The sequence below is a fragment of the Microbacterium croceum genome (assembly GCF_023091245.1).
GTDB lineage: Bacteria > Actinomycetota > Actinomycetes > Actinomycetales > Microbacteriaceae > Microbacterium > Microbacterium croceum.
On the sequence record NZ_JAHWXN010000002.1, the window covers coordinates 1 to 228670 of the forward strand.

Sequence of the window (228670 nt, forward strand, 5' to 3'; positions counted from 1 at the left end):
CAGCCGAAGCTAGACGAGGATAATTTGGCATTTGACAAGTGCACGCTGTTGAGTTCTCAAGGATCGGATGCTCCCACGACCCAGTCATCACAACCAGGCCCGAAGGGCAACTTCTCTATCTTACCCACCCGGCCCCGCATGTCAAATCGACGCGCTGTCCGGATCTGAAGATCCGAAGCGCAGTCAGAACGACCGCAGAAGGGGTGGACCTCCCATTCTAGACGCAAGCGTCCGCACCTCTCAAGAGAGGATTTGAATAGGGAGTGTTTCTGCCGCTTGAGGGGGGTGAGGCTCTCGGCCTCTCCGCTTCCCTGTGGGGCGAACAAGTAATAAGTTACGCGGATCCCGGGGTTCTGGCAAATCGGGGCGCACCCCCCGGGCGTGTCGTGAGTGGTGCCCGCGCCGGTTTCCCCGGATCAGCGCCGTTTTTCCTCCAGAACGCCGCCAGGAGTACGATCACGCCATGCTCCCGCTCCCCGGCCAGCGCCTCCACTCGACCACCGTTCCCGTCCATCGGGTGCGGCACCTGAGCGGGCACGCGTTCGCGCGTCTCCGTGAGAGGAGCCTTCGGTGAACGGCGGTCACCGGCTTCTCACGCGCGTGTGGAACGAGCTCGGCGCAGACCGGCGCCTGATCGAGGACGTACGCCCCTCCCCGGTTTCGGTCCCACTGCCTTCCCGGCTCTCCGCCGGCGACCTCGCCTGGGCGAGCGTGGCGGCAGCGACCTGTGCCGCACACCTCGATGTCGCGGCTCTCGACCCGCATCGCATCGCCGCCGCCTACCGGAGCGACCGCGTACTCACGATCGACGGCACCGCTCCCCCGGTGTGGTCGCCCTTCTCCGGGTTCTGGCGCACTCTCGACGGTTGGGTGCGCACGCATGGCAACTACCCGCACCACGCGGCCGGGCTACGCTCCGGTCTGGGAATGCCAGAGACCGCCGACGCTGATCAGGTCCGTGACGCGCTCGCGGTTCGCACGTCTTCGGATGCCGTCGCCGCGATCACGGCTGCAGGTGGCCTCGCCGTCCCCGTCGGGACGGAGGACCCCGCCCTCGATGCGGTCCTCCGATCCCGGCCGCTCCTCGACGTGCGAAGAGTCGAGACTCCTGCGGCTCCTCCGCGGCGACGCACATCCCTGTCGCAGGATCCCCCTCTCGACGGCATCCGCGTACTCGATCTCACCCGCGTCATCGCCGGACCGGTGTGCACGCGTACCCTGGCTCTGCTGGGGGCCGACGTGCTGCGCATCGACCCTCCACATCTTTCCGAGCCGGGCTGGCAGCATCTCGACACCGGGCATGGCAAGCGCACGGCACTCCTGGACGCGCGCTCGACGCAGATGCACGAACTTCTCGCGACTGCGGATGTCGTGGTGCTCGGGTACCGACCGGATGCGCTCGACCGGCTCGGCCTCGCGCCGAGCGATCTCATCGAGAGGCATCCCGGCCTGGTGGTCGCGCGGCTGAGCGCCTGGGGTACCGAGCATCCCCGACGCGCAGGATTCGACAGCCTGGTGCAGGCGGAGTCCGGCATCGCGTGGATCGAATCACCCGACGGTCACAACCCCGGCGCACTTCCCGCGCAGGCACTGGATCACAGCGCCGGCTATCTGCTGGCGGCGGCCGTGATCACGCTGCTCCGACGCCGCGCTGCAGAGGGCGGATCGTGGCGCGTGCAGACTTCGCTGCGACGGGTGGCCGCCGAGCTGCTCGGGATGCCGCGTCGATCGGAACCCGCCGAGGCGATCATGGACGATCCGGCACTCCACACCTCCCACTTCGAGGTGGCCGACCGCGCGGTGGTCACGTCCGCCCCCGCGATCCCCGGGTTCGACTTCGCCGCACCGCGCCCGTGGGGTCAGGATCAGCCCCGCTGGTGAGGCCTCGATGACAGCGACAGGATCACGCACAGCACCAGCGTGATCGCTCCCCACAGCGCACAGGCCGGCGGGAGCACTCGGTACGCGAGGTGCTGCAGGGTGAACGCATCGGTGAGCGGGCCGTAGACGGCGAGACCGATGAACCAGGCGGCGACGAGGATGGCCGGAAGCGACACCCACCATGCGACGCGGACCGCGCCCGGCACGCGCTGCGCGGCGTCGACGCGCGCGGCACTGTGCCGCAACCGGAGCACCGCCCAGAGGCCGATGCCTGCGAGGCCCAGCACGCTGGAGCCGTACTGCAGCCACTTGTACCCGAGCAGGGGACCCCACATCTGGTCCAGGGCGGGGAAGATCTCCACACCCCAGCGTCCCTCATGCGTGAAGAGATCCCACAGGATGTGCGAGAGCACCCCGAGGACCAGCGATACCGCGAGCAGCAGCGGATACACGCGTGTCTGCCCGATGCCGACCGCACGCCCCGCCGCCACCAGGCCGGAGTCGCTCCAGTCCGCGGGAAGACGACGGGCCATCCAGAGCGGCGTGAGCTCCGGAACCGCCGGGCGCAGCACCACGCGCCAGACCAGGAAGAGCACGAACGCCAGCAGCGCCGTCCACACGACGTTCCCCGGAGTGTGGGTGAACGTGTAGTTCAGGCCCACACCCCGAAGGAACAGCGGCAGGTCCGGCGTCATCGCGCCGATGGCGATCGCGGCTGGTACCAGAGGTGTGCGGATGAACGGCAACGCGACGATCGCATGACTCGGGGTGAACGGCATCCGCTCTCCTCAGGGGTCGTCGCGCCGCAGCGCTCGGGAACAGCTACACGGAAATCGAGCGTCAGGCGAGGAAGACGCCGGCCAGGGTCTTCTTGCCACGCCGCAGCACCGAGACTCCGCCGGGCAGGCTCCCCTGCACGGTGGCGGCTTCGTCCTCGACGCGCACGCCGTCGAGCGAGACGCCGCCCTGCGAGATCGCGCGTCGCGCCTCCGAGAGGCTCGACACGAGGGTGGTCGCCACCAGCGCTTCGACGACGGGGGTCCCCGCGGCGACGGTGGCGTTCGGCAGCTCCTCCAGCGCCGTGCGCAGCGTCGCGGCGTCGAGCGCGGTCAGGTCACCCTGGCCGAACAGCGCCTCGGAAGCGGCGATCACGGCAGCCGTGGCTTCGGCACCGTGAACGGTGACGCACACCTCGAGCGCGAGACGCTTCTGCGCTGCGCGCCGGAACGGCTCGGACTCGACCAGCGCCGCGTACTGCTCGATCTCGGCACGGCTGAGGAAGGTGAAGACCTTGAGCCGGTCGATCACGTCGGCATCCGTCGTGCTGAGCCAGAACTGGTACATGCGGTACGGGCTGCACATCTCGGCGTCGAGCCAGATCGCGTTGCCCTCGCTCTTGCCGAACTTCGTGCCGTCGCTGTTCGTGATCAGCGGTGTGCCGATCGCGTGCGCCGAGACGCCCTCGGCCCGACGGATGAGGTCAGTGCCGCTGGTCAGGTTGCCCCACTGATCGGATCCACCGGTCTGGAGCACGCAGTCGTACTGGCGGTACAGCTCGAGGAAGTCCATGCCCTGCAGGATCTGGTAGCTGAACTCGGTGTAGCTGATGCCCTCGTCGGAGTTCAGACGCGCAGCGACCGCATCCTTCTTCAGCATCGTGCCGACGCGGTAGTGCTTGCCGATCTCCCGCAGGAAGTCGATCGCCGACATCGGCGCGGTCCAGTCGAGGTTGTTCACGATGCGCGCCGCGTTGTCGCCCTCGAAGCTCAGGTAGCGCTCGACCTGCGCGCGCAGGCGGCCGACCCACTCCTCGACGGTCTCGCGCGTGTTGAGCGTGCGCTCTGCGGTCGGACGCGGATCTCCGATGAGACCGGTCGAGCCGCCGACCAGGCCGAGCGGCTTGTGCCCGGCGAGCTGGATGCGACGCAGCGTCAGCAACTGGACGAGGTTTCCCAGGTGCAGGCTCGGCGCCGTCGGATCGAACCCGCAGTAATACGTGATGGGGTCTCCCGCGAGCAGGGCGCGCAGCGCCTCCTGGTCGGTGGACACGTGGACGAGTCCGCGCCACAGCAGTTCGTCCCACACGTTCTCGAACGTCGGGTCGATCGCCGGTACAGCGGTCGTCAAAGGGGTTTCAGACACGCGCTCCAGGCTATCAGCGCGCGACGCCTCAGCTGTGCGCCGACCACCAGACGAGGAAGGCCGCGCCGAGCGCGATCACCCAGCTGACGAGGCTGCCGACGAGGAAGTACTCGGCGCGCGCACCCGTCTCGCCGTCGCGCGAGATCTCCGGGAACCGGACGATGCCCTTCGCCGCCAGCATCGCCGCGAGGATCGGGTAGGCGGCGGCGAGCGTGAGGATGAGAACGAGCATCCGCTCGAGCGGCCCGATCAGGCGTCCGCCCTTGAAGCCCGCACGCGGATCGACAGCGGTCGTCGGTTCCGCGGTGGGCGCGACCGGCGCCGGTGTTTCGGCATCTGTTGCGGCCGGGTCGACGGCGGCGGCTGGTGCGGCGGTATGGCGTGCTGGGTCGACCGGACGCCAGGTGTGCTCGCCGTCGAGCGCGGCACGCACCACGAGGTTGGCCGACTCGAGCAGGAAGACGGCGAGACCGAGGACCAGCATCGCCAGGTCGAATGAGACCTCGCCGAACGGAGAGCGCAGGCGCCAGATCTGTCCGATCAGTCCGGCACCCGCCCGCTCGCCCGTCCAGATCACCGCGCCGACGATCACGAGGGCCAGCAGCACGGCCGGCCAGAATCCCGCCGGCGATGGGCGGCCATCCGGCATGCACCACACCCAGGCCGCACCGGCGACCAGCGCCGCGATCATCGGGAGCAGCGCGTCGCTCACGCTGCCGAGCAGCAGAAGCACCACGGTGCTCGCGAGGTAGCCGATCCACCGGCGCGGCGCGAACTGACGCACCAGGTCGGCAGCGCCGATCGCGAGCAGCATGAACCCTGCGATGATCATGGCCTCTCCCCCCGCAATACGGCCAGCCCCTCGATCAGCGCCGCTGCACCCGCGCTGCGCAGGGACTTCGAGACACTCGGCTGCGTGATGCCCTCCTGCTCGGCGAGCTCGCGCTGAGAGGCTCCGATCAGGCGACCGTAGGTGAGGCGCCGCTCGCGCTCGTTCATCGAGCCGACCAGCTCGTCGCGCACGAGGAGATAGGCGTTGGATGCTCCGATCGTGCTGCTCATGACCTCATCCTGACCGGGGGCTCCGACAATCCACGAGCGCGTGCGTGGAACAGCGCGGGGCTCGCGCGCGTGCACGGTCTCGATCGCCTCGCGTGCCGCCCACCAGCCCGGCCCGTCGGTCAGCACTCCATGGGCGGAATCGACCGCGCGGATGGCGCCGACGCCGATCCCGAACCGGAAGGCGATGCCGTCCGGCAGCGCGAGCTGGATCATGAGGAGCCCGGCCATGGCATCCTCGAGGTTCGCATACACGCCCTGCTGCTCATCCCCCACCGTCGGGGTCAGCGGTTGCGAAGCCAGAGGAGTGTCGCGCTCGACGCGGGTGATCGTGTCATCCAGCACCCGCTGTGCGGCGGCGCGGTCGTCGAGCTTGCGAGAGCCCACGATATCGGCGATCACGGCGATGACCATGACATAACCGTATCACGACTACTTCTGGATTAATGCGTTATTTGGTTATAGTCTGTGATCATGCCTGAATCGCACATCATCCCTTGGTCCGAGGGGGCGTGGACCCACGCCCCGCAGCACACCGCCGAAACCGCGGACGCGCATCTCGACGTCACCGCCGTCGAAGGCAGCGACGCCTGGCGGCACACCGCCTACGGCTTCGTGCACAACACCGAACACGCCCTGCTCACCCCGCTCGCGGTGGGCGAGGCGATCGAGGTCTCGTTCCGAGCGTCCTGGGACGGTCAGTTCGACCAGGCCGGCATCTTCATCCGCATCGACGACGAGCACTGGGTCAAGACCGGAGTCGAGTTCGCCGACGGTCACCTCGGGCTCGGCGCCGTGGTCACCGACATCCGCTCGGACTGGTCGGTCGGCTACGTCGACGACTGGCTCGAGAGCGAGATCACGGTGCGCGTCAGCCGCTGGGCCGATGCCCTGATCATCCGCGCCAAGGCAGACGACGGCCCCTGGCGCCTGGTGCGCGTGGCACCGTTCTCCGGAGAGTCGGATGCCGCAGCCGGACCGTTCCTCGCGGCACCGATGCGCGGGGATCTCACCGTGCGCTTCATCCGGTGGGAGCGGTCGGCCGCCGACGTCGACCTGCACTGAGCGCGGCCGGTTCGCCCGACGGATCTCCGTCACGGGAACCCCGCACAGGCCCGACGGATCACGGAGACGATGACGGATCACGGACGATGTGCCGACATTTGCTCCGTGATCCGTCAGGACCTCCGTGATCCGTCAGGACCTCCGTGATCCGTCAGAACCTCCGGCATCAGTCAGAGCCGCCCGTCCTCCACACCGCGGCGCACGAAGGACCTATCCCCCGAACGCGGATCTGGGCGTCGACGGTCCCCCGCGATCGCAGCAGGGTGGAGCTCATGCTCTCCGCCCACGACACCATCCGCGACCTCGGGGGCATCGCCCGAGGGACGCACCTCCAGACGCTCGGCTTCACCCGGCAGCACCTCGCTGACCAGGTGAAGCGAGGCACGATCCAGCGTGTGCGACCGGGCGTCTTCGCGATACCCTCGCTTGCCGATGACATCCGCAGCGCGATCGCCCACGGCGGTGCGCTCAGTTGCGTGAGCGTGCTGCGGTCGCACGGGATCTGGGTGCTTCCCGACGAGACCGGGCCGCACGTCTGGCTCGGCCCGAGTCAGCACGCTCTCGCGCACCCGCACTGTCGCTGCATATCGCACTACTACGGCGGGACGCCGGTCCCAGGCGCGGCGAGCATCGAGCGTGCGCTGCTGCATCTGCGACGGTGCGCCGGCGACGAGGCGTTCTTCGCCGCGTATGAATCGGCTTGGCGCATCGGAAAGCTCTCTCGTGCCGCGCGAGATCGGATACGCGCAGCACTGCCGCGAGTCGCGCGATGGCTGGTCGATCTTGCTCGCCCCGACGCTGACAGCGGTCTCGAATCGCTCCTCCGGCTGCGACTCCACCTGCTCGGCATCCGAATCGGTTGTCAGGTGACGATCGTCGGGGTGGGGAGAGTCGATTTCGTCATCGCTGGCAGGATCATCCTCGAAGCGGACGGCGAGGAGAACCATGGCTCATCCGACAAACGCCACCGCGACCGGGTTCGGGACACGGCCGCATCCCGACTCGGCTACGAGACCCTGCGATTCGACTACGCGCAGATCGTCCACGACTGGCCCACCGTGCAGGCAGCCATCCTCGGCGCGATGCGACGCGTTCGCCCGGCCGCCGCCCGGGCATGACAGATCCCGGAACGGATGACAGATCACGGAACGGATGACAGATCACGGAACGGATGACGGATCGCGGAGCGGATGACAGATCCCGGAACGGATGACAGATCACGGAGAGTTTCGCGGAGATCCTTCGTCGAATCGTCCATTTCTCCGTGATCCGTCAGCCGTGAACCACCGACCGGGTCGTGGACCGACGCGATCTACAGTCCGAGGGCGTGCGCCGCGGCCTGGGCGCGTGCCACGAGCTCGGCACGCTGCTCCGCCACCCGCACCGGAGCGGTTCCGCCGGCACCCGTGCGCGAGGCGACGGATCCCTCGATGGTCAACACCTCGCGCACCGCGGGCACCAGGTGCGGCGACACCGAGAGCAGCAGTTCGTCGGAGGCATCCTCTAGCCCGATCCCGCGCTCCTCGCAGGCTCGAACGAGCGCGCCGGAGATCTCGTGCGCGTCGCGGAAGGGGACCCGCTGCTTCACGAGCCACTCCGCGACATCCGTCGCGAGCGAGAAGCCCTGCGGGGCGAGCTCGGCCATGCGTGCGGTGTCGAAGCGCAGCGTCGCGATCATGCCGGCGAATGCGGGCAGCACGACCTCGAGCGTCTGCACCGAATCGAAGACCGGCTCCTTGTCTTCCTGCAGGTCGCGGTTGTACGCGAGCGGCAATCCCTTGAGCGTAGCCAGCAGCCCGGACAGGTTGCCGATGAGGCGGCCGGACTTGCCGCGCGCGAGCTCGGCGATGTCGGGGTTCTTCTTCTGCGGCATGATGCTCGACCCGGTCGAGTAGCCGTCGTCGAGGGTGACGAACCCGAACTCCCGCGTGTTCCAGAGGATGATCTCCTCCGACAGACGCGACAGGTCGATGCCGGTCATCGCGGTGATGAACGCGAACTCCGCCACCACGTCACGTGCCGACGTGCCGTCGAGCGAGTTCTCGGCCGGACGGTCGAGGCCCAGCTGCGTCGCCACGAGGGCCGGATCGAGGCCCAGCGTCGAACCGGCCAGCGCTCCCCCGCCGTACGGCGAGACGCCGGCGCGACGACGCCAGTCGACGAGGCGTTCGAGTTCACGCACCAGTGGCCAGCCGTGCGCCTGCAGGTGGTGGGCGAGCAGCACCGGCTGCGCATGCTGCAGGTGTGTGCGACCGGGCAAGATCGCGGCCGGGTGCGCTTCGGCCTGTGCGACGAGAGCGTCGATCACCCGAAGGATGTCGCGGGCGATCACCCGCGCGTGGTCGATCAGGTACATGCGCACGAGCGTGGCGATCTGGTCGTTGCGGCTGCGGCCGGCGCGCAAACGTCCGCCCAGCTCCGGTCCCAGCTCGACGATCAGCGCCTGCTCCAGTGCGCCGTGCACGTCCTCATCGGTCGGCGCAGGCAGCAGGGTGCCGTCGGCGACCTTGCGGGCCACGGCGTCCAGTCCCTCGTGCATGCGCTGCGCCTCATCGGGCTCCAGGTACCCGGCGGCGGCCAGTGCCGTCGCATGGGCGTGAGAGCCGGCGATGTCGTAGGGGGCGAGGATCCAGTCGAAGTGGGTGGAGCGGCTGAGCTCCACCAGCTCCGGGGACGGTCCGGTCGCGAACCGGGCACCCCAGAGCGCGCCCTCGTTGGTTCCTTCGTGCGTGGCGTCGGTCATCAGTCGTCCTTCTTGCCGAGCAGCCAGACCAGCAGCGCCTTCTGGGCGTGCAGGCGGTTCTCCGCCTCGTCCCAGACCACACTCTGCGGACCGTCGATCACGCTGGAGTCCACCTCGTACCCGCGGTCGGCGGGGAGGCAGTGGATGAAGATGGCCTCGGAGTCGGCCAGCGCCATGGTCTCCGGCGTCACCTTGTAGGTGCCGAGGTCGCGGATCCGCGCGAGCTTCTCCTCTTCCTTGCCCATAGACACCCACGTGTCGGTGACGATGACGTCGGCACCGGCCGCTGCCTCGACCGGGTCGGTGAAGAGCGTGATCGAACCGCCGGTCTCGGCGGCGCGGCGGTCGGCGTCCGCGATCACGTCGGCGCGAGGGGCGTAGTCGTCCGGCGAGGCGATGCGCACGTGCATACCGGCGGTGACTCCGGCGAGAGCATAGGAGTGTGCCATGTTGCTCTGACCGTCGCCGAAGAACGTGAGCGTCAGGCCCTTGAGGTCGCCCTTGTGCTCGCGGATCGTGAGCAGATCGGCGAGCAGCTGGCATGGGTGGAAGTCGTCGGACAGGGCGTTGACGACCGGCACCCGGGTGCCGCGGGCCATCTCCTCCAGCCCGGACTGCGCGTAGGTGCGCCAGACGATCGCCGCGACCTGGCGCTCCAGCACACGCGCGGTGTCGGAGGGGGTCTCCTTGCCGCCGAGCTGACTGTTCGCCGTCGAGATGATCAGCGGCGAGCCGCCCAGATCGGCGATGCCGACCGCGAACGACACGCGGGTGCGGGTGGAGGACTTGTCGAAGATGACCGCGACGGTCTGGGGGCCGGCAAGGCTCTTGTCCGCCCACCGGTCCTTCTTCAGCTCCAGGGCGAGCTCGAGGATCTCCGCCTGCTCAGCGGGAGTCAGGTCGTCGTCGCGCAGCAGATGACGGGTCATGCGGAAACCTTTCCGGGGAGGGATGCCTGGACGTCGGCGAGCACGGCCGTGAACAGCTCACGGAACTCGCTCAGCTCGGCGTCGCCGATGGTGAGTGCGGGCGCGATGCGCACAGTCTCGGGGTTCGCGGCGTTCACGATCAGACCACGCTCCTGCGCCGCGGCGACCACGGCACCGGCGACCGGCTCCGACAGCGCCACGCCGATCAGCAGACCGCGACCGCGCACCGCGGTGATCAGCGGAGAGTCGATGCCGAGGATGATGTCGCGCAGCTCGACGCCGCGCGTCGCGGCGTTCTCGACCAGACCCGCATCCTCGATCTCGGCGAGGACCGCATCGGCGACGGCGGTCGCCAACGGGTTGCCGCCGAAGGTCGAGCCGTGAGATCCCGGCGTGAACAGCGCACTCGCCGATCCGTAGGTCACGAGCGCGCCGATCGGGAAGCCGCCGCCGATGCCCTTGGCGAGGGTGATCGCGTCGGGGGTGATGCCCTCGTGGCTGAAGCCGAACCAGGCGCCGGTGCGACCGGCTCCGGTCTGGATCTCATCCACGATCAGCAGCGCGCCGTGCTTCAGCGTCAACGACCGAGCGGCCGCGAGGTAGCCCTCCGGCAGCTCGACGACGCCGGCCTCGCCCTGGATGGGCTCGACGATCACGGCAGCCACGCGGTCGTCCATCGCGGCTTCGAGCGCCTCGACCGTCGCCGGGATGTGCTCGACGCCACCGGGCATCGGCTCGAACGGCGCGCGCATCGACTCCTTCGCCGTGAGGGCGAGGGATCCCATGGTGCGACCGTGGAAGCCGTTCTGCAGCGCGATGATCCGGGGGCGTTCCGCGCCACCGTGCAGGCGCGCCAGCTTGAATGCGGCCTCATTGGCCTCGGCGCCGGAGTTCGAGAAGAACACGCGTCCGTCGATGCCGGCGCCCGCGAGGCGCTTGAGGCGCGCGGCGAGGGCGAGCTGCGAGGGCGTCGCGAAATAGTTCGAGACGTGCGCGAGCGTCGCCGCCTGCCGCGACACGGCCTCCACGAACACGGGGTGCGCGTGGCCGAGCGAGGTGACCGCGATGCCGGCGAGGAAGTCGAGGTGGCGTCGCCCGTCCGAGTCCCAGAGGTAGGAGCCCTCACCGCGGGTGAGCAACGCGAGGCGCGGCCCCGCGTTGAGCACCAGATCGCGGTCTGCGTCGTCCTGCCAGATGGTCATCCTGCCACCACTTCCGTTCCGATTCCCTTGTTGGTGAAGAGTTCGACGAGCACAGAGTGCGGCACCCGCCCGTCGATGATCGCAGCGGCGTCCACGCCGTTCTCGACGGCTTCGAGGCACGCGCGCATCTTCGGGATCATGCCCGACTCGAGGCTCGGCAGCATCTCGGTGAGAGCCGTGGAGGTGAGGTGCGACACGAGCGAGTCCCGATGGGGCCAGTCCGCGTAGAGCCCCGGCACATCCGTGAGGATCACGAGCTTGCGGGCGTTCAGCGCCACCGCGAGCGCTGACGCTGCGGCATCCGCGTTGACGTTCAGCGAGTGTCCTGGATGGTCGAGGTCCGGCGCGATGCTGGAGACCACGGGAATTCGGCCGGCCGCCAGGTGGTCGAGCACCGGAGTGGGGTCCACCTCCACCACGTCGCCGACGCGGCCGAGGTCGATCTCTTCTCCGTCGATCATGACGCCGCGGCGACGGCCGCCGAACAGACCTGCGTCCTCACCGCTGAGTCCCGTGGCGATGGGCCCGTGGGAGTTGATCTTGGTGACCAGCTGCGGGTTGACCTGACCGGTGAGCACCATGCGCACCACGCTGATCGCCTCGGTGTTGGTGACCCGGTAGCCGCCCTTGAACTCGCTGGGGATGTCGAGCCGCTGCAGCATGTCGGAGATCTGCGGGCCTCCGCCGTGCACGACCACCGGCTGCACTCCGACGTAGCGGAGGTAGGCGATGTCCTGCGCGAACGCGTCCTGCAGCTCTTCCGAGACCATGGCGTTGCCGCCGTACTTGACGACCACGATCTGATCGCGGAACTTCTTCAGCCACGGCAGCGACTCGATGAGGGTCGTGGCCTTCTGGGCCGCGACCTCGGCAGGCGTGTCCTGGATGTCCGTCATGAGGCGTACGCGCTGTTCTCGTGCACGTAGTCGTGCGTGAGGTCGTTCGTGAGGATCGTCGCGGTGGCCTCGCCGACGCGCAGGTCGATCAGCAGGTGCGTGGCGCGCGGCGTGAGGTCGACCTCCTCGCGTGGACGGTCCGGACCTCCGGCGGTGCACACGCGCACGCCGTTCATCGACACGTCGACGTCGTAGGGATCGAACTGCGCTCCCGTGGTGCCGATGGCCGCAAGCACGCGGCCCCAGTTCGGATCGTTGCCGAAGATCGCGGCCTTGAAGAGGTTGTTGCGGGCGACCGAGCGACCGACCTCCACGGCATCCTGCTCCGACACAGCGCCGATGACCTCGATCGTGATGTCGTGACTCGCCCCCTCTGCATCTCCCTGCAGCTTGACCGCGAGCTCCTGCGAGAGCTCGATCAGCGCAGCGGTGAACTCCTCGAGATCGGGCTTCACGCCGCTCGCGCCGTTCGCCAGCAGGGTGACCTGGTCGTTGGTCGACATGCAGCCATCGGAGTCGAGACGATCGAACGTGCGTCCGGTCGCGGCGCGCAGGGCGGCATCCGCCTCGAGCGCCTCGAGGTCGGCGTCGGTCGTGATCACGACGAGCATGGTCGCGAGCCCCGGCGCGAGCATCCCCGCGCCCTTCGCCATGCCGCCGATGCTCCAGCCGTCGCGGCTGACGACTGCGGTCTTGGCGACGCTGTCGGTGGTCATGATCGCCTGCGCCGCGAGGTCTCCCCCGTCGGTGCTGAGTGCGGCGATCGCCTGCGCCGTGCCATCGAGCACCTTGGCACGGAACTCGCCGTCACCGACGCCGATGAGGCCGGTCGAGCACACCAGCACGTCTCCGGCACTGATACCCAGAAGCTCTGCCGCCTTCTCGGCCGTCTGGTGCGTGGTCTGGAAGCCGAAGCTCCCGGTGAAGCAGTTCGCCCCACCGGAGTTGAGCACCACGGCCTCGACGATCCGGTCGGCCACGGCCTGCTGCGACCAGATGATCGGGTTGGCCTTGGCGCGGTTGCTCGTGAACACCGCGGCGCCGACCTTGCGCGGTCCGCGGTTGACGACGACGGCGACGTCGGGCTTGCCCGTCGACTTGAGTCCTGCGACGACTCCGGCTGCTTCGAACCCGGCCGGGGCGGTGACGCTCACAGCGACACCTCGGTGATGAGTGCCTCGATGGTCATGGTGCGACTCCGTTGATTGAGAGGGCGCGGTCCTCGGGAAGCCCGAGCGCGATGTTCATGGACTGGATGGCGGCGCCGGCGGTGCCCTTGACGAGGTTGTCGACCGCCGTGACGACGGTGACGCGGTTGGCGGCGCGGTCGATCGCGAGACCGATCAGCGCCGTGTTCGCCCCGAGCACGTCGGCGGTGCGCGGGAAGCTGCCTTCGGGGAGCAGGTGCACGAAGGTCTCGCCGTCGTATGCGCTCTCCCACGCCTCACGGATCTGGGCGTCGGTGACGCCGTCGACGATCGGGGCGGTGGAGGTGGCGAGGATGCCGCGCGACATCGGCACGAGCACGGGGGTGAAGGAGATGCGGATGCCGTCCTCCGACTCGGCCCCAGAGCCCGTCGAAGGGAAAGCGGCGGCGAGCGCCTGCCGGATCTCCGGGATGTGCCGATGCGTACCGCCGACCGCATACGGGTTGGCGGTGCCGAGGATCTCGCTGGCGAGCAGGTTCGACTTCAGGCTCTTGCCCGCCCCCGAGGGGCCGACAGCGAGCACCGACACGATGTCACCCGGATCGATCACACCGGACGCGACGCCGGGCGCCAGGCTCAGGCTGACCGTGGACGCGTTACAGCCGGGAGCCGCGATCCTGGTCGCACCGCGAAGGGCGTCGCGCTGCTTCGCTCCGCCCACGGGAAGCTCGGGCACCCCGTAGGTCCACGGTTCGTGGAAGGCTCCGCCGTAGAACGCGTCCCAGGCACTCTGGGAGGTCAGCCGGTGGTCGGCCCCCGCATCGATCACGAGCGGGGTGTCGCCGAGCGCGTCGGTGTACTGCCCCGACTGCCCGTGCGGCAGCGCGAGGAACACGATGTCGTGCCCGGCGAGGATCTCGGGAGTGGTGTCCTGCAGGGTCAGATCCGCGAGCGAGCGCAGGTGCGGCTGATGCTGGATCAGCGGCTGCCCCGCGTTCGAATGCGCGGTGACGGTGCGGATCTGGATGTCGGGATGACTGGCGAGGAGGCGCAGAATCTCGCCGCCTGCGTAGCCGGATGCGCCGGAGACGGCGACGGAATACGTCATGCTTCTACCTTAACGGTCGGGGTGAGGTGGCCGAGGCGGCGACACCGACACTCGACCGCCGGCAGGCGGGAGCGCAGGGTCGCCTAAAGTCGGCGGTCGCCCCGGCGTCGGCGCACCACGATAACGCTCGGAACGAGCGTCAGAGAAGCGGATGCGGCCGAAGGCATGCCGCGACGATAGCGCGCCTTCCGCCGCATCCGCAAATCTGGCCCGTCATGTGGCGTCGCGCGCGCTCCCCGGCGCTGCGAAGAAGTCCCGCTCGTGTGCGCTGGACAGGTCGAACGCGCGCTGCATGCGGGCGCGGGTCGCGTCGTCGGCCCTCGCGGCGGCGTCCGTGACGTAGGCGACCGCCTGCGCTGTCGCCTCCGCGAACGCAGGGTCGGCGTAGGTCGCGAGCCACGAGGCGTAGGGATGGTGCGGGTCCTGCGGGCGGCTGCCGAACGCCCCGGCGTGCAGCCGCTCGCCGAGGTCGGTGTAGAGCCAGAAGCAGGGCAGGATGGCGGCGATCAGCTCGGGGTACCGGCCGTCGAACGCGGTGGCGCGCAGATGGTTGAGGTACGCCACCGTGGCCGGCGCCGGCTCCGCGGCGAAGGTCGCCGCGGAGACTCCCTGCGCGGCAGTGAGCCAGGAGGCGTGCAGCTCCAGCTCCCCGACGATCGAGCCCTGAGCGGACTGCGCCCAGAACGCCTGCTCCGCCGAGCTCGGGGCCAGTCGAGCGGCCTCCGCCAGCACGCGGGCGTACTCGCGCAGGTAGAGCGCATCCTGGGAGAGGTAGAAGACGAACGGCTCCCGTTGCAGTGTGCCGTCGGCGAGCGCGCGGATGAACGGCAGCGCGTCGATCTCGGCCCTGATCCCCGCGATGCCGTCCCACCACTCGGCGGCCACGTCCGCAGCCGCCGGGCGGGTCGTGAGTCCTCCGCGGTTCCACAGTCCTGCGAAGTGGTGGACGGGTCCGTGTCCCCCACCCACCGCGAGCGCGCTGCTCTCACGGAGCGACTCCCGCAACCAGGAGCGTGCGTGCGCGACGGCCGCAACGGAATCCAGTCCCCGCGCGAGCAGGGTGGCGATCGCGGAGGACAGCGAGCATCCGGTGCCGTGCGTGTTCATGGTGTCGATGCGCGCACCGGCGAAATGCTGCCGGACGCCTGCTGCCGCGTCGATGAGGGCATCCGGCGCCTCCTCGGCGTCGAGGTGTCCGCCCTTGACGAGCACCGCCGCCCCGATCTGCGCGGAGAACGCATCGGCGGCGGCGAGCGCATCCGCCCAGTCGACGATCTCCCGCCCCACGAGCACCGCGAGTTCGGCGAGGTTCGGCGTGATCACGTGGGCACGTACGAGAAGCTCCCGCAGCGCCGATTCCGCCGCGGTGTCCAGGAGCCGATCCCCGCTGGTGGCGACCATGACCGGATCGACAACGACGATCGGGGGACGGACCACGTCCAGCCACGCGGTCACGGTGCGCACGACGTCGGCATCGGCGAGCATGCCGATCTTGACCGCGTCGATCGCGATGTCATCCGACAAGGCGTCGAGCTGCTGCTGCAGGAAGTCGGACGGTGGCACGTGGATCGCGCGCACTCCCCTGGTGTTCTGCGCAGTCAGAGCCGCGATCGCCGCCATGCCGTATCCGCCGTTCGCGGCGATGGACTTGAGATCGGCCTGGATGCCGGCGCCGCCGGAGGGATCGCTGCCGGCGATCGTGAGCACGCGGGGCACCGAGGCCGCCTGCCAGCGCCGACGGAACTCCCTCGCCGCGGCAGCCGGAGCCTCGGCCGCGCACAGCGCCGACACGACCGCGATCCCGACCGCCCCCGCCGCACGCAGCGGTTCGATGTCATCGATCCCGACGCCGCCGATCGCGACGCAGGGCAGGGGGCTGGCCTCCGCGAACTCCCGGAACCCCTGGATGCCGAGGGCCGGCGGGTGGTCCGGTTTGGTGAGCGTCGGACGGATGACTCCGACGCCGAGATAGTCGATCGTGCCGACCGGGAGCGCGCGGACCGCGTCGAGGTGCTCCGGGGCGTTCGCCGTGAGCCCGATCAGGGCATCGGGGCCCAGCTCCTGGCGCGCCCGCAGCACCGAGGCATCACCCTGCCCGAGGTGCACGCCGTCGACTCTGCCTCCCTGAGCCCGCGCCGCCACCGCCGCGTCGAGGCGGTCGTTCACCACGAGCAGCGCGCGACCGTCGATCGCGGCTGAGAGCGCGAGCAGCTGCTCCACGACCTCACGGTCCGACGCATGCTTCTCGCGGAGCTGCACGATGCGCACGCCCCCGTCGACCGCCTGGCGGACGGTCTCGATCACACCGCGTTCGCCGCACAAGGCGGCGTCGGTGACAAGGTAGAGCGACAGGTCCGCGTTCATCGGCTGCTCTCCTCGATGCGGGCCGCGGCCACCAGGTGCTCCGGCTGCAGGCCGGCAAGGGCATCGAGCAGAGCGACGGCGAAGCTGCCCGGGCCGCCGGACGCCGCTGCAGCGCGCTCCGCCGCGATCGTGTACACGAGCGTGGCGGCCGCGACAGCGCCGAGCGCGGAGATCCCGGTCGCGCGGGCGGCCCCGAGGAAGGCCGCCATCACGGCGCCGAGCGCACAGCCCCCACCGGTGACGAGCGTGAGCTGCGGATCGCCGTTCGCGATGCGGATCACGCGCTCCCCGTCGGTGAGCAGATCGACCGGACCGGAGACGGCGACCACGCTGCCGTACCGGTCGGCCAGTGCGGCGGCCGCCTCAGCGGCGTCATCCGTGCTGTCGGTGGCATCCACGCCACGACCGCCGCCGCTGAGTCCGGCGAGCGCGAGGATCTCCGAGGCATTGCCGCGGACGGCGGTGGGACGCAGCGCCACGAGTTCCTGCGCCAGAGCGGTGCGCACCGGCAGCGCGCCGATCGCGACCGGATCGAGCACCCAGGGAGTACCCGCGGTCGAGGCCCCCTCGGCGGCCTCCCGACTCGCGGCCCGCTGCTCCGGCGTGGGCGTGCCGAGATTGACGAGCATGCCGGAGGCGATACCGGCGAACATGCCGCTCTCCCCCACGATGTCGACCATCGCGGGAGCGGCCCCCGTGGCGAGGAGCACGTTCGCGGTGAAGCCGGTGACGACCGCATTCGTGATGCAGTGCGTCAGGGGCGGAGTCGCTCGCACGCGCTCGAGCAGGGTCACCGCCTCGGACACGACGGTGGAATCGGACGATGGACGCAGACGATCGCTCAATGCGACATCCCTTCGCTAGTACGAACTAGATCAGGTTCGACGGGTCTGTTCTCAGCCGCGGTCGCGGCACCCCGTGTCACTGATCGCAGTCTAGCGAAGCGAGGATGTCGCTCAGAGGAGCTCGGCCAGCAGTGCGCGCTCGTCTTCTCGCGTGAGACCCGCGCGCCGCTCGCGGTCGACGCCGCGCGCGATCTCATCGGCGACCACGCGGGCGATCGTGTCGTCGATCGGCCGCAGCACTCCCCCTGTCCGATGGAACGCCGCGTTCGATCGCGTCATGAACCCGGTCATGTCGGCGGGCAGCCACAGCGGCAGCGACCTCTCCCCCGCCCAGTACGCGACGCCGTGATCTGCGAGCCAGCCGGCCTCGCCGACGACAGTCTCACCACAGTGGCCGGCCGCGTTCCGGATGCAGAGGAGCACATCCCGCAGCGGATGCCGATCGCCGATCGCGTTCACCGCACCGCTGACCCCGGCCGACGATGCTGTGACCACGTACGCGGCGAGATCGTCGACGTCGATCACCTGCGTCGCACGGCCCTCGAGCGGTGGCAGGAGCACCCGATCGCTCCCGGCCCGCGCGAACGCCGCCGCCCAGTAGCCGAAGCGATCGCTGGGGTCGCCGTCACCGACGATCAACCCGGGGCGCACGATCAGCGCCCGGTCGCCCAGCGCGCGCACCTGCTGCTCGGCAGCGACCTTCTCTGCCGCATAGTCGTACTCATCACCGGGGGCGGCCGCCTCATGCACCGGGGCGGATTCATCGGCGCCCGGGGTCGCGTCATCCGCGTAGACAGACACCGACGAGATGTACGTCCATCGGCGCGCACGTGCTCCGAGCGCGGCCACGACGGCAGCGACGTGATCGGCCCGCGAGGAGACGTCGACCACGTGATCCCAGTCGCGCGCGAGGCGGTCGTACGCATCGGAGCGGTCACGGTCACCGCGCACGAGCGTCACACCCGGCGGCTCCGGCCGTTCGCCACGGGCCAGGCAGGTCACCGCGGCCCCGTCATCCGCCCAGAGGCGGGCGATCCGCCCGGAGAGCCAGCCGGTTCCCCCCAGGATCAGCACGTCTGTCATGCACCCATGACACCAGCATCCATGGCCGCGGGGAAGTTCTTCCGCTCAGAGCAGAGGCATCGTCACTCAGCGGTGGGAAGCTCGTCGATGCCGGCGAGCCGGGGAACGGTCCAGGTCGGATCCGGCCGCCAGTCGCGCCATTCGGCGTCGAACGGCCAGTCGCCCGCACGGAACGACGCGATGGCCGCATCCGCGTGGCGCTCGATCTGCGCGGCCTGTTCCGCGCTGAGACGCCCCTGTTCGATCGCGGCGACGACCTCGTCCTCATCTTTCAGGTGGATTCCCCCGTCTGCATCGATCTCCACATCGAGGATGTGATCGGACGTGTACGTGTCGTGATCGGTGCGCAGGTGCGCGTTCTCGAGGTTCACGTACCACCCGGCGAACTCCCATTCCGGACCGGTCACGTCGCTCCAGAACAGCCACACCGACCACGCGGCGCCTGCAGGGGCGATCCGCAGGATGCCGTTGCCCCACCACTCCTCTACGATGCGCGTGCGCGGTTCGAGCCAGCGGCGATCGAGCGGCACGCTGCGCACCCGCTGACCGTCCGGCGCGCCCTGGCCCTCCTGGAGGGTGCCCGCAGCCAGCCACGCGACGAGGCCGCGTTCGTCGTCGCGCACCACCCGCATCGGAGTGATCGTCGACGGCTCCCCCTGCTGCCAGCCCGGCTTGCGGTAGTGCCAGTCGATCTGTGCACCAGGCGCGAGGAACGGTCCCTCGCCCAACGGGCGCACGCCCTCGGGCACGGCCGCCGGGGTGCTCTGCGGGAGGATGCTCATCCCGTCACGCTACCCCGGCCGCCCTGCGCCGTCGGTGTGACTCCCTGGTCTGCGTGCGACTGCTGCTCAGTCCCGGATCGCCGCGCCGAAGCGCTCGGCTGCGACCGCGACGCCGGCGAGCTTCGCCTCGGTCGCCTCCGCTGCCGTCAACGTGCGATCGTCGGCGCGGAAGCGCAGGGCGAACGTCAGGCTCTTCGAGCCGGCGGGAACACCCTCGCCGCGGTAGTCGTCGACCAGACGCACGGACTCGAGCAGGGCGCCGGCGCCTTCCGCGAGCGCGGTGCGCACGTCACCGGCAGCCACATCGACCGGAAGCGTGAGCGATACGTCCTGCGTGGCTGCGGTGAAGGTCGACAACGACTCAGCCACCACACGACGTCCTGCCAGCGACAGGATCAGGTCGAGGTCGAGCTCGAGCACGATCGCGCGTCCCGGCAGATCCGCGTCGTCCGAGACCACGGGGTGCAGCTCGCCGACGTAGCCGACCTCGGCGCCGTCGACCTGCAGGGTTCCCGTGCGTCCGGGGTGCAGAGCGGCCCGCTGAGACTGCACGACGTCGATCTCGACACCGGCGGCGCTCGCGATGACCCGTGCGGCGTCGAGCGCCTCGGACAGACCCGCAGGCTCGGCCGGACGGCCGGGCTGTCGTGCCACGATGTTGCCTGCGAGCAGCAGAGCGAGGTGGCGGTGCTGCGGCGGGATCGAGGCGTTCAGCGCGGCGAGGGTCTCGTCAGAGGGCCGCACGCCCAGCGGCGGGACGTCGTCGGTACCGTAGGTCACGCCCGGCTCCGGCAGGAACACCGCGCCGCTCTCGAAGATCGCGAGATCCGTGAGCCCGCGAGCGATGTTGCGATGCGCCGTCTGCAGCAGGCCGGGCACCAGCGAACGACGAAGGAACGGCGCCTGACCGTCGAGCGGGTTCGCCAGACGGATGCTGGGCAGATGCTCGCCGGACGCGGAGCCGTGCAGGTCGTTCTGCGCCTCGGTCGTGAACGGGAACGCCGGGGTCTCGACGAAGCCGGCGGCCGCGAGCGCGTCGGCGACCCGGCGGCGGCCCTGCTGCAGCGGCGTGAGGCCACGGCCGGACGGAGGCGTCGGCAGCACGGAGGGGATGCGGTCGAGTCCGTGGATGCGGGCGACCTCTTCGGCCAATGTCCACTTGTCGGTCAGGTCGGGGCGCCAGGTGGGCGGGATGACCGTCCACCCCTCATCAGCCTTCTCGACCTCGGCACCGATCGTGGTCAGCGCGCCGGTGATCTCGTCGTCGGTGTAGTCGACGCCGATGAGGCCCTGCACGAAACCGGCGGGCAGCTCGATCTCGGCGACGAAGACCTCGGCGAACAGGGCGCCCCCCTCGTCGGTGAGCGTGCCGCCCGCCAGCTCGACCATGAGGTCGGCGGCGCGGCGCGCGGCGACGAACGGGATGAGCGGGTCGACACCGCGTTCGAAGCGCTTGGACGCCTCACTGGGCAGCTTGTGCCGACGGGCGGTGCGAGCGATCGTGACCGGGTCGAAGGTCGCGGCCTCGATCAGCACGTTCGTGGTGGTCTCGCTCATCTCGGTCGTGCCGCCGCCCATGACGCCGGCCAGACCGATCGGGCCGGAGCCGTCGGTGATGAGCAGGTCCTCGACGTGGAGCGCGCGCTCCTGGCCGTCGAGCGTGGTCATCTTCTCGCCCGGCGTCGCACGACGCACCGTGATGCCGCCGTCGAGCTTGTCGAGGTCGTAGCCGTGCAGGGGCTGCCCCAGTTCGAGCATGACGTAGTTCGTGATGTCGATCAGCACGCCGAGCGAACGCATGCCGGCGAGCGTCAGCCGGGCGATCATCCACGGCGGGGTGGGACGCGAGGGGTCGACACCGCGCACCACGCGGGTGACGAACTCGCTCGCACCGACGCGGCCGCGCACAGGCGCGACGTCGTCGACGACGGTCGTGTGTCCACTTCCCGGCTGCAGCTCCGCGAAGTCGCGCTCGGCGGGGTCGCGGAAGGTCGCTCCGGTGGCGTGCGAGTACTCGCGGGCGACGCCGCGCAGCGAGAACGCGTAACCGCGGTCGGGCGTGACGTTGATCTCGACCGCGACGTCATCGAGCCCCAGGAGCGCGATCGCGTCGGTGCCGACGGGTGCGTCGATGCCGAGGTCGGAGAGAACGACGATGCCGTTGTGCTCATCGCCCAGGCCGAGCTCACGGGCCGAGGCGATCATGCCGTCGGACACGTGACCGTAGGTCTTGCGCGCCGCGATCGGGAAAGGTCCGGGAAGCACGGCTCCCGGCAGGGTCACGACGACCTTGTCTCCGGCGACGAAGTTGTGCGCGCCGCAGACGATGCCTCGGATACCACCGTGCTCCTCGCCCACGTCGACCTGGCACCAGTTGATGGTCTTGCCGTTGGACTGCGGCTCGCCCTCCAGCGAGACGACCTGTCCGACGACGACGGGACCGGAGATCTCGAAGCGGTGCACGTCCTCCTCTTCGAAGCCGACCGTCACCAGCGCCGAGAGGACATCCTCCGGCGCGGCATCCGGTGCCACATCGACGTACTCACGCAACCACGAAAGCGGGACGCGCATCACACCACCATCCCGTACTGCTCGCTGAAACGGACATCGCCCTCGGCCATGTCGCGCATGTCCTGCACATCGCTGCGGAACATGAGTCCCCGCTCGATGCCCATGCCGAACGCGAAGCCGCTGTACACCTCGGGGTCGATCCCGGCTGCACGGAGCACGTTCGGGTTGACCATGCCGCAGCCGCCCCACTCGATCCAGCGCGCGCCGCCCTTGAAGGTCGGGTGCCACAGGTCGAGCTCGGCCGAGGGCTCGGTGAAGGGGAAGTAGTTGGTGCGGAAGCGCGTCTTGGCCTCGGCGCCGAAGAGCTGCTTCGCGAAGTGATCCAGGGTGCCCTTGAGGTGCGCCATCGTGATGCCCTTGTCGATCACGAGACCCTCGAACTGCGTGAAGACGGGCAGGTGCGTGGCGTCGAACTCGTCGGTGCGGTACACGCGACCGGGGCACAGCACGTAGATCGGCACCTCGCGGTCCAGCATCGACCGCACCTGCACGGGGCTCGTGTGCGTGCGCATCACGAGGTGACGAGAGGTCGGGTCGACGTAGAACGTGTCCTGCTCCTGGCGGGCGGGGTGATCCACGTCGAAGTTGAGCGCGTCGAAGTTGAACCACTCGTGCTCGAGCTCCGGCCCCTCCGCGATCTCCCACCCCATGCCCACGAAGATGTCGCAGACCTGGTCCTGCAGGAGCGTGAGCGGATGCCGGGCGCCGACACGGGTGCGCGAGGGCACGGCCGTGATGTCGATGCGCTCGGCCTCGAGCCGCGCGATGACCTCGGCGGCCGCGAGTTCGGCCTCCTTCGCCGCCAGCGCCTGCGTGACCTGACCGCGGCCCTGGCCGACGAGCTTGCCGAACGCCGCCTTGTTCTCGGGGGCGACCTGACGCATCGACGCGTTCAGGACCGCGAGCGGCGACCCTTCGGCGACGTGCGCGGCACGGACGGCTTTGATCTCGGCGGTGTCGGCGGCAGCACCGATCGCGGCGAGCGCTGCGGCGACGGCCGCTTCGACGGCTTCTGGGGTGATCTCGGGAGACTCAGACACGAGATAGGAGTCTACCGGCGCGGGGCGACGGGGTCAGACGAGTACACCCGTCAGATGCCCGGAGTCGGAGTACCTCCGAACCCACTACCACCGCGCTGCAGGGTGATGAGCTCGGTGTCGGTCCCGTCCTCATGCGTGCGCGGATCGCCACCGGCCGCGATGGCGCGGACCTTCGGCGAGCGCCGCGTGCGGATCTCGACCCAGCGCGCGATCCCCGAGAGGATCAGGCACATGATGATGTAGATGCCGCCGATGACGAACGCGGACTGCAGGATCGGACGTCCCTGCTGCGAGGTCAGCTGCTTGGCGTAGTACAGCAGCTCGGGGTACGTGATGATGAAGCCGAGCGCGGTGTCCTTCATCGTGACGACCAGCTGGGCGACGATGACGGGGAGCATGGCCCTGATCGCCTGTGGGAGCAGGATCAGGCGCATGACACCGCTCTTGCGGAGACCGATCGCGTAGCCGGCCTCCTTCTGTCCGCGCGGGAGGGATTCGATGCCGGCACGCAGCACCTCGGCCAGCACCGATCCGTTGTAGGCCATGAGCGCGATGACGACGGCCCAGTACGGGTCCATCTTCACCCCCACGACGGGGAGCCCGTAGTACAGCAGCATCATGAAGACCAGCACGGGGACAGCGCGGAAGAGCTCGGTGATCGCTGTCACGGGGAGGCGCACCCAGGCGTGCTCGGAGAGCCGGCCGATCGCGAGCACGAATCCGAGGACGATGCTCAGCACGGCGGCGAGTGCGAACGCGGCCAGAGTGTTGCCGAGCGCCTTGAGGATGCCCATCCACACGTTGGAGAACGTGAAGACGTACCACTTCTCGGCGGAGAACTGCCCGGTCTCGAACATCCGCAGGATCACGAAGCCGACGATGGCGAGCACCACGGCGACCGTGACGATGGCGAGGATGCGGTTGCGGGCGATCGCCCGGGGTCCGGGGACGTCGTACAGTACGGAGCTCATCGCGCGATCCTCCATCGGTTCTCGAGATGGCGTTGCAGCCAGCTCATCAGCAGGACCAGCACCACGAACACCACGGCGACCCAGAGCAGGACCTCCATGGGGTTCCCAGGGCGGTCGGCGGAGTCGTTGATCGTGGACCGGAGGGCCGCGAGCTCGGCGATCGAGAAGCCCGCCGCGACGGTGGTGTTCTTGAGGAGCGCGATGAACACGCTCATCATCGGGGGCACCACCGAGCGGAAGGCCTGGGGAAGGATGACCAGCGTCATCACCTGCCCGAACGGCAGTCCGATCGCGCGAGCGGCTTCGGCCTGGCCCACCGGGACGGTGTTGATGCCGGCCCGCAGCACCTCGGCGACGTAGGTCGCAGTGTAGATGCCGATGGCGAGGATGCCGAGCACGGTGTTCGACAGATCAGGCAGCCCGAGCTGCGGGTAGCCGAACACGAAGAAGAAGAAGACGAGGGTCAACGGGGTGTTGCGCACGATGTTGACGTACAGCGTGCCCACGCTCCGGGCGATCGGGATCGGTGAGACGCGCATGGCGCCGACGATGATGCCGAGCACCAACGCGATGATGCCGCCGATGAAGAAGACGAGCAGCGTGTTGCTGATCGCCTTGCTCCACAGGTCGAGGTTGCCGAAGATGACGTCCACGCCACCCTCCCTTCTTCAGGCTGGGTGGGGCGGCCTCCACGGAGGAAGGCCGCCCCGTGTCAGATCAGTACGCGTCGACCGCCGGCTGCTCGACCTTGATGCCGGAGGAACCGAGGTTCTTGTCGAAGATGGCCTGCCAGATGTCGCCGCCGTCGGTGAACAGCTCGTTGATGTGTGCGCGCAGCACGTCATCGCCCTTGGCGAGTCCGACGCCGTAGTTCTCCTCGGTGAACAGGCCGCCGGTGACCTTGACGTCGTCCGGGTACTGGGCGGCGTAGCCGATCAGTATCGCCTGGTCCGTGGTGACCGCGTCGACCTTGCCGTCGATCAGGTCCTGGACGCAGGCGGAGTACAGGTCGTACTCCTGCGTCTTGATGTCGGGGAAGTTCGCCTTGATGTTCTGGATCGGCGTGGAGCCGGTCGCCGAGCAGACGGTCTTGCCGTTGAAGTCCTCGAGCGCATCCGCGTCGTCCGCATCCGCCGCGACCAGGAGTCCCTGACCGGTGACGAAGTAGGGACCGGCGAAGTCGATGAGCTCCTTGCGCTTGTCGTTGATCGAGTAGGTGCCGACGTAGTAGTCGATGTCACCGTTCACGATGGCCTGCTCGCGGTTCGCGGAGGCGATCGGCTTGAACTCGATCTTGTCCTCGCCGTAGCCGAGCGAGGCGGCGATCCAGCGGGCGATGTCGACGTCGAAGCCGGTGCGCTCCCCCGAGGTGACGTCGAGGTAGCCGAGACCGGGCTGGTCCTCCTTGACGCCGATGACGACCTTGTCGCGCTCCTTGATGGCGTCGAACGTGGGGCTGCCCTCGAGGTTCACGTCGCTCGCGACCTCGAACCAGGTGCTGTCCTCGCCGCCTTCGTCGCCGGTGCCTGCTCCGGGGCTCGACGGCGTGCCGCTGTTGCAGGCCGTGAGTGCCAGCAGCGCCGTGGCTGCGATTCCGATGCCTGCCAGTGTCCGTGTGCGTCGCATGTGCGTCTCCTTCGTGTGCTGTGTGTGCAGGGTCTGGGGTGGGATCAGTGCGTGAGGAGCTTCGAGAGGAAGTCCTTGGCGCGGTCGCTCTTCGGGTTCGTGAAGAACTCCTCCGGCGTGGCCTCTTCCACGATCCGGCCGTCGGCCATGAAGACCACCCGGTCGGCCGCCTTGCGGGCGAAGCCCATCTCGTGGGTGACGACGATCATCGTCATGCCGTCGTGCGCGAGGTCGACCATCACGTCGAGGACCTCGTTGATCATCTCCGGGTCGAGCGCGCTGGTCGGCTCGTCGAACAGCATCACCTTGGGCTGCATCGCCAGCGCGCGGGCGATCGCCACGCGCTGCTGCTGACCACCGGAGAGCTGAGCGGGGAGCTTGGACGCCTGCTTCGCGATACCCACGCGCTCGAGGAGCACCATGGCCTCCTTCTCGGCATCCGCCTTCTTGAGACCGCGGACCTTGATCGGGCCGAGCGTCACGTTCTCGAGGATCGTGAGGTGCGCGAAGAGGTTGAACGACTGGAACACCATGCCGACGTCGGCACGGAGGTTCGCGAGCCCCTTGCCTTCGGCGGGGAGCTCTTTGCCGTCGATGCGGATCGAGCCGCTGGTGATCGTCTCGAGTCGATTGATGGTGCGGCAGAGCGTCGACTTGCCGGAACCGGACGGACCGATCACGACGACGACCTCACCGGAATTCACCGTGAGATCGATGTCGGTCAGTGCCTGGAAATCGCCATAGTGCTTCTGGACGTTCTCTACCACGACGAGGGCCGTACCTGAGGTCATCATTTCTCCAAACTAGCCACGTGGTGTTGTTCGCTCCATGCAAACGAGGCGAGATTTACACGTTCGTAATGCCGAGGGCGTCGGTGATCCGCCTGCGGGCACAGGTGTCCCGCGGACCGTCCCTCACGGGCCGCGGGACCCCTGCCGCTGGTGCGATCGTCCCCCTGGCGACGCCCCCCAGCGTGCGCCCGGACGGGCGCGCACACACAGGATCCGAGGGAGGGAGAACGCCTCTGCCGTGATGTGCGGCACGAACTCAGTGGCATCGGGATTCTCCGTCGAATCGAGGTGATCGACATCAGAGTGGCAGAGCCCGAGTGCTCTGTGAGAGTTCTTGAGTATTTCTTGAGGAGTCGCCGCTCGCGCTCAGCGCCGGGTCTCGCGGTAGTACTCCACCGCACCAGGGTGCAGATCGACCGGCGCTGTGAAGATCGCCTGCCGTCGATTCAGCAGCGCGGCGGCAGGCACCTCCGTCGCGATGCGCGAACGCGCGTCGAACAGCGTCCTCAGCACATCGCGCACCACCTCGTCGGGTGTGGCGGCTGCGGTGATGAGGTAGTTCGGCACGGCCATCGTGGGCGCCGGTGCCGTGAGCCCATAGGTGCCGGCCGGGAAGTCTGCGGTGCGATAGACATCCGAGTAACGATCGTTGACGGCGTTGACCCACTCCTGCTCGACCGGCAGCAGCCGTACCGGCAGATCGGACGCAAGGGCCTGGATGCCGGGGGTCGGCAGCCCGCCCACCCAGAAGAAGCCATCGATCTCCGATGCCTCCATGGCACGGATGGACTCCTGCAGGTCCCACTGCGGGTTCTGCACCGACTTCACGTCCACGCCGGCCGCATCGAGCACGCGGCGTGCGATCACGTTGACGCCCGAGTTCTCCGCGCCCAACGACACGGTCCTCCCCGCGAGATCGGGGATGTCCTCGATGTCCGAGTCGGCGCGCACCACGATATGCACATACTCGTCGTACAGCCGCGCCAGCGCGCGCACAGGGAGCGGTTCGTGGAAGGCCCCGACGCCGGCTACGGCATCCGCCGCCGCATCCCCCTGCGCGAACCCGAGCAGCGCCTCACCGCTGCCCACCTGCCGCAGGTTCTCGACGGAACCGTCGGTCTCCTCCACCACCGCGTGCACCCCGAGCGTGTCCGAGAGCTCTGCGGCGATGTGGCTGCCGTAGTCGAAATAGACGCCGGTCGAGCCGCCGCCGGCGATCACCGCGGCGCCATCGTCCCATTCGCTTGCCCGCTGCGTGCACCCTGTCAGCGTCAGCACCAGCATCGTCGCCGTGAGCAGCGCGAGGAGCCTTCCTGTGCTTCTCATGCGATCACCCCTTCGGGCACCCGCAGCGCGACCATCAGACCGCCGCCCTCTGGCGAGGAGACCGTCAGTTCCGCACCGATCGACGAGAGGAGGTCGGTGGCGATCGCGAGCCCGAGTCCGGAGCCCGGCGTATCTCCGCTGTCGGCGCTGCGCCAGAAGCGGTCGGTGGCGGATCCGACCTGGTCTTCGGGAAGCCCCGGTCCGTGGTCGCGAACGATGATCACGGCCGTGTCGGCATCGCGATGCGCTCCGACCTCGATCTCTCCTCCGTCCGGCGAGAACTTGACGGCGTTGTCGATCACCGCATCCAAGGCGCTCTCCACTATCGTGCGATCGGTCACACTCACGACGGCGTTCTCTCCCACGGTGCGGAACACGATGCCGCGCTGTGCGGCGACCTCGTGCCACGCGTCGGTGCGCCTGGCGGCCACGACCGCCAGATCGACGGCGGTGAACATCGAGTCCGCCTGCCCCCGGCGCGCGAGCCCGAGCAGCGTCTCGAGGATGCGCGCCATCCGACGCCCCTCCTCGCGGGTCTCTTCCACATCGCCCTGCCACTCCGGACCGAGCCCCGTCGACAGATGCTCGACGCGCAACAGCAGGGCGTTGAGAGGGTTGCGCAGCTCATGCGAGGCGTTGAGCGCGAACTCCTGCTGCCGGGCGAGCACCCGCTCGATCTCCCCGGCCATCCCGTTGAAGACGCGCGTCATCCGTCGCAGCTCCGGCGGGCCGGTGTCCTCGGAGACCCGCGCATGCATCTCACCGCGCTCGATCGCGATCATCGCCTCATCCAGGCGCCGCACCGGCGAGAGCACCCATCGGGCCAGCTGGAACACGAGCAGTACGCCCAAGATGATCGACACGATGGCGATCGCCCCGAGCACCAGCATCTGCTGCAGGATGGCGGCCCGCGGCGCCTCGACATCGGCAGTGATCATGACCGCACCGATCACGTCGCCGCCATCGAACACCGGCTCCACCATGCCCGTGTCGGGGATGACCCAGGGGAACGCGGGCTCCGGCGCCTCCGCCCGCCGCCCCGACAGCGCGAGGCGCACGCGCTCCGCCTCGTCGTCCGCCAGCACCTCGAGCGCGGGATCGCTCGTCGCCCATGCGGTACCGGTGAGGTCGAACACGACCACCTCGATCCCGTACACCTCCTGGAAGCGTCTGGCCTCCCCCTCGATCACGGTCGCACTGCCCGAGCTCAGCGCCTGCCTGGCGCTGGTGACGAAGTAGCCGAGGTCGCCGAGCTGCTCGGTGTACAGCGCCTGCTGGATGCTGCGCGCCGCGCTGAGACCGGTGGCTCCGCCCAGGGAGAGCAGGATGGCGATCAACGGCACGAGGAAGACGATCACGAGGCGGGTGCGCATCGCTCAGGCGCCCGCCAGCCGGTATCCGACTCCCCGTACGGTCTCGATCAGCGTGCGTTCGCCGGCTTTGCGGCGGATCGCCCCGACATGCACTTCGAGCGAATGCCCGAATCCGCGCCAGTCGGTGTTCCACACCTCTCGGATCAGCCGCTCCTTCGGCACTGCGACGCCGGGATAGCGCGCGAGCACCGCGACGATGTCGAATTCCTTGCGGGTGAGCTCGACCGGCGCATCATCCACGATCAGCTGCCGGGCGACGAGGTCGATCTGCACATCGCCGTCGTGCACCACGACGCGCGCATCCGCGTCCGGCCGCACCGCACGGGAGCGACGAGTGACCGCCTCGATGCGGGCCAGCAGCTCGTGCACGTCATAGGGCTTCACGACGAAGTCATCGGCGCCGGCGCGCAGTCCCTTGATGCGCTCGGTGACCTGGCTCCGCGCCGTGACCACCACGATCGGCACGTCGGAGCGTCCCCGGATCCGCCGGCACAGATCGATGCCGTCGACATCGGGCAGCCCCAGGTCCAGCAGCACCACCTCGGTGTCGGCGTCCAGGAGTTCCAGTGCCTGAGCGCCGTCCGCTGCGCGAACGGTCGCATAGCCGGACCGTGCGAGGAAGGCGTCGAGAGCGGCGGCGACGCGTTCGTCGTCCTCCACGATCAGAATCCTCATCGATCCTGGCTCTCGTCTCGCCGCTCAGCCCGCAGCGCGCTGAGCGAAAGCACTCTCATACAGGCACACGCTGGCGGCGGTCGCCAGGTTCAGGGACTCGGCGCGACCGAAGATCGGCAGCTTCAGCACGCGGTCCGCGAGCTCCAGGGCGGCGTCCTCCAGCCCGCGAGCTTCATTGCCGAAAAGCCAGGCCGTCGGCTCGGCCAGGACGCCCTCGGCGCGCGCCGCAAGGAGGTCATCGCCCTTGACATCGGCGGCGAGGATCTTGAGCCCTGCCGCGTGGGCGCGGTCGACGACATCTGCGAGGTCACCGGCGACCGAGACAGGCAGGTGGAACAGCGATCCTGTCGTGGCCCGCACGACTTTCGGGTTGTAGGGGTCGACGGTGCGGCCGGTCAGCACGACGGCGTCGGCACCGGCGGCATCGGCTGCGCGGATGATGGTGCCGAGGTTGCCCGGATCGCGCACCTCTTCGCAGATCGCGACGAGCCGGGGACCAGCGGCGAACACGTCGCGCACCGATGTCGGCATCTGCCGGACCACCGCGACGAGTCCCTGCGGGGTCACTGTGTCGGCCATCGCGTTCAGCACGTATTCGGTGACGTACTCGACGTCGATGTCGGCGTCCGCGGCGTTCGCGCGGATGTCCGGGTGCTTCTCCCATCCGGTCGGCGTCGCGAACAGCTCGACGATCGACTCGGGCCGGTAGGTGAGCGCTTCACGCACGGCCTGCGGACCTTCGAGAAGGAACAGACCTGTCTCGGTGCGCGCGCTGCGCTTGGTCAGCTTCGCGACAGCACGGACTCGGGGGGACCGGGGGTTCTCCAGCACGTGTCACAGTCTAGGGAACGCAGAGGTCCTTCTCGTGCCATCGGGATGAGGTGCGTGCATGACGACGGATGCCGCCGCGCCGCGGACCCGCCGACGGCTCGTGCTCGCGGGGCTCGCCACCACGACCGCGGGGGTGGGACTGCTCGCGCATCGGTCGATCGATGGCATCGTGGGCGATGTCGTCGGCGATGCGCTGTACGCCGTGCTCGTCGACGGGTGTCGAGAACTTCCGGAAACGCCGCAGGGCGCCCTCCCGAAGGAGAGCGCCCTGCGTGAAGAGGTGCTTACGCAGCCGACTTCGGAGCGTTGACGTCGGAGGGCAGAGCCTTCTTGGCCGTCTCCACCAGCGTGGCGAAGGTCGCTGCGTCGTTGACCGCGAGGTCGGCGAGCATACGACGGTCGACCGTGACACCTGCGAGGCCGAGGCCCTGGATGAAGCGGTTGTACGTCATGCCGTTCTGGCGCGCCGCGGCGTTGATGCGCTGGATCCACAGACGACGGAAGTCGCCCTTGCGCTTGCGACGGTCACGGTACGAGTAGACCAGCGAGTGGATGACCTGCTCTTTGGCCTTGCGGTAGAGGCGCGAACGCTGACCGCGGTAACCCTTGGCGCGCTCGAGGATGACCCGGCGCTTCTTGTGGGCGTTTACTGCCCGCTTGACTCTTGCCATTTTCCTATGTTCCTATTCGTGCGTCGGGCGCGTCAGCGGCCGAGAAGCTTCTTGGCGACCTTGGTGTCAGCCTTCGACAGCACCTGGTCCTGGTTCAGACGACGGGTGCGACGGCTCGACTTGTGCTCGAGGTTGTGGCGCATCCCGGCCTGCTGCTTCTTCAGCTTTCCGCTGCCGGTGATCTTGAAGCGCTTCTTAGCACCCGAATGGGTCTTCTGCTTCGGCATCTTCTCTTCCTTCGTCATGCGCCTTCTCAGGCGACGTTGTCAACCCGCGGTGCGGGAGTCTGGGGGGCGGGCGTTACTCCGCGGGAGCCTGAGCCGGAGCGTCCGACTCGCTCTTGGCGTCACGCGCAGCCTGCTTGTTCGCAGCGCGCTGTGCGTCACGCACGGCGTTCTGCTCCTGCTTGGCCTCGGACTTGCTCTTCAGCGGAGCCACGACCATGACCATGTTGCGGCCGTCGATGGTCGGGTTCGACTCGACCGTGCCGAACTCGGCGACGTCCTCGGCGAACTTGCGCAGCAGACGCACGCCCTGCTCAGGACGCGACTGCTCGCGACCGCGGAACAGGATCATGGCCTTGACCTTGTCGCCGGCCTTGAGGAAGCCCTCGGCGCGCTTGAGCTTGGTCGTGTAGTCGTGCGCCTCGATCTTCAGACGGAAACGGACCTCTTTGAGGATCGTGTTCGCCTGGTTGCGACGAGCTTCCTTCTCCTTCTGGGCGGCCTCGTACTTGAACTTGCCGTAGTCCATGATCTTGACCACGGGCGGCTTCGAGTTGGGGGCGACCTCAACGAGGTCGAGGTCGGCTTCCTGCGCGAGGCGCAGCGCCGCCTCGATGCGGACGACGCCGATCTGCTCACCCGCGGGGCCGACGAGGCGGACCTCGGGGACGCGGATGCGCTCATTGGTGCGGGGATCGCTGATGCGGAACTCCTTAGACGATGTGTTTCGGCCACCGTGACGCTGTCTGCATCACGGGCGAAATCGGAATCGTCCCCCACCCACCGGCATTCAGACGCCGGCTCTGCACCCTGCCTGCCGGTTCCCTCGTACGAGCGGAGCCGGTGGAGTGCAAGACCCGGTAGCCTTGAACGGCAAGCGCGGGTGGGAAGTGAATCCTCTTTCGGTCCAGAGCATGACGCTCGGGAGCCCGGCAAAGTCTAACAGAAAGCAAGGCGAAGTGACGACTCAGGGCCACGAGGCAGACCGCGAGCGGGAAGAGCGCTGGGCACGACAGGAGGAGGCGGCGGCATCCGCCACCCGTGACATCGCCGACGTTCCGGCTGTCGAGGTGATCACCACCGCCGCCGTGCACCTCATGAGCGCGGCCGCCGTGAAGCTCGGCCTGGCCGACGAACCCGACGCCGCAGCGCAGCTCGATCTCGACGAGGCGCGCAAGCTCATCAACGCTCTCGCCGGTCTCATCACCGCCGGCGCCCCCGAGATCAGCGACATGCACGCGCGTTCGCTGCGCGACGGTCTGCGCTCCCTGCAGCTCGCGTTCCGCGAGGCATCCGTCATCCCTGACCCGATCGGCAAGGGTCCTGGCGAGAAATGGACGGGGCCGGTCAACTAGGTGCGCGGGGCGCGCGGGCCGGCAGAAGACGCAGTCGGCGGCTAGGCGCTGCGTCGGAGCTTGACGGTGAGCGAATCGGCGAGCACGGCGATGCGGTCATCGGAAGCCCAGCGCTGAGCCAGGCGTGACAGCACGGCGTCGAGCACCTCGCGCTCCAAGCCATCGACGAGCTCCAAGATCACGACGAGCTCCGGGCCGCGAAGACGGGCGTCGGGGTCACCCGCGGCGACGGCGACATCGATCACCGCGAGCTCATGCGCCACACTCTCCTGCAGCGCGGTGTACACCTCGGTGGAGACGAAGCTCGGCTCCCAGGCGTGCCCCTGGGCGATCGCCCAGACAGCCGGACGCCGGAAGACGAACTCGGTGTCCGAGGTCGGGTCGAGCACGATGAGGTCGGTGTCCTCCGCAGACGCAGCCAGGGCGGCTCGAAGCGCCTCGACCGGGATCGGTCGCGCCGCGGGATCCCACCTCTGCATCGCCTCGACGGACGAGAACACCGGCTGCACGCGACGCCCATCCGGCGCCGCGACCGTCACGATCGACAGCTCCTGCGTCTTGTCGACGGCGAGGCCGCTGGGCGCGATGCCCTCCTCACCCTTCTCCGCGATCAGCGGGATCAACACGCGTGCAGAGCGGAACGCGTCGACGACCTCCGCTTGACTGCCCTGCCCCGCGCGGAAGCGCACAAGCGCGTCGAGCAGTACGGGGTCGGCGGAACCGTCGTCCGCCGCATGCGGGTTCGACTCGAAGCTGCGGCCCTCCCATGGGACGCCCGCGGAGTCGCCACGGTTCGAGGCACCGCGACCGTGATCGGTGTGACCGCGCTCGCCGTGCCCGCAGGCGTCGTCAGTCCCCTGCGACATCCAGCGCCTCGGCCAGCGTGAACGCACCGGCGTAGAGAGCCTTGCCGACGATGGCGCCCTCGATGCCGAGCGGCACCAGCTGGCGGAGCGCCGCGATGTCGTCGAGGTTCGAGATTCCCCCCGAGGCCACGACCGGCTTCGGAGTGCGCGAGGCGACCTCGCGCAGCAGGTCGATGTTCGGTCCGCGCAAAGTGCCGTCCTTGGTGACGTCGGTGACGACGTAGCGGCTGCAGCCGGCGTCCTCCAGGCGGTCGAGGACCTCCCAGAGGTCGCCGCCTTCCTTGGTCCAGCCGCGCGCGGCGAGCGTCGTCCCTCGCACGTCGAGGCCCACGGCGATGGCCTCGCCGTAGCGTCCGATGACGTCAGCGGCCCACTCGGGGTTCTCGAGAGCCGCGGTGCCGAGGTTGATGCGGGTCGCGCCGCTCTCGAGAGCCGCTTCGAGCGTCGCATCGTCACGGATGCCGCCGGACAGTTCGATGTTGACGCCGCGATACTGCTTGATGACCTTGCGCAGGATGGGCGCGTTGCTGCCGCGACCGAACGCGGCGTCGAGGTCGACGAGGTGGATCCACTTGGCGCCCTGCGCAACCCACTCGCCTGCGGCATCCAACGGGTCGCCGTAGTTGGTCTCGGTGCCGGCCTCGCCCTGCGTGAGCCGAACGGCCTTTCCGCCCGCGACATCGACGGCCGGGAGAAGTGTGAGAGAGGGAGACTGCGCGAAGTCGTTCATGGGTTCCTAAGGTGAGGATTCAGATCAGCGGTCCGAGCACACCCGTCACGGACGCACGAGAACCGAGGGTACCGTGACCCCGGTCACCCTCCAAATGCGCGAGAGATGCGAAGGAAACGCACGGGATAGGCTGAGGCATGATGTCCGGACCGCACGAAGAAGCCACGCCGGGTTCCAGCGCGCGTCGACGCGGCGAACAGCCCCCGCTCGTCGAGTCGGTTCCGCTCTTCTCGACCGACGCCCCCGCTGCGCCTCCCCGGCCTGCCAGGACGCCGAGCTCGCCTGCGCAACCGCCCTACCGCCGAACCCGTGCAGAGGCCCGTGAAGACCGCGATCAGCAGATCACCGCGCCCCCGCGCCCGGTGCCGCCGACACCCGCAGCGCCGCCGGCCCCGCCCGCACCGACGCCTCCGGTCGCGACCCCCGAGACCGCGCCCACCGACACCGTCCCCCGCCTCCCGGTGACGCCGCGAACCACGGCCGCACCGACCCAGGCCCCACCTGCACCCCGGATGCCCGCCCCCGCGGCGCCGGGCGTTCAGACGCCCGCGTCACCACCGCCCTCCGCGTCAGCGATCATCACTCCGGATTCGCGTCGGGAGCAGCGAGTGCGCGAGCGGGACTCCTTCCTGCAGACCGAACGCCCCGAGGAACCGGCCCGTGAGGGCGCCCGCGGCGCGCTCAACCGGTTCGGCCTGCGCATGCGCCCCTCGGCCGACGAGCAGTCGGCCAGAGACGACGAACTCGCAGTGAGCCAGCACTGGCCAGGTCCACGCACGATCGCCGTCGTGAACGGCAAGGGCGGCGCGGGCAAGACTCCGACGACCATCCTGCTCTCCGCCGTGTTCGCCCGCTACGGCGGTGCAGGAGTGCTCGCGTGGGACAACAACCAGACGCGCGGCACCCTGGGCTGGCGCACCGACACCGGAGCCCACGATCGCACCCTGCTCGAGCTGTTGCCGGAGTCGCAGCGACTGCTGGGCACCGGCGCCCAGTCCGCTGACCTCGCACATTTCATGCATCACCAGCCCCGCGAGAAGTACGATGTGCTGCGCTCGAAGCCGATCAGGCTCGCGCATGAGAACCGCGTGAGCCCGACCGATGTCGATGCGATCCACGCCGTCGCGGCGAAGTTCTACCGACTGATCGTGATCGACTCCGGTAACGACGAGTCGGACCCGATGTGGTTGCGCATGATCGACCACGCAGATCAGCTCGTGATCGCGACCACGACGCGTGCGGACCACGCTGAAGCGGGCGCCCTGCTCATCGAGGCACTCGAGGAGCGAGACGAGAGGTCCGCCCGCCTGGCGCGTCAGTCCGTGGCCGTCGTCTCGCAGGCGGATCCGAAGGCCACGGCCGCCGAGGTCGAACACGTCACGAACGGGTATCGCTCGCTGTCACGAGAGGTCGTCAGCATCCCGTTCGATCATGAGATGGTCGACGGCCCGCTCCGTTACGGTGCTCTCCACAAGCGCACCCAGCGGGCGTGGCTGTCTGCCGCAGCCGCCGTCGCCCGCGGTTTCTGAGCGGACGGACTTTCTTCGGGATCAGCCGTTCTCCGGGATCAGCCGTTCTCCGGGATCAGCGGAGGCTTCCGATCCAATTGCGCAGGAGCTGGATGCCGGCCTCTCCCGACTTCTCCGGGTGGAACTGCGTGGCCGACAGCGGCCCGTTCTCCACGGCGGCGAGGAAAGGATCGCCATACGTGGTCCACGTCAGCACCGGCTGCGGGAACGGCGGGATGACGTCGAGCTCCCAGGACTGTGCGCCGTAGGAGTGCACGAAGTAGAAGCGCTCCTCCTCGATGCCCTGGAAGAGCACGCTGTTCTCACCGGGGCTGACCGTGTTCCAGCCCATGTGCGGGAGGACGGGGGCATTGAGCTCCGTGACAGCGCCCGGCCATTCACCGAGCCCTTCGGAGTCGACACCGCGCTCGACGCCACGCTCGAAGAGCACCTGCATGCCGACGCAGATCCCGAGCACGGGGCGACCGCCGGCGAGTCGACGGTCGATGATCTCGTCTCCTCCATGCGCGTGCAGGGCATCACGCACCGCGGCGAACGCGCCCACTCCGGGTACGACCAGGCCGTCGGCTTCCAGCGCCTCCGCGCGGTTGCGCGTGAGTACCGCGTCAGCGCCCGCCGCGGCCAGCGCCTTGACGGCGGAATGCACGTTCCCCGACTCGTAGTCGAAGACCGCGACCTTCGGGGTGCGAGTCACAGTGCGCCCTTGGTCGAGGGGATGCCGTCGACGAGCGGGTCGAGCGCCTTGGCCTGACGGAAGGCCCGTGCGAACGCCTTGTACTCCGCCTCGGCGATGTGGTGCGGGTCACGTCCGCCGAGCACGCGGACGTGCACGGTGAGGCCGGCGTTGAACGCGATGGCCTCGAAGGAGTGGCGCACCAGAGAGCCGGTGAAGTGACCGCCGATGAGGTGGTGCTCGAAACCGACGGGCTCTCCCTCATGCACGAGGTAGGGCCGCCCGGAGATGTCGACGACCGCCTGGGCGAGCGCCTCATCCAGCGGAACGAGGGCATCGCCGTAGCGGGAGATGCCGGACTTGTCGCCCAGCGCCTCGAGGATCGCCTGGCCGAGCACGATCGAGACATCCTCGACGGTGTGGTGCGCGTCGATGTGGGTGTCGCCGGACGCGCGCACCGTGAGATCGGTCAGCGAGTGCTTCGCGAAGGCGGTGAGCATGTGGTCGAAGAACGGAACCGAGGTGTCGATGCGGCTCGCACCGGTGCCATCCAGGTTCAGTTCGAGTTCGACGGTGGACTCCGACGTGCCGCGCACGCGGTTCGCGGTGCGCGGGGTCAGGGCAAGGCTGCTCATGATGCCGAGTCTATCGAGGCCAGCGCGTCGAGGAACGCCGTGGTCTCAGCCTCGGTACCCGCGGTGACACGCAGGTGCCCGGGGATGCCGACGTCGCGGATCAGCACGCCCTGGTCATAGAGCTTCTGCCACGTGGCCTTCGGATCGGCCACCCCGCCGAACAGCACGAAGTTGCTCCATGATTCGTGCGGCGTGTAGCCGAGCGCCTCGAGGGTGGCGGTGATCCGGTCGCGCTGCTCGACGATCTCGTCGACCATGCCGAGCATGACGTCGGCGTTGCGCAGCGCGGCGACGGCCGCAGCCTGCGTCAGTGCACTCAGGTGATACGGCAGCCGGACCAGGCGCAGAGCATCGATGAAGGCGGGATCAGCCGCGAGGTACCCGACCCGCGCGCCCGCGAAGGCGAACGCCTTGCTCATGGTGCGCGAGACGGCCAGACGCGGCCTGCCGTCCAGCAGTGAGAGCGCGGACGGGGCCTCACGCGGGGCGAACTCCTGGTAGGCCTCGTCGACCACGACGATGCCGCGGGCGGCCTCGTACACGGCCTCGACCACGTCGAGGCCCAGCGGTGTGCCGGTCGGGTTGTTCGGCGAGCAGAGCAGCACCACATCGGGATCCACGTCCCGCACCTGGGCGGCCGCTTCCTCTGGGGTGATCGTGTAATCGGGCTGTCGCGTGCCGGCAACCCAGCGGGCGCCGGTCCCCTGCGCGATCAGCGGATACATCGAGTAGGTCGGAGCGAACCCGAAGGCGGTGCGCCCCGGTCCGCCGAAGGCCTGCAGAATGTGTTGCAGCACCTCGTTGGAGCCGTTGCCCGCCCAGATCCCCTCCGCCTCGAGACCGTGGCCCAGATAGGTCGCGAACGCCTCGCGCAGCGTCGTGAACTCGCGGTCGGGGTAGCGATTCACATCACGGATTGCGACGGCGATCTCATCGAGGATGTCGCTGGCCACCTCATCCGGAATCGGATGCGTGTTCTCGTTCACGTTGAGGGCGATCGGCAGCGGCGCCTGCGGGGCACCGTAAGGAGTCAGCCCGCGCAGGTCGTCGCGGAGCGGCAGGTCATCGAGTGAAGCGGTCACCCTTCCCATGCTAGAACGCTCAGCGGGACGCGGTGAGCGTTATGGCAGAGGAACGGTGACGCGGATCACGTTCAGTTCGTGTACTGCGTCGGGATCGACAGGGTCTGACCGATCTGCAGCTCGCCGGTCTGGAGGACGTTCAGGCGGGTGATCTCTCCGATGACCTCGCGGGGGTCGGCGGTCGGCGCGATCTTGCTCGCGATGGACCACAGCGTGTCTCCGGGGAGGACGGTGACCGTCTCGAAGCTGACCGTTCCGGTGCTCTCATTCGAGGCGAGCGCGCTGCCGCCGCTGATCGCGGCGAACGCGATCCCTGCGGCGAGCGGCAGCGCCGCGAGAACGAGCATCACGCGGCGACCGCGCACCGTCAGCCGAAGACGCGTCGCCGGACGGGCCGGGATGACTGCTGCGGTGCCGAAGGTGATGGTGCTCATGGTGTGCTCCTCTGCGTCGCCCCGTTGCCGGGGGAATCAGCCGCCTGCCGCTCGGGCCGGTGGAAGTTGGCGTAGCGTTCGCATCCTGCACTCGGCCGGGAGAGCTGAATGCGAAGCTACGTTCCGAAGATATCTTCGATTTCGAACATCTGTCAAGCTTTCTTCGAAACCGCACCCGCCAATCCGCCGACACGCTCGAACAGATCTTCCAGCTCCGCATGATTCTCGGATACGGTTTCGATAGGAACACCCCACCACGGGCCTCCGACATTCGAAGAGCGGCGTCGGAGACGCGCACCGAAGGAGCATCATGAGCGAGAACTCAGCCCTCGAGCCAGAGGCACCGCGCACGCGCCGTCGGAAGAGCCTGAGTCCCAAGCAGATGGCGATCCTCGAGGTCATCCAGGCCTCGATCGCTCAGCAGGGGTACCCGCCGAGCATGCGCGAGATCGGCGACGCGGTGGGACTCAAGTCGCTCTCGAGCGTTACTCATCAGCTCGGGCAGCTCGAGCTGAGCGGCTACCTGCGACGCGACCCCGGCAAGACCAGGGCGATGGAGGTGCTGATCGACCTTCCCGGCTCCAGCACCGAGAACCCGGCCGATGTGGCGACGCCCGTCGGGGACGCCGCACTCGTGCCACTCGTGGGTCGCATCGCGGCCGGGGTGCCGATCACCGCGGAGCAGCAGGTCGAGGAGATCTTCCCTCTCCCCCGGCAGCTCGTTGGCAAAGGCGACCTGTTCATGCTCAAGGTCTCCGGTGAGTCGATGATCGACGCAGCGATCTGCGACGGCGATTGGGTGGTCGTCCGCTCGCAGAACAGTGCGGAGAACGGCGAGATCGTCGCGGCGATGCTCGACGACGAGGCGACCGTCAAGACCTTCCGTCGACGAGACGGCCACACCTGGCTGCTGCCGCGCAATTCCGCGTTCGAGCCGATCCCGGGCGACGAGGCCACGGTGCTCGGCAAGGTCGTCGCCGTGCTCCGCGCCGTCTGACCCTCGACGGCGCACTCCCTCGACCGAGGTTCGCCGGTGACGCTCCGTCACCCTCGTACAGTGGGAGGCCATGGCTGAGACGACGCGCACCCCCTGGCTGGAGCGGCATCAGGTCGCGCTGTACCTCGCGGCCATCCTGATCGGTGTCGGTCTCGGCCTCGCCGTTCCCGGCAGCGACTCCCTGGAGTTCGCGATCGAGCCGGTGCTCGGCCTGCTGCTGTTCACCACCTTCCTCTCGGTTCCCTTCCGGCGGCTCGGCGAGTCCCTGCGCGACGTCAGGTTCCTCGGCGCGCTCGGCGTGCTCAACTTCGCGCTGGTCCCGCTCGTCGCGTTCGCCCTGTCGCGCCTCGTGGCCGACGATGATGCCCTCCTGGTCGGCGCGCTCCTCGTGCTGCTCACGCCGTGCGTCGACTATGTCATCGTCTTCACGGGTCAGGCCGGCGGGTCCGCGTCGAAGCTGCTCGCGGCCGCTCCGCTGCTCATGCTGGCTCAGATGGTCCTGCTGCCGCTGTATCTGCTGCTCTTCCTCGGCTCGGATGCCCCGCTGATCGACGCGGGTCCGTTCATCCGAGCGTTCGTGCTCCTGATCCTCCTCCCCCTGGGCGCGGCCGCCGTGGTGCAGGCGCTGGCCCGCCGGTTCCCGCTCATTCGGGCGCTCGAGAGCGGGCTGCTCGCCGCGATGGTGCCGCTGATGATCGCGACGTTGACGGTCGTGGTCGCGTCACAGGTACGCGGAGTGGGTGCGCAGTTCGGCGCGCTCGCCCGAGTGGTGCCCCTCTACATCGCCTTCGCGGTGATCCTGGTCGGGCTCGGCATCCTCGTGGCGCGCGCGGCCCGTCTGGATCCGGCGACATCACGCGCGCTGACCTTCAGCGGAGTGACGCGCAACTCGCTCGTGGTGCTCCCCCTCGCCCTCGCACTTCCGGTTTCCCTCGCGCTCGCACCGCTCGTGGTGGTCACCCAGACTCTGGTGGAGCTCGTCGTGATGGTCGCGTTGGTCCGCATCCTGCCCCGGCTGCTCCCCCCGCACTGACCACCGTCGCCGTCTCCCCAGACGAATAGGCTCGACGTATGACTTCGCCTTACGGGTCCTGGCCCTCCCCCTTCTCGGCGGCATCGGTCGCCGATTCCTCGCCCCGCATCGACGGAGCGCGGTTCGTGAGAGACGAGATCTGGTGGGGCGAGTCCGTACCGGCCGAGGGCGGTCGCGTCACCGTACGGTCCTCGACGGGACGGGAAGTGCTGCCCGGTCCCTGGAACGCGCGTTCGCGGGTGCACGAGTACGGCGGAGGCGCCTGGACCGCCGACCGCGATGGCACCCTGTACTTCGTCGAAGCCGCCGATCAGCGCGTCTACCGCCTCACCGCGGATGGCGACCCGGTGCCGCTGACACCGGAGGGCCCGGCGCACGGCGGTCTGCGGTGGCAGCACGGCCGTCTGCTCGCCGTGCGTGAGGATCTGGCATCCGAGCCGCACCGACGCGCGATCGTGATCATCCCGCTGGACGGCTCCGCCTCCGACGACGCGTCGGCGATCCCGACGATCGCCGAAGGCTCCTCCTTCTTCGCGCATCCGGCCCTCTCGCCCGACGGCTCGCGGATCGCGTGGATCGAGTGGAGCGAAGGGCGGATGCCCTGGGATGCCGCGTCGCTGAGGATCGTTACGGTGGACGGCGGCGAGACGGCCACGCTCCCCACTCTGGCCGCACTGCAACCCGAGTGGATCGCCGACGACGTGCTGCTGTATGCCGATGACCCCTCAGGACGCTGGCTCCTCCACCGCCTCAGCCTGGACGGGCTGACCCCGCGCGGCCCTACCGAGGTCGTCGCTCCCGCCGATGCCGACACCGGCTACGGACTGTGGGTGCTGGGCAACCGGTGGTTCCAGCCGCTCGATGACGGCCGCGTCGTCGCGGTCCGCACGAACGGGCGCGACCGCGTGGTCGTGGTCGGCGCCGACGGCGGGAGCCGCGAACTCGACGTGCCGTGCGACGGACATGTGAGCGTGGATGACGTCAGCGGCAGCCGCGTGCTGCTCTCCGGCAATGGCTCGCGTGTGAGCCCCGGCCTGTGGTGCGTGGACGTGGACTCCGGCGAGGTGACGGCCGTGCGGGGTGGCGCTACGACAGACCCCGCGTGGATGCCCGCCGCGCAACAGCTCGAGATCGACGGCGCGCACGGCCCGGTGCACGCCTTCGCCTATGCGCCGGCGAACCCGGACGTCTCGGCCCCCGACGACGAGCTCCCGCCCTATGTCGTGCTCGTGCATGGCGGACCGACCGCGCATGTGACAGGTGCGGCGTCCGCGGCGATCGCGTTCTACACCAGCCGCGGCATCGGCGTGCTCGACGTGAACTACGGCGGCTCGACCGGCTACGGCCGGGCCTACCGGGAGCGGCTGCACGGCCAGTGGGGCGTGGTCGATGTCGACGACGTGATCGCCGCGGCGCGTGGTCTCGCAGGTGCCGGTCTCGCCGATCCCGACCGGATCGCGATCCGCGGTGGCTCGGCCGGCGGTTGGACCGTGCTGTCCGCCCTCGTGCGCGGCGGCGCATTCGGCGCAGGCATCAGCCGCTACGGCGTCTCCGACCTGCGGATGCTCGTCGCGGACACGCATGATTTCGAGGCACACTACGTCGAGAGCCTGGTGGGTCCCCTGCCCGAGGCGGAACAGCTGTACATCGACCGCTCCCCGCTCACGTCCGCCTCAGGCATCTCGGTGCCGGTCCTGCTGCTGCAGGGCGAGGACGACCGCGTGGTGCCGCCGTCGCAGTCGGCAGCCATCCGCGACGCACTGGCGGAGCGTGGGATCGATCACGAATACGTGCTCTACCCCGGTGAGGGGCACGGCTTCCGTCGCGCGGAGACCGTGGTCGACGCGCTCGAGCGGGAACTGACGTTCCTCGGTCGCGCATTCGGGTTCAGCCCGCAGCTCTGATCCCGGACGCGGTCGGGCTACTCCCCGACGCGATTGCGCAGTCGCATGGCCCGATCGGCCTCGCGGGTGTCCTGACGCTCGCGCAGAGTCTGACGCTTGTCGTACTCGCGCTTGCCCTTCGCCAGAGCGATCTCGACCTTGGCCCGGCCATCGGAGAAATAGAGCTTCAGCGGGATCAGCGTGTACCCGCCGGCTGAGACGGCGTGCGCCAGCTTCGCGATCTCCTCCCGGTGCAGCAACAGCTTGCGCACACGCTTGGCGGTGTGGTTGGTCCAATGCCCCTGCGAGTACTCCGGAATGTGCACCGAGTCGAGGAAGACCTCGTTGCCCTTGATGAACGCGTACCCGTCACTCAGGTTCGCGCGCCCCTGGCGCAGCGACTTCACCTCGGTGCCCGTGAGCACCATCCCCGCCTCGTACGACTTCTCGATGGTGTAGTCGTGACGTGCGCGACGATTGGTCGCGATGACCTTCTCCCCGCGTTCCCTGGGCATGATGCTCTCCTGTGTGTCGATGAGCTCAGCGACATGGAACGGCTGAGCAGCCTTTCAGTCTATACCGGGCTCGGAGCGCACACCCGACCCGGTCGGGTCACGTGCGCAGCCAGCGTCTGATCGCGAAGCCGGCCGACAGCGCAGCCAGGACGATCCCGATGCCGATCAGCACAGGCACGACCAGCATGGCATCCTGCATCGTGATCCACGTCGTGATGAACGGCACCCGACCACGAAGGTAGCCGTTGACGCCGAGGTGCACGCCGGCGACGACGGCAGCGCTCGCGAGCGCAGAGCCGAGGAAGGCGGCGAACACGCCTTCGAGCACGAAGGGGGTCTGGATGAATCTGTTCGACGCGCCGACCAGCCGCATGATGCCGATCTCCTTGCGCCTCGCATAGGCGGACAGCCGGATCGTGGTCGCGATCAGCAGTGTCGCCGCGATGAGCATGAGCACGGCGATGCCCACCGCGATGTACGTCGCCACCGTGAGGGCGGAGAAGAGCGGTTCCAGATACTGGAGCTGGTCCTTGACCTGCTCCACACCCGCCTGGCCGCTGAAGGCCTCGGCGAGCACCGGGGATTGGCCCGGGTCCTTCATCGTGACGAAGAACACCTCGAACGCCTGATCCGGCGTGAGCACGCTGGCCTGGTCGGCGCCGAGCTGCTCGACGAGCTTGGCGTAGGTGTCTTCCTTGGTGTCGAACGTCATCGAGCTGATGAGCGGTGAGAGCGCGTCGCCCTCGAGCTGCGCCCTGACGGCGTCGACCTGCTCCTCGCTGGCGGCGCCGTCGACACAGGTGTCGGACTCCGAGACCGCGGAGCACATGTACACCGCCACCTGCGCGCGCTCGGCCCAGTAGCCGCGCATGACGCCGATCTGGCCCTGCATCAGGATCGCCGCTCCCACGAAGGTGAGCGAGACGAAGGTCACCAGCACGACGGAGATGACCATCGAGATGTTGCGGCGGAGGCCCCCGAGGGCTTCGGCGAGGATCAGACCGATTCTCATGAGGTCGGCCCCACTTCTTCGTCGTCACCGTCGGAGAGCCCCAGTCGGTCGGCGACGCCGAGCTCGGCGACATCGACCTGCGGAAGGACGATCGGATGCGTACGCGGACCGACCGTGGCCGGGGGCTCGGCCGATGCCTCGCTCGGAGCCACGACGGGCTCCGGTGGCACGACGGCATCCGCGGGCGGGGTCTGAGCGGCCGGGGAGGGAGCGGCGGCCGGCGTCGGCGCTGCGGCAGCAGCCTTGCGCTGCTCGCTCAGTTCCTCGGCCAGCGCGGCTCGGACCATGGAGAGGTCGGCCGTCTGGCGCTGCACCTCCTGCACCGCGGTGAGCGCGGCGACAGCGGCGGCGCCGCGGACCTCGGCGGGGACGAGTCGCGGGATGTTCGAGGTGTCGCCGTATCCGCCATGCACCTCGTCGCGCACCATCTCACCGTCGCTGAGCTCGATCACCCGACGCTGCATCTGGTCGACGAACGCCGCTTCGTGGGTCGCCATCAGCACGGTCGTGCCACCCGCGTTGATACGGGCGAGCAGCTGCATGATGTCGACCGAGGTCGCGGGGTCCAGGTTGCCCGTCGGCTCGTCGGCGAGGAGCACCTGCGGGCGGTTGACGAGGGCACGCGCGATGGCGACGCGCTGCTGCTCGCCGCCGGAGAGCTCGTGCGGCATCCGCTTCTGCTTGCCGTCGAGCCCGACCAGCGCGAGCGCTTCGGGGACCGCCTGCTGGATGAAGCCGCGTGATGATCCGGTGACCTGCAGTGTGAAGGCGACGTTCTGGTAGACGGTCTTCGACGGGAGCAGCCGGAAGTCCTGGAAGACCGAGCCGATGTGACGCCGGAAGTAGGGCACCTTGCGGTTGGCGAGGGAGCGCAGGTCTCTACCGAGCACCGCCACCCTCCCTGAGGTGGGGACGTCCTCGCGCAGGATGAGCCGCAGGCAGGACGACTTGCCGGAACCGGAGGCTCCGACCAGGAAGACGAACTCCCCGCGCTGCACCTCGAAGTCGACTCCGGACAGAGCGGGCTTCGACGTCCCGCGGTAGCGTTTCGTGACGTTCTCGAACCGAATCATGGCGCTACGAGCCTAAGCGCGCCTGTTCGACTGGCCGCCAGCGACACCCCGCTCAGTGCGTCCGTCTCCGGATCCGATGGGGATTGCTCCCCATAGGAAACCCCCTGCCACGTCACAGGCCCCTGTTAACATGAGAGTGCCGGTGACGCACTCGCGGCCGGCCCATTGCTTCTAGGGGGAACCATGACGACACCTGCAGGTTGGTACGACGACGGATCCGGACGACAGCGCTGGTGGGACGGCCAGCAGTGGACCGAGCACTTCGCGCCGGAGGCGACGGCACCGGAGGCCGCAGCTCCGGCCGAGGCCGCAGCGCCGGTCGAGACCGAGTCCGCAGAGACCGACGCCCCGGCCGAGGTGTCAGCGCCCGACGCCACGCACGCCGAGGAGCCGTCAATCGACGACACCGTGATCCGCGCGACCGACCAGAGCGCGACCGCGGCGACGACTCCGCTCGACGACGGGATCTCCGCCGCTGCGCCTCCGGCGTACCCGGCCGCCGCACCGGGCCAGCCGGCCCCTGTCTACCAGGACGCCGCCCCCGTGTACGCAAGCTCCACTCCCGCATACCCGGGTACTACCCCGGCGTCCCCGGATGCCTACTCGGCTGCCCCGTCCGGCTACCCCGCGGCTGCACCCTACGGGCAGGCCGCACCCTACGGACAGGTCGCTCCCGAAGGGCCGAAGAAGGTCTCGGTCCTGGGACTGGTCGGACTGGGGCTGGGGGCGCTGGGCACGATCCTGGTCTTCTTCCCTGTCATCGGTTTCATCGGTTTCATCCTGCTCGCCGCCGGATTCATCGTCTCGCTCGTCTCGCTCTTCCTGAAGGGCAAGAAGTGGCCGGGCATCACGGGTCTGGTCCTCGCCGTGGTCGGCACGATCATCGGCATCGTGATGTCGTTCGTGTACCTGTTCGCCTTCGCGCAGGGCGTCAGCAACGAGATCGACAACCTCCCCAGCTCCTCGCCGTCCATCGAGGCCACCGAGCCCGGCGAGACCGCTGTTCCCGACGATGGCGCGGACACGGGGACTCGCCCGACCGCGGACGAGGTCGCTGTGGGCCTCGCCGCCATCATCGGCGCGACGCCCGGCGCCGACGGCTATACCGACGCGCAGATCTCCTGCATCGCTGAAGTCTTCGTCGCGTCCGACCTCGACAACGACACTCTGCGTGTGATCGCGGAGAGCGATGGCACGCTGACCGACATCGAGGCCGCCACCGGAGTGGCCGAGGTGTTCGGCGACACCGAGGCGATCACGGCCTGCTTCGTCGGCTGAGCTGTCGCTGCACGCGCAGAAGGCCCCGGAGGAATCCGGGGCCTTCTGCGTCTCGAAGTTCAGTCCTCGCTGGGACGCTTGCGCCAACGGATGCCGGCCGAGATGAAGTCGTCGAGGTCGCCGTCGAAAACGGCTGCGGGGTTGCCCGACTCCTGGCCGGTGCGGAGGTCCTTCACCAGCTGCTGGCCGTAGAGGAAGTACGAGCGCATCTGGTCGCCCCAGCTCGCGGTGATGTTTCCCGCGAGCTCCTTCTTCTTCGCCGCTTCCTGTTCCTTCTGCAGCAGCAGGAGGCGGGTCTGCAGCACGCGCATCGCGGCCGCTCGGTTCTGGATCTGCGACTTCTCGTTCTGCATCGAGACCACGATGCCGGTGGGAAGGTGGGTGAGGCGCACGGCGGAGTCGGTCGTGTTGACCGACTGCCCGCCGGGACCGGAGGAGCGGAAGACATCCACTCGGATGTCGCTCTCCGGGATGTCGACCTCGGTGGCCTCTTCCATGAGCGGGATGACCTCGACGGCGGCGAACGAGGTCTGACGCTTGTCCGCAGAGCCGAACGGGCTGATACGCGCGAGGCGATGCGTGCCGGCCTCGACGGAGATCGTGCCGAAGGCGTACGGCGCGTCGATCTCGAACGTGGCGGACTTGATGCCGGCCCCTTCGGCGTAGGAGGTGTCCATGACCTTGACGGGATACTTGTGGCGCTCGGCCCAGCGCAGGTACATGCGCATGAGCATCTCGGCGAAGTCGGTGGCGTCGTCGCCGCCGGCGCCGGAGCGGATCGTGATGATCGCCGAGCGGTCGTCGTACTCGCCGTCGAGCAGCGTCTGCACCTCGAGCTGGTTGATCAGGTCGGTGAGGGCGGCGAGCTCGGCCCGCGCCTCCTGCGCGGAGTCCTCATCGCCCATCTCGTTGGCCAGATCGACGAGCACCTCGAGGTCGTCGAGGCGCTGGGCGATGCCGGTGATGCGGGCGAGCTCGGACTGCCGGTGACTGAGCGCGCTGGTCACCTTCTGGGCGTTCTCGGTGTCGTCCCAGAGGTCGGGCGCGCCAGCCTCCTCACTGAGCCGCGCGATGTCGTCGCGGAGCCGGGAGACATCGACGACCTCGCTGATGTCGCCGAAGGTGTGCCTGAGCGCCTGGATGTCGGCGGAGAGATCGAGTTCGAGCATGATATCCGAGCCTATCCTGCCGCGGACTTCTGCGCCGCCGGTTTCCCGACCGGCAGCACGGTGCCCTCCCCACGCATCACCGGACCGACATCTCGATCCGTCGATGCGCCTCTCCGTCATCGATCACGATGCTCAGCGCATCGATCGAGCGCGCGCCGGAGGAGATCACCACCGATCCGTCTGCGATGCCGTCGAGGACAGCGGCGACCTGGGCCGCCGTGCGATCGCTGATCCGCGGCGCATCGGGTACGTGGCTGCCGAGCACGGCGACGCGCACGCCGCGCAACCGCGCGTCGGCAGCCGCATCGGCGAGCGCGGGGTGGTGCAGGCGTGGGGATCGGATACGGTCGCGGATCGTCCCCTCCCGCATCGTCAGCTCGGTCAGGAAGTCCTCGTCGAGCTCATCCGCGTCGCGCACGCGCTCGAGCACCTGCTGCACCTCAGCGGCGATGGCACCGAGTTCGCGACGGTACTGCGCCGCGGCGGCCCGCGCGGCCGCGGCCTTTCGCGCGCTCTCCGCAGCTTCGGAACGATGGGCACGCTCGCGCGCCACGATGCTACGCAGCGTCAGACGCCAGATCACGCCGAGGACTCCCGACATGATCGGGATGCTGAGCATGTCGACCATTCCCGCGGCGGTCTGCCCGGTGAGCGACCCCCATCCGAGGATGAGGGCGATCTGTGCGCCGAGCCCGATACCGCCGATCATCGGGTTGCCGCGCCCGATCTGGAGCGCGACCAGGTACGAGGCGAAGTAGATCACCCAGGTCTCCCCCGCTTCGTGCAGGACCGACAGCATCAACACCGTGGCGGCCAGCGTCGCAGCCGGCACCGCCCAGGCGCGCACACCACGCAAGGGCTCATCACTGCGGTGCGTCAGCACGATTGCGCCGGCGAGTACCACGAGCAGTGCAAGGAGATAGGCCGGCACCGGCGGCGAGAACAGCCCTTCGAGAGCTCCCTGCGCGATACCGCAGCACCACACGGCGATCATGGCCAACCGCGCTGCCCGGGTGGCAAGACCTGCGGCTCCGGTGCCGCTCGGCATCACCGTGGCCATGACAGAGTCACCTCCACGCCGGCATCCGGTGCGGAACGGATCTCCGCTCGTCCCCCGCTCTGCTCGATGCGACGGATGATGCTGTCGCGCACCCCCAGCCGCTCCGGCGGGACCGCCTCGACACGGAATCCGACACCGTGATCGCGCACCACTACCCGGATCCGGCCCGGCGAGATCACGGCATCGACGACCACTCTCTCTGCGCCGGAGTGGCGCCGGGCGTTGCGGATCGCCTCGGCGGCAGCAGCCGACACGTCTTGCACCACCCGTCTCGGAAGCGACCCGCCGTGATCGGTGATGCTCAGCTCCACGGACGAGAAGCGAGCGGCGCGCAGGCGGATCTCCTCCGCCGCCTCCCCGGCGGAGATCGTCGCCCCGGACTCCGACTCATCGGGGTCACCGGAGTCGCGGAGCACCAGGAGCGCATGCGCCGCTTCATCCTGCAGTTCACGCGGAACGTCTCCTTTGAACAGCGCAGCGGCCGCGAGCACAGAGAGCACCTCGTCGTGCACGAGGCGCTGCAGCTCCGCGTTGCGTTCAGCTTCCGCCTCCTGCCTGGCCTGGCGTTCCGCGGCGACACGCGCCTCCTCCTCCAGTCGCCGCAACTGCGTCAGCCGTGCACGGATCCCGATGAAGATCACCACGAACCCGATGTTGCTCACGTGGATCGGCGTCGCGGCGGCGATCACCTCCGGCACGGCGCCGGTGAAGACCCACGCCGAGAGCGCCACGGACAGACCGGAGAATACGGTGAGCACCACCGCCACGAGAGGCCGGAACAGCAGCACCAGGAGTGTCACCGAGCCCGGTTCCATCATCCAGAGCCAGGGCACGACGCCCTCGGCAGGCCCGTTGTAGGCGAAGAAAGACGCCAGCTGCAGCGTGATGACCGCGGCCGGGATCACCGCCCACAGCGTGCGCAGCACCGTCATCGGCAGCACCCGTCCCCCGACCGCGAGCACCACGAAGAGTGCGATGCAGGTCCATGACGCCACCTGCCACCAGGTGTCGAACAGCTCTGCCTGCGCGAAGAACAGCGGCGCCGCCTGCGCCCAGGCGCCGACCATCGACCCGAGTGCGATCAGCCAGCCGACCTGTCGATCCGTGCGGGGCTCAGATGCGCGCTGCTGTGAAAGCCGATTCCCCACCGGCTGCCTCCTGTACTTCTCCCGCCGATCAGTTTCGCGCATCCGGCGTCGACAACCAATATGCAATCCGTGCGCGGGTCACCGCTCCGAGCGCACGACCGCCGTCGGCGGCGCGGCTGAGGCGACGTCGCGGAGTAGCCTCGGACTGTGAGCGGTGCATCGACGATCCTGAGACAGTTCGGGCCGATGGTGTATCTGCCGACCGTGCTCTTCTCCCTCGGCGAGGGCGCCGTGATCCCGCTGATCCCCGTGATCGCCGCGCGGATGGGGGCCGATGTCGCCTTCGCCGCCCTCGTGGCATCCGCACTGGTGGTAGGGCAGCTGTGCGGCAACCTGCCCGCCGGCTGGGCGGTCGCCCGGATCGGCGAGCGCTTCACGATGGTGATCGCCGGGCTGGTATCGATGGCCGCCGCGGCGGGGATGATCTTCGCGCCGTCGATCGGTGTGCTCGCGGCCTCTGTCTTCCTGCTCGGATTCTGCGCTGCGGCGTTCGGACTCGCGCGTCACGCGTTCATGACCACCCGGGTGCCGGTGGCGTTCCGGGCGCGTGCGCTGTCGCTGCTCGGCGGCAGCTTCCGACTCGGCATCTTCATCGGGCCGTTCGTGGCGGCAGGACTCCTGCAGCTCTTCGACGCGGAAGCGGCCGCGATCTGGTTCTTCGTGGGCTGCCTGGTGCTGATGGTGCTCCTGGTCCTCGTCGGTCCGGATCCGGAGAAGGACATCCCGCCGATCACCCGCCCGTCTGCGCGGTCGTTCATCGAGGACTCCGGCGAGCCGGTGAGCGGTGCGATCCCGACCGTCGAACGCGCGGGCATCTTCCGCACCATGTGGCGGCAGCGTGCCGTGCTCGGCCGGCTCGGACTCGCGGCGGCGTCGCTCTCGGCCGTACGGTCGGCGCGCCAGGTCGTGCTCCCGCTGTGGGGGCTGTCGCTCGGGCTGGATGCCTCCACGATCGCCCTGGTGGTCGGCGTCTCCGGTGCGATCGACTTCGCCCTGTTCTACGCGAGCGGGCAGGTGATGGACCGGTTCGGACGCCTCTGGGCGGCGATGCCGGCAATGGTGCTGATGGCCGCCGCCTTCCTCGCCCTCTCCTTCACGCACGACGGTGATGCGGCCGTGCTCTGGTACGGCATGTTCGCCGCAATGCTCGGCGTCGGCAACGGACTCTCCAGCGGCATCCTGCTCACTCTCGGCGCCGACGTCGCTCCCAAGCGCGACCCCGCACCGTTCCTGGGGTCGTGGCGCACGCTGACGGATGCCGGCGGTGCGATCGCCCCACTGCTGATATCCGGGATCATCGCGATCGCCTCGCTGCCGATCGCCGCCGCCGCGATGGGCGTCGTAGGTCTGCTCGGAGCCGCCGGATTCCTGCGGTGGATCCCGCGGTTCGTCCCGCGGTCGAAAACCCGAGACTGACGCGGGCTGAGCGCGTCGACATCACGACGGCGTTGCGATGACACCGCGCTGCTGAGAGAGTGGCAGTTCGAGGAGGTCGATTATGGAGCCACACCAGCAGGAATTCAGTCAGATGCCGGGCATCAACGATAATCCCCTCGGCGCCTCCTTCCGCCAGCTCTCGGAAGAGGACACGAAGCCGCGCGCGATGCTCTGGTCGTCGATCAGTGTCGGACTGCTCGTCGTGGCGGTCGGCGTGTACTTCCTCGGCGACTGGCTCGGCTGGTTCTGAGCCGAACTCGCCTCGATAAACACGCCTCCCGCGCGCGTTACTCGAAGTAGGCCTCCCACTCCGCACCGGCGATGAGGAGTTCCCGAATGCCGCGCTTCGTTTCGCCGTGGCCGTGATGCGGCCCTCTACTCTGCCGAGCGATCCGACACCTCCAGGCGCCGTTGCTGTGGCCATTGGACTCCGCCACGCTGAACGCCCTCTCGCGAATGAACAGACCCCCACCTAGCGCCTCTAGCCAGGTGGGGGTCTGTAGTCCCGTATTCAGTTCGCTTAAAGCGCCGGAGTCTTCCCCTGGCTCTGGCCCCTGCGCAACCAGCGCTCAACCTGGACTGTCGACTAGAACCTTGCGGTGAAAAGCGTAAGGGCGACGCCCAGACACAAAAGCAACCCACCGATGGCGACACTCGCAAACAGTCTTCTGAACGTGCCGTGCGTTACAACAGCAAGAACGATATTTGCAGCGAGGAGCGCCAGGCCGAGGGGAAGGACGAACATCAACGATCCGAATGTGACAATGCCCCCGAGTACGATAGCTACATAGATCAATCGTGTACGCGCGTGGTTCGACGTATTCGTGACTTCGGACATGGTACGACCTTAGTAGATTGAGCAAACCACGGTCAGAGACTTGCCTCCGTTTCCATGGCCGTTGAGACGCAGGCAAGGACGATACTCCTGAAGGTCTATTCCTCCCGCACCGAAGATCATCTTGCGCTGAGCCCAAATACGAGCTTGACCGCCGTAGACGCCTGCGCCTTTATCGATCTGGCCCGCGTCGCGCCACCCAATCACTCCGATAGTTGACCACGAGCGGGAGAACGTTGCAGAAGTGGCACGAGTCCCGTTGCCGCACCATTTCCCCTCGGTATGGATGTCGTACAACCCGATATTCGCGGCGGAGTACGCCGTTCGCCTGACATAGCCTCCCCAGCAACCGCTCGCCGCGGCGACCGCAGACTGCGCTTCGGCCATCGACGCGTAGTCCGAACCAACAGTGCCAGACTTGACGGCCGCGGCACTGCGAGCATCGAGGGGTGTCAGCGTGACCGTCACAACCTCGTCAACCGGCAGAAAATAGTCCGTGAAGGCGATTTGGTCTTCCAATGGCAAGGCGTCAAAGGTTGCCAGGGGATCCGACGACGAATCGAGCAGCTCGTAGGTTTCCTGCGCTGCACCAGCATCGGAGCCGGTCTCGCTGTCGCTCGCGAAGGCGGGGCCAGATCCCATCGTCGCCGTGCCGACGATGCCCGCTACGGCCACCCAGCCGAGCGCAGCTTTCAAACGTCGCTTCATGGTATCTCCTTCGAATCTCCATCGAGTTGATTGATTTGAACTACCTTAGGCGACCGGACTAGAGCAAGTCTGTAGACCATTTAGGGAACAAATTGCTATATATTGGCTCTGTTCGTGCTGGATCAGGACGCAAAGAATCTGGGAGGCGCCTGCGCTCGACTTTGCGCGGTCCGCGTCTACGAACTCTGACAAGGCACGTTTCTCGGCCATCCTCCGATGCTCGGATGGTGAGACGCCGACACACTCCTTGTACGTCAACGCTGTCGTCTCGGCGAACAACAGGCTGACGATCACGCGTATCCCTGCGATGAAGCGCCGCAATCCAACTTCGTAGATGAGGAGCTGAGCTGCTAGTTGTGATGCCCAGGGACGTTGTTGCGTGAATCGCGCGTGAGCTGTTGCGAGGTGACGGCCTCCGGTTGCGAGAGTGGAGCCGTCTAGTCGATCATTCGCGTCGACGTGACCAAGTTCGGCAACGACCACATGCTCAACCAGGCAGGCAGCAACCGGCCTCAAGAGCCCCTGTGGCCGCCGACAGTTGCATCCTGGCGCTTCGCGCAGCCGAGGCCCGGAAGTCTCAAAGGCCTCCTGGACGCGACCCGACATCTCGTACGCACCAAGCAACCTGCTGCGTCGCCCCGTGATGCGCCGCTCGTCGAGCTGATCAGAGAACCGTTCATCGATCCAGATGTCGCCGACCTCTTCCGCCCACTGGTGAAGACGGCGTCGTTAGTTCCATTCCTATCCCTCTCTGACGCCGTCAGCGCAGCGCCGTACGGCTCGTCGCGGTGGACTCCAGTGGCACCCCGTCCGGGACGAAGGGCGCGAACAAAGGTGGATGCCACGGCGCGGCCATCGTCACCCGGGCGGAGACGCCGTCCGGAGTGTCTGCGGCGACGAGACTCGCATCGCCGGGCATCACGGCGATCAGCGCCAGTGCTTGGTCGCGCACCCCGGTGTCGGTCAGTTCCGCCCGCACGCTCTCGCCCTCGGCCACCAGGGTGAAGCCGTCGGCTCCGGCGAGCGCGGCGGCGTCGGCGAGGGCATCCAGTCTCTTTTGCGAAATGTAGAGATCGGTGGCGCAGACGCAGACGAAGAGCAGCGACAGAGCGAGGAGCACGTAGCCGAGCGTGAGCAGCAGCACGCTGCCCTCCTCTCCCCCGCGCTCGCCCCTTCCTCCGTGAGAACGCCTCACTGCGCGCCCCACAGCCGCGACACCTTCTGCACCGCCGATGCCTCGACCGGGATCGACAGCGCACGGTCGAGTCCGAACACGGCAGGGACGAACGGGAGGCTGACCCGGGCACCGATCGTCACGGTGACCGTGGCCCCCGACGACGGGCAGTCCGCGCCCGCCGGCACGCACGCCACCGAGACCTGCACGTCGTCCGGATCGAGTCCGTACTCCTCGGTGATCCCCTCCAGCACCGCCTCCCCTCGGATGGCGGCGGTGTCGGCATCCGAGGCCAGTGCGATGACCCGCGCGGTGTGGCGCGCGGCAGCCTCCGCCCCGAGCGTTTGCTCCTGGATCACACCGAGCACGATCACCAGATAGACGAGCGGCACCAGCAGGATCACTCCGACCGTGATGAACTCCAACGCCGCTGACCCGTCGTCATTCGTCGCCCAGGCTCTCCTCCGGCGCATGCGCCTCGACCTCCAATCCGTAGGGGATACCGAGCAGCCCGATCACCGGCAGGATCGTGCGCACCCGCACGTCGACCGTGGCTTGCCCCTGCACATCAGAGCGCTGGACGCTGATCTCCTCGGCATACTCCGCTCCGACGGCCCGCGTGATCGCGATCCGGGTGCGCTCCGCTCCCTCCGCGAGAGTCGTATCGGCGAGCGCCGCGTAGTACGCGCCCTCGACAGCCGAGTCGTGCACCACATTGCGCACGTACACAGCAACCGCGAGCTGCAGCACCGCGAGCGTGAGCACCGTGAGCAGCGTTCCCACGAGGAGGAACTCCACCGGACTCGACCCGCGGTCGTCGGAGAACGCACGAGCAACGCTCACGTCAGAGCCCGGAGACTCGTTGGATCGCCTGCTCGAAGAGCGCGGAGAGCGCGGGCCCGGCGACCGCCCAGATCAGCACCACGAGGCCCGCCGTCATGAGCGTTACCAGCACCCATCCGGGCACGTCGCCGCGCTCATCTTCGGCAAGATCGCGCAGCCGGGCAATCGCATCCGTCCGCCAGCGTCGAAGGGTCGTCATGGTCTTCCTTTCTCGGAGCGGTCAGCTGATGCCGAGCCGCAAGATGAACAAGCCGGGGTAGATCGCGAACAGGACGGACAGCGGCAGGATGAGGAACACCAACGGCAGGAGCATGAAGATCTCCTTGCGTCCTGCCTGTTCGATGAGGGTCCGCTTCGCGTCCTCCCGCGCATCTGCCGCTTGGGCGTGCAGCACCCCGGCCAGCGGCGCACCCCGCTCGAGCGCCGCGATCACCTGGTCGACTGCGCGCGTCAGCCCTGGCAGCTGCAGTCGCGCTGCCATCGCGGCGAGCGCCTCGGCGAGCGGCGAACCGGTGTTCACCGCGAGCACCACCTGGCGCAGCTCACCGGTCAACTCCCCCGAGCCGACGGTCGTGACCCGCCGCAGCGAGTCGAGGAAGCCCTCACCCGCAGAAAGGCAGAGCGCGAGGAACTCCAGCATCGTCGGCAGCTCCTCCGTCAGCCGAGCACGACGGGAGGCGACGCGTGCCGAGAGCTGCATGTCGTACGCGACACCGGCGAGCGCTCCGGCCAGCAGAGGCAGCACCGCGATCGGGGCGGTCATCCGGTCGGCGAGCACGAGGACGATCAGCACGATCGCTCCCAGTGCGATCCCCGCCAGCATCCAGCCGAGCTGTCTGCCACGGAAGGCGGACGGGTCGATCGGCGAGCCCGCCTGCGCGAGCCGCTGTCGGAGCGCGTCGCCGCCGCCGACCAGACGCTCGAACGCCCCCTGTGCCCGTTGCCAGAGCGTGCGACCACCGACCGGCAGCACGCCCGCGGTCGGGAGGATGCCACGCGGCAGGTCCTCGTCAGCGACCACATCGCGGATGTAGGGGGCGATACGCACCGCGAGCGACGGCGCCCGCCACCGCGGCAACGCCGACATCAGAGCCAGCGCTCCGGCACCGAACGCTCCGCCGAGCAGCACCGCGTTCGCGATCGCCGTGACGCCGTTCATCCGAACCACCGCCGCGGCTCCGCCAGTCGGCCGATGCGGATCATGATGCGGAACGCCACCACCGACACGACGGCTCCGATGCAGATGACGAGCATCCCTTCCGGCGTGCCGTACGCGGAGGCACCTTCCGGGCGCATCACGAGCAGCCCCAGGATGACCCACGGCGCCACCGCCCCGAGCACGGCGGCACCCCGGATCCACGACTGACGCGCCTCCACTTCACCGCGCAGTGCCGCATCGGCGCGCACCGACGCGGACAGCGCCCGCAGCACGTTCGTGAGCTCCGTCCCGCCGACCTGGCGTGCCATCCGGAGGGTCTCGACGATGCGGTCGCCGATCGGGTCCGCGAGAGCGACCTTGAGCCGATCGAGACTCGCCTCGAAGCGGCCCGTCGCCTGCAGGTCGCGGGCGAAAACGGCGAAAGCGGGGCGAAGCATCGCCGGCGCGGAGGTGCCGAGCCCGGCCACGGCGTCCGGCAGCGAGAGCCCCACCCGGATCGAGGCGACGAGCAGATCGCAGACGTCGGGCCAGAGCTGTCGCCGGAGCCGTCGCAGACGGACCCGTCGCGCCCGCAGGAACAGCACCGGCGCCACGGCGCCCGCGACGCCGGCGAGGAGAGAGAGAACAGGGATCGTCGTGAGCAACCACGCCACAGCTGCGGCGACCATCGCCGCAGCAGCGATCGCGCTCACGATCGTGCGCCGCCCGAGTGCAGCGAGTCCGGCTTCCTCCTGCAGCCGTGCGAGGCGCCCCCTTCGCGGAGACGATTCCGCTCTGGCGCGCGGCGGCCACATCCACGGCGAGACGCTCAGGAGCACGCCGGCGGCAAGGAGAGCGCCGAGCAGCAGGGTCACGACAGGACCTCGGAACGCCGCAGCGCCGCGGAGCGCCCTCCGGCGGCGAGCGCGTCAGGCGCAGCCGAGTAGATCGACCGGGCGATGATGCGCCCGTCTCTGACGTCACCGGTCGGCGCGATCACCTCCTGCACACGGCGGCGTCCGACCGCATCCCGTTCGCAGTGCACCACGAGCCCGACTGCCGCGGCGAGCGCGGGCGCGACGAATGCGCGATCGATATTGCGTCCGGCCAACAGCGGCAGGATCGTCAGCTTCTCGAGCGCCTCGACCGCCGAGTTCGCGTGCACTGTTCCCGCCCCGGGAACCCCGGTGTTCAGTGCCAGGATCAGGTCGAGGGCTTCCGCATCTCGCACCTCGCCCACCACCAGCCGGTCCGGCCGCATGCGCAGAGCCTCCTTCACCAGTCGGCGCAGCGTGATCTCGCCCGTGCCCTCCAGGCTCGCCTGCCGGCCCTGCAGCGCGACCACATCGGGCCCGGTGACCGCGAGCTCGAACGTCTCCTCGACCGTGATGATGCGCTGGCGGTCGGCGCAGGAGTCCAGAAGCGCACCGAGCAGCGTGGTCTTTCCGGCATGCGTGGCGCCGGACACGATCACGCTCACCCCATCGCGCATGGCCGTTTGCAGCAGCGTCGCCAGCGACCGCGGCATCGCTCCTTGCGCGGTGAGCGCCTCCATCGAGCGGAACTTCGGCAGGAACTTCCTGATGTTGACCGCCCAAGAGCCTCGCACGACATCGGCGATCGCCACGTGCAGGCGAGATCCGTCCGGGAGCGAGGCGTCGACGAACGGCTGGCTGATGTCGACGCGGCGGCCGGTCGACTGCAGCATCCGCTCCACGAGATCGCGCATCGTCGCATCCGTCAGATGCAGATCGATCCGCTCCGCGACCCCACCCCGAGCGACGTGCACGTGGGCGGGACCGTTCAGCCAGATCTCCTCGATCTCGGGATCGTCGAGCAGCGGCTGCAGCACGCCGAAGCCGCTCACCGACGCGAGCACATCGCGCACGCAGGCCGCCTCGTCCTCGATCAGCTGTTCGCCGCGCGAGAGCGCCAGATCGTTGTGTCGACGCACCTCCGAGACCGCGACACGACGCAGAGCCTCCGGGTCGATCGAGGGGTCGCTGCTCTCCGCACGCAACCGCAGTCGCACGCGCTCGGCGACGACGGCAGAGGGGTGATTCACCCGTGCATCCTCGCAAGAATCCCGTTCCCGGCTCCGAAGTTATCCACATGCGGTCTGCGGCGAGCGCGCCGGCGAGCAACTGCGGGCTGATCCCCAGATTCTCGTTTCGTCTGATCAGTAGACTGATTCCACCGCGCGGGAGTGGTGAAATTGGCAGACACGCAGGATTTAGGTTCCTGTGCCCTAGGGCGTGTGGGTTCAAGTCCCACCTTCCGCACTGATCGATCGCACCGTACGCGCTCGACCTCTTGACCGCCGCACACATCTCCACGACGGGACACCGATGCATCACGCCGCTCTCATCCCCTGGCTCGACCCCGCGATGATCATCGGCACCGCCGGGCCCTGGGCACTGCTCGTGGTGTGCTTCATCGTCTTCGCCGAGACGGGACTGCTGGTCGGATTCCTGCTCCCGGGTGACACGCTGCTCGTGATCGCCGGTCTGCTGTCGCACCCGGTCGCCGGCTCGGAGCACGGCGTCTTCGGCATCAACGTGTGGTTCGTCGCGCTGCTGATCGGTCTGTCCGCGTTCATCGGCGGCGAGGTCGGTTATGTCATCGGGCACAAGGGCGGGCCCGCCGTCTTCGAACGCAAGGAATCCGGGCTGTTCAGCAAGAAGAACGTCGAGCGCACGAACGCGTTCTTCGAGCGCTTCGGCGGCATCACGGTCATCCTGGCCCGCTTCGTCCCGATCGTGCGCACCTTCGCTCCCGTGGCCGCGGGTGTCGGACACATGCCGTGGCGCCGCTACACGCTCTACAACCTCATCGGCGCGATCCTCTGGGGCTTCGGTCTGACGATGTTCGGATACGCCATCGGGTTCATCCCCCCGGTCGCCCACTTCGTCGAGAGCTACATCGACCTGATCCTGCTCGCCGCGGTCGGCGGCACCGCCCTGATCACCCTGTGGCACTACCTGTCCGAGCGTCACAAGGCTAAGAAGGCCGCTGCCGCCGGTGAAGATGTCGTCACCGACGCCACCGAGGCAGAGGAGCTCGTACTCGACGCCGAGGTGTTCGACCGCGCCCCCGACCTCGACGGCGACGGCACGCACTGATCACCATCCGGTCCTCGTCGCTGCGAGGACCGGGGATCAGCCGGCGTTCTGCGCCCGCTGCTCCTTCGACTTCGCCACGCTCGCCCGCAGTGCTTCCATGAGGTCGATGACCTCCCCGCTCTGGGCGTCCGACTCCTTCTCGCCGAAGGTGTCGGAGACGTCGAACGTGTCGCCCGCCTCGATCTTGGCGTCGATGAGAGTGCGCAGCTCCTTCTGGTACTCGTCGACGAATTCCTCCGCGTCGAAGTCCGATGAGTAGCTCTCCACGAGGGATGCCGACAGCTCCAGTTCCTTCTTCGAGATGCGGACGTCCTCATCCAGGGCAGGGAACTCCGCCTCGCGCACCTCATCGGCCCACAGCAGCGTCTGCAGCACCAGCACCTTGCCACGCACCCGCAGCGCGGCCAGCCGGGTCTTCTGCCGCAGCGTGAACCGCACGATGGCGGTGCGGTCGGTCTGCTCGAGCGTCTTGCGCAGCAGCACATACGCCTTGGGCGAAGTCGAGTCGGGCTCGAGGTAGTACGGCTTGTCGAGCGTGAGCAGATCGACCTGATCCGATGGCACGAACTCGACCACGTCGATCTCACGGCTCTTCTCGGCCGGCAGGGCCGCGAGATCGTCCTTGGTGAGCACGACGGTCTGCCCTTCATCGACATAGGCCTTGTCGATGTCGGCGAACGCGACGGTCTCCCCGCACACTTCGCACGTGCGCTGGTAGCGGATGCGTCCGCCATCCTTCTCGTGCACCTGATGCAGCGACACGTCGTGGTCCTCGGTGGCGGAGTACACCTTCACCGGCACGTTGACGAGCCCGAATGTCAGCGCGCCCTTCCAGATCGTCCTCATGTGACCAGTAGACACCAGCCGCGCCCACGGCGGCTAGCCCCGCGGGGCCTGCGCGCCGCTAGCCTGGCGTCATGGCGAGCGACGGGCAGATCGTGCAGATCGACGGCCGCCGCCTGCGCGTCACCAATCTCGACAAGGTCGTCTACCCCGAGACAGGTACGACCAAGGGCGAGATCATCGCCTACTACTCGACGATCGCCCCGCAGCTCCTGCCCCTGCTCGCCGGACGCCCTGTCACGCGCAAGCGCTGGGTGGAGGGCGTGGGCACGGCGGATGCCCCGGCCGATGCCTTCTTCACGAAGCAGCTCGAGCGCGGCGCTCCGGAGTGGATTCCGCGCCAGGAGATCCAGCATTCCGACGGTGCCAAGGAGTATCCGCTCGTGCAGGACGTGCCGACGCTGGTGTGGCTGGCCCAGGTCGCCGCGATCGAGCTGCATGTGCCGCAGTGGCGGTTCACCGCCGAAGGGCTGCCAGGGAGGCCGGACCGGCTCGTGCTCGACCTCGACCCGGGACCCGGCGTCGATCTGGTGCAGTGCGCGGCGGTCGCCCGCATCGCCCGCGGCATCCTCACTGGCATGGGACTCGACCCGCTGCCGGTGACGAGCGGATCCAAGGGCATCCACCTCTACGCGGCACTGCCCGGTGAGCAGACCAGCGACGAGATCTCCGCGGTCGTGAAGCAACTCGCCCGGCTCATCGAGGACGAGCACCCCGACCTCGCGACCGCGACGATGTCGAAAGCGGTGCGCGGCGGTCGCGTGTTCCTGGACTGGAGCCAGAACAACGGCAAGAAGACCACGATCTCGCCGTACTCGCTCCGGGGCCGCGCGCGGCCCTGGGTCGCCGCTCCCCGCACGTGGGAGGAACTCGACGACCCCGATCTCGCACAGCTGGAGATCGATGCGGTGCTCGCGCGCGCCGCGGCCGGTATCGATCCGCTGGCCGGTCTCCGCGGCGAGGCTCCCGCCACCGCGCCGCCCATCGCGCCCCGCCATCCGCACCGCTACCCGCGGGCATCAGCGGCCGTGGCATCCGCTGCGCAGAAGCCCACGCTGTCGCCGATGCTCGCCGAGAACGGCACTCCCGCACTGGCCCGGAGCCTGAGCACCCCGTCGTGGGTGGAGGTGAAGTGGGATGGCATCCGCGCCGTCGGCACCTGGTCCCACGGACGGATGCTGCTGCACGCCCGCAGCGGCACCGACATCACGGCGCGGTATCCCGAGCTCACCGCCGACGGCGCACCGTTCCTCCCCGCCTCGGATGCCGTCGTCGACGGCGAGATCGTGGCGTTCGACGATCACGGCCGACCGAGCTTCTCGTTGCTGCAGAACCGGATGCACCTGACGCGTCCGCGGGAGATCGAGCGCGAGGTCGTGCGCACACCGATCGTCTACCTGCTCTTCGATCTGATCCGCCTCGACGGCCACGACCTCACCGACATGCCGCTCCGACAGCGACGCACGCTGCTGCAGGACCTGGCCGAAGAACTCGATGCCCCGGTGAAGGTCCCTCCGGTCTTCGACGACGTCGATGCCGCCCTCGCCGCAAGCCGGGAGTTCGGACTCGAAGGCGTCGTCGCCAAGGATCCGTCGTCGCGGTATCGGCCGGGGCAGCGTTCCCCGTCGTGGCTCAAGGTCAAGCACACGCTCATGCAGGAGGCGGTGATCGTCGGCATCCGCCCCGGCAAGGGCGACCGCGAGAGCACGCTCGGTTCGCTCCTGCTCGCCGTCCGCGACTCGGCGGGCGGGGCGCTGCGCTACGTCGGACGGGTAGGCACCGGATTCACCGAACGCTCGCTGCGTGACCTGTTGGCGCGTCTCGAGCCGCTGCGGATCGACTCTGCTCCGCTGAACGGCGTCCCGGCGCTCGACGCCGCGGATGCACTCTGGGTGCGGCCGGAACTGGTCGGCGAGGTCGAGTTCGCGAACTGGACGCCCGACGGCGTGCTGCGGCACGCACGCTGGCGAGGACTTCGCCCTGACAAGGCGGCGGAAGACGTGGTGCGCGAGGCCTGAACGCGGTCAGGCGTGATGCGGTTCGCAGTCGGACTGCTCGGCGGGTTCGATCTGGAAGGTGGAATGCTCCACATCGAAATGGTCGGCGAGGCACGACTGCAGGTCGGAGAGCAGTCTCGCCGATCGCCCGTCCGCCGGATACGCCGGATCGACGCTGACGTGCGCACTGAAGACGGGGGCTCCACGCGTGAGCTGCCACACGTGCACGTCGTGCACGCCCGTCACGCCCTCGTAGTCCAGCAGGTGCTGTCGGATGTCGCTCACCGCGGTGCCCTTCGGCGCGGACTCCGAGAGCACCGAGAACACCTCACGGAGCAGCGAGATCGCCCGCGGGATGATCATCACCGCGATGAACATCGAGGCGATGGCATCCGCCGGCATCCAGCCGGTCGCGACGATCACGATGGCCGCCACGATGACCGCGGCAGAGCCGATGAGGTCGCCCATGACCTCCAGATACGCGCCGCGCACGTTGATGCTGGTGCGCTGTGCGCGGCTCAGCAGCCACATCGAGACACCGTTCGCGAGGAGTCCGATGATCGCGACCACGAGCATCAGCGGACCGGCGACCTCGACATCACTCGGGTTCAGCAGCCGACCGACCGCTTCGATCCCGACCCACCCGGCGAGGAGGATCAGGATCACGGCGTTGATCAGTGCTCCGAACACCTCGGCACGCTGGTATCCGAACGTGCGACGATCGTCGGCCGGACGCGCCGCGACCGCCGCCGCGATGAGCGCGATCACGAGAGCGGACGCGTCGGTGAACATATGCGCGGCATCGGCGAGCAGCGCGAGCGAGCCGGTCAGGATCGCCCCGACGACCTGTACGAGCATGATGCTCGCGGTCAGGCAGAGCGAGATCGTCAGCAGGCGGCGATGGCCTGCCGAACGGATGCCGCCGGCAGCGGGAGCGTGATCGTGCATGTCTTCAGGCTAGACCGGGAATCCCTGTCGAGAGGCTGATTTCCGCTAGTCGGGAAGGGTAACGAGAACCATGATCAGCCGCGGGGCGAGCGAGCAGACGACGAAGGCTGACGAACCGACGTCAGTTCGACCTGCGTCCCATCACGGACGCACGTAGCTGAGCACCACGCAGCCGTTGTCGAAGGCGCGCACCTCCTCCAACGCGAACAGCGTCGGCGCGAAGCCGTGGCGGGTCATCGGTATGCCGGAGCCGGCGATCACCGGATACTTCTTCACGATCAGACGATCGATCTCATCGAGCAGCTCACCGGCGAGACCCGCGCCTCCGGCGAGATAGATCCCAAGACCGTCCTCGGCTTTGAGCTCCTGCACGCGGCGGAGAGGATCGGTGCGGACGATCTCCACGTTCGGCTCGCCCGGGTCGGCCAGCGTCGTGCTGCACACGAGGGTGCGCAGCTGCGCATACGGATCCGTGATGCCGAACCGGAGCGCCGGCTCGTAGGTGCGGCGCCCCATGACCACGGTGTCGAACCGCGTCACGGGGGCGTCCGCTTCTCCGCGCCGCGCCCGCACGTGCGCGGGCTGGACGTCGGCGAGCTCGGTGCCGAGCATCTCCTCGAACGCCGGTGTGAGGGGATAGAAGTCGACCTCGTCGTCGGGCCCGGCGATGAAGCCGTCGAGAGTGACGCCGATGCAGTACGTGAGTTGTCGCATGCGACACACCATAACCACTACGTGCGAAGTACGTCAAGCGTAGTGGTTATGGTGTGGGTGTCAGAGCTTCTCGAGGAGCGGCACGAGCTCGGCGAATGCGCGGGCGCGATGGGACTGCGCTTGCTTCTCCTCGGCGCTGAAGTCGCCGACCGTGCGCTCGGTTCCCTCCTTCTGCCCGTCCGGGATGAAGATAGGGTCATAACCGAATCCGCCGCCGCCCGATGCCCCCTGCGCGAGGCGCCCCGGCCACTCGCCGACGACCACGTACTCCCGCCCCTCCGGCGTGACGAGAGCGATCGTCGAGTTGAAGTGCGCCCTGCGATGGGGATCGGCGATGTCGCGCAGCTGGTCGAGCAGCAGCTCCAGGTTCGCGGCCGCATCCTTACGCTGTCCCGCCCAGTACGCCGAGAAGACCCCGGGCGAGCCACCCAGCACGTCGACGCAGATCCCGGAGTCGTCGGCGAGCGCCGCCAATCCCGTGTGCGCTGATGCGGCCCGCGCCTTGAGGAGCGCGTTCTCGGCGAACGTCACGCCATCTTCGACCGGCTCCGGACCGTCATAGGCGACGACCTCCAGGTCCGGACGGGTCTGCGCGACGATCTGCTGGAACTCCGCGACCTTGTGCGGATTGTGGGTCGCGAGGACGACCTTCATCACTCGCCCGCCAGGGCCGCCGTCTGCAGGTCCTTCAGCGTCGCGCAGCCGGCGACGCCGAGGTCGAGCAGGGCATCCAGCTCGCGCTTGTCGAACGGCGCACCCTCCGCCGTCCCCTGTACCTCGACGAACAGGCCGCGGCCCGTCACGACGACGTTCATGTCGGTCTCCGCGCGCACATCCTCGACGTATGCCAGATCGAGCATGGGCTCACCGTCGATGATGCCGACCGAGACCGCGGCGACCGAGTCGAGCAGCGGAGTGGAGTTCTTGCCGATGAACTTCTTGGCGCGGCCCCACTCGATGGCGTCGGCCAGCGCGACGTAGGCGCCGGTGATCGCCGCGGTGCGCGTGCCTCCGTCAGCCTGCAGCACGTCGCAGTCGATGACGATGGTGTTCTCGCCCAGGGCCTTGGTATCGACCACGGCGCGCAGAGCACGACCGATCAGGCGCGAGATCTCGTGCGTGCGTCCGCCGATGCGCCCCTTCACGCTCTCACGGTCGTTGCGGCTGTTCGTCGCCCGGGGCAGCATCGCATACTCGGCGGTCACCCACCCCTTGCCCTTGCCCGTCAGCCAGCGCGGAACGCCGTTGGTGAAGGATGCCGTGCACAGCACCTTCGTGCCGCCGAAGCTGATCAGCGCGGATCCCTCAGCTTGTGCGCTCCATCCGCGCTCGATGGTGATCTCGCGGAGCTGATCGGTGGAACGGCCGTCGGCGCGGACGATTTCGGTCATGGTCTTCTTTCGAGTGGGGGGAGGGAGGACCGCGCCGCGTCAGTACGGCTCGGAGAGGGATTCGGGAAGAGTGATGACGCCGGTCTGCACCAGCTGCACGTCACGGACCTCGCGGCCCATGAGACGGTTGGCGAGGGCGGTGAACTCCGTGGCGGAGTCGCCGGTCGCCTCGTACACGTAGGTCGCGGTCGCATCCGGCGAGGCGAGGAGATCATCGCGGACCAGCTGTCGGTACACGTCACCCGCGGTCTCGTCATCGCTGGAGACGAGGGTCACACCCTCGCCCATCACGTAGCTGATGGCGCCGCGGAGGAACGGATAATGCGTGCAGCCCAGCACGAGCGTGTCGACCCCGGCATCGCGCAGCGGGGCCAGGTACTCCTCGGCGACCGCCAGCACTTCGGGTGTGCCGGTGATGCCCGCCTCGACGAACTCGACGAAGCGCGGACAGGCGGCGGTGAAGACCTCGAGCCGCTCGTTCACCTCGAGCATGTCCTGGTAGGCGCGCGAGCCGATCGTGCCGATCGTGCCGATGACGCCCACCCGCCCGTTGCGGGTCGTGGAGACGGCCCGACGCACTGCCGGGCCGATGACCTCCACCACGGGGATGTCGTAGCGCTCTCTGGCATCGCGCAGCATCGCCGACGACGCCGTGTTGCACGCGATCACGAGCATCTTGACGCCCTGATCGACCAGGGTGTCGAGCACTTCGAGCGAGTAGCGGCGCACGTCGGCGATCGGCTTCGGCCCGTATGGCGAGTGCGCTGTGTCGCCGATGTAGACGAACGATTCACGGGGCAGCTGGGCGCGAATGGCCCGTGCCACCGTGAGCCCGCCGACACCGGAGTCGAAGATCCCGATCGGCGCGTCGTTCATGACTCCCCAGCCTACCCGCGTCGGAGCCGCCGCGCGCATCACCGCGCTCACTAAGCTGAGCGCATGACCTCGTCGACGGCGCTGCTCACCGACCGCTATGAGCTGACGATGCTCGCTGCCTCGCTCCGCGACGGGACGGCCTTCCGCCCCAGCGTGTTCGAGCTGTTCTCCCGGCGCCTCTCGGGCGGGCGCCGGTTCGGGGTGGTCGCCGGGACCGGACGCCTGCTGAGCCTCGTGAGGGACTTCCGTTTCGGCGACGACGAGCTGCGCTTCCTCCGCGACAACCGGATCGTGGATGCGCCCGCGGTGAAGTACCTCGAGGAGTACCGGTTCACCGGCTCGATCCGCGGCTACCGCGAGGGCGAACTGTACTTCCCCGGCTCCCCCATCCTCACGGTCGAGGGGACGTTCGCCGACGCGGTGGTCCTCGAGACGCTGGCCCTGAGCGTGCTCAATCACGACTCGGCCGTGGCCACCGCGGCGTCGCGCATGAGCATCGCCGCCGGTGAGCGACCGCTCGCCGAGATGGGCTCGCGTCGCGCGGCCGAGCACTCCGCCGTCGCCGCCGCCCGTGCCGCCTACATCGCCGGATTCGGTGCAACGAGCAACCTGGAGGCCGGGCGTCGCTGGGACATTCCGACGATGGGCACGGCCGCACACTCCTGGACCCTGTTGCACGACACCGAGGAGCAGGCGTTCCGTGCACAGATCGACAGTCTGGGCACCGGAACGACGCTGCTCGTCGACACCTACGACATACGCACCGGAGTCGAGACTGCGATCCGCGTGGCGGGAACCGGGCTCGGCGGCGTGCGCATCGACTCGGGCGACCTGCCGATCGTGGCGGCCGAGGTGCGCGCCCAGCTCGACGAGCTCGGTGCGACGGAGACGCGCATCACCGTGACCAGCGATCTCGACGAGTACGCCATCGCCGCCCTCGCAGCCTCCCCCGTGGACTCCTACGGCGTCGGAACCTCCGTCGTCACCGGTTCCGGCTATCCGACCGCGAGCATGGTCTACAAGCTCGTCGCACGCCAGGACTCAGACGGCTCCTGGGTCGGCGTGGCGAAGGCATCAGCGGATAAGGCGTCGCACGGCGGGCGCAAGGCAGCCTTCCGCACGATCGAGGACGGTGTGGCGGTGAGCGAGACGGTGGTGGTCGCCGACGGCTTCGAGAAGCTCGAGTCGCCTTCGGGGCACACAGATGGTCGCGCCCTGCAGGTGACCTTCGCGGAGAGCGGCGACATCGACACCGCCCACGAAGGCCCAGCGGGAACCTCGGCCGCGCGCGCCCACCACCTGCGAGTGCGCGAAGAGCTGCCGGTGCGGGCCCTCGCGCTCAGCAAGTCGGACCCCGCGATCCCCACGGTCTACGTCGACGTCGCCTGACAGGTCGTCGGGGCGCGCCGGTCCGCTGGTATTTGACGGGCTATCCCGTCAGCGGACCATGGACTCGTAGATCTCTTTGCACGTCGGGCAGATGGGGAACTTCTCGGGGTCGCGCCCCGGAGTCCACTTCTTCCCGCAGAGCGCACGCACCGGCTTGCCGGTGATCGCAGACTCGAGGATCTTGTCCTTCTTCACGTAATGCGAGAAGCGCTCATGGTCACCCGGTTCGAGGTTCTCCTCACGAAGGAGCTCTTCCAGTTCGCGATCAAGCGTTGCCACGCCGCCCTGATCGGGGCTGTCCAGCGGAGTACTCATCCCGTGAGTCTAGCCGCGTCAGGGTCCGCGTGGGCGGTCGTCATGCGGTCTCGACGAACTCCATGAGCCGTTCGCCGCTGCGCTCGAAGATGCGACCGCCGATCGTCGCTCCGACGACGAGCACGACGACGCCGCTCGCGATGCCGACCCAGAACGTCGCCGGCGCGTAGGTCACATCGTCGGCGATCGTCGCGACGAACAGCCAGATCGTCGGAACGCTGAACAGGATGGCGCCGAGGAACGCCGCCGCCGGCCCGAAGGCGCCGCGCGACGTCGGTCGTTGCGGCTGCTGGAACGGACTGTCGCCCGGACGCGATACCGCGTAGGGGGCGACGACCGAGACGATGCTGGAGATACCGAGAGCGGAGAACAGCAGGCTCGCCGCCAGCCCGATCAGGGGCAGGAGTAGTCGCAGGTCGCCGATGAAGACCAGCGACAGCGGGATGGCGACAGCGAGCACAGGAACCGCGACCAGCACCACCGGCACCAGCCGCCCGAGCCGGTCGGGGACACCCCGCACGCCGCTGGCGACATGCGTCCACAGCGCCGTCGAGTCGTAGGCGACGTCGTTGTGCGGCAGCCACCCGAAGAACAGCGCCATCACGGGCACAGGGATCAACGCCGCGATCTCGAGCGGAACTCCGGCCACCAGGAGCGGGAACACCGTCAGCACTCCCGCGACGGGCACGACGATGATGTTCATGATGTAGCGACGGTCGCGCAGCCAGTAGACGAGGCTGCGCGCGGCGATCGCTCCGAAGGCGTTGGACGGCAACAGACCGAACCATCCGAGACCTGTGCGTTCGCGCGCGGCGGCCGGTCGCTCGGTGGTCGTGAGCAGGCGCCGGACCAGCCAGGCCCACAGTCCCCACAACCCGCCGGCCGTGACCACAGCGATGACTCCGCTGATCCATGCCACGGCGATGTCGCCGGTCGCGATCGCGAACAGGAATCCGGGAGATGCGCCGAACGGCGTGAAGCCGAACACTGTGGTGAGGGTCTCCAGGGACCCCGGCACGCGCCCGTCCCAGCGCATCGACGCGAAGAAGACCGCGACGGGGAACGCGACGACGATCAGGGCGAGCGCGAACAGCGCCGTGAGCTCACGGGAACGCCGCTCTGGCAGGAAGAGGGCATTGATGGCCATGCCGATACGGGCCGTCAGCACCGTGCTGAGCAGGCCGACGACCGTCATGAGCACGGCGAGCGGCCATGGCGCGCCGAGCGCGATGGCCACCGCGCAGACGCTCGCGTACACGGCCAACAGCGCCAAGCTCGGCACGCTCACGAAGGCGGCGACGGTGAGGACCCAGGGCATCGTGCGCTCGTCGACGCCGAACACCGCGAATCTGCGCGGGTCGAGCTGATCGACCGCTCCCACCAGGATCGGCCCCACCAGGAATCCGAGAATGATCGCGACGCCGCCGAGCACGGTGACCGTGCGCGCGACAGGAGCCGGAGCGCCGGACAGGGAATGCACGGCGATGCAGACCGCGATGGTCAGAGCGATGAGGGCGGCCAGAGTGACGAGCGTGCGTCCTCGACGATCCCCGCGCAGCGATCCGATCAGGAGCGCGAGTCTCAGTCGGAGAACATGTGCAACCACTCGAGACCCTCCACTTCTCCGATGCCGCCCGAGAGCTCGACGAATCGAGCCTCGAGAGTCTGTCCGGCGCGGACCTCGTCGATCGTCCCCTCCGCGAGGACCTCACCGCCGACGATGATGGCGACCCGCGAGCACACCCGCTCGACCAGATCCATACCGTGGCTGGAAAGGATCACCGTGCCACCGTGTGAGACGTAGGCGCGGAGGATGTCGAGGATGACCGCAGACGACACCGGATCGACGGACTCGAAGGGCTCGTCGAGCACGAGCACTCTCGGCGAGTGGATCATCGCTCCCGCGAGCATGAGCTTCTTGGTCATTCCCGCCGAGTAGTCGGAGACGACACGGCTGAGCGCCTCCTGCAGGTCGAACGCCCGCGCCAGGTCGGCGGTGCGCTTCTCGATCACGCTCGGGGCGAGTCCGCGCAGCAGACCGTAGTAGTAGAGGAGCTGACGGCCGGTGAGCCGATCGAAAGTGCGCAGGCGATCAGGTAGCACGCCCATGACACGTTTCGCTGCCAGCGGCTGCGAAGCCTGATCGATGCCGCAGATCGCCACCGTGCCCTCGTCCGCACGCAGGAGCCCTGCCACGATCGAGAGCGTCGTGGTCTTTCCGGCGCCGTTGGGACCGACGATCCCGTAGAACGACCCTGCGGGAACCGTCAGATCGATCCCATCGACCGCGCGGTTGTCGCCGAAGTGCTTCACCAGACCGCGGATGCTGATCGCGGCGGTGCCGGAGACCTCGTGCACCTCGGCGACGACGCGCGCCGTGGCGTTCGCTCCGGTATCGGTTTTCTCGCGCGGCTCATCGGCGGGAAGATCGACCGCCGTGTCGTCGGCGTCGTTGTCCTCGCTGGTCGACTCGACGACTGGGGCCTCCGCCGCGGGGGCCGCGTCCTCGGCTGCGGCCGTCGCTTCTCCTGCTACTCCCGTATCGACTGCCGATGCCGGTGCCGGTGCCGGTGCGTCGACGATCACCGTCTCGACGGGCGCCTCCACGGGCGCGACCACCGTCTCAGCATCCTCCGCGGCCTTCGCCGCCGCAGCCTTGGAAGCGGCAGATTTCGCGGCCGCAGACTTCGCCGCCGCGGTCTTCGCAGCCGCCGTGCGTGCAGCCGCGGTCCGAGTCGCCGACTTCGTCTCGGCAGCCTTCGCAGCCGCCGCCTTCGCCGCCGCGGTCTTCGCCGCCGCGGTCTGGGCACCGGTGGGCTTCGCCGCGGTCGACTTCGCGGCCGTGGTCTTCACGGCCGAGCTCTTCGCGGCCGCGGCCTTCGCAGCCGTGGTCTTCACGGCCGAGCTCTTAGCAGCCGTGGTCTTCGCGGCCGTGGACGTGGCGCGCGGAGACGCGGACGAGGTCGATCCGGCACGGGCAGCGGTGTTGCGCGCTGCAGCGGCGCGCGCTGCGGTGGTCTTCTTCGCCGGGGTCGCGCTCGACTCGGCTTTCCCGGCCGTAGCATTCTTCGACGTCGCGGGCTCGATCACCACTTCCGCGTTGGCGGCAGCCTTGTCCGCTGCCGACTTCGCCGCAGCCGTAGCGGCCGGCTTCTTCGCAGCGGTCTTCTTCGCCGCGGTCGCCTTCGCCGCGGTCGTTTTCGCCGCGGTCGCCTTCGCCGCCGGCTTCCGCGCCGCAGGGGCACGCTTCACCGGCGACTTCTTGGCTGCTGCAGCGCTCACTCCCGCGGTCGTCCGCTTCGCAGTCGCCTTCGCGGGAGGGGTCTTGGGGTCGTCCACCTGGTCGGTGCGGTCGTCAGGGGAGGAAGTCACTGTTCTACGGTATCAACGAGCTGTGGCGAGCCTGTGGTTCCGCGCAACATTTCAGGGAATCAGCAGTGAGTTCTCCCGAGAACAGGGCGTTCGTGCGATTCTGTGTGTTGCGTGTGCACTCGGTCACGAAATGGCAACAGGGGCCTCCTGCCCCGTGGCTTCCCAGACTGAATCGCTACCATGAAATTCGGCACGAAGAAGTGTCTGGTCGGTGAACCGATCCTTAACACACCTCTTTTAGGAGCACTCGTGACTCTTCAGACCGTCATCCTCGCAGCCGGAATGGGCTCGCGACTCGGCCGCGCGCTGCCGAAGCCGCTCACCGAGCTGAGCGACGGGCGCACGATCATGCGCCAGCAGCACGACAACATCAAGGCTGCGTTCGGCTCCGATGCCCGCATCACCACGGTCGTCGGCTACCGCGCCGAGACGATCATCGACGCCTTCCCGTCGGCGAACTACGTGCACAACGAGCGATACGACGAGACCAACACGTCGAAGAGCCTGCTGCGCGCCCTCGGCGCGACCGGCAGGGGCGGCGTGCTCTGGATGAACGGCGATGTGGTCTTCGACCCGATGATCCTGGGTCGTGCCGCGGCGTTCATCGAGCGTGACCAGTCGTTCGTCACGGTCAACACCTCCAAGGTGAGCGACGAAGAGGTGAAGTACACCGTCACGGCCGAGGGCTTCATCAAGGAGCTTTCGAAGACCGTCAAGGGCGGACTCGGCGAGGCCGTCGGCATCAACTACATCTCGGCGGCGAGCAAGAAGGCGTTCATGCGTCAACTGCAGCGCGTCGAAGACCAGGACTACTTCGAGCGCGGACTCGAGCTCGCGATCGCCGAAGACGGCCTCCTGCTCGAGCCGATGGACGTCTCCGACCTGTACGCGGTCGAGGTCGACTTCGCGGAAGACCTGGAGCGCGCGAACCTCTTCGTCTGACCCACGTGCTTTCAGGGAGCCGCACCCTTTCGGGGTGCGGCTCCCTGCGTTTCCGCGGTCTGACTTCATAGGATCAGGACATGGGCCCCAAGGTGCACAAGATCCACTCCCTCCCGGATGACGCTCCGTGGGACAAGGGGGTGCCACCTGCGGGTTCTCCCGAGCATCCGTTGATGGTGCGCGGCCTCGACCGCGTGTTGTCGGTCCAACGTCCGCTCGTGCTCGCGCACATCCGCAGCATCCGGCTGCGCAATCCGCGGGCGACCCCGGCGGAGATCGTGCGCATCCTGGAACGTCGCTACCTTGCCGCTGTGACCACCGGAGGCGCGGCTGTCGGCGCGACGGCCGTCGTCCCCGGCATCGGCACGGGCATCACGCTGGCGCTCTCCGGCGTCGAGACCGTGGGCTTCGTCGAGTCCACCGCCCTCTTCGCACAGTCCGTCGCCGAGGTGCACGGCATCGCGATCGCGAACCCCGACCGCGCGCGCGCACTCGTGATGACACTGATGCTCGGCAAGGAAGGTGTCGACCTCGTCGGCCAGCTCGCCGGTCAGGTCGCCGGACGCGGTGGCAGCCGCTCCAGCTACTGGGGCGAGCTGGTCACCAAGTCTCTCCCCCGTGCGGCAGTCGGCCCGCTCGTCGACCAGCTCAAGAGCATGTTCGTCAAGCAGTTCGCCGCTCGTGGCGGAGCGTCGTTCCTCGGCAAGGCGCTTCCGTTCGGAGTGGGTGCGGCGATCGGTGGCGCCGGCAACCACATCCTCGGTCGCCGAGTGCTCACCACCTCGCATCGCGCATTCGGCGCAGCCCCCATCGATCTGCCGCTCGAGCTGGAGCCGGTGCCAGGCGCCGAGAAGGTCGAGCTGCGGATGCTCCGCGGCGCACGCTACGCCGGCAATGCGGTGGCCGGGGCTGCGGGCACCGCGGCGCGAGGGATCGGATGGGCCGGGCACAAGGTGGGCGAGCTGACCGCACGCCGCCGCCGCGGCGCCGGCGCCGAGCTCACCCACGATCTGCGCGGTGATCACGAGCTCCCCTCCGGTATCGGCGCAGACACCGCGATCGACGCTTCCCGCTGACCCGCCTCGTGCGGGTCGCCAAAGGATCGGGCGACCCGTTGTGCCGAGCATCCAACAGACGACGCCGAAGCGACGCTAGGGTGGAATCCGTGACGGACAAGCCCGACCTCTTTACCACCGCCGGCAAGATCGCGGATCTGCGCGCTCGCTACACCGAGGCCGTCGTCGACGCCGAGGAGAAGGCGAAGGAGAAGCAGCACGCCAAGGGCAAGATGACCGCCCGCGAGCGCATCGAACTCCTCGTCGACCCCGGCAGCTTCGTCGAGTTCGACGAGTACGTGCGCCACCGCACCACCGCGTTCGGCATGGATCGCTCGCGCCCCTACGGCGACTCGGTCGTCACGGGGGTCGGCACGATCCACGGACGCACGGTCGCGGTCTACTCGCAGGACTTCTCGACCTTCGGCGGCTCGCTCGGCGAGGTCGCCGGCGAGAAGATCATCAAGATCATGGAGTTCGCCCTCGACGGCGGCATGCCCTGCATCGGCATCCTCGACTCGGGCGGCGCGCGCATCCAGGAAGGCGTCGTCGCGCTCGGCAAGTACGGCGAGATCTTCCGACTGAACACCCGCGCATCCGGCGTGATTCCGCAGATCTCGATCATCATGGGCCCGGCGGCCGGAGGAGCGGTGTACTCCCCCGCCCTCACGGACTTCGTCATCATGGTCGACAAGACGAGCCAGATGTTCGTGACCGGCCCCGACGTCATCAAGACCGTCACGGGTGAAGACGTCGGCATGGAGGAGCTCGGCGGCGCCTACACGCACAACACGCGCTCCGGCGTCGCGCATTATCTGGCCGAGGACGAGGACGACGCGATCGACTATGCGCGCACCCTCCTCGGATTCCTCCCGGATAACAACATGGCGGAGCTGCCCTCCTACGAGAGCGCGTTCGAATTCGAGACCACGGATGCCGACCGCACCCTCAACACGATCGTCCCCGACTCCGCGAACCAGCCCTACGACATCCACACCGTCATCGAGCATGTCGTGGACGACGGCGACTTCCTCGAGGTGCAGCCGCTGTTCGCTCCGAACATCGTGATCGGCTTCGGTCGCGTCGAGGGGCGCTCCGTGGGCATCATCGCCAACCAGCCGTCACAGATGGCGGGAACTCTGAACATCGAGGCCGGCGAGAAGGCCAGCCGCTTCGTGCGATTCTGCGACGCCTTCTCGATCCCGATCGTCACGCTCGTCGACGTCCCCGGATATCTGCCGGGCACCGACCAGGAGTGGACGGGCGTCATCCGTCGCGGCGCGAAGCTGCTGTACGCCTACGCCGAGGCCACCGTGCCCCTCGTGACCGTCATCCTGCGCAAGGCCTACGGCGGCGCCTACATCGTGATGGGTTCCAAGCAGCTCGGAGCCGACGTCAACCTCGCCTGGCCCACCGCCGAGATCGCGGTGATGGGCGGCCAGGGGGCGGTCAACATCCTCTACCGCGGTGAGATCAAGAAGGCGGAGGAGGCCGGCGAGGACGTCGCCGCCGTCCGTACTCGCCTGGCGAACGAGTACACCTACAACGTGGCCTCTCCGTTCCTCGCCGCCGAACGCGGAGAGCTGGACGGGATCATCGAGCCGGCCAACACCCGCGTCTCCATCGCCAAGGCGCTGCGTGCGCTCCGCGGCAAGCGCTCCTCGCTGCCCCCGAAGAAGCACGGGAACATCCCACTGTGAGCGCGCCCCTCGACGAGCAGCCCCCGGCGCTCCAGATCACGCGCGGCAGCGCCACCGAAGAGGAGCTCGCTGCCCTCATCGCGGTCGTCACCGACGCGTACTCGCACGAGACGGAGGACGCGGTGGCCGAGGAGCCGCGCGTCTCGGCGTGGACGCGCACGCAGCGGTCGCTGCGCACACCGCTGCGCCGCGACATCCCCTGGGGGCGCTTCTCCGGCTGAGACGGCCTCAGAGCCGCGGCGCGGTGAACCGCAGGGTGACCAGCTGGAAGGCACGCAGATCCACCCGGGTACCTCCTGCGCTGGACAGATCCAGCGCCGTAGCCGGGATCTCCCGCTCGATCAGGTCGGTCTCGATGACCGTGTCGAACGAGAACGAGGGCGTCACCGTCGCCGATGCCCGACCGCCGTGCGCCTCGTAGAGCCGCACGATCACATCGCCGCTGCGGTCCTCCGCGAGCTTCACGGCTTCGATGACGACAGCGTCCGACGACACCTCGATCAGTGGAGCGACCGGACCCGCTCCCTTGACCGCACGCAACGGCAGGTTGAGGCGATACCCCTCCTGCACGGCATCCGCGATCGAGGCGCCGGGGCGCACGCTCACTCGGAACGTGTGCTCGCCCTGGTCCGCCTCGGGGTCCGGATACAGCGGCGCCCGCAGCAACGAGAGCCGCACCGTCGTCGCCGTGCCCCCTCCGGCACGCGGCACGCGCGTGATGTCGTGCCCGTAGGTCGAATCGTTCGCGATCGACACCCCGAAGCCGGGCTCACCGACGTGGACCCAGCGATGCGCGACCGTCTCGAATCTCGCCATGTCCCAGGACGTGTTGGCGTGAGTCGGGCGATGCACATGGCCGAACTGGATCTCGGATGTCGCGCGTTCCGTGTGCACATCGAGCGGGAAGGCCAGTTTGAGGAGCTTCTGGCGCTCGTGCCAGTCGACGGTCGTGTCGATGTCGAGGGCATGGCCCCCGGCGGCCAGCGTCAGAGCCTGCGTGATCCGCGAACCCCCCAGCTCGCGGACCACGCAGACGATCGCCGCCGATGCGTGCGGGACGATGTCGATCGAGACCACGTCCGTCACGTCGACGACGTGACGCCGGTAGTGCTCATCGATGTCCCAGGCATCCCACTGCGTCGGCGTATCGCGATGCAGCTGCAAGAGGTTCCCCCGCTCTCCAGCCGCAATCGCCTGCCTCCCGGTCGCGCGGACGACGAGTGACGTCACCAGACCCGCGTCGTCGATCGAGACCGTGAGGTGCTCGTTCTCCAACACGAAGCCGTCCGTCGTCCGCGTGACCCCCGCAGAGGCCCCAGACCTCTGCGCGGCGGCGATCCCCATCGCCGCCGCTCCCTCCCTGGCATAAGGCCCCGGGTTGGCGACGAGCTCGGAGTCGCCCGAACCGGCCACGATCGCCAAGGACCCTGCGATGATGCGCTCCGTCGAGGCGATGACCTCGGCGTAGCGACGTTCCGCTTCCCGGTGGACCCAGCCGATCGAGCTGCCGGGGAGGATGTCGTGGAACTGCTGCAGCAGCACGGTCTCCCATGCCTCCTGCAGTTCCTCGTACGGATATGCGGCACCGCGCAGCGCCGCCGCCGTCGCCCAGAGCTCGGCCTCCCGGAGCGCGTGCTCGCTGCGCCGGTTGCCCCGCTTGGTGCGGGCTTGAGAGGTATAGGTGCCACGGTGGAATTCGAGGTACATCTCACCGATCCACACCGGCGGCTCGCGGTACTCGGCCTCCGCCATCTCAAAGAAGTGCCGCGGCGAGGAGAGCAGGACCGTCGGCGAGCCCTCGAGCGAGCGCAGGCGGGATGCCGCCGCCAGCATCTCCCGGTTGGGTCCGCCGCCGCCGTCGCCGTAGCCGAACGGCACCAGCGAGGTGTTCGCCGCGCCCTTCTCGGCGTACTGGCGCTCGGCTCTGGCCAGTTCCGCACCGGTGAGCTCCGCGTTGTAGGTGTCGACGGGTGGGAAGTGCGTGAAGATGCGCGTGCCATCTGTTCCCTCCCACTGGAAGGTGTGGTGCGGCATGACGTTCGTCTCGTTCCACGACATCTTCTGCGTCAGCATCCAGCGCGATCCCGCGGCTCTCGCAATCTGCGGGAGCGCGGCCGAGTACCCGAAGGAGTCCGGCAGCCACACATCGAGCGGCTCGACACCGAACTCCTCGAGGAAGAAGAGCTTGCCCCGGAGGAACTGCCGCACGAGCGCCTCTCCGCCAGGCATATTGGTGTCGGACTCCACCCACATTCCTCCGGCCGGGTGGAAGCGGCCGGCGGCGACCGCCGTGCGGATCCGTTCGAACAGCTCGGGCTGGAAGCGCTTCATCCACGCATACTGCTGCGCCGAGGACGCGGCGAAGGAGAACTCGGCGTCCTCCTCCTGCAGCGAGAGGACGTTGGAGAACGTGCGGGCGACTTTGCGTTGGGTCTCGCGGACGGGCCACAGCCAGGCGGAATCGATGTGCGCGTGCCCCACAGCGTGCACCGAGTGCGCGGATCCGGATGCCGGCCGCGCCAGGACATCGGCCAGGGCTGCCCGCGCGTCCTGCGCGGTACCCGCGATGTCCTCGGGATCGCTGACATCGACCATCCGCTCGAGCGCGCGGAGGATCTCGGCATGCCGTGGGGACGAGGGCGACAACTCCCCCAGCAGTCCGCGCAGCACCGCGACATCCTGCACGAGCTCCCAGACCGTCACATCCCGCACCACGACATCCGCGCGACGGAAGACGTAGAGCGGCTCGTCGCCCGCGGTGTCCCACTCGCCCAGCGGTGTGGGGCGGAAGTTGCGGAAACCGTCGGCCACATCGGGGTTGGCCGCTGCCTCGAGGTAGAGCTCGATCGGATCGCCCGGCGCCCCATCCAACGGCACATGCGCGTTGCGGGGCTCGACGGCCTTGACGATGGTTCCGTCCGGCCGGTAGACCGTGCCTTCGCACTGGAAGCCCGGTTCTGCGGCGACAAAGCCCAGATCGAAGACGAGTTCAGCGTGCTGACCGGGTGCCACCTCCGGAACAGTGCCGCTGACACGCACCCACAGGGTGCTCCAGGCCCGCCCCCAACGGGTGCCCACGGAGAACGGTTCATAGTCCTGCGCCACCGCGTCGCGGAACGGTACCGGCTCTCCCGGTGCCGCCCAGGCCGCGAGTTCCAGCGCGATCGATCGGGCGTACACGGCCGGCAGCAGCCGCTCGGCTTCGAAGCGGCGAATGCGCGCCTGTACGAGTTCGGAGTTGTCGTGCATCACACGCTTCCGTTTGGAGAGAGAGGGGGATGAGAAATAATACATCGATTAGACTTATCGATGTCAAGAGCTTTCTCGACCGCGTCCGCCGCGCACCGCGCGGTCAGGTCTCCAGGAGCAGGTCGGAGGTGCGCGGCGACAGCACGGAGTCCAGCACCACGCACGCCGCCCCCACCGCTCCCACGTCATCTCCTACGACGCTCCCATCCACCGGCAATGCGTGCACGGCGCGCGTCGCGCTGAGCCGGTCGAGTCGCACCGGCATCTCCTGCAGATAGACAGGCGCCAGCCGCGACCAGAAGGGCCCGCCCATCACCACCCTGTCCACATCGAGCATGTTGGTCAGCGCCGCGACGAGCACCGTCATGTGCGCCGCTGCCTGTCGCAGCACACGCTGCGCCGCCGCGTCGCCAGAGGCGGCACGGTCGCACAGCAGGGTGAAGCGGGTGTCGACGGCCTCTGCATCGTTGACCTCCCGGTCGTCCGGGAAGACGCCGGCCGCCTCCGCCTGCTCCACGATCGCCTGAGGAGTGCACACCACCTCCACGCAGCCCCGATACCCGCACGTGCACGCAGGGCCATCGGGGTCGACGATGATGTGACCGACCTCGCCGAAGTTCCGCGAACTCCCGCGCACCACCTCACCGTCGCGCGCCAGAGCAGCGCCGATCCCGGTGCCGAGATAGATCAGCACGAAAGAGTCGTCGGGCGGACCGTGCCTGGTCCACAGCTCGCCCACCGCAGCAGCCGTCGTGTCCTTCTCCAGCGTGACCTCGAATCCGGTCGCCTCGGCGAGCACCGCCCGCAGCGGCACTCGATGCCACCCGGGGAGCTTGGGCGGATCGATCACGGTGCCCCGCGCCGCGTCCAGAGGACCAGGTGCCGCGACCCCGACGCCCGCGATCAGACCCCGGTCGACACCGGATACGTCGATGAGCGACCCGATGGTCGCCGCCATGGCGTCGACGATGTGCCGCGGATCGGCCGCGGGAGTCCGCGTCGTGATGCGCCGCACCACGGCACCGGTGAGATCGAGAAGCACGAACGTCATCACCGCGGGATCGAGATGCACGCCCACCGAGTACCGGCTCTCCGCGATCATGCGCAAGGTGACGCGGGGCTTACCAGGACCGTTGATCGTGCGCCCGGCCTCGGCGATGAGGCCGTCTGCAAGGAGACGACGGGTGATGTTCGTGACCGTCTGTGCAGACAGCCGAGTCGCCTCGACGAGCTCTGTCCTGCTCAGTCCGGTACCGGACTGGCGAATGGCTTCCAGGATCACCGACTGATTGAAGTCGCCCATCCGTGGAAGGTTGGTACCGCGACGCATTCCCATCGTCCAATCCTCCCTCATCATGCCCCGAAACGTGTCCCCCAAAATACCTACAGACAACCTTTGATCGACCGAGGAGACTAATGGGGACGCTTCGCGTTCGGCTGTTCTCTCTATCCCAGGGTAGATAGACGTAGAACGGCCACCAGCGGTCGGTTTTCGGGTAACCGACCGCATGGCGAGGGGTGGGCGGCTTCGCCGCCCCTCGCCCACTCTCTGTCCTCGACTCCGACCTCCTCCCTCGGCCGGAGCCGAGGGAGGCGTAGCACGACGTTCAGTCCGTCGTGGCCTCACGCGCGATCTCGTGCCAGAGGTCGACCGCGTCATCGTCTCGCGACGAGCCGGAGCTCGCGCGACCGACGACCGTCACCGCGACCCGAGGATCGTTGGAGGACCGGATGATCAATCGTCCCGCTTGCGCTGTGCGCAGAACCACGGCGAGCTCGTCCCGGATCTCGGCTCGACGATCCTCCGCGATGCCGTCGAGGCCGCCCTCGTCGAAGACGGTGACGATCACACCACGTCGCCGGGCGTCCTCGATCGCATCACGCACCGCGTCGTTGAGGAGATCTGCGCCGCGCAGTTCGTCGCGAAGACGCCCTTCGGCGAGACGCGCCTCCAAGCGCTCATCGGCTGTCAGGCTGCCTCGGGAGGCCACGACGCGGCTCAGCACGGGCCCTGCCACGGCGAGCGCGAACTGCGTGCGCAACCGCCTCTCACGCTGACGCACCAGCTGGGTCGCGTGCCAGGCGGAGACCGCCTGCTGGATCTCCGCCAGTCGCGCGGTGTCGCGGATCGCCTTGTCCCAGAACAGGACGAGCAGCTGAGCGACCACAACCCACATGATCGAGCCGACCAGACCCAGGTTCAGCGCCACGCCGAGGCCCAGGTAGCCCGCAGAGGCGGCCACGAGCACGGCGACGGTCAGCCATCCGACCAGGAACCGCCGTCGCACGACGCAGACGATGCCGAACAGACCGAGTCCACCGATGTACCAGGTCGCGAACGGAGCGGTGCGCGCGCTCTCATCCAGCGAGAGGGTCACCAGCGGCGGTACGAAGAGGCAGGCCAGGAGGGACAGCAACGCCGTCCACAGCGGCATCCGCACCGAGATGGCCGAGTCCCAGAGGATCGCGATGAGGACCACGACCAGGTACAGCGCGATCGCCAGCACCATCAGCACCGGCGCGGTCGGTTGCACCGTCCACCAGATGGAGCGGGCGACGAAGTACATGGCGAAACCGACCGCGAGCGAGGTGGCGACGCTGCGCACCGTGCGGTTCATGAGCGCTCCCACCCGAGAGTGACCGTCGTCCCCTGCGCGCCGGAGACGATGTCCGCCGTGCCGGCGACACCGGCCATGCGCGCGAAGATCGATGCGCTGATGCCCAGCCGATCAGGGCCGATCGTGTCGATGTCGAAGCCGGGACCGGTGTCCGAGATCGCAACGATGATCCCTTCATCCCCCCGACCTGTCGCGACGATATGGAGTCCGCGCCCCTGCGCATGCGCCACCGCGTTGCCGATCGCCTGCCGCGCAGCCAGGACGAGGGCGCGCGCCACACGTCCGGGGATCAGGCCGATGCCGCCGCGCTCCTCCACGATCGCATCGGCGCCGAGCTCCGACAACGCCCGGCGCAGCTCGATCACGATCTGCGAGATGCCGACGGGCTCGTCGCTGCCTTCCTGCGCGACGGCCGCCTCGGTGTTGGCCAGACGGGTCAGCGCCTCGCGTGCCATCGCGACCGCGAGCTCTCGAGCGCGTTCGCTCTCCGCCCGCTCCGCGGCGATGAGCGCGGCCAGCACACTGTCGTGCATCAGAGCAGACATCGCCACACGCTCCTCTTCCGCGGCCGCAGCAGCCGCGGCAGAGGCGTAGGAGGCGACGGCGCGCCCTCGCGCATCGTCGACGCCGGCTGCGACGGAGCGGAACATCCATCCGAGTGCGACGATCACGATGCCCAGGATCAGCGTGAACGAGACGTCGAAGGCGGTTGTGATCCAGAAGTCGCGGGAGAAGCTCCCCTGCACCAGCCGCACGTATCCGTAGATGAACGGCAGACCCGCCGCCCACGCGATCTGCAGGCGGATCGGGAAGGCGAGCATTGCCGCGACCACGCAGACGTTGACCAGGAAGAAGATCCACGGCTGATCTCCTGCTCCCCCCGGGGGGACCACGATCGGCCAGGCGGCGAGCGCGAGCACGTAGGAGACCGCGAAGGACCCCGCGGCGATGGAGACCCATCGGCCGAGGATGCATGCGACCAGCATCGCAGCCAGGGGGATGAAGACGACGAGGAGAACGATGATCTGCGGCACATCGCCGCGGGAGAAGGAACCGACGGCAGCCACGAAGGCCTGTGCGCCCAGAGTCGCGGAACCGATCGCCACCACGGTCGCCAGGATCCGCTCCATGCGCTTTCCTGTGAAGCGCTCGAACTCCGTCTCCGCCGTGCCGGGAGAAGGGATCTTGCTCCACGCCTCGCGGATGTCGAGCGCGTCAGTGGCCACTCGGGTCCCCGTCTGTCTCCACGATCCCGTCCTCCATCGCACGTCGCAGCAGGTCGACCTTGGTCGGTGCCGGACGCCCCACGTCCACGTACTTGACGCGGATGCGGGTGATGTTCTCCTTGGCAGTGGAGTAGGCGACGCCGAGCCGCTCGGCCACTGCCTTGAGCGGGAGCCCGGTGGCGTACAGACGCAGCACCTCACGCTCGCGCGTGGACAGCTGGGCGTCGCCGAAGTCGCGGTCGCCGTCGACCGCGCTCGCCCATTCGACGTTGTTCAGGGGCTCCCCCTGCGCGACCGTGCGGATCGCGTCGAGCACGTCATCGAGTGCCGACGATTTGCTGACCACCCCGGCGGCACCTGCGGACAGGGCTTCACGGACAGCAGCCGGACGGTCGGCCACGCTGTGGATCACAACGCTCGCACCGTCCGCCACCAGCGAGGTGACGTTCTCGATGACCGTGCTCCCGTCGCCGAGCGTGAGGTCGAGCACCACGACCTCCGCCGGTGCCGCCCCCGAGCTCTTGCGCCAGTCCAGATACGCGCTGACGGAACTCCCGGAGAAGACGACGGTCTGCGAGTCGCGCTCGAACGCGGCCTCAAGGCCGAGGCGAACGGACTCGTGATCATCGATGAGGGCGACCGTGCTCATCCACCCAGCCTAGTGAGTCGACCGCACCGGGCGAGGATCCCCCTCACCGCGCGTCACCGGGTGAGCAGGGCGACGACCTCGAAGTGGTGCGAATGCGGGAACAGGTCGAACGAACGCAGCGTCGTCACGTTCCATCCCAGACCGCGGAAGGTGCCGAGATCGCGCGCGAGGGCGACAGGATCGCAGGCGACGTATGCGATCGCCTCGGGGTCGAGGGCGTGCACGCCCTCGACCACTGCGCGCCCCGCCCCGGCACGAGGCGGATCGAGGACGACGGCCCCGGTTCCCGAGCGGCCGGTCGCGCCGTGCAGGAAGCGATCGACGCGAGCGGTCACCGCTGTGGCCTTGAGCGGCGCGAGGTTCGCCGCCGCGTGCTGCGTGGCGCGCTTGCTGGACTCGACCGTGACGACGTCCGTGGCGCCGAGGTCCGCGAGGGTCGCCGCGAACAGTCCGACGCCGCCGTAGAGGTCGTAGTGGGTGCGGTCCGGATCGACGTGTCCGTCGAGCACGCCGTAGACCGCACCATCGAGGACGGAGGCCGCGCGCGGGTGCACCTGCCAGAAGCCGTTGACATCCACGTCGAATCGGCGGTCGCCGACCCGCTCTTGCACGACCTCGGGCTCGGGCCGACGCCCTCCACGGTGCACCGGACGGGCGCCGTCCTCATGGCGGATGACGCGCACCTCGCCGTCGGCAGGTTCCACGAGATCGATGCGCCCCGCGGCCCCGCCCCGCAGTGCGAGCGCTGCCTCTGCCACCGCCGGGCGCGCGAGCGGATGTGAGCGGACGGGGATCACACGGTGGCTCCTGGCCGCGAACGGGCCGACCCGGCCGGCGTCGTCGACGTGCAGCGTGACGCGCGTGCGCCATCCCCGCCCATCGCCGGATTCGACGGCTTCGACCTCTGGGGCTTCCTGGCCGCCCCCGGCGAAGCGGTCGAGCGCCTCGGAGAGCACCTGCCGCTTGAGCGTGCGCTGATGGGCGAGCTCGATGTGGCCGAGGTCTGCGCCTCCCGGACGATCGGCGGGATCACGCGAGATGTCGGCCTCGGGCCAGACGTGCGCACGGCGGTGCGGAGAGGCATCGAGGATCTCGATCGCCTCCGCCCGCCAGAAGCTCCGGCTGTCCGCCGCCGCGTCGTGCGGATCGATCAGTCGAGCACGCACGCGCTCACCGGGGATCGCGTCGGAGACGAACACGACGCGCCCCTCATGGCGGGCGACGAAGGTCCCGCCGTGCGCGATCCCGGTGATGTCGAGCTCGAGCACGTCGGCAGAGGAAGAAGTCATTCTTCGAGGATACGGTGGTGCACATGCGCGTCTGCCTCGCCTCCACCTCTCCCGCCCGCCTGATGCTGCTGCGACAGGCAGGGATCGAGCCCCTCACCCTGTCGCCGGACGTCGATGAGGACGCTGTTGCAGCGGCGGCAGCCGAGGCCGCAGGGGCGGAACTGCCGCCGGCCGAGCTGGTGCTGCTGCTCGCGCGGGCGAAGGCGTCGGATGTGGCAGCCCGCGTCGCCGCGGAGGACCCGGAGTTCGACGGCATCGTCATCGGCGGCGACTCGATGTTCGCGCTGAACGGGCGCGTATACGGCAAGCCCCACACCGCGGCGGAGGCCACGCGGCGCTGGCGCGAGATGCGCGGGGCGACGGGCGTCCTGCACTCCGGCCACTCCGTGTTCCGCATCGCTCCCGGAGCCGCCCCGGCCGAGGTCACGGCGACGGCCGAGGCCGCGGTGAGCTTCGCCGCCGACATCACCGACGCGGAGATCGCCGCCTACGTCGCTTCCGGAGAGCCGCTGTACGTGGCGGGAGCCTTCACGGTCGACAGTCTCGGCGGCGCGTTCATCACTCGCGTCGACGGCGATCCATCGACCGTGGTCGGCATGTCGCTCTCGACGATCCGCCGCCTGGCCGCGGAGCTCGGCGTCGTGTGGACCGATCTCTGGAACATCCCGCAGTCCGACTGACTCGTAGACTCTGCGCGACGTTTCGACGTCTTTCTTGTGGAGAGTCGTCAATTGGTTCGATGCTCTTCTCGCTAGGCTGGCAACCATGCCTGCTATCGCCAAGGTGCTCATCGCCAACCGCGGCGAGATCGCCGTACGCATCATCCGTGCCGCTCGTGACTCCGGGATCGCTTCGGTCGCCGTCTACGCCGATCAGGATCGCGACGCGCTGCACACGCGGCTCGCCGACGAGGCCTACGCTCTCGGCGGAGCCACCAGCGCCGAGACCTACCTCCAGATCGAGAAGATCCTCTCCGTCGCCCGTCGCGCCGGAGCGGACGCCGTGCACCCCGGATACGGGTTCCTTGCCGAGAACGCCGAGTTCGCTCGCGCGATCATCGGTGCGGGGATGACCTGGATCGGCCCGTCCCCCGAGGCCATCGAGGCCCTGGGCGACAAGGTGACCGCGCGGCACGTCGCCGAGAAGGTCGGTGCCCCTCTCGCCCCCGGAACCCCCGGCCCCGTCTCCGGCGCTGACGAGGTCGTGGCATTCGCCGAGGAGTTCGGTCTGCCGATCGCGATCAAGGCCGCCTACGGCGGCGGCGGGCGCGGACTCAAGGTGGCACGCGAGCTCGACGAGGTCGCCGAGCTGTTCGAGTCCGCCACCCGCGAGGCCGTCGCGGCGTTCGGTCGCGGCGAGTGCTTCGTGGAGAAGTACCTCGACAAGCCGCGCCACGTCGAGACCCAGTGCCTCGCCGATGCCGCCGGCAACGTCGTCGTGATCTCGACACGTGACTGCTCCCTGCAGCGTCGCCACCAGAAGCTCGTGGAGGAGGCGCCGGCGCCGTTCCTGACGGACGAGCAGAACAGTCTGCTCTACTCGGCGTCCAAGGCCATCCTCAAGGAGGTCGGCTACGTGGGCGCGGGTACCTGCGAGTTCCTGATCGGCGCCGACGGCACCGTGTCGTTCCTCGAGGTGAACACGCGCCTGCAGGTCGAGCACCCGGTCTCGGAAGAGGTCACCGGCATCGATCTGGTGCGCGAGCAGTTCCGCATCGCCGCCGGCGGCACGATCGACTACGCCGACCCGGAGCCGCAGGGCCACTCGATCGAGTTCCGCATCAACGGCGAGGACCCGGGTCGCGGTTTCCTCCCGCAGCCGGGTCCCGTGAACGTCTTCAAGACCTTCGGGGGCCCCGGCATCCGTCTCGACTCCGGCGTCACCGCGGGCGACGCCGTATCCGGCGCATTCGACTCGCTGCTGGCCAAGATCATCGTCACGGGCAAGAACCGCGAAGAGGCGCTGGAGCGGTCCCGCCGCGCACTCGACGAGTTCGAGGTCGCCGGTCTCCCCACAGTCCTGCCCTTCCACCGCAAGGTCGTCCGCGACCCCGCGTTCACGGCGGAGGACGGCACCTTCGGCATCTTCACCCGCTGGATCGAGACCGAGTTCGACAACGACATCCCCGCGTGGGACGGCGAGCTCGAGCCGGCCCCCGCCTCAGACGGACGCCACACGGTCGTCGTCGAAGTCGCCGGCAAGCGACTCGAGGTGAGCCTTCCCGACCGCGTCGCCGTGGCCGCCGGCACCGCAGGTCGCCCTGCCGTCGTGCCGCCGTCGCGTCGCAGTCATGCGACCACGGCGAACGCCGGCGCATCGGGCGACGCCGTGAAGTCCCCGATGCAGGCGACCGTCGTCAAGATCGCGGTCGAGGACGGGCAGTCGGTCGTCAAGGGCGACCTGGTCGTGGTCCTCGAGGCGATGAAGATGGAGCAGCCGATGCAGGCGCACAAGGACGGCATCGTCGGCAACATCAACGCGGATGCCGGCAGCACGGTGTCCGCCGGGCACCAGCTGCTCACGATCAGCTGACCCTCGACCCTCCGAGACCCCGGGCGGCTCGGATCCTTCGACAGGCTCAGGCACCCGGCGACAGAAAAGGCGCCCCACCTCGGTGGGGCGCCTTTCTCGTCGGTGGTGCGTCTCAGGAGATGTACCCCAGGTGCATCGCGCGGCTCGCGTCGGTGATGCTGCTCGACAGCGACGGGTACGCCGCGAAGACGCGCGAGACCTGATCGACCGTCAGCCGTCGCTCGACCGCGACGGCGATCGGGTAGATGAGCTCGGACGCCTTGGGAGCGACGATCACGCCGCCGATCACGGTGCCGGACCCCTTGCGGGCGATGATCTTGACGAAGCCGTCCTTGATGCCCATCATCTTCGCCCGAGGATTGGCAGCCAGCGGCAGCTTGTAGACGAGCCCGTCCGCGACGCCGTCTTCGACGTCTTTCTCGGAGTAGCCGACGGTGGCGATCTCGGGGGCGGTGAAGATGTTCGAGGTGATCTTGATCAGCTCGAGTGGGATCACGATGTCGCCGAGCGCGTGGAACACCGCCGTGCGTCCCTGCATGGATGCGACCGAGGCGAGGGGGAAGAAGTTCGTGCAGTCGCCGACCGCGTACACGTTGGGCACCGAGGTGCGCGCCACCTTGTTCACACGGACGTGACCCGACTCATCGAGCTCGACGCCTGCCTCCTCGAGACCGATGCCCGCCGTGTTGGGGATCGAACCGACCGCCATCAGGCAGTGGCTGCCCTCGACCGTGCGGCCGTCCGACAGGGTCACGACGACGCCATCCTTGTCGGCCTTCACCTTGTCGGCGCGGGACTTGGACAACACCTGCATGCCTCCGCGCTTGAAGACCTTCTCGAGGACGCTCGCCGCATCCTTGTCCTCGCCGGGGAGCACCTGCTCGCGGCTGGAGATCAGCGTCACCTTCGCGCCGAGGTTCATGTAGGCCGAGGCGAACTCGGCACCTGTGACACCCGAGCCGACCACGATGAGGTGCTCAGGCAGCGCCTTCATGTCGTACAGCTGCGTCCAGGTCAGGATGCGCTTGCCATCGGGCTGGGCGGAATCGAGCTCGCGGGGCGACGCGCCGACGGCCACGATGATCGTGTCGGCCTCGACCCGGTCGAAATCCGTACCTCCCTGGCCCGTGGATACCACGATCGCCGTCGGACCCTCGAGCCGGCCATGGCCGGAGAGGATGCGCACACCGGCTTCGAGGAGCGTCGCACGCATGTCCTCGGACTGCTGACCGGCAAGGGCGACCAGGCGCTTGTTCACCGCGGCGAGGTTGATCGCGATCTCGGGCTTGAGCGGCTTGCCGTCGTCGCCCTTCGCGTAGAAGTTGACGCCGAGGTCGCTCGCCTCGGAGATCGCGACGGCGGCATCGGCAGTGGCGATCAGGCTCTTGGACGGCACCACATCGGTCAGGACGGCCGATCCACCCACGCCGACACGCTCGACCAGGGTCACCTCGGCTCCGAGCTGAGCGGCTGCCAGGGCCGCCTCATAACCGCCGGGACCGCCGCCGAGGACGGCAACGCGCTGAGTGCGCTCGAAAGTGGTGGAAGACATGGAATCCATTCTCGCGCAATCCTGGCACCCGAGCCTGCACCTTCCTAGAGTGGATCCATGCCCGAGACACACAGCAACCCCCTCGATGACCCGTCCGCGAACCCGTTCGAGGTCGCAGCCACCGCCGCCGCCGACATCGCGCGGCTGACCGGCGTCGAGAAGCACGACATCGCCCTCACGCTCGGAAGCGGCTGGGGCAAGGCCGCCGACATCATCGGCGAGACGGTCGCGACGATCCCGGCGACCGAGGTCACCGGATTCTCGAAGCCCGCGCTCGAGGGGCACGTGGGAACCCTCCGCAGCATCCGCACGCCCGACGGGAAGAACGTGCTCGTGATCGGTGCCCGCACCCATTACTACGAGGACCATGGCGTGCGCCGCGTGGTCCACAGCGTCCGCACGGCCGCCGCGACCGGCGCCAAGATCATGGTGCTCACCAACGGCGCCGGGGGCATCCGCGAGACCTGGACCCCCGGTCAGCCGGTGCTGATCAGCGACCACATCAACCTCACGGCCGACTCGCCGCTCGAGGGCGCGACCTTCGTCGACCTGACCGACCTGTACTCCTCGCGTCTGCGTGATCTGGCCCGCAGCGTCGACCCGTCTCTCGACGAGGGCGTCTACACGCAGTTCCGCGGCCCGCACTACGAGACTCCGGCCGAGGTGCAGATGGCGAAGATCATCGGCGGCCACATCGTCGGGATGTCGACCGCCCTCGAGGCCATCGCCGCCCGCGAGGCCGGCATGGAGGTGCTGGGCTTCTCGCTCATCACGAACCTCGCCGCCGGCATCCAGAAGACGCCTCTCAGCCACGCCGAGGTGATCGAGGCCGGCCGTGACGCCGAACCGGTGATCTCCGCCCTGCTGGCCCGTGTGGTCGAGGCGCTGTGAGCGAGGAGCGGCTCGCACAGGCGCGAGCATGGCTGCGGCAGGACCCCGATCACGAGACCCGCGACGAGCTCTCCGGCCTCATCACCCGCGCGGCAGGGGGTGACGAGGCGGCGTCCGCAGATCTCGATGACCGCTTCGGAGCGCGGCTCGCCTTCGGGACGGCTGGTCTGCGCGGAGAGCTCGGCGCCGGAAGCAACCGCATGAACCGGGTGCTGGTCGCCCAGGCTGCGGCCGGCTTCGCCGCCTACCTCCGCGAACGCGCCGGCGGGGCGACTCCGACGGTCGTGATCGGCTACGACGGCCGACGCAACTCGCGGGTCTTCGCGACCGACTCGGCCGAGATCTTCGCCGGAGCCGGTCTGCGGGCGATCCTCCTGCCCCGACTGCTGCCGACCCCCGTGCTGGCCTTCGCCGTGCGACACCTCGGCGCCGACGCGGGAGTGATGGTGACCGCCAGCCACAACCCGCCGAACGACAACGGCTACAAGGTGTACCTCGGCGGCGCAGACCAGGGGTCGCAGATCGTGGCGCCGGCCGATGCCGAGATCGCCGCGCAGATCCAGCGGGTCGCCGACACCGTGCAGGTACCCGCTCTCCCCCGGTCCACCGAGTACGAGATCGCGCCGGAGGCCGTCGTCGACGCGTATGTCGCGGCGACAGCGGCCGTCGCCCCTGCTCCGGCGGGCGCGGAAGGCCTGCGCTGGGTCTACACGGCCATGCACGGCGTCGGTTGGGAGACGCTGTCGCGCATCCTGACGGCAGCCGGCTACCCGCAGCCGGCGGTCGTCGACCAGCAGCTGCGCCCGGATGCCCGATTCCGCACCGTCTCGTTCCCGAACCCCGAGGAGCCGGGGGCGATGGATCTCTCCTTCGCCCGGGCGCGACGCGCGAGGGCCGACTTCATCCTCGCCAACGACCCGGATGCGGATCGTCTCGCGGTCGCGATCCCCGACCCGTCCACCGCAGAGGGCTGGCGACGACTGACGGGCAACGAGGTCGGGCTGCTGCTCGGCGCGCGTGCCGCGCGTGCCGCCGCTGGAACCCCGGGAGCCTCGCTCGCCTGCTCCCTGGTGTCCTCACCCGGTCTCAGCGCGGTCGCCGCGCACCACGGACTGGACTTCCACGAGACCCTCACGGGCTTCAAGTGGATCTCCCGCGCCCCGGGTATCGTCTTCGGCTTCGAGGAGGCCCTGGGCTATCTCGTGAACCCCGAGACCGTGCGCGACAAGGACGGCATCTCCGCAGCCGTCGCGATCCTCGGCCTCGCGGCCGAGGCCCGTGACCGCGGCCTCGGACTCGCCGACCTGCTCTCCGAGCTCGGCGACACCTACGGTCACTTCGCGAGCGGGCAGGTCTCGGTGCGCGTCGATGACCTCTCGATCATCGGCACCGTCATGCTGTCGCTGCGATCGCTGCCGCCCACGCACATCGGCACGCACGCGATCGCCTCTGCGGAGGATCTCCTTCAGGGGGCACCCGGTCAGCCGTCCGGTGACGTGCTGCGCTACCGCCTGGCCGACGGATCACGCGTGATCGTGCGCCCGAGCGGCACCGAGCCGAAGCTCAAGGTGTACATCGACGCGAAGGCGGATTCCGCCGAGAACGCCCGCGAGGTCGTCGCTGCGCTCGAGGCGGGCGTCCGCGCCCTTCTCGACGAGCGCTCCTGACGCCAGGTCGTGGTCCGCTGGTACTCGCGAGCGGACCACGACTAGCATCGGAGCATGCTGAGCCGCCACGTCACCATCACCGCACACAACGGCGTGCACGCGCGACCGGTCGCCGAGCTGGTGCGGGTGGTGCAGGCGTACGGTGACTCGGTGACCCTGCGCACCGCGGACGGCGCGGTCGTCGACCTGAGCAGCGTGCTGGCGGTGATGGACCTGGCTCTGGCGCCGGGCGATGCCGTCACGCTCGAGACGCGGGAGTCCTCGGATGCCGCCGCCGTGCTCGATGCGCTGAGCGAGGTCCTCGCACCACGGCTCTGACGGCGGTCAGCCGTCGATCACCGCGACGAGCTCGTCGAGGAAGGTCTCGAAGCTCGCGGCCCTGCGCACGATCCTCTGCACGCTCTCGCGCTCGCTGAAGACTTCCACGAGCTGCTCGAACACGGTCTGGAACGCTGCGCGGTCGCTCTCGCTGAACGCCGCGAGCGCGACGACTTGCACCCGGCCGTCGCCCCAGGCAGCGGAGCCGTCGGCGACACCGATGGCGATGGCGGTCCTGGTCGCGGTCATCTGCAGGGCATGGGGAACCGCGAGCGAGTCGGTGAACGCCGTGGATGACATCTGCTCGCGCGCGATCGTGTTCTCGATGTAGTCCTCGCCGATCAGGCCGCTGCGCACCAGCAGCCCGCCCAGACGCCGGATGATCGCCTCCTCCCCCTCGTCAGGGAGCGGCGACACGTAGGCCTCGGCGTGGAAGTAGCGCGCCAGCTCGGCGCGCAGCCGGGTCAGGCGGCGTCCCCGGCGCACTCGCCCGGCCGCGGCTTGGATGCGGTCGACGTCGGAGTCCGTCAGGAAGGGCTGGATGCGCACGAAGCGGTCTCCGGATGCCCCCGGCTCGATCGTGCTGAGCACGAGGTCGGTGTCGAAGGACGTCCAGTCGGGGTCGACGTTCGTGATCACGCTGGTCACCTCGATCGCCGAACCGAGCGAGCGGTCGACGCTGGAGCGCAGCAGCTCGTGGAGCTCGTAGTACCCGGGGCAGACGATGGTCGCCGTCAGGATCGACTCGGCCTTGCGACTGCGCTCGAGACGCCCGCCCACGTGCATCGCGATGTAGGCGATCTCGTCGTCGTGGATGGGCGCGCCCAGACGGTCGTGCAGCCCGCTGGCGATGGAGACGGCGACCTCGAAGATCATCGGGTACGACGTCTTGAGGGACCGGGTGAGCGGGTTGCGGGTGAGTGCGCTCTCCTCAGCCCTGCGCAGCAGGTTCTGCACGTGCAGCGCGAGGCGGAGTTGGAAGGTCTCATCGACCAGATCGACCTGGTAGTCGTCGGCCGCACGCTGCACCTCGGCGCGGACGGCGGCCTCGACCTCCGGGTCCACCCCGCTGCGGGCGACGTCACCCGCCGCGTCCTCTCCCGGTGCCACGATCCGCGTGAGCACGAGGGAGGCGAGATGATCGCTGTCGCCGTCACCGAGAGCCACGGCGAAGTGCTCGCCGGCCAGACGCGCGATCACTTCACCGACCTTCGGTATCTCGGCGCGGGTTCCCGAGGGTGCCGATTCCAGCGCGTGCCCTGCGGCCACGCGCTCGGCGGCGATGGCGATGTGCAGCAGCACGTCAGAGATGGCGAGCTCGTTCACGTAATAGCCGAGTTCGCCGAGTTCTCTGACCAGCGCGGATTTGAACGGAGCGACGGCGTGCGCGGAGACCGCATTGCCGGCGAGCGCGCGTCGGAAGGTCTCGGGGTGGAAGGAGGCGGCATCCATCTCATCGTGCGCAAGACGGCTGAGCAGTCGTCTCTGGGCGGTCTCGTTGCCGCGGAGCCGCACGATCTCGCGGTCCCGCTCCAGCGAGAGGTCGGTGCTGTCGATGAGCGCGCGCACACGGGCGAGGTCCGCTTCGAGCGTCGCCTCGCTCACGTGCAGGCGGTCGGCCATCTCGAACACGTCGATGCCGGCGGGCGTGTCGAGCAGCGTGCGCACGATCCCGTGCAGTCGATCGCGAGGAGCCGAGTCCCGGCTCTGACGTGCGCGGAGGGCAGCGCGGGCACCGGGGCCGGCGCGGTACCCGGCCGAGCCGGACTCGACGGCATCCCCGCCTGCCGTCCGTGCGTTCAACGCGGCGACGTAGGAGCGCACGCTCCGCGGCGTGACGCCGAGCAGATCGGCGAGGCTGCCGGCCGTCGCCCAGGAATCCTGACGGAGGAGGGTCGAGAGCAGCTGGTCCTGGCGCTGACGCGACATGATCCCTCCGACTCCTCCACGTGCTGACTGCACTGTCCTGACGTCTCTCCATGATGTCAGTTCACCGCGGGGCATGCGCGGAAACCGATGTTCCGCGGGGGCGGAAAGGAACGTGGTGGTGACGCGCCACGTCCTTTCACAGACTGTTCTCAGGAAGGTGGCATCGATGAAGATCCTCGTGGTGTGCGGTGCCGGCGCGTCCAGCACGTTCGTCGCTCAGCGGCTCCGCCGCGCAGCCGCGGACGCCGGTCTCGACTGGGACGCCTCCGCAGGCATGGAGAGCTCCGTCGTCGATGGCGCGAACGACCTCGTGCTCGTCGGTCCGCACCTCGCGGATCGCCTCTCGGCCATCGAGGATGCGGTGCGTTGCCCGGTCGCCCTCCTTCCGCAGGATGTCTTCGCGGACCGCAGCGGTGAGCGCACGCTCGCCATCGCCCGCGCGCTCCTCCCCGATGTCAGCAGCACCCCGAAAGGAACATCATGACCACCTCTCGCACCGTTCGCATCGGCTCATCGCACGGGCTGCACGCCCGCCCCGCGAAGCTGTTCGCACAGGCCGCGAAGGACGCCGGCGTCCCCGTCACGATCGCCAAGGACTCCGGCAAGCCGGTCAACGCGGCCAGCATCCTGGGCGTCATCGCGCTCGCGATCGAGTACGGCGACTACGTCACCCTCACGGTCGACGGTGACGGTGCCGACGCCGAGAGCGTGATCGACACCCTCACCGAGCTGCTCACGACGGACCACGACCAGGACGCCGCCGGATGAGCACGCTTCGTGGAGTCGGGATCGGTCTCGGCGTCGCCCAGGGCACCGTCGTCCGGATGACGGAGGCGCTGCCCGCGCCGGACCAGACGCCGAGCACGCGCGGGGCCGACGAGGAACGCGCCCGAGCTCGGGATGCCGTGACCGTGGTCGCCAGGGAGCTGAACGAGCGCGGCGCGGCGGCCGGAGGCTCAGCCCAGGATGTGCTCGAGGCACAGGCCATGATCGCCGAGGACCCGACGCTGCAGGACGAGGTCGACGCCCGCATCGGCGCCGGTGCCACGGCGGAGTGGGCGGTGCACGACGCGTTCGCCGGCTTCCGCGCCACGCTGGAGGCGGTCGGCGGCTACCTCGGCGAGCGCGCAGCCGACCTCGATGACATCGCTCAGCGCGTGCTGGCGCACCTGCGGGGAGTGGATGCTCCGGGAGTGCCGAACCCCGGGCACCCCTTCGTGCTGGTCGCCCGCGACCTGGCTCCGGCGGACACCGCGCTGCTCGACCTCGATCAGGTGCTCGCTCTGATCACGACAGACGGCGGCCCGACATCGCACACCGCGATCCTCGCCCGCGAGAAGGGCATCGTCGCGATCGTCGGCGCGGTCGAGGCCACGACTCTGACCAACGGCCAGAGCGTGATCGTCGATGCCGCGGCCGGGCTCATCACCGTCGATCCTTCCCAGGAGGAGATGGATCGCGCCGCGCAGCGCGCTGCAGAGCGACGCTCGGCTGACGCGGCCCCCCTGACCCCCGGCGCCCTCGCCGACGGCACGCCGATCGCGCTGCTGGCGAATCTGGGGAAGCCCGCAGACGCATCCGATGCCGTCGACCGTGGGGCCGAGGGCGTCGGGCTGTTCCGCACCGAGTTCCTGTTCCTCTCCGCCACGCAGGCGCCGACGATCGCGCAGCAGCGCGAGTCGTACCGCGAGCTGCTGGCGGCGTTCCCTGGCAAGAAAGTCGTCGTGCGGATGCTCGACGCCGGGGCCGACAAGCCGCTCGCGTTCCTCAATGACGCGCACGAGGAGAATCCCGCACTGGGGCTCCGCGGGCTGCGCGCACTGCGCGCCAGCGAGGACATCCTCCGCGAACAGTTGACCGCACTCGCGGAGGCGGAGGCGCTGACCGACGCCGATCTGTGGGTCATGGCCCCGATGGTCACGACGGTCGAGGAGACCGCCTACTTCACCGCTCTCGCCCGCGAGTACGGACTCAAGACCGCGGGGGTGATGGTCGAGGTCCCGGCGAGTGCACTGCTCGCCGACCGTGTGCTCGCGCACGCGGATTTCGCCTCGATCGGCACGAACGACCTGACGCAGTACACGATGGCGGCCGACCGGCTGCTCGGCTCGGTCGCCGGGTTCCAGGACCCGTGGCACCCCGCGGTGCTGCGCCTGGTGCGCGAGGTCGGCGCTGCCGGCGCGCGGCTCGGCAAGCCGATCGGGATCTGCGGAGAGGCCGCCGCCGATCCGCTGCTCGCGGTCGTGCTCGTGGGCTTGGGGGCGACGAGCCTGTCGATGGCACCGTCTGCGCTGGCCGACGTGCGCCACACCCTCTCCGAACGCACCCTCGACGAGGCCCGCAACCTCGCCGAGATCGCACTGGCGGCGGATGACGCCGCCGGTGCACGTAACGCGGTGGCGGAAGCCACAGCGTCCTTCCCCTCCCACCAGAAAGAGACGACATCATGACGACGACGTCACCCGCCGCCCGGAAGCCGGGCGGTGCACGCGTAGGCGTGCAGAAGTTCGGCACATTCCTCTCGGGCATGGTCATGCCCAACATCGCTGCATTCATCGCATGGGGATTCATCACCGCGCTGTTCATCCCTGACGGCTGGCTCGGGAGCAACAGTCCCGTGGAGTCGTGGCGGTGGGCGGATTCCGCGATCCTGGGTGGCGGAGAGATTGATGGGGTCGTCTATCCCGGCCTCGTCGGGCCGATCATCACGTATCTGCTTCCTCTGCTGATCGCATTCACCGGCGGGCGGATGGTGCACGGGCACCGCGGCGGCGTGGTCGGCGCCGTTGCGGCCATGGGGGTGATCAGCGGAGCCTCCGGCACCGTCATGTTCCTCGGCGCCATGATCGTCGGACCGCTCACCGCGCTTGTTCTGAAGTGGGTGGAGAAGCCGTGGCAAGGAAAGATCAAGCCTGGCTTCGAGATGTTGGTGGATAACTTCTCCGCCGGATTCGTGGCATTCTTCATGGCGCTCGCCTCCTTCTTCTGGCTCGCGCCGGTGATGCGATGGATCACCGACGTTCTCGGCGCTGCGGTCGGTTGGCTGGTCGAGACGCAGCTGCTTCCCCTCGCAAGCATCATCGTCGAACCAGCGAAGGTTCTGTTCCTCAACAACGCGATCAACCACGGTGTCTTCACCCCGCTGGGAACAGAGCAGGTGCAGGAGACAGGTCGCAGCCTTCTGTTCCTGATCGAGGCGAATCCCGGTCCCGGCGCCGGACTGCTCTTGGCGCTCACTGTCTTCGGAGTCGGCGTAGCTCGCGCGACCGCTCCTGGCGCGTTCATCATTCAGTTCCTCGGCGGCATCCATGAGGTCTACTTCCCCTATGTGCTGGCCAAGCCTCTCCTGATCGTCGGCCTGATCGCCGGTGGAGCGACCGGCGTACTCACCAACATGATCTTCCAGTCGGGGCTCGTGGCGCCAGCCGCTCCCGGATCGATCTTCGCCGTGCTGATCCAGACGGCGCCGGGCAGCCATGTCGGCGTGATCCTGTCGGTGGTGTTCTCGGCAGCGGTGACGTTCGCGATCACCGCTCCGATCCTGCTTGCGTCACGTCGCCGCGACATCGCGGCAGAGGCGGCCAGCGGTGACCCCCTCGCCGCGGCGATCGCGAGGACCGAGGCGAACAAGGGCAAGTCGTCGAGCACCCTGTCGAACCTGGCCGCATCGGCAGCCAGCACCAGCACCGCGGTGCTGACCGCGCCCATCCGCAACATCGTGTTCGCCTGCGACGCCGGCATGGGCTCCTCCGCCATGGGCGCGAGCGTGCTGCGCAACAAGTTCAAGAAGGCCGAGATCGACGGGGTCACGGTCACCAACCAGGCGATCGCGAACCTCGACGGCACCGCCGATCTCGTGATCACCCAGCAGCAGCTGACGGATCGGGCGAAGGCACAGTCCCCGAACTCGATCCACGTGTCGGTCGACAACTTCATGAACTCTCCCAAGTACGAAGAGGTCGTCGAGATGGTGCGCGCACAGCGCGATTCCGACGCGTGACAGACCAGGCGGGGCGGGTGCCACGGCATCCGCCCCGCCTCATCATTCCCAGAAAGGCAACACACCATGAGCGTTCTCACCCTCGGCCAGGTCCGCATCCACGCGGGCAGCGCCACGCAGGATCAGGCCCTGCAGGAGGCCACCGACATCCTGATGTCGGCCGGCGCCGTCACCCCCGCCTATGTCGACGCGATGCGCCAGCGCGAGGAGACCGTGTCGACCTACATGGGCAACGGCCTCGCCATCCCGCACGGCACGAACGAGACCAAGGATGCGATCCTCGCCTCCGCCCTCTCGGTCGTCCGCTACGACGGCGGCGTCGACTGGGCGGGCGAGCCCGTGACATTCGTGATCGGCATCGCCGGACGTGGCGATGAGCACCTCGAGATCCTCTCGCAGATCGCGATCCTGTTCTCGGATGACGACGATGTCGCGGCGCTCAACGCCGCGCAGACTCCGGAGGAGCTGTTCACGCTGCTCTCGGCGGTGAACGACTGATGAAGGCGGTCCACTTCGGCGCCGGCAACATCGGGCGCGGGTTCGTCGGCCTGCTGCTGCACGAGGGCGGCTACGAGGTCGTGTTCTCCGACGTCGCCGACGCTCTGGTGGATGCCATCAACGCGGCGGACTCGTACACCGTGCACGAGGCGGGTCCCGGTGGCGTCGACCACGTGGTGACCGGCTTCCGCGCGGTCAACAGCCGCACGGATCCCGACGCCGTGGCCGCCGAGATCGCGACCGCCGATGTCGTGACCACCGCCGTCGGTCCGACCGTGCTGCGGTTCGTCGCGCCCGCCATCGTCGCAGGGCTCGCCCAGCGCCCGGCCGGTGCGGCTCCGCTGCAGGTCATGGCCTGTGAGAACGCGATCGGTGCGACCGATCTGCTGCGCGCCGAGGTCGAGACCGCAGCGGGCATCGATGCCGAGGAGCTGCTGGCGCGTGCGGTGTTCGCGAACACCGCGGTGGACCGTATCGTCCCGGCGCAGGCACCCGGCGCAGGTGTCGACGTCACGGTCGAGCCGTACGTCGAGTGGGCGATCGAGTCCGGGGCATTCGGCGGTGCGCTGCCGAACATCCCCGGCGCGCACTTCGTCGAGGACCTGGCCCCGTACATCGAGCGCAAGCTGTTCACGGTGAACACCGGGCATGCCGCTGCGGCGTACTTCGGTGCGCAGCGCGGGATCGAGCGGATCTCCGACGCCCTCGCCGACGACGCGGTCGCCGCGAACGTCACCGCCGCGCTAGAGGAGACCTCCGCGGTGCTGGTCGCCACGCACGGCCTCGACCCTGCGGAGCTGGCCGCGTACCGTGCCACGATCCTGGAGCGCTTCCGCAACCCGGCTCTCATCGACACCGTGCAGCGCGTCGGGCGTCAGCCGTTGCGCAAGATCTCGCGCCACGAGCGCTTCGTCGGACCCGCCGCGATGGCCGCAGAGCACGGTCTCTCATCGCGCGCGCTCGTGGCAGCGATCGCGGCCGCCCTCGCGTTCGACGACGCCGAGGACGAGCAGTCGGTGGAACTGCAGCAGCTGCTGCGCACGGAGGACGCCGTGAGCTTCACCACCCGCACGACCGGGCTGGACCCCGAGCATCCGCTCTTCCCGTCGATCCGCGACGTCGTGCAGGCCCGCCAGGAGCACATCGGCGTCGGCTGATCGCCCGCTCCGCAGCGCCGCCCCCGCCACCCGATACGATCGGTGGGCGGGGGCGCTTCTGTCGAGGCGCATGGGACATTTCGAGCACAGCGACGTGCGGGAGCAGAATGAACACATACGCCGTCATCGGCGCGGGTCCTTCGGGTCTCGCCGCGGCCAGGGCACTTCAGAAGCGCGGCATCGGGGTCGACGGCTACGAGGCCTCGCACGACGTCGGCGGCCTCTGGGACATCTCGAACCCGCGCAGCACGATGTACGAGTCCGCGCACTTGATCTCCTCCCGCACGACCACCGAGTTCGCCCACTTCCCGATGCGCTCCGCCGTCGACTACCCGGGCCATCGGGTGCTGCACGAGTACTTCCGCGACTACGCCGAGCATTTCGATCTGCGCCCACTCTTCCGGTTCGACACGCGCGTGACCCGCCTGGAACCACGCGACGGCGGCTGGGACCTTGTGGCGGTAGGCCCCGATGGCGAGCAGACGCGCTGGTACGCCGGCGTCGTGCTCGCGAACGGCACGCTCGCGAAGCCGAACATCCCGTCGTTCCCTGGCAGCTTCACCGGCGAGCTCCTGCACACCAGCGCCTACAAGTCCGCTTCTCAGCTGACCGGCAAGCGCGTGCTCCTGATCGGCGCAGGCAACTCCGGCTGCGACATCGCCGTCGACGCCGTGCACCACGCCGCATCGATCGACATGAGCGTGCGCCGCGGCTACTACTTCGTGCCCCGGTACCTGTTCGGCAAGCCCAGCGACACCCTGAATCAGGGCAAGCCGTTGCCCGCCCGCATCAAGCAGGCGGTGGACAGCCGCGTGCTGCGTGCCTTCACCGGTGATCCGGTGCGGTTCGGCTTTCCGAAGCCCGACTACCGGATCTACGAGTCCCACCCGATCGTGAACACCCTGATCCTGAATCATCTCGGTCAGGGAGACCTGCGGATCCGCGCGGACGTGGAACGGTTCGACGGCGACACAGTGCACTTCCGCGACGGCACCTCTGAGGACTACGACCTGGTGCTCCTCGCCACCGGATACACGCTCGACTACCCCTTCGTCGACCGCGCTCACCTGCAGTGGCAGGGCGCCGCGCCCCGCCTGTTCCTGAACATGTTCCCCGCCTCGTTCAACGGCCTGTACGTGATCGGCATGATCGAGGCCTCGGGCATCGGGTGGCAGGGCCGCTACGAGCAGGCGGACCTGCTGGCCGCCTACCTGGACGCCGTCGAACAGGATCCGGCATCCGCTGAGCGTTTCCGCGCGCGTGTGACAGGCGCGCCCTGGCCGGACCTCACCGGCGGCTACCGCTACCTCGGCCTCGACCGCATGGCCTACTACGTGAACAAGGATGCATACCGCGGCGCGGTCCGACGGGAGAAGCAGAGCCTCGAGGCCGGCGCATGAACGTCGACGACGTGGTGCTCAGCTTCACCCCTGGCGCGCTGACGATCCTGAACGTGGTGCTGGGCCTGATCATGTTCGGCATCGCGCTGGACACCGCGCCGTCGGACTTCAAGGTGGTCGCGAAGCATCCGAAGCCGTTCGTGATCGCGATCCTCGCGCAGCTGCTGCTGCTTCCGGTCGCCACCTTCCTGCTCACCCTCGTGCTGCCGGCGTCACCCTCGATGGCGCTCGGCATGATCCTGGTCGCGTGCTGTCCGCCCGGGAACATCTCGCAGGTGCTCACGCACCGGTCCGGCGGCAACGTGGCACTGTCGGTCTCACTGACCGCTGTGGGCAATCTGGTCTACATCGTCGCCATGCCCCTGAGCATCACGTTCTGGGGTTCCCTGCATCCGACCGCGCGAGAGCTGCTGCGCGAGGTCGCGCTGGATCCGGGGAAGATGCTGCTGGAGATCCTGCTCATCGTCGGCCTCCCGTTCGCCCTCGGCCTGCTGATCCGGGCCAAGCTGCCCGCACTCACGCGCCGCGTGCAGCCGTATGTGAAGTGGTTCAGTCTGATCGCGCTGCTCGCCTTCATCCTGGCGGCGCTGGTCGGCAACTGGGCCGTGTTCCTCCAGGTGCTCGGCATCATCGTCCTCGTGGTGACCGTGCACGATGCGGTGGCACTTGCGCTCGGCTACGGCACGGCGGTGGTCGGCGGTCTGGGTACGCGGGAGCGCAAGGCCATGACGTTCGAGGTCGGCATCCGCAACGCCGGCCTCGGGCTGGGGCTGGTCTTCCTGTTCTTCGACGGCCTCGGCGGCATGGCGATCGTCGCCGGCTGGTGGGGTATCTGGGATATCGTCGCCGGTCTCGTCCTGGCGGGGCTCTGGGCACGGCACACCAGGAAGCGCACCGGCTCGATCTCCGGCGATGCGACCGGGCGCACCGCGATGGAGACCGCCCGATGACACGCGTGCTGATCACCGGCGGCGGCGGCTTCCTCGGCACGCACGTCGCCGCCGCGCTGGCTGCTCGCGACGACGTCGAGCTGATCGTCTCGGCCGACCTGCGCATCGGAACGCCACGGACGGGTGTCGTGGATGTCGTCCTCGACGTCACGGATCCGGACGCGCTTGCTCCCCTGCTGCGCAGCCACCGCATCGACACGGTCGTGCATCTCGCGGCCATCGTCGATCCGGGGCGCGATGTCGACCGGGAGTATCGGGTGGACGTCACCGGCACGGCGCACGTGCTCGCGGCGTGTGTCGAGACCGGGGTGCGCAGGATCGTGGTCTCCAGCTCGGGCGCCGCCTACGGCTATCATCGCGACAACCCGGAGTGGATCGACGAGGATCAGCCGCTGCGCGGCAACGACACCTTCCCCTACTCCCGGCACAAGCGGCTCGTGGAGAACATGCTCGCGCGCCACCGGGAGTCCCACCCGGAGCTCGAGCAGGTGGTCTTCCGCATCGGCACGATCCTCGGTCCGACCGTGCAGAACCAGATCACCGCCCTGTGGGACGGCCGCCGTATCCTGCGCATCGCCGGGTCCGATTCCCCCTTCGTCTTCGTCTGGGTCGACGACGTGGCCTCCGCGATGGCTCGTGCCGCCACCGACGGCCCCGCAGGGATCTTCAACGTCGCGGGTGACGGGCGGATGACTGTCACCGAGATCGCCGGTCGACTGGGCAAGCCGACATTCACGATCCCCGCCGGCGTGCTCTCCGCCGCCCTCCGCATAGGACGGGGGCTGCGGCTCACGGTCCACGGCCCCGAGAAGGTACCCTTCCTGCGCTACCGACCGGTGCTGGCGAATCGGCGTCTGAAAGAGCGGTTCGGCTACACGCCGGCGTTGACGAGCCGTCAGGCGTTCGAGGCGTATCTGGTTGCGCACCCCGGCGTCGCGACAGCGCCGAGCACGTAACCTGGGACCATGCAGAACAAGCGCGGCCGCCGGGTGCTCCGTTGGATTCTCGGGAGCCTCGCCGTCGTGCTGGCGCTCGGTATCGGCGGCATCCTCGTGTGGAGCCAGGTCGGCGTGATGGCCGCGGAGCCGGAACCGCTCGCGACAGTGCGGGAGAACCCCGACATCACCGTCACGGTTGCCCCTGAAGGGATCGTGCTGGCGCCGGCAGACGGAGCCTCCGAGGTCGGGCTCGTGTTCATCCCCGGAGCGAAGGTCGATCCCTGGGCGTATGCCGCGATCCTGCAGGGTCTCGCCGAAGACGGCACGACCGTCGTGATCACGCGCCCGTGGCTGAACCTCGCGTTCTTCGACCTGCGCGGCCTCGATGCGTTCACCTCCGCCGCACCCGACATCGACGCCTGGGCCGTCGGGGGGCATTCCCTCGGCGGTGTGCGCGCGTGTCAGCTCGCCGCTGACGCCGACGCCCTGCTCCTGTTCGGCTCGTACTGCGCCACGGACGTCTCCGACACGGGTCTCCCCGTGCTCAGCATCGCCGGCTCAGAGGACGGGCTGTCGACCCCGGAGAAGATCGCCGACGCGCGCCCCCTGCTTCCCGCCGATGCCGAGCTCGTCGAGATCCCCGGCGCCTCGCACGCGTCGTTCGGAGACTACGGTCCGCAGGCCGGGGACGGCACGCCCACGATCCCCGACGAGGAGATGCACCAGACCGTGACCGCTCTCGTCGACGCGTTCGTCCAGGAGTCGTTGGGCGGACGCTGACGCGGCTGCGTCGCTGTTCCGAGGTCGGGCGACACGCCTCAGCCGAGAACCGGATCGAGCAGCGGATGCAGATGCCTGCTGCCGAGCACCAGGGATGCTGCCCGCGCACCGGCCTCGAGCGACTCCGGGACCGGATGCCCCGACAGTCGCGCGTCGAGCACGCCGGCGAAGAACGCATCGCCGGCGCCGTTGGTGTCGACGACCTCGACGGGCACCGCGGCGACGTGATGCTCGACCCCGCGCGCATCGACCGCGACCGCTCCTTCCGCGCCGAGGGTGCACACCGCGAGGGTCGCGCCCGCGTCGATACGGTCGTGCAGGAAGCCCAGCGGGTCATCGAGCCGGTCGGCGTTGCAGAAGACCACATCGGCGGCGTCGAGGAAGGGCCGGTGGAACTCCGCCGTGCCGTCGTAGTCGTGCACGTCGACCCAGATCGGGCGTCCGGAGGCCGTCGCCAGCGGCAGCAGCCTCAGCGGCTCGACAGCGAGGTCCAACACGATCGCCGCGGACGCGCTCATGGCCACCCGCAGCGCGGCGTCGCCGTCGTCCGACTGCACCCCCGGTGACGAGAGGTAGAGCGAGACACGGGCACCCTGCCTGGTCATGAGGTTGAGGTGCCGCTCGGTCGCCGCGCAGCCCGCCCACTGCACGCGCACGCCGGCCGCATCCAGGGCTGCACGCACACGACTGCCTGCGTCGTCTTGGCCGGCGGCGGCGTAGAGGAGCACGGCACGCCCCTGTCCGCGCAGACTCAGAGCCTTGCCCGCGCTCGTACCGCCGACCGTGTGCCACGAATCCTCCACGAACTGCATCTGCGGCACGGGGTCGGGGAGCCGGTCGAGGACGACGATCTGGTTCCACGATGCGGGGCCGGCGATGAACACGGAGAGGTCGGACATGGACACCATCCTGCCGCGTCCGCGACTCTCACCCGATGCGGGAGATCAGCGCGTCCAGACCCATGCCGTAATCGATGCGCACCACCGGGAGCGCAAGCTTGTCCGCGCCGATGCCGACGTACCCCGGCTCGATCGTGCGCGCCATCTCGAACCCGGCCAGAGCGACGCCCTGCTTGGCGATGTCGTTGAAGTGCCCGAAGGGATAGGCCATGACCTCGCGCACGCCGAGAGCATCCCCCGACTGGTTCAGATCCTCGGCGATCTGCTCGGCCGTCCAGTTGACCATTCGCCCCTTCCCGTTGTCGCCTGCCTGGTGCATGTCATGCGTGTGGGAGCGACGCAGCACGAAGATGGACGGCGGCGGATCCTGGCGGTAGGCGGTGATCATGAACGAGGTCGCCAGCAGCTTGTGCTTCTCCACGACCGGCGCGGCCAGGTCGAACCAGGTCTGATCCGCGTCGTCATCCGTGATGATCACCGAACGAGCCGGCAGGAAGAGACGTCCGTCGATGAAAGCACTGAGCTCATCCCAGGTCGGCAGATAGAAGCCGGTCGTGGCGATGTGCTCCATCTGCGCCTCGAAGTCCCCGATGTAGGCGTAGTTGCCGCGCAGCCACCCCTTCTCGCCATCCGGGTTCGCGGTGAACTGGTGGTACATCAGGATCGGGACCTCGGTCCCCTCGGCGAGGTTCTCGTCGGGGGTCTTCCATGCGCCGAAGAGCTCGACCTGCTGATCCACGCACACGACCGGGTCGGCGCCGTTCACACGGACGGCCGGGTCCGCGGCAGCCGCGCTCTCCGCCGTCGGATACCATCCCGCGAAGACCAGCCCGTCCCGGGCGGGGATCGGGAGCCCCTGATACAGCGCGTTCTGCCACTGCAGCATCGGCTGCTCGGTGATGCCGTCGCCCGAGAACGACGCCGCGCACGCCCGAGGGTCGTCGGCGTCGAAGACCAGCTGCTGCGCCGGAGTCAGCACCCGCTCGAACGGCTGCGCCACGATCCGCGGCATCGGATCCGCCGGTGCTCTATTCATCCAGGCGAACCCCGCCGCTCCGGCCCCGAGCAGCACGACGGCGGCGCTGATGCCGATCACGACGCCGGTGCGCCGCCTTCTCCCCCGAGGCATCTCGGGGTCAGTCCGCGAAGCCCTCGGCGATCATCTCCACGAGCTCTTCCCGCTCCTCGACCGGGAGGAAGGCGGCCGACGCCGCATTGAACTGGAACGCCTCGAGGTCATCGAGGTCGTACTCGAAGGCGTCGACGAGCAGTGCGAGTTCGCGCGTCAGAGAGGTGCCGCTCATGGTGCGGTTGTCGACATTCACGGTGACCGAGAAGCCGAGCTGGTAGAGCAGATCGAAGGGATGGTCGGCCAGAGTCTTGCCCCAGGCAGCGACCGCGCCGGTCTGCAGGTTCGACGAGGGCGAGAGCTCGAGCGGGATCTCGCGATCGCGCACCCAGCGAGCGAGATCGCCGAACTGCACCTGCACCTCGTCGCCCTCCTCGGTGACGACCTGCAGGTCCTCGGCGATCCGCACGCCGTGTCCCAGGCGCAGCGCGCGCCCGTCGATGAGCGCCGAGCGGATGGACGCGAGGCCCGCTGCTTCGCCGGCATGGACGGTCACGGGGAAGAAGTTCTCGGCGAGATAGTCGAAGGCCGCACGGTGGTTCGACGGCGGGAATCCGTCCTCCGGCCCGGCGATGTCGAAGCCCACGACGCCGCGGCCTCGGAAGGAGACAGCGAGCTCGGCGATCTCACGCGCGCGGTCGGTCTGGCGCATGGCGGTGATCAGCTGACCGACGCGGATGCTGTGACCGTCACGGTCTGCGGCTTCCTCGCCCTCCTCGATGCCCTGCTGCACGGCCGCGACCGTCTGCTCGAGGGTCAGACCGCGCGTGACGTGCTGCTCCGGAGCCCAGCGGACCTCGCCGTAGATCACGCCGTCGGCAGCCAGATCCTGCACGAACTCGCGGGCGACGCGGGTCAGCCCCTCGGTCGTCTGCATCACCCCGATCGCGACGTCGAACGTCTTGAGGTAGTCGACCAGGGAGCCGGAGTCGCTCTGGCTCGTGAACCAGCGCCCGAGCGCGGCTGCATCCTTGGCGGGAACCGCCAGCCCCTCCGCATCCGCGAGCTCGAGGATCGTCGCCGGTCGCAGGGCGCCGTCGAGGTGGTCGTGCAGCGACACCTTCGGCAGGCCCCGCAGGGACACGCCCTGGATCGTGACGTCGCCGTTCGGATCGATCGACATGGTGGTCCTCTCAGAAGTGGTGCAGGATCGGCAGCCTCAGCCTAGGCCGTGATGCGCTCGCGCACGATCGGACCGGCCGCCGGTGCGTCCGCACCGATCTCCCACGCCCCCTCGAGTGCGTCGAGCGCACGCGGGAAGCGCGCGTCATCGGCCGCTGACAGGGTGAACAGCGGCTGACCGGCGACGACGCGGTCGCCCGGCTTCGCGTGCAGGTCGATGCCCGCCTCGAAGATCACCGGGTCCTCGGCGCGGGCGCGCCCGGCACCGAGACGCCAGGCGGCGACGCCGAACGGGAGCGCGTCGAGCCGCGAGACCACGCCGTCGGACGGCGCAGTGACGACATGGGTCTCGCGCGCCGTCGGGAGCGCCGCGTCGGGGTCGCCGTCCTGCGCGCGGATCATCGCCTTCCATCCGTCCATGGCCCGACCGTCATCGAGCGCGGCCTCCACGTCGGCGTCCGGCTGCCCGGCGAGCGCGAGCATCTCTCGCGCGAGCGCGACTGTCAGCTCGCGCACATCGGAGGGGCCACCGCCGGCGAGGATCTCGACCGATTCGCGCACCTCGTTCGCGTTGCCGATCGCGCGTCCCAGCGGCACGTTCATGTCGGTCAGCAGGGCCGTCGTGGCGACGCCGGAGTCCGTGCCGAGGGCGACCATGGTGCGCGCCAGCTCGCGCGCACGGTCGATGTCCTGCATGAAAGCTCCGGAGCCGAACTTGACGTCGAGCACCAGGGCGTCGGTGCCTTCGGCGATCTTCTTCGACATGATACTGGAGGCGATCAGCGGGATCGCCTCCACGGTGCCGGTGACGTCACGCAGTGCGTAGAGCTTCTTGTCGGCGGGGGCGAGGCCGGAGCCCGCCGCGCAGATCACGGCACCCACGTCGCTCTGCATCTGCGCGAACATCTCCTCGTTGCTGAGCGCCGCGCGCCAGCCGGGGATCGACTCGAGCTTGTCGAGCGTGCCGCCCGTGTGGCCGAGACCGCGTCCGGAGAGCTGCGGCACTGCGACGCCGAACACGGCGACGAGAGGGGCGAGCGGAAGGGTGATCTTGTCGCCGACACCGCCGGTGGAGTGCTTGTCGACGGTCTTCTTGCCGAGGGAGGCGAAGCTCATCCGCTCCCCCGAGGCGATCATCGCGTCGGTGAGCACGCGGATCTCATCCCGCTCCATCCCGCGCTGGAAGATCGCCATCGCGAACGAGGCCATCTGCGCATCCGAGACGTAACCGCGCGTGTAGGCGTCGACCATCCACCGCAGGGCGGGCTCGGCGACGACGCCGCCATCGCGCTTGGAGCGGATGACGTCCACCGCGTCGTAGGGCTCAACGCTCATCTGGCGTCCTCCAGGTCTCGGGGGCCGAACGCGTCCGGCAGTACTTCATCGATGGTCCGGATGCCGGAGACGGTCTCCAGCAGCATCCCGGGCATCGCGTGTTCGTAGAGCAGTTGACGGCAGCGGCCGCACGGCATGATCGTCTGTCCGTCGTTGTTGACGCACACGAAGGCGACGAGCTGTCCCCCGCCCGACATGTGCAGGTCGCCGACGAGGGCGCACTCGGCGCACAGCGTCACCCCGTAGGAGGCGTTCTCGACGTTGCAACCGGCCACGATGCGGCCGTCACCGACGAGGGCGGCGGCTCCGACCTTGTACCGAGAGTAGGGCGCGTACGCCTTGGCCATCGCCTCGGTCGCGACCTGACGGAGTTCGTCCCAGTCGATGTCAGTCATGCGATCGTTCTCTCTTCTCGATGTCCCTAGGACTTGATGTACGGCTTGCCGTCGGCGGCAGGTGCCTTGATCTGTCCGGCGAACCCGGCGACCGCGAGCAACGTCACGACGTACGGCAGCATGAGCATGAACTCGCCGGGGATCGGCGTCTTCAGGATCGAGAGCAGGTTCTGGAGGTTGGTCGCGAACCCGAACAGCAGGGCCGCGAGCGTCGCCCGGATCGGGTCCCAGCGACCGAAGATCACCGCGGCGAGGGCGATGAATCCGAGGCCGGCAGTCATGTCCTTGCCGAACTGCGGCACGGAGACGAGCGTGAAGTACGCCCCACCCATACCGGCGATCGCACCGGCCAGGAGCACGTTCCAGAACCGGGTCGGGTTCACCTTGATGCCCACGGTGTCGGCCGCCTGCGGGTGCTCACCGACGGCGCGCAGTCGCAGGCCCCACCGGGTGCGATACAGGCCCCACGCCACGACAGCGACCGTGATGAACATCAGGTAGCCGATGAACGTCTGGTTGAAGAGCACGGGTCCGATGATCGGGATATCGCTCAGCAGCGGGATCTCCACCCGGGGGAAGCGCACGGGAGTGTTCAGCGCCGCCTCGTTCGGCGCGAGCAGCGCACCGTAGAGGAAGCCGGTGAGACCGGTGACGAGCACGTTCAGCACGACACCGACGATGACCTGCTCGACGAGGTACTTGATCGCGAACGCGGCGAGCACGCTGGCCACCAGCACACCGCCGATCACTGCGCCGACCAGACCGACGAACGGGTTCCCGGTGATGCTGGAAAGCAGCGCGGCCGAGAACGCTCCGAGAAGCAGCTGCCCCTCGATCGCGACGTTCACGACGCCGGCCCGCTCGCCGATGACACCGCCGAGCGCACCGAACACCAGAGGCACCGACAGCGACACCGCACCGAACAGAAGACTCGTGACAGGCACGAGGCCGCCGGCGGCCGCCCACACCAGGAAGGCGAAGACAGCGAGGACGCCGTAGGCGACGACCAGCCACAGCGACGGCTTGCGATAGGTCCACGCGCGGAGGAACGCTCCGACCGTGAGCACCACCAGGATGCCGAGCACCACCCAGAACGTGGAGGCCGTGGGCAGTGCGACGTCGGGCAGCGCGAGCGCCGACGACTGGTCGGAGAGCCGGAAGGTGCTGATGCCGTCACGCGGCACGAACAGGAACAGCAGGGCGAGGAGCACGGTGGCACCCGCCAGCACGATCGGCGCCTTGAGGTGCCGCTGCTTCACGGTTGCGAGCTGCACCGTGCCGTCAGCGGCCTGGGTCTGCACGAGGGACATCATGCCGCCACCGCCTTCTTCGCGGCCTTGGCTCTGAGCCTGGCAGCCTTCTCGATATCGGTCTTCGGGAGGAAGAACACCGTGCGCAGCAGCGGCGGCGCCGCGATGAACAGCACCACGAGGGACTGCACCACGAGCACGATGTCGACCGGGATGTCCTGCGCCTGCATCGAGAACGAGCCCGCCTTGAGTGCACCGAACAGGATGCCGGCGGCAAAGGTGCCCCACGCACGACTGCGTCCGAGGAGCGCGACCGTGATCGCGTCGAAGCCGATGCCGGCATCGATCGTCTCGGTGACACCCGTCGTGACCGCGCCCTGGAGCTGGTTCATGCCGGCGAGACCTGCCAGGCCTCCGGCGAACAGCATCGCGTAGACGTAGATGCGCTGCACGCTGATGCCGGCGGCGCGGGCCGCGTGCGGGTTCTCGCCCACGGCACGCATGCGCATGCCGAGCGCCGAGCGCTCGATGAGCCACCAGACGAAGAGCGTCGCCACGATGACGACCACGAAACCGAAGTCGAGCAGCGGGAACTGCGGCCCCAGGAGCGTCGGGAACTGCGCGCTCTCCGGTGTGGGCGAGCCGAGCGCCTGGTTCGTGCCCGGCTTCTGCAGCAGGCCGGGGGTGCGGATCATCCACAGCAGCAGGTAGTACGCGATGTAGTTGAGCATGATCGTCAGGATCACCTCGTGCGCGCCGGTGCGCGCCTTGATGAGTCCGGCGATCGCGCCCCAGAGCGCACCACCCGCGATGCCGGCGATCAGCGTCACCGGGATGTGCAGCCAGATCGGCAGGTCGAGCGAGAACGTCAGAAGGGCCGCGACCGCGACACCGATGAGCATCTGACCGCGGGCACCGATGTTGAACAGGCCGACGCGGAACGCCAGCGCGACGCCGAGACCGGCAGCGATCAGCGGTGCGGCGAAGCCGAGGGTGTTGGTGAGCGGGCGGATCTGCGCCGCGAAGTCCGCACCGCGGGCGTTGAAGATCGCGCCGCGGAACAGCGCCTCGTAGCCGTTGTACACCGCGTTCCACGCCGCGACGAACGTGTCACCCGGCTGGGCGAAGAAGTAGCCCGATGCGGCCTGCACGTCCTCGTTCGTCAGCGCGATGAGCACGCCGCCCACGATCAGTGCCAGCACGATCGCGAGGACGGTCGTGACGGCGTTCCCGCGAAGCATCTCCTTCAGGACCACGTTGCCGCGCGGAGGCGGCGGCACATCGGCCGGGTCACGGGGAACCGTGCCGGTGCTCGTGGAGAGCTGCTCGGGCGGCAGCCCCTTGGTCACGTCTCCCGCGCCGGGTGTCGCTCCGCTCACGCGGCCACCTCCCCTTCGGCCGCTCCGGCCATCATCAGTCCGAGTGTCTCTCTGGGCGTGTCGCCGGGCACGATGCCGACGATCGCCCCGCGGTACATGACCGCGATCCGATCCGCGAGAGCGGCGACCTCGTCGAGTTCTGTGGACACGACGATGACCGGGATGCCGGAGTCGCGCGTCTCGATGATCCGCTTGTGGATGAACTCGATCGAGCCGACATCCACGCCACGTGTCGGCTGCGCGGCGACCAGCAGCCGCAGCTCGCGGCTCATCTCGCGCGCGATCACGACCTTCTGCTGGTTTCCGCCGGAGAGCGTTCCTGCGGGCGTGTGCGGTCCCTGGGTGCGGATGTCGTACTCCCGGATCCGCTCACGCGCGAACTCCTCGAGCGCGGATCGGCGCAGCGTGCCCGCACGGCTGAAGGCGGGGTCGTCGGAACGGTCGAGGATGAGGTTCTCGGCCACCGAGAACCCGGCGACCAGTCCGTCCTCCGTGCGGTCCTCCGGGACGAACCCGACTCCGGCGTCGAGGATGGACCGTACGCTCTTGCCGACGAGCTCCTTGCCGTCGAGGACGATCGATCCCTCGACGCGCGCCGCGAGGCCGACGATGGCCTCGACGAGCTCGGTCTGTCCGTTTCCCTGCACGCCCGCGATGGCGAGCACCTCGCCCGGTCGCACGGAGAAGTCGATGCCGTCGACGACGATCGCGCCGGCGGACGTGAGCACACGCAGGTCCTTCACCTCGAGGCCGCCCTCGCCGATGCGCGGTGCGTCCTTGTGCACGGTGAGCTCGACGGCCCTGCCGACCATGAGCGACGCGAGTTCGGCGTTGGTGGCGGTCGGCGACGCCTCGCCGACGACGCGGCCGAGGCGGATGATGGTGATCTTGTCTGCGACCTCGCGGACCTCGCGGAGCTTGTGGGTGATGAAGACGATCGCGGTGCCCTCGTCGCGCAGCTGGCGCATGATCGCCATCAGCTCATCCGTCTCCTGCGGGGTGAGCACGGCAGTCGGCTCGTCGAACACGAGGACCTTGGCGTCGCGCGACAGCGCCTTGATGATCTCGACGCGCTGCTGGACCCCGACGGGGAGGTCGCCCACGAGCGCGTCAGGGTCGATATCGAACCCGAAGCGGGCGGCCACCGACCGCACGTGCTCTCGCGCCTTTGCGATGTCGAGCGTGCCGAGCGCCTTGGTCTGCTCGTGACCGAGCATGACGTTCTCGGCCACGGTGAACACCGGGACGAGCATGAAGTGCTGGTGGACCATGCCGATCCCCGCAGCCATCGCGTCACCGGGACCGCGGAAGTGCTGCACCTCGTCGTCGAGGAGGATCTCACCCTCGTCGGCCTGATACAGGCCGTAGAGGACGTTCATCAGCGTGGACTTGCCCGCGCCGTTCTCGCCGAGGAGCGCATGGATCTCCCCCGGCTCGACCACCAGATCGATATGGTCGTTGGCCACGAGGCTACCGAATCGCTTGGTGATGCCGCGAAGTTCGAGCTTCATATCTGCACCTTATCCAGAAGAGTCATCCAGGAGGATCATCGTCCGTCCACGGCACGGGGCGAGTGGCAGAATTGCTCACCACTCGCCCCGCGCTTGGACCTGCGTCAGCTCACGGCGAGTTCTTCGACTCCACCGTGATGTCGCCGGCGATGATCTGCTTCTGCAGTTCGGCGATCTCGTCGAGCAGCCCGTCGGGCAGCTGCGACTCGAAGCTGCCGAAGCCGGAGAGCTTCACGCCCTCGTTCTCGAGCGTGCCGATGTACGGGGCCGGGTCGAACTCGCCGGCAGCGGCCGAGACCGTCGCGTCGTGCACGGCCACATCGATCGCCTTCATGATCGAGACGAGCGTGACGTCGGCCACGCTCGGGTCTGCGACGGCGAGGTCGCTGTCGACGCCGAGCATCAGGGTGTCCTTGCCGCTGTCGGCGATCGCCGCAGCTGCACTCTGGTAGACCGGTCCACCGACCGGGAGGATGACGTCGACGCCCTGGTCGAGCACGCCCTGAGCGGTCTGCTTGGCGGTGTCGTTCGCGTCGAAGCCACCGGTGAAGGAGCCCTTCTGCGTCGCGGCATCCCAGCCGAAGACCTCGACGGATGCCGACTTGTCCTCGTTGTACTTCTCGACGCCGAGCTGGTAGCCGTCCATGAAGACGGCGACGGACGGGATCTGCATTCCGCCGAAGGTGCCGACCTTGTTCACACCGCTCTGCGCGGACCACGCTGCGGCAGCGTAGCCACCGAGGTAGGCGGCCTGCGCCGTGTCGAAGACGAGGGGCTTGACGTTGGGGGCGTCGACGTTGCCATCGAAGTCGTTGTCGGCCCAGTCATCGATGATCGCGTAGTCGATCTCGGGGTTCGCCAGTGCAGACTCGACGGTCGCGGCGGACAGCTTGAAGCCGACCGAGACGATCAGCGAGCAGCCCTCGGACACAGCGGTCTCGAGGTTCGGCGCGTAGTCGTTGTCGTTCGCGGACTCGAACTCGAGCGGCTTGATGTCCAACTCCTTGGCGGCGCTGTCCATGCCCTCCTTGGCGGACTGGTTGAACGACTTGTCGTTCCATCCGCCGGCGTCGGAGACGAGGCAGGGAAGGAAGTCGGAGTCGACTGGCTTCTCGGAGCCTGCAGGCTTGTCGGTCGGCGCCTGGCCACAGCCGGCGAGTGCGAAGACGACGCCCGCGGCGATTGTCGCGCCGAGCAGCTTCTTGGTGGTGGAGATGGTCAACTCATGCCTCCCTCAACGAAACCGCGGCCCTCGCGGATCGATCAAAGTTACCCAGTGTTTCAGCGTTTTCGTACACCGGCGGCCCGTGTGCGAAGGAATGGTTACCAAGCTGAAATCAACCCAGCCGATGAGCGCGACCTCCTGCTCATCAGAGCACGTCGCCCTGACCGGTCAGCTTGAGGGACTCCACGACGCCCTTCACCCGCTGCGCATGCTGGACGGTGGTGACCAGCAGCGCGTCGGGGGTGTCCACCACCACGATGTCCTGCACGCCGACCAGGCTGATCACCCGGTTGGTCTGGCTCACCAGGATTCCACTGGCGGCATCCGAGAGGACGCGGGCATTCGGCCCCAGCACGGCGAGGTCGTTCTTGCGTCCGTGAGTGATGAGCTTGGTGAGCGAGGCGAAGTCGCCGACGTCATCCCAGTCGAAGTGGCCGGGGATGACGGCCAGACGCCCACGCTCCGCTGCAGGCTCCGCCACGGCGTAGTCGATCGCGATCTTCTTCAGCTTCGGCCAGATGCGGTCGACCGCCGGCCCGCGGCGATCGCGATCATCCCAGGCCTCGGCGAGCTCCGACAGCCCTGCGTGCAGCTCCGGCTCGTTGGCCGCCAGCTCGTCGAGGAGCACGCCCGCCCTTGCGATGAACATGCCGGCGTTCCACAGATAGCTGCGGTCGGCGACGTACTCCTTCGCCGTCTCGAGATCCGGTTTCTCGACGAAGCGCTCGACCAGAGCAGCCTCGGGAGCACCATCGACGACCAGCTCCCCGGCCTTGCGGATGTAGCCGAAGCCGACGGACGGCTCGGTCGGCGGGATGCCGATCGTGCAGATGTAACCCTCGCGCGCGACCTGCACGGCCTGCTGGACGGCCCATTCGAACACCTGCCTGCCGCGGATGACATGGTCGGCGCTGAACGAGCCGATGATCACATCGGGGTCTCGACGATGCAGGATCGCAGCTGCGAGCCCGATCGCGGCGGCGGACTCGCGCGGCTCGGACTCGAGGAAGACGTTCACATCGTCGATGCCGGGCAGCTCGGCTTCGACGGCGGCGCGGTGCGCGCGGCCCGTGACGACGGCGATCCGGTCGGGGCTGGTCAGCGGCGCCAGCCGGTCCCAGGTGTCGCGCAGCAGGGAGTGTCCCGATCCGGTGAGGTCGTGGAGGAACTTCGGAGCGTCGGCGCGGGACAGTGGCCAGAGCCTGCTGCCGATGCCGCCCGCGGGGATCACGGCGTAGAAATCCTGAATCGGCTCGGTCATGCTGCCAGCGTACCCGGGCACTCCACAGCCGCCCGGCTGACGCTATGGTCTATGCCATGCGCCACTCCCCCCATGGTCGCCTCTCCGCTGCGCGGCGCCCCACCACTGTCGCACTCGCCCTCACGCTGGTCCTGATCGCCTCTGCGTTGACACCGACGACTGCGTCCGCGGCGGGCGGTCCGGCCGGAGACGTGTTCGCTCAGACCAATGCCCAGAGATACCAGGCCGGTCTGCCGGCGCTCGTCTCCGATCCGGCACTCGACGCGGCCGCGGCGGAGTGGGCTCGGCATCTGGCTTCGTCCTGCACGTTCGCGCACAGCTCCTCGACGTGGCGGAGCGCACGGGTGGCGGCGTCCGGATGGATCGCGACCGGCGAGAACATCGCCGCCGGGCAGGCGAACGCCACCGAGGTCATGACGAGCTGGATGAACTCCCCCGGGCACAAGGCGAACATCCTCGACAAGAGGTACACCGGACTCGGTGTCGGCTACGCGACCGGCACCTGCTACCGCACGTACTGGGTGCAGATCTTCGGCATCGGCACACCGCGCAAGTCGTTCCCCGCCGGAGCGGGCGATCTCACATCCGATCGATTCGCCGACGTGCTGGCGCGATCGTCCACGGGCGACCTCATGGTCTATCCGGGAACCGGCGTCGGCAGCTTCCGGGCGCCCGGCGTGGCACTCTCCGGCTGGGGCGACCGGCCGTTCACGACCCTCGGCGACTTCACCGGTGACGGCATCCCCGACATCGCGCGCACCGAGGCGGACGGGCGCCTCATGCTCTACGCAGGCAACGGCTCCGGCGGGTTCCGCGCGCCGACGCAGATCGGCAAGGGCTGGGGAGGGTTCACGCAGCTGATCGGCGGGATCGACTTCAACGGCGACCGCTCCACCGACATCATCGCGCGTCGCCCGAATGGAGAGCTCGCCCTGTATCGCGGCAACGGGCGGGGCGGATTCATCGCCGGGAACACCACGATCGGCAGAGGTTGGCAGTCGATGACGGCCGTGTTCTACGCGGGCGACTTCAACGGCGACGCGCGCGGCGACATCGTCGCCCGCAAGGCGGACGGCACGCTGTGGCTCTACCCCACCACCGGCAAGGGCACATGGGGCAAGGCGATACGCATCGGTACCGGGTGGAGATCCATGACCGCGCTCTTCGGCGCAGGAGACCTCGACGGCAACGGCACACAGGACATCGTCGCGCGCGGCGCAGACGGAACCCTCTATCTCTATGGCGGCAACGGCAGAGGCGGCTTCCTCGCCAAGCGGACCATCGGGGGCGGATGGAACATCATGCGACAGATCGGCTGATCCGCGCCCAGACGACCTCCGCCCGCGAGTTAGGTTCCCCTTCGTCGCTCCTCGTCATCTGACAGGAATAGGATGGTTGACGATCGGGCATGCCTGACTTTCGACAGGATCACTCTTGGACGAGCGCAGCGCACGCGACCGACGCTCATCGATCCAGGGAGGACGACCGTGTCCACAAGCGCTCGCTTGACACCGTCGATTTCGGAAACCACGTCCAAGACCCCCCGCGGCACCCTCTACCGGGGTCGCGAAGGCATGTGGTCGTGGGTTCTTCATCGCATCACCGGAGTCGCCATCTTCTTCTTCCTCTTGGTGCATGTGCTCGACACGGCACTGATCAGGGTCTCGCCTGAGGCGTACAACGCCGTCATCGGCACGTACAAGAACCCGGTCATGGCGCTCGGCGAGGTCGTGCTCGTCGCCGGCATCGTCTTCCACGCCATGAACGGCCTGCGCATCATCGCGGTCGACTTCTGGTCGAAGGGTGCCAAGTACCAGCGTCAGCTCTTCTGGGGCGTCCTCGCGGTGTGGCTCGTCATCATGGCCGGGTTCGTCCCCCGCCACCTCATGCTCGCGTTCGCCGGATTCGGAGGGGGTCACTGATGACCGCGCAGACCGTCGTCGCTCCCGTCCGCCGTCAGCGCGGATTCAACGTCGAGAAGTGGGGCTGGATCTTCATGCGCGTCTCGGGCATCGTGCTCGTCGTGCTGATCTTCGGCCACCTCTTCATCAACCTGATGGTCGGCGAGGGCATCCACGCCCTCGACTTCGCCTTCATCGCAGGCAAGTTCGCCACCCCGTTCTGGCAGTGGTGGGACGTGCTCATGCTGTGGCTCGCACTGATCCACGGCGCCAATGGCATGCGCACCATCGTGAACGACTACGTCACCACCGAGAAGGCGCGTAAGGCGCTGGTCTGGGCGCTCGGCCTCGCCGCCGGCCTCCTGATCCTGCTCGGCACCCTCGTGGTGTTCACCTTCGACCCGTGCCTCGGAGTGACCGAGTCGAGCAGCCTGTGGGACACCTGCCAGGCCGTGGCTAACTGATAGAGAAGGCGTACGAAAAAGTGACTACTGAGGCGCAGGATTCCGTCGTCCGTGACGGCGTGCACTATCACCAGTTCGACATCGTGATCGTGGGTGCCGGTGGCGCCGGCATGCGCGCCGCGATCGAAGCGGGCCCCGGCGCGAAGACCGCCGTGATCTCCAAGCTCTACCCCACGCGCTCTCACACGGGTGCGGCGCAGGGCGGCATGGCGGCGGCGCTCGCGAACGTCGAGGAGGACTCCTGGGAGTGGCACACCTTCGACACGGTGAAGGGCGGCGACTACCTCGTCGACCAGGACGCGGCGGAGATCCTTGCGAAGGAGGCCATCGACGCGGTCATCGACCTCGAGAACATGGGCCTCCCCTTCAACCGCACCCCCGAGGGAAAGATCGACCAGCGTCGCTTCGGCGGGCACACGGCCGAGCATGGCAAGACCCCGGTCCGCCGTGCCTGCTATGCCGCAGACCGCACCGGCCACATGATCCTGCAGACGCTGTTCCAGAACTGCGTCAAGCTCGGCATCAACTTCTTCAACGAGTTCTACGTGCTCGACCTGCTGACCGTGAAGGACGCCGACGGCAAGACCCAGGTCTCGGGCGTCGTCGCCTACGACCTCGCAACCGGCGAGCTGCACGTCTTCCAGGCCAAGGCCGTGATCTTCGCGACCGGCGGTTTCGGCAAGATCTTCAAGACGACCTCCAACGCGCACACCCTCACCGGCGACGGCGTCGGCATCGTGTGGCGCAAGGGACTCCCCCTCGAGGACCTGGAGTTCTTCCAGTTCCACCCGACGGGCCTCGCCGGTCTCGGCATCCTCCTCACCGAGGGCGCGCGAGGCGAGGGCGCGATCCTGCGCAACGCCTCGGGCGAGCGCTTCATGGAGCGCTACGCCCCGACCATCAAGGACCTCGCCCCGCGTGACATCGTCGCCCGCTGCATGGTGCAGGAGGTCCTCGACGGCCGTGGCGCCGGTCCCCACAAGGACTACGTGCTGCTGGACTGCACGCACCTGGGCGCCGAGGTCCTCGAGACCAAGCTGCCCGACATCACGGAGTTCGCCCGCACGTACCTGGGCGTCGACCCGGTCGTCGAGCCCGTGCCCGTGATGCCCACCGCCCACTACGCCATGGGCGGCATTCCGACCAACAACGACGGCGAGGTGCTCGCGGACAACACCACCGTGGTCCCCGGCCTCTACGCCGCCGGCGAATGCGCCTGCGTCTCGGTGCACGGCGCCAACCGCCTCGGCACCAACTCGCTCCTCGACATCAACGTCTTCGGCAAGCGCGCCGGCCGCAACGCCGTCGAGTACGTCAAGACCGCCGAGTTCGTGCCGCTCCCCGAGAACCCGGCGGGATTCGTGTCGGGCATGCTCGAGGGCCTGCGCAACAACCAGGGCACCGAGCGCATCGCCGTGCTCCGCAAGACCCTGCAGGACGAGATGGACAAGGGCGCGCAGGTCTTCCGCACGCACGACTCCCTCCAGCACGTGCTCGGCGTGATCGCCGAACTGCGTGAGCGCTACAAGAACGTCCACGTCGACGACAAGGGCCAGCGGTTCAACACCGATCTGCTCGAAGCCGTCGAGCTGGGCTTCCTCCTCGACATCGCCGAGGTCGTCGTCTACGCCGCGCAGAACCGCGAGGAGAGCCGCGGCGGACACATGCGCGACGACTTCCCGAAGCGCGACGACGAGAAGTACATGAAGCACACCATGGCCTACCTGACCGGTGACCCGCACTCCTCCACGCCGAGCGATCACATCAAGCTCGACTGGAAGCCGGTCGTGTTCACCAAGAATGAGCAGGGCGAATTGAACTACCCGCCGATGGAGAGGAAGTACTGAGCATGTCCACCGCCATCGCAGAAGCACCTGCCGACACGACCCAAGAGGCCGCGATCCAGTCCTTCATCGTGACCTTCAACATCCGCCGGTTCGACCCCGAGGTCGACGCCGAGCCGCACTGGGTCGACTACGACGTGGAGCTGTACTCCACTGACCGCGTGCTCGACGCGCTGCACAAGATCAAGTGGGAGGTCGACGGCTCGCTGACCTTCCGCCGCTCCTGTGCACATGGCATCTGCGGCTCGGATGCGATGCGCATCAACGGCCGCAACCGCCTCGCCTGCAAGACGCTGATCAAGGACCTCGACATCTCCAAGCCGATCTACGTCGAGGCGATCAAGGGCCTGCCTCTCGAAAAGGACCTCGTCGTGGACATGGAGCCGTTCTTCGCCTCCTATCGCGAGGTCCAGCCGTTCCTCGTCGCGAACTCCGTGCCGGAGAAGGGCAAGGAGCGCGTGCAGACGATCGCCGACCGTGAGATCTTCGACGACACCACCAAGTGCATCCTGTGCGCCGCGTGCACCTCGTCGTGCCCCGTGTTCTGGACCGACGGACAGTACTTCGGTCCGGCCGCGATCGTGAATGCGCACCGCTTCATCTTCGACTCGCGCGACGACAACGCCGCCGTGCGCCTCGACATCCTCAACGACAAGGAAGGCGTCTGGCGCTGCCGCACGACCTTCAACTGCTCCGAGGCCTGCCCGCGTGGCATCGAGGTCACCAAGGCGATCGCCGAGGTCAAGCAGGCGGTCCTGCGCGGCCGGCGCTGACCGCTCTCGCGCTGTTCGACACGCCTCCGCCCTTGGATAGGGTGGAGGCGTGTCTGATTCCGGTGGCGCCGCGCCCGAAGCCGGTCGCCTCGATGTCGCGGTCGAGCGCGCCACGGCACTGACCCAACGGACGCTGGGCCTGTTCCCTGTCCGAGTCTGGCGCCACTTCCTGCAGCACAACGGATTCCTGCTGGCTGCCGGCGTCAGCTACCAGGCGCTGTTCGCGATCTTCGCCGCGATCTACCTCGCCTTCGCGATCGCAGGTCTGTGGCTCGGTGGCAGCGAAGCGGCAGTCAACGGCCTGATCGAGATGATCAACAACTACATCCCCAATCTGATCGTTCCCGAGGGCGGACTGGTCACACCTGATCAGGTGCGGAAGATCGCCGCAGGCACGACGAGCCTCCTGAGCATCACCGGCTCGATCGCCCTCGGCACCGTGATCTGGACGGCGATCGGATGGGTGACCTTCTCACGACGCGCGACCAGGGACATCTTCGGTCTTCCTCCCGACCGGCGCAGCTACCTGCTGTTGAAGGCACGCGACCTGCTGGCGGCGCTGATCTTCGGTGTCGCGCTGATCGTCGGTTCGCTGCTCAGCTCAGCGAGCGCTGCGGTGCTGAGCTGGGTGCTCTCGCAACTGGGGTGGGATTCGGGGTCGGACGGCCTGAACACCAGCATCCGCATCGGCACCGTCCTGGTCTCGTTCGCATTGCTGTCCTGCGCCCTCGCTGCGATGGTGCGTTTCCTCACCGGCACCTCGCTGCGGTGGCGCATCATCTGGCCCGGCGCGCTCCTCGGCGGCGGCGCGATGACGGTCCTCCAGTTCGGTGCGGGTTTCCTGCTGAGCTACACTCCCTCCAACCCGCTGCTCGCCACCTTCGCGATCTTCATCGGTCTGCTGCTGTGGTTCCGGATCAACGGCGTCGTGATGCTCGTCGCGTCCTCCTGGATCGCCGTCGCTGCACACGACCGTGACGTCCCGCTGCTGCATCAGACCGAGGCGGAGCGGCGCCTGGTGGAGTACCAGGCACTCCTGACCGCAGCGCGCATCCGGGTGCGAGAGGCCCAGACCGTCCGCGACACCGCCCCGTGGCATCGCGCTTGGGCGGCAGGTCGGTCTCTGCGCGCGGCGGAGGCGGAGCTCGCCGATCTGGAGGCGTCCCCGCCTCCGCCGGCCGACACGGCCACGCCGCTCGCGCAGCGGCTCCTCTCCGAGCTGAATCGCGGCGCGAGGGACGGCAACGGGGCGAGGGACGCCAAGGGCGCTCGTGATGTCGGCGGCCCTCGTTAGGCTTGTCCCCATGCCTCATCTGCGTATCGCCTCGGTCAATGTCAACGGAATCCGGGCGGCGGCCCGCAACGGGATGAGCGGATGGCTCGATCACGCCGATGTCGACATCCTGACGCTGCAGGAGGTCCGCGGGCAGGACGAGCACCTGGAAGCCGCCCTCCCCGGATGGACGTTCGTGCATGACGAAGCCACAGCCAAGGGCCGCGCCGGCGTCGCGATCGCGAGCCGGGTGCCGGCGCTCGCGTCGCGCACCGACTTCGGCGACGCCGACTTCGATTCGAGGGGGCGCTGGATCGAGGCCGACTTCCTGATCGGCGATCGTCCGCTCACCGTCGTCAGCGCCTATGTGCACTCCGGCGAGGCCGACACTCCGAAGCAAGACGAGAAGTGGAAGTTCCTCGACGCGTTCGGACCACGCCTCGCCGAGCTCGGCGCCGACGACGCGCTCGCGCTCGTCACGGGCGACCTGAACGTCGGTCACCGCGAGCTCGACATCAAGAACTGGCGAGGAAACCGCAAGAAGGCTGGTTTCCTGCCCCGCGAGCGCGCGTACTTCGACCGTTTCCTCGGCGCAGCCGGCACCGAGGTCACCGGGGTCGACGGCTCGGTGGGCACGGGCCTGGGCTGGGTCGACGTGGGGCGTCGCTTCCACGGTGAGGTCGAGGGCCCGTACACGTGGTGGTCCATGCGCGGCCAGGCGTTCGACAACGATTCCGGATGGCGGATCGACTACCACTTGGCGACGCCGGCACTTGCGGAGCGCGCCACCGCCTACCATGTCGCGCGCGCCGCGGCCTACGACCAGCGGTGGAGCGATCACGCTCCGGTGGTCGTCGACTACACCTACTGAGGCTCCTAGCGACCGCGAGCGCGGCCGAGGCCGTCGCCCTGGTCGAGGTACCGGTACCACCCCCGGTATTCGAGGACAGTGCCGAACAGAGGGTTCGTGGCACGCATCCTGATGGTGCGGCGACGGCGGTCCTCGTCCCACCCGTCTTCGAGGTCGACATCGACGCCGAAGATCCCGCCGAGCGGGATCCGTCGTCCGGCGAAGCGCAGGGCGACACGGCGGGTGCGCATCCGCAGGGCACCCTCGTCGGTGACGCTGCAGTGCTCGAGCATCTCGACGCGGCCGCGCGCGCCCAGGACATTGTGCACGATGCCGGCCCGCGGGGTCGTGGTCAATCGGTCGGTGATGTACTGCGTCGAACCGGGGAAGCGGAACTCCCTCGTCGTATCGAGCGTCGCCTGCCCCGACACGGTCGCACCGCAGCGCACGGTCAGCGTGAACGGCACGTCGCGTCCGAGACGGGTAACGAGCATCCGCGGCCCCACGAACGGACGCCCGAGCGCGGACAAACGCCCGAGACGGCTGCCGGCGACCTCGAACACCCCTTCGGCACGGTCCTCCTCTGGGGCGACAGCGCGCATCTGCGCCAGGATCTGCGGATGCAGGCGCTCCGCATCCGCGCCCAGGGCGCGAAGGAACACCTCTCCCCTGGCCGTCACTCGCGCGCCTCCTCGCGGTACGGCTTGACGGTCGCCGGTACTGCTCCATCGGTCGGGAACTCGCACTCGAAAGCACCGCGATACCCGAACAGGAAGCCGAGCAGGTCGTTGCGCACTTCGAGGTCGATCACGAAGCATCCACGCTCGTCGTCGAAGCGCTCGGTCAGGTGCGCCCGCCCGCTGAACAGCATCGGGAAGCGGAAGGCGATCGGGCCTTCGTAGAAGCGCTGCGCTCCCGAGGTCAGGCGCAGACCGCCGTCATCGGTCACCGCGAGGTCCAGGTCGACCGCGAGATGCTGATGCGTGCCGAGGTAGTCGATGATCCGCCCCCGCTCCTCGCTGTAGATCATGGTCGCATCGAAGCGGCGGCGGCGACCGGGACGCACACTCATGGTGCGCACGAACGTCACGGTCTCACGTCCGAGACTGTCGATGTAGGCGTGGTTGTCGATCTGGAAGGGAATGTCGGTGCCGCGTTCAGGGAACATGATGTTGCGCATCGTGCCGATCGCGAGGAACGGCAGCGTCCACCACGGGCCACGCCGCACCTCGGACATCACTCCGCGCCCCACGCAGCCATAGCCCGCGGCGACGCCGACGCCGAAGCGCCGCTGCAGTTGCGGATGCAGGCGCGCGAAGTCCGCCCCGAGTGCGCGTGCGAACACACTGTCGCTGGCGCTCATGAGCTGATCACCTCGAGAGAATCCGGGGCGTCCTGCATGATCGTGCGCTCCCTCCGGTGGGGCGGGCGCGAACGGCAGCGACGTGCCCGCGGCCCTCTGCGGCGCAACGAACGCCACCCACTGAGGCGTTCCGGATCGATGTCGTCCTCCGCCCACATCCGGAGTCGATCGAAGCTGCGCGCGGTGAGCCACCACACGAACCTCCGGATCACCATCCGGTCGAGGATCCGGCCGAGCCGACCCCACCCCGGCGTGTAGTCGTATCCGGTGATGAAGCGCACGCCGCCGTCGGCCGGGATGTAGCGCCAGTAGCCGCGGCCGGCCTGCAACGGCGACAGCCGGTCAGCGGAGTCGAACACGAGCGCCGAGGTGCGCTCTCCCCGCGGGCTCTCGCGCGTACCGAGCGAGACTCCGGTGCCGCGGATCGTGTGCACGCGCAGATCGAGCTCGTAATCGAACTCCTGAGCGCCGTCCGGCCGTCGGTGCAGGGGCCGGATCGCGGTGAAGCGCGCGTCCCAGCGCACGTGTGAGTCAGGATCCTGCGTGAGGCGCCAGACGGTCTCCAGCGGCGCCCGGATGAGGATCTCCACGTACAGCGCGCGATCCCGGCGAGCGGGTGCGGGGCTTTCGTGGCGGGACGGAGCCGACATCCCGTCAGCCTAGACGACCGAGTCGTCGCCTCGATGAGGAGCGGCCGCGTGGATGACCATAGGATTGACGTCGTGACCAGACCTCGCCTCTACTCCGGAATGCAGCCCTCCGCCGACTCTCTCCAGATCGGCAACTACATCGGCGCGCTCCTGCAGTGGCGAGACCTGCAGAGCTCCTACGATGCCTACTTCTCGGTGGTCGATCTGCACGCCCTCACGGTCGCGCAGGACCCGTCCGTGCTGCGCGAGAAGACGCGACGCACCGCCGCGCAGTACATCGCCGCGGGGATCGAGCCGTCGCTGTCGACGCTGTACGTGCAGTCGCACGTGCGAGCACACGCCGAGCTGGCGTGGATCCTCAGCACGATCACGGGCTTCGGCGAGGCCGGCCGGATGACACAGTTCAAGGACAAGTCCTCTCGCTACGGGCAGGACGGCACCAGCGTCGGTCTCTTCACCTACCCGGTGCTGATGGCGGCTGACATCCTGCTCTACCAGACCGATGTGGTGCCCGTCGGCGACGACCAGAAGCAGCACGTCGAGCTGACGCGCACGCTCGCCGAGCGGTTCAACTCCCGCTTCGGTGAGACGTTCACGGTGCCGATGCCCGTCATCCAGAAGGAGACGGCGCGGATCTACGACCTGCAGAACCCGACGTCGAAGATGTCGAAGTCCGCAGAGAGCGATGCCGGCGTGATCTGGATGCTCGACGATCCCGCGAAGTCCGCGAAGAAGATCATGCGGGCCGTGACCGACAACGAGGGTTCCGTGCGCTTCGACCGGGAGAACAAGCCCGGCGTCTCCAACCTGCTCACGATCTACGCGGCCCTCACCGGTCAGCAGGTCTCGTCGATCGAGAACGAGTATGCGGGCCGCGGGTACGGAGACTTCAAGAAGGGTCTCGCCGAGGTCGTGGTGAACGAGTTCGCGCCCGTGCGTGCGCGCGCGCTGGAGCTGCTGGACGACCCCGCGGAGCTCGATCGCATCCTCGCGGAGAACGCCGCGAAGGCGGATGCCGTCGCCGATGCGACGCTGTCCGACGTCTACGACCGGGTCGGCCTGCTGCGTCGCGTCTGAGCGCCCCTAGGATGGGGTCGTGACCGATCCGCAGCTGCCCCCGCCGTCCGGCGCCGTTCCTCCTGTTCCCCCTGCGCCTTCCGGCGCGGTTCCGCCGCCTCCGGTCGCGCCGCCGTACCCTGCACCGCCGACCGGCCCCGCGTACTCGGCAACTCCTGCTGCGGAGTACGCGGCCCCGCCGACGGCATACTCGGCTCCGCCCGGCGCCTACCAGGTGCCTGTGGGAGGCTATGCGCAACCGGCTGGCGGCTACGCCGTGCCGGATACCGCTCCGCGCAGGTCAGGGCTGCTCGGCGTTCTCGCGCTCCTCTTCTCGCTGGTCGCTGCCGTGGTCACACCCATCGTCGTCGGCGTCGCCTCGTATGAGATCGGCCGCCGCATCCCGGAGGCCGCCTCCCGCGTCGACGACTTCGATTCTCTGGCGTGGCTCTCCCCCGCGCGCGATCAGGTGCTATGGGCTGAGCTGTCGTTCTGGACCGGTACCATCCTCGGCATCGCGGCGATCGTCGTCGGCATCCTCGCGATCGTGCGCAGGCAGGGTCGCGGACAGGGCATCGCGGCGCTGATCATCTCCGCCGTCGGCCCGGTGATCTTCTTCCTGGTGGTCCTGGTGGCGCTCACGCTCGGTGGTGCAGCCGGAGCTGCCGGGCTCTACAGCTGACCACCAGAAGCACCACGGGGCGCGCTCAGCGCGGCGCGTGGTGCTTCTGCTGTGCGGCGACCAGTCCCTCGGCGACGAGGAGCTCGACCGCATCCGCGGCATCGTCGACCAGGATCGGCAGGTTCGCTCGCTCGTCCTTGCTGAACGGCGAGAGCACCCAGTCCGCAGGATCCTGGCGCCCGACAGGTCGCCCGATGCCGACGCGCACGCGCGGGAAGTCCGGGGTGGCGATGGCCCGCGCGACGTCGCGCACGCCGTTGTGACCGCCATGACCTCCGCCGATCTTGAGCTTGACAGTGTCGAAGGGGATGTCGAGTTCGTCGTGCACGACCACGATCTGCTCCGGCGGCACGGAGTAGAACCGCGCGAGGGCGGCGACGGGAGTGCCGGAGACGTTCATGAAGGTGTTGGGCTTAGCCAGCACCAGCTTGTCAGCGCCGGGCCGCAACCACGTCTCAACGACTCGCGCGCCACCCTTGTGCTCTCGAAAGCTCTCGCTGCGGCGCGCCGCGAGCTCATCCACGACCATCTGGCCGATGTTGTGACGCGTCGCCTCATACCGCGGCCCGGGGTTGCCGAGTCCGACCACGAGCCAGGTCGATGTCATGTTGTTCTCGTCCTCTCGGTCCGGGCCGCCTGAGCGACCCGGTCAGGATACGACAGAGGGGACGCGATCGGATCGCGTCCCCTCTACGGTGAAACTGGCGGAGATCACTCCGCGGCGGCCTCCTCGGCTGCTGCTTCGCCCTCAGCGGCCTCGTCCTCTTCGCCGAGGTCCTGCTCGGCGGGGATCGAGATCGCGACGACGAGCACGTCGGCGTCGGTGAGCAGCGACGAGCCCTTGGGGAGCACGACGTCGGCAGCGGTGATGTGCGCGCCGTCTTCGAGACCCTCGACCGACACCTCGATGTTCTGCGGGATGTGGGTCGCCTCGGCCTCGATCGAGATCGTGTTGGCGTCCTGGTTGACGGTCGTGCCGGCAGCCGGCTCGCCCACGACGATGATCGGAACGTCGATGGCGACCTTCTCGCCCTTCTTCACGACGAGGAGGTCGATGTGCTCGATGATCTGGTGCACGGGGTCCTTCTGGACGTCCTTGACCAGGGCGAGCTGGGGCGTGCCCTCGATGTCGAGCTCGAGCAGCGCGTTGGCGCGGCGCAGGAGCAGCGAGACCTGGTGGCCCGGCAATGCGACGTGCACGGGCTCGGTGCCGTGACCGTAGATGACGGCGGGGATCTTGCCGGCGGCGCGCAGGCGACGGGCGAAGCCCTTGCCGAAGCTCGCGCGGAGCTCGGCGTGGACCTTGGTGTCTTCAGACATGAGGTTCTCCTTCGGAACACGCAGCGAAGGTGCCGCGCGGTGGTCTGTGAATAGTGATCTCGAACGCAGACGCGTGAGGAAAGCCACCGGGCTTGCTTCGCCGCGTCGATAACGGATGACAGCGCACGCGCTGAAGCATCCCTCGCCGAGGTACAGGCTCAATGGTACCGGATGACCCGATAGGCTGAGAACACCGTTCCCTTCTGCAGATCACGGAGACCTCATGCTCGACGGCGCCTTCCTCTCGCACGTACTCCTCTGGGTCATCGGAGCGATGACCGTGTGCGCCGCTGTGACGTCGTTCGTCGCACTCTTCGCTCTCGGCCGGTCGGGCTACCGCAAGGACTGACGCTCCGGGCTCCACCCCCGCCCACGCATCACCCGGCCCACGCATCACCCGGCCCACGCATCACCCGGCCCACGCATCACCCGGCCCACGCATCACCCGGCCCACGCATCACCCGGCGCACGTCTCCGTGGCCGCGCTGATGATGGAGGTCGCTTCGTGGACATCCGCCGACTCGTCGACGCTGATGCCCCGCTCGTCCGCCTGCAGCGGCTCCCACGTCTGCAGCTGCGACTCCACCAGCGATGCCGGCATGAAATGGTCCCCTCTCGAGCGGACCCTGGCCTCGAGAGCCGCTCGACTGACCGAGAGCTCGGCGAAGAACGCATCCGGCGACTGGGCACGGATCGCGTCGCGATAGGAGCGCTTGAGCGCCGAGCAGGCGATCACGATGTGCTCGGCATCTCGGAGGGCTGCACCCACGACCGTGAGCCACGGCATCCGATCCGCGTCGTCGAGCGGGATCCCGGCCGCCATCTTCTCGACGTTGGTGCGCGGATGCAGGTCGTCGGCGTCGATGAATCGTGCGCCGACGCGCTCGGCGAGCGAGCGCCCGACCGTGGACTTGCCCGACCCGCTCGGTCCCATCACGACGATCCGCACTACCACTCCTCCATCACTCCACCGGTCACACCAGCGGAGTGACCAGTTCCATTCTCGCAACCCGCACAGTGACCGTCTGACCATGGGCCACCGCGGTCTGCGCGCGAGGGGCTCCGGTCATGACGACATCGCCGGGGCCGAGCGGCGACCACGAGGCGACGTAGGCCAGGCACTCACGGATCGACATCGGCAGGTCGCGACTGCCCGTCGCGCACACCACGACGTCGTCGACCAGCAGCTCCAGCTCGACGTCGTCGATGTCGGCCCCGGTCTCGATCCACGGCCCGAGCGGCGTGTACCCGTCCCCCGACTTCGATTCGAAGTTGCGCGGGTCCCACTGCCCCCGATCGGGGCTGGAGAGGTCGTTGACCGCTGTGACCCCGAGCACGAACTCGTGTGCGTTCTCCACGGTGAGACCGATCGTGGGCCGTGCGATCACGACGGCGATCTCGCCTTCCGCGACCGGGGTTCCCGCGTCTCTCCGGACTCGCACCGCGGTGCCGGAGCCGACGACGGTGCGTGGGCTCTTCAGCCAGGCCTGCACCGGCGAGGGATGCGCCGGACCGTTCTGTGCGATGCCCACCACGACGAGGGGATCGACGGGGGCGATGATCGCGCCGTCGACGGGGCCTCCGGCATCCGAGGGCAGGCGGCCCTCGGCAGCCGCGAGGAACGGATCCTCGATGGGGACGAAGCCCGAGCCCTCGAGCCTGGCGAAGCGCGGACCCGCCGACGTCGCGACCCGCACGATGCGCATCAGATGACCGCCATCGTGATCGGAGGCAGCAACGCGCCGCTCATCGACCGACCGCCGCGATCGACACGGTCGTCGCGAACACGTCATCGCCACCCTCGCCGCGAGACACCTTGATCGCGTCGTCGATACGCGTGAGGTCGCGACGCAGAGTCTCGGGAGCGAGGAACGTGGAGGCGGTGGTGATCAGCGCGAGCACGGCCATATAGATCGCGAGCAGCACCCAGTTGCCGCCGGTGACGGCGATCAGATAGGCGCCGAGCACTCCGGCGAGGCCACCGGCCAGCACCGCGGAGATCTCTCGGGCCATCGCGACGCCGAGGTAGCGGTGACGGTTGCCGAACAGCTCAGGGAGCATGGCACACTGCGGTCCGAGCATGCTGTTCACCGCGACGCCGATGCCGATCGCGATCGCGCCGATGGCGATCGCGTGGTTGCCGAGCGACAGCAGCCACCACGCAGGGAACGTGTAGATCAGCATGAACACCGCACCGAAGCGGTACACGGTGCGACGGCCGAAGCGATCGGACAGATGCCCGGTGAGGGGCACCGAGAAGATGCCGATCAGCGACCCGAGCGTGACGCCCCAGGTGAGCAGGCTCCGATCGGCGGTGTCGCCGGCGACGGCCACGAAGAACGCCAGCCCCAGCGTGTTGAACATGTACGAACCGCCGTTCTCGGCCATCCGCAGGCCGATGCCGACGATGACGCCGGGCAGACCGTGCGTGAAGATGTCGCGGATGGGCCGTTCCGCGATCTGCTCGTGCTTCTCGAGCTCGACGAAGGTCGGCGTCTCGCGCAGGCGCATGCGGATGAAGAGGGCGAGGAGGATCAGCACGAACGATGCCAGGAACGGAACGCGCCAGCCCCAGCTCAGCAGCTGGTCCTCCGGGAGCAGCGTGATCAGGCTGAACACGACGGCCGCGAGCAGGGTGCCCGCTTGGATGCCGATGAACGGCAGCGCGGAGAAGAATCCGCGGCGCTTGACCGGTGCGTACTCGGCCATCAGGACGGTCGCACCCGCCTGCTCGGCACCGGCGCCGAACCCCTGCAGCAGTCGCATCAGCACCAGCAGGACCGGCGCCCAGAGTCCGATGGCCTCGTAGGTGGGCAGCAGTCCGATGGCGGTCGATGCCCCTCCCATGAGCAGGATGGTGGCGACCAGCACCCACTTGCGTCCGAGCTTGTCACCGAGCACGCCGAAGAACAGACCGCCGAACGGGCGCGCCAGGAAGCCGACGCCGAACGTCGCGAACGCCGCGACCGTCGCCATGGCGGGGTCGTCCTGCGAGAAGAACAGGACATTGAAGATCAGGGCCGTCGAGAGCCCGTACAGGGCGAAATCGAAGTACTCCAGTGCGCTGCCGATGCTCGAGGCGAGCGTCGCCCTGCGCAGATTCGCCGCGTACTCCGGGTCATCCGGCACTGCTTCGGCGGGGGTGCTGGTCTTGGTCACTGCCATCTCCTTCGATCGGCTTCGCCAACGGCGTGAGCACGACGATACCAGCCTGTTGAATGCAGTTCAACCCTTTGGACGGACGCCGGGCGCAGTAATCTTCTCGACGGATACCCGTGGGCGCCAGGGTCAGCGCCGGGCGGCGGCGCTGAACGGGTTCGTGAGGACGGCGGCAGCCTCGCGGAGCGCTCCGCCGACACGTTCGATGCGCTCGTAATCCGCCTCGCCCGCCCTGATCGCCACACCGAGAGCGAGCGGCGGATCGGACGGCGCCCAGGCGCTCAGCGGCACCGCCACGCCGACGACGCCGCGCAGCGACTCCTCGGCATCGATGGACCAGCCGCGGCGTCGCGCCGCCTGGAGCACGTCCAACAGCGCACTCATCGTGGTGGTGCTGCGCTCGGTGAGCGCGGGGAACACGGCGCCCTCGCCCAACAGTGCGATGACCTCGGCATCGGTCATCGCGGACAGCAGCGCGCGCCCGGTCGCCGAGAGCGGTGCCGGCAGGCGCGATCCGAGCGGCGTACCGAGCCGCAGCGACTGCGAGCCCTCGTGGCGCGCGAGGTACAGGGCATCGGAGCCGTCGAGCATGGCGACCTGCACCAGCTCGGTGTGCAGCACCGGCGACGCTTCGCAGACGCTGTAGAACTCACGCACCTGATTGAACTGCGCGGCGAAGGCGCCCCCCAGTTCGGCGGTGCGCAGCCCGAGACGGTAGCCCTGCGGGGTCCGCTCGATCATGCCCCCACCCTCGAGGGCGAGGCAGAGGTTCGCGGTCGACGACTTCGCCAGCCCGAGATCACCCGCGAGCTCGGTGAGCGTGCGCGGACCTCCCGCCTCGGCGAGCAGTCCCAGCAGACGGATGCTGCGCGTCACCGCCGGTGCGGGATCGCGTCCCTCGCGACTATCGTCATCCATGCGCCGGCCTTTCTCGTGGTCAGTAGAACTCGACCGTATCGACGACCGCGCGCAGCGGCTCGCCATCCAACAGGCGCGCCGCGTTCTCGGCGAAGCGGCGTGCGATCCGCTCCTCCTCCTTCGAGTTGAGCGCTGCTGTGTGCGGGCTGACCAGCACGCGCGGATGCGTCCACAGCGGCGACGACTCCTCGAGCGGCTCCTGCTCGAAGACGTCCAACGCCGCGAAGGAGATCCGCTCATCGTCGAGCGCCGCCAGCAGCGCCTCCTCGTCGATGACCGTGCCGCGTCCGACGCTCGCGATGATCGCGCCGGGCTTCACCGCGGCGAGCACCTCGGCGTCGATCAGGTGGTGCGTCTGGGCGGTGCCGGGAAGCGTCACGACGATCGCATCGACCTCCGCGACGGCGGCCACGAGCTGATCGAGCGGCACGAGCCGCTCGACGTGCTCGACCGCGTCCCCGGAGCGCGTCGTGCCCCAGACCCTCGCGCCGAGCGCGGAGAACCGACGAGCGCACTCCACGCCGATCCCGCCGAGGCCGACGACCAGGACGGTCATCTCGTCGACCTGACGCATCTCCCAGCGGTCAGGCCACGTGCGGCTGGACTGATCGGCGAGCAGCCGAGGCAACCCCTTGGCCCCGGCGATGACCCCGAACACCGCGAACTCCGCCAGCGGACCACCATGCACGCCGGCGCTCGTGGTGAAGACGACACGATCCAGCGCCGCGCGGTCCAGGTCAGCAGCCTTCACGGTGCCACCGCCACCGGCGGCCGTGGTCATCACCCAGCGAAGGCCGGGGTTCGCATCGACGGTGCGCGCCAGCTCTGATGCCGAGACATCGGGGATGCCGAAGAGCGCATCCGCCGAATCCACCAGCGCTTCGAACGCCTCCTGCTGCTCAGGCGCGCGGACGAACTCCGGGTCGCCCGACCAATCGGCCGGACCGCGCATCGGCGGAAGCAGCGTGTGATCGCGGATGAGCTCGATCCGCGGTTCGAGCTCCTCGATCAATCGGCAGAGCTCCTCGCGCAACGGCACCGCCACGACGACACGCAAGCGGTTCTCGGTTCCGGCCATGTTGATCCCTTCCTCGGGAAGTCGATGGGTGCCACTCTAGCTCAGATCCATCTAGTTGAACCCTGTCCGCTGGGTTGGATCTTTGCTACCGTGACACCATGAATGCCTCCACCGCCGACGTCGGCGTCATCGGTCTCGGCGTCATGGGTCGCCCCATGGCCGATCATCTCCTGGCCGCCCGCGGTCACCTCGTGATCCACGCGCGCCGCCCCCAACCCGAACTCGTCGCTGCAGGAGCGACCTGGGCGGAGACGCCACGCGCGCTCGCCTCCAGCGTAGACGTCCTGCTCGTGATGCTCCCCGATCTCCCGCAGCTCGAGGAGTTGCTCGACGGGCCGGACGGCCTGCTCGCAGGTTCGGGCGAGCTGCTGGTCCTGATCGGCTCGACCTCCTCCGCACCTGCTGTGCGGAGACTGGCCGAACGCCTGCACGATGAGACCGAGGGGCGCGTGCGCATCGTGGACTGCCCGGTGTCGGGCGGAGAGGATGGCGCGATCGCCGGAACGCTGTCGATCATGCTCGGGGGCGCGGACGACGACGCCGCGATCGCCGCCGAGGTGCTCGCGGCGTGCGGCTCCCCTGTCCACCTCGGCCCCCTGGGTGCCGGCGAGGTCGCCAAGGCCTGCAATCAGCTCGTCGTCTCGGCGACGATCCTGGCGCTCGGCGAGGCCACCGTCCTCGCCGAGCGATCTGGTCTCGACCTCGACGCGCTCTGGTCGCTGCTCGGCGGCGGGTACGCCGGCTCCCGCCTGCTCGACTCGCGCAAGGAGAAGCTCGTCTCCGGCGACGACTCCCCCAGCGGGATCGCGCAGTACATGGTGAAGGACCTCGGGTACGCCGCCGACATCGCCGATGCCACCGGGACGGCGACGATCCTGCTGCCCACCCTCCGCGCGGCGTTCCAGGAGATCGTCGCGGACGGCCTCGGCGACCGCGACATCAGCGTCACACGCCGCTTCGTCGCGAACCGTGACACAGCGGCACCCTGAGCCCGTACACAGCGATACCCTGAAACCACACCTTCTTCACGATCGAGGAGCCATCTGTGCCCGAAGCATCAGCGAACATCGGAGTCGTCGGACTCGCCGTCATGGGGTCGAATCTCGCCCGCAACCTCGCCAGCCGCGAGGGGAACACGGTGGCGATCTTCAACCGCAGCTACGAGAAGACGCAGTCCCTTCTCGATGCGCACCCGGAGGCCGAGTTCGTCCCGGCCCAGACCTACCAGGAGTTCGCGGACAGCCTGCAGAAGCCGCGCACGGCGATCATCATGGTCAAGGCCGGTGGCCCCACCGACGCCGTGATCGACTCGCTGGTCGAGGTGTTCGAGCCCGGCGACATCATCGTCGACGGCGGCAACGCGTACTTCCCCGACACGATCCGCCGCGAGAAGGCCGTCCGCGAGACGGGCATCAACTTCGTCGGCGCCGGCATCTCCGGTGGTGAAGAAGGTGCCCTGCTGGGTCCGTCGATCATGCCCGGTGGCTCCGACGAGTCCTGGGTCACGCTCGGCCCGATCCTGAAGTCGATCGCCGCGGTCGCCGAGGGCGAGCCGTGCGTCACGCACGTCGGCCACGACGGCGCCGGCCACTTCGTGAAGATGGTGCACAACGGCATCGAATACGCCGACATGCAGCTGATCGCCGAGGCGTACGACCTGATCCGTCGCGGTACCGGCAAGACCCCCGCGGAGATCGCGGAGATCTTCGCGGAGTGGAACCGCGGCGAACTCGAGTCGTACCTGATCGAGATCACCGCCGAGGTGCTTCGCCAGGTCGACGCCGACACCGGCAAGCCGCTGGTCGACGTGATCCTCGACCAGGCCGGCGCCAAGGGCACGGGCGCCTGGACGGTGCAGACCGCACTCGCCCTCGGCGTTCCCGTGTCCGGTATCGCGGAAGCCACCTTCGCCCGGTCGCTGTCGTCCCACCCGGAACAGCGCGCCGTCGCCGGATCGCTCCCCGGCCCGGACGACGCCTTCACGGTCGCCGACCCGGACGCGTTCATCGAGGACGTGCGCCTGGCCCTGTACGCGTCCAAGATCGTCGCCTACTCGCAGGGATTCGATGAGATCCGTGCCGGTGCCGCTGAATACGACTGGAACATCGACCTCGGAGCCATCTCGAAGATCTGGCGCGGCGGGTGCATCATCCGCGCCCAGTTCCTCAACCGCATCGCCGACGCGTACGCCGCCGAGCCTGCACTGCCGGTGCTGCTCACCGCCCCGTACTTCACCGAGGCCATCACCCGTGCCCAGGCCGCGTGGCGCCGCGTCGTCATCGCCGCCGCGGCCGCCGGCATCCCCGCCCCCGCGTTCTCGTCCTCGCTGTCGTACTACGACGGCATCCGGGCCGACCGGCTCCCCGCCGCTCTCGTGCAGGGGCAGCGCGACTTCTTCGGTGCACACACCTACAAGCGCATCGACAAGCCGGGCACGTTCCACACCCAGTGGTCCGGCGACCGCACCGAGATCGAAGCAGAAGACACCCACTGACGCCGTCACGGACAGCATGAAGGGGGCCCGGCTGACACCGGGCCCCCTTTTCGCTGCATTCCTCAGCGGGTGATGTCCTGCACCGTCCCCTTCGAGAGCCGGAGGCGCCGCGTGGCACGACGGGCGACTGCCGAATCGTGGGTGACCAGGATCATCGTGATGCCCTCCGCGCACAGCGACTCGAGCAGCGCGAGGATCTCGTCACGCATGCTCTCGTCGAGGTTGCCCGTCGGTTCATCCGCGAGCAGCACGCGCGGTCGCTTCACGATCGCCCGTGCGATCGCCACACGCTGCTGCTGTCCGCCGGAGAGCTCGGTGGGCAGATGATCCCCGCGGTCCGCGAGCCCGACGTGCGCGAGCGCCTCGACCACCCGCCGCAGCCGCTCCGCCTTGTCGAGCCTCATCGGCTCCAGAGCCATGTTCACGTTCTCCGCGGCGGTGAGCGTGGGGATGAGATTGAACCCCTGGAAGACGAAACCGATCTCCTCGGCCCGGATACGTCCGAGCTCCTTCGCCGAAGCGGTCGCGAGCTCCTTTCCGTTCAGCAGGAGCGAGCCCGTCGACGGAGAATCGAGAGCACCGAGCAGCTGCAGCAGGGTCGACTTCCCTCCCCCGGTCGGGCCCTGGATCGTGACGAACTCTCCGGGCATGATCTCCAGGTCCACCCCGGTCAGCGCCTTCACCGTCCGCCCCTTCTGCGCGTAGGTGCGAGTGACGCCCGTCGCGCGATACAGCGGTCGGTTCTCTTCTGTCGTCGGCGCCGTGGGCGCCAGGTCTGCAATGGTCATGTCTGTCTCCTTGGGATCGAGTGTCTGAGGTGGCGGGCGTCGTCCGGGTTGGTCAGGCCACCGACCGGAGCGCCTCAGCCGGGCTGAGTCGCGCGGCGCGCCATCCGCCGAACGCTCCGGCGATCAGTCCGCCGAGCACGGCGAGTCCGACGGCTGCGACCAGCACCCACGGAGTGAACGGCGCCTGCAAGACGATGTCCGCCGCCTGGGTGGCCTGGAACATCGGACCCCCTGCGCCGCCGGTGGGACCGCCGCCCATTCCTCCGGGGCCCGCCGGAGTCGAACTGGCGGTCGTCGCCGCCACAGTCGGACGGATGATGTTGATCGCCACGATGCCCGCGATGCCGAGCACGAGTCCGACGGCGCCGCCGATGAGGCCCTGCACCATGGATTCACCGGCCACTTGACGCACGACGCGGCCGTTCGACCAGCCGATCGCCTTGAGCGTTCCGAACTCACGGGTGCGTCGCCCGACGCCCGAGAGGGTGAGCAGCACCGACAGCAGCACGGCGACCGCGAGCACGATGATCGAGAGCCAGGTACCGAGATTGGTGATGAGAGACGTGGCGCTGGAGAGCGAGCCGGAGACGGTCGACGCGAGTTCGGCCTCGGAGGTGACCGTCGCATCGGGCAGCTCATCGGCGAGCGCTGCCTGAACGGAGTCGATCGAGGCTGCAGAGTCCGCCTGCACGTAGACCGTGGAGATGACGTCGTCCACCCCCGCGAGCTCTTGCGCGATGTCGAGAGGGAGGTAGACGTTCGCCGCGGTGTCGGCGGTGCCGGACGTGGAGGTGAGGATGCCGACGACCTCGACATCGGAGCCGGCGACGTCGATGGTGTCACCGACCGCGATCTCGTTCGTCGTGGCGTAGGTGCTGTCGACGAGGGCGACGAGGGCGCCGCTGTCGTCGCCCTCGAACGCACGGCCGTCGCTGACCTCGACGGAGGCGAGTGGGCCGATGGCCGTCGCTGCGGGATCGATGCCGAGCACCGAGAACGAGTCGACATCGAAAGCACCTCCACCGGCGCCGTCCGCTCCGCCGGCCGGCGGTGCCTGGCCTTCTGCCGGCATGCCGCCTTCTGCGTCATCCGGCGGGCCGAAGCCGCCGCTGGGAAGCTCGCCGGAGAACGTGGAGTTCGTGAGGCTCAACGCACCGGCCGCTGCAGCCACCCCGTCGGTGGAGGCGACCGTGTCGAGCACGGAGGCGTCGAGCGTGCCCCGCGTGAAGTCGGTGCTGAGCCTCGACTGGTTCAGCGTCGTGGTGTCGCCGTCGGTCTCTCCGGAGTCCGCATCGAACTCGAACCGGGGGCCACCACCCTCCCCCGGCTCAGCGGCGGCGCCGGTGACGGTGAGGTCGGTGCCGACGCCGTACACGGATTCCAGGGCCTGCGCCTGGGCATCGCGCACACCGGCGGTGAGCGCGTTCACGATGATCACGAGGGCGATCGCTATCGCCAACCCGATCGCGACGATCATGGTCTGCTTCTTGCGGCCGGCGAGTTCGCGCCGCAGATATGTTCCGTACATCTGTCTCCTTCTGCCGCGGACATCGCGGGGCGGGATCGACGTTAGGGAGCGCCGCTATGCGGATTCGAGGGGCGGATGATGAGAACGCTATGGGGCGCCGCATCCGCGCGTCCCCGCACCTTCCCAGACAAGACATAGCCTTCTCCATAGAAATCACATAGGAGATTCCGCAGAATGGTCGCATGAGCAACGACCTCCCCGAACTGCGCCGCCCCGACGGCTCCCCCCTGCGCATCCTCGCCGTCGATGACGAGCAGATGCTCACCGATCTTCTCGCGATGGCGCTGCGGATGGAGGGCTGGGAGGTGCGCACGGCCTCATCCGGCCTCGAAGCGCTCCAGGTCGCCCGCGAGTTCGAACCCGACGCCCTCGTGCTCGACATCATGATGCCCGATCTCGACGGCATGGCCGTGCTGAAGAGGCTGCGCGAATCCGGGAACCTCGTGCCCGTGCTGTTCCTGACCGCGAAGGATGCCGTCGGCGATCGCGTCGCCGGCCTGACCGCGGGCGGCGACGACTACGTCACCAAGCCTTTCAGCCTGGAGGAGGTGATCGCGCGACTGCGCGCCATCATCCGTCGCACCGGCCACGCCACCGCCGACGACGGTCAGTCGATCCTCCGTGTCGCCGACCTCACCCTCAACGAAGACAGCCATGAGGTCATGCGCGACGGCACCGAGATCGACCTCACCGCGACCGAGTTCGAACTGCTCCGCTACCTGATGCGCAACGAGCGCCGAGTGCTGTCGAAGGCGCAGATCCTCGACCGCGTGTGGAGCTACGACTTCGGCGGCAAGTCGTCCGTCGTCGAGCTGTACATCTCGTACCTGCGCAAGAAGATCGACGCGGGGCGCACACCGCTGTTGCACACCGTTCGCGGCGTCGGCTACATGATCAAGGCGCCTCAGTGAGCAGGACGGGGATGATGCGGCGCCCGATGAGCCTGCAGACACGGCTCATGACCGCCGTGATCGGGTTCGTCTCGCTCATCCTCGTGATCGTCGCCGTGATCACCAGTGCACTGCTGACCACCACCATGGAGCAGCAGCTCGACGAGAAGCTCTATACCAACGCCCGCGGTCTCAGCACCTTGGTGGAGCAGGTACCGCCGAGCAAGGCGACCGTCGACAACGTGCTGCCTGCACAGCTCCCTCCCGTGTCGCCGGGCCTGCTGTTCGCGGTCTTCAGCCAGGTCACGGGAGCGAGCGGTGTGATCATCTCGACGGACGAGGGCGCCATCACCGGCACGGCGACGACGCTGACCAATGCGCAGCTCGCGCAGATCGCCACGGCGCTCGGCACCGAGCACATCGCGAACGCCACGATCGAGAACGTCGGCTCCTATCGCGTCGCCGTCAGCACGACGCCGAGCGGTGTCCTGATCGTGACGGGACTCCCCCGCGACGACATCCAGAACCAGCTCGCGACCCTGCTCACGGTGATCGCGCTGGCGACGCTCGGCGGACTCATCCTGCTCGCACTGACCACGGCGATCACGATCAGGGTCAGCCTCCGACCGCTGCGAGCGGTGGCCGCCACGGCGATGCGCGTCGCGAATCAACCGCTCGACCGCGGCGAAGTGACCATCACGGAACGCATCCCGGCGTCCCAATCCGATCCCCGCACCGAGACCGGGCTTGTGGGCGCGTCCCTGAACACGCTGCTGGATCACGTCGATGCCTCGCTCGCCGCGCGGCAGAAGAACGAAGAGCGGATGCGGCGCTTCGTCGCCGATGCCAGCCACGAACTACGGACGCCGCTGGCTTCCATCCGCGGATACTCCGAACTCTCCCTCCGCGCACTGAGCAAGCAGTCGCCGGAGGAGGCGATCGAGGGCACCACGTCATCGCTCGAGCGCATCCAGGCCCAGTCGCTGCGGATGACCCGCCTCGTCGAGGATCTGCTGCTGCTGGCACGCCTCGATGAGGGGCGAGAACTCGTCTACGGCACGGTCGACCTGGCCCAGCTCGCTCTCGAAGGCCTCTCAGACGCCCGCCCGACGGCAATCGATCATGAGTGGAGCATCGAGGTTCCGGACGAGCCTGTCGTGATCGTCGGCGACGCCGGACGTATGCATCAGGTCGTGGCGAATCTGCTCGCCAACGCGCGCACACACACCCCCGCCGGCACCGTGATCACCCTGAGCGTCGCCCAGGAGGATGACGAGGCCGTGCTCCGCGTGCACGACAACGGACCCGGTATCGACCCCGATGTGCGCGACGAGCTCTTCGCGCGCTTCGCCCGCGGCGACAGCTCCCGTGCCAGGCAGACCGGCGGTACGGGACTCGGGCTCGCCATCGCAAAGGCGATCGTGGAGGGTCACGGCGGTCACATCACCGTTGCCAGCGAGCCGGGCGACACCACCTTCACGGTGCGGATCCCGGTGAACCCGACCCACAGCGCGGCATCCGATTCCGCGTCCTGACTCGGGTGCCGGTCTGTCGGCCGCGCGACCCGCAGGAGATCTCACGGGATGAAGGAGGAATCCGAGGGTTCGGTCCTTCAGGTCGTGAGATCTCCTTCGCGTCGCGCGACGGAACGCAGGTCTCAGTAGCCGGCGAAGGCGTCGGTCGTGAGGCTGCGGGCCTTCTGCAACGCCGGCGCGAGGTCGGCGATCAGCCGTGGCGGGCCCGAGATGAACGCGTGACGGCTGCCGAGATCGCCGACCGCACGCTCGAGGCCAGCGGCGTCCAGGCGGGCACCCTGCGCCCAGGTCCAGTGCGCGGGGAGATCGGCGGGCTCGTCCTTCGTGAACACGATGGTGCGCACACCGGTCGCGGCCAGCTCATCACGGAACGCCAGCTCTGCAGCCTCCGCGGCGACGTATACCAGCACCACATCGCGCCGCTCCCCCGTGGCCTGCAGTTGACGCAGCTGCGAGACGAACGGCGTGACGCCGATCCCGGCCGCGAGCATGAGCACCGGAGTCTCGCCGCGCGGCAGGATGAAGTCGCCCCAGGTGCCTGTGACGGCGAGCACCGCACCGGGCTGCGCCTCGGCGAGCGCCCGCTTATAGCTGGACGGGTGCTTCTGGTCGCCGTTCTTGTAGGCGATGCGGAGCGTGGGAAGGTCGGCCGGCGCCGATACGATGCTGAACTCGCGACGAGTGCCACGCGCGTCCGGCCGGTGGTGCGGCACATCCAGTTCGAGGTACTGGCCGGGGAGGAATGCGAGCTTGCCCTTCGCGCGGAAGGTGAGCTCCTGTGCCGTGGGGGTGATGAAGGCCCGTCGTTCGAGCACGAGACGCACCGAGCCGCGCAGGGCGAACGCGAACGCCAGCAGGTTGCCGATCAGCAGCGCGCGCTCCTGACCGAGCGTGAACAGGCCGGCGACGGAGATCGGCCATCCCGCCAGCAGTCCCACCAGCACGGCGACCGAGAGCTGCTGCCACCGGCGGGGCGGCAGCGTCAGCGGCTCGGAGAGCATGAAGGCGCCGAGGAACAGGAACGGCGACTGCAGCAGCGCGAACTGCACAGCGGTGGAGAAGTCGAAGGCGACGTCGAACTGCTGCGCCTGCACGAGCTGTCGCACGAGCGAGGTCCCGAGCGCGACGACCAGGAAGAGCAGCACCACCCGCACCTTCTCGGTGCGCCACAGCACGGCGAGCCCGAGCAGTGCCACCGGGAGGGCGAGCGACGGCGTGCCGACCCACCACGACGCGGAGGTGCCCAACCACTCGAACGCCCCGAAGGAGCCGAGGATCGAGACGAATGCGGCACCGAATGCCGCCGGGTTCAGGATGTGCCGCCCGCGCCAGGCGATCAGGTACTTCGACAGGCTCGCGAGGGCACCAGCCACCGCGAGCCCCAGCAGCGTGGTGGGTTCGAGCCCCGGACGCAGCACGAACAGCAGGATCAGCGCCGTGACCAGAGACGATTCGATGCGCCAGGGCAGCCGGATGACGCGCTGCGCCGCGGCATCCACCCCGGAGATGACCACCGCGAGCACCACGAAGGATACGAGCATCTCGACCGGCGTGGGCGAGACGATCACCCCCAGCAGCGAGAGCAGGAAGGCGATCACCGCCAGCGTCATGAGGGCGAACAGCACCAGGCGGTACATCGACAGGGCACCCAGCAGGGCGAGCACCCGCTGTCGGGCGGCGGTGAATGCGGTGATCACGTGGTCCACTCTTCCCTAGTTCGAGGGTGCAGGGGCGCGGGTGGCGCCCGCGAGGAACAGTTCGGCGTCGCAGCCGGGTGAGCGCTGGACGCGGCCGTCGGTGCTCATGCGCACCCACTCCACGTCCCACTCCGCGGCGAGCTCGGGCCCGCCGTCGAAGAACAGAGCGGTGGCGACGGCATCCGCCGTCATCGCGTCCGGCGCGAGCGCCCACGTCGCCGCCCAGGTGCGCACGGGCATTCCGGTTCGCGCATCGAGCACGTGATGCAGACCATCGCCCCACGCGCGTCGGTTGATGGCGGAGGCGCACAGCGCACCGTCGGTGAGCGTGACGACCCCGATCGCCTTGGTCGCGTCATACGGATGCTCCAGCGCGACGCGCGTCTGCACGCCGCGCACCCGCATGTCGCCACCGGCGTCGACGACCAGCGCACCCGGGACGGAGGCCAGCGCCGCCGCGACGAGATCCACCAGCCGTCCCTTGCCGAGCGCCCCCACATCGAGGAGCACCGGAGCGGGAGCCTGCACGGCGTGCGCGGTCCAGCTGATGCGCTCCTGCCACGCCTCGGGAGCCGGCCGCGGCACTCCGGCGGTCAGCGAGTAGTCCGCGTCGTAGCCGAGAGCGTCGAGGCTCTGCGCCACCAGCGGGTTGACCGCGCCCCCGGTCGCACGCGACAGCTCACGGTACGCGTCGAGCATGGTTCCGGCATCCGCCGAGACGAGAGCGCCGCCCTCCGTCCCCAACCGGGTCACGCCGGAGTCTGCCCGGAAGCGCGACCACTCGCGGTCGAACCGCTCGATCTCGGCCGAGACCAGAGCCCGGGCGTCGGACGTCACCTCTGCGGCGGTCTCGATCTCCCAGCGGGTGCCGATCGCGTCGAACTGCCAGATCGCCATGATGTGCCGCGGGTCGCCGGGTCAGGCGGCTGCCTGCTCCTTGATCGACTCGACGGCGGCGTTGAAGCCGCCGCTGGTGAGCGAGGACCCCGCCACGCGGCTGACGTTCAGATCGTCGATGGACTTGCCCTCCACCTCTGCGGCAATGCCGTCGATGAACGCGCCCTGGTACTGCTCGGTCTCACGCGCCTGCGGATCGCCGGTCACTTCGACGTCGGTCACGACGCCATCGGCGAGCGTGAGCGTCACGGAGATCTTCTCGACGCTCTCGGGAGTCTGGTACGAGCCGTCCGCGGTGTAGGTGCCGTCGACGTAGGTACCAGAGGCGCTGTCGGACCCGGTGCTGGAGCTGGACGGCGCTGAGCTGCTCTCACCGGAGTTCGAGGTGTCTTCTGCCGCAGGCGTGCCGGAGCAGCCTGCGAGGACGAAGAGCCCTGCGATTCCGACGAGGGCGGAACCCTTGCGGACAGAGGTCGGTACGGTCGTGCGGATCATGAGGGTCCTCCCGGCTCGATGAGAGACAACTGTATGCCTGTGAATCGACCGTAGGGATTCGGCCTATGCGCGGGCTGTGGGAGGCCGATGCCTTGCCTAGGCGTCCCCTCCGAACATGCTCGTCACGGAACCGTCCTCGAACACCTCGTGGATCGCGCGCGCCAGCAGCGGCGCGATCGGGAGGATCGTGAGACCGTCCCAGCGACGGGACTCGGTCAGCGGGATCGTGTCGGTGATGACGACCTCGTCGATGGAGGAGTCCTGGAGGCGCTCGGATGCCGGGTCGCTGAAGATCGCGTGGGTCGCCGCGACGATGACGCGGTGGGCGCCTGCAGCCTTGAGCGCCTGCGCGGCCTTGACGATCGTGCCACCCGTGTCGATCATGTCGTCGACCAGCAGGCAGGTGCGTCCCTCGACCGTTCCCACGATCTCGTGCACCGAGACCTGGTTCGCAACCTTGGGGTCACGACGCTTGTGGATGATGGCGAGCGGAGCGCCGAGGCTGTCCGACCAGGTGTCGGCCACGCGGACGCGCCCCATGTCGGGCGAGACGACCGTGAGGATCTCGCGGTCCGCCGGGCTCAGCGTGCGCTTGAAGTGGTCCAGCAGCACGGGCTTGGCGAACAGGTGGTCGACGGGTCCGTCGAAGAAGCCCTGGATCTGCGCGGCGTGCAGGTCCACGCTCATGACGCGGTCGGCGCCGGCGGTCTTCAGCAGGTCGGCGACGAGACGGGCGCTGATCGGCTCGCGACCGCGGCCCTTCTTGTCCTGCCGGGAATACGGATAGTAGGGAGCGACGACCGTGATGCGCTTGGCCGATGCGCGCTTGGCGGCGTCGATCATGATCAGCGTCTCCATGAGCCACTCGTTCACCGGCTCACCGAAGGTCTGGATCAGGAACAGATCGCAGCCGCGGATCGAGACCTCGAACCGCGCGTAGATCTCACCCGACGCGAACGTGCGGTGCTCTGTCGGAGCGATCTCGGTGCCGAGCGACGCGGCGACATCGGCGAGAAGCTGCGGGTGCGAGCGCCCACCGGCGACCACCAACCGCTTCTTCGTCTTGGCGACCAGTCCCGGCGCGATGCCGTTGTCGCGATCCAGTTCGACCGTCTTCTTCTTGCGCGCCATGTTCGCCTATTCCGCCGCTCGTTCTCGGGCTGCGGCGTCCGCCGCACCCGTTCCTGCCCTGTTCTTCTCGACCCAGCCGTCGATGTTGCGCTGAGGCGCGACGGTCATGGCCAGAGCGCCGGCGGGGACATCCTTGCGGACGACGGCACCGGCGCCGGTCTTCGCGCCGGCTCCCAGCCTAACGGGCGCGACGAGCACCGTGTGCGAGCCGGTGTGAACCTCATCCTCGATCACCGTGCGGTGCTTGTTCACGTCGTCGTAGTTGGCGGTGATGGTGCTCGCGCCGAGGTTGACGCCACGACCGATCGTCGCGTCTCCGACGTACGAGAGGTGCGGGACCTTGCTGCCCTCGCCGATCTCGGCGTTCTTCGTCTCGACGTAGGCGCCGATCTTGCCCTTCGGGCCCAGCACGGTGCCGGCGCGCAGGTACGAGAACGGTCCGACGGTGGCTCCGGCGCCGATCACGGAGTGCGTGGCGTCGGTGCGACGAACGCTCGCGTCCTCGCCGACCTCGCACGCGACCAGCGTCGTGTCCGGTCCGATGATCGCCCCCGCGCCGACGATCGTGGCGCGCAGGATGTGGCTGTTGGGGAGGATGGTGACGTCGGGGGCAAGCGTCACGTCGTCATCGATCCAGGTCGTCGCCGGGTCGATGACCGTGACCCCTTCGCGCTGCCACCTGCGCACGATGCGGTCGTTGAGCACGCGCCCCGCTTCGGCGAGCTGCACGCGGTCGTTGATCCCGAAGGTCGACGCGGTGTCGATCGCGATCTCGGCGGCCACGCGCTGCTCGGCAGCGCGGAGCAGCTCGATCACGGTGGTGAGGTACATCTCCCCCTGCGCGTTGTCCTGACCGACCTGAGCGAGGTAGGTGCGCAGCTCCGGCGCCCGGAACACGTAGACGCCCGCGTTGATCTCGGTGACGGCGGCCTCTTCGGCCGTGGCATCCTTCTGCTCGACGATGCGCTGCACGGTGCCGTCGGCGTCGCGGATCACACGGCCGTATCCGCTCGGGTCCTCGAGTCGGGCGCTCAGCAGGGTGGCTGCGGCCTCCGCGGCCCGGTGCCCGGCGATGAGCGCCTGGAGCGTGCTGGCCTCGAGCAGCGGAACGTCGCCGGAGAGCACGAGCACATCGCCGTCGAAGTCGGCAGGAAGCGCATCGATCGCGACCTGCACCGCACGACCGGTGCCGGGGACGTCATCCTGGTCGATGAAGATCGCGTGCGGATAGTCCTTGCTCAGGGCCGTGACGACCTGGTCGCGCTCATGGCGCACGACGACCTCGACGTGAGCCGCCTCCAGCACGGCGGCCGTGGTGAGCACGTGCCCGACCAGCGGACGTCCGCCGATCGCATGAAGCACCTTCGGCAGGCGCGACTTCATGCGAGTGCCTTGGCCCGCTGCGAGGATGATGATCGCGAGATTGTTCTCTGTCATGCTCCGCCGCCAGGACTCGAACCTAGACCTCACAGCTCCAAAGGCTGTCGTGCTGCCATTACACCACGGCGGACCGTGCCGCCCCGAGGGACGCCACCGGTCAATTCTGCCACGCCCGGGGCCCCGGCCCGGCGCGTCCGCGAAACAGGCGTCGCGGTCGTCATCCGCGCGAAACACGAGCCCGCGATGATGTCACCGTGAACATCGTCATCGAGCGCATCGAGACCGCTACTCCGCAACTCGCGGCATTCCTGCGCGCCCACCATCGGGACATGGCGGGGACGGCGCCTCCGGAGAGTCAGCATGCACTGCCGCTCGCCGATCTCCTGGCACCGGGCGTGCGGCTCTTCGCCGCGGTGGAGGACGGGCGCCCGCTCTCGACGGGCGCACTCGCCCCGATCGACGAGGAGCACGAGGAGCTCAAGTCGATGCGCACGGACCCCGCGCAGCGCGGACGAGGGCTCGCGACGGCGATGCTGTCGTTCCTGCAGGCGGATGCCGTGGCGCGCGGCGTCCGCCGGATCTCGCTCGAGACCGGCAGTCAGGACTTCTTCCGCCCGGCCCGCGCTCTCTACGCGCGCGCTGGTTTCGTGGAGTGCGCACCGTTCGGCCGCTACCTCCCCGATCCGCACAGCACGTTCATGACGCTGTCCCTGGACGCGGTCGACGGCGAGCCGCCGAGCGAGCGCACGCGATAATGGAGGGATGAGCGCAACGGACGAGGTCGATCGGATCGTCGGCGCGTGGAACACGCAGCGGCCCGACCTCGACTTCTCGCCCCTCGAGGTGCTGTCGCGCATGGACCGCCTGTCGCGACACCTGGATCGCGCACGCCGCGACGTCTTCCGCCGCAGCGATCTCGAGCCGTGGGAGTGGGACGTGCTGTCGGCGCTGCGCCGTGCCGGTGCCCCCTTCCAGCTCTCGCCCAAGCAGCTGTTGCAGCAGACCCTGGTCTCCAGCGGCACCATGACGAACCGGATCGACCGCCTCGTCGGCCGTCGCTTCGTGCGCCGTGAGGCTGATCCGGGCGACGGACGCAGTGTGCTGGTGATCCTGACCGATGACGGGCGCATCCGCGTGGACGCCGCGATCACCCGGCTGGTCGACGTCGAGGCCGCTCTGCTGCAGGCCCTCTCGCGCGGAGATCGCGACCGCCTGGCCGGACTGCTGCGCAAGCTCAGCCTGAGCTTCGACGCGTGAACGGCGGCTGCTGATGGGCATGCTCTCTCCCCTGCCCGTGCGCGACGGCGTGGGCGCCACCCGGCTGCATCTGCCGATGAGCGGTCCGTGGCCGACGGTCGCCGACTACATGATCGAGCGCTTCTTCCATCTCGAGCCCGAGCAGGTGCATGAGCGGTTCGATCTCGGCGAGATCGTCGCCATCGATGGCCGCGCCCTCCCCCGGGACACTCCACTGGGTGTCGAGGAGTTCATCTGGTACTACCGCAAGCCTCCCGTCGAGACGGAGATCCCGTTCGCGGTCGAGGTGCTGTACCAGGATGACGATCTGCTCGTGGTCGACAAGCCGCACTTCTTGCCGACCACGCCGGGCGGCAAGTTCCTGCAGAACTCGGCACTCGTGCGTCTGCGCAATCTGCTCGACAACCCGGACCTGGCGCCGATCCACCGCCTCGACCGCGCCACCGCGGGGCTGCTGATGTTCTCGGTGCGGCCGCAGAGCCGCGGGCCGTACCAGCTGATGCTCCAGAACCGTGAGGTGGAGAAGGTCTACGAAGCGGTCTCCGCCGTGCCGGAGGGCTGGGACCCGACGGCGCCCACGCTCCGGGGGCAGCCGTTCCCCCTCGTCTACCGCAACCACATCCGCAAGGATCGTGGCGAACTGCTCGTGCAGGTCGACGACGTCCGCGAGCCGAACTCCGAGACGCTGATCGAGCTGATCGGCAGCGACGACCACGTCGTGCACACGCTGCTGCGTCCGCACACCGGCAAGATGCACCAGCTGCGCGTGCATCTGGCAGCTCTCGGCATCGGGATCCTGAACGACCCGTTCTACCCCGCGCTGCGGGGAGAGCTCCCCGACGACTACGCGCGCCCCCTGCAGCTCCTCGCGCGCGAGCTGCGCTTCGTCGACCCGATCAGCGGAGAGCAGCGCGTGTTCACCAGCGCACGCTCCCTGCAGGATGCTCCCGTCAGCGGCGCATGACCTTGCGAGCGAGGCGCGTGCCGAGCAGCTGCATGACGTGCACGAACACCACGATCAGGATGATCGCCGCCCACATCACGACAGGCTCGAACTTGCGGAAGCCGTAGATCTGGGCGAAGGCGCCGAGACCGCCACCTCCCACGAGGCCGGCCATGGCCGTCATGTCGATCAACGCCACCACGATGAAGGTGTACCCGAGGATGAGCGGTCCGAGCGATTCGGGTATCGCCACCGTGAACAGGATGCGCCAGGGACCTGCGCCCATGGCGCGCGCCGCCTCGATGACACCGGGCGAGACCGAGACGAGGTGCTGCTCGACGATGCGCCCGATCGCGAACGCGGCGGCGAGTCCGATGATGAACGCGCCGGCCGTCGTGCCGATGCCGACGCCGATCACAGCACGAGCCAACGGCTGGGCGACGGCCATGAAGATCACGAACGGGATCGGCCGGAAGAAGTTGACGATGAGGTTCGCGATCACCGAGACGACGACGTTCTGCGCCAGCCCGCCGGGGCGGGTCACGTAGAGGATCACGCCGATCACGAGACCCAGGATGCCGCCGAGCACGAGGGCGAACGAGGTCATGTACAGGGTCTCGAGCGCAGCCGCCCAGAACTCGGGCCAGAGCTCCATCAGACGATCCATCAGCGGGCCTCCTCTCGCGCGATCTCGGTCACGTGGACGCGTTCCCCGATGGCCGCGAGGGCCCCATCGATCGCGGCGCTCTCGCCGCGGATCGCGAGCGTGAGATGCCCGAACGCGCGTCCGCGGATGTCGTTGATGCCGCCGTAGACGAGCTCGAAGTCCAACCCGGCCGCGGCCAGGTCGAGGAAGACCTGCGCCTGCGATGAGTCGCCGTCGCGGAACGAGAACGTGACGAGGCGGCCCTGGTGCCGCTCGCGCAGCACGGACAGCTCAGCCGGCGAGGGCACACCCTTGACGACGGTGCCCACGAACCGCTGCGACGCGGGGTTCTGCGGAGCGGAGAACACGTCGAAGACGTCGCCCTGCTCGATCACGCGCCCGCGCTCCATCACGGCGACCTTGGTGGCGATGGTCTGGATCACGTCCATCTCGTGCGTGATCACGACGATCGTGATGCCCTGCTCCTCGTTGACGCGCTTGAGCAGATCGAGCACCTCGTGCGTGGTCTGCGGGTCCAGCGCGCTGGTGGCCTCGTCGGCGAGCAGGATGGCCGGCCCTGTCGCGAGCGCGCGGGCGATGCCGACGCGCTGCTTCTGCCCTCCGGAGAGCTGCTCCGGGTAGGCCTTCGCCTTGTCGGAGAGACCGACGAAGGACAGCAGCTCGGTGACGCGCGCGTCGATGTCGGGCTTCTTCCAGCCCGCGAGCGTGAGCGGGTAGGCGATGTTCGCCCGCACGTTCCGCGAGGAGAAGAGGTTGAACTGCTGGAAGATCATGCCGATGCCGCCGCGGACCTTGCGCAGCTCGCTCTCTCGGAGGGCGGTGATGTCGACGCCGTCGACCAGGATCGTGCCGCTGGTCGCCGGCTCGAGGGCGTTGATCAGCCGCACGAGCGTGGACTTGCCCGCTCCGGAGTAGCCGATGATGCCGAACACGTCGCCCTTCTCGATCGAGAGGGTGACGTCGTCGACGGCGATGACCTCGCCGTCACCCGGCGTGCGGGACGGGTAGGCCTTCGACACGTTCGTCAGGCTCACGATCGGCATGTGCTGCTCCGGTCTGGATCTCGGGGGAATGACGAATCGGGTGACGCACGACGCGCCACCCGATTCTCTCGCATCAGGCGGGATTCCTCCCGCCCGCGCTCACTTCTGTGCTTCGGTGTCTTCCTGGACCTTCTTCAGCGAGGCGACCAGGTCCTCGACAGGCGTCTGGAGCGCCACCGCGGTGCCGCCCGACGACGAGAGCAGACCGGCCTGGACGGCCTCGTTGGTCTGGAAGATCTCGACCAGCTTCAGGTAGGTGGGGTTGTCGGCATCCTCGGCGCGAGCCGCGAAGATGTTGACGTAGGGCAGGGCGTTCGGGTCCTCCGGGTCGTCCTGCGCGATGGCGTCATCGGAGGTGAGACCGGCGTCTTCGATGAAGTCGTTGTTGATGATCGCCGCGGCGACATCGGGCAGCGAGGTCGGGATCAGGGCCGCCTCGAGCGCGGTGACCTTGACCTTGGACTTGGCCGTGTCGACATCGGCGAGGTCGGAGAAGATCGATCCGCCGCTCTTGAGCTCGATCAGACCGGCCGTCTGCAGCACCAGGAGGCCACGAGCCTGGTTCGTCGCGTCGTCGGGGACTGCGACGGTCTCGCCCTCGGGGATGCTGTCGACGTCGTCGTACTTGGTCGAGTAGAGACCGAGCGGGTAGATCGCGGTGGAGCCGATCGGGGTGAGGTCGGCACCCGCGTTCACGTTGTAGTCCGCGAGGTAGGCGATGTGCTGGAACTGGTTGAGGTCGATCTCGCCCTCGGTCAACGCCGGGTTGGGCTGCTCGTACGAGCCGAAGTCGACGAGCTCGACCGTGATGCCCTCTTCCGCGGCGGCATCGACGAACGGCTCCCACTGGTCGTCGCCCTTGTTGACGACGCCGATCTTGACGACCTCGGGCGTAGTCGATTCTCCGCTGCCGGAGCCGGCCTCGGACGATGCCGTGGCGCAGCCGGCGAGGGCGACGAAGAGCGGGACCGCGGCGAGCGCGGCGATGATGGACGTGGTACGGCGGGACATAGTGATGCGGGTTCCTCTCTCAGGGACTCGAATACGTTAGGCAGGCTCGGGCGCGGGCGCGGAATCGAGTCGTCACACAGCGTCACAGCCCGGCATACCGGTACTCAGAGGACCTCAGTCGAACTCTTCGATCCCCTGCAGACGCACCTGCTCCAGGTCGAGGCGCGCCGAGATCCTGCGCACCACCAGGTCGTCGACGGTGCCGGAGCGGCGCAGCCCGAGCAGCACCTCGCGTTTGCGGTCGAGCATGGCCAGCTTCAGGCGGGTGTGCTCCTCGTGGCGGATGAGCGGCGACCGCTGCATCACGTCGACATCGGCGGAGGTGGCGATCATCTGGAGGGTGGTTCCGTCGCCGCCATCCGTCGACGAGGGCAGAGCGCCCCCGCTGCCGAGGTTCTCCTCGACGCCGCCGCCGGCGCCGAGTGGGTCGGGCTCGTCGAGCATCTCATCGAGCGCGTCCGCCTCGGCGTCGACGATGGCCTGTTCACGGGCGAGGGCCCTCGCGTTCGCGAACTCGAGCATCATGTAGCCCTCGCTGCGCACCCGATCGCGCACCTCCTGGCCGATGCCGTGCTCCGCGGCGAGGTCGTCGAGCGCCGCCAGGGCGGCTCCCGAGATCGCCCGCTCGGCCAGCTCGTACTCCTCGTCGTCGGCATGGTCGACGGGGATGCGCGCCCAGCGCACGAGCGCGGGCAGGAGCGGGCCCTGCACGAGCAGGCTGAGCAGGATGACTCCGGCGGTGACGAACACGACCTCGTCACGGCCGGCGGCATCCGGTCCGTCGGCGATCGTCGCCGGCACCGACAGGGCGATCGCGAGCGACACCGCCCCGCGCATACCGGCGACCGTGGACACGAGGCGGGCACGCGAGCGGACCCCTCTGGGCGGCGGGGGCGCGGAGGACCGCTGGAAGGGCACGCTGAGCAGCTGGAACAGGTACCGGACGACGAGCAGTGTGACCCACACTGCCAGCGTCACCAGCACCAGGCGTCCGATCGCCGCCGCGGAGATCTCGTGCACGACGTACTGCACCTCGAGCCCGATGAGCACGAACAGGGCGCCGTTGAGCAGGAAGACCCCGAACGGCCAGGCCGCATCGGTCTGCCGGCGCGACGAGGCGGTCGTGACGCGTGGCGAGACGTAGGCCACGATGAGCCCGGCGACGACGACCGCGAGCACTCCGGACGCATGCGCGATCTCGGCGAGCAGGAATGCGGTGAACGGGATCAGCAGGAGGGCGACGTTGATCACCATGGTCGAGGAGACGCGGCTGAGCAGCACGTAGCCGAGTGCGGCGATCACGGTGCCGGCCGCGATACCGCCGACGTACGAGACCAGCACCGTCCAGGTGACCGACCAGGGTGTGATCTGGCCGCCGACCGCGAGAGAGACCGCGATCGCGTAGAGCACCAGCGCGGTGCCGTCGTTGGTGAGGCTCTCCGCCTTCAGCTTCATGAACATGCGTCGAGGCAGCAGCCGCCCGAGCGCGGCCACGGCGGTGGCATCCGGCGGGGCGACCGCAGCACCCAGGATGAGGGCGATCTCCCACGGCATCCCGAACAGCACGCCGATACCGGCCACCGCGAAGGCCGACGCGACGACCAACAGCGTGCTCATCGGCAGGATGTAGCGGAAATCGCGGCGGATGGCGCGCAGGGATGTCGTTAGGCTCTCCCAGAACAGCATCACCGGCAGGAACAGCAGCAGCACCGTCTCCGGCGGCAGCTGCACCTCGCGGAGCGCCGGGACGAACCCGAGCGCGAGTCCGAAGATGACCAGCACCAGCGGCAGCGCGAGACGGATGCGGGGCGCCAGCAGCGCCCCCGCGAGAATCGTCAGCCCGAGCAGGACCGTGACCTCGAGACCTTCCATGTGTACCTCCCGGATGCCGCAGGATCGTGCCGTGCGACACCGGATGGCGTCAGGCCCCGCCCAGAGCACAGCGCATCGCACTGCCACCGTATTCCCAGGAAGGGGGGAGCAACAGACCCCCTCGCGGGGGAATGGGTCAGCCGAGCTCTTCGGTCAGCTCGAACCAGCGCAGTTCCAGCTCGCCGATCTCGTCCTGCTGCGCGCTGATCTCCTTCATCCGGGCGCCCAGGCCCTCGAAGTCCGACTGGTCGTGCTCCGCGAGCGCGTGCTTGGCCTTGTCCACTTGCTGCGTCAGCTTCTCGATGCGGCGCTCCAGTGCGGAGATCTCCTTCTGCGCCGACCGGAGAGCGGCCCCGTCGAGACCTGCGGACTTCGTCGTGTTGACGGCCGTCTGCGACTTCGCTGGCGCCGCATCCTGCAGCTGTCGCAGCCGCAGGTACTCGTCCACGCCGCCAGGCAGGTGTCGCAGCCGACCGTCGAGGATCGCATACTGCTGATCCGTGACGCGCTCCAGGAAGTAGCGGTCGTGGCTGACGACGAGCAGCGTGCCGGACCACGAGTCGAGGAGGTCCTCGATCGCGGAGAGCATGTCGGTGTCGAGATCGTTGGTGGGCTCGTCGAGGATCAGCACGTTCGGCTGATCGAGCAGCACCAGCAGCAGCTGCAGGCGGCGCTGCTGTCCACCCGAGAGATCCTTGACCGGGGTGGAGAGCTGCGCGGAATCGAAGCCGAGCCGTTCGAGGAGCTGACCGGGCGTGAGCTCCTGCGCCTTGGCGCCCGTCCCCATCGTGTATGAGGTGCGCAGCCGCGAGATCACGACGCGCACGGGCTCGCGCCGCACGTCCTCGAGCTCGTCGAGACGCTGGGTGAGGGTCTTGACCTTCACCGTCGTCCCCCGCTTGACGCGGCCGACCGTGGGCTCGACGGTGCCGGAGATGAGTCCGAGGAGCGTGGACTTGCCTGCACCGTTGACGCCGAGGATGCCGGTGCGCTCGCCGGGAGCGATCCGCCACTCGACGTCGCGCAGAACGGTCTTCTCTCCGCCTTCGGGCGTGGGGTAGGTCACCCCGACGTCGAGCAGGTCGACGACATCCTTGCCCAGGCGGGAGACCGCGAGAGACTGCAGGGACACCTTGTCGCGGATCTCAGGGACGTCGGCGATGAGCTCGTTGGCCGCATCGATGCGGAACTTGGGCTTGGCCGTGCGCGCCGGGGCGCCACGGCGCAGCCAGGCGAGCTCCTTCTTGGCGAGGTTCTGACGCTTCGCCTCGGTGGCCGACGCCATGCGATCGCGCTCGACACGCTGCAGGATGTAGGCCGCGTATCCGCCCTCGAAGGGCTCGACGATGCGGTCGTGCACCTCCCAGGTCTCGGTGCAGATCTCGTCGAGGAACCAGCGGTCGTGGGTGACGACCAGCAGAGCGCCCGAGTTCGGCGACCAGCGCTTCTTCAGGTGTCCGGCGAGCCAGGTGATGGCCTCGACGTCGAGGTGGTTGGTCGGCTCGTCGAGCGCGATCACGTCCCAGTCGCCGGTGAGGAGCTTGGCGAGCGAGACGCGACGGCGCTGTCCACCGCTGAGCGAGCCGATCTCGGCATCCCAGGGCAGGTCGCGGAGCAGCCCGTCGATCACGTCGCGGACGCGCGGATCCCCCGCCCACTCGTACTCCGGGGTGTCGCCGACGACCGCGGCACTGATCGTGAGGTCGTCGCTGAGGGTGTCGGCCTGGGACAGCACGCCGATCGTGGTGCCGCCGCGCACGGTGACTCGTCCGGAGTTGGGTTCCTTGAGACCCGCGAGCATCCCGAGCAGGCTCGACTTGCCGTCGCCGTTGCGGCCGACGATGCCGATCCGATCCCCCTCCTCGATCCCGAGGGTCACGGAGTCGAAGACGACCCTGGTCGGATATTCGAGATGAAGGGACTCTGCCCCGAGAAGATGTGCCATGTCACTCCCCAGGGTAGTCGCGCGGGACTGGGCGTTCGCCCGCGGGGGCCGCCCGGAACGCTCCTGGAGCGCGGATCGCGGTGGCGCACGCGCTGCCACATCATCTTCGAATGTCGGTGGTCGGTGGTGGACTGTGTTCATGGCCGACCTGCTCGACGCGAACGACTCCCAGATGGCGATACTCGCCGATCTGGTCGCCGGGCTGCAGGCGGCGGAGGAGACCATCAGCGGAATGCTGGCTGCCCGCGACGGCATGCTCGCGATGGCGTCGCGGTTGGCGATCGACATCGCCAGACAGGCGGACCACCCCGACTACGGCGACATGGCGACGCGCGCAGTGGCCGCCGAGATCGGTGCCGCACAACGCGTGAGCGATCGCACGATCGAACGTCGGATGGCCGCGGCGTCTCGCCTCGTGACCGATCTGCCCGACGTGTGGGCGGCGCAGGGCGCCGGGCGCATCACCGCCGCGCATACGCGGGTCATCGTCGAGGCGGGAGCGCATCTCGATGATCCCCTCGACCGCGCGGCCTACGCGGCCGCAGTCCTCGTGATCGCAGAAGTAGAGTCGCCGAACCGCCTGCGTCGCCATGCGCGCAGGATCGCTGAGCAGTTCCAGGCACGGTCGCTGACGCAGCGTCATCGCGACGCGCGCGACAACCGACGCGTCTGGGTGAACGACCTCGATGACGGGATGTCCGAGCTGGGCGTGCAGGGGCCGTCGACGCTCATCCACGGCATGTACGTCCGCCTGTCGCAGATGGCGCACCGCGTGCATGAGGAGAACGCCCGTGCCGCGAAGGAACGGAAGGCGACGGATGCTCGCGCTGCGTCGGACGATCGCTCCGCCGATCCCTCCCTCGAGTCTTCCCCCGACCCTTCCCTCGTGTCATCCCCCGAGTCTTCCCCCGAGTCTTCCCCCGAGTCTTCCCCCGAGTCTTCCGACGAGCCCATCGACGACCGCACGGTCGACCAGCTGCGCGCGGACCTGCTCGCAGATCTCGTGCTCACCGGCGCACCGACCGGGCACGACTCGGAAGACGCGCTCCTCGGTGCCGTCCGCGCACACGTGGAGGTGACCGTGCCGGTGATGACCTTGATGGACACGCGCGGATCGCAGGCACACCTGCCACCGGCAGAGCTCGACGGTCGCTGCCCGATCGACGCCGACACCGCGCGCAGGATCGCCGGGTCTGTCGTGGGATGGGAGCGGGTTCTGACCCACCCGATCAGCGGAGCACTACTCGCCGTCGACCGATATCGGCCAGGCGATCAACTGAAGCGACATCTCCGGGCGAGGGATCAGCGCTGCCGATTCCCGACGTGCGGTCTTGCGGCACGCACCTGCGACATCGACCACAACCATGCCGCGGCCGAGGGCGGGCCGACCTGCGACGACAATCTCGCGCACTTCTGCCGGCGACATCACATGATGAAGCACCACTCCCCCTGGCAGGTTCAGCAGAAGCTGAGCGGCGTCCTCGAATGGAGGAGCCCGACGGGCGAGGTGTACATCGACCGACCGCCTGCGCAGAACACGGTGCGGTTCACGCCCGGCGAGTTCGAGACCACACAGTTCGATACCACCGAATCGGCGCCCGTGCCGTTCTGAGATCGCCCGGGGAGCGGTCTCCAACGGCTCCCGTCCGACCTAAACTCGACGGGTGTCATGGAATCGCCGAGTGTTCTCCCTCTCGCTAGACGATCGCAAGGCGAAGCTGGTCCGGTCGAGAAGGCATTCCGACCGCTACGAACTCAGCGTCGACGGCATCCCGCAATCCGTCGTCTCGATGACCGAGCCCACCAGGCTCGAGTACGCCTACACCCAGCACATCGCCCGCGCGATGGACGCCGCCGCCGAGCCCGGCGCACCGCTGTTCACCGTGCATCTGGGCGCCGGAGCACTCACGCTGGCACGGTACGTCGAGGCCACGCGCGCCGGATCACCTCAACTCGTGGTCGAGTTCGAGCCCGAGCTCTACGCCGCAGTCATCGCCGCGCTGCCCCTGCCTCCCGGCGCTGACGTGCGAGTCATCTTCGGTGATGCACGGGCGGTCGCAGACGCGGAGCTTCCTGATGAGGAGTGGGTGGACGCACGCTTCACCGTCGTCGATCTCTGGGATGCCGCCGTCATCCGGCATCGCGTGGCCAGCCAGGAGTTCTACCGCCGGGTCGCCGCACGCTCCGCCGCATCCGGCGTCGTCGCAGTGAACCTGCTCGACGGGCATCCCTTCGAGTACTCACGGCGACAGGCGGCCACCCTGCGATCCGTGTTCGAACATGTGGCCGTCGTGCTCGACGCAGAACCCGAAGACGATGAAGGACCGCTCGGCAACGTCGTCGTCTTCGCGAGCGATGAGCCGCTGGAAATCGTCATGACCCCCGAGCTCCTCGGCACCCCGCGCCCACCGCTTCTCCACGACGGCCAGCTGACGTCGTGGATCGCGGGAGCGCGCATCATGACCGACGCCGACGGCACCGACTCCCCCGACCCCGACGACCCGCTCTGGAACTAGCGCGTCGCGCGACCACCCCTTTCTCCCGAGAACGCGCATTTCTCCTGAGAACGCGAACGAGCCGCCCGGAACCCGAAGGTCCGGACGGCTCGTGGTGCGCCCTCGACGAGGGCTGGTGCTGCTTACTGGAACGACTTCACGATCTCGAGAAGGCTCGGCACGTTGGCGTATGCGTCAGCCGCGTTCGCCTTCGTGACGATGATCGGCTCCAGCAGGTAGGCCGGAACGACCTTCTTGCCGTTGTCGTAGGACTCGGTGTCGTTGACGTCGACCTTCTCGCCCTTCTGCAGCTGACCGACCATCTTGATCGACTGCTCGACGAGCAGCGTGGTGTCCTTGTTGATCGTGGAGTACTGGATGCCCTCCATGATCGACTTGACCGACTCGACCTCGGAGTCCTGACCCGTGACGACCGGAACCGGCTTGCCGGCACCCTGCACCGAGGTGATGATGGCGCGAGCGAGGGTGTCGTTCGGGGAGAGGACGCCGTCGAGCGTCTCGGAGCTGTAGGTCGACGTGAGGATGGAGTCCATACGACGCTGCGCGTTCTCCGGCTTCCATCCCTCGGTCGCCGTCTGCGCGATCTCGGTCTGGCCCGAAACGACCTTCAGCGTGCCATCGTCGATCTTCGGCTGGAGGACCTTCATCGCGCCGTCGAAGAACACGGCGGAGTTCGCGTCATCCGGGGAACCGGAGAACAGCTCGATGTTGTACGGCGCATCGTGACCGGCGCGCTCGGCGAGTCCATCGAGCAGAGCCTGACCCTGCAGCTCGCCGACCTTGAAGTTGTCGAACGCGACGTAGTAGTCGACGGCCTCGGTGTTCTCGATCAGACGGTCGTACGCGATGACGGTGACGCCGGCGTCGCGGGCTGCCTCGACCTGCGTTGTCAGCTGCTTGCCGTCCTTCGCTCCGATGATGATGACCTTCGCACCACCGGTGACCATCGCCTGGATCTGGTTCTGCTGCTCGGCGACCGTGTTGCTGGCCGGTGCGTACTGGACGTCGGCCTTGAAGCCGGCCTTCTCGAGGCCGTCCGTGAACAGCTGACCGGCGAGGACCCAGTTCTCCGAGGTCTTGTCCGGGAGGGCGACACCGATCGTGGCGTCAGCGGCGAAACCCTTGGCGGTCTCCTCCCCTGCTCCGGAACCGGTACCACCGCGCTCCGAGGAGCAACCGGTGAGGGCGAATGCGCCCGCGACGACAAGCGCTGTCGCCGACAGAAGAATCTTCTTCATGTGATCTCTTTCTCTGGTGTGTGAAGGTCTCGTCGCGCGTGCGGCACGCGGCTCGACCCCTACTTTCCGCGCGTCTCGTCGACGGCGGGGGCTTCGTACTTCTGGCTGGTGGGGTAATTCGCCTTCGGATCGAAGGTCGCGAGCGCCGGGTCCTCCTTGCGGCCGAAGCGGCGCGTCATGAACCCGATGATCGAGGGACGGCCCTGCTGCTTGTTCCAGACGTCGACACCGACCGCGAACAGGAGCACGAGGCCCTTGATCATCGAGACGACGTCGGCGCCCTGCCCGAGCAGAGCCAGGCCGTTGTTCAGGAACGCCATCACGAGACCACCGATGATCGAGCCGATGACGGTTCCGATACCACCCGAGACGGCGGCGCCACCGATGAAGACCGAGGCGATCGCGTCGAGCTCCCAGCCGTTGCCGTCCTGCGGACCCGATGCGGTGGCACGGGAGACGTAGATCATGCCGGCGAGGGCGGCGAGGACCGACATGTTCATCATGACGAAGAAGTCGACCCAGCGGTCCTTGACGCCCGACAGGCGAGCCGCCTGGCGGTTGCCGCCGACGGCGTAGATGTGACGGCCGAACACCGTGTTGTTCGTGATGAAGGTGTACAAGATCACCAGGAGCAGCAGGATCACGCCCGAGATCGGGAAGCTGGTGCCCTCACGCCCGGTGGCGAACAGCCATCCGGCGATCAGGATGACGACCGAGATCAGGATCACCTTGGTCGTGCTGACCCAGGCGGGCGCCATCTCGGAGCCCATCTTGCGCTGGGCCCGACGCAGGCGGATCTCGGAGATCACGATCCACGCGACGCCGATCAGCGCGAGCACCATGGTCAGCACGTTGAACGGGACCGGGATGAACGACAGCTCCGGCAGGTAGCCCGCGCCGATGATCTTGAAGCCATCGGGCACCGGCACCGACTGCGAGTCGCCGACCCACTGGTTCGCACCGCGGAAGAACAGCATGCCGGCGAGCGTCACGATGAACGCGGGCACCCCGACATAAGCGACCCAGAACCCCTGCCAGGCGCCGACCAGCACGCCGACACCGAGTCCGAGCAGGATCGCGAGCGGCCAAGGGAGATCCCAGTCCGCCATCGCCTTGGCCACGATGATGCCGGTGAACGCCGCCACGGAACCGACCGACAGGTCGATGTGGCCCATGATGATGACCATCACCATGCCGATCGCGAGGATCAGGATGTAGGAGTACTGGTTGACGACGTTGATCAGGTTGCCGGACGAGAGCGTCAGTCCCTGCCCCTTGAAGATCCAGGTCAGCACCTGGAACACGACCAGGATGACGACGAGGCTGCCGAGGATGCTGAACTGGCGCAGCGTCGACTGCCCGCCCCCGAACATCTTCGTGATGTCCTTGAAGTGGAAGCCGCGCTTCGCGGTGGTCGATTCGGTGGTCATGCGGATGCTTTCTGGGTCGCGGAGGTCATGCTGCGCATGAGGGCCTCGGGTGTCGCCTGTTCGGTCGGGATGCAGTCGGTGACCCGACCTTCGAAGACGGTGTAGATGCGGTCGGAGATGCCCAGCAGCTCGGGCAGCTCGCTGGAGATGACGATGACGCCCTTGCCCTGAGCGGCGAGCTCGTTGATGATCGCGTAGATCTCGTACTTCGCTCCGACGTCGATGCCGCGGGTGGGCTCGTCGAGGATGAGCAGGTCGGGATCGGTGAACATCCACTTCGCCAGCACGACCTTCTGCTGGTTGCCGCCCGAGAGCTTGCCGACGCCCTCCTCCACGGACGGGGTCTTGATGCGCAGCGCCTTGCGGTACTGCTCGGCGATCGCGTACTCCGCACGGGGATCGACGACGCCGCGTCGGGCGATCTTCGAGAGCTTCGCGGAGACGGTCGCGCGTTTGATCGTGTCGAGGAGGTTGAGGCCGAGCACCTTGCGGTCCTCGCTCACGTAGGCCAGGCCGTGCTTGATCGCCGCTGCCACGTCCGGCAGCACGATCTCCTGCCCGTCCTTGACCATGGACCCCGAGAGGTAGGTGCCGTAGGAACGACCGAAGATGCTCATCGCGAACTCGGTACGCCCCGCACCCATGAGGCCGGCGATGCCGACGACCTCGCCGCGGCGGACGTTGATGTTCGAGCCCTTGACGACCATGCGCTCGGACACGGTCGGGTGCTGCACCCACCAGTCCTTGACCTCGAAGAACACCTCGCCGATCTCGGGGGTGCGGTCGGGGTAGCGGCTCTCGAGCGAGCGGCCGACCATGCCGCGGATGATGCGGTCCTCGTTGATCTCGCCGCGTGAGATGTCGAGCGTCTCGACCGTGCGGCCGTCGCGGATGATCGTGATCTCGTCGGCGATCTGCTCGATCTCGTTGAGCTTGTGGCTGATCATGATCGACGCGATGCCCTTGGCCTTGAGACCGAGGATCAGATCGAGCAGATGCTGCGAGTCGTTCTCGTTGAGCGCGGCGGTCGGCTCGTCGAGGATGAGGAGCTTGACGTCCTTGTTCAGTGCCTTCGCGATCTCGATCAGCTGCTGCTTGCCGACGCCGAGCGTCTTGATCTGCGCATCGGGGTCTTCGTTCAGGCCGACGCGGGCGAGCAGCTCGATCGCGCGCTGCTTCTGGGCCTGCCAGTCGATGCGGCCCAGGTGGCGGATCTCGTTGCCGAGGAAGATGTTCTCGGTGACCGAGAGCTCCGGGATCAGCGCGAGCTCCTGGTGGATGATCGCGATACCGGCTTGCTCGCTCGCCGCGATGTCGCGGAAGCGCTGCTCCTCGCCGTACAGCAGGATCTCGCCGTCGTAGCTCCCGTAGGGGTAGACGCCCGACAGGACCTTCATCAGGGTCGACTTGCCTGCGCCGTTCTCGCCGCAGATGGCGTGGATCTCGCCGGCGCGCACGGTGATCGACACCTCGGAGAGGGCCTTCACTCCCGGGAACTCCTTGGTGATGCTGCGCATCTCCAAGATCGGGCCTGACACGGTCGGCAACGTTGCTGTGGTGCTCACGGATCTTCCTCGCGACGTGCGGTCACCTTCGATGTGACCGTTCACATTTGTAACATCGTGCATTGGGGACGGGACCATGTCAAGTCCGGTCGGCGATTTCGTGTCGTTACCGTGACCCGGACGACTCGCGCAGGCGCAGCGTCGTCTGCAGGGGCCCGAACGCCGGCACCGGCTCGTCCCGGATCTGTGCGAGCAGGATCTTGACGGCTCTGCGCCCGAGCTCCGGGAAGTCCTGATGCACGGTCGTCAACGTGGGCGCGACGTGTGCCGCGACCGGCACATCGTCGAAGCCGACGACGCTCACGTCTTCCGGCACCCGGATCCCAGCGTCGCGGAATCCATGCAGCAGGCCGATCGCCATCAGATCGTTGGCCGCGAACACCGCGGTGAAGTCCCGCCTTCGCGAGAGCTCCTGCCCCGCGAAGTAGCCGAAGTCTGCAGACCAGTCGCCACGGATCGGCGGGAACGTGGGCAGGTCGGCCTCGCGCAGCGCGTCGAGATAGCCGCGCATCCGCGACTCCGCCTCGATCCAGTCCTGCGGTCCGGCCAGGTGCAGGATGTCGCTGTGCCCGAGCCCGATCAGGTGCTCGGTCGCCGCTCGCGCGCCCGCGACCTGATCAGCGGAGAGACTGATCCCGTCCGACCCGGATGCGGTCTGGAGACTCACGAACGGCAGCGAGACGGCCATCCCCCGCAGCACATGGAACACGCGCACCTGCGGAGCGAGCACGACGATCCCGTCGACCTGCTCCCTGGCCAGTTGACGCACGGCACTGCCGATCGCCTCCGGCGTCGTCGCCGAGAGGTTGAGCGTCGAGACCGAGTACCCCTCTTCGCGCGCCGCGTCCTCGATGCTCGCGATGGACGATGTGGGGCCGAACTCGCCGATCGTCGCCGAGAGGATGCCGAGCATGTTGGACTTGCTCGTCACCAGCGCTCTGGCGGCGAGGTTCGGGCGGTAGTCCAGCACGGCGATCGCATCGAGGACCTTGGCTTTGGTCTCCGGGCGGATGCTGGCATGATCGTTCAGCACGCGCGAGACCGTCTGGTGAGAGACCCCGGCGAGCCGTGCGACGTCGCGGATGCTCGGCATCCGCGCACGCTCAGAGGCGCTGGACATCGCAGCCTCCTTGCATGTGCACGGTCACATCGTTACTTCATTATGTACGCCGGAAGCGTGGATCGCACACCGGGGCAGGGAAAGGCGTGAACGCCACCGACTAGCACATCGAAAAGAGAAACCCGGCGTGACCCGGCGGTTGTCGCTAGAATGGCGAGTACCCAGCGGGCGTTTCCAGCCCCGCACCCGATGAACGCTCGCCTGAGGAGGGACTCAACTTCGTCCTGGCCGGCCGTCGAGCGTATGGCGACAGGACAAGGCCATGAGCTCCCCCAGAAGAGCATCTATGACTCTCACCGCCGGAATGATCCTCTGCGCAGGCATTCTCGCGGCCACCCTCACCACCACCGACCCCGAATGGTGGGAACTGTACTTCAGCCGACTCGGCATGACCGGCGACCTCTCGGCGACGCTGTTCAACGGCGGCCTGATCGCCGCGGGCGTGGTCATCACGGCCTCGGCGATGATGATGAGGATCTGGCTCATCAGCACGCCGCTGATCGCCGAGGCGAAGTACCGACACGCCGCCCGCGCGGTGCCGTTCTTCGTGGCGACTCTCGGCATGAGCCTCGGAGCGATCGGCGTCTTCCCGCTGTCGGTCGACAAGGCAGCGCACGACAACTCGTCGATGCTCATGCTCTCGTCCTTCGCCTGCCTGCTGATCGTGCACCGTATCTTCCTGCGCCAGCTCTCCCCGATGCTGACCCGCCTCGCTGCCATCTCGGGCGTGACGATGGTGGCGAGCATGGCGGCGATGACGCAGGGATGGATCAATCTCACCCTGTTCGAGGCGATCGGTTTCACCGTGATCCTGACGTGGGTGCACCTGCTCGAGGTGCAGCTGCGAAGCCTCGCTCCGGCATTCATCTGGAGACGCTCAGCAAACTCACAGCGATTTTCCTTGTCCCCCATTTGGGGGACAAGCAAAGTGGCGCTATTGTCTATTCAGTAGCTGGGGCTACAAGGCGGAGCATCTGGGGTGCGAAGCCGAACGCAGTGAGGCAGAGCAGCCACGTCCCTTGTGGTGAGCACCCTCTCGAGTACCGGTTGGGGAATCGGATGACTCGAGAGGGGCTGCCCGCTCCGACTCCTGAAGATCGTCACACGACGATGCGAGCGCCCGGCACCGGGCCATGCACATGCAGCGCTTCATGCCCGGAGCGCCGCAGCGCCGTCTGCACATCCTGCGCCGCCTCGGGATCGGCGCACAGCAACGCGATCGTCGGCCCGGAGCCCGAGACGATCCCCTGCAGCGCACCGGCGCGGATTCCGATGTCGATCGTCTCCGCCAGGTCGGGACGCTCAGAGAGCGCCGCCGCCTGCAGGTCGTTGTACAGCGTGTCCGCCAGTTGCGCGGGATCTCCGGATCGCAGTGCTTGGAGCACGGGGATCGGTACGTCGAGCGACATCGGCGGATCATCGGCGAGGGCGCCTTCCTCCTCGCGCAGGAGATCGAGCCGCCCGTAGACCACGGGCGTGGAAAGGCCGTGCTCGCTGGTGACCAGCACCCAGTCGAACCGGCCACGCGCCAGAGCGGGGTTGAGCTGGTCACCACGCCCCGTGCCCACGGCCGTGCCGCCGTGCAGCGCGAACGGCACGTCTGCGCCGAGCCGCGAAGCGAGCTCGTGCATCCGCGCGGCTGACAGGCCGGTGCCCCACAGCGCGTCGCACGCGACGAGTGCCGCCGCCGCATCCGCCGACCCTCCGCCCATTCCGCCGGCGACCGGGACGCGCTTGCGGATCTCGAGCGCGACCCCGCCGGGGTACTCGGTCGCCGCAGCCAGGAGCTTCGCTGCCCGCATCGCGAGGTTGCGATCGTCCAGCGGCACCTCGTCGACGTCATCGACGCCCGAGACCGTCAGCGAGAAGTCGTCCGCGTGACGGGCGATCACGTCCTCGTAGAGCGACACCGCCTGGAAGACCGTCGCGAGCGCGTGATAGCCGTCGTCATGGCGACCGCCGACCCCCAGATAGACGTTGATCTTCCCGGGGGCGCGCACGTGCACGGACTCGGTCGTCGCGGCGATGCTCATGATCGGATGTCCGTCACAGCTCCGAGGACTTCGCCCACAGGTTCACGTCGATCGCACCCGAGAGCTCGTCGATGCGCGTGAGCTCCTCCTTCGTGAACGCGGGGCCGTTCACCGCCGCGATGTTCTCATCGAGCTGCGAAGGACGCGAGGCGCCGATCAGCGCCGAGGCGACGACCGGGTTGCGCAGCGTCCACTGCAGCGCCAGCTGCGCGAGGGACTGCCCGCGCTCGCGGGCGACGTCGTTGAGCGACCGCAGCGTCTGCAGGGCTTCATCGCTGAGCCTTCCCTCCGGCATCGAACCGCGCTTCTGCGCGCGCTCAGCGGTGCCGTCGCCGAGGTACTTGTCGGTCAGCAGCCCCTGCGCCAGCGGCGTGAAGGCGATCGCGCCGAGGCCGTGCGTCTGGAGCGAATCGGTCAGCCCGTCCTCGATCCAACGGTTGAGGATCGAGTACGCGGGCTGGTGGATGATGAGCGGCGTACCGAGCTCCGCGGCCACGGCCACGGCCTCCTCCGTGCGCTCCGCGCTGTACGAGGAGATGCCGACGTAGAGGGCCTTGCCCTGGCGCACCAGGGTGTCGAGCGCTGCCACGGTCTCGGCGATCGGCGTCACGGGGTCGACCCGGTGCGAGTAGAAGATGTCGACGTAGTCGAGGCCCATGCGGGTCAGCGACTGCTCGGCGCTCGCGAGGATGTACTTGCGGCTGGCGAAATCACCGTAGGGTCCCGGCCACATGTCCCAGCCGGCCTTCGACGAGATGATCAGCTCGTCGCGGTACGGCCGGAAGTCCTCGGCGAAGATGCGGCCGAAGTTCTTCTCGGCCGAGCCGTAGGGCGGGCCGTAGTTGTTCGCCAGGTCGAAGTGCGTGATGCCGCGGTCGAAGGCGTGGCGCAGCAGCGCGCGCTGGTTGTCGAGCGGGATGTTGTCGCCGAAGTTCCACCACAGTCCGAGCGAGATCGGGGGCAGGTACAGACCGGATGAGCCGACCTGACGGTAGGCGAACTGCTGATAGCGGCTCGCCTCCGCAGTGTACGGACGATGCAGCTCGGGGACGTCGGGGCTGAAGCGCGAAGACTCGGTCACCGTGCCAGGTTAGTCGGTGATGCCGGCCTCATCGAGCGATGTGGCGTTCTGAGCGATGCGGTGGTAGTCCTCGACCGTGAGATCCTCGCCGCGCGCGGTGGGGGCGACGCCGGCCGCGATGAGCACCTCGGACGCCGCCGCCGAGCTGCCGAAGAGACCGGACAGCGCCTGACGCAGCATCTTCCGACGCTGGTTGAACGCGGCATCCACGATCCGGAACGTGCGGCGACGCTCTTCCTCACTGCCGCGCTCTCCCGCGGAGCGATCGAACCCGACCAGCAGGCTGTCGACGTTCGGCACCGGCCAGAAGACCTGACGCGACACCGTGCCGGAGAGCTTCCACTCTCCGTACCAGGCCGCCTTCACGCTCGGTGAGCCGTAGATCTTCGAGCCGGGCGTGGCGGCGAGGCGTTCGGCCACCTCGGCCTGCACCATCACCACGCCGCGCTGCAGATAGTCGAAGTTCTCCAGGAAGTGCAGGAGCACAGGAACGGACACGTTGTACGGGAGGTTGGCGACCAGCACGGTCGGCTCGCCCGGGAGCTCCGTGATGCGCAGCGCATCGGCATCGACCACCGTGAGCCTCTCGGGCGCGACGCCGTGCTCGACCGCGGTCTGTGCGAGGCGGGCGGCGAGGCGGTGGTCGATCTCGACGGCCGTGACCGAGGCCCCGGTCTCGAGGATCGCGAGGGTGAGGGAGCCGAGTCCTGGTCCGACCTCGACCGCGCGTTCGTGCGGCTGCACGCGGGCGGCCTGCACGATCTTGCGGACGGTGTTCGCGTCGGTGACGAAGTTCTGGCCCAGCTTCTTGGTGGGAGTGACGTCGAGCTCGGCGGCGAGGCGGCGGATCTCGGTGGCGCCGAGCAGGGTGACGGTCATCCCCCCATTCTCGCCTATCCGCGGGAGCGTCCCCGCGCACGTCATCCGCGACTTCCACGTCACGAAATGCACCGTCACGCGTCGTGTGAGGTGAACAGGGCGAATCCCGTCGTCCCTGCGACCCCGTTCCCGAGAGGACCACTCCGTGCACCCCGAGAAGACGACGCGAGACGCGGCCGCCGACCGCCCGAGAGGGCTGGTGCGACCGACCACCGTCCGAAGCGCCGCGTGGGCGCTCCCTGTGATCGCCGCCGCCCTCGCATCTCCGTCGAGCGGTCACCTCGGCCCCCGCGGCGTGCTGACGCAGGAACCCTGAGCGCACGGCGGCCGGAGACTCTCCGGTGTCGGAGGCCGCCGCTACTGTGAACGGATGCCTTCCGTCGGTGAACTCCTCGCGCCCCGCCGCCTGGGGAGGGATTTCCGCTGGTTGCTGGCGTCGTCGTGGACGAGCAACGTCGGCGACGGCGTCGCGCTGGCCGCCGCCCCGCTGCTGATCGCGTCGATGACCTCTTCTCCGCTGCTGGTGGCCTCCGGGGCGATCCTGCAGTTCCTGCCGTGGCTCGTGTTCGGTCTGCACGCCGGCGCCATCGCCGACCGGTTCGACCGGCGGCGTCTGGTGATGCTGGCGAACGCCGCCAGGGCGATCGTGCTCCTCGCGCTCTGCGTGTTCCTGATCACCGGCACCGCGAACATCGTCATCGTGCTCGCCGTGGCGTTCCTCTACGGCACAGCCGAGGTCTTCGTCGACACGGCGGGCAGCACGCTCTTGCCGATGCTCGTGAAACCCGCCGACCTCGGCATCGGGAACGCGCGCCTGCAGGCCGGATACCTCGTCGCGAACCAGTTCGCAGGGCCGCCACTGGGAGCGTTCCTGTTCGCTGCCGGCACTGCCTGGCCCTTCCTGCTCGAGGTCGTGTGCGTGAGCCTGGCCGTGATGCTGGTCTCCCGCATGGCGAGAACGCCGGTGCCTCCCCGCCCTGACACGAGAGACGGGGCTCCACTGCCGCATCCGCCCGTGCACACCGACATCGCCGAAGGCCTGCGCTGGCTCTGGCGCAACCCGCCGGTGCGCATGCTGGTGCTGATCATCCTGCTCTTCAACGTGACCTGGGCGGCTCCCTGGGGCGTGCTGGTTCTCTATGCGACAGAGCATCTGCACATGGGGGCGGTCGGATACGGCGCCCTCACCACCGCCTCCGCCGTGGGCGGGCTGCTGGCGACGGTGAGCTTCGGATGGCTGGAGCGGCACGTCTCCTTCGCGACCCTCATGCGCGTGGTGCTGTCGTTGGAGGTGCTGATGCACCTGGCCTTCGCTCTCACGACCGTGGGGTGGGTGGCGCTCGTGATCATGTTCGTGTTCGGCGCCTACGCCTTCGTCTGGGGCACGATCTCCACCACCGTCCGTCAGCGGCTCGTACCGGCGGCGCTGCAGGGGCGCGTCGCATCCGTGAACATGGTCGGAGTGTTCGGCGGCCTGGTGATCGGCCAGGCGCTCGGCGGTGTGATCGCCGAGATCTGGGGGCTCACGGCGCCCTGGTGGTTCGCTTTCGTCGGGGCGGCGCTGACGCTGCTCTTCGTCTGGAAGCCGATCTCGCAGATCGTCAGCGCGGCACCGGTGGAAGCCGCTCAGTCCTCGAAGGAGCCGTAGACCCGCAGGGTGTTCGCGGCGAGCTGCGCCGAGAGCTCATCGACGTCGATCCCGAGCTCCGCGGCCATGAACCGCACCGTGATCGGCACGAGGTAGGGGGCGTTCGGCCGCCCACGTAGCGGCACCGGGGTCAGGAACGGCGCATCGGTCTCGACCAGGATGCGCTCGAGTGGGGTGACCGCGAGCGCGTCACGCAGGTTCTGCGCGTTCTTGAAGGTCACGTTGCCGGCGAACGACAGGTGATATCCGGCATCCGCGCAGACCTTCGCCATGGCGTCATCCCCGGAGAAGCAGTGGAACACGGTGCGCTCCGGCGCTCCGACACGCGTCAGGGTCTCCAAGACGGCCTCGTGCGCATCACGGTCGTGGATCTGCATCGCGATGCCGTGCTTCTTCGCCAACGCGATGTGCGCCTCGAATGCCGCGAACTGCGGTGCCCGCCGCTCCGGTTCCGTGCGGAAGAAGTCGAGCCCCGTCTCGCCGATCGCCCGCGTGCGCGGATGTGCGGCCAGCTCGTCGATCACGGCGATGGCCTCGTCGAGCCGCCCGGCCTCGGCATAGGTCGGCGCGTCGTTCGGATGGATCGCGACCGCGGCGAGCACGCGGGAATCGGATGCTGCCGCCTCGACGGCCCAGCGCGAGGACTCGATGTCGCCGGATGCCTGGATGACGCCCGCGATGCCCACCGCGGCTGCGCGGTCGAGCTGCTCGGTCAGCGACAGCGGTTCGTCGCCGTCGAGGATCTCGAGGTGCGCGTGGTTGTCGTAGACCGGCACCCGCAGCGGCTCGGGAGCGGCCGGGTAGCGCAGATCCTTGCGCCCATCACCCGAGCGCTCACGTACGTAGGTGTCAGACATGACTCAGGAACTGGACTCCACCCGTGGGAACAGCGGAGCGAGTCCGTTCACGCTGGTACCAGGACGCAACCCGCCCCAGGCCCCGGCCTCGCGGATCGGCTGGTCCGTCAGACGTCCGAGGCTCGCGGCCGCACCGAGGGCATGCCACAGCTTCTCCGTGGCCTGCGGCATCACCGGCGACAGCAGCACGGCGAGCGCGCGCAGTCCCTCCGCGCACGTGTACAGCACGGTGCCGAGGCGGGCGCGCTTGTCCTCGTCGCGGGCGAGCGCCCACGGCTCGTTCTCGGTGATGTAGCCGTTGAGCGCGTCGACGATCTTCCAGATCGCGGCGATGGCCTCATCGATGCGGAACTGCTCGATGGCGGCATCCGCGTTCGCCGCGGCATCCGCCACGATCTTCTGGATCGCGAGGTCCTGCTCCGTGTACTCGGCGGGCGGCGGCACGATGCCCTCGAAGTACTTCTCGATCATCGCCGTGGTGCGCGAGGCGAGATTGCCGAAGCCGTTGGCGAGCTCCGCCTGGTAGCGCGCGGACAGGTCCTCCCACGAGAACGAGCCGTCCTGTCCGAAGGCGATCGCGGAGAGGAAGTAGAAGCGGTACGCGTCGGAGCCGAAGACGTCGGTGATCTCGGTGGGCGCGATGCCGGTGAGCTTGGACTTCGACATCTTCTCGCCACCGACCAGCAGCCAGCCGTGCGCGAAGACGCCCTTGGGCACGTCGAGGCCTGCGGCCATCAGCAGCGCCGGCCAGATGACGGCGTGGAAGCGCAGGATGTCCTTCCCCACCACGTGGTAGGCGGGCCACCGGCGCGCGAAGGTCTCCTCGTCGGAGCCGTAGCCCACCGCGGTGGCGTAGTTCAGCAGCGCGTCGACCCACACGTAGATGACGTGCGACTCGTCCCATGGCAGCGGGATTCCCCAGTCGAACGTCGAGCGCGAGATGGAGAGGTCCTTGAGACCCTGGCTCACGAAGGAGACGACCTCGTTGCGCGCCGAATCGGGGCGCACGAAGTCGGGCTGGGTCTTGTACAGCTCGAGCAGGCGGTCCTGGAACTCGCTGAGCTTGAAGAAGTAGTTCTTCTCCTGAAGAAGCTCGAGAGGCTTGGAGTGGATCGCGCACACCTTCAGTCCCTCGAAGGGTCCGGTGCCGTCGACGATCTCGGACTCGGGCTTGAACTCCTCGCAGCCCACACAGTAGAGCGCCTCGTACTCGCCCGCGTAGATGTAGCCGCGGTCGTAGAGCCGCTGGAAGAACGTCTGCACGTTCTTCTCGTGGCGCTCCTGCGTCGTGCGGATGAAGTCGTCGTTGGCGACGTCGAGCGTCTCCAGCTGCGGGAACCAGCTCTCGGTGACGAGCTTGTCGACCCACTCCTGCGGGGTGACGCCGTTCGCCGCGGCGGCGCGCAGCATCTTCTGACCGTGCTCGTCGGTACCCGTGAGCATCCAGGTGTCATCGCCCGCCTGGCGGTGCCACCGCGCGAGGGTGTCGACCGCCACCGTCGTGTACCCATGACCGATGTGCGGCACATCGGAGGGGTAGTAGATGGGCGTGGTGATGTAGAACGATTCGCCTGCGGGCATGGGGACAATTCTAGGTGGGATGGCGGGAGAGGTTACGCCGCCGGAGAACGACCACGACCGGCGCTCAGTTCACGGTCACGTCGACGCGATGCCATCCCTGCGCACCGTCGGGCGCCGGAGGTGCCTGCTGCTCGATCTGCGTGTCGCCGTCGACGCTCACCGCACGGCACTCGATCGTGTGGCTGCCGGTCTCGGCCACCCACGGCATGCTCCACTGCACCCAGGTGTCGGCCGAGATGGCGGTCGTGAGTTCGGCACGACGCCACGGCCCGCCGTCGACGCGGACCTCGACGCCGGCGATCCCGACGTGCTGCTGCCAGGCCATCCCCGCGATCACGGTGTCGCCGGGCGTGACCGCGCGTCCGCCGCGGGGGACGTCGATGCGCGACTGCAGCTTGATCGGGCCGTGATCGGACCAGCCGCGCGGGGTCCAGTACGCCTGCGCGCGGTCGAACCGCGTCACCTCGAGCTCGGTGACCCACTTCGTCGCAGACACGTAGCCGTAGAGGCCGGGCACCACCATGCGCACCGGGAAGCCGTGCTCGATCGGCAGAGGCTCGCCGTTCATGCCGATCGCCAGCAGTGCGTCGCGATCGTCGGTGAGCGCCTCGACCGGCGTGGACGCCGTGAAGCCGTCGATGGAGGTCGACAACACCATGTCGGCATCGGCATGGACCCCGGCCCGCGCGAGGAGCTCGCGGACGGGGTAGCCCAGCCAGCGCGCATTGCCGATCAGCGAGCCGCCGACCTCGTTCGACACGCACGCGAGTGTCACGTACGACTCCTGCATCGGCAGGGCCAGCAGCTCGGTCCACGTGATCGTCACCTCACGATCGACCATGCCGTGGATACGCAGCGACCAGTCAGCCGGGTCGAGGCGCGGCACGATCAGCGCGGTGTCGATGCGGTAGAAATCCGCGTTCGGGGTGACCACGGGTGCAAGCCCCGGGATGCCCAGCTCCGCAGCAGGCGGCACGGCGGCGGCGGGGGCTGCCGCCTTCGGCAGTGCGAGCGCGTCGCGTACCGCGTCGATCGAGCGGGTGACGCCGCGCGCCGCGTTGCCCACCGCGAGCGCGATCAGCCCCGCGGCCGCGGTGCCGGCTGTCCAGAGCAGGAACCGGCGACGGTCTTCGCGGTCCGGCGCGAGCCCGGCGATAGGACGCAGCCGCCGTGTGAGCAGTCGCAGTGCGATCACTCCGACGAGTCCTGCGACGAGGCCGGGCAACCACGCGAAGGGGCCGGAGCCGGGGCGGACCATCGCAGCCACCACGGCGAGTGCACCGAGGCCGCCGAGGATCACGGAGCCCACGCCCGACCGCCAGGACTCCAGGATGCCGGCGAGCGCCGCGACGGCCACGAGCACGACCGCGATGCCCGTGATGAGAGCCGCCTTGTCTCCGGTGCCGAACAACGCGATCGCCGTGTCCTTGGCCCAGCTCGGGGCGAGGTCGATGAGCCCGCTGCCGATCACCGCGAACGGGCTGGCGCTCGGCTCGACCACGGCCGCGACGAGCTCCGCCAGTCCGACCGCGACGACCGCCGCGCTCAGACCCGCGGCCGCCGATCGGAGGCGGTCACCGCGCGACGTGCGGATCGCTTGCGTCATCATCATCCGAGAGTAACCCCGGAGCGCCGCGCGGGATCCGTTCGGTTTCGTCCCATCGGGGGTATTCGCTCGGCCTGCGCGCTTCGCTCGGCTCTACGCACTTCCCTCGGCCGTATCGCGGAGATTCGGCCGCGGGAAGCGCATATCGCCGCGGGAAGTGCAGCGGAGCATCCGGGTTCAGAGCGCGTTGCGCCGTGCGACCTCGCCGAGCCAGGCCAGCGAGGGCTTCGGCGCGCGCGCGAACGTCTCGTGATCGAAGCCGATCAGGCCGAACGTGGGGGCGAATCCGCTCGCCCACTCGTAGTTGTCCAGGGCGCTCCAGTGCTGGTACGCGCGCACCTCGATGCCGTCCGAGATCGCGCGGTGCAGTCCCTCCAGCGCTCCCTGCGTGTAGGCGATGCGGCGGGTGTCGTCAGCGGTGGCGATGCCGTTCTCGGTCACCAGGATCGGTACTCCTCCGCTGCGCTCCCAGGCACTGCGGACGCCGAGCTCGAGAGCCTCCGGGTAGAACTCCCACCCGGTGAGGGTCGTCTCCACGTCGGGGCTGACCGGACGAGGCCCCTCCGGTCCGATGAAGGTACGCGTGTACGCCTGCACGCCGACGAAGTCGTCGCCGGCCGACTGCTCCAGGTACCAGTGGTCGCGCGGGTCGCCGTATTCGGCGAGCATCTCGTCGGCCCCCGGCTCACCGGTCGAGTGGAAAGCCTGGGTGGCGATCGTCCAGCCGGCCTGTGCGCCGGAGACGCTGTGCACGATCTCCGATGCCCGGTGGTGCGCGTCGAGCAGGGTGTCGGCGACGGCGAGGTCTGGATTCGGCAGTCCGAAGGCGACGAGGTTCGCCGCATCCTCTCCCCCGGCGAGCATCGCCGCGATGTTCGGCTCGTTGATGGTGCACACGTAGCGGACCCCGTCGAGGATCGGCAGCACGGTCTCGACGTAGCGCGCGAACAGGTCGACCGCGTCATCCGCGCGCCAGAAGCCGTCCTTCTGGAACCACTGCGGCACCGTGAAGTGCATGAGGGTGACGGTCGGGTCCAGGCCGTTCTCGCGTGCCGTGTCGATCATGCGACGGTAGTGATCGAGCATGGCGCGCGAGACGAACCCGCGCTCGGGTTCGATGCGCGCCCACTCCACCGAGAACCGGTAGGAGTTGAGTCCGGCATCCGCGAGCAGACGCATGTCCTCCGGGTAGCGGTGGAAGTGGTCGGCGGCGTCACCGGACGGTTCCACCATGGGCGAGCCGGGCGCATGCTCCATCGCCCACCAGTTGCTGGTGGTGTTGTTCCCCTCCACCTGGTGGGCTGCGGTCGCGGCGCCCCAGAGGAAGCCTTCAGGGAATGAGAGCACGGAGGCTCCTTTCTATCGGTGGGATGTGGACTCAGCGCGCGGCGCGCGCCGGATTCGGCACCGCGTCGAGCAGTTCGACCGTGTACGGGTCCTGCGGATGCTGCAGAACCTCGGAGGTCTCGCCGCGCTCGACGACGCGACCGCTGTTGAGCACGAGGATGTTCTCGGTGACCAGTCGCGCACTGAGCAGATCGTGGGTGATGTAGAGCATGCTGATGCCCCAGCGCTCGCGCAGATCCTCGAGCAGCGCCAGCACGCCGGCGCGCAGCGAGACGTCGAGCATCGACACCGGCTCGTCGGCGATCAGCACCTGGGGATCGCTCGCAAGCGCCCTGGCGATCACGACGCGCTGACGCTGACCACCCGAGAGCTGATGCGGCAGCTTCGCCGCGAACTGCTCGACCGGGGTGAGCCCGACGGTCTCGAGCAGCTCCAGGACGCGCGCCCTGGCCTCCCGCCCGCGCAGCGGGGTGTAATTGCGCACCGGGCGGGAGAGCGCGTACTCGACGGTGTGCAGCGGGTTGAGCGCCGCATAGGGATCCTGGAACACCATCTGCACGTCCTTGCGCAGGTCGCGCAGACCGCCGCGGCGCAGCGTGGCAACGTCGACGTCGCCGAACTTCACGGTGCCGGCGGTCGGCTTCTCGACGCCGGTGATCAGCTTCGCGATGGTCGACTTCCCCGATCCGGAGGCTCCGACCAGCGCGAGCGCCTCGCCCGGCTCCAAACGGAACGACACGTCGTCCACCGCGACCACGGCCTCCTGCCCGCGGCGCGGCGCCGGGTAGCGCTTCGACACGCCCTCCACGACGATCGCAGCATCGGCACGGCGCAGATCGCGCTGCGACACGGTCGGCAGCGTCTCGGTCAGGTCGGTGCGCACCCGCCCTTCCCGTCGCCGGGTGCCGAGGTCGACGAACCCGGGGATGGAGATGGTCTCGGCGCGCGGGTCCGCGTAGTGGCTGAGCAGCATCCGCGTGTACTCGTCCTTCGGATCATGCAGGATGTCCGCGCTGCGGGCGTCCTCCACGATGCGTCCCTCGTGCATGACCATCACCCGGTCCGTCGCCTCCAGCACGATCCCGAGATCGTGGCTGATGAGGATCGCGGTGAACTGCTCAGCCTTCTGCAGATCGCGGATCGTGTCCATCACCGCGTGCTGCACGAGCACGTCGAGCGCGGTGGTCGGCTCGTCGAACACCATGAGCTGCGGCTCGAGCGACAGGGCCAGCGCGATCGATGCGCGCTGCCGCATGCCGCCGGAGAGTTCGCCGGGGTACCGCGAGAGCACCTCGGGCTCGAGGCCGACCTTGCCGATCAGCTCGCGGGCCCGCGCGTCGCGGGCCTCGCGGGGCACATGGCCGTGCGCGGCGAAGATGTCCTGGAAGTGCGCGCCGACCGTGCGCACCGGATTGAGAGCGTTCATGCCGGACTGCAGCACCATCGCGAAACCGCCCTGGCGCTGACGACGCAGCTCCTCGGCGTCCAGCTCGCGGATGTCGCGCCCGCCGAACACGATGCGTCCTCCGCTGATCCGCGCCGGGGGCTTCTGCAGCCGTGTGAGGGCGAAGCCGAGCGTGGACTTGCCGGACCCGGACTCGCCGACCAGCCCCACGAACTCTCCGCGGCGGAGCGTGAACGACACGTCCTCCACCGCTGTCACCGGCGCGGTTCCCGGCGAGGCGTACTCGACCGAGAGCGAGTCGACCTCCAGCAGCACGTCATCCGCGGTCATGGCGCTCATCGGCCCTTCCCCTCTCGCAGGCGCGGATTGGAGATGCCATCCACGCCGAAGTTGATCAGTGTCAGGCTCAAGGCGAGCAGCGCGATGCACAGACCGGGGGCGAACAGCAGCAGCCACTGCCCGGTGAGCAGCGAGTTGGAGTTCTGGGCCCAGTAGAGCATGGTGCCCCAGCTGACGATGCTGGAGTCGCCGAGGCCCAGGAACTCGAGCCCCGCCTCGGCCAGGATCGCCGCCGTCGCGGCACCGAACAGCGTGCCGGCGATGATCGAGGTCATGTTCGGCAGGATCTCGCGGAACACGATGCGCGCGGCGCTGTCTCCCGAGAACTGCGCGGAGGCGACGAAGTCGTTGCCCCGCAGCGACTGCGTCTGACTGCGCAGCACGCGCGCGCCCCAGGCCCAGCCGGTCACGACGATCACCGCGATGATCATCAGGATGCCGCCGTTCTGCAGGTACGCGGCGATCACGATCATGAGGGGCAGGCCGGGGATCACCAGGAAAAGGTTGACCACGAAGCCGACCACCTCGCCGGCGAAGCCGCGCATGTAGCCCCAGCTGAGTCCGATGAGCACCGCGACGATGGTGGAGAGGATGCCGGCGGCGAAACCGACCAGCAGGCTGATCTGCGCACCGTAGATGAGCTGGCTGAGCACGTCCTCCCCCGCGGCCGTGGTTCCCAGCCAGTGGGCGGGCGAGGCGTCGGCGTTGCGCTCGAAGCCGTTGTCCTTGGCCCCGTACGGCGCGATCACCGGGGCGAACACCGCGATGAGCACGAAGAAGCCCAGCAGGCACAGTCCGAGTCGGGCCTTGCCGTTGCCCCAGAGGGTGCCGATCATGCGCCCGACGGCGCGCCACGGGCTCGGGGACGCGATGCGGTCGGCCGGAAGCTTGACGTTCATGGTGGAGGTCATCGGCGAGTCCTTGGGTCCAGCACGCCGTACAGGATGTCGACGAGGAAGTTGGCGATGAGCACGCTCACGGTGATCATCAGGAAGAGCGCCTGCATGAGCGGGTAGTCCTGCCCGATCACGGCGTTGAACAGCAGATATCCGATGCCCGGATAGCCGAACACCTGCTCCACGAGGATGGATCCACCCACCACGCCGCCGAGCGTGAGCCCGAAGCCGGTGAGGTTGGGGAGGATCGCGTTCCGCGCGGCGTAGCGCAGGGCGATCGTGCGACCGCGCAGCCCGTTCGCCTCGGCGAAGGTCACGTAGTCCTGACCGAGCGTGTTGATCATCGCGTTGCGCATGCCGATGATCCAGCCGCCCAGTGAGGTGAGCAGGATCGTGAGCGCGGGGAGCACCGCGTGCATCGCCAGGTCGGAGATGAACGCCCAGGTGAAGCCGGGGGTCGTCGTGGCCGCGTAGGCACCGGTGGTGGGGAACCAGTGCAGCACGTAGCCGAGGAAGAACAGCAGCAGCAGCGCGGTCCAGAAGTACGGGAAGGTGCTGAGGAAGGAACCGGTCAGCGTGGGCAGGCTGTCGAGCCAGGTCCCTCGCCGCCAGGCGGCCGCCACGCCGATCAGCGTGCCGATCACGAAGGCGAGGATCGTGACGATCCCGACCAGCCCGATCGTGTACGGCAGCGCCGTGGAGACCATGCTGGCCACCGACTGCGGGTAGAACGTGTACGAGACGCCGAAGTCCAGCCGGGCGACCTGCCCGAGGTAGGCGATGTACTGATCCCAGATGGAGCCGGTCGGAACGCCGAGCTGGGCCTCGATGGCCGCGCGGGTGGCGTCGGAGACCGGACCGTTCTGCGAGAGCTTCGCGATCGCGGCATCCGCGGGAGATCCGGGCATGAGCCGCGGGAGGAAGAAGTTGAGCGTGATCGCGGCCCACAGGGTGAGCACGAACAGACCGAGCTTCTGAAGGACGTACTTCATCTGTCGTCTCCGTTCACGAGCTTCAGCCTTGTGAAGAGTTCCACCATCGGATGCCTCATCGGTCGCCCTCCTTCACGAGCTTCAGCTTCGTGAAGATCATCAACGGTGCCGAGTCGTAGTTCTGCGGGATCATGTACGGATCGTCGGCGCTGGGCCACCCGGTGAACTTGGCGTCGCTGAACAGACCCCAGATCCCGCCGTAGTACAGCCCGATCACCGGCAGGTCGTCGTAGACGATGCCCTGCAGCTCCCGCACGATCTCGGCCTGGCGCTGCGGTTCCACGGTCGCCCGGTACTCGGTGAGCAGCGCGTCGGCCTCATCCGAGCGGTAGCGCTCGAAGTTGTTCGATGTCGCCTCTCCCGACGGCACGTAGAACTCGCTGGAGAGCAGGTTGTTGTAGGCCTGGTACACGTCTCCGTTGCCCATGCCGCCGATCGCCATCTCGAAGTCGCCATTGCTGATCGCACTCTGGTATCCGGCCGGCTGCGGCAACCGCAACGTGACCTTGACGCCGACCTCGGCGAGCTGCGACTGCACGGTCTGGGCGGCGCGCGTCCAGTCCGTGAAGCCGTTCGCGGTGGTGAGGGCGAACTCGAGCTGCTCGCCGTCCTCCCCCACCAGCCGGTCGCCGTCCAGCGTGTAGCCGGCCTCGGCGAACGACGCGAGCGCGGCATCCGCATCCTGCGTGATCATGCCCTGGTCGGGGATGTCGGGGTCGAGGTACTGCTCCTGGTTCGGGAGGATGAGGCCGGTCTGACCGGCCGGCTCCATGTACCCCTCGGAGGCGGTCTCGGCGATCTCCTCGCGGTCGAGGGCGAGGGCGATGCCACGACGCACGTTCACGTCGTCGAAGGGGGCGACCTCGAGGTTCGGCATCAGGGCGATCACGCCACCCGGCGGGAACCACCAGGCGTTGTGATCGCTCGCCGCCCCCCAGGTGCCCTCGACGTCGGAGATGAACGCGTAGGCCCAGTCATAGCCGCGGCTGACGGTGTCGAGCTGCGAGTTGGTCGCCGGCAGGATGATGTGCTCGATCTCGATCGAGTCGGCCTGCCAGTAGTCGGGGTTCTTGTCCATCGAGTACTGCTGGTCGTTGTAGTTGCCCAGCACGAACGGGCCGGTGCCGACAGGGTCCTCGTTGCGGAAAGTGCCGGGATCCTTCACATCGGCCCAGAGGTGCTCGGGCACGATCATGGTCTGCCCCAGGATCGACAGCGACGGCGCGTCTTCGCCCTGCAGGTGCAGGATGACGTCGTCGCCCTCGGTCTCGACGCTCTCGAGGTGCTGCCACGCACCCTTGATGTCGAGCGAGGGATTGTCCTGGAGCAGCTGGAAGGTGAACGCCACGTCATCGGGAGTGAGGTCTTCGCCGTCGCTCCACTGCACGTCGTCGCGGATCGTCATCACGATCGTGCGAGCGTCTGGTTGCGACCACTCGGTCGCCAGCCACGGGTTGAGCGTCCCGTCGAGCGGGTTGACCAGGATCAGCGGCTCGTAGATCCACCGCGACGCGGTGCGCGTGTTGGTCAGGTACGGGTTGAAGTTCTTCGTGAAGAACGGATTGCCCTTATCGGCGTTGATGAGCATCGTGTCGGCGCCGATCGACGGATCGGGCTGCGACGTGATCTGGATGCTGCATCCGCTGAGCGCGACGGCCGTGGCCGCCAGAGCTACGATCGCGGCTCTGCGCCACCGTCGGAGCGTGTGCTTCTTCGACACCCTGCCACCTCATGTCGTCTCTGTCATGAAGGGCGTCACGTGCTCGGAACGCCCTACGGACCCTGCCGCATGAGCGAGTGTAAGCGCATACATTTGCGTACGGCAACCCCTTGACAATGCATCGGACAGCACGATTCCCCTGCCCTCATCGGCATGGGAGCGGTGCCACCGGGGCCCTAATCGAGTCGCTGCGAGCTCTCTCTCAGCAGGATCTGCAGCGGTAGATGCACCACGAGCGGCTCGGCGTCCGGGCGCTCCAGACGACGCGCGAGCACCTGCACGGCGGCCCGTCCCAGATCGATCATCGGTTGGCGGATCGTGGTCAGCGGAGGCCGCGAGAGCGTCGCCGCCTCGATGCCGTCGAAGCCGGTCACCAGCACGTCATCCGGAACCCGGAGCCCGGCGGCGCGGAACACCTCGAGCGCACCGAGCGCCATCTGGTCGTTCGCCGCGACGAGTGCGGACGGCGTCGCCTGCGCGAGGATCTGCTCCGCCGCGCGCCGACCGGAGGCCCGGGTGAAGTCCCCCCTCGCGACCGTCACGGCGGCGGGCGATCTCCCCGCCTCCGTCACCGCAGCGGCGAAACCTTCCCAGCGCTGCGCGCCGTCCGGCGAATCCTCGGGGCCGGCGAGGAAGGCGAGCGCGCCGTCGCCGATCTGCGCCAGCACATGGCGGGTCAGCTCCGCCATCGCCTCGGTGTTGCTGACCGTCACGTGATCGTAGTGATCGCCGCGGGGCGGGCCGGACAGCACCACGACCGGGATGCGGCGCGAGAGCCCGGCGAGCTCGTCTTCCGGCACGCTCTCGGCGAGCACCATCAGCCCGTCGACCTTGCCGGCCATGTCGCGCACGGTCGCGCGGGAGGGGTCGTCGCGTCCGACGCCGATCATCAGCACGAAGCCCTGCTTCCAGGCCTCCAGCTCTGCGCCGCGCAGCACCTCGTCGAGGAACAGCAGGGTGTGATGCTCCTCCCCCGGCTCTGCGGCGTCGTGCACGACCGTGAACGGCGGCGTGGCCGCAGCCCCCGGGGTCAGCACGTCGAGCGGCGGCGCTTCCTCCGCGGCGTCGAAGCCGGGGAAGTACAGTCCGAGCACCCCGGTGCGGCGTTCCGCGAGTCCGCGCGCGCTGCCGCTGGGCACGTAGCCGAGCGCCGTGACGGCATCCAGCACCCGCTCCCGCGTGGCGGGACGCACGGCATCCGGCGAGCGCAGCACGCGTGACACGGTCGCGATGGATACGCCCGCATGGTCGGCGACGTCGTACACCGTGGCTGTCTTCGTCACGATCGCGTCCTCCCTCCCGTGCGTGCTTGCGAGGTTACTTCGCCCTGGCAGCGAGCGCAGCCTGGTAGAGGTCGCGCGAGGAGAGCCCGGTGAGGACGGCGACCTCGGAAGCAGCCTCCTTCAAGCGGATGCCGTCGGCCACGAGCTTCTGCACCTGGGCCAGGGCGTCCTCGGGGGACGCGTCGCGGTGCGGCGCGCCCTCGACGACCACCACGATCTCGCCCTTGACGCCGCCCTCCGCCCAGGCGACGAGCTCGGATGCGGTTCCGCGGCGCACCTCCTCGTAGAACTTCGTGAGCTCCCGGCACACCGCGATGCGGCGGTCGTCGCCGAAGGCGCCGCCCATGTCGGCGAGCGAGGAGGCGAGTCGGGACGGGGATTCGAAGAACACCATGGTGCGGGGCTCGGAGGCCAGGGCACGAAGGGTGGAGCGACGCTCCCCCGGCTTGCGTGGGAGGAAGCCCTCGAACGTGAACCGATCGGTCGGGAGCCCCGAGATCGCCAGAGCCATCAGCACGGCGCTCGGGCCGGGGATCGCGGTCACGGTGACCCCCTGTGCGACCGCCTCGGCGACCAGGCCGTAGCCGGGATCGCTGACCGTCGGCATCCCAGCGTCGCTCATCACGACCACATCGGTCTCGGCCGCGAGAGCGGCGAGCTCGGCCGCCTTCTGCTTCTCGTTGTGGTCGTGCAGCGCGATCAGCCGCGGCCGGTTGGCGATCTGCAGCGCCTGCAGCAGGCGTCCGGTGGTGCGGGTGTCTTCAGCCACGACGACCTCCGCATTCTCGAGGACCTCGATCAGGCGGCGCGAGGCGTCGCCGAGGTTTCCGATCGGCGTGGCGGCGAGGATGATCACCCGCTCAGCATAGGCGGGTTGTCTAGGCTGGACCGGTGACCGCGCCCGTGCCCCTGCTGCCTGCTCCCGAGGAGCGGCTGACGCGATACGGCCGGCTGCGGGACCGTGTCCTGCTCGATCCGGACTGGCGCCGCTCGCTGCGCTGGCTCGCCCCGCTCGTGGTCACCGCGATCGCTGCCGTGCTGCGGCTGATCAACATCGGCCATCCGCATCAGCTCGCGTTCGACGAGACCTACTACGTCAAGGACGCCTGGTCGCTGTGGACCCTCGGCTACGAGGGAACCTGGGGCGAAGGGGCGAACGACGCCTTCGTCACCCTGCAGCAGCTGCCGCTCTCGGAGCAGGGCTCGTTCATCGTGCATCCACCGTTGGGCAAGTGGCTGATCGCGCTGGGCATGGCCATCGGCGGACCGGACAACAGCGCCGGCTGGCGCCTGGCCACCGCGCTGCTGGGCACCGCGTCGGTGCTGCTGGTGTACCTGATCGCGAAGACCTTGAGCGGATCGATCGTGGTCGGCACGGTCGCCGGTCTCCTGATCGCGCTCGACGGCCTGAGCATCGTGCTGAGCCGGATCGCTCTGCTCGACGGCATCCTGACGTTCTTCGTGCTGCTGGGCGTGCTGTTCGTGCTGCTCGATCGGCGCAGGACGATCCCGCTCCTGGAGCGCAGGGACCCCGAGGCGCCCGACCCGTTCTGGGGACCGATCCTGTGGCGTCGTCCGTGGCTGATCGCGGCAGGACTGGCGCTGGGAGCCGCCTGCGCCGTGAAGTGGTCGGGCCTGTACGTGCTCGCGGCGTTCGGCCTGTACGTCGTGGTGACCGATGCCCTGGCCCGCCGCCGCGCCGGCGTGATCCTGTGGCCGACCGATGCCGCGTTCCGTCAGGGTCCGGTGTCGTTCCTGCTCCTCGTGTTCCCCGCGCTCGCGGTGTATCTGCTCAGCTGGACCGGATGGTTCGTGACCGCGGGGGGCTACGACCGGCAGAGCGATGCGAATCCCCTGGTCGCGCTGTGGAAGTACCACCAGTCGATGCTCGGCTTCCACGTCGGGCTGAACAGTGGGCACCCTTACGCGAGCCCCGCGTGGGAGTGGCCCTTCCTGCTGCGCCCGACCGCCGTCTGGGTGGGCACGGATCCGGCCCCCTGCGGGGTCGACCACTGCATGGCCGTGATCTCCGCGGTGCCGAACCCGCTCATCTGGTACGCCGGTGTCGCGGCGGCCGTGTTCCTGCTCTACCTCCTGGTGCGCGGCTGGGTGCTCCGCCAGCCGGTCGGACCGGAGATCAGCGTGCCGCTCGTGGGTCTCGCCGCCACCTACATCCCGTGGCTGCTGTTCCCCGAACGCACGATCTTCCAGTTCTACACCGTGGTCATGGTGCCGTTCCTGGTGATCGCGCTCGCCATGACGCTGCGCATCATCGCCGGGCGCCGAGAGGACCCGCTGCACCGGCGACAGTCCGGAGAGCGGACGGTGCTGATCTTCCTCGTGTTCGTGGTGCTGGTCTCGGCGTTCTTCTACCCGGTGTGGGCGGGCATCAGCATGCCGTACGACTTCTGGCGCCTGCACAACTGGCTGCCGGGCTGGGTCTGAGTCGCGAGCCCCGACCCCCGCATCAGCGCGTGACGGGCTCGTCTCCGGCCACGTGCTCGACCAACGGCAGCACCCGCCCGGAGAGGTGCGTGCGCATCGCGATCGATGAGGCGGTGCGGGCCACCCCCGGTACCAGGGCGACACGGTCGAGCACCTCCTGCAGCTGCGTGGCGTCGCGGGCGACCAGCCGCAGCTGCATGTCGCTGGCTCCGGTGACGGTATGCATGTCGACGATCTCCGGCACCGCGTCGGCGAGCGCCGTCGCGACCTCGTCATGCCCGACCTTCTGATCGATCTCGACCAGGCAGAACGCCACGACGCCGTAGCCGAAGCCGCTCGGATCGATGCGCGGCACGATCGCCTCGATCACCCCGCCCTCGTGCAGGCGGGCGAGACGACTGGTGGCCGTGCCACGGGCGATCCCCAGCCGCCGCGCGCACTCCAGCAGCGGCAGCTGCGGGGACTCCGTGAGCAAGCGGATGAGCTCGGCGTCGAGGCGGTCGATGCGCATGTCCCGGCTACTCCCTGGCCACCCCGACGCGTGCCGCACCGCGTGTGAGGCGGGCCACGATCAGCAGCACCGCCGTCAGCCCGAGCGTCAGCAGCAGCTGGATGCGGGCTGCCTGATCGACCATCGCCAGCGCGATGACACCGGCGAGCAGCGCCAGGCACAGCCATGACAGCCAGGGGAAGCCCCACATGCGCATCGGCATATCGACACCGTCGCGGTCGGCCCGCCGGCGCAGGATGATCTGCGCGAGCGCCGTCGCCGTCCAGATCACGAGCAGGGTGGATCCGACCACGTTCAGCAGCGCCGGCAGCACCACATCGGGGAACGCCCAGTTCAGGCCCACCGTCACGAAGCCGAAGGCCACCGACGCGAGCACGGCCACGAAGGGCACGCCCTTGAGACTCGTGCGGGTGATGCCCTGCGGGGCGAGACCGCGCTCGCCGAGCGAGAACGCCATGCGCGAGGCGCCGTAGATGTTGGCGTTCATAGCTGACAGCAGCGCCACCACGACGATGAGCGACATCACCAGGTCGACGCCCGGAACGTGCAGCGTGGCGAGCACGGCCGAGAACGGTCCGTCGAGCACGGCGGGCGAGTTCCAGGGCAGCACCGCCACGATCACGAAGATCGAGCCGATATAGAAGATCAGGATGCGCACGAGCACCTCGCGCACGATCCGGCGGATGTTGCGGGCCGGGTCGTCGGATTCGGCGGCGGCGATCGCGACGACCTCGGTGCCGCCGAACGCGAAGACCACGATCAGCAGCGCGGCCGCGATGCCGGTCATGCCGTTCGGGGCGAATCCGCCGTGGTCGAAGAGGTTGCTGATACCGGTCGCCGCGACGCCCGGGATCAGTCCGATGATCGCGCACACACCCACCACGAGGAACGCGATGATCGCGGCGACCTTGATCGCCGCGAACCAGAACTCGAAGCGGCCGTAGTTGCTGACCCCGAACAGGTTGACCGCGGTCAGGGCGACCACGAAGATCAACACCCACAGCCATGCCGGGATGCCCGGTACCCAGTCGGCGACGATGCCCGCTGCTCCCGTGGCCTCGGCGGCGATCACCACGACGAGTTGGATCCAGTACAGCCATCCGACCGCACTGCCGGCGCTGCGCCCCATCGCCTTCTGCGCGTAGGAGCTGAAGGCACCGGAGCTGGGACGCGCTGCCACCATCTCGGCCAGCATCGCCATCACCAGGATCACGATCCCGCCGGCGACCAGGTACGAGATCAGCACAGCGGGACCGGCGAGACCGATCGCCTGCCCCGAGCCGACGAACAGACCGGCGCCGATGGCTCCGCCGAGCCCCATCATGGAGATCTGCCGGCGCGTGAGTCCCGGGTGCAGTCCCTTGGTCGTCGTCGTGGTGACGGGGACGTCGGTCATACGCCCGCCTCCTTTCGGACGGAGAGCTCGGAGTTCGAGGGGGATGCCGCCAGGGCGGCCTCCACCCGGTCGATGTCCTCGGCCGATCCGGAGGAGATGCGCACGCCTTCGCCCGCGAACGCGCGGGTGACGACCCCGCCCTCGCGAAGGAGCGTCTCGAGTTCCTCGGTGCGCGCCCCCGCCGGTACCCAGACGAAGTTCGCCTGCGAAGCGACCGCGGGCCAACCGGCGGCGAGGAGGAGCGCGTGCAGCCGGTCGCGCTGGCGGACGACTTCGTCGATGCGGAGGGAGAGCTCGTCCTCGGCATCCAGTGACGCGCTCGCCGCGATCTGGGCGAGGTCGGTCACACCGAACGGGACGGCGACCTTGCGCTGGTTCTCGGCGATCTCCGCCGGCGCGATGGCATAGCCGATGCGCAGGCCCGCCAGACCGTAGGCCTTGGAGAACGTGTGCAGCACGGCAACGTGCGGGTGGCGGCGGAAGAGCGCGATCCCCGCACCGCTGCTCTCGGCATCGAAGTACGTGGTGCGATCGAAGTGCACATAGGCCTCGTCGATCACGACCAGCACGTCGTGCGGGACCGCCGCCACGAAGCGCTCCAGCTCGTCGGCGCCGACCACGGTACCGGTCGGGTTGTTGGGGTTGCAGACGAAGATCAGCCGCGTGCGCGGTGTGATCGCGGCGAGCATGGCGTCGAGGTCGTGCACGTGCTCCGCGGTCAGCGGCACGGCCACCGGGGTGGCGCCGGCGATCCGCACGAGCGACGGATACGCCTCGAAGGACCGCCAGGCGAACATGACCTCGTCACCGTCGCCGGCGACGGCATGGATCAGCTGAGCGGCGAGCTCCACGGATCCGGCACCGACCGTGACGAGCCCCGGATCGACGTCGTACCGCTCGGCGAGGCGGGCGCGCAGCGCCGCGGCGCTCATGTCGGGGTAGCGGTGGATCGATCCGAGCCGCTCGTGCACGGCATCGATCACCGAGGGAAGCGGCGGATGCGGGGACTCGTTCGACGAGAGCTTCGAGGCGCCGGCGGGAGCGGAACGCCCCTGCCGGTAGGCGGGGACTGCATCGAGTCCGGCGCGGGTGGGGAGGGGCATCGGCAGAGCATCCTTGCTGTGATCCTGAGGCGGGTGCAGGCGGCGACGCCTGCTGTCGCGCAACAGTAGACCGGATGCCGACGGCTGGGCAATCGGTGCAGCGAAAGGTGCGCATCGCGCGCAGTCGGACGCAGCGAGCGGACCATCCGCTGTGCAGACTGTGCAGTCGGAGCGCGCCATCAGTCGGGGTGCCGACGCGTCGCCCACGCCGCCCGCACCGCGCCCAGCGCCTCGTCGAGGGTGATGCCGCCGGCCGCATCCACGAAGGCCTGCGCCGCATCCCGCACGCGCTCCCCGTGCGCGTTGCCGCCGCGCACCCGTGTACCGCGGGCGCGACTGCTCTCGATCAGCCCCTCCGACTCGAGCGCCGAGTAGGCCTTCGCGACCGTGCCCGCCGCGACGCGCAGGTCGGCCGCGAGTTGCCGGATCGACGGCAGGCGGAATCCCTCCGCCAACTCGCCCGAGCGGATGCCGTCGGCGATCTGCGAGCGCACCTGCTCGAAGGGCGCGACCGCACCGGACGGGTCGACCGTGATCATCGAACGCTCTCCATCCTGGTCGCCGCCTCTCCGATGGTGACGGCGGTCAGACCCGCGAGCGTGACACTGACGACGCTGAGCAGCAGGGCGACGGCTCCGGAGATCCAGAGCGCGTCCGCGACCACGGACCAGACCATCGGGGTGCTGCCGTCGATGACCGCGTTCCCCATCGCGAGTCCCGCAGTCACGGCGATACCCCCGAGCGAGAACAGGACGGCGCCGATTCCGAGTTTCAAGAGGACCTCGACCGACCGCCGCCGCCAGAGCCGATCGAGCGGGGCATCACTCGGCTGCGGGAATGCCGGGGTGGCGCTGATGCGCTGCAGCGCGACCAGAGCACACACCGACAGCACCACGAGAGCGATGAGCGTGGGGACCCCGTAGAACCATCCCGGATACGGGCTCGACCACGACGCGACGTCGTCGGCCTGGAAGCCGATGATGCGCGAGCGTCCCTGTTCGTCGACTCCGGCCGTCATCCCGCAGAACAGCACCACGAAGACGAGGATCGCGACCGCGACGAGGAAGAACACCGCCCACCGCACCGGCACGGCGGAGAGCGCGGAGCGCGGCACCAGCTGCGCGGCACGCGGTTCATCGTCTCGCAGCATGACCAGGCGCGGCGGGGTGGCGCCGTAGAGCAGCATGCCGGCGGATCCGGCGATGAGCGGTGCGACGACGAAGGGCAGCCCGAGCAGACCTGGCATCGAGCTGCCGGCGAGCGCGCCCGCCAGGAACACCGTGGCCGCGAACAGCACCGCGATCAGCGCGCGGCGACGTGCGGCGCGCAGCACGGGCACGAGTCGCGCCGAGGGTGCGTCCCCCCGCCGGCGCTGCACCGCGATCCACACCACGACCGCCGCGGCGACGATCCCCAGCACATACCCGATCATTATCAGCCCGGCCATGAACACCTCCCTGTTGTGTACCATCCAAACGGTACACAACAGTACCTTGTGTGTCAATCTATTGATACACGATCGGGTGCGCGCCCGGTGACGATACGCTCGCCTGCATGCCAGCCCCCTGCGGTTTCGACTACGCGATGCGCGGTGACGACGTCGTCATCCGACACCACGGCGTGACCGCCACGGTGCTGCGAGGGGCGCGCGCGAGCGATTTCCTCGCCGAGGTCGAGACCGGCGACGCGCAACTGCTGATGGCGCGCCTGACCGGGAACTACCGTCGAGGCAACGAGCGCACGGCGCGGCAGCATCCGCGAAACGCCGGCTGAGTCGGGCCCCGGCTCAGCGCTCCCGGGAGAGCGAGCGCGGATCGTCGACCGGTAGACGGCACACGAAGGCGCGGCAGTCGTAGGCCAGCCCCTCTCCGCTCGCCTGTGCGTCGCCCTTCCCCTCGAACAACGCGAACCCGGCGGCCGCGAAGGAGCGCGCCTGCGCGGGGGCGACCACCGCGACGATGTCGGCATCGACGTGGAGCGCCGCCGCCGCGAGAGCGCCGCTCGGGTTCTCCGTGACCACGACCAGCTGTCGCGGCGGGTCTACGAGACCGGCCGCCACGCGGAGCAGGCTGCCGTGGGCGAACGGCTGCTCCACCCCGCGCGCCACATGGTCGCGAACGGCGCCGACAGCCGCCTCGCGATACCGCTCCCCTGCCCCGAGGCGCCACGCGGTCAGGGCCGCGGCAGCGGTCGCCGCGACGTCAGAGGGCAGGTCGCCGTCGGTCTGGTCGGGTGAGGCGGCGATCCCGTGCACCGCGAGGAGCGGATCGATGCGCCTGCCATCGAGAGCCTGATCCAGCACCTCCCGCGCAGCCGACGCCCACGATGCCTCAGCGGACGCGAGCGCCAGCGCGAACAGCCCGTCGGCGAGCAGCGCCAGATCCGCCCCCGTCGCGACGGCGGCCGAGGCGACGCCGTCGAGCGAGGCCCGCACGAGCTCACCGCCGACGCCGCGGTTCACCCGCAGCACGGTCTCGGCAGCCCGCGTGGCCGCCGTGACCCACGACGGCTCGGCCAGGCGCGCCCCGGCACGGGCGAGCGCACCGATCGCCAGACCGTTCCAGCCGGTGATGAGCTTGCCGTCGACAGAGGGCGGCTCCAGACCCACCCGCTCCGACACCGGACGCCGATAGTAGCCACCCTCGTCGCGGCGTCCGTCGATCCAGGACTCCGAGTCCTGCGCGGCGCCGAATCCGCCACCCGGCCGCTGCAATGACGCGAGCAGGAACCCCGCGATCCCCCTGGCCGTCGCCTCATCACCGGCATCGAGCGCGATCTCGAGCAGCTGGGCGTTGTCGGTCAGCATCCGCTCGTAGTGCGGCACGGTCCAGTCGCGCTGGGTGGCGTAGCGGAAGAACCCGCCGTCCGCATCGCGGAGCTCGGATGCGGCCATCGCCGCGAGCGCCCGCTGCGCCGAGTGGGACGCATCCGCCGCCTCCCGCACGACCAGCGGACTCTGCAGGAACCGCAGCGTCGTCGCGACCGGGAACTTGGGGGCACCGCCGTAGCCGCCGAACTGCTGGTCCTCGCGGGCGGCGATCGCGGCCGCGGCCGAGACCAGCGCCGCCACGGTGGGCAGGTCGGTCGGCGAGGCTTCCGCGGCCCGCATCAGGGCGTCGGTGACGGCATCCGCCGACTCCTCCGCCTGCGCACGCCGGTGCGTCCACGCTTCGCCGACCGCCGCCAGCACCTCACGGAAAGACGGCAGCGGGGGCCGCGCGTCCGGCGGCCAGTACGTGCCGGCGAAGAAGGTGCGACCGCGCGGTGTCGCGAAGACCGTGAGAGGCCAGCCGAGGTTCTGAGTGAACGCGGACGCCGCCGCCATGTATGCCCCATCGACGTCGGGGTGCTCTTCGCGGTCGACCTTCACCGAGACGAAACCGTTGTTCATGAGGGCGGCGACCTCGGGATCCGCGAAGGACTCCCGCGCCATCACATGGCACCAATGGCAGGTCGAGTATCCGATCGAGATCAGCAGCGGCACATCGCGGCGCTGCGCCTCGGCGAACGCCTCCGACCCCCAGGGGTACCAGTCGACGGGGTTGTCGGCGTGTGCCCGCAGGTACGGGCTGAGGGTGTCGGCGAGCCGGTTGGTCATGCCTTCACGCTACGCCGCGTGATGCGGTGGTGGGGCTGTCAGCCGACCAGCAGCTCGACCGGCCGGGATGCCGCGTAGCCGACCAGCGGCAGCGCCCGCTCGGCGGCGAGGTCGATGCGCGAGCGCAGCACATCGGAGATGATCTCGTAGCGGTCGAAGTCGGTGTCGCTCGCGTACACCCCCAACGGCAGGGTCAGCGCCTGGAAGAACGCGAACAGCGGACGCAGCTGATGCTCGATGATGAGGGCGTGGCGCTCCCCTCCGCCTGTGGCGGCCAGCAGCACCGGCTTGCCGACCAGATCGTACTGACCGACGAAGTCGAACAGGTGCTTGAACAGGCCGGTGAACGACGCCCGGTAGACAGGGCTTCCGACGATCAGCAGGTCGGCGGCCTCGATGGCCTGGAGCTTCTCCTCGACCTCGGGCGGCAGCTGGTCGCGACGCAGCGCTCCCGAGAGCCGGGGGCCGATGTCGGTCAGCTCGATGACCTCCACGTCGACCTCGGCACGCTCGGCCACCGCATCGGCGATGGCGCGGACGAGGGCGGTGGTCTTGCTCGGCTCGTGCAGGGATCCCGACACGGCCACGACACGGTAGCGAGCTGTCATGAGTTCGACGGTACCCACGACGACGCCCCGTGTCGCGGGGAGCGACACGGGGCGTCATGTGCGATCTGACAGGTCAGTTCACGTCGTCGGGGTGCGCGCCGACGCGACCGGAGCCGTCGAGCGGGTCGAGCGCATCGATCGCAGCGATCTCGGCATCGGTGAGCGTGAATCCGAAGACGTCGAGGTTCTCGCGCAGGCGGTCCGCCCGCACCGACTTCGGGAACACGATGATCCCCTTCTGCAGGTGCCAGCGCAGCACGGCCTGCGCGGGGGTGACGCCGTGGGCCGCTGCCGCCTCGGCGACGGCAGGAGTGCCGAAAAGGTCGTACTTGCCCTGACCGAGGGGACCCCAGGCTTCGATGCGGATGCCATGCTCGTCGGCCCAGGCGACGACGTCGCGCTGCTGGTAGGCCGGGTGGAGCTCGATCTGGTTGACCGCAGGGACGACCCCGGTCTCAGCCACGACGCGCTCGAGGTGCGGCACCAGGAAGTTCGAGACGCCCACACTGCGGGTCAGCCCGGCGTCGCGCAGCTCGACGATCTTGGCGAAGGCATGCACGTAGTCGTCCTTGGCCGGGGTGGGCCAGTGCACGAGATACAGGTCGACCTGGTCGAGCCCGAGCTTCTCGAGGCTCTCACCGATCGCGGCGCGCGGCTCTTCACCGTGGTGGCGGTCGTTCCAGAGCTTGGTCGTGATGAACAGTTCGTCGCGAGCGATGCCCGAGGCCGCGATCGCAGCACCGACGCCCTCCTCGTTACCGTAGATGGCCGCGGTGTCGATGTGGCGGTAGCCGATCTCGAGCGCCTCGCTCACGGCACGCTCGGTCTCGGCCGGCGGCACCTTGAAGACGCCGTAGCCGAGCTGCGGGATGAAGTTGCCGTCGTTCAGTTCGAGTGCAGGAATGGTCATGCTTCCACCCTAGGACCGGTGATGACGGGGGCGGCCGGACAGTGACGGATCATCTCCTCGGATGACATCAGCGCACAGGTACGGCGGCCATCTTCGCCGCGCTCCACCCCACCAGACGCTCCAGGGGTCCCCGACCGACGAACATCGACCACAGTGTCGTGACCGCGAGGAGCCCGAGAGCCAGCACCGCCCAGAGGACATTGCTCGTGAAGTACCCGCCCGGCCCCGCAAGCAGCGCGATCACGAGCACGTGAGCGCTGTATGCCGACAGCGGCATGGACCCGAGCGCCCCCAGCGGGAGGAGCAGCCAGCGCAGCGGTCGGCTGAGCAGCAGGCACAGCGCGATCACGGCGAGCGCGAATCCGCCGGAGCCCAGGATCTCGGCGGTGCCGCCGCTGTGCGGTTCGACGGAGAGGAATGCGCGGAGGGCCGATCCCAGCGGATCGGCCTCGGCGAGCGACTGCGGGTAGGTCTCCCATCCGTTCGGCAGCACCTCCCCCGTCGACGAGTCTCCGGGGAGGATGCTCGTGTCGCTCGCCCCTGACGAGTCGGAGCTCCACGAGAAGCTGGAACTCGACCCCGTGACTCCGGCCGTCGAACCCAGCGCGCCCAGACCGTAGCCAGCCGCGGCGAGCAGCACGCCGAGCCCGAGGGCCACGGCCGCCGTGCGCACCTGCTCGACATGCAGACGCCCGAGCGCCATCCCGCCCAGCACGAAGGCCATCCACACCGTGATCGGGTAGGTGCCGTACAACACGAAGCCGATCCCCGCGCCGTAAGGGTTCAGCGTCACGGCGCCGAGCAGAGCGAGCAGCGCGGGGCCGGCGAGCGCGAGCACCGCGGAGGCGACGAGCAACTGCCACACCCGCCAGCGCAGGAAGGGGATGACGGCGACGTAGAGCAGCCCGTAGAGCGTGAGGATCACGGCGATCGGAGTGTTCAGCAGCTCGAGCGCCAGCCCGATCACGAAGATCACCGCTCCCCGGCCGATCAGGCTCAATCGGATGCTCGGGATGCGCTCACGGTCGGGCAGCGTGCTGCGCCCGGTCATCAGGGCGATCGAGACCCCGGCGAGCACCGCGAACAGGATCGAGGAGCGTCCGTGCACGAGGTCGGTCCAGGTGGCCGGGTCGAGCCACTGGAACGGCTCGGTCTCACCGATGTGCGCCCCGGCCATGCCGAGGATCGCGAGCCCGCGGGCGATGTCGAGGCCGAGGATCCGGGGCGGCCGTCCGAACTCTCGGAACCATTGAACAGGGCGAAGGGCGATGGTCACTCGATGATCGTAGAGGGCGAATCGCGGCATACGATGGAGGGCTATGTCCACACCCGTGATCTCGTACCCCCCGGAGCTGCCCGTCAGCGCGGCCAGGGAGGAGATCGCCGACGCCATCCGCGACCACCAGGTCGTGATCGTGGCCGGCGCGACCGGCTCGGGCAAGACCACCCAGCTGCCCAAGATCGCGCTCGAGCTCGGCCGCACACGCATCGCGCACACGCAGCCCCGCCGCCTGGCCGCGCGCACGATCGCCGAGCGCGTCGCCGAGGAGCTGCAGGTCGAGCTCGGCACGCTCGTCGGCTACAAGGTGCGCTTCACCGACAAGGTCTCCGACGACACGCGCATCGCGCTGATGACCGACGGCATCCTGCTCAACGAGATCCATCGCGACCGGCTGCTCACCCGCTACGACACGATCATCATCGACGAGGCGCACGAGCGCTCGCTCAACGTCGACTTCCTCCTCGGGTACCTCGTGCGGATCCTCCCCGAACGCCCTGACCTCAAGGTGATCATCACCTCGGCCACGATCGACCCGGAGAGCTTCGCGAAGCACTTCGCCCCCTCGACAGGCTCAGGCACCCAGGGTGATCCGGCGCCGATCATCGAGGTGTCCGGCCGCACATACCCGGTGGAGATCCGCTACCGGCCCCTGATCGACGACTCGGAAGAGACGTCAGCGGCACCGACGGCAGGAGAGCCGGAGGACGAGGTCTCGGCGATCGTCGCCGCTCTCCGCGAGCTCGACCGTGAAGCACCCGGCGACGTACTGGTGTTCCTCCCCGGTGAAGCCGAGATCCGTGACGCCGCCGATGCGGTGCGCGGCGCGTACGCCCACGACCGCTCCCCCACCGAGGTGCTCCCCCTGTTCGGTCGCCTGTCCGCCGCGGAGCAGCACCGGGTCTTCGAGCGCAGCCGTGTGGCCGGTATGCGCCGCCGCGTGATCCTGGCCACCAACGTCGCCGAGACGAGCCTCACGGTTCCCGGCATCCGCTATGTGATCGACACCGGGACCGCGCGCATCTCCCGGTACAGCAACCGCTCGAAGGTGCAGCGGCTGCCGATCGAAGCGATCTCGCAGGCCTCGGCGAACCAGCGCTCCGGCCGCGCCGGCCGCACGAGTGACGGCATCGCGATCCGCCTCTACTCCGAGGAGGACTTCGACCGCCGCCCCGAGTTCACCGAGCCCGAGATCCTGCGCACGTCGCTGGCCTCGGTGATCCTGCAGATGCTGTCGCTGGGCTTCGGAGACATCGCGGCGTTCCCGTTCCTCACCCCGCCCGACTCCCGCGGCGTGAAGGCCGCGTTCGATCTGCTCACCGAACTCGGCGCGGTCGAACCGTCGCGCCGCGACGGATCCCCGCACCTCACCCGCACGGGCCGCGACATCTCGCGCATGCCGATCGATCCTCGGTTCGCGCGGATGCTGATCGAGGCCGGCCGCCCGGGCTCCGCCGGGAGCGTCACGCGCGACGTGCTCGCCATCGTCTCGGGCATGACCATCCAGGATGTGCGGGAACGCCCGGAGGAGCGCCGCGAAGAGGCCGACCGGCTGCACGCCCGCTTCGTGGACCCGACCAGCGACTTCCTGACCCTGCTGAACCTCTGGAACCACCTGCGCGAACAGCAGCGCGAGCTCGGATCCAGCGCGTTCCGCCGGCTCTGCCGCGCCGAGCACCTGAACTACGTGCGGGTGCGGGAGTGGTTCGACGTGCACCGCCAGCTGCGCACCCTGGTGAAGTCGCCGGAGCGCCAGGGCCGCGACACCGGGGCGAGCGACCCCGACGCGATCCACCGCGCACTGCTGTCGGGACTCCTGTCGCAGATCGGCATCCTCGACGAGCGCAGCGCGCCCGGCGGGAAGTCGCATTCGCCCGCGAAGGACCCGAAGCGCCGCATCGCGGAGTACCGCGGTGCCCGCGGTATCCGGTTCTCGATCTTCCCCGGTTCCGGACTGCGCAAGAAGGCGCCGCAGGCCGTGATCGCGGCCGAGATCGTCGAGACCTCGCGCACCTTCGCCCGCACGGTCGCCGCGATCGACCCGGCCTGGGCGGAGTCGCTCGCCGGCGACCTCGCCAAGCGCCAGGTCACCGAGCCGCACTGGTCGAAGGATGCCGGCGCCGCCGTCGCCTTCGAGAAGGTGACGCTGTTCGGACTCGAGATCATCCCGCGGCGACGCGTGCAGTTCGCGCGCATAGACCGCGCGGCCTCCCGCGAGCTGTTCCTGCGTCATGCGCTGGTCGAGGGCGAATGGGACCCGACGCGCATCGACAAGCGGGTGAGCGCGTTCTGGCGCAGCAACGGCGAGCTGCGCAAGCGTCTCGAGAAGCTCGAGGAACGGGAACGGCGCCGCGACATCCTGGCCGGCGACGAGGCCGTGTACCGGTTCTACGACGAGCGCATCCCCGCGGACGTGTTCGACGTGCGCTCCTTCGAAGCCTGGTGGCGCGAGACGCTGCAGAGCACGCCGAAGCTGCTGGTGATGCGCGAGGGCGACCTGCTCGACGACGAGGAGCGCGCCGATCAGAGTGAGTTCCCGACCCGGTGGACGCAGGGCGACCAGGTGCTCGGGCTCGCCTACCGCTTCGAGCCCGGCGCCGCCGATGACGGGGTGAGCGTGGTCATCCCGCTCGCGCTCCTCGCGCAGGTCACGGACCGCGGCTTCGACTGGCAGGTGCCCGGACTTCGCGCCGAGCTGATCACCGGACTGCTGCGCGCGCTGCCCAAAGCCATCAGACGGCACGTCGTTCCTGCGGCCGACTGGGCCGAGAAGTTCGGCGCCGAGCTCGCGGGCGAGGGCCCGGAGTCGCACGGCGGTCTGCCCTCACGCACCCTGAAGGAAGCGCTCGCCCGGCTGATCCAGCCCCTCGCGAACCAGCTCGTCTCGGCGGCGGACTTCGAGGAGGAGCGGGTGCCGGCGCACCTGCGCATGAACTTCCGCGCGGTGGACGAGCGCGGGAGGACCGCCGGTTCCGGACGCGACCTCACCGCACTGCAGCAACAGCTCGCCGACCGGGCGCGCAGCAGCGTCGCCCGCTCGATCGCCGCTCCTCCACGGCCTCGCGGCGGTGCGAAGGAAGCGTCGGCAGCCGTGGCAGCGGCATCGGCGCGCGGCCCCATCGAGCAGGATGGCTTGACCGCCTGGACGTTCGGTGACCTCCCCGAGGTGCTCGACACCCGGGTCGCCGGCGGCGTCGTGCGCGGCTACCCGGCGATCGTCGACCAGGGCAAGACCGCGTCGGTGCGCGTGGAGTCGACGGCGGATGCCGCAGCTGCCGCGACCCGCGACGGCGTGCTGCGGCTGGTGCTGCTCGCGGTACCGTCACCGTCGTCGTACGTGCAGGAGCACCTCACGAGCCAGGAGAAGCTGGCACTCGCGGCCTCGCCGTATTCCTCAGCCGCCGCGCTGATCGAGGACTGCCGCGCCGCGGTGGCGCGTGCGGTGATCGACGCTTCGACCGGCTCAGCGACCGGCGAGGGACGCGGCGTGATCCGCACCGAGGCGGAGTTCACGCGCGTGCGCGATGCGGTCTCCGCATCCCTCGTCGACGACCTGTTCGCCTGCGTCTCGCTGGTCGCCCGCATCCTGACCGCCTCCCGCGAGGTCGAACGGGGCATCAAGTCGCAGAACTCCCTGGCCCTGCTCGGGCCGCTGAACGACATCCGCACGCAGCTCTCCGGCCTCCTGCATCCCGGCTTCGTCTCGGCGGCCGGCGTCGAGCGCCTCGCGCACTTCCCGCGCTACCTGGCAGGGATGCTCGACCGTCTGAAGATGCTCGCGAGCGAACCGGGCAAGGACCGCGCCCGCATGACCGAGTACGAGCGCATGGCGAAGGCATACGAGGATGCCGGTGGCACGATCCCCCTCGCACCAGGGGCTCCGGCCCCGATCGTGGAGACGCGGTGGCTGCTGGAGGAGTATCGGATCAGCGTGTTCGCGCAGCGCCTGGGTACCGCGCAACCGGTGTCGCCGCAGCGCATCATGAAGGCGCTGGCCGGGCGCTGATAGAGCAGGATCATCGTGATCAGGAGGAGCAATTCATCTGCCCCGCGAGGCCTCCGTGTCCACCGCGATCTCTCGGTCCTTAGACTGCTCCTGAGCTCGAGGCTCCCTGGTCGCCACTGTTCCCACTTCTCAAGTTGACGATCGCGCGGCCACCGTAACGCCAATCGTCGAATGCAAGAAAAGGCACGTGGGAGCAACCCAGGATGACCCAAACAACTCGCGTAAGCCCGAGCCTGGGAACTGCTTGGGCGCAACGACACGTGAAGGCCTTAGTCGCCTCATGATCCATGCGGGCGCCAACGCCACATTCCTGGACCGACGCACCTGAGCGCGTCTTTTTGCTACCAGCAAAGACAAGCCAGCGCGATCCTCAGCCCTCTGCCTCGACGCGTCTCTTTCGCGAGGCAGGAAGATAGCTGTACGTTTGCCGTATGCGTTTTACCGGGGTACGTGTCAAGAACTTTCGAACTGTGGGCGCTCAGGATGCCTTCTTAGATCTCAGCGACACGCTGACAATCATCGGGCCGAACAACTCTGGTAAGACCAACCTCCTGCAGTCTGTTCAGATGTTCTTTACTGGCTACGAGAATGAGCATGGCTACCTCGTGGATGAAGACTCTCCGCGTGGGAAAGGGGCGCGCACAAGCATCGTCGGCTACTTCGATGGCGATCCCGACGGACCGGATTCAGCGTTTTATGAGGATCTAGATCGCCTCTACGCCCTCTACAACTTAACTCGTCCGGGAACGAACATCGCCCTGTACCTGACTTTCTCCCCGTCTGGTAACCCCACGTACGTGTTCTTTCCAAACCAGAAGCGCCCAAGTGAGGGAGCCGTACAGTCGAACATCAGTCGCCTCCAGAAGCAGCTCGTGATCGACCTCCTTGGCCAGTTTGAATGCCACTTCATTCCGTCCGAGAAGAGCATGCGTGAGTTGGTCGACCACGTTCTTACGCCGTTCATCCGGGCAGTCGTTGTCGACGTGCTGCAACCACAGCTTGGCAAGATCCAGTCCGAGCTGGATGCAGTATCTACAAACATCACGGCCGCGCTAGAAGCCAGTGGCGTCAGTGGACTGAAGGCATCATTCGGGTTTCAAGGCGGATCGATCGAGAACATGCTAAGCGGGTTCGACTTTTACCTTAGCGACCCGTACAAAACCCCGCTGGCAAGAAAAGGCCAGGGCACCCAGAGCCTGGCCTTTATGGCAGCGTTGCATTGGGTTACCTCCAAAGAAGAGGAATTCGGTCGTCACTCTGTTTGGCTTATCGAGGAGCCAGAGTCCTTCCTGCACCCCGAACTCTCACACAGCGCAACGCAACTCCTTGAGCTGTTGGGCAGGTCTTCCACGGTTGCGATGACGAGTCACTCTATGGCTTTCGTGCCGCACGATCCGAAGCGTGTTGTCGGCACGCACTTGGACGGTGACGGCTGCACGGCGCTGCTCACATTTAAATCGCACGAAAAGGCAACAGCGGCGCTCAGGAAGGGACTTGGACTTCGATTTGCAGACTACTTTTCCTTGGGCACATCAACCGTCCTGACGGAGGGGCAATCGGACTCCGAGTATCTCAGGTGGTTTCTCACGCTGTCCGAGCCCTGGGACGATTGCGAATGGCCGAAGTTGCGCTCGGTCACATTCAGCGATCGCGGCGGCGCCGTCCCACTCGCAGGGTTTGTCAGATCCAACTATGAGATCCTGCGCAAGGAACAACCTACGGTCAGCCTTTTCGACGGGGACGAAGCAGGGATAAAGGCAGTGAGCGACCTATCGTCATACTTCAATGGCGTCGGCGTGTCATTTAATTCCAACCGCGAGTATGTCTATGTCCGTAATGGATTCGCTATCGAAGGGCTCTTTCCAGACGCGTGGGTAGCCCAGTACCGTGAAGACTCCCCTACTCATTTCGTCGACTTCCAGCAAGATGCCGCCGACAGCCTGATGAAATTCCGGCTCCGTGATGGAAATAAGACCACTTTCGCAAACCGCATGAGAGAGCGTGCGGAAGCCGAGGACACTCACGACTGGGCCGAGAGATGGATCGTCGTATGTAAAGCACTCGAGAAAGCCCTCTCCAAGCAGGTTGAGTTGATCGCCGGAGAGTGAATCTGGCGCGGTGAGCTAACCACACGAGGTCAACTGCCGCTATCACGGTTCCACGAACCGCCGCCTCCGGCGGCAGGTAGCCTGGCAGCATGGCTCGCGCGATCGTCTACACAGAAATCGGCTCCCCCGACGTCCTGCACCTCAGCGAGGTGCCCGATCCCGTTGCCGGTGACGGCGAGGTCGTGGTGCGCATCGAGGCCGCGGGCGTCAATCCGATCGATGCCAAGATCCGCGGGGGCAAGCGCCCCTCACCGCCGATCACCGAGCCCCGCCCTGTCGGCTTCGACGGCGCCGGCGTGATCGATTCGATCGGCCCCGGTATCGACGGCTACGCCGTCGGAGACCGCGTGGCGATCCGCGACACCGTCGGCACGTACGCCGACCTGCTGCTCGTCCCGGTCGCGAACCTCGCGTCCCTCCCCGATTCCGTGACCGCCGCTGAGGGTGCCGGTATCGGCATCCCGGCCGGTACCGCGTACCAGGCGCTGCGCTCGCTCGCGGTGACCACGGGCGACGTGCTGCTCGTGCACGGCGGCTCCGGATCCGTTGGGCAGGCAGCCGTGCAGTTCGCGGTCGCGTGGGGAGCGACCGTGATCGCGACCGCCAGCCCCGCCCGCCACGACCAGCTGCGCGAGCTGGGGGCGATCCCGGTCGCCTACGGCGACGGCCTGCTCGAGCGCGTGCGCGAGGCGGCACCTGAGGACGTCACGGTGGCGCTGGACTGCGCGGGCACGGACGAGGCGATCGAGACGTCGCTGGCACTCGTCGCCGACCGCGACCGCATCGCGACAATCGTGCGGGGTCCGGATGCCGCTTCGTTCGGCATCCGCGCCTTCTCCGGCGGATCGCCGCAGCCCTTGACCGCAGAAGAGCTCGCGTGGCGCGCCGAGGCGCTGCCTGCGACGATCGCCCTGCTCGCGTCCGGCGACTTCACGATCGAGCTCGGCCCCGAACTGCCTCTCGCCGAGGCGGCGCAGGCCCACGAACTCGTGGAATCCGGCGCCGCCTCGGGCAAGATCGTGCTGATCCCCTGACCTGATCAGCTCGCGGCACAGCCTGTTCAGGCGGCGGCGACCGGGCGACCGATCGAGAGCATCAGCCGGTTGGCCCAGTTGAAGAACGCCGCGCCGTGGATGACGTCGGCGATCTCGAGGTCGTCCAACCCCACCGCACGCAGTCGCCCGATCTCGGCCTCCCCGAACGCGGTGGGGGTGTCGGTGAGCGCGACGGAGGCCGCGACGATCGCGTTCCACCGGTCCCCCAGCTCGGCGGCCGGGCCCTCGTCGAGCAGCAGATCGATGTCGTCCACACGCTTGCTGTAGTGCGCCGCGAAGCGCGAGTGCACCGAGGCGCAGAACACACAGCCGTTGCGGCGCGAGGCCGCCGTCGCCGCGAGCTCGCGGTCGGCGCGCGGAAGCCCTTCGGCCACGTTGTAGAAGATGTCCTTGTCGACCAGCGTGCGCGCCTTCAGCACCTCGGGGTCGCGGGCGAGCAGCCGGAAGTAGTCGTTCTTCGCACGCGCGGCGTCGACGAGTCCGTCGAAGTGGCGTTCGGTCAGCTCCTCCTCGGCGAGCGGGGCCAGGTGCGGCGTCCACCCGACCTCGGCGCGGGTGAAGGCGTGCGGGTGCGGGGCATCCTGGTGCAGGAGCGCGGTCTCTGCGGCGGTCATGCGGCCTCCTCCTCGGCGTCGGACTCTGATGCGGAGGTCGTCGCAGCCGCGAGACCCGTCGCGGCGAGCGCGCGCAGACCCGTGATCACGCGCTGCTGGAAGGCGAGGAACGACACCAGCTGCGAGAGCGTGACGATCCCGTCGGCCGACCACCCGGCATCGAGCAGCCGCCCGAGGTCGGCGCCGGCGGCCTCTCGCGGACGCAGCACCAGCAGGTGCGTGTGCGCGAGGGCTGCGGACAGGCGCTCGCCGAGTGCCTGTGTGACGGCGTCCGTGGGCGTGTACCGCTCACCCTCGGTGTTCTCGTCCTGCAGCCCGAGTTCGGTGTAGGAGCCGAACGGTCCGCTCGTCGCCGCGATGGATGCTTCGGCCAGCACGACCTCGGCCCGCTCCCGGTCCGCCTGTCGCGCCCGGTCGGCGTAGAACGCGGCGGTCTCATCGGCGCTCCCGGCGAGACTCGTCGCGAAGGCCGCGATCAGCTCGCGCTCCGCCTGTGAGACGTGCGCCGCCGAGACCGGGTGGAAGAGCGCGTCGAAGCTCGCCTGCAGCTGCTCCCTCGTGACGGGGCGGCGGCGGCGCAGGGCCTCGAGCTCCGGCGTCACCCCCGCGATCTGATCGACGATGTCGTGTGTCATGCCTTCTCCTTGAGTGTGGGGTTCACGGTGTAGCCGAGGGCCGGGGCGACCTGTTCGGCGAAGAGCTCGATCGAGCGGAGCACCTGTTCGTGCGGCGCATCCACCGAGTGCACCTGGAAGGCGACCTCGGTCGCGCGATCGAGGGTCGCATCAGCGGCGAGCGACTCGGCGACCTGCTCCGGCGTGCCCAGATGCGTGTCGAGTGCGGCGATGAGCTCCTCGATGCTGTCGTCGCCGGGGATGGTCTGCCCCTGACGCCGGAAGCCCTCGGCCGCTCGCCGCAGTCCGACCTCGGCGTAGCGCAGCGCCTCGGCGCGATCGTCGGCGACGAACACCGTGCGCGAGGCCGTGATCCGCGGAGCGACCCCGTCGGGCAGGGCGTCGAGGTACGCGTCGATGATCGGGTCCTGCAGCGCCGAGAGCGGTGCACGCAGCGCGTCGGCCGGGCGCGGCTGCGTGCGCGAGAGCAGCAGTCCGTGGCCGTGCACGCCGGCGCGATGACCACCCGGTACCGAGAAGGTCGCCTGCCAGATGCGCTCGCCGAGCGTGGACGCGTCGGGGTAGAGCGCGTTGCCTTCGCCGATGTCGCGTCCGCCCAGCGCGTCGAGCAGCACGCCGAGCTTGCGGTCGTAGGTGACGGCTTTGTGGCGCACGTCCTCCCCGAAGGGCGAGAACGACGAGGGGGTTCCCCCACTGCCGAGGCCGAGATCCAGACGTCCGCCCGCCAGCAGATCGGCGACCGTCGCGTCCTCCGCCACGCGCACCGGGTCCTCGAGAGACAGGGTGATCACCCCGGTGCCCAGACGGATGCGGGAGGTCTGCGCCGCCACATTGGCGAGGAACACCAGCGGCGACGGGAGGCCGCCCTCCGCGGCGTGGAAGTGATGCTGCGCGACCCAGGCACGACCGACACCGTGGCGCTCGGCGTGCTGGATCTGCGCGGTCGCGAGAGCGTAGCGCTCCGCGGGTGCGGCATCGTCGAGCAGCCGCGTGAAGAATGCGATGGACGGTGCGCTCATCTGGTGACCTCCGTTCGTCCGGGAACCGCGGCGAGCAGCTCCCTGGTGTAGTCGTGCTGCGGGGCGTGGAAGAGCTCTTCCGTGACGCCTTCTTCGACGATCCGGCCGCGGCGCATGACCGAGACCGTGTGGCTGATCCTCCGCACGACCGCGAGATCGTGCGAGATGAACAGGTAGGTGAGTCCGAGCTCGTCCTGCAGCGAGGTGAGCAGCTCGAGGATGCGGGCCTGCACCGTCACATCCAGCGCGGATACGGCTTCGTCGAGCACCACGATCTCGGGATCGATCGCGAGGGCGCGGGCGATCGCGACGCGCTGGCGCTGACCGCCCGACAGTTCGCGTGGAGTGCGCTGTGCGACGTCCGTCGGGAGCGAGACCCGGTCGATCAGGGCGAGAGCGCGCTGCTGCTGCTCCTTGCGCGAACCCACGCCGAAGTTCTGCAGCGGTTCGGCGACGATGTCGACGATCTGCTGGCGCGGATCGAGCGAGGCGAAGGGGTTCTGATAGACGAGCTGGATGCGGCGGCGCAGTGCGCGCAACTGCTTTCCCGACGCGCTGGTCACATCGTCGTCGTCGATCTGGATCGACCCGGCATCCGGCCGGTGGAACCGCGTCACGAGGCGTGCCGTGGTCGTCTTGCCCGACCCGGACTCCCCTACCAGTGCGTGCGTGGTGCCTCTGCGCACGCGGAACGACACGTCGTCCACCGCACGGAAGCGCTCGCGCCCGGCGACCGCGAATTCCTTGACCAGGTCCTCGGCCACGATCGCGTAGGGGTTCTCGGCGGCGACCGCGGCCGCGTCCCGCAGGAACGGGGGCGCTTCCGGACGACGGAAACCGGTCGTGAACGCCGGCGCGTCGGCGAGCAGCTGCCGCGTGTAGACATCGCCGGGCGCGGCCAGGACCTCCGCGTTCGCGCCCTGTTCGACGATGCGACCGTCCTTGAGCACGACCAGGCGCTGCGCGCGGTCGGCGGCGACGCCCAGGTCGTGGGTCACCAGCAGGATGCTCGTGCCCTCCTCCTGGCGCAGTTCGTCGAGCAGGTCGAGCACGCGGCGTTGCACGGTCGCGTCCAGGGCGCTGGTCGGCTCATCGGCGATCAGGAGTCGCGGACGCAGAGCGATCGCGGTGGCGATCAGCACGCGCTGCCGCATGCCGCCTGACAGCTCGTGCGGATACTGCCGTGCGCGCAGGTCGGGGTCGTCGATGCCGACGCGGTCGAGCAGCTCGATCGTCCGCGCACGCCGGGAGCGACGGTCGCGGTGTCCGTGCAGCCGGAGGATCTCCTCGACCTGCGCACCGATCGAGCGCACCGGATCGAGCGAGGTGGTCGGATCCTGCGGCACCAGGCCGATCTCGGGGCCGCGGATGCTGCGCAGTGCGCGGTCCGTCCATCCCGCGATCTCCAGTTCCCCGAGGCGCACACTCCCCCCTTCGACGCGTCCGCCGGCGGGGAGCAGCCCGAGCAGCGCGTGGGCAGTGGTGGACTTGCCCGAACCCGACTCCCCCACGAGGGCAAGGGTCTCCCCCTCGCCGATCTCGAACGAGACGCCATGCACGACATCGCGTCGCCCGGCACGGGTGGCGTACGAGACCCGCAGGCCTTCGACGGCGAGAACACTCATCGTGCGCTCCTTCCGATGCGGTGGCTGATGCGGTTCGCGCTCAGCACGACCACCACCACCACGAGCCCGGGCAGCGCGGTCAGCCACCAGGCGGTCCCGATGTAGTTGCGGCCGTCCGCGATCAGCAGACCCCACTCCGGGGTGGGGGGCGGGGCACCGTAGCCGAGGAAGCCGAGTGTCGAGATCGCCAGGATCGCGGTGCCGAACTGCAGGGCGGCGAGCGCGACGATCGGGGTGAGCGAATTCGGGAGCACATGGCGGCGCAGCACCGTGAAGAACGTGGCACCGCTGCCGTAGGCGGCTTCGACGTACTCGGTTCTGCGCACCCGCGCGACCTCGGCGCGCATGAGTCGGGCGAAGGCCGCGATACTGCCCAAACCCACGGCGATCGCCGCATTCACGGTGCCGAAGCCGAGCAGGATGATCACCGAGAGCGCGAGCAGCAGGCCGGGAATGGCCAGCAGTACATCCACGATCCGCATCAGCACGTCGTCGACGACCCCGCCCAGCGCACCCGCGATCGCCCCGAGCAGCGTGCCGAGCGCGAGTCCGACGGTGACGGCGATGAGCGCGCCGGAGAGCGAGTGCACCGCGCCGTGCACGACCCGGCCGAACAGATCACGGCCGAGCGTGTCGGTGCCGAACCAGTGCGCCGCACTGGGCGGGAGGAGTTTGTCTGCCGGCGTGCCGGTCAGCGGGTCACCGGGGGCGAAGACCCCGGGGATGAGCGCCCAGAGCACGGCGAGGGAGACGACCGCGACCGCGAGATACAGCCCCCAGGAGCGCCCGCGCAGCCGGCGGACCTTCCGCGGGATCTCCGGTGCCGGTGCGTCCGGCACGAGAACCGGACCGTCCGCTGTCGGACGCGGGGTGAGAACGGGGACGGTCATGCCGACACCTCCTGGAAGGTCGTCGTGTTCGCAGTGATGGCGGAGGTCGACACGCGGGTGACGCGGCGCTGCCGAGGGTCGATGAGCGGTGTGACGAGGTCGACCGCGAAGCTGATCAGCACGAAGCCGAGCGCCGAGAGCAGGACGACGCCCTGGAGCACCGGGATGTCCTGGTTCGACACGGCCTGCTCGGTGAGGCGTCCGATGCCGGTGCGCCCGAACACCGTCTCGGTCACGACGGCTCCGCCCACGAGCTCGCCGAACAGCACGCCGGCGATGGTCAGAGTGGGCAGGGTCGCATTGCGGGCCACTGACCGAGTGAGCACCCAGAGCGGAGGCGCTCCCTTGGCGCGCACGACCGTGATGAACGGCTGCGCCTGCACCTGGTCGATCGCGCGCACCAGCACCTGGGCGAGCGGTGCGGAGATCGGCACCGCGAGCGTCAGCACCGGCAGGATCAGGCCGCTCACCGGGTCGGCTCCGACGATCGGCACCCAGCCGAGTCCGAACGAGAACACCTGGATCAGCAGGATGCCGAGCCAGAACACCGGCACGGCGACGAACAGGCCCGGCACCTGCCGCAGACCGTCGCGCAGCCACGCGAACGGGGCGAGAGAGGAGAGCCCGGCGATGAGGATCGCGAACAGGAGCGCGACGGCCAGTCCGAGCGAGGCGAGCAGCAGCGTGGCCGGCAGCGCCTCTGCCAGCATCGCCAGCACGGGGGTGCCGAACTGCGTCGAGTACCCGAAGTCGCCGGCCAGGAAGCCGAGCCCGGCGTGCAGGTACTGCTCCCACCAGGGCAGGTCGGCGCCATAGGTGGCGCGGATGCTGTCGAGCTGCTCGGGCGACAGGCCGAGGCTGGGATCCGCGAACTTGATCAGGATCGCATCGCCCGGCAGCAGCTGGAGCAGGAAGAAGGTGGCCGTGAAGGCCGCGATCAGCACGATCGCGGCCTGCCCGGCTCGTCGGAGGACGAAACTCATCGGTGATCCCCGTGCATCAGTGCTCGGCGAGCCAGACGCCGGAGAAGGTCGGACGACCCACCGACTCGAAGGCGACGCCCTGCACGTAGGTGGCGGCGCCGTAGACCTGCGGCTCCTCGAACAGCGGGATCACGTACGCCTGCTCGGCGATGTAGTCCTGCACGGCCTGAGAGGCCGCGATGCGCTTGTCCGCGTCGGGCTCGGAGGCCACGGCGAGGAGCAGCTCGTCGAGCTTCGCGTCCTGCGAGATCAGCACGTCGCGGTTCTTTGTGAAGTACTGGCTCTTGATCACATCGAGGTCTGCACGGCCGACCATCGAGTGGTAGAAACCGGTCTTCAGCGGATCGCGGGTGTCCTCTGCGGCGCTTCCGGCGTCACCGGGCTTGACGTTCAGCTCGACGCCGACCTTGGCCAGCTGCTGGGCGACGAGTTCGAGCGTCTGCTTCGACAGCGGCTGCGGCTTGGCCTCGTAGACCGTGATCGACAGGCGCTCCCCGTCCTTCTCGCGGATGCCGTCGGATCCGGGAACCCATCCGGCCTCGTCGAGCAGCGCGGCCGCCTTGTCGGGGTCGTAGACGTAGTGCTCCGACTCGTCCTTGTATCCCACCGCCTGCGAGGACAGCACCGATGTGGCCACCGGGTAGTTCTCGGTGAACAGGGTGTCGACGACCTCCTGCGCGTTCACGGCCGCGATGATCGCCTGCCGCACACGGATGTCGCCGAGCAGCGGGTTCTCCGGGCGGAGCGCGATCGAGTTGTTCACTCCGCGGGTCTGCGGGGCGTAGAGGGTGAACCCGGCGCTCTCGACGCGGTCCTCGTCGAACGCCTGCACGTAGCGGACGTAGTCGGCCTGACCGGCGAGCAGCGATCCGATGCGCACCGAGTCCTCCGGGGTGACCAGCACGTGCACGGCGTCGACGTACGGACGTCCCTGGTTGGTCGCGCTCTCCGGCGCCCAGTCATAGTCCTCCCGCGCCGTCAGCGTGTACTCGGTGCCCAGCTTCTCGTCGGTGACGGTGAAGGGACCGGAGCCGATGATCTCCTCGGCGTTGCCGGCGCCGAAGTCCTCGATCGTGCCGTCGAGCGTCTCGGGCGAGAGCAGCCCGGAGTTGATGGTCGACGTCGCCTGCAGGAAGCCGGGAGACGGCGCCGTGAAGTGGAACGTCACGGTGTCGTCGTCGATGACCTCGCTGCTGGCGTAGTTGTTGATCGCCTCGGAGATCGTGAGACCCCGCTCGGCGTCGCCCAGGCCGTAGGTGTCGAAGTTCTTCTTCACGGCCTCCGCATCGAGCGGAGTGCCGTCGGAGAAGGTCACATCCGACTTCAGGTTGAAGGTGTACTCGGTCGCGTCGTCGTTCACGGTCCAGTCCGCGGCGATCCACGGTTCGATCTCGAGCGACTCCGGGTTCTGCCACGTGAGACGTGCGGCGATGTTGTTGACCACACCGCCGTTCGGGTAGAAGCCGGCCTGCGGCGGGTAGAGGTTCGTGTACGCCTGGTGCTCGAGGTAGGTGAGTGTGCCACCCGTGATCGGGTCGCCGGCCTCTGCCGGGGCGTTCGCCGGTGCGGGAGAGGTGGCGCAGGCAGCGAGGCTCGCCGCCATCACGAGCGGGAGGGCGACGGCTGCGGCGCGGACAATGCGGCGGTTCATGCGGGGGCCTCATGGAGGGGTGGGATGCAGAGATGGAAGTGCACGGTGGATGTGCGGGGTGTGGATCACGCTAGGGAGTGGGGTGAGGGTGGCGCGACCGGAGTGTCACGGGCAGACGCCGCCCGTCATCGGACGACTCCGGACGTCATGCGGCGTCATGCGTGCGCCGTCTGCAGCGCCGGCTGAGCGGCGACGCCGAGCCGTTCGCGCAGGTTCTCCCCGTCGCGACCGAGCAGCCCTCGGCGGCGCAGTTCCGGGGCCGCGAGACGGGTGAAGGCCTCGAACTGCGCCGGCTGGAACGCCGACAGCACGTTGAATCCGTCTGCGCCGCCCTCGTCACGCCACGTCTCGAAATGGTCGGCGATGGTCGCCGCCCCGCCGACGACGAAGGCGGCCGGCACCGCGTGCGCGGCGACGAGGTGGCGCCAGGTGAGCGGATGACGCGTCCCCACGCCCAGTCCCGCGATCCGCGCCAGCCGTTCGACCAGGGCGGCTCCGGTCGCTCCCAGCCGAGCGGCCTGCTCCGCGGTGACCTCATCGTCGAAGGCGGCGGCGCGCAGCGGTTCATCCGGCGCGACCTCGAGCGCATCCGCAAGGGCGGCGATCGTGCGGTTCGCGGGGAAGGCGGTACGGCCTCGCTGATGCCCCTCGGCGAGCGGTACGAGGGCGAGCAGGCGCTCGACGATGCGATGCGCGTCGGCATCGGTGTCGGCGACGACGGGCAGCACGGGCGCGATGACCTTCAGTGCGTCGGGGGCGCGACCGGCAGCCGCAGCGGTCGTCCGCAGGAGCCGACGCACCTCGATCGCATCGACGAGCGTCGGCGCCGCGATCAGCGCGAGATCCGCCTCGGTCGCCGCCAGCGCCCGAGACCGCGCCGACGTGCCGGCGTGCACGATCGGGATCTGCCCCTGCGGGGGCCGCGCGACGTTGAGCGGCCCTGCGACGCCGAGGTGAGTGCCCTGGAGGGCTGCGGGACGCAGCCCGTCGGGATCGATCAGCACGCCGCGGGCGGCATCCGCGATCCAGGCGTCCTCACTCCACGAGTCCCACAGCCGGCGCAGCGCCGTGACGAACTCCTCCGCGCGGTCGTAGCGGTTCTCGTTGTCGGCGTGGGCGTCACGGCCGTGGTTGCCTGCGGCGCGCGGCTCCGCGCCGGTGACCAGATTCACGCCCGCACGCCCCCGGGTGAGCACGTCGAGCGACGCGAGCGAGCGCGCCGTCGTGTACGGGTCGGCGTAGGTGGTGTTGACCGTCGCGATGAGGCCGATGCGCGAGGTGATCCCGGCGAGGAAGAGCACGGCGCTCACCGGATCGATGCGCGCGAGCAGATAGGGATCGCGGAACTCGAGATCGGGTCCCGTCGCCAGCCAGTCCCCGAAGAACAGGTAGTCCAACCCCGCGTCCTCCCCCGCCTGCGCGACCCGGCGCAGGATGTCGGCGTCGCCGGCGGGATCGCGGTGCGCCCCGTCCTGCCGCCAGCCGGAGGGGTACGCGCCGAGGGTGCGCACCATGGCGCCGACGATGAGGGGTTCTGTCATGCCCGACACGGTAGAACCGCGGCAATGCGCGGGGCCAGGAGGCCGAAGTCGCAGGTCATACAGCGCAACAGTCCGACACACAGGGCGCACCCTCTACGCTGAAGAGATGACTGGTCTTCGTTGGGGCATCCTCGCGACCGGCGGCATCGCCGGCGCCTTCGCATCCGACCTGCGCACCGCAGGACTCGATCTCGTGGCGGTCGGTTCACGATCCCAGGAGTCGGCGGACGCCTTCGCGGCCCGCTTCGACATCCCGCACGCGCATCCGTCCTACGAGGCGCTCGTGGCCGATCCCGACGTCGACATCATCTACGTCTCGACGCCGCATCCGATGCACCACGCGAACGCGCGCCTGGCGCTCGAGCACGGCAAGCACGTGCTGGTCGAGAAGGCCTTCACCCTGAACCACGGCGAGGCCGAGGACCTGCAGCGTCTCGCAGCCGAACGCGGCCTGCTCGTGACCGAGGCGATGTGGACCCGATACCTGCCGCACATGGTGCGCGTCCGCGAGATCATCGCCGCCGGCACGCTCGGCGAGATCCGCGCGGTCAGCGCCGACCACACGCAGCTGCTCCCCTCCGACCCGACGCACCGCCTCAACGCGCTCGAACTCGGCGGCGGCGCACTGCTCGACCTGGCGATCTACCCGCTGTCGTTCATCTGGGACATCCTCGGCGCCCCCACCACGGTGCACAGCGTCGCACGCCTGATCGAGACCGGCGCGGACGCCGAGGTCGCCACGGTCATGACCCACGAGGGCGGTGCGGTCTCCACGAGCCTGTCGTCGTCGCGTGCGGCCGGTCCCAACACGGCCATCATCCTCGGCACCGAGGCGCGCATCGAGATCGAACGGTACTGGTGGTCGCCCTCCGTCGTGCGGGTGATCGATCCACAGGGCGAGGTGATCGAGGAGTTCGACGGCCGCCCCGCTTCCGACGCGGCTGGACGCGGCATGCAGTACGAAGCGCTCGCCGCCGAACGCCTCGTGCGCGACGGCCTCCTCGAGGGCGACATCCTCCCGATCGCCGAGAGCGTCGCCATCATGGGCACTCTCGACGAGATCCGCCGCCAGATCGGCGTGCGCTACCCCGGAGAGGACGCAGACAATGGCTGAGCCCACCGACTCCCGCGTCGCGGTCTATCTGGACTTCGACAACATCGTCATCTCCTGGTACGACCGGGTGCACGGGCGCAACGCGTATGCCAAGGACCGCCAGCGCATCTCGGAGCAGCCGGGCGACCCCGAGGTAGCCGAGCGCCTGAGCCAGGCGATGATCGAGGTCGGCGCGATCATCGACTACGCCGCCTCCTTCGGCACCCTCGTGCTCACCCGCGCCTATGCGGACTGGTCGTCGCCGGTGAACGCCGTCTACCGGTCCCAGCTGGTGGCCCGCGCCGTCGACCTCGTACAGCTGTTCCCCGCCGCCGCGTACGCCAAGAACGGCGCCGACATCCGGCTGGCCGTGGATGCCGTGGAAGACATGTTCCGCCTCCCCGACCTCACCCACGTGGTGATCGTCGCCGGCGACAGCGACTATGTGCCGCTCGCGCAGCGCTGCAAGCGCCTCGGCCGCTACGTGATCGGCGTGGGCGTCGCGGGCTCCACCGCCAAGTCCCTCGCCGCCGCGTGCGACGAGTTCGAGGCGTACGACTCCCTCTCCGGCGTCGTGCGTCCGGTCAAGGTCCCGGCGACCGTCGCGACGCCCGTCGTCGACGCGCCCGTCGAGGCCGCGACCGCGCCCGCCGAGACCGCGACCGAGGCCCCGAAGGCCAAGAGCCGCTCACGCGCGAAGGCGAAGCCCGCACCCGCAGAGGCCGCACCGCCCAAGCTCGACGAGCAGGGCGAGGCCACGCAGCTCCTGGAACGCGCCCTGCGACTGGGGCACGACAAGGGTGATGCCGACGAGTGGCTGCACAGCTCGGCCGTGAAGACGCACATGCGCCGCATGGACCCGTCGTTCAGCGAGAAGGCCCTCGGCTACCGCTCCTTCTCGGACTTCCTGAAGTCCCGCGACGACATGGCAGAGCTCGAGGAGACAGGGCACGAACGACTCGTGCGCCTGCGCGACCACTAGTCGGTCGAGCGCAGTGCCCGCCAGCACGCCGCGACCGTCAGCGCCGTGACGATTCCGACGGCGGCATAGGCCAGGCGAGGGTCGGTCGCCTCGGCCAGGGAGCCCACCAGCAGCCCCGTCACGACGGTCGATCCCGGCAGCGCCATCGCCCACAGGCCCATGATCCGTCCGCGGATCGGTGCCGGAGTGGTCAACATGACGTACGCGTTCGCCCTGGCGATGAACCACATCACGACCGCGCCGACCGCGGCCAGCCCGACGAACAGCATCGGCAACGACCAGGAGACGGCGGAGAAGACGACGGCCGCCGCCATCGCCGCCGCCATGCCACGCACCTCGGAGCTGCGAGGCATCGTCGGTCCGGTGGCCGAGAAGAATGCGCCGGGCAGGGCACCGAGCCCGAACGCCACGGCGAGCGCACCGTAGGTGCCTCCCCCGCCGTCGAACACATCGACGACGATGAGCGGGATCACCACGGCGATGTTGTAACAGGCGGCCGCGCACACGGCGAGCAGCAGGGTGCTGCGGATCGCCGGTGTCCCGACCGCGAAGCGCCATGCGCCCGGCGCTCGGAGCGCGGGGGCCGCATCGAGAGCGTCGTCGTCGGGCACGACCGGGCGCAGCCGGAGGGACAACAGCACGACGATCGACGGGATGAACACGAGAGTGTTCACCACGAAGCACCAGGCCGCGTCCGACACCACCAGCAGGATGCCGGCGATCGCGGGGCCCAGCACTCGGGATCCGTTGATGATCACCTCGTTCATGCTCACGGCACTCGTCATCCGCTCACGACCGACGATGTCCATCACCAGGAGCTGGCGCGCGGGATTGTCGGCGGCGAAAGCCACCCCGTGCGCGAGCGAGAGCGCGGCGAGCATCCAGATCTCGAGCACTCCGCCGAAAGTGAGCGCCGCCAGCGCGCCGGCGACGAGCATCTGCGCGACCGCGGTGACGAGCAGCACCGACCGACGCGAGTATCGGTCGACGAGACCACCGATGAACGGACCGAGGATCAGCGTCGGCAGCATCATGCACGCCGTCACCGCTCCCAGCGCGAGGCCGTCGCCGCCGAGCTCGATCACGAGCCAGGCCATCGCGATCTGCGACGCCGCGCCCCCGGTGCCAGACAGCAGCTGCGCGATACTCCAGCGGCGGTAGTCGCGGATGCGCAGCGCCTGGAACGAGCGGGTCAGCGCCTCGCGCGTGAAGCGGTCTCGCAGGTGCTCCCAGAACACCCCTGCCTACTGGTTGCTGAACGCGGCATCGAACGACGCCGTGGGCTTCGGCCACAGCAGCGATCGCACGAATCCGACGGCTTCTGCGGCACCGTGCAACCGGTCCATGCCGGCGTCCTCCCACTCGATCGAGATCGGGCCGGTGTAGCCGATCGCATCGAGAGCACGGAAGGAGTCCTCCCATGGCACGTCTCCGTGACCTGTCGACACGAAGTCCCAGCCGCGCCGCGGGTCGCCCCACGGCAGGTGCGAGCCGAGCACGCCGGCGCGGCCGTTCTGCGGACGCATCCGGGTGTCCTTGCAGTCCACGTGGTAGATCCGGTCGGCGAAGTCGACGATGAATCCGACCGGATCGATGTTCTGCCACATCATGTGCGAGGGGTCCCAGTTGAACCCGAAGGCCCCGCGGTGATCGATCGCCTCCAGCGCGCGCACCGACGACCAGTAGTCGTAGGCGATCTCGCCGGGGTGCACCTCGTGGGCGAAGCGCACGCCCTCGCCGTCGAACACGTCGAGGATCGGGTTCCAGCGGGCGGCGAAATCCTCGAAACCGCCCTCGATGACCGATGCGGGCACGGGCGGGAACATGGCCACGTACGGCCAGATCGACGACCCCGTGAACCCCACGACCGTGTCGATGTCGAGCTTGCGTGCCACCCGGGCCGCACGCGTCATATCCTCCGCGGCGCGCTTCCGCACGCCCTCGGCATCGCCGTCGCCCCACACGTAGTCGCGCAGGATCGCCTGGTGACGGAAGTCGATCGGCGCATCGCACACGGCTTGACCGGCGAGATGGTTCGAGATGGCGAAGATCTTCAGACCATGACGGTCGAGGATCTCCTTGCGTGATGCCAGATAGGCGTCGTCCTCGTCCGCGCGCCGGAGGTCGAGGTGGTCACCGGACGCGGCGACCTCGAGACCGTCGTAGCCCCACTCGCTCGCGAGCCGGGCCACATCCTCGAAGGGCAGATCGGCCCACTGCCCCGTGAACAGGGTGACGGGATGCGTGCTGGTCATCGTGCAGCCTCCGGGTAGTTCTCGGCGATCCACGCCCAGCTCGTCTTCGCGCTGGCGAACGGCTCCATGCTGGGCTTGTCCACTTCGATGATCACAGCACCGTCGAAGTCGTCCGGCAACCCGGCGAGCGCGTCGACGATCGGCACGTCCCCCAGGCCGGGCTCGAGGAAGAAGCGCCGGCTCATCACATCGAAGTACGGCGTGCGCGTCGCCCGCGCCTCGGCGGCGATCGACAGGTCCATGTCCTTCACGTGCAGGTCGGAGATGCGGTCGGCGTGCGCGGCGACCCACGCCACGACATCCGCGCCGGTCCAGGCCAGGTGTCCGATGTCCGGTCCCGCTGCGAGCAGGCTCGGTGAGATCGCATCGAGCACGTACTCGTACTCCTCCTCGGTCTCCACCCAGGTGCCGACGTGGTTGTGCAGCGCCGCCGTCACGCCCTCGGCCGCGAGCACCTCGGCGGCTTCACCGATGATGTTCGCGACCCGGTCCAGCCGAGCCCGGTCGAAGGCGTGGCCGATCGCCGCGGCCTCGTCGATGCGCGGGCGTCCCGGTGCCATGTCGGCGGCAAGGAACACCCGGTCGAGCCCCATGAACGTCGTCTCCTCGGCCCGGCGGCGGATCGCGTCGAACCAGCGGAAGTGCGCCTCGGTGTCGCCCGCGTGGTCGCGGTCGAACTCCTCGGGGAGCCCGATGTGCACGTAGCCCGGTGACAGCCTCAGCCCCGAGTCCGCCACCACCCGGGCGTAGCTCTGCAGTGTCTGCGTCGGCAGCACCTCCAGCATGACCGAGGAGTATCCGGCCTCGGCCACCTGTCCGAGGATGACGGGCTGCTTGGGCAGGAAGGTCGACAGGTCGAACTCCCATCCCACGCTCCCCGGCTCCCCCGTGGACTCGCCGAGCGAGACCGTGATCCACTGCAGCGTGTTGAGCGAGAAATGATCCTGTGTCAGCGCCATCGCTGTTCTCCGTCCTTTCAGGAACCGGGTCGTGTCAGGAACCGGTGACGTCGGCGACCCAGGCGGCGGTGTGCTTCGCGCTGGCCACCGGATCCATGCTCGCCCTGTCCACCTCGATGATGATCCACCCGCCGAAGTCGTCGGGGAGCACCGAGAGCGTGTCGACGATGTCGACCTGGCCGAGACCCGGCTCGAGGTACAGGCCCAGGTCGGTCGCCCGCTCGTAGCTGAGCCCCTCGTCACGGCTGCGTCGCGCCAGGTCCAGGTTCAGGTCCTTCACGTGCAGGTCCTGCACGCGATCCGCCCACTTCGCGATGGCCTGCTTCGCGTCGATGCCCGCCCACTCCAGGTGACCGATGTCGAAGGACGCTCCCAGGCGCGAGGCGTCGATGCTGTTCAGCACGTGCTCGTATTCGTGCTCGGTCTCGATCCAGGTCCCCACGTGGTTGTGCAGACCGGGGCGCACGCCCTCGGCGTTGAGCACGTCGACGGCCTCATCGATCAGGTCCGTCAGCTCGTCGAGCCGTTCCTGCGAGAAGTCGGCGCCGATGGCCGGCTTCTGCCAGCGGATCGCCGTCTGGTCGACCTCTGCCGCGAGGAAGATCGTGTCGAGTCCGAAGTAGGCGGATTCCTCCGCCTTCCGGCGCACCGCGTCGAACCAGTGGATGCGTTCGAACGTGCCGTGCTCCAGCCGTCCGCCGTGGTCACTCGCGAGCGGCACCTGCACGTAGCCCGGAGCGAGCGCCAGGCCCGACGCCTCGACCATCGCGGCATAGTTCTGCAGCGTCTGCGTGTCGAGCACCTCGAGCATCGTGGCTGAGAAGCCGGCATCCCGGATCTCCGCCAGCACCTGCGGGTACTCGGCGACGAACGAGGGATCGGCGAAGCGCCACAGGCTCGCGCTGCTGAGATCGGTCGGGTCCTCCTTGACGTTGATCCACTGGATCGCGTTGAGCGCGAACTTCAGGTCTTTCATCTGCATGGCGATTCCGTTCGGTTCTACTTCAGCCCCGCGGTGGCGACACCCTGGATGAAGTACTTCTGGAGGAAGAGGAAGAGGATGAGGATCGGCAGCAGCACGACGACGGCGCCGGCGAGCAGCAGTCCGAAGGAGATCGTGTTGGATGCCTGGGAGGCCACGGACAGTCCGACCGGAGCCGTGTAGGTGTCCTGCGACTGGGCCACGACGAGGGGCCAGAGGAAGTTGTTCCACGAGGTGAGGAACGACAGGATCGCGACCGTCGCGAGTCCAGGACCGGTGAGCGGGAGGAAGATCCGGAAGAACAGTCGCCCCTCCCCCGCGCCGTCCAGGCGCGCGGCCTCCATGAGCTCGAACGGCACCCCGTGTGCGAACTGGCGCATGATGAACACGCACAGCGGGAGGATCAGCACGGGCAGGATGATCGCGACGAGCGAGTTCACCAGTCCCATCTGCACGACCACGACGAACTGCGGCACGAACAGCGCCACGTACGGCACGATCATCGACACGATCACCAGCGGGAAGACGACGTTCTTCCCCCGGAAGCGCAGCTTCGCCAGGGCGTAGCCGGCCATCGCGCTGAAGAGCACGTTGCCCACGATCGCGACGCCGGAGACCACGAAGCTGTTCATCATGTAGCTGCCGAACTCGCGGTCGGCGAAGAGCTGGATGTAGTTGTCGATCTGGAACGACTCGGGGAACCACGCGCCGGGGTTGCCGAGGAACTCGGACTGTGTCTTGAAGGATCCGAAGAACACCCAGACGAAGGGAAGGAGCATGAACACGGTGACGACGATGAGGGCTGTGTAGTTCAGCGCCTGACGCGTCGGAGACAGAGTCTTCAATGTTTCGGCCTCAGCATTCGGAACTGGACGATCGCGACGATGCCGACGAGCAGGAGGAGAAGGACGGATCCGGCCATCGAGGCCGACACGTTCCCGAATCCGAACTGCTCGTAGACCCAGACCGCGATCGATTTGGTGGAGCCGAGCGGCCCGCCCTTGGTCAGCAGGTACGGCTCCTCGAAGATGTTCAGGAACGACACCGTCATCAGCACGGTGATCAGCAGCGTCGTCGGGCGCAGCAGCGGAAGCGTGATCGACCAGAGCCGGCGCCAGGTGCCGGCACCGTCCGTCGCCGCCGCCTCGTAGATCTCCTCCGGCACGGCCTGCAGACCCGCGAGGAACAGGATCATGCAGGTTCCCGTAGTGCGCCAGACGCCCATGAGCACGACCGTGGTGATGGCCCACCCCGGCTCGCCGAGCCAGTTCGGCTCGGGGAGGCCGAGATCTCCCAGCGAGGAGTTGACCGGGCCGGTGATCGAGAAGGCGTACTGCCAGATCACGGCCGCCGCCACGATGTTGGTGATGACGGGTACGTAGACCGCCGCACGGAAGAAGGTCTTGAGACGGCGGATGCCGTTGTTGAGCATGAGGGCCAGCGCGAGGCCGAGCGCCATGCTGATCGGCACGCACAGCACCACGAACATGATGGTGTTGAAGAACGCGCTCTGGAAGCCGGGGTTCGTGATGACCTTCGCGAAGCCGTCGAAGCCCGTGAAGTTGACTCCCAGCGGATCGCGGATGTCCCGCGCGGTCATGTCGGTCAGGCTGGCACCGATGGCCAGGATGGCGGGGATCCCCGTGAAGAGCAGGAAGAGGGCGAGGAACGGCGAGAGGAAGAGCCACGCCGTGGTGGTCTCCGCCTTGCTGCCCTCGCGCATCCTCCTGGTGCCTCCGGGGCGTCGTCGGGTAGACGCCCCGGAGGTGACCATGGTGCGAGTCGCTGTGGTGGACATGGCAGGTGTCAGTTGCCCATCCCGATCGACTCGGCCTGCTGCTGTGCCGCGTCGAGCGCGTCCTGCGCGGAGAGTCCGCCGCGGACGACCTTCTCCATCTGCTCACCGATGACCGTGCCCACCTGGCTCCAGGTGGAGACCTTCGGCAGCGTGATACCGGTCTCGAGACCGGCTTCGACCGTCGCGAGCAGGCGGTCGTCAGCGAGAGCGGGGTCTTCCCATGCGGACTTCACAGCCGGCATGTTCTTGAAGATCTGGAACCATTCGACCTGGCTCGCAGGCTCCGACATGAAACGCGCGAACTTCCACGCGGCATCCTTGTTCTCGGAGTCGGTCGGCACGAACCAGCTGCCGCCGCCGACCGTGGTGGCCGCATCGCCCTCGGGGCCGACCGGCATGGTCGACAGCGACAGGTGCTCGTCCGCCCAACCCTCACCGTTGGCGTCGTCGAACCAGCCGACGAACCAGGGACCGCCGTCGATGATCGCGGCGTTCTTGCCGGTGGTGGACCAGGAGACGGTGTCGAGGAAGGCGGGGCCATCCGGCGAGGCCAGGCCGTCCTTGATGAGTCCGGACCAGTACTCCAGCGCCTCGACGTTCTCGGGCGAGTTGATCGTCCACTCCGAGAGGTCGTCGGAGATGAAGGAGCCGCCGTTCTGCGCCGCGAAGGTCAGCAGCTGACGCGCGGTGTACGAGTCGTAGGCGGCGTACAGCGCCAGCGGGTACTCGACGCCGGACTCCTTGAGCTTCTCACCGAAGGTGCGCAGCCCGTCCCAGTCCTTCGGGGCCTCTGCTCCTGCGGCCTCTGCGAGGTCGGTGCGGTAGATCACCATGTCGGAGTACGCGTACCAGGGCACACCGTAGGCCACGTCGTCGTAGACCGAGTTGTCCCAGATGACCTCGAAGAAGTCGTCCTTGTCCACCAGTCCGTCCGGCACCGGGTCGAATCCGCCGGTCGCGATGAGCGAGGACTGCGTCTCGGTGAACGAGTAGATGAGGTCGGGGACGGTGCCCGCCGTGATCGCCGCGGTCATCTTCGACGCGAACTCGGCCTCGGGGATCTGCGTCATGTTGATCTCGACGTCGGGGTTGTCGGCCTTGAACTTCTCGAACATCTGGGGAAGCTCGGCGCCGTCGGCGCCCTGCGTCCAGATCTCGAGCGTTCCGGTGGCGGGCTTGTCGTCGACCGTGGTCGAGTCGCCTCCCGCGGCCGGGGCATCGTCGCCGCGTCCGCAGCCGGTCAGCAGCAGTGCGCTGGACGCGACAAGCGCGATTCCGAGCATCGTCGCCCGGCGTCGCGAGGAAGGGTATGTGTGCATCGCGATCATCTCCTAGTGGTGTTCTTCGGGTAGTGCAGGTCAGAGTGCGGCGGTGACGGCGCGCGCGATACGCACGGAGAGGGTCGCTCCCGTGAGCGTCGCGTTGCATGTCAACGCGGTGGGAACCACGCCGTTGCCGGCGAGGAACAGGTTGTCGAAGCCCCAGACGCGGCCGTCGGTGTCGACGACGCTCGTGCCGTCGTCGACCGGGCCCATCCGGACCGTGCCGGTGTAGTGCAGCGATGCTCCGGCGGGGAGCACCTCGGACTCGGCGTCCTGGAAGGTGCCGATCGCGTTCGCCGCTGCCCGCTGCACGTCCATCGTGCGGCGGATCTCGGCCAGGTCGTTCTCCGAGTACGAGAAGTGCACGGTCATGTGCGGCATGCCGAGCTGGTCGGTGAGCTCGTCGGAGAACTCGATCCTGTTCTCCGGGCGGATCTCGGTCGCGCAGTACCAGCCGACGCCGAGCACATGCCGACCGTCCAACTCGCGCTCCATGAGCTGCCCGTGCGCAGGGCGCGCAGCACCGATCGACGGGCTCCAGTAGGAGCCGATGAACGGCTCGCCGGCCGGAGGGACCGGGACCTCGGCATCGGCGAGACCGAGGCGAGCGGCGTCGATCTCGACATCGCCGTCGATCGAGGCGTGCTCGTTCAGGCGCACGCCGAGAGCGGCGGGACGGATGCCGGATGCCCACAGCAGCTGCGGGGTGCGCAGCGCGTCGGCGGCGACCAGGATCTGGGCACCGTGGTACGCCAGCTCGGCGCCGGTCTCGACGTCCTTCGCGACGAGTCCGGTGACCCGGGTGCCGTCGTTCTCCAGCCGTGTCACGAAGACCCCGGTGCGGAGGGTCACGTTCGGCGCACTGCCGTCGAAGAGGAACGGCGCGATGTCGCGGGGACCGGTCCGAGCGAACGGACGGTCGCTGTGCGCGACACCCGCCATCGGCATGTAGCCGAATTCGCGCGCAGGGTCGGGGCTCGGGACGGCCTCGCGGATGGCCGCGAAGATCGGCTCCGTGAACGGGTTGTCCACGAGCGGTCCGACCGAGGTGCGCAGGAGTCCGCGCGCGGTCTCGAGGTCGGCGTCCCACTCCGCACGCGGCAGGAACTCGGGGATCTCCTCGGCGTACGGCCACGGGGTGGCCGCCGTCCAGTGCACGCCCATGCCCCCGATGTTCCACGCCACGGAGGCGCCGGGGAAGGCCGCGAAGTTGTGACCGAAGAACGCCGCGGGGAAGACGCCTGGCACGTCGGCCTGCCAGGCGTCGCCTTCGATCTCGTTCATCGAGACGGCACCCTTGACGTACTCGATCTGGCGTGCGCGGCGCATGAGGTCCTCGTAGGAGGCGTTCAGCGCGCTCTCGTCTGCTTCGACGAGATGCTCCCCCGGCACCTGGGTGATCTCGCGCCCTGCTTCGAGCACGAGGATCGATGCCTCGGGGTTCTGTGCGTGCACCTGGGCGGCGATCACGGCTCCGTTGGGTCCGGATCCCACGATGATCAGGTCGTAGTTGTCTGTCATGTCGATTCCTTCTCGCTCAAACCTGGTCGGGGGTGACGTCGACCCAGCGCTCTTCGCGCGCCGCGACCAGCACGGCCTCGGTGAGCTGCGCGGCGCGGACGCCGTCGACGAACGTGGGCAGGCCGTCGGGGGTCGCACCGGCGATGGCCGCATAGGCGTCGGCGACGAAGCCGTTGAACGCGTCCTGGTAGCCCTGCCCGTGACCGGCGGGAACCCGCGAGAACCGGGCGACGCCCTCATGGGCGAGCGCCGGGTCGCGGAACAGCTGCAGGTTGCCGGCCCGGTTGCCGATCCACAGCTCCTCCGGACGCTCCTGGTCGAAGCGGATGCTGGACCGGGCGCCGTGCAGCTCGAGCGTGAGGGCGTTCTTGCGACCGGCCGCCATCTGCGAGATGAGCAGCGTGCCGATGGCGCCCGACTGCATCTCCACCAGGATCGACACCGCATCCTCGTTGGTCACGGTGTGGCCGCCGCGCTCGTCGTACACCCTCCGGGTGCGGGCGGCGAGGCGGATGATGCGCTCGCCGGCGACGAACTCGAGCAGGTCGCACAGGTGCGATCCGATGTCGGCGAACGCCCGCGAAGGACCTCCTTCGGCCGAGGTCGCGCGCCAGTCGTCGTCTTCGGGCAGCAGCATCCAGTCCTGCAGGTACCCGCAGTCGACCGTGAGCAGCGCGCCGATCTCGCCGGCGGCGACGCGGGCCCGCGCCTCGCGGACCATCGGGTGATAGCGGTAGACGAACGGCACGGCGGCCACGACTCCCCGCTCGGCGGCGGCGGCGGCGAGCGCCCGCGCCTCGGCGAGGGTCGTGGCGAGGGGCTTCTCGCAGATCACGTGCTTGCCGGCATCGATCACGCGCAGGGCGAGTGCGGTGTGCGTGGCGTTCGGGGTGCAGACGTGCACGATGTCGGCCTCGCCGCTGAGGAGCTCGTCGATGTCGCGCGCTGCGCGATCGATGCCGAGTTCCCGTGCTGCCTGTGCGGCGCGGTCGGGAGTGGAGCTGGCGAGGACGGCCGTGATGGCACCAGCCGCGCGTGCTGCGCGGCTGTGCACCTGGGCCATGAATCCTCCGCCGAGGAAGCCGGATCGGATCGTTCCGACCCCGGTGTCAGTGACGTCCGTTGTCATGCCGATGATTCTGACACACCTCGACACACTTTTGCTACCTTCTCGTCAGAAGTTTTCTTCCGATCGACGAATCTGGTTCCACGGAGATCGAAAAGGTCTGTGGTTTACTGACCCTATGAGCGACGCCGACCGCAGTTTCGGGGGCGCCTCGACCGGGGCCGGCGAGATCTTCCAGCTCCTTCTCGATGGCCACGCCCGCACCAAGGCCGACCTCGTGCATCTCACGGGGCTGGCACGATCCACCGTCTCCTCGCGCGTGGACGCCCTCCTCGCCTCCGGGCTCGTGATCCCCGCCGGCGAGGCGGCATCGACGGGCGGGCGCCCGCCCTCGCGCGTCGCCTTCAACCCGCGCGCGGGCCTCGTTCTCGCGGTCGACCTCGGCGCCTCGCATGCCACGGTCGCGATCTCCGACCTCGGCGGCCGCATCCTCGCCTCGACCACCCATGCGCTCGACATCGCGAGCGGACCGGTCGCCGTGCTCGACCACGTGGTCGCAGAGGGGCGCGGCCTCCTCGACGATGCATCCCTGCGGACGATCCCGGTCGTCGGCGTCGGGATCGGGGTACCCGGCCCTGTCGAGCACTCCTCGGGACGGCCCTACAACCCGCCCATCATGCCGGGGTGGGATCGCTTCGACATCCCCGCCTACGTGCAGCAGACCTTCGACGTCCCCGTGCTCGTCGACAACGACGTGAACGTCCTCGCCCTGGGCGAGCAGACCGCGAGCTTTCCCGAGACCACCGATCTGATCTTCGTCAAGGTCGCCACCGGCATCGGCGCCGGCATCATCGCCGGCGGCACACTGCAGCGCGGCGCGCAGGGCTCGGCGGGAGACATGGGACACGTGCGCGTCCCGCACTCCCCCGACTCGCCCCGCACGAACGATGAGGACCGTGATCTGGAGGATCTTGCGAGCGGCAGCGCGATCGCGGCCGTCCTCCGCGCACAGGGCGCCGACGCCGAGACCAGCAACGACGTGGTCGAGCTCGTCCGATCCGGCAACCCCGCGGCGATCGAAGCACTGCGCCAGGCAGGGCGCGACGTCGGCGAGGTGCTCGCCACCGTCGTGAACCTGTTGAACCCCTCGGTCATCGTGCTCGGCGGCAGCATCGCCCGCGCCGGAGAGCACCTGCTCGCGGGCGTCCGCGAGGTCGTCTACCGGCGCTCGATCCCGCTTGCCACCCAGCATCTCGCGATCGTGCAGTCCCCGACCGGAGAGCGCGCGGCCGTGCTGGGCGCCGCGGTGCTGGTCGCGCGCGAAGTGCTCTCCCCCGCCAACGTCGATGCACGCGTGGCAGCGGCGGCGCGCTGATCAGCGCCTGCGCTGCTCCCACACGTCGCGGAGTGCGGGTTCCAGCTCGGGATACGCGAACTCGTAGCCCGCGGAAGAGAGCACGCCGGGCGCCACCCAGCGACTCTTGAGCACCAGCTCGGGCTCCTTGCGCAGCACCCACATCGCCGGCTCGAGCATGAACCGCCACGACGGCAGACCGAACGGCATCCCGACCACACGACGCAGCGTCGCCATGAGACCACGGTTGTCGGTCTGCGTCGGCGCCGAGAAGTTGACCGGCCCCTCGATGGACGGATCGTCGCGGATGAACCGCACCGCCCCCACGAGATCGTCGATGTGGATCCAGCTGAACTTCTGGCGCCCCTTCGACCGTTTGCCGAGCGGCTGTTCGGGTTCGGTCGGATGCGGACCGATCCCCCGGTAGCGGCGGTGGGGGAACCACCATCCGTCGTGCTGTGTACCGCCGATCCCCCAGCGGGCGAGGCGGAAGAAGAGGTCGGTCGCGGCGCCGTCGCCGAGCACGATCGTGATGCGCATCGCCACGCGTCGCGTGCCGGGGAGCTCGCCGCGGAAGAGCTCGTCCTCCCACGCGCGCGCGACGTCCGGCGAGAAGCCGGTGTCGAACTCGGTGTCCGCTTCGGTCTGCGCGCGGTCGAGCGCATAGCGGTAGATGGTGGCGCTGCTGGCGTTCATCCAGAGCGCCGGAGGGTTCTCCGCCTTCGCCACGGCGTCATGCAGAGCCCGCGTGGTGTCCAGGCGCGAGCGCAGAAACTCCTCGCGGTTCGCGTCCGTGAAGCGGCAGTCGATCGCCTTGCCGGCCAGCCCGATCAGCAGATCCGCGCCGTCGACGAGGCGGAGGATCGCGTCCGGGTCGTCCCAGCGCGCGTCCGGACCGTTCCGCCCGATCACACTGACCTGATAGCCGTCCGCCTCAAGAGAGTCCTTGAGGGCGGAACCGAGAAAGCCCGACCCTCCGCCGAGCACCGCGCGCCGGGTCATGCGCCGACCTGGCCCTGGTCGTCGGACTCACGCCTTCGCTTCTCGATCTCCTGACGCAGCCGCCACTCCTCGATCTCGCGGTCGAGATCCGCGATCTGCTGCTCGGTGGTCCGCGTGTCCCTGGGCGGCGCCGGCGCAGGCCGCACGTCGGCGGGTGCCGAACGCGGGGCGCGTCGCATCCGCGGGATGGCGATCCCCTCGCCGCCGTACTCCCTGCCGAGCCCGAACCAGAGGAGGCTGCCGATCAGCGGCAGCAGGATGACGATGATGATCCAGACCATCTTGGGCAGGAACTTCACCTGGGAGTCGTCACGCGTGATGATGTCGATCAGCGCACCGATCATCAGAGCGATGACGAGGATCGAGATCAGGAACGACATGTGTTCAGGGTAGACGACGAACGGGCTGCGCGGTCGGGTTAGGGCAGCAGATGCCCCGCCGCCCGGAACAGCTCGTACCACTCGGCCCTGGTGAGCTCGATATCGGCCCCCGCCGCCGCATCCTGCACACGCTGGGGAGTCGTGGTGCCGAGCACGACCTGCATCTTCGCAGGGTGCCGGGTGATCCACGCCGTCGCGATCGCGATCGGGGCGACGCGGTACGACGCCGCCAAGCGGTCGATCACCGTGTTCAGCTCGGCGTACTCGGGGTTGCCGAGGAAGACTCCGGTGAAGAAGCCGCCCTGAAACGGCGACCACGCCTGGATCGTGATGCCGTTGATGCGGCAGTACTCCACGATCCCCCCGCCGTCGCGGACGATGCTCTGATCAGAGCCCGCCATGTTCGCCGCGACCGGCTGCGCGATGATCGGCGCATGCGTGATCGACAGCTGCAGCTGATTGGCCACGAGAGGCTGGCGCACGGCCGTGCGGAGCAGATCGATCTGGCGCGGCGTGTGATTGGAGACCCCGAATGCTCGCACCTTGCCCGATGCCTCCAGGTCATCGAACGCCGTGGCGACCTCGTCGGGCTCGACCAGCGCATCGGGGCGGTGCAGCAGCAGCACGTCGATGCGGTCGGTGCGCAGCGCCCGGAGAGACCCCTCGACCTGCGCCATGATGTGTTCGTACGAGAAGTCGAACATCCCCTGCGCCGGGACGATGCCGCACTTGGTCTGCAGCACGATCTCATCGCGCTCGGCCGCGCTGAGCTGCAGGGCGTCGGCGAACCGGGTCTCGCAGTGGTGCATGCTGCCGCCGTAGATGTCGGCGTGGTCGAAGAAGTCGATCCCCGCGTCACGCGCGGACTGATAGAGCGCGCGGATGTGCGCGTCGTCCTTGTCGTCGATGCGCATCATCCCTGCGATGACGGCGGGAGCGGTGGCGGATCCGAACGGCACGGTCTTCATGCCGCCACGATACCGCTGGCTTTCCGGCCCGGGGCGCGGCACGATCGACGCGCCGGTCGGGGATCACCGCCCCAGCGGCGCCCCGACCGACACATCTTCCCTATGAATCCGCGCTCGTAACCCGAGGGGACGGTACGAGCGCGGCGGGTGAGAGATCCAGCGCCAGCGCGATGTCGGCGAGCTCGGTGATCGTGAAGTCCGAGCGCCCCTGCATTCTGCGCCGTAGCGTGGAATAGGCGATTCCCGAGTTGTCCGACAGCCAGCGCCGGGAGTGCCCCGCTCTGACGAGGTGCGCGGCCACCGCTTCTGCCACCAACCGTCGGTCTTCTGTCGTCACACGGAGACACTATCCCCCCATCTGGCGACGCGCAAGCGTCCTCAGAGCCAGCATGACAGCATATTGGTTACAGGGCGGTGCTATCGTGACACGTGTGAAGACACTCTCCGATGAGTTCAACGCCGCCGTCGGGCGTCAACTGCGAGCCGAGATCGCGGCCGCCGGAAGCAGCATCGCCGCGATGGCCCGCGACATCGCGATCGCCCGCAGTGCTCTCGACAACTACGTCACCGGCAAGCGCGCCATTCCCGTCCCGGTGCTCTACGCCGTGTGCTCCCAGGTGCAGGTCGCGCCCCACCTCGTGCTCGCCAGAGCCGAAGAACGGTTGAGCGCCGACAGCGCCCAGGGAAGCGGTGTGCTGACCCCCTTCCGTCGCCGGACCAATGTCGCAGGCACCGACGACACTATCCCCGAAGTCGCCTTCGACTCCCCCGTCGGACACGAGCGCGATACCGACGACCTGTACCAGTAGGAGCACCATGGACCACCTCCTTCGACTCGTCGAGGAGAGTGGGCTCCGACTGGTGGAGCGCGCCGGCCCCACCAGGGGCGGCTACGACCACTCCGCCCTGACCATCAGGCTCGCGCCGGGCATGAGCGTGCGTACAACGACGAGCGTGCTCGCGCACGAACTCGGGCACGCGACGCTCGGACACACGGTGTCGGCCCATCCGGAGGTCCGCGCCCGTCAGGAGCGCCGCGCAGATGAGTGGGCGGCGCGATTGCTCATCTCGCCCGAGGCCTACGCCGCAGCCGAGGCGGTTCGCGGCCCGCATCGTGCGAGCCTGGCGTTCGAGCTCGGAGTCACCGTCGAACTGGTCGAGGCCTATCAGCGGATGCTGCAGCGGATCGGCACGAGCGTCTACGTCGCGCCGCGCATGGGTGCGGGCCAATGGGCGCATCGCGTCGCCGCAGAATGACCTGGCGACCGCGAACTGGTTGACTGGCGGACATGGCATTCCTCGTCGCCCCCTCCGCCGTCACCTTGACCGGAGACCTCGTCGAACTCCGACCGCTCGAGCCCTCGCATCGCGATGACCTGATCGATGCCGTGGAGGAGGGCGATCTCTGGAAGACCGCGTGGTACACCTCCGTGCCGGCACCCGACGGGGTCGAGGCGGAGATCGCGCGGCGCATCGCCCTGCGCGAGGCCGGGGAGATGATCCCGTTCACCGCGGTCGACGCCTCAGGGCGCGTGCTCGGCCTGACCTCGTACTACGACATCGTGGCCGACGTGCCACGACTGCACATCGGCTACACCTGGAACCGGCCCTCCGCGCACGGCACCGGCACGAACGCGGAGTCCAAGCTCTTGCTCCTCCAGCACGCCTTCGAGACGCTGGGGGTCTTCCGCGTCGGCCTGACGACCCAGTGGGTCAACTTCCAGTCGCGCGCGGCCATCGAGCGGCTCGGGGCGAAGCAGGACGGCGTGATGCGCGCCGTCTCCCGCTATCGCAACGGCGCCCTGCGCGACAGCGTCGAGTTCTCCATCATCGAACCGGAATGGCCGGCCGTGAAGGCGAATCTCGAAGCCCGGTTGGCGAAGCGCCGTTGATCACACGGTCAGGGCGCTGCGCTGCTCGATCAGCGGGCACGAGAACACATCCCGCTCCCCCAGCCCGACGCGGTTGATGTAGCGCACCACGATCGCGTACGACGCGAAGAGGCTGGTCTGCGTGTAGAGCACGTCATGGTCGCGGCAGTACGCCGCGACCACCGGAGCAGCCCTGCGCAGATGCGGCCGCGGCATCGACGGGAACAGATGATGCTCGATCTGGTAGTTCAGGCCGCCCATCGCGATGTCGAGCAGGCGGCTCCCGTGGATGTTGCGGCTCATCAGCACCTGACGGCGCAGGAAGTCGAGCGCCAGGTCGCGCGGCACCACCGGCATCCCCTTGTGGTTCGGGGCGAAGGCGACGCCCATGTAGAAGCCGAAGAGCCCCAGTTGCACCCCAAGGAATGCGAACGCGAGCCCCGGGGACAGCACCAGGAACACCAGCACCAGGTAGCCGATCAACCGCACGCCCAGGAAGACGATCTCGACCCAGCGCCGCTCCAGCCGCCCACGGGTGAACACCCGACGCACGCTCGAGGCATGAAGCGAGATGCCCTCCAGGAACAGGATCGGGAAGAAGAGCAGCCCCTGATGTCCGCGGAGCCAGCTGCTGGTCGGACCGCGGTGCTTCATCGCCGTCTCCGCGGTCACCGCGATGACGGGAAGCTCGATATCGGGGTCTGCGCCGAGCTTGTTGGGGTTCGCGTGGTGCCGCGTGTGCTTGCGCTGCCACCATCCGTAGCTCATGCCGACGAGCAGGTCGCCGAGGATCAGGCTGATCCAGTCGTTCCATCGGCCGGAGACGAAGATCTGACGATGCGCGGCGTCATGGCCGAGGAAGGCGATCTGGGTGAACAGGATCGCGAGCGCTGCCGCGGTGAACAGCTGCCACCACGTGTCGCCGATCCAGATGAACGCCAGCACGCACGCGGCGAGGATGAGCGGGGCTGCCACCAGCTTGGTCCAGTAGTAGCCGTAGCGGCGACGCAGGAGCCCGAGCCCGCGGACCTGCTGCGCCAACTCGGTGAACGTGCTCGATGCACGGGACGCGCTGTCGCGCTGACGTGTGCGGACGGTCGGACGGATGTCGCCCATGATGACCTCTTCTCCGACGGGTCGCCCGCTCAGCGGGAGGCGCCGCCCTCTTCCACCCAGTCCTCGATGCGCGCGTCGTCATCGACGGCGGCGGGCTCAGCACGGCGGGCGAAGACCACCGATTCCGCGAGGGCGGCGACGGATGCCGCACGGACCTGTTCGCGGTCGGAGGCGTCCTGGTATCGATGCGCGGCGATCTCACGGTCGGCCAGAAGGTCGGCGCTGATCGTCGCGAGCCTTTCCGCGATGACGGCAGCGAGGCCGTCACGGAGCTCTTCCAGGTTGGTGTTCGCGATCTCCAGACGACGATCCGCGACGCGGAGTTCGACGGTCGGGTATCCGTTCGCGGACAGGTGGGCGCGCATCTCGCTGCCCTGGATCGCGGCGACCTCGTCGCGATCCGTCTTGCGCGTGAACACCGCTTCCACGGTGTAGCGGTCGGGTGCATCGTCGGTCAGCAGCGTCGCAGGAAGCGAGCCGATCAGGACGTGCTCCAAACCCAGCAGGTCGGGACTCGGTCCCGCGATTTTCAGTTGTGCATTCATACACCGACGTTACGCCTGCAAGCTGTACGCCTCACAGGCAGGAGATCCGGTGCGCGCGTCGGAATCAGACGCACCGTTGCGGGCAGTGCGCGGTCAGTCCGTGGCCTTGCCCGCCCAGTTGTTCGACCGCTTGGTAGCGGTACCGCCCTGACGCATCATGAACGCGAGCGAGAGGGTCGTGAGCAGGAGACCACCGCAGAAGATGATCGCCTGGAAGTCCTCGAGCGTCTGCGCCAGACCCATGAGGTAGATGCCTCCGAGGAAGAGGATCATGAAGAAGATGAAGCTGAGGATCACGGGGTCTCCTGTCGTAGCGGCCGTCATCCAGGATACCGTCGCCAGCGCGACCAGCCCGCCGCCCCGCGATGAGCGCAGGATTTCGACTACGGCTTGGTGGCGTAGATGCGGAACCTGCGCTGAGTGACGACGATGGGAGCCGCCGCGTTCAGCTCGAGGAGCCGCTCGGCATGCGGTGGGACGGCGAATCCGGGCGCATCCCAGGGGACGAGGCCGATGTAGGTCACGAGCGCGAGAGCATCCAGGAACTGCATCGATCCCTCCCAACGGTCGGCGTCGTCGATCCGCATCCCTGCGTCCCGAAGGGCCTGCGAATGAGCCTCCAGCGTGACATCGGGGTAGAGGTACTCGCCTCCGAACCACTCATGGATCTCAGGTGCGTCGAAGCCGTCCACCTGCTGGGTCAGGAACCGTCCGCCGGGGACCAGAACCCGAGCGATCTCGGTCGGGTCATAGGACTCGTGACGAGACATCACCAGGTCCTGGCTCTGGTCGGGAAGGTCGAGCGGATCGCCCGCCTCCGAGTCGTACGGCAGCACCGCCACGTGGCGGGGCGCGAGGCGTGCTCGCGCTTCGGGCACGTTGGGCGCCCATCCCTCCGTCGCGACGATCCGTGGTGGGCGCGCGGACTCTCGCGCCAAGGAATCCAGAAGTGCGGACAGCCGCTCACCGCCGCCGGTTCCCAGATCGACGGCCCCGATACGCGAGTGGCGCAGCGACTGCAGACAGTCGGCCTCGAAATCCCACCAGGGGCTCTCCGAGATCAGCGCACCATCCAGCCGCGAGAAATCCCATCCGACCATCGTCGCGTCGGCATGTGCGGCCATGAGGCGTTCGAGCAGGGTCACACGGCGAGTCTGGCACGCCGAGGACGACCGTGACAGAGGCGCCCCGATCTCAGCCCTGCCCTGGAGAGCGCGCGAACACCGTGACATCGCGGCGCCGCGCGTGCTGCTGCGTCATACCGGCAAGCTCGAGACGACGGAAGACGCGGCGCGGCAGCGGGGGCAGTTCGGCGGTGAGACCCCGCGGCGGTCTGGCGAGCCCGGCGATCAGCGACAGATCCACGCCGTCGCCCTGTACCTCGATGCGCGCATAGTCGCTGCGGGTGCGCCAGACGAGCCGCTCCAGCCGTCGGAACGGGATCACGTGGATCGACTCCCCCACCGTCACGCGCAGTTCGTCGTTGCCGAATGCCACCCGGCAGGACTCGGTTCGGCGACGCAGCACGCCCGTGAACACGAGATACGCGGGCAATGCGATCAGCACGCCCACCAGGATGATCGTGAAGCGCGCGCCCATGCGCAGCACCACATCGTCGAACGCGATCACCAGCGCGGTGCCGCCCAGGCCGAAGACCACGACGATCACGATGATCGCCGCGGTGAGCGCGCGCATGCGCAGCGGGATGCCGGGGAAGCGCACACCCGACCCGTCGCCGATCTCCTCGCGCTCCCACTCCGGCGTCACCGGCACGGGTCGCTTCTTCGTCTCACGCTGCGTCATGACGTCGGTGACGCGTGAGAGCAGGCCGAGCCAGATCCATCCGGTCGCGGGAATCGCCGCGAGCCGCCCCACGACCGCACCGGCCTGTACCGCCTCCGGCAGCGAGTCCACGACGTCATTCCCGTACTCGACGGTGAACGCGATGGCCGCACCGAGCATGACAGCGACACCGGCGTGCAGGAACACGCCGTTGCGCGCGGGCACCATCCGCATCGTCGCCTTGACGAAGGCGAAACCGAAGCACCAGCCGCCGACCAGCATCAGCAGGAACGGGAAGAAGCTCAGGTCGTCCCCGGCCAGCGTCCAGACGAACGCAGCGAGCAGCAGCACCGCACCCCAGATCAGCGGGTTGCGGATCAGACGCCGCCCCACGGTGCGACTCACCTGGACGTCGAGGGCGGAGTCGGTCATCGCAGCAATCCTAGGCCGTGGGGCGAACCCCCAGGCAGGTCGACGCCCCGCTACAGCCGTCAGCCTCCCGAGGGGTTCTCGAGCGGCGTGCCGTCGTCGTCGGTGGTCTCTCGCTCGAGGATCTCGTCGGTGCTATCGGGCGCACCGCCCGATGCGGTGTCGGCCTCTTCGTCAGGACCGGGAGTCCCCTGCGTGTTCTTCGGATCGCTCATGATTCTCTCCTCGGTTCGGTCCGGCGAGGCTACGTGCCCCGGGGCACGGCGGCGAAGGGGGTTGACGTGGGTCGTCGGGGCGAGTTCTCGACGGATCGACTCAGGAATCGCGACGGCCGATGCGGTCGACTCGACACGGGTGTAGGTTGCGGAGATGGAGCCGATCCGAGTGGGCCTCGTGGCCGACCCGGCTTCGCCCACAGCGGTGGCGCGTCGGATGACCGACCTCACGCCTCCCCTCGCCGCTCGCGCCGACGACTGGATCATCGAACTCGTCAGCGAGCCGTTCACGCTCGGATCTGAAGACGTCGACGTCGCGCTGGGACGGCTCCGCACGCACGCGGTTCAGAAGCGCTGGGATCTCGTCATCGGCGTCACCGAGCTTCCGCTTCGCGATGACGACGGTCGCTACCTGCTGGCGGCGATCGATCCTCGCCGCCGATCCGCTGTGCTGTCGTTGCCCGCGCTGGGCGGTTTCCGGGTGCAGACCCGCGCCCGCCGCGCGGTACGAGGGCTCGTCGACGGGATGGCCGAACCGGCCGTGTCTGACGAACAGCGCCTGCCGCTCCCCCGGCTCAGTGCCCGAGGGCGCGTGCTTCTGGGCATGGTGCTGGCCAACCGTCCCTGGCTGCTGGCGGCAGGACTCAAGTCCGCACTGGTCGCGGCACTGGCGACCGGCGCGGTGGCGACGATCGAGCCGACAGTGTGGTCGCTCGCCATCTCACTGTCGGGCTGGCGTCTGGCGGCGGCCACGTTGGCCTCCATCACGATCATCATCGCCTGGATCGTGATCGACGGCAGGCTCTGGGACCGCCCCGACGACAGCTCTCCTGCGGCGCGTGAGAGG

General features: G+C 68.6%; 216 protein-coding genes, 2 tRNA genes and 1 riboswitch (1 of these 219 cut by a window edge). Of the genes, 68 read left to right on the top strand and 150 right to left on the bottom strand.

Annotated features, from left to right (window positions below; genetic code table 11):
• Positions 1-570: 570 nt before the first annotated feature.
• Positions 571-1881, top strand: a complete 1311-nt coding sequence (locus KZC51_RS14030) for a CoA transferase (RefSeq protein ID WP_247630659.1) — start codon at positions 571-573, stop codon at positions 1879-1881.
• Here KZC51_RS14030 and KZC51_RS14035 read toward each other — a convergent pair.
• From KZC51_RS14035 to KZC51_RS14050, 4 genes are all read right to left on the bottom strand, one after another.
• Positions 1866-2660 (bottom strand): DUF4184 family protein, encoded by a 795-nt coding sequence (locus tag KZC51_RS14035; protein ID WP_247630660.1) that lies wholly within the window; start codon positions 2658-2660, stop codon positions 1866-1868. The genes KZC51_RS14030 and KZC51_RS14035 overlap by 16 nt on opposite strands.
• 61 nt (positions 2661-2721) lie before the next feature.
• Positions 2722-4023 carry a tyrosine--tRNA ligase gene (gene tyrS, locus KZC51_RS14040; protein WP_247630661.1) on the bottom strand — a complete coding sequence of 434 codons (1302 nt, stop codon included), beginning with the start codon at positions 4021-4023 and terminating at the stop codon, positions 2722-2724.
• 28 nt (positions 4024-4051) lie between these two features.
• Positions 4052-4855 carry a hypothetical protein gene (locus KZC51_RS14045; RefSeq protein ID WP_247630662.1) on the bottom strand — a complete coding sequence of 268 codons (804 nt, stop codon included), beginning with the start codon at positions 4853-4855 and terminating at the stop codon, positions 4052-4054.
• Positions 4852-5496, bottom strand: coding sequence for a SatD family protein (locus tag KZC51_RS14050; protein ID WP_247630663.1), 645 nt, complete (start codon positions 5494-5496; stop codon positions 4852-4854). Before KZC51_RS14050 ends, KZC51_RS14045 begins: the two co-directional genes overlap by 4 nt.
• A 60-nt stretch (positions 5497-5556) precedes the next feature.
• Here KZC51_RS14050 and KZC51_RS14055 point away from each other — a divergent pair, with 60 nt between their 5' ends.
• Together KZC51_RS14055 and KZC51_RS14060 are read left to right on the top strand one after the other, a co-directional pair.
• Positions 5557-6147 carry a DUF1349 domain-containing protein gene (locus tag KZC51_RS14055; protein ID WP_247630664.1) on the top strand — a complete coding sequence of 197 codons (591 nt, stop codon included), beginning with the start codon at positions 5557-5559 and terminating at the stop codon, positions 6145-6147.
• 272 nt (positions 6148-6419) lie between these two features.
• The gene (locus tag KZC51_RS14060; protein WP_247630665.1) at positions 6420-7265 is read left to right on the top strand and encodes a DUF559 domain-containing protein; all 846 of its coding nucleotides are present in this window, start codon (positions 6420-6422) and stop codon (positions 7263-7265) included.
• A gap of 194 nt (positions 7266-7459) precedes the next feature.
• Here KZC51_RS14060 and argH read toward each other — a convergent pair whose 3' ends face one another.
• The 20 genes from argH to KZC51_RS14160 form a co-directional block, all read right to left on the bottom strand.
• Positions 7460-8890 carry an argininosuccinate lyase gene (argH, locus tag KZC51_RS14065; protein ID WP_247630666.1) on the bottom strand — a complete coding sequence of 477 codons (1431 nt, stop codon included), beginning with the start codon at positions 8888-8890 and terminating at the stop codon, positions 7460-7462.
• Positions 8890-9819 (bottom strand): ornithine carbamoyltransferase, encoded by a 930-nt coding sequence (gene argF / locus KZC51_RS14070; RefSeq protein WP_247630667.1) that lies wholly within the window; start codon positions 9817-9819, stop codon positions 8890-8892. Before argF ends, argH begins: the two co-directional genes overlap by 1 nt.
• Positions 9816-11021, bottom strand: coding sequence for an acetylornithine transaminase (locus tag KZC51_RS14075; RefSeq protein WP_247630668.1), 1206 nt, complete (start codon positions 11019-11021; stop codon positions 9816-9818). The genes argF and KZC51_RS14075 overlap by 4 nt, the downstream gene beginning before the upstream one ends.
• Positions 11018-11917 (bottom strand): acetylglutamate kinase, encoded by a 900-nt coding sequence (gene argB, locus KZC51_RS14080; protein WP_247630669.1) that lies wholly within the window; start codon positions 11915-11917, stop codon positions 11018-11020. Before argB ends, KZC51_RS14075 begins: the two co-directional genes overlap by 4 nt.
• Positions 11914-13071, bottom strand: coding sequence for a bifunctional glutamate N-acetyltransferase/amino-acid acetyltransferase ArgJ (argJ, locus tag KZC51_RS14085; protein ID WP_247630670.1), 1158 nt, complete (start codon positions 13069-13071; stop codon positions 11914-11916). Before argJ ends, argB begins: the two co-directional genes overlap by 4 nt.
• Positions 13072-13102: 31 nt before the next feature.
• Positions 13103-14173, bottom strand: a complete 1071-nt coding sequence (argC, locus tag KZC51_RS14090; protein WP_247630671.1) for an N-acetyl-gamma-glutamyl-phosphate reductase — start codon at positions 14171-14173, stop codon at positions 13103-13105.
• A gap of 213 nt (positions 14174-14386) precedes the next feature.
• Positions 14387-16537 carry a bifunctional hydroxymethylpyrimidine kinase/phosphomethylpyrimidine kinase gene (locus tag KZC51_RS14095; protein ID WP_247630672.1) on the bottom strand — a complete coding sequence of 717 codons (2151 nt, stop codon included), beginning with the start codon at positions 16535-16537 and terminating at the stop codon, positions 14387-14389.
• Positions 16534-17382, bottom strand: coding sequence for a hydroxyethylthiazole kinase (gene thiM / locus KZC51_RS14100; protein WP_247630673.1), 849 nt, complete (start codon positions 17380-17382; stop codon positions 16534-16536). The genes KZC51_RS14095 and thiM overlap by 4 nt, the downstream gene beginning before the upstream one ends.
• Positions 17373-17466: riboswitch (TPP riboswitch) on the bottom strand. Its footprint overlaps the gene before it by 10 nt.
• A 27-nt stretch (positions 17467-17493) precedes the next feature.
• Positions 17494-18465 carry an NAD-dependent epimerase/dehydratase family protein gene (locus KZC51_RS14105; protein WP_247630674.1) on the bottom strand — a complete coding sequence of 324 codons (972 nt, stop codon included), beginning with the start codon at positions 18463-18465 and terminating at the stop codon, positions 17494-17496.
• 62 nt (positions 18466-18527) lie between these two features.
• Positions 18528-19247, bottom strand: coding sequence for a ribonuclease FAU-1 family protein (locus KZC51_RS14110; RefSeq protein ID WP_247630675.1), 720 nt, complete (start codon positions 19245-19247; stop codon positions 18528-18530).
• A 66-nt stretch (positions 19248-19313) separates the two neighbouring features.
• Positions 19314-21818: a phenylalanine--tRNA ligase subunit beta gene (gene pheT, locus KZC51_RS14115; protein WP_247630676.1), complete on the bottom strand. Its 2505-nt coding sequence runs from the start codon at positions 21816-21818 to the stop codon at positions 19314-19316.
• Positions 21818-22858, bottom strand: coding sequence for a phenylalanine--tRNA ligase subunit alpha (gene pheS / locus KZC51_RS14120; RefSeq protein WP_247630677.1), 1041 nt, complete (start codon positions 22856-22858; stop codon positions 21818-21820). The genes pheT and pheS overlap by 1 nt, the downstream gene beginning before the upstream one ends.
• 50 nt (positions 22859-22908) lie before the next feature.
• Positions 22909-23829, bottom strand: coding sequence for an amino acid ABC transporter permease (locus KZC51_RS14125; protein ID WP_247630678.1), 921 nt, complete (start codon positions 23827-23829; stop codon positions 22909-22911).
• Complete coding sequence (locus KZC51_RS14130; protein ID WP_247630679.1) at positions 23826-24482, bottom strand: amino acid ABC transporter permease; 657 nt, start codon at positions 24480-24482, stop codon at positions 23826-23828. Before KZC51_RS14130 ends, KZC51_RS14125 begins: the two co-directional genes overlap by 4 nt.
• A 64-nt stretch (positions 24483-24546) precedes the next feature.
• Positions 24547-25455 (bottom strand): glutamate ABC transporter substrate-binding protein, encoded by a 909-nt coding sequence (locus tag KZC51_RS14135; RefSeq protein WP_247630680.1) that lies wholly within the window; start codon positions 25453-25455, stop codon positions 24547-24549.
• A 44-nt stretch (positions 25456-25499) separates the two neighbouring features.
• Positions 25500-26249 (bottom strand): amino acid ABC transporter ATP-binding protein, encoded by a 750-nt coding sequence (locus KZC51_RS14140; protein ID WP_372491800.1) that lies wholly within the window; start codon positions 26247-26249, stop codon positions 25500-25502.
• Positions 26250-26612: 363 nt separating this feature from the next.
• Entirely contained in the window at positions 26613-27572 is a 960-nt protein-coding gene (locus KZC51_RS14145; protein WP_247630681.1) for a TAXI family TRAP transporter solute-binding subunit, read from the bottom strand.
• Positions 27569-28945: a sensor histidine kinase gene (locus KZC51_RS14150; RefSeq protein WP_247630682.1), complete on the bottom strand. Its 1377-nt coding sequence runs from the start codon at positions 28943-28945 to the stop codon at positions 27569-27571. Before KZC51_RS14150 ends, KZC51_RS14145 begins: the two co-directional genes overlap by 4 nt.
• Positions 28946-28948: 3 nt before the next feature.
• Positions 28949-29620 carry a response regulator transcription factor gene (locus KZC51_RS14155; RefSeq protein ID WP_247630683.1) on the bottom strand — a complete coding sequence of 224 codons (672 nt, stop codon included), beginning with the start codon at positions 29618-29620 and terminating at the stop codon, positions 28949-28951.
• 24 nt (positions 29621-29644) lie between these two features.
• Positions 29645-30451, bottom strand: coding sequence for a TrmH family RNA methyltransferase (locus KZC51_RS14160; RefSeq protein ID WP_247630684.1), 807 nt, complete (start codon positions 30449-30451; stop codon positions 29645-29647).
• Positions 30452-30509: 58 nt separating this feature from the next.
• Between KZC51_RS14160 and KZC51_RS14165 the strand changes: the two genes are divergently transcribed.
• Complete coding sequence (locus KZC51_RS14165) at positions 30510-30761, top strand: hypothetical protein (protein WP_247630685.1); 252 nt, start codon at positions 30510-30512, stop codon at positions 30759-30761.
• Here the strand turns inward: KZC51_RS14165 and rplT are convergent.
• The 3 genes from rplT to infC all read right to left on the bottom strand — a co-directional run bounded on the left by rplT (position 30736) and on the right by infC (position 32049).
• Positions 30736-31122, bottom strand: coding sequence for a 50S ribosomal protein L20 (rplT, locus tag KZC51_RS14170; protein WP_247630686.1), 387 nt, complete (start codon positions 31120-31122; stop codon positions 30736-30738). The genes KZC51_RS14165 and rplT overlap by 26 nt on opposite strands.
• A 32-nt stretch (positions 31123-31154) precedes the next feature.
• A complete protein-coding gene (gene rpmI / locus KZC51_RS14175; RefSeq protein ID WP_017828564.1) occupies positions 31155-31349 on the bottom strand; it encodes a 50S ribosomal protein L35 in 195 nt (64 codons plus the stop codon).
• 73 nt (positions 31350-31422) lie between these two features.
• Positions 31423-32049, bottom strand: a complete 627-nt coding sequence (gene infC / locus KZC51_RS14180; RefSeq protein ID WP_247631291.1) for a translation initiation factor IF-3 — start codon at positions 32047-32049, stop codon at positions 31423-31425.
• 211 nt (positions 32050-32260) lie between these two features.
• Between infC and KZC51_RS14185 the strand changes: the two genes are divergently transcribed.
• Positions 32261-32701: a DUF1844 domain-containing protein gene (locus KZC51_RS14185; RefSeq protein ID WP_281732138.1), complete on the top strand. Its 441-nt coding sequence runs from the start codon at positions 32261-32263 to the stop codon at positions 32699-32701.
• 41 nt (positions 32702-32742) lie between these two features.
• Here KZC51_RS14185 and KZC51_RS14190 read toward each other — a convergent pair whose 3' ends face one another.
• Entirely contained in the window at positions 32743-33567 is an 825-nt protein-coding gene (locus KZC51_RS14190) for an SseB family protein (protein ID WP_247630688.1), read from the bottom strand.
• Entirely contained in the window at positions 33551-34297 is a 747-nt protein-coding gene (gene priA / locus KZC51_RS14195) for a bifunctional 1-(5-phosphoribosyl)-5-((5-phosphoribosylamino)methylideneamino)imidazole-4-carboxamide isomerase/phosphoribosylanthranilate isomerase PriA (RefSeq protein WP_247630689.1), read from the bottom strand. The genes KZC51_RS14190 and priA overlap by 17 nt, the downstream gene beginning before the upstream one ends.
• A gap of 608 nt (positions 34298-34905) precedes the next feature.
• Between priA and KZC51_RS14200 the strand changes: the two genes are divergently transcribed.
• Positions 34906-35826 carry a MinD/ParA family ATP-binding protein gene (locus KZC51_RS14200; RefSeq protein ID WP_247630690.1) on the top strand — a complete coding sequence of 307 codons (921 nt, stop codon included), beginning with the start codon at positions 34906-34908 and terminating at the stop codon, positions 35824-35826.
• A gap of 55 nt (positions 35827-35881) precedes the next feature.
• Here the strand turns inward: KZC51_RS14200 and hisH are convergent, their stop codons facing one another.
• From hisH to KZC51_RS14220, 4 genes are all read right to left on the bottom strand, one after another.
• Positions 35882-36520 (bottom strand): imidazole glycerol phosphate synthase subunit HisH, encoded by a 639-nt coding sequence (gene hisH / locus KZC51_RS14205; RefSeq protein WP_247630691.1) that lies wholly within the window; start codon positions 36518-36520, stop codon positions 35882-35884.
• Entirely contained in the window at positions 36517-37134 is a 618-nt protein-coding gene (gene hisB, locus KZC51_RS14210) for an imidazoleglycerol-phosphate dehydratase HisB (RefSeq protein WP_247630692.1), read from the bottom strand. Before hisB ends, hisH begins: the two co-directional genes overlap by 4 nt.
• Positions 37131-38225, bottom strand: coding sequence for a histidinol-phosphate transaminase (locus KZC51_RS14215; protein ID WP_247630693.1), 1095 nt, complete (start codon positions 38223-38225; stop codon positions 37131-37133). The genes hisB and KZC51_RS14215 overlap by 4 nt, the downstream gene beginning before the upstream one ends.
• A 62-nt stretch (positions 38226-38287) precedes the next feature.
• Positions 38288-38650, bottom strand: coding sequence for a LysM peptidoglycan-binding domain-containing protein (locus tag KZC51_RS14220; RefSeq protein ID WP_247630694.1), 363 nt, complete (start codon positions 38648-38650; stop codon positions 38288-38290).
• A gap of 310 nt (positions 38651-38960) precedes the next feature.
• Here KZC51_RS14220 and lexA point away from each other — a divergent pair, with 310 nt between their 5' ends.
• The 3 genes from lexA to KZC51_RS14235 all read left to right on the top strand — a co-directional run bounded on the left by lexA (position 38961) and on the right by KZC51_RS14235 (position 42584).
• Positions 38961-39647 carry a transcriptional repressor LexA gene (lexA, locus tag KZC51_RS14225; protein WP_247630695.1) on the top strand — a complete coding sequence of 229 codons (687 nt, stop codon included), beginning with the start codon at positions 38961-38963 and terminating at the stop codon, positions 39645-39647.
• A gap of 70 nt (positions 39648-39717) precedes the next feature.
• Positions 39718-40680 (top strand): arsenic resistance protein, encoded by a 963-nt coding sequence (locus KZC51_RS14230; protein WP_247630696.1) that lies wholly within the window; start codon positions 39718-39720, stop codon positions 40678-40680.
• A gap of 38 nt (positions 40681-40718) precedes the next feature.
• A complete protein-coding gene (locus KZC51_RS14235; protein WP_247630697.1) occupies positions 40719-42584 on the top strand; it encodes a S9 family peptidase in 1866 nt (621 codons plus the stop codon).
• 17 nt (positions 42585-42601) lie between these two features.
• Here KZC51_RS14235 and smpB read toward each other — a convergent pair whose 3' ends face one another.
• From smpB to ftsE, 3 genes are all read right to left on the bottom strand, one after another.
• Positions 42602-43078, bottom strand: a complete 477-nt coding sequence (smpB, locus tag KZC51_RS14240; protein ID WP_247630698.1) for an SsrA-binding protein SmpB — start codon at positions 43076-43078, stop codon at positions 42602-42604.
• 97 nt (positions 43079-43175) lie between these two features.
• Positions 43176-44090, bottom strand: coding sequence for a permease-like cell division protein FtsX (gene ftsX, locus KZC51_RS14245; RefSeq protein WP_247630699.1), 915 nt, complete (start codon positions 44088-44090; stop codon positions 43176-43178).
• Positions 44087-45163 (bottom strand): cell division ATP-binding protein FtsE, encoded by a 1077-nt coding sequence (ftsE, locus tag KZC51_RS14250; RefSeq protein ID WP_247630700.1) that lies wholly within the window; start codon positions 45161-45163, stop codon positions 44087-44089. The genes ftsX and ftsE overlap by 4 nt, the downstream gene beginning before the upstream one ends.
• Positions 45164-45346: 183 nt before the next feature.
• Here ftsE and KZC51_RS14255 point away from each other — a divergent pair, with 183 nt between their 5' ends.
• Positions 45347-46441 carry a DUF2510 domain-containing protein gene (locus KZC51_RS14255; protein WP_247630701.1) on the top strand — a complete coding sequence of 365 codons (1095 nt, stop codon included), beginning with the start codon at positions 45347-45349 and terminating at the stop codon, positions 46439-46441.
• A gap of 59 nt (positions 46442-46500) precedes the next feature.
• Here KZC51_RS14255 and prfB read toward each other — a convergent pair whose 3' ends face one another.
• The 3 genes from prfB to KZC51_RS14270 form a co-directional block, all read right to left on the bottom strand.
• Positions 46501-47610: a peptide chain release factor 2 gene (prfB, locus tag KZC51_RS14260; protein ID WP_247630702.1), complete on the bottom strand. Its 1110-nt coding sequence runs from the start codon at positions 47608-47610 to the stop codon at positions 46501-46503.
• Positions 47611-47686: 76 nt separating this feature from the next.
• Positions 47687-48670 carry a DUF8320 family protein gene (locus KZC51_RS14265; protein WP_247630703.1) on the bottom strand — a complete coding sequence of 328 codons (984 nt, stop codon included), beginning with the start codon at positions 48668-48670 and terminating at the stop codon, positions 47687-47689.
• Entirely contained in the window at positions 48658-49818 is a 1161-nt protein-coding gene (locus tag KZC51_RS14270) for a sensor histidine kinase (RefSeq protein ID WP_247630704.1), read from the bottom strand. Before KZC51_RS14270 ends, KZC51_RS14265 begins: the two co-directional genes overlap by 13 nt.
• Before the next feature lie 186 nt (positions 49819-50004).
• Here KZC51_RS14270 and KZC51_RS14275 point away from each other — a divergent pair, with 186 nt between their 5' ends.
• Both KZC51_RS14275 and KZC51_RS14280 read left to right on the top strand, forming a co-directional pair.
• The gene (locus tag KZC51_RS14275) at positions 50005-51234 is read left to right on the top strand and encodes an MFS transporter (protein ID WP_247631292.1); all 1230 of its coding nucleotides are present in this window, start codon (positions 50005-50007) and stop codon (positions 51232-51234) included.
• Between the two features lie 82 nt (positions 51235-51316).
• Positions 51317-51505 carry a hypothetical protein gene (locus tag KZC51_RS14280; RefSeq protein WP_141871340.1) on the top strand — a complete coding sequence of 63 codons (189 nt, stop codon included), beginning with the start codon at positions 51317-51319 and terminating at the stop codon, positions 51503-51505.
• A 597-nt stretch (positions 51506-52102) separates the two neighbouring features.
• Here KZC51_RS14280 and KZC51_RS14285 read toward each other — a convergent pair.
• The 8 genes from KZC51_RS14285 to KZC51_RS14320 form a co-directional block, all read right to left on the bottom strand.
• Complete coding sequence (locus tag KZC51_RS14285) at positions 52103-52798, bottom strand: hypothetical protein (RefSeq protein WP_247630705.1); 696 nt, start codon at positions 52796-52798, stop codon at positions 52103-52105.
• 760 nt (positions 52799-53558) lie between these two features.
• Complete coding sequence (locus tag KZC51_RS14290; protein WP_247630706.1) at positions 53559-53942, bottom strand: hypothetical protein; 384 nt, start codon at positions 53940-53942, stop codon at positions 53559-53561.
• A 47-nt stretch (positions 53943-53989) separates the two neighbouring features.
• Complete coding sequence (locus tag KZC51_RS14295; protein WP_247630707.1) at positions 53990-54445, bottom strand: TadE family protein; 456 nt, start codon at positions 54443-54445, stop codon at positions 53990-53992.
• Positions 54414-54815: a TadE/TadG family type IV pilus assembly protein gene (locus tag KZC51_RS14300; protein ID WP_247630708.1), complete on the bottom strand. Its 402-nt coding sequence runs from the start codon at positions 54813-54815 to the stop codon at positions 54414-54416. The genes KZC51_RS14295 and KZC51_RS14300 overlap by 32 nt, the downstream gene beginning before the upstream one ends.
• A gap of 1 nt (position 54816) precedes the next feature.
• Complete coding sequence (locus KZC51_RS14305) at positions 54817-55014, bottom strand: hypothetical protein (protein ID WP_247630709.1); 198 nt, start codon at positions 55012-55014, stop codon at positions 54817-54819.
• Positions 55015-55035: 21 nt separating this feature from the next.
• Positions 55036-55974, bottom strand: a complete 939-nt coding sequence (locus KZC51_RS14310) for a type II secretion system F family protein (RefSeq protein ID WP_247630710.1) — start codon at positions 55972-55974, stop codon at positions 55036-55038.
• The gene (locus tag KZC51_RS14315; protein ID WP_247630711.1) at positions 55971-56828 is read right to left on the bottom strand and encodes a type II secretion system F family protein; all 858 of its coding nucleotides are present in this window, start codon (positions 56826-56828) and stop codon (positions 55971-55973) included. Before KZC51_RS14315 ends, KZC51_RS14310 begins: the two co-directional genes overlap by 4 nt.
• Positions 56825-58018 carry a TadA family conjugal transfer-associated ATPase gene (locus tag KZC51_RS14320; protein WP_247630712.1) on the bottom strand — a complete coding sequence of 398 codons (1194 nt, stop codon included), beginning with the start codon at positions 58016-58018 and terminating at the stop codon, positions 56825-56827. Before KZC51_RS14320 ends, KZC51_RS14315 begins: the two co-directional genes overlap by 4 nt.
• A 135-nt stretch (positions 58019-58153) precedes the next feature.
• On the opposite strand from KZC51_RS14320, the gene KZC51_RS14325 reads away from it, so the two are divergent.
• Both KZC51_RS14325 and KZC51_RS14330 read left to right on the top strand, forming a co-directional pair.
• Positions 58154-58235 (top strand) — tRNA-Leu (locus tag KZC51_RS14325).
• A 66-nt stretch (positions 58236-58301) separates the two neighbouring features.
• Complete coding sequence (locus KZC51_RS14330; RefSeq protein WP_247630713.1) at positions 58302-59075, top strand: DedA family protein; 774 nt, start codon at positions 58302-58304, stop codon at positions 59073-59075.
• Positions 59076-59111: 36 nt separating this feature from the next.
• Here the strand turns inward: KZC51_RS14330 and ku are convergent, their stop codons facing one another.
• A complete protein-coding gene (gene ku / locus KZC51_RS14335) occupies positions 59112-59921 on the bottom strand; it encodes a non-homologous end joining protein Ku (RefSeq protein WP_247630714.1) in 810 nt (269 codons plus the stop codon).
• Between the two features lie 71 nt (positions 59922-59992).
• Here ku and ligD point away from each other — a divergent pair, with 71 nt between their 5' ends.
• Complete coding sequence (gene ligD / locus KZC51_RS14340; RefSeq protein ID WP_247630715.1) at positions 59993-61936, top strand: non-homologous end-joining DNA ligase; 1944 nt, start codon at positions 59993-59995, stop codon at positions 61934-61936.
• Between the two features lie 6 nt (positions 61937-61942).
• Here ligD and KZC51_RS14345 read toward each other — a convergent pair whose 3' ends face one another.
• From KZC51_RS14345 to murI, 5 genes are all read right to left on the bottom strand, one after another.
• Entirely contained in the window at positions 61943-62863 is a 921-nt protein-coding gene (locus KZC51_RS14345) for a cation diffusion facilitator family transporter (RefSeq protein WP_247630716.1), read from the bottom strand.
• A gap of 141 nt (positions 62864-63004) precedes the next feature.
• Positions 63005-63577 (bottom strand): dihydrofolate reductase family protein, encoded by a 573-nt coding sequence (locus KZC51_RS14350; RefSeq protein ID WP_247630717.1) that lies wholly within the window; start codon positions 63575-63577, stop codon positions 63005-63007.
• 60 nt (positions 63578-63637) lie between these two features.
• On the bottom strand, positions 63638-64231 hold the full coding sequence (gene rdgB / locus KZC51_RS14355; RefSeq protein WP_247631293.1) for an RdgB/HAM1 family non-canonical purine NTP pyrophosphatase: 594 nt from the start codon (positions 64229-64231) through the stop codon (positions 63638-63640).
• Positions 64231-64968, bottom strand: coding sequence for a ribonuclease PH (gene rph / locus KZC51_RS14360; RefSeq protein ID WP_247630718.1), 738 nt, complete (start codon positions 64966-64968; stop codon positions 64231-64233). The genes rdgB and rph overlap by 1 nt, the downstream gene beginning before the upstream one ends.
• 39 nt (positions 64969-65007) lie before the next feature.
• Positions 65008-65844, bottom strand: coding sequence for a glutamate racemase (gene murI, locus KZC51_RS14365; protein WP_247630719.1), 837 nt, complete (start codon positions 65842-65844; stop codon positions 65008-65010).
• A gap of 63 nt (positions 65845-65907) precedes the next feature.
• Between murI and KZC51_RS14370 the strand changes: the two genes are divergently transcribed.
• Positions 65908-67233 (top strand): nicotinate phosphoribosyltransferase, encoded by a 1326-nt coding sequence (locus KZC51_RS14370; protein WP_247630720.1) that lies wholly within the window; start codon positions 65908-65910, stop codon positions 67231-67233.
• Between the two features lie 48 nt (positions 67234-67281).
• Here KZC51_RS14370 and KZC51_RS14375 read toward each other — a convergent pair whose 3' ends face one another.
• The 3 genes from KZC51_RS14375 to KZC51_RS17890 are packed head-to-tail and all read right to left on the bottom strand — an operon-like array spanning position 67282 to position 70920.
• Positions 67282-67548, bottom strand: a complete 267-nt coding sequence (locus KZC51_RS14375; protein ID WP_045253497.1) for a DUF3039 domain-containing protein — start codon at positions 67546-67548, stop codon at positions 67282-67284.
• Between the two features lie 40 nt (positions 67549-67588).
• Positions 67589-69154 carry a glycosyltransferase family protein gene (locus KZC51_RS14380; RefSeq protein WP_247630721.1) on the bottom strand — a complete coding sequence of 522 codons (1566 nt, stop codon included), beginning with the start codon at positions 69152-69154 and terminating at the stop codon, positions 67589-67591.
• Entirely contained in the window at positions 69130-70920 is a 1791-nt protein-coding gene (locus tag KZC51_RS17890) for an ABC transporter ATP-binding protein (protein WP_247630722.1), read from the bottom strand. The genes KZC51_RS14380 and KZC51_RS17890 overlap by 25 nt, the downstream gene beginning before the upstream one ends.
• Positions 70921-71169: 249 nt before the next feature.
• On the opposite strand from KZC51_RS17890, the gene KZC51_RS14390 reads away from it, so the two are divergent.
• From KZC51_RS14390 to KZC51_RS14405, 4 genes are all read left to right on the top strand, one after another.
• Positions 71170-71862 carry a phosphocholine cytidylyltransferase family protein gene (locus tag KZC51_RS14390; RefSeq protein WP_247630723.1) on the top strand — a complete coding sequence of 231 codons (693 nt, stop codon included), beginning with the start codon at positions 71170-71172 and terminating at the stop codon, positions 71860-71862.
• An 80-nt stretch (positions 71863-71942) separates the two neighbouring features.
• On the top strand, positions 71943-72938 hold the full coding sequence (locus tag KZC51_RS14395) for a hypothetical protein (protein WP_247630724.1): 996 nt from the start codon (positions 71943-71945) through the stop codon (positions 72936-72938).
• Between the two features lie 89 nt (positions 72939-73027).
• A complete protein-coding gene (locus KZC51_RS14400) occupies positions 73028-74617 on the top strand; it encodes an acyl-CoA carboxylase subunit beta (RefSeq protein WP_372491801.1) in 1590 nt (529 codons plus the stop codon).
• Entirely contained in the window at positions 74614-74838 is a 225-nt protein-coding gene (locus tag KZC51_RS14405; RefSeq protein WP_247630726.1) for an acyl-CoA carboxylase subunit epsilon, read from the top strand. The genes KZC51_RS14400 and KZC51_RS14405 overlap by 4 nt, the downstream gene beginning before the upstream one ends.
• A gap of 7 nt (positions 74839-74845) precedes the next feature.
• On the opposite strand, the gene KZC51_RS14410 is transcribed toward KZC51_RS14405, so the two are convergent.
• The 6 genes from KZC51_RS14410 to KZC51_RS14435 all read right to left on the bottom strand — a co-directional run bounded on the left by KZC51_RS14410 (position 74846) and on the right by KZC51_RS14435 (position 83648).
• Positions 74846-77866, bottom strand: a complete 3021-nt coding sequence (locus KZC51_RS14410; RefSeq protein WP_247630727.1) for an alpha-mannosidase — start codon at positions 77864-77866, stop codon at positions 74846-74848.
• A 103-nt stretch (positions 77867-77969) separates the two neighbouring features.
• Positions 77970-79169, bottom strand: coding sequence for an ROK family transcriptional regulator (locus KZC51_RS14415; protein ID WP_247631294.1), 1200 nt, complete (start codon positions 79167-79169; stop codon positions 77970-77972).
• Positions 79170-79473: 304 nt separating this feature from the next.
• Complete coding sequence (locus KZC51_RS14420) at positions 79474-80484, bottom strand: hypothetical protein (protein WP_247630728.1); 1011 nt, start codon at positions 80482-80484, stop codon at positions 79474-79476.
• The gene (locus KZC51_RS14425) at positions 80481-81710 is read right to left on the bottom strand and encodes a sensor histidine kinase (RefSeq protein ID WP_247630729.1); all 1230 of its coding nucleotides are present in this window, start codon (positions 81708-81710) and stop codon (positions 80481-80483) included. Before KZC51_RS14425 ends, KZC51_RS14420 begins: the two co-directional genes overlap by 4 nt.
• The gene (locus KZC51_RS14430; RefSeq protein ID WP_247630730.1) at positions 81700-82359 is read right to left on the bottom strand and encodes a response regulator transcription factor; all 660 of its coding nucleotides are present in this window, start codon (positions 82357-82359) and stop codon (positions 81700-81702) included. The genes KZC51_RS14425 and KZC51_RS14430 overlap by 11 nt, the downstream gene beginning before the upstream one ends.
• Before the next feature lie 53 nt (positions 82360-82412).
• Positions 82413-83648: a class I SAM-dependent RNA methyltransferase gene (locus KZC51_RS14435; RefSeq protein WP_247630731.1), complete on the bottom strand. Its 1236-nt coding sequence runs from the start codon at positions 83646-83648 to the stop codon at positions 82413-82415.
• Between the two features lie 23 nt (positions 83649-83671).
• On the opposite strand from KZC51_RS14435, the gene KZC51_RS14440 reads away from it, so the two are divergent.
• Both KZC51_RS14440 and KZC51_RS14445 read left to right on the top strand, forming a co-directional pair.
• Positions 83672-84328 (top strand): Maf family protein, encoded by a 657-nt coding sequence (locus KZC51_RS14440; protein ID WP_247631295.1) that lies wholly within the window; start codon positions 83672-83674, stop codon positions 84326-84328.
• Between the two features lie 85 nt (positions 84329-84413).
• Positions 84414-86180 (top strand): acetyl/propionyl/methylcrotonyl-CoA carboxylase subunit alpha, encoded by a 1767-nt coding sequence (locus KZC51_RS14445; RefSeq protein WP_247630732.1) that lies wholly within the window; start codon positions 84414-84416, stop codon positions 86178-86180.
• A 112-nt stretch (positions 86181-86292) separates the two neighbouring features.
• Here KZC51_RS14445 and KZC51_RS14450 read toward each other — a convergent pair whose 3' ends face one another.
• A complete protein-coding gene (locus KZC51_RS14450) occupies positions 86293-87741 on the bottom strand; it encodes an NAD(P)H-quinone dehydrogenase (RefSeq protein ID WP_247630733.1) in 1449 nt (482 codons plus the stop codon).
• A gap of 48 nt (positions 87742-87789) precedes the next feature.
• Between KZC51_RS14450 and KZC51_RS14455 the strand changes: the two genes are divergently transcribed.
• The 3 genes from KZC51_RS14455 to KZC51_RS14465 are packed head-to-tail and all read left to right on the top strand — an operon-like array spanning position 87790 to position 90608.
• Positions 87790-88623: a purine-nucleoside phosphorylase gene (locus KZC51_RS14455; protein ID WP_247630734.1), complete on the top strand. Its 834-nt coding sequence runs from the start codon at positions 87790-87792 to the stop codon at positions 88621-88623.
• Positions 88620-90290 (top strand): phospho-sugar mutase, encoded by a 1671-nt coding sequence (locus tag KZC51_RS14460; protein ID WP_247630735.1) that lies wholly within the window; start codon positions 88620-88622, stop codon positions 90288-90290. The genes KZC51_RS14455 and KZC51_RS14460 overlap by 4 nt, the downstream gene beginning before the upstream one ends.
• Positions 90291-90344: 54 nt before the next feature.
• Positions 90345-90608, top strand: a complete 264-nt coding sequence (locus KZC51_RS14465; RefSeq protein ID WP_247630736.1) for an HPr family phosphocarrier protein — start codon at positions 90345-90347, stop codon at positions 90606-90608.
• A gap of 6 nt (positions 90609-90614) precedes the next feature.
• Here KZC51_RS14465 and KZC51_RS14470 read toward each other — a convergent pair whose 3' ends face one another.
• Positions 90615-92537, bottom strand: coding sequence for a BglG family transcription antiterminator (locus tag KZC51_RS14470; RefSeq protein WP_247630737.1), 1923 nt, complete (start codon positions 92535-92537; stop codon positions 90615-90617).
• A gap of 166 nt (positions 92538-92703) precedes the next feature.
• Here KZC51_RS14470 and KZC51_RS14475 point away from each other — a divergent pair, with 166 nt between their 5' ends.
• The 10 genes from KZC51_RS14475 to KZC51_RS14520 all read left to right on the top strand — a co-directional run bounded on the left by KZC51_RS14475 (position 92704) and on the right by KZC51_RS14520 (position 102260).
• A complete protein-coding gene (locus KZC51_RS14475) occupies positions 92704-93021 on the top strand; it encodes a PTS sugar transporter subunit IIB (RefSeq protein WP_247630738.1) in 318 nt (105 codons plus the stop codon).
• The gene (locus KZC51_RS14480) at positions 93018-93305 is read left to right on the top strand and encodes an HPr family phosphocarrier protein (RefSeq protein WP_247630739.1); all 288 of its coding nucleotides are present in this window, start codon (positions 93018-93020) and stop codon (positions 93303-93305) included. The genes KZC51_RS14475 and KZC51_RS14480 overlap by 4 nt, the downstream gene beginning before the upstream one ends.
• Positions 93302-94987: a phosphoenolpyruvate--protein phosphotransferase gene (gene ptsP, locus KZC51_RS14485; protein ID WP_247630740.1), complete on the top strand. Its 1686-nt coding sequence runs from the start codon at positions 93302-93304 to the stop codon at positions 94985-94987. Before KZC51_RS14480 ends, ptsP begins: the two co-directional genes overlap by 4 nt.
• Positions 94984-96537, top strand: a complete 1554-nt coding sequence (locus tag KZC51_RS14490) for a PTS mannitol transporter subunit IIBC (protein WP_247630741.1) — start codon at positions 94984-94986, stop codon at positions 96535-96537. The genes ptsP and KZC51_RS14490 overlap by 4 nt, the downstream gene beginning before the upstream one ends.
• Before the next feature lie 66 nt (positions 96538-96603).
• The gene (locus KZC51_RS14495) at positions 96604-97035 is read left to right on the top strand and encodes a PTS mannitol transporter subunit IIA (protein ID WP_247630742.1); all 432 of its coding nucleotides are present in this window, start codon (positions 96604-96606) and stop codon (positions 97033-97035) included.
• Positions 97035-98192: a mannitol-1-phosphate 5-dehydrogenase gene (locus KZC51_RS14500; protein WP_247630743.1), complete on the top strand. Its 1158-nt coding sequence runs from the start codon at positions 97035-97037 to the stop codon at positions 98190-98192. Before KZC51_RS14495 ends, KZC51_RS14500 begins: the two co-directional genes overlap by 1 nt.
• A 107-nt stretch (positions 98193-98299) precedes the next feature.
• The gene (locus tag KZC51_RS14505) at positions 98300-99592 is read left to right on the top strand and encodes a flavin-containing monooxygenase (protein ID WP_247630744.1); all 1293 of its coding nucleotides are present in this window, start codon (positions 98300-98302) and stop codon (positions 99590-99592) included.
• Positions 99589-100542 (top strand): bile acid:sodium symporter family protein, encoded by a 954-nt coding sequence (locus tag KZC51_RS14510; protein WP_247630745.1) that lies wholly within the window; start codon positions 99589-99591, stop codon positions 100540-100542. Before KZC51_RS14505 ends, KZC51_RS14510 begins: the two co-directional genes overlap by 4 nt.
• Positions 100539-101498 carry an SDR family oxidoreductase gene (locus tag KZC51_RS14515; protein WP_247630746.1) on the top strand — a complete coding sequence of 320 codons (960 nt, stop codon included), beginning with the start codon at positions 100539-100541 and terminating at the stop codon, positions 101496-101498. Before KZC51_RS14510 ends, KZC51_RS14515 begins: the two co-directional genes overlap by 4 nt.
• A gap of 9 nt (positions 101499-101507) precedes the next feature.
• Positions 101508-102260, top strand: coding sequence for an alpha/beta hydrolase (locus tag KZC51_RS14520; RefSeq protein WP_247630747.1), 753 nt, complete (start codon positions 101508-101510; stop codon positions 102258-102260).
• A gap of 38 nt (positions 102261-102298) precedes the next feature.
• On the opposite strand, the gene KZC51_RS14525 is transcribed toward KZC51_RS14520, so the two are convergent.
• The 10 genes from KZC51_RS14525 to KZC51_RS14570 all read right to left on the bottom strand — a co-directional run bounded on the left by KZC51_RS14525 (position 102299) and on the right by KZC51_RS14570 (position 113766).
• Positions 102299-103159 (bottom strand): carbohydrate kinase family protein, encoded by an 861-nt coding sequence (locus KZC51_RS14525; protein WP_247630748.1) that lies wholly within the window; start codon positions 103157-103159, stop codon positions 102299-102301.
• 28 nt (positions 103160-103187) lie between these two features.
• Positions 103188-104255: a polysaccharide deacetylase family protein gene (locus tag KZC51_RS14530; RefSeq protein WP_247630749.1), complete on the bottom strand. Its 1068-nt coding sequence runs from the start codon at positions 104253-104255 to the stop codon at positions 103188-103190.
• A 40-nt stretch (positions 104256-104295) separates the two neighbouring features.
• Positions 104296-105411, bottom strand: coding sequence for an adenosine deaminase (locus KZC51_RS14535; RefSeq protein ID WP_247630750.1), 1116 nt, complete (start codon positions 105409-105411; stop codon positions 104296-104298).
• A 41-nt stretch (positions 105412-105452) separates the two neighbouring features.
• A complete protein-coding gene (locus KZC51_RS14540) occupies positions 105453-106745 on the bottom strand; it encodes a thymidine phosphorylase (RefSeq protein ID WP_247630751.1) in 1293 nt (430 codons plus the stop codon).
• Positions 106742-107140 (bottom strand): cytidine deaminase, encoded by a 399-nt coding sequence (locus KZC51_RS14545; RefSeq protein WP_247630752.1) that lies wholly within the window; start codon positions 107138-107140, stop codon positions 106742-106744. Before KZC51_RS14545 ends, KZC51_RS14540 begins: the two co-directional genes overlap by 4 nt.
• Before the next feature lie 26 nt (positions 107141-107166).
• Positions 107167-108450, bottom strand: a complete 1284-nt coding sequence (locus tag KZC51_RS14550) for an ABC transporter permease (RefSeq protein ID WP_372491808.1) — start codon at positions 108448-108450, stop codon at positions 107167-107169.
• A complete protein-coding gene (locus KZC51_RS14555) occupies positions 108450-109769 on the bottom strand; it encodes an ABC transporter permease (RefSeq protein WP_247630754.1) in 1320 nt (439 codons plus the stop codon). Before KZC51_RS14555 ends, KZC51_RS14550 begins: the two co-directional genes overlap by 1 nt.
• Positions 109766-111280 (bottom strand): ABC transporter ATP-binding protein, encoded by a 1515-nt coding sequence (locus tag KZC51_RS14560; protein WP_247630755.1) that lies wholly within the window; start codon positions 111278-111280, stop codon positions 109766-109768. Before KZC51_RS14560 ends, KZC51_RS14555 begins: the two co-directional genes overlap by 4 nt.
• Positions 111281-111389: 109 nt before the next feature.
• The gene (locus tag KZC51_RS14565; RefSeq protein WP_247630756.1) at positions 111390-112502 is read right to left on the bottom strand and encodes a BMP family lipoprotein; all 1113 of its coding nucleotides are present in this window, start codon (positions 112500-112502) and stop codon (positions 111390-111392) included.
• A gap of 148 nt (positions 112503-112650) precedes the next feature.
• A complete protein-coding gene (locus KZC51_RS14570) occupies positions 112651-113766 on the bottom strand; it encodes a mannose-1-phosphate guanylyltransferase (protein ID WP_247630757.1) in 1116 nt (371 codons plus the stop codon).
• A gap of 56 nt (positions 113767-113822) precedes the next feature.
• Between KZC51_RS14570 and KZC51_RS14575 the strand changes: the two genes are divergently transcribed.
• From KZC51_RS14575 to KZC51_RS14605, 7 genes are all read left to right on the top strand, one after another.
• Positions 113823-115085: an FG-GAP-like repeat-containing protein gene (locus KZC51_RS14575; RefSeq protein WP_247630758.1), complete on the top strand. Its 1263-nt coding sequence runs from the start codon at positions 113823-113825 to the stop codon at positions 115083-115085.
• A 168-nt stretch (positions 115086-115253) separates the two neighbouring features.
• Positions 115254-115688 (top strand): succinate dehydrogenase, cytochrome b556 subunit, encoded by a 435-nt coding sequence (sdhC, locus tag KZC51_RS14580; protein ID WP_308194306.1) that lies wholly within the window; start codon positions 115254-115256, stop codon positions 115686-115688.
• Positions 115688-116131, top strand: coding sequence for a succinate dehydrogenase hydrophobic membrane anchor subunit (locus KZC51_RS14585; protein ID WP_247630759.1), 444 nt, complete (start codon positions 115688-115690; stop codon positions 116129-116131). The genes sdhC and KZC51_RS14585 overlap by 1 nt, the downstream gene beginning before the upstream one ends.
• Before the next feature lie 20 nt (positions 116132-116151).
• Positions 116152-117978 carry a succinate dehydrogenase flavoprotein subunit gene (sdhA, locus tag KZC51_RS14590; protein ID WP_247630760.1) on the top strand — a complete coding sequence of 609 codons (1827 nt, stop codon included), beginning with the start codon at positions 116152-116154 and terminating at the stop codon, positions 117976-117978.
• A gap of 2 nt (positions 117979-117980) precedes the next feature.
• On the top strand, positions 117981-118748 hold the full coding sequence (locus tag KZC51_RS14595; RefSeq protein ID WP_141871286.1) for a succinate dehydrogenase iron-sulfur subunit: 768 nt from the start codon (positions 117981-117983) through the stop codon (positions 118746-118748).
• 49 nt (positions 118749-118797) lie between these two features.
• Positions 118798-120042: a YihY/virulence factor BrkB family protein gene (locus KZC51_RS14600; protein ID WP_247630761.1), complete on the top strand. Its 1245-nt coding sequence runs from the start codon at positions 118798-118800 to the stop codon at positions 120040-120042.
• Positions 120043-120052: 10 nt separating this feature from the next.
• Complete coding sequence (locus tag KZC51_RS14605) at positions 120053-120892, top strand: exodeoxyribonuclease III (RefSeq protein WP_247630762.1); 840 nt, start codon at positions 120053-120055, stop codon at positions 120890-120892.
• A 5-nt stretch (positions 120893-120897) separates the two neighbouring features.
• Here KZC51_RS14605 and KZC51_RS14610 read toward each other — a convergent pair whose 3' ends face one another.
• Genes KZC51_RS14610 through KZC51_RS14620 form a run of 3 tightly spaced genes read right to left on the bottom strand, consistent with a single transcriptional unit; the run spans position 120898 to position 122884 of the window.
• Positions 120898-121551 (bottom strand): DUF4166 domain-containing protein, encoded by a 654-nt coding sequence (locus KZC51_RS14610; RefSeq protein ID WP_247630763.1) that lies wholly within the window; start codon positions 121549-121551, stop codon positions 120898-120900.
• The gene (locus tag KZC51_RS14615) at positions 121548-122234 is read right to left on the bottom strand and encodes a DUF4166 domain-containing protein (protein ID WP_247630764.1); all 687 of its coding nucleotides are present in this window, start codon (positions 122232-122234) and stop codon (positions 121548-121550) included. Before KZC51_RS14615 ends, KZC51_RS14610 begins: the two co-directional genes overlap by 4 nt.
• The gene (locus KZC51_RS14620) at positions 122231-122884 is read right to left on the bottom strand and encodes an SRPBCC family protein (protein ID WP_247630765.1); all 654 of its coding nucleotides are present in this window, start codon (positions 122882-122884) and stop codon (positions 122231-122233) included. The genes KZC51_RS14615 and KZC51_RS14620 overlap by 4 nt, the downstream gene beginning before the upstream one ends.
• Positions 122885-122956: 72 nt before the next feature.
• On the opposite strand from KZC51_RS14620, the gene trpS reads away from it, so the two are divergent.
• Positions 122957-123961: a tryptophan--tRNA ligase gene (gene trpS / locus KZC51_RS14625; RefSeq protein ID WP_308194307.1), complete on the top strand. Its 1005-nt coding sequence runs from the start codon at positions 122957-122959 to the stop codon at positions 123959-123961.
• A 19-nt stretch (positions 123962-123980) separates the two neighbouring features.
• The gene (locus KZC51_RS14630; protein WP_247630766.1) at positions 123981-124622 is read left to right on the top strand and encodes a hypothetical protein; all 642 of its coding nucleotides are present in this window, start codon (positions 123981-123983) and stop codon (positions 124620-124622) included.
• A gap of 25 nt (positions 124623-124647) precedes the next feature.
• On the opposite strand, the gene pth is transcribed toward KZC51_RS14630, so the two are convergent.
• On the bottom strand, positions 124648-125229 hold the full coding sequence (gene pth, locus KZC51_RS14635) for an aminoacyl-tRNA hydrolase (protein WP_247630767.1): 582 nt from the start codon (positions 125227-125229) through the stop codon (positions 124648-124650).
• A 104-nt stretch (positions 125230-125333) separates the two neighbouring features.
• A complete protein-coding gene (locus KZC51_RS14640; RefSeq protein ID WP_247630768.1) occupies positions 125334-125942 on the bottom strand; it encodes a 50S ribosomal protein L25/general stress protein Ctc in 609 nt (202 codons plus the stop codon).
• A 223-nt stretch (positions 125943-126165) separates the two neighbouring features.
• Between KZC51_RS14640 and KZC51_RS17750 the strand changes: the two genes are divergently transcribed.
• On the top strand, positions 126166-126291 hold the full coding sequence (locus tag KZC51_RS17750) for a hypothetical protein (protein ID WP_281732142.1): 126 nt from the start codon (positions 126166-126168) through the stop codon (positions 126289-126291).
• Between the two features lie 108 nt (positions 126292-126399).
• On the opposite strand, the gene KZC51_RS14645 is transcribed toward KZC51_RS17750, so the two are convergent.
• The 5 genes from KZC51_RS14645 to KZC51_RS14665 form a co-directional block, all read right to left on the bottom strand.
• Positions 126400-126897, bottom strand: coding sequence for a gluconokinase (locus KZC51_RS14645; protein ID WP_247630769.1), 498 nt, complete (start codon positions 126895-126897; stop codon positions 126400-126402).
• A 19-nt stretch (positions 126898-126916) separates the two neighbouring features.
• Positions 126917-127648, bottom strand: coding sequence for a fumarylacetoacetate hydrolase family protein (locus KZC51_RS14650; RefSeq protein WP_247630770.1), 732 nt, complete (start codon positions 127646-127648; stop codon positions 126917-126919).
• A 40-nt stretch (positions 127649-127688) separates the two neighbouring features.
• On the bottom strand, positions 127689-129107 hold the full coding sequence (locus KZC51_RS14655; RefSeq protein WP_247630771.1) for an MFS transporter: 1419 nt from the start codon (positions 129105-129107) through the stop codon (positions 127689-127691).
• A 123-nt stretch (positions 129108-129230) separates the two neighbouring features.
• Complete coding sequence (locus tag KZC51_RS14660; RefSeq protein ID WP_247630772.1) at positions 129231-130019, bottom strand: IclR family transcriptional regulator; 789 nt, start codon at positions 130017-130019, stop codon at positions 129231-129233.
• Between the two features lie 19 nt (positions 130020-130038).
• Complete coding sequence (locus tag KZC51_RS14665; RefSeq protein WP_247630773.1) at positions 130039-131097, bottom strand: D-2-hydroxyacid dehydrogenase; 1059 nt, start codon at positions 131095-131097, stop codon at positions 130039-130041.
• A gap of 98 nt (positions 131098-131195) precedes the next feature.
• On the opposite strand from KZC51_RS14665, the gene KZC51_RS14670 reads away from it, so the two are divergent.
• Together KZC51_RS14670 and gnd are read left to right on the top strand one after the other, a co-directional pair.
• A complete protein-coding gene (locus tag KZC51_RS14670) occupies positions 131196-132086 on the top strand; it encodes an NAD(P)-dependent oxidoreductase (RefSeq protein WP_247630774.1) in 891 nt (296 codons plus the stop codon).
• A gap of 56 nt (positions 132087-132142) precedes the next feature.
• Positions 132143-133591, top strand: a complete 1449-nt coding sequence (gene gnd, locus KZC51_RS14675) for an NADP-dependent phosphogluconate dehydrogenase (RefSeq protein WP_308194309.1) — start codon at positions 132143-132145, stop codon at positions 133589-133591.
• A gap of 62 nt (positions 133592-133653) precedes the next feature.
• Here gnd and KZC51_RS14680 read toward each other — a convergent pair whose 3' ends face one another.
• On the bottom strand, positions 133654-134379 hold the full coding sequence (locus KZC51_RS14680) for an ABC transporter ATP-binding protein (RefSeq protein ID WP_247630775.1): 726 nt from the start codon (positions 134377-134379) through the stop codon (positions 133654-133656).
• Positions 134380-134431: 52 nt separating this feature from the next.
• On the bottom strand, positions 134432-135907 hold the full coding sequence (locus KZC51_RS14685) for an ABC transporter permease (protein WP_247630776.1): 1476 nt from the start codon (positions 135905-135907) through the stop codon (positions 134432-134434).
• Between the two features lie 182 nt (positions 135908-136089).
• Between KZC51_RS14685 and KZC51_RS14690 the strand changes: the two genes are divergently transcribed.
• Both KZC51_RS14690 and KZC51_RS14695 read left to right on the top strand, forming a co-directional pair.
• Positions 136090-136818 carry a response regulator transcription factor gene (locus KZC51_RS14690; RefSeq protein ID WP_247630777.1) on the top strand — a complete coding sequence of 243 codons (729 nt, stop codon included), beginning with the start codon at positions 136090-136092 and terminating at the stop codon, positions 136816-136818.
• 47 nt (positions 136819-136865) lie between these two features.
• Positions 136866-138332, top strand: a complete 1467-nt coding sequence (locus KZC51_RS14695; protein WP_247630778.1) for a sensor histidine kinase — start codon at positions 136866-136868, stop codon at positions 138330-138332.
• 122 nt (positions 138333-138454) lie between these two features.
• Here KZC51_RS14695 and KZC51_RS14700 read toward each other — a convergent pair whose 3' ends face one another.
• From KZC51_RS14700 to KZC51_RS14725, 6 genes are all read right to left on the bottom strand, one after another.
• Positions 138455-140029 carry an FAD-dependent oxidoreductase gene (locus KZC51_RS14700; protein ID WP_247630779.1) on the bottom strand — a complete coding sequence of 525 codons (1575 nt, stop codon included), beginning with the start codon at positions 140027-140029 and terminating at the stop codon, positions 138455-138457.
• A 15-nt stretch (positions 140030-140044) separates the two neighbouring features.
• Positions 140045-140926 carry an FAD:protein FMN transferase gene (locus KZC51_RS14705; protein WP_247630780.1) on the bottom strand — a complete coding sequence of 294 codons (882 nt, stop codon included), beginning with the start codon at positions 140924-140926 and terminating at the stop codon, positions 140045-140047.
• Positions 140927-140947: 21 nt separating this feature from the next.
• Positions 140948-141421 (bottom strand): FMN-binding protein, encoded by a 474-nt coding sequence (locus tag KZC51_RS14710; RefSeq protein ID WP_247630781.1) that lies wholly within the window; start codon positions 141419-141421, stop codon positions 140948-140950.
• Between the two features lie 96 nt (positions 141422-141517).
• Entirely contained in the window at positions 141518-142552 is a 1035-nt protein-coding gene (locus KZC51_RS14715; protein ID WP_247630782.1) for a ribose-phosphate diphosphokinase, read from the bottom strand.
• 6 nt (positions 142553-142558) lie between these two features.
• Complete coding sequence (gene glmU / locus KZC51_RS14720; RefSeq protein WP_247630783.1) at positions 142559-143989, bottom strand: bifunctional UDP-N-acetylglucosamine diphosphorylase/glucosamine-1-phosphate N-acetyltransferase GlmU; 1431 nt, start codon at positions 143987-143989, stop codon at positions 142559-142561.
• Between the two features lies 1 nt (position 143990).
• Positions 143991-144062 (bottom strand) — tRNA-Gln (locus KZC51_RS14725).
• Between the two features lie 124 nt (positions 144063-144186).
• Here KZC51_RS14725 and KZC51_RS14730 point away from each other — a divergent pair.
• Genes KZC51_RS14730 through KZC51_RS14740 form a run of 3 tightly spaced genes read left to right on the top strand, consistent with a single transcriptional unit; the run spans position 144187 to position 146153 of the window.
• Complete coding sequence (locus tag KZC51_RS14730) at positions 144187-144687, top strand: GNAT family N-acetyltransferase (RefSeq protein ID WP_247630784.1); 501 nt, start codon at positions 144187-144189, stop codon at positions 144685-144687.
• 7 nt (positions 144688-144694) lie between these two features.
• Positions 144695-145189 carry a MarR family winged helix-turn-helix transcriptional regulator gene (locus KZC51_RS14735; RefSeq protein ID WP_247630785.1) on the top strand — a complete coding sequence of 165 codons (495 nt, stop codon included), beginning with the start codon at positions 144695-144697 and terminating at the stop codon, positions 145187-145189.
• A gap of 19 nt (positions 145190-145208) precedes the next feature.
• Entirely contained in the window at positions 145209-146153 is a 945-nt protein-coding gene (locus tag KZC51_RS14740) for a pseudouridine synthase (RefSeq protein ID WP_247631299.1), read from the top strand.
• On the opposite strand, the gene KZC51_RS14745 is transcribed toward KZC51_RS14740, so the two are convergent.
• The 5 genes from KZC51_RS14745 to KZC51_RS14765 form a co-directional block, all read right to left on the bottom strand.
• Positions 146140-146799 (bottom strand): methionine ABC transporter permease, encoded by a 660-nt coding sequence (locus KZC51_RS14745; protein WP_247630786.1) that lies wholly within the window; start codon positions 146797-146799, stop codon positions 146140-146142. The genes KZC51_RS14740 and KZC51_RS14745 overlap by 14 nt on opposite strands.
• On the bottom strand, positions 146799-147842 hold the full coding sequence (locus KZC51_RS14750) for a methionine ABC transporter ATP-binding protein (protein WP_247630787.1): 1044 nt from the start codon (positions 147840-147842) through the stop codon (positions 146799-146801). The genes KZC51_RS14745 and KZC51_RS14750 overlap by 1 nt, the downstream gene beginning before the upstream one ends.
• Before the next feature lie 99 nt (positions 147843-147941).
• Complete coding sequence (locus tag KZC51_RS14755; RefSeq protein WP_247630788.1) at positions 147942-148853, bottom strand: MetQ/NlpA family ABC transporter substrate-binding protein; 912 nt, start codon at positions 148851-148853, stop codon at positions 147942-147944.
• 114 nt (positions 148854-148967) lie between these two features.
• The gene (locus KZC51_RS14760) at positions 148968-150725 is read right to left on the bottom strand and encodes a Na+/H+ antiporter (RefSeq protein WP_247630789.1); all 1758 of its coding nucleotides are present in this window, start codon (positions 150723-150725) and stop codon (positions 148968-148970) included.
• 136 nt (positions 150726-150861) lie between these two features.
• On the bottom strand, positions 150862-152670 hold the full coding sequence (locus KZC51_RS14765; protein ID WP_247630790.1) for an ABC-F family ATP-binding cassette domain-containing protein: 1809 nt from the start codon (positions 152668-152670) through the stop codon (positions 150862-150864).
• Between the two features lie 139 nt (positions 152671-152809).
• Between KZC51_RS14765 and KZC51_RS14770 the strand changes: the two genes are divergently transcribed.
• Together KZC51_RS14770 and KZC51_RS14775 are read left to right on the top strand one after the other, a co-directional pair.
• Positions 152810-154282: an HNH endonuclease signature motif containing protein gene (locus KZC51_RS14770; protein ID WP_247630791.1), complete on the top strand. Its 1473-nt coding sequence runs from the start codon at positions 152810-152812 to the stop codon at positions 154280-154282.
• A 52-nt stretch (positions 154283-154334) separates the two neighbouring features.
• Positions 154335-155186 (top strand): spermidine synthase, encoded by an 852-nt coding sequence (locus KZC51_RS14775; RefSeq protein ID WP_247630792.1) that lies wholly within the window; start codon positions 154335-154337, stop codon positions 155184-155186.
• A 122-nt stretch (positions 155187-155308) separates the two neighbouring features.
• Here KZC51_RS14775 and KZC51_RS14780 read toward each other — a convergent pair whose 3' ends face one another.
• The 4 genes from KZC51_RS14780 to KZC51_RS14795 form a co-directional block, all read right to left on the bottom strand.
• Positions 155309-156424, bottom strand: a complete 1116-nt coding sequence (locus KZC51_RS14780) for a substrate-binding domain-containing protein (RefSeq protein ID WP_247630793.1) — start codon at positions 156422-156424, stop codon at positions 155309-155311.
• 59 nt (positions 156425-156483) lie between these two features.
• A complete protein-coding gene (mmsB, locus tag KZC51_RS14785) occupies positions 156484-157854 on the bottom strand; it encodes a multiple monosaccharide ABC transporter permease (protein ID WP_247630794.1) in 1371 nt (456 codons plus the stop codon).
• The gene (mmsA, locus tag KZC51_RS14790; protein ID WP_281732180.1) at positions 157851-159371 is read right to left on the bottom strand and encodes a multiple monosaccharide ABC transporter ATP-binding protein; all 1521 of its coding nucleotides are present in this window, start codon (positions 159369-159371) and stop codon (positions 157851-157853) included. Before mmsA ends, mmsB begins: the two co-directional genes overlap by 4 nt.
• A gap of 154 nt (positions 159372-159525) precedes the next feature.
• A complete protein-coding gene (locus KZC51_RS14795; protein WP_247630795.1) occupies positions 159526-160539 on the bottom strand; it encodes a LacI family DNA-binding transcriptional regulator in 1014 nt (337 codons plus the stop codon).
• A 286-nt stretch (positions 160540-160825) separates the two neighbouring features.
• Between KZC51_RS14795 and KZC51_RS14800 the strand changes: the two genes are divergently transcribed.
• Entirely contained in the window at positions 160826-161491 is a 666-nt protein-coding gene (locus tag KZC51_RS14800; protein ID WP_247630796.1) for a DUF998 domain-containing protein, read from the top strand.
• A gap of 148 nt (positions 161492-161639) precedes the next feature.
• Here the strand turns inward: KZC51_RS14800 and KZC51_RS14805 are convergent, their stop codons facing one another.
• From KZC51_RS14805 to rsmA, 3 genes are read right to left on the bottom strand one after another with little or no spacing between them, the layout of a single operon-like run.
• Positions 161640-162572, bottom strand: a complete 933-nt coding sequence (locus KZC51_RS14805) for a 4-(cytidine 5'-diphospho)-2-C-methyl-D-erythritol kinase (protein ID WP_247630797.1) — start codon at positions 162570-162572, stop codon at positions 161640-161642.
• A gap of 13 nt (positions 162573-162585) precedes the next feature.
• Positions 162586-163653 carry an L-glyceraldehyde 3-phosphate reductase gene (gene mgrA, locus KZC51_RS14810; protein ID WP_308194310.1) on the bottom strand — a complete coding sequence of 356 codons (1068 nt, stop codon included), beginning with the start codon at positions 163651-163653 and terminating at the stop codon, positions 162586-162588.
• A 9-nt stretch (positions 163654-163662) separates the two neighbouring features.
• The gene (gene rsmA, locus KZC51_RS14815) at positions 163663-164532 is read right to left on the bottom strand and encodes a 16S rRNA (adenine(1518)-N(6)/adenine(1519)-N(6))-dimethyltransferase RsmA (RefSeq protein WP_247630798.1); all 870 of its coding nucleotides are present in this window, start codon (positions 164530-164532) and stop codon (positions 163663-163665) included.
• A gap of 370 nt (positions 164533-164902) precedes the next feature.
• Here rsmA and KZC51_RS14820 point away from each other — a divergent pair, with 370 nt between their 5' ends.
• Positions 164903-166180, top strand: coding sequence for an MFS transporter (locus KZC51_RS14820; protein ID WP_247630799.1), 1278 nt, complete (start codon positions 164903-164905; stop codon positions 166178-166180).
• On the opposite strand, the gene KZC51_RS14825 is transcribed toward KZC51_RS14820, so the two are convergent.
• The 10 genes from KZC51_RS14825 to rsmI form a co-directional block, all read right to left on the bottom strand.
• Positions 166159-167037 (bottom strand): TatD family hydrolase, encoded by an 879-nt coding sequence (locus KZC51_RS14825; protein ID WP_247630800.1) that lies wholly within the window; start codon positions 167035-167037, stop codon positions 166159-166161. The two genes, KZC51_RS14820 and KZC51_RS14825, sit on opposite strands and share 22 nt — an antisense overlap.
• Positions 167038-167040: 3 nt before the next feature.
• Positions 167041-168618 (bottom strand): methionine--tRNA ligase, encoded by a 1578-nt coding sequence (gene metG / locus KZC51_RS14830; RefSeq protein ID WP_247630801.1) that lies wholly within the window; start codon positions 168616-168618, stop codon positions 167041-167043.
• 64 nt (positions 168619-168682) lie between these two features.
• Complete coding sequence (locus KZC51_RS14835; protein ID WP_247630802.1) at positions 168683-170227, bottom strand: molybdopterin-dependent oxidoreductase; 1545 nt, start codon at positions 170225-170227, stop codon at positions 168683-168685.
• 174 nt (positions 170228-170401) lie between these two features.
• Positions 170402-171571, bottom strand: a complete 1170-nt coding sequence (locus KZC51_RS14840; protein WP_247630803.1) for a glycoside hydrolase family 1 protein — start codon at positions 171569-171571, stop codon at positions 170402-170404.
• A gap of 31 nt (positions 171572-171602) precedes the next feature.
• Entirely contained in the window at positions 171603-173315 is a 1713-nt protein-coding gene (locus KZC51_RS14845; protein ID WP_247630804.1) for an ABC transporter ATP-binding protein, read from the bottom strand.
• Entirely contained in the window at positions 173312-174226 is a 915-nt protein-coding gene (locus KZC51_RS14850; protein ID WP_247630805.1) for an ABC transporter permease, read from the bottom strand. The genes KZC51_RS14845 and KZC51_RS14850 overlap by 4 nt, the downstream gene beginning before the upstream one ends.
• Positions 174223-175203 carry an ABC transporter permease gene (locus tag KZC51_RS14855; RefSeq protein ID WP_247630806.1) on the bottom strand — a complete coding sequence of 327 codons (981 nt, stop codon included), beginning with the start codon at positions 175201-175203 and terminating at the stop codon, positions 174223-174225. The genes KZC51_RS14850 and KZC51_RS14855 overlap by 4 nt, the downstream gene beginning before the upstream one ends.
• Before the next feature lie 55 nt (positions 175204-175258).
• Entirely contained in the window at positions 175259-176923 is a 1665-nt protein-coding gene (locus KZC51_RS14860; protein WP_247630807.1) for an ABC transporter substrate-binding protein, read from the bottom strand.
• Between the two features lie 176 nt (positions 176924-177099).
• Positions 177100-178206 carry a LacI family DNA-binding transcriptional regulator gene (locus KZC51_RS14865; protein WP_247630808.1) on the bottom strand — a complete coding sequence of 369 codons (1107 nt, stop codon included), beginning with the start codon at positions 178204-178206 and terminating at the stop codon, positions 177100-177102.
• A 34-nt stretch (positions 178207-178240) separates the two neighbouring features.
• Positions 178241-179062 (bottom strand): 16S rRNA (cytidine(1402)-2'-O)-methyltransferase, encoded by an 822-nt coding sequence (gene rsmI, locus KZC51_RS14870; protein ID WP_247630809.1) that lies wholly within the window; start codon positions 179060-179062, stop codon positions 178241-178243.
• A 35-nt stretch (positions 179063-179097) separates the two neighbouring features.
• Between rsmI and KZC51_RS14875 the strand changes: the two genes are divergently transcribed.
• The gene (locus KZC51_RS14875; protein WP_247630810.1) at positions 179098-180651 is read left to right on the top strand and encodes a dolichyl-phosphate-mannose--protein mannosyltransferase; all 1554 of its coding nucleotides are present in this window, start codon (positions 179098-179100) and stop codon (positions 180649-180651) included.
• A 22-nt stretch (positions 180652-180673) separates the two neighbouring features.
• Here the strand turns inward: KZC51_RS14875 and KZC51_RS14880 are convergent, their stop codons facing one another.
• The 5 genes from KZC51_RS14880 to KZC51_RS14900 form a co-directional block, all read right to left on the bottom strand.
• Entirely contained in the window at positions 180674-181162 is a 489-nt protein-coding gene (locus KZC51_RS14880) for an Lrp/AsnC family transcriptional regulator (RefSeq protein WP_141871229.1), read from the bottom strand.
• A 7-nt stretch (positions 181163-181169) separates the two neighbouring features.
• Positions 181170-182558 (bottom strand): amino acid permease, encoded by a 1389-nt coding sequence (locus tag KZC51_RS14885; protein WP_247630811.1) that lies wholly within the window; start codon positions 182556-182558, stop codon positions 181170-181172.
• Positions 182555-183661 carry a histidinol-phosphate transaminase gene (locus tag KZC51_RS14890; protein ID WP_247630812.1) on the bottom strand — a complete coding sequence of 369 codons (1107 nt, stop codon included), beginning with the start codon at positions 183659-183661 and terminating at the stop codon, positions 182555-182557. The genes KZC51_RS14885 and KZC51_RS14890 overlap by 4 nt, the downstream gene beginning before the upstream one ends.
• Positions 183662-183840: 179 nt before the next feature.
• Positions 183841-184200 carry a GntR family transcriptional regulator gene (locus KZC51_RS14895; protein ID WP_247630813.1) on the bottom strand — a complete coding sequence of 120 codons (360 nt, stop codon included), beginning with the start codon at positions 184198-184200 and terminating at the stop codon, positions 183841-183843.
• Positions 184197-185108, bottom strand: a complete 912-nt coding sequence (locus KZC51_RS14900) for a hypothetical protein (RefSeq protein ID WP_247630814.1) — start codon at positions 185106-185108, stop codon at positions 184197-184199. Before KZC51_RS14900 ends, KZC51_RS14895 begins: the two co-directional genes overlap by 4 nt.
• A 107-nt stretch (positions 185109-185215) precedes the next feature.
• On the opposite strand from KZC51_RS14900, the gene KZC51_RS14905 reads away from it, so the two are divergent.
• Positions 185216-185434, top strand: a complete 219-nt coding sequence (locus KZC51_RS14905; RefSeq protein ID WP_247630815.1) for a hypothetical protein — start codon at positions 185216-185218, stop codon at positions 185432-185434.
• A 13-nt stretch (positions 185435-185447) separates the two neighbouring features.
• On the opposite strand, the gene KZC51_RS14910 is transcribed toward KZC51_RS14905, so the two are convergent.
• The 4 genes from KZC51_RS14910 to KZC51_RS14925 all read right to left on the bottom strand — a co-directional run bounded on the left by KZC51_RS14910 (position 185448) and on the right by KZC51_RS14925 (position 190053).
• On the bottom strand, positions 185448-187259 hold the full coding sequence (locus KZC51_RS14910) for a thioredoxin domain-containing protein (protein WP_247630816.1): 1812 nt from the start codon (positions 187257-187259) through the stop codon (positions 185448-185450).
• 38 nt (positions 187260-187297) lie between these two features.
• Positions 187298-187867, bottom strand: coding sequence for an FMN reductase (gene msuE, locus KZC51_RS14915; protein ID WP_247630817.1), 570 nt, complete (start codon positions 187865-187867; stop codon positions 187298-187300).
• Positions 187868-187940: 73 nt separating this feature from the next.
• Positions 187941-188777 carry an aldo/keto reductase gene (locus tag KZC51_RS14920; protein ID WP_247630818.1) on the bottom strand — a complete coding sequence of 279 codons (837 nt, stop codon included), beginning with the start codon at positions 188775-188777 and terminating at the stop codon, positions 187941-187943.
• A gap of 67 nt (positions 188778-188844) precedes the next feature.
• The gene (locus KZC51_RS14925) at positions 188845-190053 is read right to left on the bottom strand and encodes a heparan-alpha-glucosaminide N-acetyltransferase domain-containing protein (RefSeq protein WP_247630819.1); all 1209 of its coding nucleotides are present in this window, start codon (positions 190051-190053) and stop codon (positions 188845-188847) included.
• A 43-nt stretch (positions 190054-190096) separates the two neighbouring features.
• Between KZC51_RS14925 and hrpA the strand changes: the two genes are divergently transcribed.
• The 3 genes from hrpA (at position 190097) to KZC51_RS14940 (ending at position 197204) form a co-directional block, all read left to right on the top strand.
• A complete protein-coding gene (hrpA, locus tag KZC51_RS14930) occupies positions 190097-194062 on the top strand; it encodes an ATP-dependent RNA helicase HrpA (protein WP_247630820.1) in 3966 nt (1321 codons plus the stop codon).
• A 431-nt stretch (positions 194063-194493) separates the two neighbouring features.
• Complete coding sequence (locus KZC51_RS14935) at positions 194494-196170, top strand: ATP-dependent nuclease (RefSeq protein ID WP_281732144.1); 1677 nt, start codon at positions 194494-194496, stop codon at positions 196168-196170.
• Between the two features lie 89 nt (positions 196171-196259).
• On the top strand, positions 196260-197204 hold the full coding sequence (locus KZC51_RS14940; protein WP_247630822.1) for a quinone oxidoreductase family protein: 945 nt from the start codon (positions 196260-196262) through the stop codon (positions 197202-197204).
• A gap of 26 nt (positions 197205-197230) precedes the next feature.
• On the opposite strand, the gene KZC51_RS14945 is transcribed toward KZC51_RS14940, so the two are convergent.
• From KZC51_RS14945 to KZC51_RS14980, 8 genes are all read right to left on the bottom strand, one after another.
• Positions 197231-197839 (bottom strand): alkylhydroperoxidase domain protein, encoded by a 609-nt coding sequence (locus KZC51_RS14945; protein WP_247630823.1) that lies wholly within the window; start codon positions 197837-197839, stop codon positions 197231-197233.
• The gene (locus KZC51_RS14950) at positions 197836-198474 is read right to left on the bottom strand and encodes a CMD domain protein (RefSeq protein WP_247630824.1); all 639 of its coding nucleotides are present in this window, start codon (positions 198472-198474) and stop codon (positions 197836-197838) included. The genes KZC51_RS14945 and KZC51_RS14950 overlap by 4 nt, the downstream gene beginning before the upstream one ends.
• Complete coding sequence (locus KZC51_RS14955; RefSeq protein ID WP_247630825.1) at positions 198471-199493, bottom strand: putative FMN-dependent luciferase-like monooxygenase; 1023 nt, start codon at positions 199491-199493, stop codon at positions 198471-198473. Before KZC51_RS14955 ends, KZC51_RS14950 begins: the two co-directional genes overlap by 4 nt.
• Positions 199490-201118, bottom strand: coding sequence for a dipeptide ABC transporter ATP-binding protein (locus KZC51_RS14960; protein ID WP_247630826.1), 1629 nt, complete (start codon positions 201116-201118; stop codon positions 199490-199492). The genes KZC51_RS14955 and KZC51_RS14960 overlap by 4 nt, the downstream gene beginning before the upstream one ends.
• Positions 201115-202008: an ABC transporter permease gene (locus tag KZC51_RS14965; RefSeq protein ID WP_247630827.1), complete on the bottom strand. Its 894-nt coding sequence runs from the start codon at positions 202006-202008 to the stop codon at positions 201115-201117. The genes KZC51_RS14960 and KZC51_RS14965 overlap by 4 nt, the downstream gene beginning before the upstream one ends.
• Positions 202005-202991 (bottom strand): ABC transporter permease, encoded by a 987-nt coding sequence (locus tag KZC51_RS14970; protein ID WP_247630828.1) that lies wholly within the window; start codon positions 202989-202991, stop codon positions 202005-202007. Before KZC51_RS14970 ends, KZC51_RS14965 begins: the two co-directional genes overlap by 4 nt.
• A gap of 16 nt (positions 202992-203007) precedes the next feature.
• On the bottom strand, positions 203008-204642 hold the full coding sequence (locus KZC51_RS14975) for a TIGR04028 family ABC transporter substrate-binding protein (RefSeq protein ID WP_247630829.1): 1635 nt from the start codon (positions 204640-204642) through the stop codon (positions 203008-203010).
• Between the two features lie 155 nt (positions 204643-204797).
• Positions 204798-206183 (bottom strand): NtaA/DmoA family FMN-dependent monooxygenase, encoded by a 1386-nt coding sequence (locus KZC51_RS14980; protein ID WP_247630830.1) that lies wholly within the window; start codon positions 206181-206183, stop codon positions 204798-204800.
• A gap of 106 nt (positions 206184-206289) precedes the next feature.
• On the opposite strand from KZC51_RS14980, the gene KZC51_RS14985 reads away from it, so the two are divergent.
• Positions 206290-207297, top strand: a complete 1008-nt coding sequence (locus tag KZC51_RS14985) for a Gfo/Idh/MocA family protein (protein ID WP_247630831.1) — start codon at positions 206290-206292, stop codon at positions 207295-207297.
• The gene (locus KZC51_RS14990; protein WP_247630832.1) at positions 207290-208258 is read left to right on the top strand and encodes an NYN domain-containing protein; all 969 of its coding nucleotides are present in this window, start codon (positions 207290-207292) and stop codon (positions 208256-208258) included. Before KZC51_RS14985 ends, KZC51_RS14990 begins: the two co-directional genes overlap by 8 nt.
• On the opposite strand, the gene KZC51_RS14995 is transcribed toward KZC51_RS14990, so the two are convergent.
• Genes KZC51_RS14995 through KZC51_RS15035 form a run of 9 tightly spaced genes read right to left on the bottom strand, consistent with a single transcriptional unit; the run spans position 208255 to position 218224 of the window.
• A complete protein-coding gene (locus tag KZC51_RS14995; protein ID WP_247630833.1) occupies positions 208255-209496 on the bottom strand; it encodes an MFS transporter in 1242 nt (413 codons plus the stop codon). The genes KZC51_RS14990 and KZC51_RS14995 overlap by 4 nt on opposite strands.
• Before the next feature lie 6 nt (positions 209497-209502).
• Positions 209503-210513 (bottom strand): sugar phosphate isomerase/epimerase family protein, encoded by a 1011-nt coding sequence (locus KZC51_RS15000; RefSeq protein WP_247630834.1) that lies wholly within the window; start codon positions 210511-210513, stop codon positions 209503-209505.
• Positions 210510-211472: a sugar phosphate isomerase/epimerase family protein gene (locus KZC51_RS15005; RefSeq protein ID WP_247630835.1), complete on the bottom strand. Its 963-nt coding sequence runs from the start codon at positions 211470-211472 to the stop codon at positions 210510-210512. Before KZC51_RS15005 ends, KZC51_RS15000 begins: the two co-directional genes overlap by 4 nt.
• Before the next feature lie 34 nt (positions 211473-211506).
• The gene (locus tag KZC51_RS15010) at positions 211507-212454 is read right to left on the bottom strand and encodes a sugar phosphate isomerase/epimerase family protein (protein WP_247630836.1); all 948 of its coding nucleotides are present in this window, start codon (positions 212452-212454) and stop codon (positions 211507-211509) included.
• A gap of 17 nt (positions 212455-212471) precedes the next feature.
• Positions 212472-213299 (bottom strand): carbohydrate ABC transporter permease, encoded by an 828-nt coding sequence (locus tag KZC51_RS15015; RefSeq protein WP_247630837.1) that lies wholly within the window; start codon positions 213297-213299, stop codon positions 212472-212474.
• Positions 213296-214252: a carbohydrate ABC transporter permease gene (locus KZC51_RS15020; RefSeq protein ID WP_247630838.1), complete on the bottom strand. Its 957-nt coding sequence runs from the start codon at positions 214250-214252 to the stop codon at positions 213296-213298. Before KZC51_RS15020 ends, KZC51_RS15015 begins: the two co-directional genes overlap by 4 nt.
• A gap of 8 nt (positions 214253-214260) precedes the next feature.
• On the bottom strand, positions 214261-215571 hold the full coding sequence (locus KZC51_RS15025) for a sugar ABC transporter substrate-binding protein (protein ID WP_247630839.1): 1311 nt from the start codon (positions 215569-215571) through the stop codon (positions 214261-214263).
• Positions 215572-215610: 39 nt separating this feature from the next.
• On the bottom strand, positions 215611-217095 hold the full coding sequence (locus KZC51_RS15030; protein ID WP_247630840.1) for a GMC oxidoreductase: 1485 nt from the start codon (positions 217093-217095) through the stop codon (positions 215611-215613).
• A 16-nt stretch (positions 217096-217111) separates the two neighbouring features.
• The gene (locus KZC51_RS15035; protein WP_247630841.1) at positions 217112-218224 is read right to left on the bottom strand and encodes a Gfo/Idh/MocA family protein; all 1113 of its coding nucleotides are present in this window, start codon (positions 218222-218224) and stop codon (positions 217112-217114) included.
• A gap of 115 nt (positions 218225-218339) precedes the next feature.
• On the opposite strand from KZC51_RS15035, the gene KZC51_RS15040 reads away from it, so the two are divergent.
• Positions 218340-219536 carry an ROK family transcriptional regulator gene (locus tag KZC51_RS15040; RefSeq protein WP_247630842.1) on the top strand — a complete coding sequence of 399 codons (1197 nt, stop codon included), beginning with the start codon at positions 218340-218342 and terminating at the stop codon, positions 219534-219536.
• On the opposite strand, the gene KZC51_RS15045 is transcribed toward KZC51_RS15040, so the two are convergent.
• The 4 genes from KZC51_RS15045 to KZC51_RS15060 form a co-directional block, all read right to left on the bottom strand.
• Positions 219537-220517, bottom strand: coding sequence for an epimerase (locus KZC51_RS15045; protein ID WP_247630843.1), 981 nt, complete (start codon positions 220515-220517; stop codon positions 219537-219539). It abuts the gene before it with no gap.
• Positions 220514-220897, bottom strand: coding sequence for a PLDc N-terminal domain-containing protein (locus KZC51_RS15050; protein WP_247630844.1), 384 nt, complete (start codon positions 220895-220897; stop codon positions 220514-220516). Before KZC51_RS15050 ends, KZC51_RS15045 begins: the two co-directional genes overlap by 4 nt.
• 38 nt (positions 220898-220935) lie before the next feature.
• Positions 220936-221865, bottom strand: coding sequence for an aldo/keto reductase (locus tag KZC51_RS15055; protein ID WP_247630845.1), 930 nt, complete (start codon positions 221863-221865; stop codon positions 220936-220938).
• Positions 221866-221965: 100 nt separating this feature from the next.
• Positions 221966-222202, bottom strand: coding sequence for a helix-turn-helix domain-containing protein (locus tag KZC51_RS15060; protein WP_247630846.1), 237 nt, complete (start codon positions 222200-222202; stop codon positions 221966-221968).
• Positions 222203-222296: 94 nt separating this feature from the next.
• On the opposite strand from KZC51_RS15060, the gene KZC51_RS15065 reads away from it, so the two are divergent.
• From KZC51_RS15065 to KZC51_RS15075, 3 genes are read left to right on the top strand one after another with little or no spacing between them, the layout of a single operon-like run.
• The gene (locus KZC51_RS15065; protein ID WP_247630847.1) at positions 222297-222674 is read left to right on the top strand and encodes an XRE family transcriptional regulator; all 378 of its coding nucleotides are present in this window, start codon (positions 222297-222299) and stop codon (positions 222672-222674) included.
• A 7-nt stretch (positions 222675-222681) separates the two neighbouring features.
• Positions 222682-223122, top strand: a complete 441-nt coding sequence (locus KZC51_RS15070; RefSeq protein WP_247630848.1) for an ImmA/IrrE family metallo-endopeptidase — start codon at positions 222682-222684, stop codon at positions 223120-223122.
• Between the two features lie 32 nt (positions 223123-223154).
• Positions 223155-223757 carry a GNAT family N-acetyltransferase gene (locus KZC51_RS15075; protein ID WP_247630849.1) on the top strand — a complete coding sequence of 201 codons (603 nt, stop codon included), beginning with the start codon at positions 223155-223157 and terminating at the stop codon, positions 223755-223757.
• Here KZC51_RS15075 and KZC51_RS15080 read toward each other — a convergent pair whose 3' ends face one another.
• The 6 genes from KZC51_RS15080 to KZC51_RS15105 form a co-directional block, all read right to left on the bottom strand.
• Positions 223758-224852: a fatty acid desaturase family protein gene (locus tag KZC51_RS15080; protein ID WP_247630850.1), complete on the bottom strand. Its 1095-nt coding sequence runs from the start codon at positions 224850-224852 to the stop codon at positions 223758-223760.
• A gap of 29 nt (positions 224853-224881) precedes the next feature.
• Complete coding sequence (locus KZC51_RS15085; protein WP_247630851.1) at positions 224882-225397, bottom strand: hypothetical protein; 516 nt, start codon at positions 225395-225397, stop codon at positions 224882-224884.
• Between the two features lie 93 nt (positions 225398-225490).
• Positions 225491-225694, bottom strand: a complete 204-nt coding sequence (locus tag KZC51_RS15090) for a hypothetical protein (protein WP_247630852.1) — start codon at positions 225692-225694, stop codon at positions 225491-225493.
• An 86-nt stretch (positions 225695-225780) separates the two neighbouring features.
• Positions 225781-226542, bottom strand: a complete 762-nt coding sequence (locus tag KZC51_RS15095) for a class I SAM-dependent methyltransferase (protein WP_247630853.1) — start codon at positions 226540-226542, stop codon at positions 225781-225783.
• Positions 226543-226591: 49 nt separating this feature from the next.
• Entirely contained in the window at positions 226592-227611 is a 1020-nt protein-coding gene (locus tag KZC51_RS15100; RefSeq protein WP_247630854.1) for a hypothetical protein, read from the bottom strand.
• 59 nt (positions 227612-227670) lie between these two features.
• Positions 227671-227823 carry a hypothetical protein gene (locus tag KZC51_RS15105; RefSeq protein WP_247630855.1) on the bottom strand — a complete coding sequence of 51 codons (153 nt, stop codon included), beginning with the start codon at positions 227821-227823 and terminating at the stop codon, positions 227671-227673.
• A 154-nt stretch (positions 227824-227977) separates the two neighbouring features.
• Between KZC51_RS15105 and KZC51_RS15110 the strand changes: the two genes are divergently transcribed.
• A protein-coding gene (locus KZC51_RS15110) for a hypothetical protein (RefSeq protein WP_247630856.1) crosses the window boundary here: on the top strand, positions 227978-228670 show its 5' portion. It continues 306 nt past the right edge of the window; the window shows 693 of its 999 coding nt (coding positions 1-693); the start codon lies at positions 227978-227980; the stop codon falls past the right edge of the window.

Coding starts and splice junctions, on each gene's coding strand:
- KZC51_RS14035 (WP_247630660.1), bottom strand. CDS start 2,660: ATGCCGTTCACCCCGAGTCATGCGATCGTCGCGTTGCCGTTCATCCGC.
- KZC51_RS14045 (WP_247630662.1), bottom strand. CDS start 4,855: ATGATCATCGCAGGGTTCATGCTGCTCGCGATCGGCGCTGCCGACCTG.
- KZC51_RS14050 (WP_247630663.1), bottom strand. CDS start 5,496: ATGGTCATCGCCGTGATCGCCGATATCGTGGGCTCTCGCAAGCTCGAC.
- KZC51_RS14055 (WP_247630664.1), top strand. CDS start 5,557: ATGCCTGAATCGCACATCATCCCTTGGTCCGAGGGGGCGTGGACCCAC.
- KZC51_RS14060 (WP_247630665.1), top strand. CDS start 6,420: ATGCTCTCCGCCCACGACACCATCCGCGACCTCGGGGGCATCGCCCGA.
- argH (WP_247630666.1), bottom strand. CDS start 8,890: ATGACCGACGCCACGCACGAAGGAACCAACGAGGGCGCGCTCTGGGGT.
- argF (WP_247630667.1), bottom strand. CDS start 9,819: ATGACCCGTCATCTGCTGCGCGACGACGACCTGACTCCCGCTGAGCAG.
- KZC51_RS14075 (WP_247630668.1), bottom strand. CDS start 11,021: ATGACCATCTGGCAGGACGACGCAGACCGCGATCTGGTGCTCAACGCG.
- argB (WP_247630669.1), bottom strand. CDS start 11,917: ATGACGGACATCCAGGACACGCCTGCCGAGGTCGCGGCCCAGAAGGCC.
- argC (WP_247630671.1), bottom strand. CDS start 14,173: ATGACGTATTCCGTCGCCGTCTCCGGCGCATCCGGCTACGCAGGCGGC.
- KZC51_RS14095 (WP_247630672.1), bottom strand. CDS start 16,537: ATGAACGCGGACCTGTCGCTCTACCTTGTCACCGACGCCGCCTTGTGC.
- KZC51_RS14105 (WP_247630674.1), bottom strand. CDS start 18,465: ATGACAGACGTGCTGATCCTGGGGGGAACCGGCTGGCTCTCCGGGCGG.
- KZC51_RS14110 (WP_247630675.1), bottom strand. CDS start 19,247: ATGAGCATCCTCCCGCAGAGCACCCCGGCGGCCGTGCCCGAGGGCGTG.
- pheT (WP_247630676.1), bottom strand. CDS start 21,818: ATGCGCGTCCCGCTTTCGTGGTTGCGTGAGTACGTCGATGTGGCACCG.
- KZC51_RS14125 (WP_247630678.1), bottom strand. CDS start 23,829: ATGAGCTCCGTACTGTACGACGTCCCCGGACCCCGGGCGATCGCCCGC.
- KZC51_RS14135 (WP_247630680.1), bottom strand. CDS start 25,455: ATGCGACGCACACGGACACTGGCAGGCATCGGAATCGCAGCCACGGCG.
- KZC51_RS14140 (WP_372491800.1), bottom strand. CDS start 26,249: ATGATGACCTCAGGTACGGCCCTCGTCGTGGTAGAGAACGTCCAGAAG.
- KZC51_RS14145 (WP_247630681.1), bottom strand. CDS start 27,572: ATGAGAAGCACAGGAAGGCTCCTCGCGCTGCTCACGGCGACGATGCTG.
- KZC51_RS14150 (WP_247630682.1), bottom strand. CDS start 28,945: ATGCGCACCCGCCTCGTGATCGTCTTCCTCGTGCCGTTGATCGCCATC.
- KZC51_RS14155 (WP_247630683.1), bottom strand. CDS start 29,620: ATGAGGATTCTGATCGTGGAGGACGACGAACGCGTCGCCGCCGCTCTC.
- KZC51_RS14165 (WP_247630685.1), top strand. CDS start 30,510: ATGACGACGGATGCCGCCGCGCCGCGGACCCGCCGACGGCTCGTGCTC.
- rplT (WP_247630686.1), bottom strand. CDS start 31,122: ATGGCAAGAGTCAAGCGGGCAGTAAACGCCCACAAGAAGCGCCGGGTC.
- rpmI (WP_017828564.1), bottom strand. CDS start 31,349: ATGCCGAAGCAGAAGACCCATTCGGGTGCTAAGAAGCGCTTCAAGATC.
- KZC51_RS14185 (WP_281732138.1), top strand. CDS start 32,261: ATGACGCTCGGGAGCCCGGCAAAGTCTAACAGAAAGCAAGGCGAAGTG.
- KZC51_RS14190 (WP_247630688.1), bottom strand. CDS start 33,567: ATGTCGCAGGGGACTGACGACGCCTGCGGGCACGGCGAGCGCGGTCAC.
- priA (WP_247630689.1), bottom strand. CDS start 34,297: ATGAACGACTTCGCGCAGTCTCCCTCTCTCACACTTCTCCCGGCCGTC.
- hisB (WP_247630692.1), bottom strand. CDS start 37,134: ATGAGCAGCCTTGCCCTGACCCCGCGCACCGCGAACCGCGTGCGCGGC.
- KZC51_RS14215 (WP_247630693.1), bottom strand. CDS start 38,225: ATGGGAAGGGTGACCGCTTCACTCGATGACCTGCCGCTCCGCGACGAC.
- KZC51_RS14220 (WP_247630694.1), bottom strand. CDS start 38,650: ATGAGCACCATCACCTTCGGCACCGCAGCAGTCATCCCGGCCCGTCCG.
- lexA (WP_247630695.1), top strand. CDS start 38,961: ATGAGCGAGAACTCAGCCCTCGAGCCAGAGGCACCGCGCACGCGCCGT.
- KZC51_RS14230 (WP_247630696.1), top strand. CDS start 39,718: ATGGCTGAGACGACGCGCACCCCCTGGCTGGAGCGGCATCAGGTCGCG.
- KZC51_RS14235 (WP_247630697.1), top strand. CDS start 40,719: ATGACTTCGCCTTACGGGTCCTGGCCCTCCCCCTTCTCGGCGGCATCG.
- smpB (WP_247630698.1), bottom strand. CDS start 43,078: ATGCCCAGGGAACGCGGGGAGAAGGTCATCGCGACCAATCGTCGCGCA.
- ftsX (WP_247630699.1), bottom strand. CDS start 44,090: ATGAGAATCGGTCTGATCCTCGCCGAAGCCCTCGGGGGCCTCCGCCGC.
- ftsE (WP_247630700.1), bottom strand. CDS start 45,163: ATGATTCGGTTCGAGAACGTCACGAAACGCTACCGCGGGACGTCGAAG.
- KZC51_RS14255 (WP_247630701.1), top strand. CDS start 45,347: ATGACGACACCTGCAGGTTGGTACGACGACGGATCCGGACGACAGCGC.
- prfB (WP_247630702.1), bottom strand. CDS start 47,610: ATGCTCGAACTCGATCTCTCCGCCGACATCCAGGCGCTCAGGCACACC.
- KZC51_RS14265 (WP_247630703.1), bottom strand. CDS start 48,670: ATGGCCACGGTGATGCCGAGCGGCACCGGAGCCGCAGGTCTTGCCACC.
- KZC51_RS14275 (WP_247631292.1), top strand. CDS start 50,005: ATGGTGTATCTGCCGACCGTGCTCTTCTCCCTCGGCGAGGGCGCCGTG.
- KZC51_RS14280 (WP_141871340.1), top strand. CDS start 51,317: ATGGAGCCACACCAGCAGGAATTCAGTCAGATGCCGGGCATCAACGAT.
- KZC51_RS14285 (WP_247630705.1), bottom strand. CDS start 52,798: ATGAAGCGACGTTTGAAAGCTGCGCTCGGCTGGGTGGCCGTAGCGGGC.
- KZC51_RS14295 (WP_247630707.1), bottom strand. CDS start 54,445: ATGCGCCGGAGGAGAGCCTGGGCGACGAATGACGACGGGTCAGCGGCG.
- KZC51_RS14305 (WP_247630709.1), bottom strand. CDS start 55,014: ATGACGACCCTTCGACGCTGGCGGACGGATGCGATTGCCCGGCTGCGC.
- KZC51_RS14310 (WP_247630710.1), bottom strand. CDS start 55,974: ATGAACGGCGTCACGGCGATCGCGAACGCGGTGCTGCTCGGCGGAGCG.
- KZC51_RS14330 (WP_247630713.1), top strand. CDS start 58,302: ATGCATCACGCCGCTCTCATCCCCTGGCTCGACCCCGCGATGATCATC.
- ku (WP_247630714.1), bottom strand. CDS start 59,921: ATGAGGACGATCTGGAAGGGCGCGCTGACATTCGGGCTCGTCAACGTG.
- ligD (WP_247630715.1), top strand. CDS start 59,993: ATGGCGAGCGACGGGCAGATCGTGCAGATCGACGGCCGCCGCCTGCGC.
- KZC51_RS14345 (WP_247630716.1), bottom strand. CDS start 62,863: ATGCACGATCACGCTCCCGCTGCCGGCGGCATCCGTTCGGCAGGCCAT.
- KZC51_RS14350 (WP_247630717.1), bottom strand. CDS start 63,577: ATGCGACAACTCACGTACTGCATCGGCGTCACTCTCGACGGCTTCATC.
- rdgB (WP_247631293.1), bottom strand. CDS start 64,231: ATGAAGGTCGTCCTCGCGACCCACAATCCGCACAAGGTCGCGGAGTTC.
- rph (WP_247630718.1), bottom strand. CDS start 64,968: ATGACCGAAATCGTCCGCGCCGACGGCCGTTCCACCGATCAGCTCCGC.
- murI (WP_247630719.1), bottom strand. CDS start 65,844: ATGAACGACGCGCCGATCGGGATCTTCGACTCCGGTGTCGGCGGGCTC.
- KZC51_RS14370 (WP_247630720.1), top strand. CDS start 65,908: ATGACCTCGTCGACGGCGCTGCTCACCGACCGCTATGAGCTGACGATG.
- KZC51_RS14375 (WP_045253497.1), bottom strand. CDS start 67,548: ATGAGTACTCCGCTGGACAGCCCCGATCAGGGCGGCGTGGCAACGCTT.
- KZC51_RS14395 (WP_247630724.1), top strand. CDS start 71,943: ATGGGCCCCAAGGTGCACAAGATCCACTCCCTCCCGGATGACGCTCCG.
- KZC51_RS14410 (WP_247630727.1), bottom strand. CDS start 77,866: ATGCACGACAACTCCGAACTCGTACAGGCGCGCATTCGCCGCTTCGAA.
- KZC51_RS14415 (WP_247631294.1), bottom strand. CDS start 79,169: ATGGGCGACTTCAATCAGTCGGTGATCCTGGAAGCCATTCGCCAGTCC.
- KZC51_RS14420 (WP_247630728.1), bottom strand. CDS start 80,484: ATGAACCGCACGGTGCGCAGCGTCGCCACCTCGCTCGCGGTCGGTTTC.
- KZC51_RS14430 (WP_247630730.1), bottom strand. CDS start 82,359: ATGAGCACGGTCGCCCTCATCGATGATCACGAGTCCGTTCGCCTCGGC.
- KZC51_RS14435 (WP_247630731.1), bottom strand. CDS start 83,648: ATGACTTCTTCCTCTGCCGACGTGCTCGAGCTCGACATCACCGGGATC.
- KZC51_RS14440 (WP_247631295.1), top strand. CDS start 83,672: ATGCGCGTCTGCCTCGCCTCCACCTCTCCCGCCCGCCTGATGCTGCTG.
- KZC51_RS14445 (WP_247630732.1), top strand. CDS start 84,414: ATGCCTGCTATCGCCAAGGTGCTCATCGCCAACCGCGGCGAGATCGCC.
- KZC51_RS14450 (WP_247630733.1), bottom strand. CDS start 87,741: ATGGATTCCATGTCTTCCACCACTTTCGAGCGCACTCAGCGCGTTGCC.
- KZC51_RS14455 (WP_247630734.1), top strand. CDS start 87,790: ATGCCCGAGACACACAGCAACCCCCTCGATGACCCGTCCGCGAACCCG.
- KZC51_RS14465 (WP_247630736.1), top strand. CDS start 90,345: ATGCTGAGCCGCCACGTCACCATCACCGCACACAACGGCGTGCACGCG.
- KZC51_RS14470 (WP_247630737.1), bottom strand. CDS start 92,537: ATGTCGCGTCAGCGCCAGGACCAGCTGCTCTCGACCCTCCTCCGTCAG.
- KZC51_RS14475 (WP_247630738.1), top strand. CDS start 92,704: ATGAAGATCCTCGTGGTGTGCGGTGCCGGCGCGTCCAGCACGTTCGTC.
- KZC51_RS14480 (WP_247630739.1), top strand. CDS start 93,018: ATGACCACCTCTCGCACCGTTCGCATCGGCTCATCGCACGGGCTGCAC.
- ptsP (WP_247630740.1), top strand. CDS start 93,302: ATGAGCACGCTTCGTGGAGTCGGGATCGGTCTCGGCGTCGCCCAGGGC.
- KZC51_RS14490 (WP_247630741.1), top strand. CDS start 94,984: ATGACGACGACGTCACCCGCCGCCCGGAAGCCGGGCGGTGCACGCGTA.
- KZC51_RS14495 (WP_247630742.1), top strand. CDS start 96,604: ATGAGCGTTCTCACCCTCGGCCAGGTCCGCATCCACGCGGGCAGCGCC.
- KZC51_RS14500 (WP_247630743.1), top strand. CDS start 97,035: ATGAAGGCGGTCCACTTCGGCGCCGGCAACATCGGGCGCGGGTTCGTC.
- KZC51_RS14505 (WP_247630744.1), top strand. CDS start 98,300: ATGAACACATACGCCGTCATCGGCGCGGGTCCTTCGGGTCTCGCCGCG.
- KZC51_RS14510 (WP_247630745.1), top strand. CDS start 99,589: ATGAACGTCGACGACGTGGTGCTCAGCTTCACCCCTGGCGCGCTGACG.
- KZC51_RS14515 (WP_247630746.1), top strand. CDS start 100,539: ATGACACGCGTGCTGATCACCGGCGGCGGCGGCTTCCTCGGCACGCAC.
- KZC51_RS14520 (WP_247630747.1), top strand. CDS start 101,508: ATGCAGAACAAGCGCGGCCGCCGGGTGCTCCGTTGGATTCTCGGGAGC.
- KZC51_RS14525 (WP_247630748.1), bottom strand. CDS start 103,159: ATGTCCGACCTCTCCGTGTTCATCGCCGGCCCCGCATCGTGGAACCAG.
- KZC51_RS14535 (WP_247630750.1), bottom strand. CDS start 105,411: ATGTCGATCGATCCGAACGGCGACGTCACGATCCAGGGCGTGTCCCTG.
- KZC51_RS14540 (WP_247630751.1), bottom strand. CDS start 106,745: ATGAGCGTTGAGCCCTACGACGCGGTGGACGTCATCCGCTCCAAGCGC.
- KZC51_RS14545 (WP_247630752.1), bottom strand. CDS start 107,140: ATGACTGACATCGACTGGGACGAACTCCGTCAGGTCGCGACCGAGGCG.
- KZC51_RS14550 (WP_372491808.1), bottom strand. CDS start 108,450: ATGTCCCTCGTGCAGACCCAGGCCGCTGACGGCACGGTGCAGCTCGCA.
- KZC51_RS14560 (WP_247630755.1), bottom strand. CDS start 111,280: ATGAAGCTCGAACTTCGCGGCATCACCAAGCGATTCGGTAGCCTCGTG.
- KZC51_RS14570 (WP_247630757.1), bottom strand. CDS start 113,766: ATGACCGAGCCGATTCAGGATTTCTACGCCGTGATCCCCGCGGGCGGC.
- KZC51_RS14575 (WP_247630758.1), top strand. CDS start 113,823: ATGCGCCACTCCCCCCATGGTCGCCTCTCCGCTGCGCGGCGCCCCACC.
- KZC51_RS14585 (WP_247630759.1), top strand. CDS start 115,688: ATGACCGCGCAGACCGTCGTCGCTCCCGTCCGCCGTCAGCGCGGATTC.
- KZC51_RS14595 (WP_141871286.1), top strand. CDS start 117,981: ATGTCCACCGCCATCGCAGAAGCACCTGCCGACACGACCCAAGAGGCC.
- KZC51_RS14605 (WP_247630762.1), top strand. CDS start 120,053: ATGCCTCATCTGCGTATCGCCTCGGTCAATGTCAACGGAATCCGGGCG.
- KZC51_RS14615 (WP_247630764.1), bottom strand. CDS start 122,234: ATGAGCGCCAGCGACAGTGTGTTCGCACGCGCACTCGGGGCGGACTTC.
- KZC51_RS14620 (WP_247630765.1), bottom strand. CDS start 122,884: ATGTCGGCTCCGTCCCGCCACGAAAGCCCCGCACCCGCTCGCCGGGAT.
- pth (WP_247630767.1), bottom strand. CDS start 125,229: ATGACATCGACCTGGCTCGTGGTCGGACTCGGCAACCCCGGGCCGCGG.
- KZC51_RS14640 (WP_247630768.1), bottom strand. CDS start 125,942: ATGTCTGAAGACACCAAGGTCCACGCCGAGCTCCGCGCGAGCTTCGGC.
- KZC51_RS17750 (WP_281732142.1), top strand. CDS start 126,166: ATGCTCGACGGCGCCTTCCTCTCGCACGTACTCCTCTGGGTCATCGGA.
- KZC51_RS14650 (WP_247630770.1), bottom strand. CDS start 127,648: ATGCGCATCGTGCGGGTCGCGACGTCGGCGGGTCCGCGCTTCGCCAGG.
- KZC51_RS14655 (WP_247630771.1), bottom strand. CDS start 129,107: ATGGCAGTGACCAAGACCAGCACCCCCGCCGAAGCAGTGCCGGATGAC.
- KZC51_RS14660 (WP_247630772.1), bottom strand. CDS start 130,019: ATGGATGACGATAGTCGCGAGGGACGCGATCCCGCACCGGCGGTGACG.
- KZC51_RS14665 (WP_247630773.1), bottom strand. CDS start 131,097: ATGGCCGGAACCGAGAACCGCTTGCGTGTCGTCGTGGCGGTGCCGTTG.
- KZC51_RS14670 (WP_247630774.1), top strand. CDS start 131,196: ATGAATGCCTCCACCGCCGACGTCGGCGTCATCGGTCTCGGCGTCATG.
- KZC51_RS14680 (WP_247630775.1), bottom strand. CDS start 134,379: ATGACCATTGCAGACCTGGCGCCCACGGCGCCGACGACAGAAGAGAAC.
- KZC51_RS14685 (WP_247630776.1), bottom strand. CDS start 135,907: ATGTACGGAACATATCTGCGGCGCGAACTCGCCGGCCGCAAGAAGCAG.
- KZC51_RS14690 (WP_247630777.1), top strand. CDS start 136,090: ATGAGCAACGACCTCCCCGAACTGCGCCGCCCCGACGGCTCCCCCCTG.
- KZC51_RS14695 (WP_247630778.1), top strand. CDS start 136,866: ATGACCGCCGTGATCGGGTTCGTCTCGCTCATCCTCGTGATCGTCGCC.
- KZC51_RS14705 (WP_247630780.1), bottom strand. CDS start 140,926: ATGGCGATCTGGCAGTTCGACGCGATCGGCACCCGCTGGGAGATCGAG.
- KZC51_RS14710 (WP_247630781.1), bottom strand. CDS start 141,421: ATGATCCGCACGACCGTACCGACCTCTGTCCGCAAGGGTTCCGCCCTC.
- KZC51_RS14715 (WP_247630782.1), bottom strand. CDS start 142,552: ATGGCGCGCAAGAAGAAGACGGTCGAACTGGATCGCGACAACGGCATC.
- glmU (WP_247630783.1), bottom strand. CDS start 143,989: ATGACAGAGAACAATCTCGCGATCATCATCCTCGCAGCGGGCCAAGGC.
- KZC51_RS14735 (WP_247630785.1), top strand. CDS start 144,695: ATGAGCGCAACGGACGAGGTCGATCGGATCGTCGGCGCGTGGAACACG.
- KZC51_RS14740 (WP_247631299.1), top strand. CDS start 145,209: ATGCTCTCTCCCCTGCCCGTGCGCGACGGCGTGGGCGCCACCCGGCTG.
- KZC51_RS14745 (WP_247630786.1), bottom strand. CDS start 146,799: ATGGATCGTCTGATGGAGCTCTGGCCCGAGTTCTGGGCGGCTGCGCTC.
- KZC51_RS14750 (WP_247630787.1), bottom strand. CDS start 147,842: ATGCCGATCGTGAGCCTGACGAACGTGTCGAAGGCCTACCCGTCCCGC.
- KZC51_RS14755 (WP_247630788.1), bottom strand. CDS start 148,853: ATGTCCCGCCGTACCACGTCCATCATCGCCGCGCTCGCCGCGGTCCCG.
- KZC51_RS14760 (WP_247630789.1), bottom strand. CDS start 150,725: ATGGAAGGTCTCGAGGTCACGGTCCTGCTCGGGCTGACGATTCTCGCG.
- KZC51_RS14765 (WP_247630790.1), bottom strand. CDS start 152,670: ATGGCACATCTTCTCGGGGCAGAGTCCCTTCATCTCGAATATCCGACC.
- KZC51_RS14770 (WP_247630791.1), top strand. CDS start 152,810: ATGGCCGACCTGCTCGACGCGAACGACTCCCAGATGGCGATACTCGCC.
- KZC51_RS14780 (WP_247630793.1), bottom strand. CDS start 156,424: ATGAAGAAGATTCTTCTGTCGGCGACAGCGCTTGTCGTCGCGGGCGCA.
- mmsB (WP_247630794.1), bottom strand. CDS start 157,854: ATGACCACCGAATCGACCACCGCGAAGCGCGGCTTCCACTTCAAGGAC.
- mmsA (WP_281732180.1), bottom strand. CDS start 159,371: ATGCGCAGCATCACCAAGGAGTTCCCGGGAGTGAAGGCCCTCTCCGAG.
- KZC51_RS14795 (WP_247630795.1), bottom strand. CDS start 160,539: ATGTCCAGCGCCTCTGAGCGTGCGCGGATGCCGAGCATCCGCGACGTC.
- KZC51_RS14800 (WP_247630796.1), top strand. CDS start 160,826: ATGACTCTCACCGCCGGAATGATCCTCTGCGCAGGCATTCTCGCGGCC.
- KZC51_RS14805 (WP_247630797.1), bottom strand. CDS start 162,572: ATGAGCATCGCCGCGACGACCGAGTCCGTGCACGTGCGCGCCCCCGGG.
- rsmA (WP_247630798.1), bottom strand. CDS start 164,532: ATGACCGTCACCCTGCTCGGCGCCACCGAGATCCGCCGCCTCGCCGCC.
- KZC51_RS14820 (WP_247630799.1), top strand. CDS start 164,903: ATGCCTTCCGTCGGTGAACTCCTCGCGCCCCGCCGCCTGGGGAGGGAT.
- KZC51_RS14825 (WP_247630800.1), bottom strand. CDS start 167,037: ATGTCTGACACCTACGTACGTGAGCGCTCGGGTGATGGGCGCAAGGAT.
- metG (WP_247630801.1), bottom strand. CDS start 168,618: ATGCCCGCAGGCGAATCGTTCTACATCACCACGCCCATCTACTACCCC.
- KZC51_RS14835 (WP_247630802.1), bottom strand. CDS start 170,227: ATGATGACGCAAGCGATCCGCACGTCGCGCGGTGACCGCCTCCGATCG.
- KZC51_RS14845 (WP_247630804.1), bottom strand. CDS start 173,315: ATGAGCGCCATGACCGCGGATGACGTGCTGCTGGAGGTCGACTCGCTC.
- KZC51_RS14850 (WP_247630805.1), bottom strand. CDS start 174,226: ATGACCTCCACCATGAACGTCAAGCTTCCGGCCGACCGCATCGCGTCC.
- KZC51_RS14855 (WP_247630806.1), bottom strand. CDS start 175,203: ATGAAGTACGTCCTTCAGAAGCTCGGTCTGTTCGTGCTCACCCTGTGG.
- KZC51_RS14880 (WP_141871229.1), bottom strand. CDS start 181,162: ATGCGCATCGACCGCCTCGACGCCGAGCTCATCCGCTTGCTCACGGAG.
- KZC51_RS14885 (WP_247630811.1), bottom strand. CDS start 182,558: ATGACCGACGTCCCCGTCACCACGACGACGACCAAGGGACTGCACCCG.
- KZC51_RS14890 (WP_247630812.1), bottom strand. CDS start 183,661: ATGCCCCTCCCCACCCGCGCCGGACTCGATGCAGTCCCCGCCTACCGG.
- KZC51_RS14895 (WP_247630813.1), bottom strand. CDS start 184,200: ATGATCACGGTCGACCCGTCCGGTGCGGTCGCGCCCTTCGAGCAGGTG.
- KZC51_RS14900 (WP_247630814.1), bottom strand. CDS start 185,108: ATGGCCGGGCTGATAATGATCGGGTATGTGCTGGGGATCGTCGCCGCG.
- KZC51_RS14905 (WP_247630815.1), top strand. CDS start 185,216: ATGCCAGCCCCCTGCGGTTTCGACTACGCGATGCGCGGTGACGACGTC.
- KZC51_RS14910 (WP_247630816.1), bottom strand. CDS start 187,259: ATGACCAACCGGCTCGCCGACACCCTCAGCCCGTACCTGCGGGCACAC.
- msuE (WP_247630817.1), bottom strand. CDS start 187,867: ATGACAGCTCGCTACCGTGTCGTGGCCGTGTCGGGATCCCTGCACGAG.
- KZC51_RS14920 (WP_247630818.1), bottom strand. CDS start 188,777: ATGACCATTCCTGCACTCGAACTGAACGACGGCAACTTCATCCCGCAG.
- hrpA (WP_247630820.1), top strand. CDS start 190,097: ATGTCCACACCCGTGATCTCGTACCCCCCGGAGCTGCCCGTCAGCGCG.
- KZC51_RS14935 (WP_281732144.1), top strand. CDS start 194,494: ATGCGTTTTACCGGGGTACGTGTCAAGAACTTTCGAACTGTGGGCGCT.
- KZC51_RS14940 (WP_247630822.1), top strand. CDS start 196,260: ATGGCTCGCGCGATCGTCTACACAGAAATCGGCTCCCCCGACGTCCTG.
- KZC51_RS14945 (WP_247630823.1), bottom strand. CDS start 197,839: ATGACCGCCGCAGAGACCGCGCTCCTGCACCAGGATGCCCCGCACCCG.
- KZC51_RS14950 (WP_247630824.1), bottom strand. CDS start 198,474: ATGACACACGACATCGTCGATCAGATCGCGGGGGTGACGCCGGAGCTC.
- KZC51_RS14955 (WP_247630825.1), bottom strand. CDS start 199,493: ATGAGCGCACCGTCCATCGCATTCTTCACGCGGCTGCTCGACGATGCC.
- KZC51_RS14960 (WP_247630826.1), bottom strand. CDS start 201,118: ATGAGTGTTCTCGCCGTCGAAGGCCTGCGGGTCTCGTACGCCACCCGT.
- KZC51_RS14965 (WP_247630827.1), bottom strand. CDS start 202,008: ATGACCGTCCCCGTTCTCACCCCGCGTCCGACAGCGGACGGTCCGGTT.
- KZC51_RS14970 (WP_247630828.1), bottom strand. CDS start 202,991: ATGAGTTTCGTCCTCCGACGAGCCGGGCAGGCCGCGATCGTGCTGATC.
- KZC51_RS14975 (WP_247630829.1), bottom strand. CDS start 204,642: ATGAACCGCCGCATTGTCCGCGCCGCAGCCGTCGCCCTCCCGCTCGTG.
- KZC51_RS14980 (WP_247630830.1), bottom strand. CDS start 206,183: ATGACAGAACCCCTCATCGTCGGCGCCATGGTGCGCACCCTCGGCGCG.
- KZC51_RS14985 (WP_247630831.1), top strand. CDS start 206,290: ATGACTGGTCTTCGTTGGGGCATCCTCGCGACCGGCGGCATCGCCGGC.
- KZC51_RS14990 (WP_247630832.1), top strand. CDS start 207,290: ATGGCTGAGCCCACCGACTCCCGCGTCGCGGTCTATCTGGACTTCGAC.
- KZC51_RS15000 (WP_247630834.1), bottom strand. CDS start 210,513: ATGACCAGCACGCATCCCGTCACCCTGTTCACGGGGCAGTGGGCCGAT.
- KZC51_RS15005 (WP_247630835.1), bottom strand. CDS start 211,472: ATGGCGCTGACACAGGATCATTTCTCGCTCAACACGCTGCAGTGGATC.
- KZC51_RS15010 (WP_247630836.1), bottom strand. CDS start 212,454: ATGCAGATGAAAGACCTGAAGTTCGCGCTCAACGCGATCCAGTGGATC.
- KZC51_RS15020 (WP_247630838.1), bottom strand. CDS start 214,252: ATGTCCACCACAGCGACTCGCACCATGGTCACCTCCGGGGCGTCTACC.
- KZC51_RS15025 (WP_247630839.1), bottom strand. CDS start 215,571: ATGCACACATACCCTTCCTCGCGACGCCGGGCGACGATGCTCGGAATC.
- KZC51_RS15030 (WP_247630840.1), bottom strand. CDS start 217,095: ATGACAGACAACTACGACCTGATCATCGTGGGATCCGGACCCAACGGA.
- KZC51_RS15035 (WP_247630841.1), bottom strand. CDS start 218,224: ATGACAACGGACGTCACTGACACCGGGGTCGGAACGATCCGATCCGGC.
- KZC51_RS15040 (WP_247630842.1), top strand. CDS start 218,340: ATGAGCGACGCCGACCGCAGTTTCGGGGGCGCCTCGACCGGGGCCGGC.
- KZC51_RS15045 (WP_247630843.1), bottom strand. CDS start 220,517: ATGACCCGGCGCGCGGTGCTCGGCGGAGGGTCGGGCTTTCTCGGTTCC.
- KZC51_RS15050 (WP_247630844.1), bottom strand. CDS start 220,897: ATGTCGTTCCTGATCTCGATCCTCGTCATCGCTCTGATGATCGGTGCG.
- KZC51_RS15055 (WP_247630845.1), bottom strand. CDS start 221,865: ATGAAGACCGTGCCGTTCGGATCCGCCACCGCTCCCGCCGTCATCGCA.
- KZC51_RS15070 (WP_247630848.1), top strand. CDS start 222,682: ATGGACCACCTCCTTCGACTCGTCGAGGAGAGTGGGCTCCGACTGGTG.
- KZC51_RS15075 (WP_247630849.1), top strand. CDS start 223,155: ATGGCATTCCTCGTCGCCCCCTCCGCCGTCACCTTGACCGGAGACCTC.
- KZC51_RS15080 (WP_247630850.1), bottom strand. CDS start 224,852: ATGGGCGACATCCGTCCGACCGTCCGCACACGTCAGCGCGACAGCGCG.
- KZC51_RS15085 (WP_247630851.1), bottom strand. CDS start 225,397: ATGAATGCACAACTGAAAATCGCGGGACCGAGTCCCGACCTGCTGGGT.
- KZC51_RS15100 (WP_247630854.1), bottom strand. CDS start 227,611: ATGACCGACTCCGCCCTCGACGTCCAGGTGAGTCGCACCGTGGGGCGG.
- KZC51_RS15105 (WP_247630855.1), bottom strand. CDS start 227,823: ATGAGCGATCCGAAGAACACGCAGGGGACTCCCGGTCCTGACGAAGAG.